This window comes from Pseudarthrobacter sp. NPDC058119 (assembly GCF_042884655.1).
Classification (GTDB): Bacteria; Actinomycetota; Actinomycetes; order Actinomycetales; family Micrococcaceae; genus Arthrobacter.
Genome location: NZ_JBHVTN010000007.1, coordinates 1 through 230,686, shown reverse-complemented (window position 1 = coordinate 230,686; position 230,686 = coordinate 1). Strand labels below are relative to the sequence as shown.

201 protein-coding genes, 1 tRNA gene and 5 pseudogenes (1 of these 207 cut by a window edge) are annotated in these 230,686 nt (G+C 65.2%); 101 read left to right on the top strand and 106 right to left on the bottom strand.

Translation table 11 applies throughout. From position 1 onward, the window contains the following. Nucleotides 1-1,027: the 5' portion of a thiolase family protein gene (locus ACFVTD_RS16005; protein ID WP_387564774.1), read on the bottom strand. 194 nt of this gene lie to the left of the window's left edge; 1,027 of the gene's 1,221 nt are visible here — the first part of the coding sequence; it begins with the start codon at nt 1,025-1,027; its stop codon lies off the left edge, out of view. Continuing rightward, nucleotides 990-2,396 (bottom strand): class I adenylate-forming enzyme family protein, encoded by a 1,407-nt coding sequence (locus ACFVTD_RS16000; RefSeq protein ID WP_387564772.1) that lies wholly within the window; start codon nt 2,394-2,396, stop codon nt 990-992. The genes ACFVTD_RS16005 and ACFVTD_RS16000 overlap by 38 nt, the downstream gene beginning before the upstream one ends. 57 nt (nt 2,397-2,453) lie before the next feature. Here ACFVTD_RS16000 and ACFVTD_RS15995 point away from each other — a divergent pair, with 57 nt between their 5' ends. Beyond that, on the top strand, nt 2,454-3,335 hold the full coding sequence (locus tag ACFVTD_RS15995) for a neutral zinc metallopeptidase (protein ID WP_387564770.1): 882 nt from the start codon (nt 2,454-2,456) through the stop codon (nt 3,333-3,335). A gap of 138 nt (nt 3,336-3,473) precedes the next feature. Here the strand turns inward: ACFVTD_RS15995 and ACFVTD_RS15990 are convergent, their stop codons facing one another. The 6 genes from ACFVTD_RS15990 to ACFVTD_RS15965 are packed head-to-tail and all read right to left on the bottom strand — an operon-like array spanning nt 3,474 to nt 8,551. Beyond that, nucleotides 3,474-3,806, bottom strand: a complete 333-nt coding sequence (locus ACFVTD_RS15990) for a metal-sulfur cluster assembly factor (protein ID WP_058267279.1) — start codon at nt 3,804-3,806, stop codon at nt 3,474-3,476. 15 nt (nt 3,807-3,821) lie between these two features. Then, on the bottom strand, nt 3,822-4,616 hold the full coding sequence (gene sufC, locus ACFVTD_RS15985) for a Fe-S cluster assembly ATPase SufC (RefSeq protein ID WP_387564767.1): 795 nt from the start codon (nt 4,614-4,616) through the stop codon (nt 3,822-3,824). Between the two features lie 42 nt (nt 4,617-4,658). Next, nucleotides 4,659-5,015, bottom strand: a complete 357-nt coding sequence (locus tag ACFVTD_RS15980) for a non-heme iron oxygenase ferredoxin subunit (RefSeq protein ID WP_142133896.1) — start codon at nt 5,013-5,015, stop codon at nt 4,659-4,661. Nucleotides 5,016-5,031: 16 nt separating this feature from the next. Then, on the bottom strand, nt 5,032-6,273 hold the full coding sequence (gene sufD / locus ACFVTD_RS15975) for a Fe-S cluster assembly protein SufD (protein ID WP_387564765.1): 1,242 nt from the start codon (nt 6,271-6,273) through the stop codon (nt 5,032-5,034). Continuing rightward, a complete protein-coding gene (gene sufB / locus ACFVTD_RS15970; RefSeq protein WP_286404038.1) occupies nt 6,273-7,736 on the bottom strand; it encodes a Fe-S cluster assembly protein SufB in 1,464 nt (487 codons plus the stop codon). The genes sufD and sufB overlap by 1 nt, the downstream gene beginning before the upstream one ends. Beyond that, complete coding sequence (locus ACFVTD_RS15965) at nt 7,736-8,551, bottom strand: helix-turn-helix transcriptional regulator (RefSeq protein WP_387564762.1); 816 nt, start codon at nt 8,549-8,551, stop codon at nt 7,736-7,738. Before ACFVTD_RS15965 ends, sufB begins: the two co-directional genes overlap by 1 nt. A 148-nt stretch (nt 8,552-8,699) precedes the next feature. On the opposite strand from ACFVTD_RS15965, the gene ACFVTD_RS15960 reads away from it, so the two are divergent. From ACFVTD_RS15960 to ACFVTD_RS15950, 3 genes are read left to right on the top strand one after another with little or no spacing between them, the layout of a single operon-like run. Continuing rightward, nucleotides 8,700-9,668, top strand: coding sequence for an ABC transporter ATP-binding protein (locus ACFVTD_RS15960; RefSeq protein WP_387564760.1), 969 nt, complete (start codon nt 8,700-8,702; stop codon nt 9,666-9,668). Next, entirely contained in the window at nt 9,665-10,432 is a 768-nt protein-coding gene (locus ACFVTD_RS15955) for an ABC transporter permease (RefSeq protein ID WP_387564758.1), read from the top strand. The genes ACFVTD_RS15960 and ACFVTD_RS15955 overlap by 4 nt, the downstream gene beginning before the upstream one ends. Nucleotides 10,433-10,439: 7 nt before the next feature. Continuing rightward, nucleotides 10,440-11,384: a heme A synthase gene (locus ACFVTD_RS15950; RefSeq protein WP_387564756.1), complete on the top strand. Its 945-nt coding sequence runs from the start codon at nt 10,440-10,442 to the stop codon at nt 11,382-11,384. Between the two features lie 72 nt (nt 11,385-11,456). Here the strand turns inward: ACFVTD_RS15950 and ACFVTD_RS15945 are convergent, their stop codons facing one another. Both ACFVTD_RS15945 and ACFVTD_RS15940 read right to left on the bottom strand, forming a co-directional pair. Beyond that, the gene (locus tag ACFVTD_RS15945; protein ID WP_387564754.1) at nt 11,457-13,727 is read right to left on the bottom strand and encodes a SulP family inorganic anion transporter; all 2,271 of its coding nucleotides are present in this window, start codon (nt 13,725-13,727) and stop codon (nt 11,457-11,459) included. A 171-nt stretch (nt 13,728-13,898) separates the two neighbouring features. After that, entirely contained in the window at nt 13,899-14,858 is a 960-nt protein-coding gene (locus tag ACFVTD_RS15940) for a heme o synthase (protein WP_387564752.1), read from the bottom strand. Between the two features lie 521 nt (nt 14,859-15,379). On the opposite strand from ACFVTD_RS15940, the gene tkt reads away from it, so the two are divergent. The 6 genes from tkt to pgl are packed head-to-tail and all read left to right on the top strand — an operon-like array spanning nt 15,380 to nt 23,597. Further along, nucleotides 15,380-17,497, top strand: a complete 2,118-nt coding sequence (gene tkt, locus ACFVTD_RS15935; protein ID WP_387564914.1) for a transketolase — start codon at nt 15,380-15,382, stop codon at nt 17,495-17,497. Between the two features lie 26 nt (nt 17,498-17,523). Then, nucleotides 17,524-18,639 carry a transaldolase gene (tal, locus tag ACFVTD_RS15930; RefSeq protein WP_387564750.1) on the top strand — a complete coding sequence of 372 codons (1,116 nt, stop codon included), beginning with the start codon at nt 17,524-17,526 and terminating at the stop codon, nt 18,637-18,639. 5 nt (nt 18,640-18,644) lie between these two features. Continuing rightward, on the top strand, nt 18,645-20,276 hold the full coding sequence (locus tag ACFVTD_RS15925; protein ID WP_387564748.1) for a glucose-6-phosphate isomerase: 1,632 nt from the start codon (nt 18,645-18,647) through the stop codon (nt 20,274-20,276). A 15-nt stretch (nt 20,277-20,291) separates the two neighbouring features. Further along, nucleotides 20,292-21,851 carry a glucose-6-phosphate dehydrogenase gene (gene zwf, locus ACFVTD_RS15920; protein WP_141160500.1) on the top strand — a complete coding sequence of 520 codons (1,560 nt, stop codon included), beginning with the start codon at nt 20,292-20,294 and terminating at the stop codon, nt 21,849-21,851. Beyond that, nucleotides 21,848-22,789, top strand: coding sequence for a glucose-6-phosphate dehydrogenase assembly protein OpcA (locus ACFVTD_RS15915; protein WP_387564746.1), 942 nt, complete (start codon nt 21,848-21,850; stop codon nt 22,787-22,789). The genes zwf and ACFVTD_RS15915 overlap by 4 nt, the downstream gene beginning before the upstream one ends. Further along, nucleotides 22,779-23,597, top strand: coding sequence for a 6-phosphogluconolactonase (pgl, locus tag ACFVTD_RS15910; RefSeq protein WP_387564744.1), 819 nt, complete (start codon nt 22,779-22,781; stop codon nt 23,595-23,597). Before ACFVTD_RS15915 ends, pgl begins: the two co-directional genes overlap by 11 nt. On the opposite strand, the gene ACFVTD_RS15905 is transcribed toward pgl, so the two are convergent. From ACFVTD_RS15905 to ACFVTD_RS15825, 17 genes are all read right to left on the bottom strand, one after another. Continuing rightward, a complete protein-coding gene (locus ACFVTD_RS15905; RefSeq protein WP_387564742.1) occupies nt 23,550-23,942 on the bottom strand; it encodes an RNA polymerase-binding protein RbpA in 393 nt (130 codons plus the stop codon). The genes pgl and ACFVTD_RS15905 overlap by 48 nt on opposite strands. Before the next feature lie 139 nt (nt 23,943-24,081). Continuing rightward, nucleotides 24,082-24,339 (bottom strand): preprotein translocase subunit SecG, encoded by a 258-nt coding sequence (secG, locus tag ACFVTD_RS15900; RefSeq protein ID WP_306904099.1) that lies wholly within the window; start codon nt 24,337-24,339, stop codon nt 24,082-24,084. A 48-nt stretch (nt 24,340-24,387) separates the two neighbouring features. Continuing rightward, nucleotides 24,388-25,203, bottom strand: a complete 816-nt coding sequence (gene tpiA, locus ACFVTD_RS15895; RefSeq protein WP_387564740.1) for a triose-phosphate isomerase — start codon at nt 25,201-25,203, stop codon at nt 24,388-24,390. Nucleotides 25,204-25,309: 106 nt separating this feature from the next. Further along, complete coding sequence (locus ACFVTD_RS15890) at nt 25,310-26,536, bottom strand: phosphoglycerate kinase (protein WP_387564738.1); 1,227 nt, start codon at nt 26,534-26,536, stop codon at nt 25,310-25,312. Between the two features lie 10 nt (nt 26,537-26,546). Next, complete coding sequence (gene gap / locus ACFVTD_RS15885; protein ID WP_387564736.1) at nt 26,547-27,557, bottom strand: type I glyceraldehyde-3-phosphate dehydrogenase; 1,011 nt, start codon at nt 27,555-27,557, stop codon at nt 26,547-26,549. 259 nt (nt 27,558-27,816) lie between these two features. Then, nucleotides 27,817-28,443: a superoxide dismutase gene (locus ACFVTD_RS15880; protein ID WP_387564734.1), complete on the bottom strand. Its 627-nt coding sequence runs from the start codon at nt 28,441-28,443 to the stop codon at nt 27,817-27,819. A 99-nt stretch (nt 28,444-28,542) separates the two neighbouring features. Beyond that, complete coding sequence (whiA, locus tag ACFVTD_RS15875; protein ID WP_058267256.1) at nt 28,543-29,523, bottom strand: DNA-binding protein WhiA; 981 nt, start codon at nt 29,521-29,523, stop codon at nt 28,543-28,545. A gap of 9 nt (nt 29,524-29,532) precedes the next feature. Further along, nucleotides 29,533-30,552: a uridine diphosphate-N-acetylglucosamine-binding protein YvcK gene (gene yvcK, locus ACFVTD_RS15870; protein ID WP_387564732.1), complete on the bottom strand. Its 1,020-nt coding sequence runs from the start codon at nt 30,550-30,552 to the stop codon at nt 29,533-29,535. Continuing rightward, nucleotides 30,552-31,475 (bottom strand): RNase adapter RapZ, encoded by a 924-nt coding sequence (gene rapZ, locus ACFVTD_RS15865; RefSeq protein WP_387564730.1) that lies wholly within the window; start codon nt 31,473-31,475, stop codon nt 30,552-30,554. Before rapZ ends, yvcK begins: the two co-directional genes overlap by 1 nt. Nucleotides 31,476-31,542: 67 nt before the next feature. Beyond that, on the bottom strand, nt 31,543-33,561 hold the full coding sequence (gene uvrC, locus ACFVTD_RS15860; protein WP_387564728.1) for an excinuclease ABC subunit UvrC: 2,019 nt from the start codon (nt 33,559-33,561) through the stop codon (nt 31,543-31,545). An 80-nt stretch (nt 33,562-33,641) separates the two neighbouring features. Continuing rightward, nucleotides 33,642-34,310, bottom strand: a complete 669-nt coding sequence (locus tag ACFVTD_RS15855; RefSeq protein ID WP_387564726.1) for a lysophospholipid acyltransferase family protein — start codon at nt 34,308-34,310, stop codon at nt 33,642-33,644. Further along, nucleotides 34,297-35,013 (bottom strand): HAD hydrolase-like protein, encoded by a 717-nt coding sequence (locus ACFVTD_RS15850; RefSeq protein WP_387564724.1) that lies wholly within the window; start codon nt 35,011-35,013, stop codon nt 34,297-34,299. The genes ACFVTD_RS15855 and ACFVTD_RS15850 overlap by 14 nt, the downstream gene beginning before the upstream one ends. A gap of 78 nt (nt 35,014-35,091) precedes the next feature. After that, nucleotides 35,092-38,013, bottom strand: coding sequence for an excinuclease ABC subunit UvrA (gene uvrA / locus ACFVTD_RS15845; RefSeq protein ID WP_387564722.1), 2,922 nt, complete (start codon nt 38,011-38,013; stop codon nt 35,092-35,094). Between the two features lie 47 nt (nt 38,014-38,060). After that, nucleotides 38,061-38,441, bottom strand: coding sequence for a GntR family transcriptional regulator (locus ACFVTD_RS15840; protein ID WP_387564720.1), 381 nt, complete (start codon nt 38,439-38,441; stop codon nt 38,061-38,063). Continuing rightward, on the bottom strand, nt 38,438-40,252 hold the full coding sequence (locus ACFVTD_RS15835; protein ID WP_387564718.1) for an ABC transporter ATP-binding protein: 1,815 nt from the start codon (nt 40,250-40,252) through the stop codon (nt 38,438-38,440). The genes ACFVTD_RS15840 and ACFVTD_RS15835 overlap by 4 nt, the downstream gene beginning before the upstream one ends. Further along, entirely contained in the window at nt 40,249-41,979 is a 1,731-nt protein-coding gene (locus tag ACFVTD_RS15830) for an ABC transporter ATP-binding protein (RefSeq protein WP_387564716.1), read from the bottom strand. Before ACFVTD_RS15830 ends, ACFVTD_RS15835 begins: the two co-directional genes overlap by 4 nt. 154 nt (nt 41,980-42,133) lie before the next feature. After that, nucleotides 42,134-42,913, bottom strand: a complete 780-nt coding sequence (locus tag ACFVTD_RS15825) for a trans-aconitate 2-methyltransferase (protein ID WP_387564714.1) — start codon at nt 42,911-42,913, stop codon at nt 42,134-42,136. A 97-nt stretch (nt 42,914-43,010) separates the two neighbouring features. On the opposite strand from ACFVTD_RS15825, the gene ACFVTD_RS15820 reads away from it, so the two are divergent. The 3 genes from ACFVTD_RS15820 to ACFVTD_RS15810 all read left to right on the top strand — a co-directional run bounded on the left by ACFVTD_RS15820 (nt 43,011) and on the right by ACFVTD_RS15810 (nt 47,450). Further along, nucleotides 43,011-45,551 carry a DEAD/DEAH box helicase gene (locus tag ACFVTD_RS15820; protein ID WP_387564712.1) on the top strand — a complete coding sequence of 847 codons (2,541 nt, stop codon included), beginning with the start codon at nt 43,011-43,013 and terminating at the stop codon, nt 45,549-45,551. 62 nt (nt 45,552-45,613) lie between these two features. Beyond that, nucleotides 45,614-46,120, top strand: a complete 507-nt coding sequence (locus ACFVTD_RS15815) for a GNAT family N-acetyltransferase (RefSeq protein ID WP_387564710.1) — start codon at nt 45,614-45,616, stop codon at nt 46,118-46,120. 1 nt (nt 46,121) lies between these two features. Further along, the gene (locus ACFVTD_RS15810) at nt 46,122-47,450 is read left to right on the top strand and encodes an alpha/beta fold hydrolase (protein ID WP_387564708.1); all 1,329 of its coding nucleotides are present in this window, start codon (nt 46,122-46,124) and stop codon (nt 47,448-47,450) included. Here ACFVTD_RS15810 and ACFVTD_RS15805 read toward each other — a convergent pair. The 4 genes from ACFVTD_RS15805 to coaE form a co-directional block, all read right to left on the bottom strand. After that, nucleotides 47,436-48,848 carry an MFS transporter gene (locus ACFVTD_RS15805; protein ID WP_387564706.1) on the bottom strand — a complete coding sequence of 471 codons (1,413 nt, stop codon included), beginning with the start codon at nt 48,846-48,848 and terminating at the stop codon, nt 47,436-47,438. The two genes, ACFVTD_RS15810 and ACFVTD_RS15805, sit on opposite strands and share 15 nt — an antisense overlap. Before the next feature lie 134 nt (nt 48,849-48,982). Then, nucleotides 48,983-50,011 carry a TerC family protein gene (locus ACFVTD_RS15800; RefSeq protein ID WP_387564704.1) on the bottom strand — a complete coding sequence of 343 codons (1,029 nt, stop codon included), beginning with the start codon at nt 50,009-50,011 and terminating at the stop codon, nt 48,983-48,985. A 187-nt stretch (nt 50,012-50,198) separates the two neighbouring features. Continuing rightward, entirely contained in the window at nt 50,199-52,313 is a 2,115-nt protein-coding gene (gene uvrB / locus ACFVTD_RS15795) for an excinuclease ABC subunit UvrB (RefSeq protein ID WP_387564702.1), read from the bottom strand. Between the two features lie 78 nt (nt 52,314-52,391). Further along, nucleotides 52,392-53,606 carry a dephospho-CoA kinase gene (gene coaE / locus ACFVTD_RS15790; protein WP_387564700.1) on the bottom strand — a complete coding sequence of 405 codons (1,215 nt, stop codon included), beginning with the start codon at nt 53,604-53,606 and terminating at the stop codon, nt 52,392-52,394. Nucleotides 53,607-53,663: 57 nt separating this feature from the next. Between coaE and ACFVTD_RS15785 the strand changes: the two genes are divergently transcribed. The 4 genes from ACFVTD_RS15785 to ACFVTD_RS15770 are packed head-to-tail and all read left to right on the top strand — an operon-like array spanning nt 53,664 to nt 57,069. Beyond that, nucleotides 53,664-54,602 (top strand): ABC transporter ATP-binding protein, encoded by a 939-nt coding sequence (locus tag ACFVTD_RS15785; protein WP_387564698.1) that lies wholly within the window; start codon nt 53,664-53,666, stop codon nt 54,600-54,602. Between the two features lie 2 nt (nt 54,603-54,604). Then, the gene (locus ACFVTD_RS15780; RefSeq protein ID WP_387564696.1) at nt 54,605-55,885 is read left to right on the top strand and encodes an ABC transporter permease; all 1,281 of its coding nucleotides are present in this window, start codon (nt 54,605-54,607) and stop codon (nt 55,883-55,885) included. Between the two features lie 10 nt (nt 55,886-55,895). Then, entirely contained in the window at nt 55,896-56,585 is a 690-nt protein-coding gene (locus ACFVTD_RS15775; protein WP_387564694.1) for an IMPACT family protein, read from the top strand. Then, entirely contained in the window at nt 56,569-57,069 is a 501-nt protein-coding gene (locus ACFVTD_RS15770) for a GNAT family N-acetyltransferase (RefSeq protein WP_387564692.1), read from the top strand. The genes ACFVTD_RS15775 and ACFVTD_RS15770 overlap by 17 nt, the downstream gene beginning before the upstream one ends. Nucleotides 57,070-57,189: 120 nt before the next feature. Here the strand turns inward: ACFVTD_RS15770 and rpsA are convergent, their stop codons facing one another. The 3 genes from rpsA to polA form a co-directional block, all read right to left on the bottom strand. Next, nucleotides 57,190-58,665 (bottom strand): 30S ribosomal protein S1, encoded by a 1,476-nt coding sequence (rpsA, locus tag ACFVTD_RS15765; RefSeq protein WP_255175508.1) that lies wholly within the window; start codon nt 58,663-58,665, stop codon nt 57,190-57,192. Nucleotides 58,666-58,901: 236 nt separating this feature from the next. Beyond that, nucleotides 58,902-60,200 carry a GNAT family N-acetyltransferase gene (locus tag ACFVTD_RS15760; protein ID WP_387564689.1) on the bottom strand — a complete coding sequence of 433 codons (1,299 nt, stop codon included), beginning with the start codon at nt 60,198-60,200 and terminating at the stop codon, nt 58,902-58,904. A gap of 72 nt (nt 60,201-60,272) precedes the next feature. Beyond that, nucleotides 60,273-63,113: a DNA polymerase I gene (gene polA / locus ACFVTD_RS15755; RefSeq protein WP_387564687.1), complete on the bottom strand. Its 2,841-nt coding sequence runs from the start codon at nt 63,111-63,113 to the stop codon at nt 60,273-60,275. Nucleotides 63,114-63,132: 19 nt separating this feature from the next. Between polA and ACFVTD_RS15750 the strand changes: the two genes are divergently transcribed. Beyond that, nucleotides 63,133-63,597 carry a hotdog fold thioesterase gene (locus tag ACFVTD_RS15750; protein WP_387564685.1) on the top strand — a complete coding sequence of 155 codons (465 nt, stop codon included), beginning with the start codon at nt 63,133-63,135 and terminating at the stop codon, nt 63,595-63,597. Nucleotides 63,598-63,608: 11 nt separating this feature from the next. Here the strand turns inward: ACFVTD_RS15750 and ACFVTD_RS15745 are convergent, their stop codons facing one another. The 6 genes from ACFVTD_RS15745 to ACFVTD_RS15720 form a co-directional block, all read right to left on the bottom strand. After that, a complete protein-coding gene (locus ACFVTD_RS15745; protein ID WP_387564683.1) occupies nt 63,609-64,169 on the bottom strand; it encodes a dihydrofolate reductase family protein in 561 nt (186 codons plus the stop codon). A 71-nt stretch (nt 64,170-64,240) separates the two neighbouring features. Beyond that, entirely contained in the window at nt 64,241-64,462 is a 222-nt protein-coding gene (locus ACFVTD_RS15740) for a hypothetical protein (RefSeq protein WP_387564681.1), read from the bottom strand. Further along, nucleotides 64,459-65,706, bottom strand: a complete 1,248-nt coding sequence (locus tag ACFVTD_RS15735; protein WP_387564679.1) for an anion permease — start codon at nt 65,704-65,706, stop codon at nt 64,459-64,461. The genes ACFVTD_RS15740 and ACFVTD_RS15735 overlap by 4 nt, the downstream gene beginning before the upstream one ends. Nucleotides 65,707-65,858: 152 nt before the next feature. Next, on the bottom strand, nt 65,859-66,365 hold the full coding sequence (locus ACFVTD_RS15730) for an HAD domain-containing protein (RefSeq protein ID WP_387564677.1): 507 nt from the start codon (nt 66,363-66,365) through the stop codon (nt 65,859-65,861). Nucleotides 66,366-66,376: 11 nt separating this feature from the next. Beyond that, nucleotides 66,377-67,063, bottom strand: a complete 687-nt coding sequence (locus ACFVTD_RS15725; protein ID WP_387564675.1) for a hypothetical protein — start codon at nt 67,061-67,063, stop codon at nt 66,377-66,379. Nucleotides 67,064-67,159: 96 nt separating this feature from the next. Next, on the bottom strand, nt 67,160-67,591 hold the full coding sequence (locus ACFVTD_RS15720; RefSeq protein ID WP_387564673.1) for a VOC family protein: 432 nt from the start codon (nt 67,589-67,591) through the stop codon (nt 67,160-67,162). 152 nt (nt 67,592-67,743) lie between these two features. On the opposite strand from ACFVTD_RS15720, the gene ACFVTD_RS15715 reads away from it, so the two are divergent. Beyond that, nucleotides 67,744-68,364, top strand: coding sequence for an L-threonylcarbamoyladenylate synthase (locus tag ACFVTD_RS15715; RefSeq protein ID WP_387564671.1), 621 nt, complete (start codon nt 67,744-67,746; stop codon nt 68,362-68,364). 30 nt (nt 68,365-68,394) lie between these two features. Here ACFVTD_RS15715 and ligD read toward each other — a convergent pair whose 3' ends face one another. Beyond that, a complete protein-coding gene (gene ligD / locus ACFVTD_RS15710; RefSeq protein ID WP_387564669.1) occupies nt 68,395-69,417 on the bottom strand; it encodes a non-homologous end-joining DNA ligase in 1,023 nt (340 codons plus the stop codon). Between the two features lie 69 nt (nt 69,418-69,486). On the opposite strand from ligD, the gene ACFVTD_RS15705 reads away from it, so the two are divergent. Further along, nucleotides 69,487-70,164, top strand: coding sequence for an alpha/beta family hydrolase (locus ACFVTD_RS15705; RefSeq protein WP_387564667.1), 678 nt, complete (start codon nt 69,487-69,489; stop codon nt 70,162-70,164). On the opposite strand, the gene ACFVTD_RS15700 is transcribed toward ACFVTD_RS15705, so the two are convergent. Continuing rightward, nucleotides 70,145-73,045, bottom strand: coding sequence for an AAA family ATPase (locus ACFVTD_RS15700; RefSeq protein WP_387564665.1), 2,901 nt, complete (start codon nt 73,043-73,045; stop codon nt 70,145-70,147). The genes ACFVTD_RS15705 and ACFVTD_RS15700 overlap by 20 nt on opposite strands. Nucleotides 73,046-73,207: 162 nt before the next feature. On the opposite strand from ACFVTD_RS15700, the gene ACFVTD_RS15695 reads away from it, so the two are divergent. After that, nucleotides 73,208-73,432, top strand: a complete 225-nt coding sequence (locus tag ACFVTD_RS15695) for a hypothetical protein (RefSeq protein ID WP_387564663.1) — start codon at nt 73,208-73,210, stop codon at nt 73,430-73,432. Between the two features lie 15 nt (nt 73,433-73,447). Here the strand turns inward: ACFVTD_RS15695 and hrpB are convergent, their stop codons facing one another. The 7 genes from hrpB to ACFVTD_RS15660 form a co-directional block, all read right to left on the bottom strand. Further along, entirely contained in the window at nt 73,448-76,054 is a 2,607-nt protein-coding gene (gene hrpB, locus ACFVTD_RS15690; protein WP_387564661.1) for an ATP-dependent helicase HrpB, read from the bottom strand. A gap of 42 nt (nt 76,055-76,096) precedes the next feature. After that, the gene (locus ACFVTD_RS15685; protein WP_387564659.1) at nt 76,097-76,672 is read right to left on the bottom strand and encodes a hypothetical protein; all 576 of its coding nucleotides are present in this window, start codon (nt 76,670-76,672) and stop codon (nt 76,097-76,099) included. Continuing rightward, nucleotides 76,662-76,961 (bottom strand): hypothetical protein, encoded by a 300-nt coding sequence (locus tag ACFVTD_RS15680; protein ID WP_387564657.1) that lies wholly within the window; start codon nt 76,959-76,961, stop codon nt 76,662-76,664. The genes ACFVTD_RS15685 and ACFVTD_RS15680 overlap by 11 nt, the downstream gene beginning before the upstream one ends. A 102-nt stretch (nt 76,962-77,063) precedes the next feature. Next, entirely contained in the window at nt 77,064-77,579 is a 516-nt protein-coding gene (locus tag ACFVTD_RS15675) for a flavin reductase family protein (protein ID WP_387564655.1), read from the bottom strand. Between the two features lie 144 nt (nt 77,580-77,723). Beyond that, a complete protein-coding gene (locus tag ACFVTD_RS15670) occupies nt 77,724-78,662 on the bottom strand; it encodes a 5'-3' exonuclease H3TH domain-containing protein (RefSeq protein WP_387564653.1) in 939 nt (312 codons plus the stop codon). A gap of 60 nt (nt 78,663-78,722) precedes the next feature. Next, entirely contained in the window at nt 78,723-80,579 is a 1,857-nt protein-coding gene (gene ribA, locus ACFVTD_RS15665; protein WP_387564651.1) for a GTP cyclohydrolase II RibA, read from the bottom strand. 109 nt (nt 80,580-80,688) lie between these two features. Beyond that, nucleotides 80,689-81,300, bottom strand: coding sequence for a dihydrofolate reductase family protein (locus ACFVTD_RS15660; protein ID WP_387564649.1), 612 nt, complete (start codon nt 81,298-81,300; stop codon nt 80,689-80,691). A gap of 149 nt (nt 81,301-81,449) precedes the next feature. Here ACFVTD_RS15660 and ACFVTD_RS15655 point away from each other — a divergent pair, with 149 nt between their 5' ends. Continuing rightward, entirely contained in the window at nt 81,450-83,591 is a 2,142-nt protein-coding gene (locus ACFVTD_RS15655) for a glycogen debranching N-terminal domain-containing protein (RefSeq protein ID WP_387564647.1), read from the top strand. Here the strand turns inward: ACFVTD_RS15655 and ACFVTD_RS15650 are convergent. Beyond that, nucleotides 83,588-85,591 (bottom strand): VWA domain-containing protein, encoded by a 2,004-nt coding sequence (locus ACFVTD_RS15650; protein WP_387564645.1) that lies wholly within the window; start codon nt 85,589-85,591, stop codon nt 83,588-83,590. The genes ACFVTD_RS15655 and ACFVTD_RS15650 overlap by 4 nt on opposite strands. A gap of 15 nt (nt 85,592-85,606) precedes the next feature. Next, a complete protein-coding gene (locus ACFVTD_RS15645; RefSeq protein ID WP_387564643.1) occupies nt 85,607-86,995 on the bottom strand; it encodes a sigma 54-interacting transcriptional regulator in 1,389 nt (462 codons plus the stop codon). Between the two features lie 79 nt (nt 86,996-87,074). On the opposite strand from ACFVTD_RS15645, the gene ACFVTD_RS15640 reads away from it, so the two are divergent. Both ACFVTD_RS15640 and ACFVTD_RS15635 read left to right on the top strand, forming a co-directional pair. After that, nucleotides 87,075-87,704 (top strand): MSMEG_4193 family putative phosphomutase, encoded by a 630-nt coding sequence (locus ACFVTD_RS15640; RefSeq protein WP_387564641.1) that lies wholly within the window; start codon nt 87,075-87,077, stop codon nt 87,702-87,704. A 10-nt stretch (nt 87,705-87,714) separates the two neighbouring features. Continuing rightward, entirely contained in the window at nt 87,715-88,434 is a 720-nt protein-coding gene (locus tag ACFVTD_RS15635; protein WP_387564639.1) for an SCO1664 family protein, read from the top strand. Between the two features lie 13 nt (nt 88,435-88,447). Here ACFVTD_RS15635 and ACFVTD_RS15630 read toward each other — a convergent pair whose 3' ends face one another. Together ACFVTD_RS15630 and ACFVTD_RS15625 are read right to left on the bottom strand one after the other, a co-directional pair. Further along, nucleotides 88,448-89,191: an SGNH/GDSL hydrolase family protein gene (locus ACFVTD_RS15630; RefSeq protein WP_387564637.1), complete on the bottom strand. Its 744-nt coding sequence runs from the start codon at nt 89,189-89,191 to the stop codon at nt 88,448-88,450. Between the two features lie 191 nt (nt 89,192-89,382). After that, entirely contained in the window at nt 89,383-90,207 is an 825-nt protein-coding gene (locus ACFVTD_RS15625) for a DUF1206 domain-containing protein (protein WP_387564635.1), read from the bottom strand. 177 nt (nt 90,208-90,384) lie between these two features. Between ACFVTD_RS15625 and ACFVTD_RS15620 the strand changes: the two genes are divergently transcribed. Both ACFVTD_RS15620 and ACFVTD_RS15615 read left to right on the top strand, forming a co-directional pair. Then, on the top strand, nt 90,385-92,946 hold the full coding sequence (locus ACFVTD_RS15620; RefSeq protein ID WP_387564912.1) for an ABC transporter: 2,562 nt from the start codon (nt 90,385-90,387) through the stop codon (nt 92,944-92,946). A 45-nt stretch (nt 92,947-92,991) separates the two neighbouring features. Further along, a complete protein-coding gene (locus ACFVTD_RS15615) occupies nt 92,992-93,879 on the top strand; it encodes an SDR family oxidoreductase (protein WP_387564633.1) in 888 nt (295 codons plus the stop codon). On the opposite strand, the gene ACFVTD_RS15610 is transcribed toward ACFVTD_RS15615, so the two are convergent. From ACFVTD_RS15610 to ACFVTD_RS15600, 3 genes are read right to left on the bottom strand one after another with little or no spacing between them, the layout of a single operon-like run. Next, the gene (locus ACFVTD_RS15610) at nt 93,824-94,597 is read right to left on the bottom strand and encodes an enoyl-CoA hydratase/isomerase family protein (protein WP_387564631.1); all 774 of its coding nucleotides are present in this window, start codon (nt 94,595-94,597) and stop codon (nt 93,824-93,826) included. The two genes, ACFVTD_RS15615 and ACFVTD_RS15610, sit on opposite strands and share 56 nt — an antisense overlap. 49 nt (nt 94,598-94,646) lie before the next feature. Further along, the gene (locus ACFVTD_RS15605) at nt 94,647-95,273 is read right to left on the bottom strand and encodes a flavin reductase family protein (protein WP_387564629.1); all 627 of its coding nucleotides are present in this window, start codon (nt 95,271-95,273) and stop codon (nt 94,647-94,649) included. Between the two features lie 6 nt (nt 95,274-95,279). Beyond that, nucleotides 95,280-96,602 carry an MFS transporter gene (locus ACFVTD_RS15600; protein ID WP_387564627.1) on the bottom strand — a complete coding sequence of 441 codons (1,323 nt, stop codon included), beginning with the start codon at nt 96,600-96,602 and terminating at the stop codon, nt 95,280-95,282. Between the two features lie 378 nt (nt 96,603-96,980). On the opposite strand from ACFVTD_RS15600, the gene ACFVTD_RS15595 reads away from it, so the two are divergent. Both ACFVTD_RS15595 and ACFVTD_RS15590 read left to right on the top strand, forming a co-directional pair. Beyond that, entirely contained in the window at nt 96,981-98,414 is a 1,434-nt protein-coding gene (locus ACFVTD_RS15595; protein WP_387564625.1) for an SPFH domain-containing protein, read from the top strand. A 6-nt stretch (nt 98,415-98,420) separates the two neighbouring features. After that, nucleotides 98,421-98,663, top strand: coding sequence for a hypothetical protein (locus ACFVTD_RS15590; RefSeq protein WP_387564623.1), 243 nt, complete (start codon nt 98,421-98,423; stop codon nt 98,661-98,663). A 33-nt stretch (nt 98,664-98,696) separates the two neighbouring features. Here the strand turns inward: ACFVTD_RS15590 and ACFVTD_RS15585 are convergent, their stop codons facing one another. Together ACFVTD_RS15585 and ACFVTD_RS15580 are read right to left on the bottom strand one after the other, a co-directional pair. Continuing rightward, nucleotides 98,697-99,728 carry an aldo/keto reductase gene (locus ACFVTD_RS15585; protein WP_387564621.1) on the bottom strand — a complete coding sequence of 344 codons (1,032 nt, stop codon included), beginning with the start codon at nt 99,726-99,728 and terminating at the stop codon, nt 98,697-98,699. Between the two features lie 54 nt (nt 99,729-99,782). Beyond that, a complete protein-coding gene (locus tag ACFVTD_RS15580; RefSeq protein WP_387564619.1) occupies nt 99,783-100,049 on the bottom strand; it encodes a YciI family protein in 267 nt (88 codons plus the stop codon). Between the two features lie 177 nt (nt 100,050-100,226). On the opposite strand from ACFVTD_RS15580, the gene ACFVTD_RS15575 reads away from it, so the two are divergent. Beyond that, nucleotides 100,227-101,393 carry a cytochrome P450 gene (locus ACFVTD_RS15575; RefSeq protein ID WP_387564617.1) on the top strand — a complete coding sequence of 389 codons (1,167 nt, stop codon included), beginning with the start codon at nt 100,227-100,229 and terminating at the stop codon, nt 101,391-101,393. A 42-nt stretch (nt 101,394-101,435) separates the two neighbouring features. Here the strand turns inward: ACFVTD_RS15575 and ACFVTD_RS15570 are convergent, their stop codons facing one another. Further along, a complete protein-coding gene (locus ACFVTD_RS15570) occupies nt 101,436-102,185 on the bottom strand; it encodes a lytic transglycosylase domain-containing protein (RefSeq protein WP_387564615.1) in 750 nt (249 codons plus the stop codon). A gap of 48 nt (nt 102,186-102,233) precedes the next feature. Here ACFVTD_RS15570 and ACFVTD_RS15565 point away from each other — a divergent pair, with 48 nt between their 5' ends. Next, the gene (locus ACFVTD_RS15565; RefSeq protein WP_387564613.1) at nt 102,234-102,752 is read left to right on the top strand and encodes an AAA family ATPase; all 519 of its coding nucleotides are present in this window, start codon (nt 102,234-102,236) and stop codon (nt 102,750-102,752) included. Between the two features lie 32 nt (nt 102,753-102,784). Here the strand turns inward: ACFVTD_RS15565 and selB are convergent, their stop codons facing one another. The 3 genes from selB to ACFVTD_RS15550 form a co-directional block, all read right to left on the bottom strand. After that, the gene (selB, locus tag ACFVTD_RS15560) at nt 102,785-104,581 is read right to left on the bottom strand and encodes a selenocysteine-specific translation elongation factor (protein WP_387564611.1); all 1,797 of its coding nucleotides are present in this window, start codon (nt 104,579-104,581) and stop codon (nt 102,785-102,787) included. A gap of 3 nt (nt 104,582-104,584) precedes the next feature. After that, nucleotides 104,585-105,916: an L-seryl-tRNA(Sec) selenium transferase gene (gene selA / locus ACFVTD_RS15555; protein WP_387564610.1), complete on the bottom strand. Its 1,332-nt coding sequence runs from the start codon at nt 105,914-105,916 to the stop codon at nt 104,585-104,587. Between the two features lie 36 nt (nt 105,917-105,952). Next, nucleotides 105,953-106,047, bottom strand: a tRNA-Sec gene (locus ACFVTD_RS15550). 64 nt (nt 106,048-106,111) lie between these two features. Between ACFVTD_RS15550 and selD the strand changes: the two genes are divergently transcribed. Then, nucleotides 106,112-107,116 carry a selenide, water dikinase SelD gene (gene selD, locus ACFVTD_RS15545; protein WP_387564910.1) on the top strand — a complete coding sequence of 335 codons (1,005 nt, stop codon included), beginning with the start codon at nt 106,112-106,114 and terminating at the stop codon, nt 107,114-107,116. Nucleotides 107,117-107,141: 25 nt separating this feature from the next. On the opposite strand, the gene nrfD is transcribed toward selD, so the two are convergent. The 4 genes from nrfD to ACFVTD_RS15525 form a co-directional block, all read right to left on the bottom strand. After that, nucleotides 107,142-108,233: an NrfD/PsrC family molybdoenzyme membrane anchor subunit gene (gene nrfD, locus ACFVTD_RS15540; protein ID WP_387564608.1), complete on the bottom strand. Its 1,092-nt coding sequence runs from the start codon at nt 108,231-108,233 to the stop codon at nt 107,142-107,144. Then, nucleotides 108,230-109,225, bottom strand: a complete 996-nt coding sequence (locus ACFVTD_RS15535) for a 4Fe-4S dicluster domain-containing protein (RefSeq protein ID WP_387564606.1) — start codon at nt 109,223-109,225, stop codon at nt 108,230-108,232. The genes nrfD and ACFVTD_RS15535 overlap by 4 nt, the downstream gene beginning before the upstream one ends. A 98-nt stretch (nt 109,226-109,323) precedes the next feature. Beyond that, on the bottom strand, nt 109,324-112,653 hold the full coding sequence (gene fdh, locus ACFVTD_RS15530) for a formate dehydrogenase (RefSeq protein ID WP_387564604.1): 3,330 nt from the start codon (nt 112,651-112,653) through the stop codon (nt 109,324-109,326). A gap of 168 nt (nt 112,654-112,821) precedes the next feature. After that, nucleotides 112,822-113,094, bottom strand: a complete 273-nt coding sequence (locus ACFVTD_RS15525) for a hypothetical protein (protein WP_387564602.1) — start codon at nt 113,092-113,094, stop codon at nt 112,822-112,824. Nucleotides 113,095-113,317: 223 nt separating this feature from the next. Here ACFVTD_RS15525 and ACFVTD_RS15520 point away from each other — a divergent pair, with 223 nt between their 5' ends. Both ACFVTD_RS15520 and ACFVTD_RS15515 read left to right on the top strand, forming a co-directional pair. Continuing rightward, a complete protein-coding gene (locus ACFVTD_RS15520) occupies nt 113,318-114,382 on the top strand; it encodes a glucose 1-dehydrogenase (protein ID WP_387564600.1) in 1,065 nt (354 codons plus the stop codon). Continuing rightward, nucleotides 114,379-115,341 (top strand): aldose 1-epimerase family protein, encoded by a 963-nt coding sequence (locus ACFVTD_RS15515; RefSeq protein WP_387564598.1) that lies wholly within the window; start codon nt 114,379-114,381, stop codon nt 115,339-115,341. Before ACFVTD_RS15520 ends, ACFVTD_RS15515 begins: the two co-directional genes overlap by 4 nt. Before the next feature lie 119 nt (nt 115,342-115,460). Here the strand turns inward: ACFVTD_RS15515 and ACFVTD_RS15510 are convergent, their stop codons facing one another. Beyond that, nucleotides 115,461-115,961 carry a MarR family transcriptional regulator gene (locus ACFVTD_RS15510; protein ID WP_387564596.1) on the bottom strand — a complete coding sequence of 167 codons (501 nt, stop codon included), beginning with the start codon at nt 115,959-115,961 and terminating at the stop codon, nt 115,461-115,463. 91 nt (nt 115,962-116,052) lie between these two features. On the opposite strand from ACFVTD_RS15510, the gene ACFVTD_RS15505 reads away from it, so the two are divergent. The 7 genes from ACFVTD_RS15505 to ACFVTD_RS15475 all read left to right on the top strand — a co-directional run bounded on the left by ACFVTD_RS15505 (nt 116,053) and on the right by ACFVTD_RS15475 (nt 125,236). Continuing rightward, nucleotides 116,053-116,520: a hypothetical protein gene (locus ACFVTD_RS15505; RefSeq protein ID WP_387564594.1), complete on the top strand. Its 468-nt coding sequence runs from the start codon at nt 116,053-116,055 to the stop codon at nt 116,518-116,520. Next, complete coding sequence (locus tag ACFVTD_RS15500; protein ID WP_387564592.1) at nt 116,517-117,158, top strand: gluconate 2-dehydrogenase subunit 3 family protein; 642 nt, start codon at nt 116,517-116,519, stop codon at nt 117,156-117,158. Before ACFVTD_RS15505 ends, ACFVTD_RS15500 begins: the two co-directional genes overlap by 4 nt. After that, on the top strand, nt 117,155-118,810 hold the full coding sequence (locus tag ACFVTD_RS15495) for a GMC family oxidoreductase (RefSeq protein ID WP_387564590.1): 1,656 nt from the start codon (nt 117,155-117,157) through the stop codon (nt 118,808-118,810). The genes ACFVTD_RS15500 and ACFVTD_RS15495 overlap by 4 nt, the downstream gene beginning before the upstream one ends. 2 nt (nt 118,811-118,812) lie before the next feature. Then, a complete protein-coding gene (locus tag ACFVTD_RS15490; RefSeq protein ID WP_387564588.1) occupies nt 118,813-120,603 on the top strand; it encodes a thiamine pyrophosphate-requiring protein in 1,791 nt (596 codons plus the stop codon). A 3-nt stretch (nt 120,604-120,606) separates the two neighbouring features. Then, nucleotides 120,607-121,728: an enolase C-terminal domain-like protein gene (locus ACFVTD_RS15485; RefSeq protein ID WP_387564586.1), complete on the top strand. Its 1,122-nt coding sequence runs from the start codon at nt 120,607-120,609 to the stop codon at nt 121,726-121,728. A 104-nt stretch (nt 121,729-121,832) separates the two neighbouring features. Continuing rightward, the gene (locus tag ACFVTD_RS15480; RefSeq protein WP_387564584.1) at nt 121,833-123,647 is read left to right on the top strand and encodes a glycoside hydrolase family 15 protein; all 1,815 of its coding nucleotides are present in this window, start codon (nt 121,833-121,835) and stop codon (nt 123,645-123,647) included. Nucleotides 123,648-123,898: 251 nt separating this feature from the next. Continuing rightward, nucleotides 123,899-125,236 (top strand): MFS transporter, encoded by a 1,338-nt coding sequence (locus tag ACFVTD_RS15475; RefSeq protein WP_387564582.1) that lies wholly within the window; start codon nt 123,899-123,901, stop codon nt 125,234-125,236. Nucleotides 125,237-125,276: 40 nt separating this feature from the next. On the opposite strand, the gene ACFVTD_RS15470 is transcribed toward ACFVTD_RS15475, so the two are convergent. Beyond that, on the bottom strand, nt 125,277-125,543 hold the full coding sequence (locus tag ACFVTD_RS15470; RefSeq protein WP_387564580.1) for a hypothetical protein: 267 nt from the start codon (nt 125,541-125,543) through the stop codon (nt 125,277-125,279). Nucleotides 125,544-125,759: 216 nt separating this feature from the next. On the opposite strand from ACFVTD_RS15470, the gene ACFVTD_RS15465 reads away from it, so the two are divergent. From ACFVTD_RS15465 to ACFVTD_RS15450, 4 genes are all read left to right on the top strand, one after another. Next, a complete protein-coding gene (locus ACFVTD_RS15465) occupies nt 125,760-126,218 on the top strand; it encodes a rhodanese-like domain-containing protein (protein WP_387564578.1) in 459 nt (152 codons plus the stop codon). A 50-nt stretch (nt 126,219-126,268) separates the two neighbouring features. After that, nucleotides 126,269-127,189, top strand: coding sequence for an amidohydrolase family protein (locus ACFVTD_RS15460; RefSeq protein WP_387564576.1), 921 nt, complete (start codon nt 126,269-126,271; stop codon nt 127,187-127,189). A 261-nt stretch (nt 127,190-127,450) separates the two neighbouring features. Beyond that, complete coding sequence (locus ACFVTD_RS15455; RefSeq protein ID WP_387564574.1) at nt 127,451-127,732, top strand: hypothetical protein; 282 nt, start codon at nt 127,451-127,453, stop codon at nt 127,730-127,732. After that, nucleotides 127,723-127,953 carry a hypothetical protein gene (locus ACFVTD_RS15450; RefSeq protein WP_387564572.1) on the top strand — a complete coding sequence of 77 codons (231 nt, stop codon included), beginning with the start codon at nt 127,723-127,725 and terminating at the stop codon, nt 127,951-127,953. The genes ACFVTD_RS15455 and ACFVTD_RS15450 overlap by 10 nt, the downstream gene beginning before the upstream one ends. 346 nt (nt 127,954-128,299) lie before the next feature. Here the strand turns inward: ACFVTD_RS15450 and ACFVTD_RS15445 are convergent, their stop codons facing one another. Further along, the gene (locus tag ACFVTD_RS15445; protein ID WP_387564570.1) at nt 128,300-129,862 is read right to left on the bottom strand and encodes a CehA/McbA family metallohydrolase; all 1,563 of its coding nucleotides are present in this window, start codon (nt 129,860-129,862) and stop codon (nt 128,300-128,302) included. Between the two features lie 164 nt (nt 129,863-130,026). On the opposite strand from ACFVTD_RS15445, the gene ACFVTD_RS15440 reads away from it, so the two are divergent. The 16 genes from ACFVTD_RS15440 to ACFVTD_RS15365 all read left to right on the top strand — a co-directional run bounded on the left by ACFVTD_RS15440 (nt 130,027) and on the right by ACFVTD_RS15365 (nt 149,302). Further along, nucleotides 130,027-130,584: a hypothetical protein gene (locus tag ACFVTD_RS15440; RefSeq protein WP_387564908.1), complete on the top strand. Its 558-nt coding sequence runs from the start codon at nt 130,027-130,029 to the stop codon at nt 130,582-130,584. Nucleotides 130,585-130,650: 66 nt separating this feature from the next. Continuing rightward, nucleotides 130,651-131,673, top strand: a complete 1,023-nt coding sequence (locus ACFVTD_RS15435; protein WP_387564568.1) for an LLM class flavin-dependent oxidoreductase — start codon at nt 130,651-130,653, stop codon at nt 131,671-131,673. Between the two features lie 414 nt (nt 131,674-132,087). After that, complete coding sequence (locus tag ACFVTD_RS15430) at nt 132,088-133,404, top strand: sialidase family protein (RefSeq protein WP_387564566.1); 1,317 nt, start codon at nt 132,088-132,090, stop codon at nt 133,402-133,404. 75 nt (nt 133,405-133,479) lie between these two features. Beyond that, nucleotides 133,480-134,565 carry a M4 family metallopeptidase gene (locus tag ACFVTD_RS15425; RefSeq protein ID WP_387564564.1) on the top strand — a complete coding sequence of 362 codons (1,086 nt, stop codon included), beginning with the start codon at nt 133,480-133,482 and terminating at the stop codon, nt 134,563-134,565. A 115-nt stretch (nt 134,566-134,680) separates the two neighbouring features. Beyond that, nucleotides 134,681-135,052: a hypothetical protein gene (locus ACFVTD_RS15420; RefSeq protein ID WP_387564562.1), complete on the top strand. Its 372-nt coding sequence runs from the start codon at nt 134,681-134,683 to the stop codon at nt 135,050-135,052. Between the two features lie 38 nt (nt 135,053-135,090). Continuing rightward, nucleotides 135,091-137,862 (top strand): hypothetical protein, encoded by a 2,772-nt coding sequence (locus tag ACFVTD_RS15415; protein ID WP_387564560.1) that lies wholly within the window; start codon nt 135,091-135,093, stop codon nt 137,860-137,862. A 443-nt stretch (nt 137,863-138,305) separates the two neighbouring features. Next, nucleotides 138,306-138,569 carry a GH32 C-terminal domain-containing protein gene (locus ACFVTD_RS15410; protein ID WP_387564906.1) on the top strand — a complete coding sequence of 88 codons (264 nt, stop codon included), beginning with the start codon at nt 138,306-138,308 and terminating at the stop codon, nt 138,567-138,569. Then, nucleotides 138,569-139,567 carry an aldo/keto reductase family protein gene (locus ACFVTD_RS15405; RefSeq protein ID WP_387564558.1) on the top strand — a complete coding sequence of 333 codons (999 nt, stop codon included), beginning with the start codon at nt 138,569-138,571 and terminating at the stop codon, nt 139,565-139,567. Before ACFVTD_RS15410 ends, ACFVTD_RS15405 begins: the two co-directional genes overlap by 1 nt. A 256-nt stretch (nt 139,568-139,823) precedes the next feature. Next, a complete protein-coding gene (locus tag ACFVTD_RS15400; RefSeq protein ID WP_387564556.1) occupies nt 139,824-140,894 on the top strand; it encodes a LacI family DNA-binding transcriptional regulator in 1,071 nt (356 codons plus the stop codon). 79 nt (nt 140,895-140,973) lie between these two features. Then, nucleotides 140,974-142,647, top strand: a complete 1,674-nt coding sequence (locus ACFVTD_RS15395) for an ABC transporter substrate-binding protein (RefSeq protein WP_387564554.1) — start codon at nt 140,974-140,976, stop codon at nt 142,645-142,647. A 96-nt stretch (nt 142,648-142,743) separates the two neighbouring features. Further along, entirely contained in the window at nt 142,744-143,721 is a 978-nt protein-coding gene (locus ACFVTD_RS15390) for an ABC transporter permease (RefSeq protein WP_387564552.1), read from the top strand. Between the two features lie 32 nt (nt 143,722-143,753). Continuing rightward, nucleotides 143,754-144,680: an ABC transporter permease gene (locus ACFVTD_RS15385; protein WP_387564550.1), complete on the top strand. Its 927-nt coding sequence runs from the start codon at nt 143,754-143,756 to the stop codon at nt 144,678-144,680. Continuing rightward, a complete protein-coding gene (locus ACFVTD_RS15380) occupies nt 144,677-145,630 on the top strand; it encodes an ABC transporter ATP-binding protein (RefSeq protein ID WP_387564548.1) in 954 nt (317 codons plus the stop codon). The genes ACFVTD_RS15385 and ACFVTD_RS15380 overlap by 4 nt, the downstream gene beginning before the upstream one ends. Continuing rightward, the gene (locus ACFVTD_RS15375; RefSeq protein ID WP_387564546.1) at nt 145,627-146,697 is read left to right on the top strand and encodes an ATP-binding cassette domain-containing protein; all 1,071 of its coding nucleotides are present in this window, start codon (nt 145,627-145,629) and stop codon (nt 146,695-146,697) included. Before ACFVTD_RS15380 ends, ACFVTD_RS15375 begins: the two co-directional genes overlap by 4 nt. Before the next feature lie 234 nt (nt 146,698-146,931). Then, nucleotides 146,932-148,356 (top strand): glycoside hydrolase family 32 protein, encoded by a 1,425-nt coding sequence (locus ACFVTD_RS15370; protein ID WP_387564904.1) that lies wholly within the window; start codon nt 146,932-146,934, stop codon nt 148,354-148,356. Between the two features lie 187 nt (nt 148,357-148,543). Then, nucleotides 148,544-149,302: a phosphatase PAP2 family protein gene (locus tag ACFVTD_RS15365; RefSeq protein ID WP_387564544.1), complete on the top strand. Its 759-nt coding sequence runs from the start codon at nt 148,544-148,546 to the stop codon at nt 149,300-149,302. A 55-nt stretch (nt 149,303-149,357) separates the two neighbouring features. Here the strand turns inward: ACFVTD_RS15365 and ACFVTD_RS15360 are convergent, their stop codons facing one another. Continuing rightward, nucleotides 149,358-149,948, bottom strand: a complete 591-nt coding sequence (locus tag ACFVTD_RS15360; protein WP_387564542.1) for a TetR/AcrR family transcriptional regulator — start codon at nt 149,946-149,948, stop codon at nt 149,358-149,360. A 111-nt stretch (nt 149,949-150,059) separates the two neighbouring features. On the opposite strand from ACFVTD_RS15360, the gene ACFVTD_RS15355 reads away from it, so the two are divergent. Further along, entirely contained in the window at nt 150,060-151,199 is a 1,140-nt protein-coding gene (locus ACFVTD_RS15355; RefSeq protein WP_387564540.1) for an ABC transporter permease, read from the top strand. A 351-nt stretch (nt 151,200-151,550) separates the two neighbouring features. Here the strand turns inward: ACFVTD_RS15355 and ACFVTD_RS15350 are convergent, their stop codons facing one another. Together ACFVTD_RS15350 and ACFVTD_RS15345 are read right to left on the bottom strand one after the other, a co-directional pair. After that, nucleotides 151,551-151,982, bottom strand: coding sequence for an acyl-CoA thioesterase (locus ACFVTD_RS15350; RefSeq protein WP_387564538.1), 432 nt, complete (start codon nt 151,980-151,982; stop codon nt 151,551-151,553). Nucleotides 151,983-152,089: 107 nt separating this feature from the next. Then, entirely contained in the window at nt 152,090-152,986 is an 897-nt protein-coding gene (locus tag ACFVTD_RS15345) for a LysR substrate-binding domain-containing protein (protein ID WP_387564536.1), read from the bottom strand. 104 nt (nt 152,987-153,090) lie between these two features. Here ACFVTD_RS15345 and ACFVTD_RS15340 point away from each other — a divergent pair, with 104 nt between their 5' ends. The 5 genes from ACFVTD_RS15340 to ACFVTD_RS15320 are packed head-to-tail and all read left to right on the top strand — an operon-like array spanning nt 153,091 to nt 158,516. After that, on the top strand, nt 153,091-154,350 hold the full coding sequence (locus ACFVTD_RS15340; protein ID WP_387564534.1) for a CaiB/BaiF CoA transferase family protein: 1,260 nt from the start codon (nt 153,091-153,093) through the stop codon (nt 154,348-154,350). Nucleotides 154,351-154,377: 27 nt separating this feature from the next. Continuing rightward, the gene (locus ACFVTD_RS15335; RefSeq protein WP_387564532.1) at nt 154,378-155,583 is read left to right on the top strand and encodes an acyl-CoA dehydrogenase family protein; all 1,206 of its coding nucleotides are present in this window, start codon (nt 154,378-154,380) and stop codon (nt 155,581-155,583) included. A 31-nt stretch (nt 155,584-155,614) separates the two neighbouring features. After that, on the top strand, nt 155,615-156,841 hold the full coding sequence (locus ACFVTD_RS15330; protein ID WP_387564530.1) for an acetyl-CoA C-acyltransferase: 1,227 nt from the start codon (nt 155,615-155,617) through the stop codon (nt 156,839-156,841). Next, on the top strand, nt 156,838-157,644 hold the full coding sequence (locus tag ACFVTD_RS15325) for an enoyl-CoA hydratase/isomerase family protein (RefSeq protein WP_387564528.1): 807 nt from the start codon (nt 156,838-156,840) through the stop codon (nt 157,642-157,644). Before ACFVTD_RS15330 ends, ACFVTD_RS15325 begins: the two co-directional genes overlap by 4 nt. A 2-nt stretch (nt 157,645-157,646) precedes the next feature. After that, nucleotides 157,647-158,516 (top strand): 3-hydroxyacyl-CoA dehydrogenase family protein, encoded by an 870-nt coding sequence (locus ACFVTD_RS15320; protein ID WP_387564526.1) that lies wholly within the window; start codon nt 157,647-157,649, stop codon nt 158,514-158,516. A gap of 63 nt (nt 158,517-158,579) precedes the next feature. On the opposite strand, the gene ACFVTD_RS15315 is transcribed toward ACFVTD_RS15320, so the two are convergent. Both ACFVTD_RS15315 and ACFVTD_RS15310 read right to left on the bottom strand, forming a co-directional pair. Then, complete coding sequence (locus tag ACFVTD_RS15315) at nt 158,580-159,413, bottom strand: NAD(P)-dependent oxidoreductase (RefSeq protein WP_387564524.1); 834 nt, start codon at nt 159,411-159,413, stop codon at nt 158,580-158,582. Between the two features lie 18 nt (nt 159,414-159,431). Beyond that, on the bottom strand, nt 159,432-159,845 hold the full coding sequence (locus ACFVTD_RS15310; RefSeq protein WP_387564522.1) for a carboxymuconolactone decarboxylase family protein: 414 nt from the start codon (nt 159,843-159,845) through the stop codon (nt 159,432-159,434). Between the two features lie 116 nt (nt 159,846-159,961). Here ACFVTD_RS15310 and ACFVTD_RS15305 point away from each other — a divergent pair, with 116 nt between their 5' ends. Then, nucleotides 159,962-160,591 (top strand): TetR/AcrR family transcriptional regulator, encoded by a 630-nt coding sequence (locus ACFVTD_RS15305; protein ID WP_387564520.1) that lies wholly within the window; start codon nt 159,962-159,964, stop codon nt 160,589-160,591. Between the two features lie 69 nt (nt 160,592-160,660). On the opposite strand, the gene ACFVTD_RS15300 is transcribed toward ACFVTD_RS15305, so the two are convergent. Genes ACFVTD_RS15300 through ACFVTD_RS15290 form a run of 3 tightly spaced genes read right to left on the bottom strand, consistent with a single transcriptional unit; the run spans nt 160,661 to nt 164,714 of the window. Continuing rightward, nucleotides 160,661-162,040 (bottom strand): NAD-dependent succinate-semialdehyde dehydrogenase, encoded by a 1,380-nt coding sequence (locus tag ACFVTD_RS15300; RefSeq protein WP_387564518.1) that lies wholly within the window; start codon nt 162,038-162,040, stop codon nt 160,661-160,663. 44 nt (nt 162,041-162,084) lie between these two features. Continuing rightward, on the bottom strand, nt 162,085-163,728 hold the full coding sequence (locus ACFVTD_RS15295; RefSeq protein WP_387564516.1) for a flavin-containing monooxygenase: 1,644 nt from the start codon (nt 163,726-163,728) through the stop codon (nt 162,085-162,087). A 53-nt stretch (nt 163,729-163,781) separates the two neighbouring features. Further along, nucleotides 163,782-164,714 carry an alpha/beta hydrolase gene (locus tag ACFVTD_RS15290; RefSeq protein ID WP_387564514.1) on the bottom strand — a complete coding sequence of 311 codons (933 nt, stop codon included), beginning with the start codon at nt 164,712-164,714 and terminating at the stop codon, nt 163,782-163,784. Nucleotides 164,715-164,958: 244 nt separating this feature from the next. On the opposite strand from ACFVTD_RS15290, the gene ACFVTD_RS15285 reads away from it, so the two are divergent. Both ACFVTD_RS15285 and ACFVTD_RS15280 read left to right on the top strand, forming a co-directional pair. Continuing rightward, nucleotides 164,959-166,017, top strand: coding sequence for an alcohol dehydrogenase (locus ACFVTD_RS15285; RefSeq protein ID WP_387564512.1), 1,059 nt, complete (start codon nt 164,959-164,961; stop codon nt 166,015-166,017). Nucleotides 166,018-166,122: 105 nt separating this feature from the next. Then, nucleotides 166,123-167,856, top strand: coding sequence for a helix-turn-helix domain-containing protein (locus ACFVTD_RS15280; RefSeq protein ID WP_387564510.1), 1,734 nt, complete (start codon nt 166,123-166,125; stop codon nt 167,854-167,856). A gap of 74 nt (nt 167,857-167,930) precedes the next feature. Here ACFVTD_RS15280 and ACFVTD_RS15275 read toward each other — a convergent pair whose 3' ends face one another. Continuing rightward, a complete protein-coding gene (locus tag ACFVTD_RS15275) occupies nt 167,931-169,310 on the bottom strand; it encodes an MFS transporter (RefSeq protein ID WP_387564508.1) in 1,380 nt (459 codons plus the stop codon). Between the two features lie 1,354 nt (nt 169,311-170,664). On the opposite strand from ACFVTD_RS15275, the gene ACFVTD_RS15270 reads away from it, so the two are divergent. From ACFVTD_RS15270 to ACFVTD_RS15255, 4 genes are all read left to right on the top strand, one after another. Further along, nucleotides 170,665-173,565 carry an alkaline phosphatase family protein gene (locus tag ACFVTD_RS15270; RefSeq protein WP_387564506.1) on the top strand — a complete coding sequence of 967 codons (2,901 nt, stop codon included), beginning with the start codon at nt 170,665-170,667 and terminating at the stop codon, nt 173,563-173,565. A 461-nt stretch (nt 173,566-174,026) separates the two neighbouring features. Further along, on the top strand, nt 174,027-174,173 hold the full coding sequence (locus ACFVTD_RS15265) for a hypothetical protein (RefSeq protein WP_387564504.1): 147 nt from the start codon (nt 174,027-174,029) through the stop codon (nt 174,171-174,173). Nucleotides 174,174-174,768: 595 nt separating this feature from the next. Continuing rightward, a complete protein-coding gene (locus ACFVTD_RS15260; protein ID WP_387564502.1) occupies nt 174,769-176,457 on the top strand; it encodes a phosphodiester glycosidase family protein in 1,689 nt (562 codons plus the stop codon). A 348-nt stretch (nt 176,458-176,805) separates the two neighbouring features. Next, nucleotides 176,806-177,981 carry a serine hydrolase domain-containing protein gene (locus ACFVTD_RS15255; RefSeq protein ID WP_387564500.1) on the top strand — a complete coding sequence of 392 codons (1,176 nt, stop codon included), beginning with the start codon at nt 176,806-176,808 and terminating at the stop codon, nt 177,979-177,981. An 886-nt stretch (nt 177,982-178,867) separates the two neighbouring features. Here ACFVTD_RS15255 and ACFVTD_RS15250 read toward each other — a convergent pair. Further along, a complete protein-coding gene (locus tag ACFVTD_RS15250; RefSeq protein WP_387564498.1) occupies nt 178,868-179,005 on the bottom strand; it encodes a hypothetical protein in 138 nt (45 codons plus the stop codon). Between the two features lie 306 nt (nt 179,006-179,311). Between ACFVTD_RS15250 and ACFVTD_RS15245 the strand changes: the two genes are divergently transcribed. Beyond that, entirely contained in the window at nt 179,312-180,205 is an 894-nt protein-coding gene (locus tag ACFVTD_RS15245; protein ID WP_387564497.1) for a phosphotransferase family protein, read from the top strand. 99 nt (nt 180,206-180,304) lie between these two features. Here the strand turns inward: ACFVTD_RS15245 and ACFVTD_RS15240 are convergent, their stop codons facing one another. Together ACFVTD_RS15240 and ACFVTD_RS15235 are read right to left on the bottom strand one after the other, a co-directional pair. Further along, a complete protein-coding gene (locus tag ACFVTD_RS15240) occupies nt 180,305-182,767 on the bottom strand; it encodes an EAL domain-containing protein (protein WP_387564495.1) in 2,463 nt (820 codons plus the stop codon). Nucleotides 182,768-183,357: 590 nt separating this feature from the next. Further along, nucleotides 183,358-184,299 carry a LysR family transcriptional regulator gene (locus ACFVTD_RS15235; protein ID WP_387564493.1) on the bottom strand — a complete coding sequence of 314 codons (942 nt, stop codon included), beginning with the start codon at nt 184,297-184,299 and terminating at the stop codon, nt 183,358-183,360. Between the two features lie 123 nt (nt 184,300-184,422). Here ACFVTD_RS15235 and ACFVTD_RS15230 point away from each other — a divergent pair, with 123 nt between their 5' ends. The 4 genes from ACFVTD_RS15230 (at nt 184,423) to ACFVTD_RS15215 (ending at nt 187,978) form a co-directional block, all read left to right on the top strand. Continuing rightward, nucleotides 184,423-185,415 carry a DUF1852 domain-containing protein gene (locus ACFVTD_RS15230; RefSeq protein ID WP_387564491.1) on the top strand — a complete coding sequence of 331 codons (993 nt, stop codon included), beginning with the start codon at nt 184,423-184,425 and terminating at the stop codon, nt 185,413-185,415. 20 nt (nt 185,416-185,435) lie between these two features. Continuing rightward, entirely contained in the window at nt 185,436-186,482 is a 1,047-nt protein-coding gene (locus ACFVTD_RS15225; protein ID WP_387564489.1) for a methionine synthase, read from the top strand. 2 nt (nt 186,483-186,484) lie between these two features. Continuing rightward, nucleotides 186,485-187,057 carry a flavin reductase family protein gene (locus tag ACFVTD_RS15220; protein ID WP_387564487.1) on the top strand — a complete coding sequence of 191 codons (573 nt, stop codon included), beginning with the start codon at nt 186,485-186,487 and terminating at the stop codon, nt 187,055-187,057. A 291-nt stretch (nt 187,058-187,348) separates the two neighbouring features. Continuing rightward, the gene (locus ACFVTD_RS15215) at nt 187,349-187,978 is read left to right on the top strand and encodes a YoaK family protein (protein ID WP_387564485.1); all 630 of its coding nucleotides are present in this window, start codon (nt 187,349-187,351) and stop codon (nt 187,976-187,978) included. A gap of 949 nt (nt 187,979-188,927) precedes the next feature. On the opposite strand, the gene ACFVTD_RS15210 is transcribed toward ACFVTD_RS15215, so the two are convergent. After that, nucleotides 188,928-189,506 carry a DoxX family protein gene (locus tag ACFVTD_RS15210; protein WP_387564483.1) on the bottom strand — a complete coding sequence of 193 codons (579 nt, stop codon included), beginning with the start codon at nt 189,504-189,506 and terminating at the stop codon, nt 188,928-188,930. A 242-nt stretch (nt 189,507-189,748) separates the two neighbouring features. Here ACFVTD_RS15210 and ACFVTD_RS15205 point away from each other — a divergent pair, with 242 nt between their 5' ends. After that, entirely contained in the window at nt 189,749-190,006 is a 258-nt protein-coding gene (locus ACFVTD_RS15205; protein WP_387564481.1) for an SDR family NAD(P)-dependent oxidoreductase, read from the top strand. On the opposite strand, the gene ACFVTD_RS15200 is transcribed toward ACFVTD_RS15205, so the two are convergent. Continuing rightward, complete coding sequence (locus ACFVTD_RS15200) at nt 189,962-190,942, bottom strand: DUF4238 domain-containing protein (RefSeq protein ID WP_387564479.1); 981 nt, start codon at nt 190,940-190,942, stop codon at nt 189,962-189,964. The genes ACFVTD_RS15205 and ACFVTD_RS15200 overlap by 45 nt on opposite strands. Nucleotides 190,943-191,399: 457 nt before the next feature. On the opposite strand from ACFVTD_RS15200, the gene ACFVTD_RS15195 reads away from it, so the two are divergent. Continuing rightward, nucleotides 191,400-192,095 carry a hypothetical protein gene (locus tag ACFVTD_RS15195; RefSeq protein WP_387564477.1) on the top strand — a complete coding sequence of 232 codons (696 nt, stop codon included), beginning with the start codon at nt 191,400-191,402 and terminating at the stop codon, nt 192,093-192,095. 261 nt (nt 192,096-192,356) lie between these two features. Here the strand turns inward: ACFVTD_RS15195 and ACFVTD_RS15190 are convergent, their stop codons facing one another. From ACFVTD_RS15190 to ACFVTD_RS15180, 3 genes are all read right to left on the bottom strand, one after another. Beyond that, entirely contained in the window at nt 192,357-192,782 is a 426-nt protein-coding gene (locus tag ACFVTD_RS15190; RefSeq protein WP_387564475.1) for a hypothetical protein, read from the bottom strand. A 340-nt stretch (nt 192,783-193,122) separates the two neighbouring features. After that, a complete protein-coding gene (locus tag ACFVTD_RS15185; RefSeq protein WP_387564473.1) occupies nt 193,123-193,494 on the bottom strand; it encodes a type II toxin-antitoxin system death-on-curing family toxin in 372 nt (123 codons plus the stop codon). 1,291 nt (nt 193,495-194,785) lie between these two features. Beyond that, nucleotides 194,786-194,968, bottom strand: a complete 183-nt coding sequence (locus tag ACFVTD_RS15180; protein WP_387564471.1) for a hypothetical protein — start codon at nt 194,966-194,968, stop codon at nt 194,786-194,788. 96 nt (nt 194,969-195,064) lie between these two features. Between ACFVTD_RS15180 and ACFVTD_RS15175 the strand changes: the two genes are divergently transcribed. Continuing rightward, complete coding sequence (locus ACFVTD_RS15175) at nt 195,065-195,271, top strand: hypothetical protein (RefSeq protein ID WP_387564469.1); 207 nt, start codon at nt 195,065-195,067, stop codon at nt 195,269-195,271. Between the two features lie 184 nt (nt 195,272-195,455). Here ACFVTD_RS15175 and ACFVTD_RS15170 read toward each other — a convergent pair whose 3' ends face one another. The 4 genes and pseudogenes from ACFVTD_RS15170 to ACFVTD_RS15155 all read right to left on the bottom strand — a co-directional run bounded on the left by ACFVTD_RS15170 (nt 195,456) and on the right by ACFVTD_RS15155 (nt 197,539). Beyond that, nucleotides 195,456-195,614 (bottom strand): hypothetical protein, encoded by a 159-nt coding sequence (locus ACFVTD_RS15170; protein WP_387564467.1) that lies wholly within the window; start codon nt 195,612-195,614, stop codon nt 195,456-195,458. After that, the gene (locus tag ACFVTD_RS15165) at nt 195,542-196,249 is read right to left on the bottom strand and encodes an ABC transporter permease (protein ID WP_387564465.1); all 708 of its coding nucleotides are present in this window, start codon (nt 196,247-196,249) and stop codon (nt 195,542-195,544) included. Before ACFVTD_RS15165 ends, ACFVTD_RS15170 begins: the two co-directional genes overlap by 73 nt. A 23-nt stretch (nt 196,250-196,272) precedes the next feature. Continuing rightward, nucleotides 196,273-196,620 (bottom strand): hypothetical protein, encoded by a 348-nt coding sequence (locus tag ACFVTD_RS15160; protein WP_387564463.1) that lies wholly within the window; start codon nt 196,618-196,620, stop codon nt 196,273-196,275. Beyond that, nucleotides 196,620-197,539, bottom strand: a pseudogene (locus ACFVTD_RS15155) (ABC transporter ATP-binding protein). Before ACFVTD_RS15155 ends, ACFVTD_RS15160 begins: the two are co-directional and overlap by 1 nt. Nucleotides 197,540-197,895: 356 nt before the next feature. Between ACFVTD_RS15155 and ACFVTD_RS15150 the strand changes: the two are divergent. Next, complete coding sequence (locus tag ACFVTD_RS15150; protein WP_387564461.1) at nt 197,896-198,102, top strand: hypothetical protein; 207 nt, start codon at nt 197,896-197,898, stop codon at nt 198,100-198,102. Nucleotides 198,103-198,262: 160 nt separating this feature from the next. Here the strand turns inward: ACFVTD_RS15150 and ACFVTD_RS15145 are convergent, their stop codons facing one another. Genes ACFVTD_RS15145 through ACFVTD_RS15135 form a run of 3 tightly spaced genes read right to left on the bottom strand, consistent with a single transcriptional unit; the run spans nt 198,263 to nt 199,900 of the window. Further along, a complete protein-coding gene (locus tag ACFVTD_RS15145) occupies nt 198,263-198,625 on the bottom strand; it encodes an Hpt domain-containing protein (RefSeq protein ID WP_387564459.1) in 363 nt (120 codons plus the stop codon). 10 nt (nt 198,626-198,635) lie between these two features. Continuing rightward, complete coding sequence (locus ACFVTD_RS15140; RefSeq protein WP_387564457.1) at nt 198,636-199,259, bottom strand: signal peptidase I; 624 nt, start codon at nt 199,257-199,259, stop codon at nt 198,636-198,638. Nucleotides 199,260-199,288: 29 nt separating this feature from the next. Further along, the gene (locus tag ACFVTD_RS15135; protein WP_387564455.1) at nt 199,289-199,900 is read right to left on the bottom strand and encodes a TasA family protein; all 612 of its coding nucleotides are present in this window, start codon (nt 199,898-199,900) and stop codon (nt 199,289-199,291) included. 307 nt (nt 199,901-200,207) lie between these two features. Between ACFVTD_RS15135 and ACFVTD_RS15130 the strand changes: the two genes are divergently transcribed. Continuing rightward, nucleotides 200,208-200,654, top strand: a complete 447-nt coding sequence (locus tag ACFVTD_RS15130; RefSeq protein ID WP_387564453.1) for a hypothetical protein — start codon at nt 200,208-200,210, stop codon at nt 200,652-200,654. A gap of 89 nt (nt 200,655-200,743) precedes the next feature. On the opposite strand, the gene ACFVTD_RS15125 is transcribed toward ACFVTD_RS15130, so the two are convergent. Continuing rightward, entirely contained in the window at nt 200,744-201,970 is a 1,227-nt protein-coding gene (locus ACFVTD_RS15125; RefSeq protein WP_387564452.1) for a glycoside hydrolase family 26 protein, read from the bottom strand. Between the two features lie 166 nt (nt 201,971-202,136). Here ACFVTD_RS15125 and ACFVTD_RS15120 point away from each other — a divergent pair. Next, nucleotides 202,137-202,440 (top strand): annotated as a pseudogene (locus ACFVTD_RS15120) (DUF4287 domain-containing protein). 217 nt (nt 202,441-202,657) lie between these two features. On the opposite strand, the gene ACFVTD_RS15115 reads toward ACFVTD_RS15120, so the two are convergent. Then, nucleotides 202,658-203,746, bottom strand: a complete 1,089-nt coding sequence (locus ACFVTD_RS15115; protein WP_387564450.1) for an IS110 family transposase — start codon at nt 203,744-203,746, stop codon at nt 202,658-202,660. A 529-nt stretch (nt 203,747-204,275) separates the two neighbouring features. Between ACFVTD_RS15115 and ACFVTD_RS15110 the strand changes: the two genes are divergently transcribed. From ACFVTD_RS15110 to ACFVTD_RS15100, 3 genes are all read left to right on the top strand, one after another. Then, nucleotides 204,276-204,647, top strand: coding sequence for a hypothetical protein (locus tag ACFVTD_RS15110; RefSeq protein ID WP_387564448.1), 372 nt, complete (start codon nt 204,276-204,278; stop codon nt 204,645-204,647). Nucleotides 204,648-204,911: 264 nt separating this feature from the next. Next, nucleotides 204,912-205,607, top strand: a complete 696-nt coding sequence (locus ACFVTD_RS15105; protein WP_387564446.1) for a hypothetical protein — start codon at nt 204,912-204,914, stop codon at nt 205,605-205,607. A gap of 1,265 nt (nt 205,608-206,872) precedes the next feature. Further along, entirely contained in the window at nt 206,873-208,087 is a 1,215-nt protein-coding gene (locus tag ACFVTD_RS15100) for an ATP-binding protein (protein WP_387564444.1), read from the top strand. Between the two features lie 244 nt (nt 208,088-208,331). Here ACFVTD_RS15100 and ACFVTD_RS15095 read toward each other — a convergent pair whose 3' ends face one another. Continuing rightward, entirely contained in the window at nt 208,332-208,748 is a 417-nt protein-coding gene (locus tag ACFVTD_RS15095; protein ID WP_387564442.1) for a hypothetical protein, read from the bottom strand. A 502-nt stretch (nt 208,749-209,250) separates the two neighbouring features. Between ACFVTD_RS15095 and ACFVTD_RS15090 the strand changes: the two genes are divergently transcribed. Continuing rightward, nucleotides 209,251-209,556, top strand: a complete 306-nt coding sequence (locus ACFVTD_RS15090) for a hypothetical protein (RefSeq protein ID WP_387564440.1) — start codon at nt 209,251-209,253, stop codon at nt 209,554-209,556. A 127-nt stretch (nt 209,557-209,683) separates the two neighbouring features. Here ACFVTD_RS15090 and ACFVTD_RS15085 read toward each other — a convergent pair whose 3' ends face one another. Next, the gene (locus tag ACFVTD_RS15085; protein ID WP_387564438.1) at nt 209,684-209,920 is read right to left on the bottom strand and encodes a hypothetical protein; all 237 of its coding nucleotides are present in this window, start codon (nt 209,918-209,920) and stop codon (nt 209,684-209,686) included. A 902-nt stretch (nt 209,921-210,822) separates the two neighbouring features. Here ACFVTD_RS15085 and ACFVTD_RS15080 point away from each other — a divergent pair. The 5 genes from ACFVTD_RS15080 to ACFVTD_RS15060 all read left to right on the top strand — a co-directional run bounded on the left by ACFVTD_RS15080 (nt 210,823) and on the right by ACFVTD_RS15060 (nt 214,346). Beyond that, nucleotides 210,823-210,972, top strand: coding sequence for a hypothetical protein (locus tag ACFVTD_RS15080; protein ID WP_387564436.1), 150 nt, complete (start codon nt 210,823-210,825; stop codon nt 210,970-210,972). 325 nt (nt 210,973-211,297) lie between these two features. Beyond that, entirely contained in the window at nt 211,298-211,747 is a 450-nt protein-coding gene (locus ACFVTD_RS15075; protein ID WP_387564434.1) for an alkaline phosphatase family protein, read from the top strand. Further along, a complete protein-coding gene (locus ACFVTD_RS15070) occupies nt 211,744-212,238 on the top strand; it encodes an alkaline phosphatase family protein (RefSeq protein ID WP_387564432.1) in 495 nt (164 codons plus the stop codon). Before ACFVTD_RS15075 ends, ACFVTD_RS15070 begins: the two co-directional genes overlap by 4 nt. A 354-nt stretch (nt 212,239-212,592) precedes the next feature. Continuing rightward, a complete protein-coding gene (locus ACFVTD_RS15065) occupies nt 212,593-213,459 on the top strand; it encodes an alkaline phosphatase family protein (protein WP_387564430.1) in 867 nt (288 codons plus the stop codon). A gap of 332 nt (nt 213,460-213,791) precedes the next feature. Next, nucleotides 213,792-214,346, top strand: a complete 555-nt coding sequence (locus ACFVTD_RS15060) for a phosphatase PAP2 family protein (protein ID WP_387564428.1) — start codon at nt 213,792-213,794, stop codon at nt 214,344-214,346. 170 nt (nt 214,347-214,516) lie between these two features. On the opposite strand, the gene ACFVTD_RS15055 is transcribed toward ACFVTD_RS15060, so the two are convergent. Further along, nucleotides 214,517-215,797, bottom strand: a complete 1,281-nt coding sequence (locus ACFVTD_RS15055; protein ID WP_387564426.1) for a hypothetical protein — start codon at nt 215,795-215,797, stop codon at nt 214,517-214,519. 1,833 nt (nt 215,798-217,630) lie between these two features. Here ACFVTD_RS15055 and ACFVTD_RS15050 point away from each other — a divergent pair. Together ACFVTD_RS15050 and ACFVTD_RS15045 are read left to right on the top strand one after the other, a co-directional pair. Beyond that, nucleotides 217,631-217,927 (top strand): hypothetical protein, encoded by a 297-nt coding sequence (locus ACFVTD_RS15050; RefSeq protein ID WP_387564424.1) that lies wholly within the window; start codon nt 217,631-217,633, stop codon nt 217,925-217,927. A gap of 1,065 nt (nt 217,928-218,992) precedes the next feature. Beyond that, a pseudogene (locus tag ACFVTD_RS15045) lies at nt 218,993-219,229 on the top strand (transposase); the annotation flags it as partial. Nucleotides 219,230-219,249: 20 nt separating this feature from the next. Here ACFVTD_RS15045 and ACFVTD_RS15040 read toward each other — a convergent pair. Beyond that, on the bottom strand, nt 219,250-220,299 hold the full coding sequence (locus ACFVTD_RS15040) for an IS110 family transposase (protein WP_366280300.1): 1,050 nt from the start codon (nt 220,297-220,299) through the stop codon (nt 219,250-219,252). A gap of 254 nt (nt 220,300-220,553) precedes the next feature. On the opposite strand from ACFVTD_RS15040, the pseudogene ACFVTD_RS15035 reads away from it, so the two are divergent. The 5 genes and pseudogenes from ACFVTD_RS15035 to ACFVTD_RS15015 form a co-directional block, all read left to right on the top strand. After that, nucleotides 220,554-221,409, top strand: a pseudogene (locus ACFVTD_RS15035) (IS3 family transposase); the annotation flags it as partial. 19 nt (nt 221,410-221,428) lie between these two features. After that, nucleotides 221,429-221,971, top strand: a complete 543-nt coding sequence (locus tag ACFVTD_RS15030; protein ID WP_387564422.1) for a PASTA domain-containing protein — start codon at nt 221,429-221,431, stop codon at nt 221,969-221,971. A gap of 220 nt (nt 221,972-222,191) precedes the next feature. After that, the gene (locus ACFVTD_RS15025) at nt 222,192-222,365 is read left to right on the top strand and encodes a CsbD family protein (RefSeq protein WP_387564420.1); all 174 of its coding nucleotides are present in this window, start codon (nt 222,192-222,194) and stop codon (nt 222,363-222,365) included. Between the two features lie 146 nt (nt 222,366-222,511). After that, entirely contained in the window at nt 222,512-222,637 is a 126-nt protein-coding gene (locus ACFVTD_RS15020; RefSeq protein ID WP_387564418.1) for a hypothetical protein, read from the top strand. Nucleotides 222,638-222,641: 4 nt separating this feature from the next. Next, nucleotides 222,642-223,016 carry a hypothetical protein gene (locus ACFVTD_RS15015; RefSeq protein ID WP_387564416.1) on the top strand — a complete coding sequence of 125 codons (375 nt, stop codon included), beginning with the start codon at nt 222,642-222,644 and terminating at the stop codon, nt 223,014-223,016. Between the two features lie 595 nt (nt 223,017-223,611). On the opposite strand, the gene ACFVTD_RS15010 is transcribed toward ACFVTD_RS15015, so the two are convergent. From ACFVTD_RS15010 to ACFVTD_RS14985, 6 genes are all read right to left on the bottom strand, one after another. Beyond that, entirely contained in the window at nt 223,612-223,911 is a 300-nt protein-coding gene (locus ACFVTD_RS15010; RefSeq protein ID WP_387564414.1) for an antibiotic biosynthesis monooxygenase family protein, read from the bottom strand. Then, nucleotides 223,908-224,366, bottom strand: coding sequence for a cupin domain-containing protein (locus ACFVTD_RS15005; protein ID WP_387564412.1), 459 nt, complete (start codon nt 224,364-224,366; stop codon nt 223,908-223,910). Before ACFVTD_RS15005 ends, ACFVTD_RS15010 begins: the two co-directional genes overlap by 4 nt. 14 nt (nt 224,367-224,380) lie before the next feature. Continuing rightward, nucleotides 224,381-225,772: an NAD-dependent succinate-semialdehyde dehydrogenase gene (locus tag ACFVTD_RS15000; protein ID WP_387564410.1), complete on the bottom strand. Its 1,392-nt coding sequence runs from the start codon at nt 225,770-225,772 to the stop codon at nt 224,381-224,383. 28 nt (nt 225,773-225,800) lie between these two features. Beyond that, nucleotides 225,801-226,886: an isocitrate/isopropylmalate dehydrogenase family protein gene (locus ACFVTD_RS14995; protein ID WP_387564408.1), complete on the bottom strand. Its 1,086-nt coding sequence runs from the start codon at nt 226,884-226,886 to the stop codon at nt 225,801-225,803. Nucleotides 226,887-226,935: 49 nt separating this feature from the next. Further along, a complete protein-coding gene (locus tag ACFVTD_RS14990; protein ID WP_387564406.1) occupies nt 226,936-228,207 on the bottom strand; it encodes a 2-hydroxycarboxylate transporter family protein in 1,272 nt (423 codons plus the stop codon). A 113-nt stretch (nt 228,208-228,320) separates the two neighbouring features. Further along, on the bottom strand, nt 228,321-229,211 hold the full coding sequence (locus ACFVTD_RS14985; RefSeq protein WP_387564404.1) for an amidohydrolase family protein: 891 nt from the start codon (nt 229,209-229,211) through the stop codon (nt 228,321-228,323). Nucleotides 229,212-229,377: 166 nt separating this feature from the next. Between ACFVTD_RS14985 and ACFVTD_RS14980 the strand changes: the two genes are divergently transcribed. Continuing rightward, nucleotides 229,378-230,265, top strand: coding sequence for a GntR family transcriptional regulator (locus ACFVTD_RS14980; RefSeq protein WP_387564402.1), 888 nt, complete (start codon nt 229,378-229,380; stop codon nt 230,263-230,265). Nucleotides 230,266-230,282: 17 nt separating this feature from the next. Here ACFVTD_RS14980 and ACFVTD_RS14975 read toward each other — a convergent pair. Next, a pseudogene (locus tag ACFVTD_RS14975) lies at nt 230,283-230,686 on the bottom strand (hypothetical protein); the annotation flags it as partial.

Sequence of the window (230,686 nt, the reverse complement as noted above, 5' to 3'; positions counted from 1 at the left end):
CGATCCTCAGTTCATCCAGGCACGCGAGCGTCTGCGAAGCGAAGGCCTCGTTGAATTCCACGAGGTCCAGCTCACCGGCTTTCACGCCTGCAGCGGCCAGTACGCTATTGGCAGCTGGAACGGCGCCCATCCCAAGCACCTGCGGAGCCACCCCGGCGGTACCGGTACCGCGCACCAACAGGCCGGCACGCACCCCCAGTTGGCGGGCCTTCGCAAGGGACGTTACGACGACGGCTGAGGCGGCGTCCGCGTCAAAGCAGGAGTTTCCGGCGGTGACGGTTCCTCCCGGCACAAAGGCGGCGGGGAACCGCGCCATGACGGCAGGAGTCAGGCCGGCCCGCGGGCCGCCGTCCGACGAGACGGTCCCGGCAGGGGTATCCAGCGGCACGAGTTCGTCCGTGAAGCGTCCGTCCCGGATGGCAGCGAGGGCTTTCCGGTGGCTGGCCAGCGCAAAGCCGTCCTGGCGTTCGCGGGAAACGCCGTACTCGCCGGCCACCGTTTCCGCGGCCACGCCCATGTCCGGGTCCTCGAAGCTGTCCGGCACAAACTGGGCGCGGCGGTAGAACTGCGGGCCGCCGTCGTCCGTCCTGTGCGCCCGCAGGGGCGCGGTACTGGTGCTTTCCACTCCCCCTGCCAGGTAGAGCGGTGCGCCGCCGGCCGCCACCAGCCGGGCAGCCAGGACGATTGCATCCAGGCCTGAACCGCACTGCCGGTCAACGGTGATTCCCGGCACGCCGGCCGGCAGTCCCGCCTCCAGCAGGGCCAGCCGCGCGACGTTCCCGCCCCCGCCGACGGCGTTGCCTATGACAACGTCTGTGACGGACGCTGGGTCCAGCGCCACTTCGGCGACCAGTTCGCGAAGGACCGGAGCCAGGAGTTCGTGGGCGCGAAGTCTCCGCAGGGCGCCGTTGACCGGGCACACCGGGGTCCGACGCGCCGCGACGATGACCGGCTGGCGGTCGGGTGGCAGGTGGTCGGACGGCAGGACGTCAGGCGCCAAGGGCACGCACCCTGGGGTCGCGGGCATTGATCCACTCCAGCAGGAGGTTCCGGCTGACCTTGCCGCGGTCTGTGGTGGGAAGCTCCTGGAGCAGGTAGTACTGGAGCGGCCGCTTGTGCCGGGACAGGATGTCCTCCAGGCCGGCCCGCAGCTGGGTGGCGGTGATCCCGCCGTGGGAGGGCACCACGCCGGCCACCACGCGCTGTCCACGCAAATCATCGGCCATCCCCGCAGCAACAGCTGCCGAAACCCCGGGGACAGCCGCCAACGCCAGTTCCACCTCATGCGGGTAGACGTTCCTCCCCGCCGTGAGGATCATGTCGGCGCGGCGGCCGAGGATGTGCAGCTCTCCGTCCGCCAGGTAGCCCTGGTCCCCCACCGTGAACCAGTCGCCGAAGCACCGCAGCGCTTCACCGTCGTCACCCCACAGGTAGCCGTTGCCCACCATGCCGCTGCGGACGCAGATGTTGCCGTAGCCGCCGTCGGCGACCGCTGCGCCGTAGTCATCCAGGATCCGGACGTCGACCCCGGGAAACGGGCGGCCGATTCCGGTGCCACCGGCGGACGCGGCCTGGCCGGGCGCCAGGCCCAGTCCGGAGACGAAACTCAGTTCGGAGGCGCCGTAGTACTCATAGATGGTGGCGTTCGGCGCCCAGCGGCGGGCAGCTTCGAGGGTGCGGGCATCAAGCTTCGAACCGGCGCAGATGATGGTGCGGATACAGGAAGCATCGACGCAGCCGGTCATGCCGCGTTCGCTGAGCATCCGCAGCATGGTGGGCACCAGGACCAGCCGGGTAACGCGGTCGTGGGCGATGGCCGCATGGACGTCGCCGACGTCGAACGTCTCCAGGGTCTGGAACTCCGACCCGGCGTACAGGCACTCGGCCAGCGCATACAGATTGAGGCTGGCGGCCAGCGGCCCCGGGGCGAGGGTGACGTCATCCTGCCGGAGCCCAAAGAACTCGATCGAGGCGTCGAAGGATTGCTGCCAGGACCCGCGGGAGCGGGTGAACGCCTTGGGAACGGACGTGGTGCCGGAAGTAAGGCCAATCAGGAAGCTGGAGTCCGCTGGCCCATCGGCCAACCCATCATCGGCAGACACCGGTGCCGGATCGGCGCAGGCCTCCACACGCCGCACAATGTCCTCCAGCAGCGCGGGGGACCACTCCGGATCCAGGACAGCGCATTGCCGGCCGCCAGCCACGGCGGCTGCGAACTTCACGGCGAAGTCCACGGAATTGGCCTCGCAGAGTGCCGTGACCGACTTGGTGCCGGCTACCTCTTCCGCCGCGGCGTCGCGTAGCTGCTCCCAGTCGAGGCGCCGTCCGGCGATCACGACAGCGGTGCCGTGCGGCCACTGCCCGGCCCAGCGCTGGAGCTTGTCGAGGAAAGGCACGGACCAACTTTACCGGCAGGGCAGATTGAGCGCCCGGCCCGCGGGTAATGTGACGTTATGAGTTTCAATGACAACGTGCAGCTTGATCCCTCCCAGGTCCAGGACCGACGGGGCATGGGCACCGGGGTGAAAGTCGGCGGCGGCATCGGCGGCGGCCTGGTCCTGCTCGTTGCCCTCCTCCTGGGTATCAACCCCAACATGCTCGGCGGCCTGGTGGACGGCGGCTCTACGGGACAGGCCCAGGGCACAGCACCCGCCTGCAGCACCGGAGCGGACGCGGATGCCCGGCTGGACTGCCGGATCACCGGCACGGTCAACAGCCTCAATGCATTCTGGCCCGGCTACCTGAAGCAGTACAAGGTGCAGTACCCGCAGCCCGAGGCAGTGATCTTCAGCGGCAGCACCAACACCGGCTGCGGTGCCGCGACCTCCGAGGTGGGGCCGTTCTACTGCCCCACGGATACCACGGCCTACTTCGATCCCGGGTTCTTCCAGGAACTCGTTGACCGGTTCGGGTCCTCCGGCGGCCCGCTGGCCCAGGAATACGTGGTGGCACACGAGTTCGGCCACCACGTACAGAACCTGCTCGGGGACCTGAAGCGTGCCCAGCAGGATCCACAAGGACCCGAGTCGGGTTCCGTCCGCACCGAACTCCAGGCAGACTGCTACGCCGGCCTGTGGGCCAAGTACGCCTCCACCACCCCGGATCCCGCCACCGGCCAGCCCTACCTGGAACCTCTCACCCAGCAGGACGTGAACGACGCCTTGTCCGCCGCCGCGTCGGTTGGTGACGACAGAATCCAGAAGGCCGCCACCGGCCGCGTCTCCCCCGAAGGGTGGACCCACGGCTCGAGCGAGGAACGCCAGCGCTGGTTCTCCCGCGGGTACCAGACCGGTGACCTCAAACAGTGCGACACGTTCTCCGCAGCCACCCTTTAATCCCTTCGAGTAATCCTATCGATTGCTGAGTAACTGCCGTTTTGAGAGGTCATAACGGCAGTTAGGCAGCAATGGATGAGGCAACGACGACGGCCGGCCACCTTCGCAGGGAAGGTGACCGGCCGTCGTCGTACTTATTCAGATGTTGAAGCCGAGGGCCCGCATCTGGTCCTTGCCGTCATCGGTGATCCGTTCAGGACCCCAGGGCGGCATCCATACCCAGTTCAGGCGCCAGTCGTCCACGACGCCGTCCAGGGCCTGGCCCACCTGCTCCTCGAGCACATCGGTGAGCGGGCAGGCGGCCGTGGTGAGCGTCATGTCGATCAGGAGCGCACCGTCGTCGTCGGAGTACTTCAGGCCGTACAGCAGGCCCAGGTCCACGACGTTGACGCCAAGCTCGGGGTCGATGACGTCCTTGAGCGCCTCTTCGACGTCCTCCAGGGCCGTGCGGCCCGGCGTGATTTCGGTCATGACTATGAGTCCTTACTAGGCCTGTGCTGCGGCAGGAGCCGCCACGGTGGCTGCGCCGGCGCCCTTGGCGTAACGGTCGTAGCCTTCTTCTTCGAGGCGGTCGGCCAGCTCGGGGCCGCCTTCCTCGACAACCTGGCCGTCCACGAACACGTGGACGAAGTCAGGCTTGATGTACCGCAGGATGCGGGTGTAGTGGGTGATGAGCAGCGTGCCCATGTTGCCCTCGGAGTGGGCGCGGTTGACGCCCTCGGAGACGATCTTCAGCGCGTCAACATCGAGGCCGGAGTCGGTCTCGTCGAGCACGGCGAACTTGGGCTTGAAGAGTTCAAGCTGCAGGATCTCCACGCGCTTCTTCTCGCCGCCGGAGAAGCCTTCGTTGACGTTGCGCTGGGCGAAGTCTGCGTCGATCCGCAGCTTCTCCATGGCATCCTTGACGTCCTTCGTCCAGGTGCGCAGCTTGGGTGCTTCGCCGTCGATGGCGGTCTTGGCGGTGCGCAGGAAGTTGGTCATGGTCACGCCGGGAACCTCCACCGGGTACTGCATGGCCAGGAAGACACCGGCGCGGGCGCGCTCGTCAACGCTCATGGCCAGCACGTCCTCGCCGTCCAGCGTGATAGTGCCGCTGGTGACGGTGTAGCGCGGGTGGCCGGCGATGGTGGAGGCCAGGGTGGACTTGCCGGAGCCGTTGGGGCCCATGATGGCGTGCGTCTCGCCCGTCCTGATGGTCAGGCTGACGCCCTTCAGGATCTCCTTGGTGCCCTGCTCCGTCTCAATGCTGACGTGCAGGTCCTTGATCTCAAGAGTTGACATGCTCTTCTTTCTTTTCGCTCGTAAGTCTGGTGCTGCGGGCGCTCAGTAGTTGTTTACTGCCGCGCCGTTCAAAACGTTGGTGACGTCAACGTAGACGTCGTCTCCGTCGAGTTCGACGGCGAACACCGGCACAGGATCGTAGGCGGGAAGCTGCAGTGGCTGGCCGCTGCGCAGGTCGAACTGGGAGCCGTGGCCCCAGCACTCGATGGCGCAGCCCTCCACGTCGCCCTCGGACAGGGAAATGTCCGCGTGCGAGCAGGTGTCTCCAATGGCATGGATCTCCCCCATGGAATCCCGCACCACGGCTACCGGGTAGCCGTCGATCAGGATCCGCAGCGCCTGCTTGACCTGGATGTCATTGGCGCTGCAAACCAGCTCGCCCTTGGGTGTACCGCTCATACGTTCCTGCCTGCCTTCAGTTCTCGGATGCCGCGAGTTCGCGTTCCACAGCCTCGGTCAGGCGCTCCTCGAGGGACGGGACCTTGATCTGCTGGATGATTTCATTCAGGAAGCCGCGGACCACCAGGCGGCGGGCAACGTCCTCGGGGATGCCACGGGCCATCAGGTAGAACAGGTGCTCGTCATCGAACCGGCCGGTGGCACTCGCGTGGCCGGCGCCCTCGATCAGGCCAGTCTCGATTTCGAGGTTGGGCACGGAGTCCGCGCGGCAACCATCGGTGAGGACCAGGTTCTGGTTCTTTTCGTAGGAGTCGGTGCCTTCGGCCTGCTTCTGGATCAGGACGTCGCCAACCCAGACCGTGTGCGCGCCCTTGCCCTGCAGCGCGCCCTTGTACAGGACGTTGGACTTGCAGTTGCCCACGTTGTGGTCCACGAAGGAACGGTGTTCCAGGTGCTGGCCGGCGTCCGCGTAGTACAGGCCCAGGAGCTCGGCCTCGGCGCCTTCCCCGGCGAACCGGACGTTGGAGTTCAGCCGGACGATCCTGCCGCCGAGCGTTACGGCGATGTGCTTGTAGACGGCGTCCTTGGCGACCTCGGCGTCGTGCTGTGCCAGGTGCTTGGCATCGTCCTCCCACAGCTGCACGGAGACGACCGTGAGGTGGGCACCTTCGCGGACCAGGACCTCAACGTTGCCGTTGTGGTCGGCGGTGCCGTCATGTTCGATGATGACCACGCCGCGGCTGTTGGCGCCGGCTTCGATGACCAGGTGCGAGTTGCTGCGGCGGTCCGCCCCGTTGCCGGTGAGGACCAGCCGCACGGGTGCGTCCAGCTCAGCGTTGGCCGGGATGGAGATCAGCTGCGCTTCCTGCGTGTTGGCGGAAGCCACGACGGCGGCACGGTCGGCGGGGACCAAGGTGGCGCCGCGGGGAGCCTCGCCGGAGCGAAGGGTGCGCTGCACCACAGCGGCGGGCGCCTCGATGGAGACGCCCAGGGCGCCCTCCTCCGACGGGGCGTCGGAGAGGAGGTTCGCCAGTTCGCGCACCGGGGTGAAGCGCCATTCCTCTTCCCGGCCGTTGGGCAGGGCGAAGTCGGCCACGTCATGGCTGGTCAGGCGCTCGGCGCGGGAGGCCATGACCTGGGTGCCGTGGCTGTGGTGGCGGTCAACCCTGGAGGCGACCAGGTGCTCGCCTTCCTCGGTGAAACCGGCGATCGACGGTGCGCCGATGCGCGCCTTTTCGGTAGTTGCTTCGGCAGTCATTAACCGACGGATCCTTCCATCTGGAGTTCGATGAGGCGGTTCAGCTCAAGGGCGTATTCCATGGGCAGTTCGCGGGCGATCGGCTCAATGAAGCCGCGCACGATCATGGCCATGGCCTCGTCCTCGGGCATGCCGCGGGACATGAGGTAGAACAGCTGTTCCTCGCTGACGCGGGAAACGGTGGCCTCGTGTCCCAGCTGCACATCGTCCTCGCGGATGTCGATGTACGGGTAGGTGTCCGAGCGGGAAATGGTGTCCACCAGCAGGGCGTCGCAGCGCACCGTGTTGGCCGAGTGCTTGGCGCCTTCGCGGACCTGCACCAGGCCTCGGTAGGCGGCACGGCCACCGCCGCGGGCCACGGACTTGGAGATGATGGAGCTCTTGGTGTTCGGCGCGATGTGGACCATCTTGGAACCCGTGTCCTGGTGCTGGCCCTCGCCGGCGAACGCGATGGACAGGGTCTCGCCCTTGGCGTGCTCGCCCACCAGGTAGACGGCCGGGTACTTCATGGTGACCTTGGAACCGATGTTGCCGTCAACCCATTCCATGGTGGCGCCGGCTTCGCAGACCGCGCGCTTGGTCACCAGGTTGTACACGTTGTTGGACCAGTTCTGGATGGTGGTGTAGCGGACGCGGGCGCCCTTCTTGACGATGATCTCCACCACGGCGGAGTGCAGGGAGTCCGAAGTGTAGATCGGCGCCGTGCAGCCCTCGATGTAGTGGACGTAGGAGTCCTCGTCGGCGATGATCAGGGTCCGCTCGAACTGGCCCATGTTCTCGGTGTTGATGCGGAAGTACGCCTGCAGCGGGATGTCCACGTGGACGCCCTTGGGCACGTACACGAAGGAACCGCCGGACCACACTGCGGTGTTCAGCGAGGCGAACTTGTTGTCGCCCACCGGGATGACCGTGCCGAAGTACTCCTGGAAGATCTCCGGGTGTTCCTTCAGCGCGGTGTCGGTGTCCAGGAAAATGACGCCCTGGGCCTCGAGGTCCTCACGGATCTGGTGGTAGACAACCTCGGACTCATACTGGGCGGCAACACCGGAAACCAGGCGGCTGCGCTCGGCTTCCGGGATCCCCAGCTTCTCGTACGTGTTGCGGATGTCCTCCGGGAGGTCTTCCCAGCTGGCAGCCTGCTTCTCGGTGGAGCGGACAAAGTACTTGATGTTGTCGAAGTCAATGCCGGAGAGGTCTGCACCCCAGGTGGGCATGGGCTTGCGGTCGAAGTACTTCAGGCCCTTGAGGCGGAGGTCCAGCATCCATTCCGGTTCGCTCTTCTTGGCCGAAATGTCCCGGACTACCTCTTCATCGAGACCACGCCGTGCATTGGCGCCGACGTCGTTCTTGTCGGCCCAGCCGTACTCGTAGTTGCCGATGCCGTGGAGCTCGGGATTCTTCTCCAGAATCTCCGAGATCACAGTGTTTTCGGCTACTGCTTTCTCTGATAGTTGGTCCGTCATCACGGCCTTTCTTGCTGATGGTTGGTTACTTCGTCCAGGCGGGCGGGGGCTGCCGCCGGCACGGTGGCCGGCCTGGCAGACAGCCTGCCTGTGGGAATGTGGGTGGTGCAGACGTGGCCACCACGGGCCAGGGTGGAGAGCCGGCGAACGTCCACTCCCACCAGCCTTGAGAAGACTTCGGTTTCAACGTCGCAGAATACCGGGAAACGGGCTGCGAGCTGCTGGATGGGGCAGTGTCCCTGGCAGAGCTGGACGCTGGAGAGCGCCGCGGGCAGGGGCGCCTTGGCCTCGATGGAGGCGGCGGATGCCACGAAGTTGTCGCGGCTCAGCGCGGCCGACAGGGCGGTGGCCCGGTCCCGGATGTCCGGTCCGGCCTTCTCTATTTCCGGGGCATAGCGCCGTTCCATGTCCGCGAACCGTTCTTCGGCGAAAGCCCGTACGGCGTCGGGGCCGGCCACCTTTTGCAGCTGCTGGAGCGCAAGGGCCGCAATGTCAAGGTAGTCGTTGCCCAGGCTGGACTGGCCCTGTGAGCTGAGGACGTAGCGGCGTGCGGGGCGGCCGGCGCCTGAACCCGGCTTGGCGAGGCGCTTGACCTCGATGACGCCGGCGCGGGAAAGGTGGTCCAGGTGGCGCCGCACAGCGGCCGGGGTGAACCCCAGCATGTCTCCCAGTTCGGCGGCACTGACGGGGCCGTGTTCCAGGACGGCAGCGAGGACCCGGTCCCGGGTGCGCTCGTCAGCGTCTGCCACGGGACCGGGTGCAGCGGGTCCCGGCCCGGCTACGGGCACAGCGGTAGCGTTGGTCACGGAATACACAACACAATCATGTCGTAATTTAGTCCCGCACTCCAGTAAGGGCAGGCTGACCTTGGCTCCGCACGCAATGTGACTCCAATCCAGCTTCCCGGCGCTCCACCCAACCCAACAGGACGGCACTGAATACTACATCCCGTAGAATACTGTGGTGCGATCCCCCCAGTCCCCCGTCCTGTCCATCAATGGGCTCATCAAGGACGTAGGCCCCCTTTCCAGCCTTGACGGAAAGATGCTCAGGGTTGTCAGCGGCGTCTCCCTCATCGCGGAGCGCGGTCAGGTCACCGCTCTGCTGGGCGCAAACGGAGCAGGCAAGACCACTACCCTGGAATGCGCGCAGGGCTTGCAGAAACGTACCGGCGGCAGTATTTCCCTGCTGGGCCAGGATCCCGCCACGGCCGGCGCCGACCTGCGCTCCCGTGTCGGTGTGATGCTGCAGGACGGCGGGCTCCCGCCGTCGGCACGGCCCATCCCGTTGTTGCGGCATATCGCCGGCCTGTACGCCCGTCCCTGGCCGCTGGAAGACCTGGTAGACAGGCTGGGCATCGATACCTTCAGCCGGACCAGCGTCCGCCGGCTTTCCGGTGGCCAGAAGCAGCGCCTGGCCCTCGCCGCAGCGTTGATCGGCAGGCCGGAAGTCCTCTTCCTCGATGAACCCAGCGCCGGCCTGGATCCACAGTCCCGGCAGCTGGTGTTCGACCTGATCGCCGAGCTGCGCGACGACGGCATGGGCATCATCCTGACCACCCACCTCATGGACGACGCCCAGCGCCTTGCGGACTATGTGTACATCATCGACGGCGGCCGGAATGTGGCCGAAGGCACCGTCCATGAGCTGCTGCAGCTCAGCCCCGTGGCGGACCACGCCGGCGGGCACGTCCGGACCCTGGTGTTCGAAGCACCCGCCGGGCTGGACCTTTCTGCCGTGCTGCCGGACGGCGTCGACGTCTCCGAAACCCGCGCCGGCAGCTACGCCGTCACCGGCGCCCTCACGCCCCGCCACCTCTCCGCCCTGGCCCAGTGGTGGGAAGCAAAAGACATCATGCCGGCGTCGATGGGCCTCCAGGCGCGTAGCCTTGAAGACGTCTTTCTGGACATCTCAGGAAAGGACATCCGATGAGTACCGCAGCGATCCGGGAGGCACAGCAGCCCGCGTCCCTGCCCCGCCGCGTCCTCCTGCAGGGCAAATACGAGGCACTGACCATGCTGCGGAACGGCGAGCAGCTGATCCTGGCCGTGGTGCTGCCGCTGCTGGCCCTTGTGGGGCTGACGGTGACCCCCTTCCTTGACGGCATGGGCTCCAGCCGCATCAACGTGGCTGTTCCGGGCATCCTCGCCCTTTGCGCCATGTCCACGGCTTTCACCGGCCAGGGCATCGCCACCGGCTTCGACCGCCGCTACGGGGTGCTCCGGTTCCTGTCCACGACGCCCCTGGGGCGCGGCGGCCTGATCGCCGGCAAGGTCCTCTCGGTCCTGGCGGTCCTGTGCCTCCAGGCAGTGGTGGTTGGCCTGGTTGCCCTGGCCCTGGGCTGGCAGCCGACGGCGGCGGGCTGGCTCCCCGGGCTGGCGCTGCTTGCGCTGGGTGCAGCGGCATTCACCGCACTGGGGCTGCTGGTGGCCGGAACCGTCCGGCCGGAAGCGACGCTGGCGATCACCAACCTGCTGTGGATCCTCCTCGGGGCCATGGGAGGCATCGTCATCCCGGCCGAGCGGCTGCCCGCCGCGGCGCAGGCCGTAGTCCATTTCTTGCCTTCCGGCGCCCTCGGCGAATCGATGCGCGCCGCTTTCCTGGGCGGGGCCGTGAACGGTGGCGCCGCCCTGATCCTGCTGCTCTGGACCGTCATCGCCGGAGCAGCAGCCATCCGTTGGTTCAAGTGGAATTGAGATAATCGTGACCACGGCTTCACGCCTTCCCCAGCTTGCCGGCCGCCTGGCGTCGCGGCTCCCCCGCACGGTGGACGTCCGCATCCGCCGCCTCGCCGTTGCCTCCCTGATCGGGCAGACGCTTTTGGTGGTCACGGGCGGTGCTGTCCGTCTGACGGCGTCAGGCCTTGGCTGCCCCACGTGGCCGCGCTGCACCTCGGACTCGATCGTGAACACCCCCGAGATGGGCATCCACGGCTTCATCGAGTTCGGCAACCGGCTCCTGACCTTCGCGCTGGCCGCGGTGGCCGCGCTCATGCTGGTCTACTTGTGGAACCTGCGCAAGGAACGCAAGGACCTCTTCCTGCTGGCCCTCGGGCTGCTCGCCAGCATCCCGGCCCAGGCCGTCATCGGCGGCGTCACGGTGCTCACTAACCTCAACCCGTGGGTGGTGGGCCTGCACTTCCTGGTGTCGATGGCCCTGGTGGTGTTCTCCACCCTGCTGGTCAACCGCGCCTTCGGCCGGACCGGCCGCGTCCCCGCCGGCCGCCCCGCCCAACTGCCTGCCGTGCTGCGCCCGGTGACTTCCGCCGTCGCACTCTTCTCCGCAGTGGCCGTGATGCTCGGCGTGGTGGTCACGGGTGCCGGTCCGCACGCGGGTGACGCCGACGCTCCCCGCAACGACCTCGACTGGGACCTGTTCTCCCACATCCACGCGGTGCCTGCCTACCTGGTCACCGCCGGGACTGTGGTAGCGCTCGTCCTGGTCATTCGGCGGAGTATCACCGGCACCTTCCGGACGGCGGTCCTGATGCTCCTGGGCGTCACCGTCCTCCAGGCCATCATCGGTTTCACGCAGTATTACAACGGCATCCCCGCCTTGTTGGTGGCAGCCCACATGCTCGGCGCGGCGCTGCTCATGGCAGCGTCGACCAACGCCTGGGACATCGCCCGGTCCAGCGCGGTGAAATAGCCCCGGCTCAAAACGGTAAAGGCGCCCCGTCCAGTCCAGGACCGGGGCGCCTTCGCCATTTGTTGCCGCAGGTCAGCGCCCGGCCGCGAGGACTTTCCCCTGGCCGGCGTCGTTGAAGGCAGGATCCAGGTTTTCGATGCCGTCCGCGGAGACCCGCAGGACCCGCGCCGTGGCAATGTCATAGAAGAGTCCCGTTGCCTGGACTGTTCCGCCGGCCAGCGCGGGGCCAGCCACCGGATGGTCCTGGAGCTTTGCCAACTGCACGGCCACATTGACCATGGAGAGCTGGTCAAGGGTGCCGTAGCCGGCGGCGGCAGCCTGCCTGCCCACCGGGTGCCCTGCCAGCAGCGCCGCATAGCTGGGCCGGGCATGGTCCAGCCACAGCGTGAAGGCGGGCCCCAGGGAAGTGTTGTCCCCGCCGTCGGCTTCCGCCAGCAGCGCCTTCATGGCACCGCAGTTGGAGTGCCCGCAAATGACCAGGGACTGCACCCGCAGGCCGTTGATGGCAAAGGACAGGGCCGAGTCGATGGAGTCGTCCCGCCCGTGGCTGCACACCACGTTGCCGATGTTCCGCAGCGTGAGCAGGTCACCGGGGCCGCTGCTGGTGATCAGGTTCGGGTTGACCCGGGAATCGACGCAGGCCACGAACAGGCTGTCCGGATTCTGGCCGTCGGTCAGGTCATGCACCAGCGGACGGACCTGGTGGGCAAACCGGCGGTGGTATTTGTTGACCCCCACCAGCAGGGGTTCCTTCCGAGGAGGAAGCGGCAACTCGGTGGCATTTTCCCGCCTGGGGGCCCTGTGTCCGGCATCCCGGAAGACGGTGTTGCCGTGTTCCTCGATGCCTACGGCTCCGCCGGTGGACTGGTGCTGCTGCTGCCAGGCGAGCAGGGCTTCACGGAACGGGTGGTCGACGTAGTCGGCGTTCAGTTCCACCACCACGTCCTTGCCGGCCGGTACAACCGCGAGGGCAGGGGTGAGCCGTGGCAGCGCGAAGAAGCTGCAGGAACCGGAGATGGTCACCCGCCAGGGCGACGACGGGGCGGCCGGCGGGTGGGCATGGATCTGGGCGCGGAGGACACGCCAGAGCACGTTGACGGCGGCGAGGGCGAGGCCGATCATGACGCCCTCAAGCAGGTTCAGGAACACCACACAGGCCAGGGTTGCCGCATAGATCGGCAAGTCCCCGGTCCGCAGGCTGGTGCGGATGTCCGCCAGCTTGATAAGGCGGGCCCCTATCACCACCAGCAGGCCGGCCAGCACGGCCAGCGGGATCAGCTGGATCAGGCCGGCGAAGAGGGCCGAGAAGGCGAGGACCCACACGCCGTGGAGCACCGCGGACGTACGGGTGGCTGCGCCCGCTTCCACATTGGTGGCGCTGCGCACGATGACGCCCGTGACGGGAAGGCCGCCCAGCGAGCCCGAGAGGATGTTTGCCGTGCCCTGGCCAATGAGCTCCCGGTTCAGGTTGGTCCGCGGGCCGGTCTGCATCTTGTCCACGGCCACCGCGGAAAGAAGGGATTCAATGCTTGCGATCAGCGCCATGGTCAAAATGGCGAACGCGAAGGCGCGCCAGTTGCCGTTGGGGAGCTGCGGCAGGGCGATGGCGTCGACGATCGATCCGTCCAGGGCGATCCGTTCAACCCCGGGCGCAAAAGCCACGGCCAGCGCCGTTCCTGCCGCGACGGCGGCCAGCGGCCCGGGAACCCGCCGGACAGCGGTCGGCAGGAACTTCCAGCACAGCAGGATCGCCACGACGGCCAGCCCCAGCAGGGCCGCGTGCAGTTCGAGGTTGGTAATGGCCGCCGGGAGTCCTGCGAGGTTTTCCAGCGCGGATCCTGCGGGCCGGGAACCGAGAATCACGTGCAGCTGCTGCAGGATGATCGTGACGCCGATGCCGGCGAGCATGGCCTTGACCACTACCGGCGACACGGCCAGGGCCGCCCTGCCCACCCGGCTGACGCCCAACAAAAGCTGGACGACGCCGGCAGCCGCGGTGATGGCACAGGTCACCTGCCAGCCGAACTCCTGGACAAGGCCGGCCACGACGACGGTCAGTCCGGCCGCCGGTCCACTCACCTGGAGGGGTGAGCCCCCGAGGCTTCCGGCCACAATTCCCCCAATGGCGGCGGCGATCAGGCCGGCCATGATGGGCGCGCCGGATGCCGCTGCGATCCCCAGCGACAGCGGGAGGGCAACGAGGAACACCACCAGCGACGCCGGTACATCGGCACCAAGGTGGGAGAGGAACGCAGCGCGGAACCGGAAGCGGCGGAGGCCTCCGCCACCTCCTCCCGGCGGGCTGTGGCAGGGGGTACGGACGGCAGAGGGACGGGCTTCCATGGAGTTTCCTTTGGTCGCGGGAAGGGTCCGCTCCACCGTAAGCAGTTCGTCATTGCCATTGACAGTTAAAGTGACGGATATGACAATCCTGTCATATCCGTGGATTGAGTTTTAAACGGGACGGCGGCCCCCGCTGTTGAGCGGGGGCCGCCGTGCACCGGGAGGCGCCGGTCAGCCGGGCATGACCGCACTTCCAACGAACGGATCCACCGCGAGGGCGATGAAGAGCAGCGTCAGGTAGCTGATGGAACCGTGGAACACCTTCATGGCGCGCTTGTCCGGGATATCCTCCCGGTGGGCACGGGAGTACAGAGCATGGGATTCATAGAGGAACCAGGCACCCGCGACGACGGCGGTTGCAGTGTACACCCAGCCCGCCCCGCCGGCCGGGATCATCAGCAGGGAGGATGCCACCATGGCCCAGGCGTACAGCACCACCTGGACGGAGACCACCTTGGCCCCGGCAATGGCCCCGAGCATGGGGACGTTGGCATTCCGGTAATCCTCGCCGTAGCGCATGGACAGGGGCCAGTAGTGCGGGGGCGTCCAGAGGAAGATCACCATGAACAGGATCACGGCGGGCCACTCCACGGAGTTGGTGACGGCGGCCCAGGCAATCAGCACCGGGAAGCAGCCCGCCGCACCGCCCCACACGATGTTCTGCGCCGTGCGGCGCTTGAGGATCATGGTGTAGATGACGACGTAGAAGAAGATGGCGCCCAGGCCCAACCAGGCGGAGAGCGGATTGGCGCCGAACCACAGGATCACGATGGCAGCCGCGCCCAACAGCCAGGAGAAGACCAATGCTTCCCGCGGGGTCACCTCGCCGGTGACGAGCGGCCGGTTTTCCGTCCGGTGCATCAGCTTGTCGATGTCCCGGTCGATGTAGCAGTTGAATGCTCCCGCGCTGCCGGCGGCGAATGCACCGCCCACCAGGGTGGCAAGGATCAGCCCGATGGAAGGGAAGCCCCGCTCCGCGTAAATCATGGTGGGGAGCGTGCTGACCAGGAGCAGTTCAATCACGCGCGGTTTGGTGAGGGCGAGATACGCCTTGGCCTTACGGGCAAACCCGATGCCGGAGGCCCGGGATGCGTTCAGCGGCGTATCTGTTGTGCTCACGGTGGCAGTCACCCGTTCTGTGTGGCAGTTGAGGCTGCAGGGCAGCTCCGGTCGTGCGGCCCGGACCCGGGCGCGGCACTCAGGGATGGATAAAGCGCCAGGTGCGTGCGACAGTCGGGACATTCCGGGCGGCGATAGGGGTGCGCACCCGGCGTTGGCCTCCGAATATCATACCGCGCCGCAAGCACTTCCCCTGCCCCGCGATATGCGCAAATGATTGCTCGCGGCCCCATTCGAGCAGATTAAGTCACCCCGCCAAAATAGTGATTCACAAAAGGGGAAATTGCGTCCAAAACGTGAGATTTGCGGCGCCCAAAGGATGGATAAGAGCTAAGCTGTCACCAGATCAGCACGCAGCAAGAAAGCGGTGGAAAACGCATTCCCGTTGCTGTTCGTGACTGAATGCAAGGATCAACGTTTCGATGGTGAACGGCTGGTACACACCGCAGCGGGCGCCAAGCAGAGCACCCTTGACCGGATCCGGTGTACCACCCAGCACCAGCACAGAGAGGGGCCCGGTTTTCGTGCCACATTTGGAAGAGCAAGAACTGTCATGGACCAGCTTGGACCAGCGCGCCGTGGACACCATCCGTGTCCTGGCCGCGGACGCCGTCGAGAAGGTGGGCAACGGCCACCCCGGAACTGCCATGAGCCTGGCACCGGCCGCCTACCTTCTCTTCCAGAAGCTGATGCGCCATGACCCGCGGGATCCGCAGTGGCTGGGCCGCGACCGGTTTATCCTGTCCCCCGGCCACACCTCCCTGACGCTGTACATCCAGCTGTTCCTCTCGGGCTACGGGTTGGAACTGAAGGACCTTGAGGCGCTGCGCACCTGGGGCTCACTCACCCCCGGCCACCCTGAGTACAAGCACACCGCCGGCGTGGAGATCACCACCGGCCCGCTCGGCCAGGGCCTCGCGTCCTCGGTCGGCTTCGCCTACTCCCAGCGCCGCCAGCGTGGCCTGTTCGACGCCGACGCCCCGGCCGGTGAGTCGCCGTTCGACCACACCATCTGGGTCATCGCGTCCGACGGCGACCTACAGGAAGGCGTCACGGCCGAGGCTTCCTCGCTGGCGGGCCACCAGGAGCTGGGCAACCTCGTGGTGATCTACGACGAGAACCACATCTCCATCGAGGACGACACCGACATCGCGTTCACCGAGGATGTCCTGAAGCGCTACGAAGCCTACGGCTGGCACACCCAGCGCGTGGACTGGACCCGGACCGGCGAATACAAGGAAGACGTCCAGGAGCTTTACAGCGCCCTGCTCGCGGCCAAGGCCGAGACCTCCAAGCCGTCCATCATTTCGCTGCGCACCATCATCGGCTACCCGGCTCCCAAGAAGCAGAACACCGGCAAGATCCACGGTTCCGCCCTCGGCGCCGACGAGGTTGCCGCGCTGAAGGAGGTGCTGGGCTTCGACCCCGCAAAGTCCTTCGAGGTGGACCAGGAAGTCCTGGACCACGCCCGCGCAGTAGTGGAACGTGGCGCCGCCGAGCACAAGGAATGGGAAGAATCCTTCAACGCCTGGCAGGCAGCCAACCCCGAAGGCGCCGCCCTCCTCCAGCGCATGGAGGCGCAGGAACTTCCTGCCGACGTCGACGCCGCGCTTCCGGTCTTCCCGGCCGGCAAGGATGTCTCCACCCGAGCAGCCTCCGGCAAGGTCCTGAACGCCCTCGGCCCGGTCCTGCCCGAATTGTGGGGCGGCTCCGCCGACCTGGCAGAGTCCAACAACACCACCATCGAAGGTTCCCCGTCCTTCGTGCCGGCGTCCAAGCAGACCGGCGCCTGGTCGGGCAACCCGTACGGCCGGGTACTGCACTTTGGTATCCGTGAGCACGCCGCGGCATCAATCGTGAACGGCATCAGCCTGGCCGGCAACACCCGCGCGTTCTCCGGCACCTTCCTGATCTTCAGCGACTACCAGCGCCCTGCCATCCGCCTCGGCGCCCTGATGGGCGTCCCGTCCCTGTACGTCTGGACGCACGACTCCATCGGCCTGGGCGAGGACGGTCCCACCCACCAGCCCGTGGAACAGCTCGCCTCGCTGCGCGCCATCGTGGGCCTCGACGTCGTCCGCCCCGGCGACGCAAACGAAGTGGCAGCCGCTTGGAAGACCATGCTGGAAAACCACGCCAACCCCGCAGGCATCGTCCTGACCCGCCAGAACATCCCCACGTGGGAACGCGGCGAGGGCGACGCCGACGGCGATACTTTCGCATCGACGGCAGGCGTGGCGAAGGGCGGCTACGTCCTGGCCGAGGCATCGAAGGACGGCGCCACCGTCCCGGCCGACGTAATCCTGATTGCCACCGGTTCCGAGGTCCAGCTGGCCGTCCAGGCCCGCGAGGCGCTCCAGGCCGACGGCATCGCCGCCCGCGTCGTGTCCATGCCCTGCGTTGAATGGTTCAAGAAGCAGGATGCCGCCTACCGCGAATCGGTCCTGCCCGCGGCAGTCAAGGCACGCGTGTCCGTTGAAGCCGGGCTGGCCCTTAGCTGGCGCGAATTCGTCGGCGACGCAGGCCGTTCCATCAGCCTCGAGCACTACGGCGCTTCCGCAGACTACAAGCGCCTCTTCCAGGAGTTCGGCATCACTGCGGAAGCAGTGACCGCCGCCGCCAAGGACTCCCTCGCCGGCCTTCAGGCCTGAAACCTAAACTTTTAGGAGATAGAACAATGACAACTCCCACCCAGCAGCTCTCCGACGCCGGCGTTTCCATCTGGCTCGACGACCTCTCCCGCGGACGCCTGGAAACCGGCACCCTCCGCAAGCTCATTGAAGAAAAGAACGTCGTTGGCGTAACCACCAACCCGTCCATCTTCCACGCGGCCATCACATCCGGCACCGACTACGACCACATCATCGCCGCCAAGGCCGCAGAGGGCGCCAGCGTGGAGGACACGATCTTCGAGATCACCACCACCGACGTCGCCGACGCCTGCGACCTGTTCGCCCCCGTAGCCGCCGCTACCCGGGGAATCGATGGCCGGGTCTCCATCGAGGTCGACCCCAGGCTTGCGTGGAACACCGCGGGGACCATCACCGAGGCCAAGCACCTCTACCAGCGCGTCAACAAGGCCAACGTCCACATCAAGATCCCCGCAACCGTCGAGGGCCTCGAAGCCATCACGGCCACCCTGGCAGAGGGCATCAGCGTCAACGTCACGCTGATCTTCTCCCTGGAGCGGTACCGCGCAGTCATCAACGCCTTCCAGTCCGGACTGGAGCAGGCCAAGGAAAACGGGCACGATCTTTCAAAGATCCACTCGGTCGCATCATTCTTTGTTTCCCGCGTTGACACCGAGATCGACAAGCGCCTCGACAAGATCGGGACCGAAGAAGCCAAGGCCCTCAAGGGCAAGGCAGGCGTCGCCAACGCCCGCCTGGCCTACCAGGTCTACAAGGAGCTCTTTGCCACCGAGCGCTGGGCCCTCCTGGCTGACGCCGGTGCACTCCCCCAGCGTCCCCTGTGGGCCTCCACCGGCGTGAAGGACCCGGCCTACCCGGACACCCTTTACGTCACTGAACTCGTGGCCCCCGGCGTCGTGAACACCATGCCGGAAAAGACCCTCGATGCCACCTTCGACCACGGCGTGGTCACCGGCGACACCGTCTCCGGTACCTATGAGGAGGCAAACGCAACCCTCGACGCACTCGAAAAGCTCGGTGTCTCCTACAATGACGTCGTCGCACTCCTTGAAACCGAAGGCCTGGACAAGTTCGTGGCCAGCTGGAAGGAACTCCTGGCCGACGTCGAAGGCGCCCTCGCCTCTGCACGAAAGGCTTCCTAACACCTATGAGCACTCTCAGCTTCGACGCCACCGGCGCTGCACAGCAGGCGCTTGAACAGCACCTTCCCGGCCTGGTCCAGGACCGGGTCGCCACCCGGATTTTCGCGAAGGACCACACTCTGTGGGGTCCGGATGCCGAGTCCGAATCAGCGATCCGCCTGGGCTGGGTTGAGGCCGCCACGGTTTCACAGCCTTTGGTCAAGGACATCCTGGAACTCCGGGACGCGCTGCGGTCCGAGGGCGTGACCCGGATCGTGCTTTGCGGCATGGGCGGGTCCTCGCTGGCCCCCGAGGTCATCGCGGGCACGGCAGGCGTCGAGCTGACAGTGCTGGACAGCACGGACCCGGACCAGGTCCGTGCCGCCCTCGCCGACCGGCTGGCCCATACGGCAATTGTGGTCTCGTCCAAGTCCGGCTCCACCCTGGAAACGGACTCCCAGCGGCGGATCTTCGAGCAGGCCTTCACCGAGGCCGGGGTAGACGCCAAGAGCCGGATCATCATCGTGACCGACCCCGGTTCGCCGCTGGACAAAGCCTCCCGGGAGGCCGGCTACCGGGCGGTCTTCAACGCCGACCCCAATGTCGGTGGCCGCTACTCGGCACTGACCGCGTTTGGCCTGGTTCCCTCCGGCTTGGCCGGGGTGGATATCCAGGCTTTCCTGGACGAGGCGGAGGAAGCTGCGGAGATCCTCAACGATGATGCCGCGGACAACATCGGGCTGGCCCTGGGTGCCACCCTGGGCGGGACCAGCCCGCTGCGGAACAAGATCGTCATCGCTGAGGACGGCTCGGGCATCGTTGGCTTCGCCGACTGGGCTGAGCAGCTCATCGCGGAGTCCACCGGCAAGCTGGGAACGGGCATCCTGCCGGTGGTCGCTGGTCCGCAGGCCCCGGAGGTAACGTCCGGCGCTCCGGACGTGCTGGTGGTCCGGCTCGTGGCAGCCGATGCCGACATCGAACTGGGCGAGAACCAAGCAGCCATTGCCGGCGGCCTCGCCACCCAGATGATGGTGTGGGAATTCGCCACCGCCGTGGCGGGCCGCCTGCTGGGGATCAACCCCTTCGACCAGCCCGACGTCGAAGCCGCGAAGGTAGCGGCACGCGGGTTGCTGGACGCCCAGCCGGAACCCACTCCGGCAGCGTTCGTCGACGGCGCCATCGAGGTCCGCGGCGGAGACTGGCTGGGTGACGCCGCTACCGCTGAGGATGCAGTCAAGGCACTCCTGGGCACGTTGGCGTCCGACAGCTACCTGAGCGTGCAGGCGTATTTTGACCGGTTGGCGTTCGCCGGACTCGAAGGTGTCCGCGACGACCTGGCAGCGGGCACCGGCCGCCCGGTGACCTTCGGCTGGGGCCCGCGGTTCCTTCACTCCACCGGGCAGTTCCACAAGGGCGGGCCGGCCATCGGCGTGTTCCTCCAGGTCACTGCCGCTCCTGCTGAGGACCTGGGCATCCCGGACCGTCCCTTCACCTTCGGGGAGCTCATCGCCGCCCAGGCTGCCGGCGACGCCCAGGTCCTGGGTGAGCACGGCCGTCCCGTGCTGCGACTCCACCTCACCGACCGTGCCGCCGGCGTGGCGCAGCTGCAGGACGTCGTCGCTGCACTGTCCACCCGCGCATCCGCAACCGAAAGCTAAGGCACAAAAGCAACCATGCCAGAAACTGAATACGGCCGGAAAGGCACGGGCCGCGGGCGCAATCCGCTGCGCGATCCGCGTGACCGCCGTTTGAACCGGATCGCCGGTCCGTCCTCGTTGGTCCTTTTCGGGGTCACGGGCGACCTTGCCCGCAAGAAGCTCATGCCGGCGGTCTATGACCTGGCCAACCGTGGCCTGTTGCCGCCGAGTTTCGCGTTGGTGGGTTTCGCCCGCCGCGAGTGGGACAAGGAGGATTTCGCCGCCGAGGTGAAGGCCTCGGTGCAGGCCCACGCCCGGACCCCGTTTGATGAGGCGGTCTGGAACCAGCTGTCCGAGGGCATCCGGTTTGTCCAGGGCGAGTTCGACGACGACGCGGCCTTTGAGCGGCTGGGCGAAACGATCAAGGAACTCGACGACGTCCGGGGCACCCGGGGGAACCACGCGTTCTACCTCTCGATCCCGCCGAAGGCGTTCGAGCAGGTCTGCCGGCAGCTGTCCAAGCACGGCCTGGCGCAGGCCGACGGCGACAAGTGGCGCCGCGTGGTCATCGAGAAGCCGTTCGGCCACGACCTGGAATCGGCCCGGCAGCTGAACGACATTGTCGAATCGGTGTTCCCTCCGGATGCGGTGTTCCGGATTGACCATTACCTGGGCAAGGAAACGGTGCAGAACATCCTGGCGCTGCGCTTTGCGAACCAGTTGTTCGAGCCGCTGTGGAACGCGAACTACGTGGACCACGTCCAGATCACCATGGCCGAGGACATCGGGACCGGTGGCCGGGCAGGCTACTACGACGGTGTCGGCGCGGCGCGGGACGTGATCCAGAACCACCTGCTGCAGCTGCTCGCGCTGACGGCGATGGAGGAGCCCATCTCGTTCAACGCCGATGACCTGCGGGCGGAGAAGGAAAAGGTCCTGGCAGCGGTCAAGCTGCCGGAGGACCTGTCCACTCACTCGGCGCGGGGGCAGTTCACCGGCGGCTGGCAGGGCGGCGAGCAGGTCCTGGGGTACCTGGAAGAGGAAGGCATTCCCGCCGATTCCACCACGGAAACCTATGCCGCGGTCCGGGTGGACATCCACACCCGCCGCTGGTCCGGGGTGCCGTTCTACCTGCGCGCCGGAAAACGCCTGGGCCGCCGGGTCACGGAAATCGCGGTGGTGTTCAAGCGCGCCCCCAATCTGCTGTTCACCGACCACGGCGAGGACGATTTCGGGCAGAACGCGGTGGTCATCCGCGTCCAGCCCGACGAGGGCGTGACCATCAGGTTCGGGTCCAAGGTCCCCGGCACGCAGATGGAAGTCCGGGACGTCACCATGGACTTCGGCTACGGGCACTCGTTCACCGAGTCCTCCCCGGAAGCCTACGAACGGTTGATCCTGGACGTGCTGCTCGGTGAGCCGCCGCTTTTCCCCCGGCACGAGGAAGTGGAGCTGTCCTGGAAGATCCTTGACCCGTTCGAGGAATACTGGGCATCCCTGTCAGAACAGCCCGAACCCTACGCCCCCGGCTCCTGGGGCCCGGCCAGCGCCGATGAGTTGCTGGCCCGTGACGGACGAACCTGGAGAAGGCCATGATCGTAAACCTGCCCGATACCACCACCTCGAAGGTCTCCAAGAAGCTCATGGCCCTGCGCGAGCAAGGCGGGGTCATCGCCCTGGGCCGTGTCCTGACCCTCGTCGTCGTGACCAAGTCCGGGCTCGAGGAAGAAGCGATCGAGGCCGCCAACGACGCGTCGCGGGAACACCCCTGCCGGATCATCGTGCTCGCCGACGCCGGGAAGGAGTCCCAGGACCGGCTCGACGCGCAGATCCGGGTGGGCGGGGATGCCGGCGCCTCCGAGGTCATTGTGCTGCGCGGCTACGGGCAGCTCGCGCACGAATCCGAGTCCCTGGTCGCGGCGCTGCTGCTCCCGGACGCACCGATCGTGGCGTGGTGGCCGCACGGCGCCCCCGAGAACGCCTGCGAAACCTCCATCGGCGCCATCGCGCACCGCCGGATCACCGACTCCGCAAACGAACCCGACCCCCAGGCCGCCCTGGAACGGATCCACCGAACCTACAAGGCCGGGGACACCGACCTCGCCTGGACGCGCCTGACCAACTGGCGCATCCAACTCGCAGCCGCCCTGGACGAAGTGGATTCTTCGCCGGTGACGGCAGTGGCGGTTGAGGGTGCCTCGGACTCGCCCTCCACTATCCTGCTGGCAGCGTGGCTGACCCTGACCCTGGACGCCCCGGTGACCATCGTCGCGGACCCGGCCGGGACCGGCATCCGCCGCGTCCGCCTCAGCCGCCCCGGCGGCGACGTCCAGCTGTTCCGCCCGGGTCTTTCCATCGCCGAACTCACCCAGCCGGGCCAGCCCGCCCAACGGATCTCCCTCCCGCGCCGCAGCCTCCGCGACTGCCTCGCCGAAGAACTCCGCCGCCTGGACCCCGACGAAGTATTTGGCGAAGTGATTACTATTGGACTGCCACGTACCAATCTAAGGAGCGTCCGACCCAGTGAGCGTTGACCCACGAGTAAGTATCCATCCTGATTCGTCCGTCCTCATGGCCGCCATAGCGGCACGCCTGATCACCAAGCTCGTTGATGTCCAGGACAAGTACGGCGAAGCCACGGTGGTGCTCACCGGGGGAACCGTGGGAATCGGGACGCTGAAAGCTGTTGCGGACTCCCCGGCAGCGCCCGCCGTCGACTGGTCCAAGGTCAACTTCTGGTGGGGTGACGAACGCTTCGTTGGTTCCAAGGATCCGGAACGGAATACGAAACAGGCTTTCGACGCCTTGCTGTCGCACATTCCAGTGGACCCGGAACGGGTGCACTCGCCGGGTTCGTCCGATGAGTTCGACACGCCCGAGGAAGCGGCTGAGGACTATGCACGCCAGTTGCGTGAAGCCGCAGCGGCCGAGCACGCGGCTGACATGTCCGACGACAGGCCCGAGGAACCATCCGCACTCCCCCGCCTGGACGTCGTTCTGCTGGGTGTGGGTCCTGACGCCCACATTGCTTCGCTGTTCCCTGAGCAGGCCGGAGTCCGTGAGAAGGAGCGCACGGTGGTGGGTGTGCGGAATTCCCCCAAGCCGCCCCCGCTGCGCATCTCCCTGACCCTGCCTGCCATCAACACGGCAGCCGAGGTCTGGATGGTTGTGGCGGGCGAGGACAAGGCCGGAGCCGTGGGCCTCGCCCTGGCCGGGGCGAACCCGGTGCAGGTGCCTGCATCGGGACCCCGCGGAACGTCACGCACCTTGTGGCTTATAGACGAGAACGCTGCCTCACGCGTCCCCGAGCAACTGGTCCGGAAGGACGCCGCGGGCGCGTAGCTTCTCCAGCGCTCCGGCCAGGACGTCTTCGGCGTCCTGGCCGGAGCGCCGTTCTTTAACGTATTCAAGGTGGCTTTTATAGCCGTCCTCGAAGGGGTCGTCGGCTGCCGCCTGGCCGTCCCTGGAAGCGGGCGCGCCGCACCGCCGGCAGTCCCAGGTACGGGGAATCTGGTCCTCGGGCATCTTCAGGAACACCGGCTGGGTCTCATGGCCCTTGGCACACCAGTAGGAAACGCGGATCCGCGGGGGGGAACCCGCGGATAAGTCGTTGGGTTGCAGGCTCGAACCGGAGCCCGCAACCACCCCGGCGCGGGTGCCCCGAAAGCCTGATGACGGATGGACCATGAAAACTCCTCCCTCGACGCAGTAACCGGAGCCCTGCAGCTTAAACCAAAAACTGTGGCTGCCGGGTGAACCTACAGCCACAGTTTAGGGGCGGGAGCCGCGTGGCGGGAGTGCCACTGGACCCTATCCAGCGAAGTATTTAAGAGTCAGCGGTGCCGCTGAACCGCATGATGAGCCCGAGCGCGATGATCACGACGCCCCAGGTGACACCCAGGATGATGGTGAAGCGGTTCAGGTTGCGTTCTGCCACTCCTGAAGAGCTGAGCCCTGAACTCATGCCGCCACCGAACATATCTGACAGCCCGCCGCCCCGTCCCTTGTGCAGGAGGATCAGCAGCGTCAGCAGGAGGCTGGTGATCCCCAGGAGGATCTGCAGAATGACATGAAGAACGTCCACGACGGCCTTTCGAAAGTTGGATTTGCGGGAGTATGTACCGGTGGCAGACTAGTCCGTCACCAAGTGGCTCTCGAACCTGACAATATTAGCAAACTCGGCGGGGTCAAGGCTGGCACCGCCTACCAGGACACCGTCCACGTCGCGTTCCTGCAGGATGGCCGCGGCATTGTTGGCCTTGACCGAGCCGCCGTAGAGCAGGCGCGTCTTGGCCGCTACGTCAGCGCCGAACAGCTTTTCCAGTTCGGCCCGGATGGCGGCGCACATCTCCTGTGCGTCCTCCGGACCGGCCACCTCGCCGGTGCCAATGGCCCAGACGGGCTCGTAGGCAACAACGAGGTCAGAAGCCTGCTCGTTGGTGAGGCCCGCGACGCCGGCGCGGAGCTGCTGCAGCGTGTGCTCAACGTGGGTCCCGGCCTGGCGGATCTCCAGACCCTCGCCGACGCAGAGGACCGGGGTAACGCCGTGCTTGAAGGCCGCCTTGACCTTGGCGTTGAGGACGTCGTCTGACTCGTTGTGGATGGTGCGGCGTTCGCTGTGGCCCACCAGCACGTACTTGCAGCCGAGCTTGTTCAGGAACTGCCCGGAAATGTCACCGGTGTACGCCCCCGAATCGAACTGCGAAAGGTCCTGCCCACCGTAGGCGACCTCCAGGTCGTCGCCCTGGACCAGGGTCTGGACGCCGCGGAGGTCGGTGAACGGCGGGAAGACCGCAACCTCGACGCGGCTGTAGTCATGCTTCGCGTCGGACAGCGTCCAGGCGAGTTTCTGCAGCAGGGTGATGCCCTGCACGTGGTCCATGTTCATTTTCCAGTTGCCCGCGATGAAGGGCTTGCGGTCGAAGGCGCCGTTCGTTGACGTAGTCACGTGATCTCCAAAAGTTCTTGATATGTGTTCGGCCGGCAGGCTGCCGCGGGCAACCTGCCGGCCGGAGGACTTCAAAGTCCGTTGCTGCCGGACAGCAGCGGTGGTTCTACCGGTCCAGGACGCTCAGGCCGGGGAGTTCCTTGCCTTCGAGGTATTCCAGGCTGGCGCCGCCGCCGGTGGAAATGTGGCCAAACTGGTCATCACTGAATCCCAGGGTGCGGACTGCGGCAGCGGAATCGCCGCCGCCCACCACCGTGAACCCGTCGGTTTCCGTCAGGGCCTGCGCGATGGCACGGGTACCTGCAGAGAACGCCTCGAATTCGAAGACGCCCATCGGGCCGTTCCAGAAGACCGTGCGGGCCCCCTTGATCCGTTCGGCGAAGGACGCGGCTGTGTCCGGTCCGATGTCGAGGCCGATGCCCTGGGCACCAAAGCTGCTGCCCTCGATGGCGTCTGCCGGCACTGTCTCGTGCGCGGCGTCGGCAGCGAACTTCTCTGCCACCACCACGTCGGTGGGAACCACGAATTCAGTACCGGCGTCCGCAGCGCGCTTCAGGTAGTCCTGGACCACGCTGATCTGGTCCTTCTCAAGGAGGCTCGAAGCGACCTCGTGTCCGGCTGCCGCGAGGAACGTGAACAGCATGCCGCCGCCCACCAGGATGGTGTCTGCCTTGCCGATCAGGTTGTCGATCACCGCGAGCTTGTCCGAGACCTTGGAACCGCCCAGGACCACCACGTAGGGGCGCTGCGTGTCGGCGGTCAGCTTCCGGAGGACTTCCACCTCGGTGTGCACCAGGTCGCCCTGGTACGACGGGAGCCGGGTGGCGACGTCGTAGACGCTGGCGTGCTTGCGGTGGACGGCACCAAAAGCATCGTCCACATACGCGCCGTTGCTGCCCGTCAGGGCCACCAGTTCGTCGGCGAAGGCGCCGCGCTCGGCGTCGTCCTTGCTGGTTTCGCGGGCGTCGAAGCGGACGTTCTCCAGGACCAGCACTTCGCCGTCCTGCAGGGACGCCGCGGCTGCCTTGGCGGCGTCACCGACGGTGTCGGCGGCGAGGGTGACCTTGAAGCCCGCAAGTTCGGCGAGGCGGTCCACTGCTGGGCGCAGGGAGTATTTGTCCTCCGGGGCGCCCTTGGGGCGTCCGAGGTGGGCTGTTACCAGCACGCGGGCACCGGCGTCCGAGAGCTTCGCCAGCACTGGGAGCGAGGCCTTGATGCGGCCGTCGTCAGTGACTGTAGAGCCGTCGAGCGGCACATTCAGGTCACTTCGAACCAGAATGTACCGCCCGCGGACACCTTCAGCGATCAGTTCGTTGAGGGTGTGTGATGTCATGTGTCTAACCCTAGCCCAGCTTGGCTGCCACAAGCTCCGTGAGGTCGACGAGGCGGTTGGAGTAGCCCCATTCGTTGTCATACCAGGAAACAACCTTGACCTGGTTGCCGATGACCTTGGTCAGGCCGGCGTCGAAGATCGAGGAAGCGGGGTCGCCGACGATGTCGGAGGACACGATGGGCTCCTCCGTGTAGGTCAGGAAGCCCTGCAGCGCGTCGGACTCGGAAGCACGCTTGAGCGCTGCGTTGACTTCCTCCACCGTGGTTTCGCGGGAGACGGTGACGGTGAGGTCGGTGGCAGAACCCGTGGGGACGGGAACGCGAATGGCGTAGCCGTCCAGCTTGCCCTTCAGTTCGGGGAGCACCAGGCCGATGGCCTTGGCGGCACCGGTGGAGGTGGGAACCATGTTGATGGCGGCGGCACGGGCACGGCGCAGGTCCTTGTGCGGGCCGTCCTGGAGGTTCTGGTCTGCGGTGTAGGCGTGCACGGTGGTCATGAGGCCGCGCTCGATGCCGAACTCGTCGTTGACCACCTTGGCCAGCGGGCCCAGGCAGTTGGTGGTGCAGGACGCGTTGGAAATGATGTTGTGCTTGGCGTTGTCGTAGAGGTCGTGGTTGACGCCCATCACGATGGTGATGTCCTCGTCCGAGGCGGGGGCGGAGATCAGGACCTTCTTGGCGCCGGCATCGATGTGCTTCTTGGCGTCGGCTGCCTTGGTGAAGAAACCGGTGGATTCGATGACGATGTCAACGCCCAGTTCGCCCCAAGGGAGGTTGGCGGGATCGCGTTCCGCCAGGACCTTGACCACATTGCCGTTGACGACGATGTTGCCGTCCTTGACCTCGATGGTTTCCTTCAGGCGGCCACCGACGGAGTCGTACTTGAACAGGTGGGCCAGGGCTTCGGGGCTGGTGAGGTCGTTGACGGCAACGATCTCCAGGTCCGCGCCCTGGGCCAGTGCTGCGCGGAAGTAGTTGCGGCCAATGCGGCCGAAGCCGTTGATACCAATACGGGTCGTCACTTTTACAGTCTCCTTGGTGCTTTGAGAAGCACTACTAGTTGAGCGGGCGTTGAAGCCAACTAACAGATCCCGCACGCCATTGGGCAGAGATGATTAACACGGAGGGCGACCAGCCTCATTGCTGAAGGCTAACCGCCTTCCGTGACCTATCTTACGTTTAACTGGGTCCGCCCCCGCAAGTGCGGGGGCGGACGGTCCACATCCCGGCCGGTTTAAGTCAGAATGTGAAGTTTGTTACAGCGGTGTATAACGCCGGTCACTACGGGAGGGTGATCAGGCCCGTGGCGTTGGCGCGCGCCGCCTCGAAGCGCTGGGCGACGTCGGCCCAGTTCACGATGTTCCAGAACGCCTTGACGTAGTCAGCCTTGACGTTGACGTAGTCCAGGTAGAAGGCGTGCTCCCACATGTCCAGCATCAGCAGCGGGGTGGTGCCCAGCGCTACGTTGCCCTGCTGGTCGTAGAGCTGTTCGATGACCAGGTTTCCGCCGATGGGTTCGTAGGCCAGGAAGCCCCAGCCGGAACCCTGCAGTCCCAGGGCGGCAGCGGAGAACTGGGCGCGGAACGCGTCGAAGGAACCGAAGGCGTCGTCGATGGCGGCAGCCAGTTCACCTTCAGGCTTGTCGCCGCCGTCCGGGGACAGGTTGTTCCAGAAGACGGAGTGGTTAATGTGGCCGCCGGTGTGGAACGCGAGGTCCTTGGAGAGCCGGTTGATGTTGGCGAAATCGCCCTTTTCACGTGCCTCGGCAAGCTGGGCCAGTGCGTTGTTGGCGCCTGCCACGTAGGTGGCGTGGTGCTTGCTGTGGTGCAGCTCCATGATCCGCGCGGAAATGTGCGGCTCCAGTGCGGCGTAGTCGTACTTGAGTTCGGGCAATACGTACTCAGTCACAAAATCCTCCAATATCGTGGACCGTCGGTCCGGTTGGTGACTCTCGGATTGTGCATCCGGGCGTCGGGCGCCCGGAATTATTTTGATTCTATGGGGCTGCTACTCGTCCAGCATTTCGGGCGTCACATTGGCGTCGGTGCCGGGGATGCCCAGGTCAACGGCGCGTTTGTCCGCCATGGCCAGCAGCCGGCGGATCCGGCCTGCGATGGCGTCCTTGGTCATGACCGGGTCAGCCAGCCGGCCGAGTTCGTCGAGGCTTGCCTGCTTGTGTGCCACCCGCAGCTCCCCGGCGTACTTGAGGTGGTCCGGGACGTCGTCGCCCAGGATCTCGAGCGCGCGCTCAACGCGTGCACCGGCGGCCACGGCGGCCTGCGCGGAGCGGCGCAGGTTGGCGTCGTCGAAGTTGGCGAGGCGGTTGGCAGTCGCGCGGACTTCCTTGCGCATGCGCCGTTCCTCCCACACCATGAGGGCGTCGTGGGCACCCATGCGCGTCAGGAGGGCGGCAATGGTATCGCCGTCACGGATCACCACCCGGTCCACTCCCCTGACTTCCCGCGCCTTGGCCTGGATGTCGAGCCTGCGGGCTGCGCCCACCAGGGCGAGGGCTGATTCGGGGCCGGGGCAGGTGACCTCCAGCGACGACGAGCGGCCGGGTTCGGTGAGTGAACCGTGCGCGAGGAATGCCCCGCGCCACACAGCTTCAGCGTCTGCGGCAGACCCGTTGACGACGGCGGATGGCAGCCCGCGCACGGGGCGGCCCCTTCCGTCCAGGAGGCCGGTCTGCCGGGCCAGCGCCTCGCCGTCGCGCACCACGCGGACCACGTAGCGGCTGGCGCGGCGGAGTCCCCCGGCCGAGACCACGATGATCTCGCTCTGGTGTCCGTAGACTTCTGCGATGGCGGCACGGAGCCGGCGTGCGGTGGACGCGAGGTCCACTTCCGCTTCGATGACGATTCTGCCGGAGATGATGTGCAGGCCTCCGGCGAACCGGAGCATTGCAGAGACCTCAGCCTTGCGCACTGATGACTTCTTGATGTCCAAACGGGACAGTTCTTCTTTGACCGATGCTGTCAGTGCCATGGCACCTTCCTAACTGTTCCCAAAAATGTCCTGGTACGCCGTGGCCAGCCTGAGCGGCTCGTGGACGGGGCGGCGTCCCGACGCCCCTACTTTACCCAAGACAACCTCCGCGCCGATCATGCCGGCGGCCTTCTCGAACTCCTGCCGGTCCGGGACGGACGCGGGATCGGCCAGGACCACGTCCACGCTGAACTCCGGGGCGTAGCGCCGGAGGACGTGGAGGTGGTCGGCCGCGGTCATGCCGCTGGTTTCCTTGGTGTCCGTGGCGAGGTTCATGGTCAGGCAGCGTTTGGCGGGGGTGCTGCACAATGCCTGCCGCATCTCCGGCAGGAGCAGGTGCGGCAGGACCGAGGTGTACCAGGAGCCCGGGCCCAGGACCACCCAGTCCGCCAGTTCGATGGCCGTCAGGGCTTCGGGGCAGGCCGGCGCGGCGGGGGGCAGGAGCCGGACTTCCTCCAGCGATCCGGCCACCGCGCAGCGGGCTTGGCCGCGAAGGGTCTGCAGGGCTGTCCCGCCGTCCGGGGCGGTGACCCTGACGTCGCCTTCGATGGTGAGCGGCACGGTGGACATGGGCAGCACCTGGCCACGGGCGCCAAGCAGGGCGCCCGCCCACTTAAGCCCCGCGACGGCGTCACCGAGCAACTCCCACAGCGTGACGATCAGCAGGTTGCCCATGGCGTGCTCGTCCAGGGACCCGCCGGGGCCTTTCCCGGCGCGGAACCGGTGCTGCATGACGTCGCGCCAGGTGCGTCCCCAGTCTGTGTCGTCGCAAAGCGCGGACAAGGCCATGCGGAGGTCTCCGGGCGGGAGGACGCCGTACTCTTCGCGCAGGCGCCCGGACGAGCCGCCGTCGTCCGCTACCGTGACGATTGCCGTGAGCTCGGAGGTGAGCAGGCGCAGTGCCGACAGGGATGCCGCCAGGCCGTGCCCGCCGCCCAGGGCCACGACGTTGGGGCCCTTGTCCTGCTGGCCCGAGCCCTTACCAGCGGCCGGCGGCACCAGGGGCAGGGCTCCGGTGAACAGTGCCATTACTCGCGGCCCAGATCCCGGTGCGCGGTGGTCACCGTGACCCGCGGATACTGTGCGAGCTTCTTGGAAAGTTCCACCGCGACGGCAACGGAGCGGTGCTTGCCGCCCGTGCAGCCGACGGCGATGGTGGCGTAGTGCTTGTTCTCCCGGCGGTACCCCTCCAGGACGGGCTCCAGGGCGAGGACGTAGCGGTCCACGAAGTTCTTGACGCCTTCGGCCTCCAGGACGTAGTCGCTGACGTCCTTGTCCAGGCCGGTCTGCGGACGGAGCTGCGGCACCCAGTGCGGGTTGGGGATGAACCTGACGTCGGCAACATAGTTGGCATCCACCGGAAGCCCGTACTTGAAGCCGAAGCTCATGACGTTGAGCCGCAGCGCCACCGGACCGGTTTCACTGAACAGTTCCGTGATGGCGGTGGCCAGCCCGTGGACGTTGTAGTTGGAGGTATCCAGGACGACGTCGGAGCTGTCGCGCAGTTCCTGCAGCAGTTCGCGTTCGGCAGAAATTCCGTCCAGGATCCGCCCGCCGCCCTGGAGCGGGTGCGGCCGCCGGCCCTGTTCGAACCGCCGGACCAGGACGTTGTCGCTGGCGTCGAGGAACAGGACGCGGAAAGTAACGCCGCTGGCCGCGAGGGCGCCCAGCGCCGCCCGGATGTCCGCGAAAAGGCCTTTGCTGCGGACGTCGATGACCACAGCCAGCCGGGGAATCGACTGCGGGGCGTGGGAGACGAGCTCGGCGAGCGTGCCCAGCATCTGCGGCGGCAGGTTCTCCACGACGTACCAGCCGTGGTCCTCCAGCGCGTCCGCGGCGGTGCTTCGCCCGGCGCCGGACATTCCGGTGACCACCAGCAGTTCCGCTTCGAGCGGCTTGACGGGCTCCAGCCCGTCGTGGCCCGCTCCGGATTCCGCCGTCGTGTCTGCCATGAAGCCTGCCCCGTTTCCTCGTTGTCCTGCCGGTCCCCGCGATGGCAGGGCCCGCCCTTTACCCTAGCTAAGTTTCAATGATTTCGCCGGTCGCCATGTTGATCGCGGGTACCGCCACGGCCTCGGGACCGTTGACGGCAAAGTGGCTGACGATGGCGCCGGCCAGGGCAGGGCCAATTCCCTTCGCCTCGGCGAGCTCCTCCGCGGTCGCCGCCTTCACGCCCTTGACCGATCCGAAGTGTGCCAGCAGCGCTTTGCGCTTGGAAGCGCCAAGACCCGGAACGGCGTCCAGCGCGGACACCGTCATGGCCTTGCCGCGCTTTTGCCGATGGAACGTAATAGCGAAGCGGTGTGCCTCGTCGCGGATGCGCTGCAGCAGGTAGAGGCCCTGGGATGTGCGGGGCAGGATCACCGGGAAGTCGCTGTCCGGAAGCCACACTTCCTCAAGCCGCTTGGCCAGTCCCACCACGTACACATCATCGATGCCCAGGTCCTTCAGCGCGCGGGCCGCGGCATTGACCTGCGGCTGGCCGCCGTCCACCACCACCAGGTTGGGCGGGTAGGCGAACTTGGCCTTAGGCGCCGGGGTGGTCGTGTCCAGGGCAGCCTCAGCGGCCTCGGCGGCAGCGTCCGCGGCCGCCTCCGCGGTGCCTGCTTCGAGGACGTCCTCGTCCACCTGCGCCGATTTGTCCTGCAGGTAGTGGCGAAACCTGCGGGTGAGGACGTCGTGCATGGCCGCCGTGTCATCGGCCGCCGCGGGGCCCGTGATGGAGAACTTCCGGTAATCGGACTTCTTCGGCAGCCCGTCCTCCACCACCACCATGGAGGCCACCACATTGGTGCCCTGGACGTGGGAGACGTCGAAGCACTCAATCCGGAGCAGGGGCACGGGAAGGTCCAGCGCCTCCTGCAGCTCCTGCAGGGCCTGCGACCTGACGGTGATGTCCCCCGCGCGGCGTGTTTTGTGGAGCTTCAGCGCGTGTTCGGCGTTTTCGCGGACCGTGGACATGAGCGCCGCCTTGTCCCCGCGCAGGGGCACCCGGATGTCCACCTTGGCGCCGCGGATACCGCCCAGCCATTTGGCCAGGTCTTCGGGGTTGCTCGGCGCCACCGGAACCAGGACTTCGCGGGGCAGCCGGCCGTGGGTATCGCCGTCCTCCCCGTAGACCTGCTGCAGCAGGTGCTCCACCAGGTCGGGCGTGGTGAAGTCCTCCACCTTTTCCACCACCCAGCCGCGTTGGCCGCGGATCCTGCCGCCGCGGACGTGGAACACCTGGACGGCCGCTTCCAGTTCATCCTCGTGAAGCGCGAAAACGTCGGCGTCGGTCTCCTCCGACAGCACCACGGCATTGCGTTCGAATACCTTCCGCAGCGCGGTGATGTCGTCACGCAGCCGGGCGGCGTGCTCGTAGTCGAGCTTCGCCACGGCGTCGGCCATCTGCTTTTCGAGCTTGTTGATGAATCTCTTGGCTTCGCCGCCCATGAACGCACAGAAATCGTCGGCGAGGGCCCGGTGGTCCTCGGGGCTGATGCGGCCCACGCAGGGTGCTGAGCATTTGTCGATGTAACCCAGCAGGCACGGCCGGCCGCTGGCCTGGGCGCGTTTGAAGACACCGGCGCTGCAGCTGCGGACGGGGAAGACCCGGAGCAGGGTGTCCATGGTTTCCCGGATGGCACCGGCGGTGTAGGGGCCGAAGTAGCGGGTTCCCTTCCGTTTGTCCCCCCGCATGACCTGTACCCGGGGGTACTTCTCGCTCATGGTCACGGCAAGGTAGGGATAGGTCTTGTCGTCGCGGAACACCACGTTGAAGCGCGGCTTGAATTCCTTGATCCAGGTGTATTCGAGCTGCAGCGATTCGAGCTCGCTGCCCACCACGGTCCACTCAACGCTGCTGGCCGCGTGGACCATCGCGTAGGTCTTGGGCAGCAGCCCGGCCGGATTGGCGAAGTAGGAATTCAGCCGGGACCGCAGGCTTTTGGCCTTGCCCACGTAGACGACCCGGCCGTGCGGATCACGGAACCGGTAGACGCCCGGGTTGGTGGGGATTTCACCGGTTTTGGGCCGGTAACTCGCTGGATTTGCCACCTATCAAGTCTACTGAGTTCCGCTGGCTGTCTTTGCCGGCCGGCACATCCGCACCGGCGGGGCAGCCCCGGAGCCGGAAATTACTCTGCCGACTTGCTCTGGTTGTAGCTGGTGGAACGCTCCTGGCCGCTCAGGGCGGCGATCGCGTCCATGATCCGGTCCGTGACCTCACGGCGGGCCGGCAGGGAGTGGTCCGGTCCCGTCTTGTCGAAGTACAGCGGCTCCCCCACCTTCATGGTGAAGTGCTGGGGCCGGACGCCCTTTTCGCCCGCGCGCTGGAGCTTCTCGGTCCCAATCAGGCCAACGGGAATCACCGGCGCGCCGGTGGTGAGCGCAAGCCAGCCCACGCCGGTGCGGCCACGGTACAGAATTCCGTCCCGGGAGCGGGTGCCTTCGGGGTAGATGCCGATGCCCCGGCCGGCCTCGAGGATATCGAGCAGGGTCTTCAGCGCCTGGACGCTGGCCGCCTGTTCGCCGCGCTCCACGGGAATGGAGCCCACGGACTCGAAGAAGGCCTTCATGACCCTGCCCTTGACTCCGCCCGTGGTGAAGTACTCGGCCTTGGCGAAGAAGGCCACCGGACGGGGCATCAGCGCCTGGACGATCACGCTGTCGAAGAAGGACAGGTGGTTGGGCGCCACAATGAAGGGGCCGTCGGACGGAACGTTTTCAAGTCCGACGACGGTGGGCCGGCATGTGCCGCCGATCAGGTTGCGGGTGGTCCAGCGGACGGCATCAAACATTTCCATCGTTGCTCACCCCGCTCATGGCCGAGTTGTGGACAGCCTGCAGCCGGTCGATGACTGCCACCAGCTCATCCCCGGTGCTGACGACAGCGACGGATCCGGCTTCTTCCAACTCCCCGTCCGGCGCGAATCCCCAGACAACGCCGATGCAGTCAAGCCCATTGGCGATTGCTCCGGACACGTCCTGGGCGCGGTCGCCCACCATGATGGCGTGCTGGGTATCAAGGTCGCGCAGGGCGGCGGCGATGATCTGGGTCTTGCCCAGCGGAACGCCTTCCACTGCCGTTTCATCATCGGCCGAGCCGTGGATGCCGTGGAAAAAGCCGTCGATGCCGTGGTGCGCCAGCACCTTGCGGGCCAGCCGCTGGGGCTTCTGCGTTGCGACCGCTACGGGGCGGCCTGCCTCCGCAAAGGAATCGAGGATCCCGCGGATTCCCGGATACAACCTGCTCTGGGCAATACCCTTGGCGACGTAGTGCTCACGGTAGAGCCGGACCACCTCGCCAAGGTGTTCCGCCGGGACGTTGGCCACGTTGAGCAGTGAGTCGCTCAGCTTGGGGCCGATCATCGAATCGAGCAGGTCCTGGCCGGGAACCGGGAGCCCCAGCCCACGGAGGGCTGAGGCAATCCCCTCGGTAATTCCACCGGCCGGATCGACAAGAGTGCCGTCCAGGTCAAAGATCACGGGCACTGTTGTTGAAGTCACCGGGATAGTTTCTCACGACAGCAGGAGTGCCTGAAACTCGCATTCCCGTTGCGGAATATTTCCGGTGGTTTGGTCCGGTCAGCCCAGTATCTCGGCCAGGAATTTGCCGGTGTGGCTGGTGGCGGACTTGGCCACCTGCTCCGGCGTTCCTGCAGCCACGATCTGGCCACCACCGGAACCACCGTCCGGTCCAAGGTCAACCAGCCAGTCGGCGCTCTTGATGACATCCAGGTTGTGTTCGATGGTGATCACCGTGTTGCCCTTGTCCACCAGGCCCTGCAGGACCTTGAGCAGCTTCCGGATGTCCTCGAAGTGCAGGCCCGTAGTGGGCTCGTCCAGGACGTAGATGCTGCGGCCGTTGGACCGCTTCTGCAGTTCTGCTGCGAGCTTGACGCGCTGCGCTTCGCCGCCGGACAGGGTGGTGGCCGGCTGGCCCAGGCGGACGTAGCCCAGGCCCACATCCACGAGGGTGTTCAGGTGGCGTGCGATGGGCGAGAAGGCGGCGAAGAATTCCGCCCCCTCCTCGATGGGCATGTTGAGGACATCGGCGATGGTCTTGCCCTTGTAGTGCACCTCCAGGGTTTCCCGGTTGTAGCGGGCCCCGTGGCACACTTCGCACGGCACGTACACGTCCGGCAGGAAGTTCATCTCGATTTTCAGGGTGCCGTCGCCCGAGCATGCCTCGCAGCGGCCGCCCTTGACGTTGAACGAGAACCGGCCCGGAAGGTAGCCGCGTACTTTCGCCTCGGTGGTCTCGGCGAAAAGCTTGCGGATGTTGTCGAAAACGCCCGTGTATGTGGCCGGGTTGGAGCGGGGGGTCCGGCCGATGGGGCTTTGGTCCACGTGGACCACCTTGTCCAGGTGCTCCAGGCCCTGGACTGTCTTGTGCCGCCCGGCCACCTGCTTGGCGCCGTTCAGTTTGTTCGCCAGCACCTTGTAGAGAATCTCGTTGACCAGTGTCGACTTGCCCGAACCGCTCACGCCGGTCACCGCCGTGAAGAGCCCCAGCGGGAAGGCGGCGTCGACGTTGACGAGGTTGTTCTCCCGCGCGCCCACGACCTTGATCTCGCGTTTCTTGTCGTACTTCCGGCGTTTCTTCGGTACCTCGATGGCCTTGCGGCCCGAGAGGTAGTCGCCGGTCAGCGATTCCCGGTTGTCCAGCAGTTCCTTGTATGTGCCCGAATGGACTACCTGGCCGCCGTGTTCTCCCGCGCCGGGCCCGATGTCCACGATCCAGTCGGCCACGTGGATGGTGTCCTCGTCGTGCTCCACGACGATGAGGGTGTTTCCCATGTCGCGGAGACGGGTGAGGGTTTCGATGAGCCGGCGGTTGTCCCGCTGGTGCAGGCCGATGGAGGGCTCATCGAGGACGTAGAGCACGCCCACCAGGCCTGAACCGATCTGGGTGGCGAGCCTGATGCGCTGGGCCTCGCCGCCGGAGAGGGTGGCAGACGGACGCTCGAGGTTGAGGTATTCCAGGCCTACGTCCAGGAGGAAGGTCAGGCGTGCCTGGATCTCCTTGAGGACCTGGTGGGCGATCTGGGCTTCGCGTCCGGTCAGCACCAGGTTGTTCAGGAACTCCGCGCAGTCCCGCATGGGGAGGGCGGCGACCTCGGCGATGGATTTACCGTTGATCAAGACCGACAGGGATGCCGGGTTAAGGCGGGCGCCGTTGCACGCGGGGCAGGGAACCTGCCGCATGTACTCCTCATAGCGGTCGCGGGCCCAGTCCGAATCGGTCTCGCCGTGCTTGCGGTGAACGTACTGGATGGCGCCTTCGAATCCGGTGCTGTACTTGCGTTCGCGGCCAAACCGGTTGCGGTACTGCACCACCACCTTGTGGTCCTTGCCGTGCAGGACGGTCTGGCGCACGTCCTTGCCGAGCTTCTCCCACGGGGTGGTCATGGAGAAGCCGACTTCCTTGGCCAGGCCCTCCAGGAGCCGGTTCCAGTATTCGGTGGTTGCGGTGCCCATGGACCAAGGGGCAATGGCTCCCTCTGAGAGGGACAGTTCCGGGTTGGGAACGATGAGCTCCTCGTCCACTTCCAGCCGGGTGCCGATTCCGCTGCAGGCCGCGCAGGCACCGAACGGGTTGTTGAACGAGAAGGAGCGGGGCTCGATCTCGTCGATGGCGAGGGGGTGCTCATTGGGGCATGCAAGGTTTTCCGAGAATGCCCGGATACGTTCCGGCGCGTCGGCGTCGACGTCCACGAATTCGGCCAGGACGCGGCCTTCGGCCAGGCCCAAGGCGGTCTCGATGGAATCGGTGAGCCGCTGGCTGATGCCTTCCTTGACCACGAGCCGGTCCACCACCACCTCGATGCTGTGCTTGTACTGCTTGCCCAGCTTGGGCGGATCGCTCAACTGGACCAGGTTGCCGTCCACCCGCGCCCGGGAGTAGCCCTTGGCGCTGAGTTCCTTGAAGAGGTCCACGAATTCGCCTTTGCGTCCGCGTACCACCGGTGCCAGGACCTGGAAGCGGGTGCCCTCGTCAAGTTCCAGGAGCTGGTCCACGATCTGCTGCGGGGTCTGCTTGGATACCGGCTCACCGCAGACGGGGCAATGCGGCCTGCCCACGCGGGCCCACAGCAGGCGCATGTAGTCGTAGATTTCGGTGATGGTGCCCACCGTTGACCGCGGGTTCTTGCTGGTGGATTTCTGGTCGATCGACACTGCCGGGGAAAGGCCTTCGATGAAATCGACGTCGGGCTTGTCCACCTGGCCAAGGAACTGGCGTGCGTAGGCGGACAACGATTCCACGTAGCGCCGCTGGCCTTCGGCGAAGATGGTGTCAAATGCCAGCGAGGACTTGCCGGAACCGGAGAGGCCAGTGAAGACGATCATGGCGTCCCGCGGCAGGTCGAGGTCCACGTTGCGCAGGTTGTGCTCCCGCGCGCCCTTCACAACGAGGCGGGAGAGGTCCGGCCGCTGCGTGGGAGCAGAAGGGACGGCAAGGGAAGTGGAGGGGGCAGTGGTTTCTTCAGCTAAGGCTTTAGGCACCCCATAATGCTAATCGAAAACTTCTTCGAACACTGACGGTTCCGCCCTCAGGGAACATCGTACGCAGCGGCCAGCAGCTTCACGGCCTCGGCGAAGCTGGCACCTTGGGATTTGGCGACGGCGGCATACGCTGCGGCCGCTTCCGAGAGGTCTCCCAATCGCTCGTCCCGGGCCGAGACCACTGTCCCGTTCCGGCCCCGGGTGGCAACGACGCCGGCAGCTTCCAGTTCTTTGTACGCCCTGGCGACGGTGTGCGGGGCGACGTCGAGTTTCTCTGCAAGGGCGCGGACGGCGGGGAGCCTGGTGCCGGGGGCCAGTGCACCGTTGTCCGCCAGGTGGATCACCTGGAGCCGCAGTTGTTCGAACAGCGGCACGCTGCTGGTGGGGTTGGGGCGCCATGAGCCCGGAAACGCGTCCGGGGCGGTCACAAGCCGCCCTCCAGGACCTCATTGCAGCCGTCCCGTTCGGCGAACTGGGCGTCGTATAGCTTCGCGTAGTAGCTGTCGGCGTCGAGCAGGCTTTGGTGCGTCCCTTGTTCGACGATGCGTCCGTGGTCCATGACGAGAATTAGATCAGCGTTCCGGATGGTGGACAAACGGTGGGCGATCATGAAGCTGGTCCGTCCGTGGCGCAGCCGCTGCATGGCCTGGCGGATGAGCAGTTCTGTCCTGGAGTCAACCGAACTGGTTGCTTCGTCCAGCACCAGGACGGCGCGCCCTGCCAGCTGCGCCCTGGCGATCGTAAGGAGTTGCCGCTGGCCCTGGCTTAGTGGCTCCCCGCCGTTTTCCAGCACTGTGGCATAGCCGTGCGGGAGGGACCTGATGAAGCGGTCAGCGTGGGTGGCTTCCGCGGCAGCGACAACCGCTGCGTCCGGCGCACCGGGCAGTCCGTAGGCGATGTTGTCGCGGATGCTGCCGTCGAAGAGCCAGGAATCCTGGAGCACCACACCGAACTGCGCCCGCAGCTGGTTGCGCGGTATTTGCGCGATGTTATGGCCCCCGATGGTGATGGTGCCCGACGCGGGTTCCAGGAACCGCATCAGGAGGTTCACCACCGTGCTCTTGCCAGCACCCGTGTGTCCCACGATTGCCACGGCCTGGCCCGGTTCCACGGCGAAGCTGAGGTTCCGCACGGCGGGGACGGCTCCGGGGTAGCCGAACGTGACGTCGTCGAAGACTATGCGGCCACCGGCCAACCCGCCGGTGCCCTGCGTGGCCGGCTCCGGCGGGTCCTCGCCCGCGTCCAGGAGCACGAAAACCCTTGCAGCCGACGCGGCGCAGGACTGCATCACGGTCAGCAGGCCGCCGATCTGTCCCACCGGCTGGCTGAACAAGCGGCTGAACTGGATGAACGCCTGGACTCCGCCGATGGTCATGGCTCCGGCGAGGATCTGGAGGGCTCCCACCACCGCGACCAGGATGTAGTTCAGGTTGGACATGAGCACCATTAGGGGCTGGACCACCCCGGCGGCGTACTGTGCCTTGGTGGCCGCCAGCGACAGGCGGCCGTTGCTGCGGCCGAAGACGTCCGCCGCGTGTTCCTGGCGGCCGAAGGCTTTGATGACTTCATGGCCGCTGATGAATTCCTCGACGTGGCTGTTCAGTTCGCCGGTCTCTGTCCACTGCCGGGCGAACTGCTCCTGCGACCGCCTGGCCACCAGGACGGTGATCAGCGTGGAGACGGGGACCGTGGCAATGGCGATGGCCGCGAGCAGCGGCGAGATCCACAGCATCATGGCCAGCGAACCGCACAGCATCAGGACGGACACGATGAGCTGCGTCAGGACCTGGTTCAGTGCTTGGGCGATGTTGTCGATGTCGTTGGTGGCACGGCTCAGCACGTCACCGCGGGACCTTCCCCGAAAGTAAGTGGATGGAAGGCGGTGCAGCTTATCCTCCACGGACGCGCGGAGGCCATACATGAGTCCCTGTACCGCCCGGGCCGTCAACGCCCCCTGCACCCAGTTGAACAGGGAGGCGAACACGTACATCAGGGCCACCGCTGCCAGCAGGGATCCGAGCCGCTGGTCCAGGCTGCCCTCCATGACGCCGGCCACCACTTCGTCGGTGGCGTCCCCCAGGTACTTTGGGGCTGCCACGTTCAGGACAGCGAAGGCGCAAGTGGCTCCGACGGCCCCGAGCATCTGCAGCCGGAAGGGCCCCAGGAGGCCAAGTAGCCTGCGCGCAGTTGGCCAGAACCTGTACTCCTTTTCCTTGGCTTCTCCTTCCCCTGCCGTCACAGGGTGCCGTCCAGTGCGAGCTGTGATTCGGCAATTTCCCGGTAGGTGGCCGAGGTTTCCAACAGCTCGCGGTGAGTCCCCTGGGCAACGAGGCGGCCGCCGTCAAGCACCAGGATGAGGTCCGCCCCTGCCACGGCAGAGATGCGTTCGGACACCATGATGACCGTTGCATCGGCAAGCCCCTGGTCCAGGGCACGCCGCAATCGGGTGTCGGTGTCGTAGTCCAGGGCCGAGAAGCTGTCGTCGAAAAGGTAGACGGGCGCCTTCCGGACCAAGGCCCTGGCGATGCACAGCCGTTGCCGCTGGCCGCCCGAAAGGCTGGCTCCGCCCTGGCCGACGGGGGTGGCGAGCCCCAGCGGGAGGTCTTCCATGAACCGCATGGTCTGCGCCGTCTCCAAAGCAGCCCAGAGCTCCTGGTCGGTGGCTGCCGGTGCTGCCATCCTCAGGTTTTCGGCGATCGTACCGGTGAACAGGTGGGAATGCTGGGGCACCATGGACATGGCCGCGCGGAGTTGGTCCAGGGACAGGTCCCTGACGTCCTGGCCGGACAGGGTGACCCTGCCCTCGGTCGGGTCGAGGAAACGCGGTATCAGGTTCAGCAGCGTTGTCTTGCCGCTTCCGGTGGACCCGACAATTGCGGTGGTGGTGCCGGCAGCGGCGGTAAAGCTGATGTCCGCAAGGACGGGCGCTTCAGCCCCTGGATAGGCGAAACCCACACCCCGGAAGGACACGGCTGCCGGCCGTGACGAGTCCACGAGGTGCTGCGCCCCGTCCGCGGCTGAACTGGTGACAGACGGCTCCGTATCCAGCACTGCCTGGATGCGCTCGGCGCAAACGGAGGCCCGCGGCGCCGTCATCAACACATACATCGACATCATGATGGCCAGCAGGATCTGCATGATGTAGGCGATGAACGCCGTGAGCGCGCCAAGGTTCATCAACCCGGCCTGGATGCGGTGGCCCCCGAACCAGACCACGGCCACCGAGCTGGTGTTGACCACCAGCATGATCATGGGCAGCATCCCGGCCACCAGGAGCGCCGAACGGAGATTGTTGGCGGTCAGCCGGGCGTTGGTAGCCGCGAACCGCCGCACTTCATGGCCCTGGCGCACGAAGGAGCGGATCACATCCGTCCCGATGATTTGTTCGCGCAGGATGCCGCCGGACCGGTCCAGCAGGTCCTGTCCTTCCCGGTAGAGCGGGATCAGGCGCCGGACGATCGAGTACATGATCAGCAGGAGCAGCGGAACTATGACGATCACCACCGCAGACAGGGCCACATCCTGCTGGACGGCCAGGACGATCCCGCCGATGCCCATGGCCGGCCCGGCGAAGAGCATGGTGAACACGAGCAGGGCGAACGCCTGGATCTGCTGGACGTCATTCGTGGCACGGGTGGTCAGGCTGTGGGTCCCGAACAGGGCCACATCCTGTGAGGAGAAGGCCTGGACCCGGTCGAAGACGTCTGCCCGCAGGCGGTGCCCGATCTTCATGGCTACGAGCGCGCCGAGGTAGCAGGCGGCAATGGCGGAGGCAGCCTGTACCACCGCGATGGCGGCCATGAGCACACCGAGCCGGGAGATTACCTCGGGTTGGCCGGCCACGATTCCGTCATCAATGATGGCTGCGTTCACAGTGGGCAGCAGCAGGTTTGCCCCTGCCTGGACCAGTTGGAGGACGACAATCGCCCACACGTGCCCGCGTTGGCCGGCAAGCTGCCGCCGCATGAGTCCGACCAGCAAAATACCCCCTGTACATGCCTACGGCCGACGAGGGGCCAGCGGCTTGACCCCTGAACTACAGAGGCCATTGTAAGCCAGATCACTTTCAGTTGCTGTCACACGCTGTGACTGGCCTGAAAACACGTCCGGATTGCCGTATCTATCCCTTCTTCCGGCCCACGGCGAAGATCCGCCTGAAAGGGAACACCGTGCCGTGGGGCCCGCGCGGATAGGCCTCGCGCAGGGCCGCTGCGTACTCGGACTCAAAGCGCCCGGCATCCTCGCCTCCCAGGACTCCCATGACCGGCCGCAGCGCGGTGCCGCGTACCCACTCCAGCACCGGGTCCGGCCCCTGCAGGACCTGCTGGTAACTGGTTTCCCAGGCGTCTGCGGCGTACCCGGCGTCGAGCAGGATGCCCAGGTAATCTTCCGGCTCCCCCACGGTTTCCCCGCCCCGAAGCACACCGCCGAGCTTGCCTGACCAGCGGTCCGACGCCGCGAGCTCCCGCATCAGGGCGTGGGAGGGGGCGTTGAAGTTTCCCGGAACCTGCAGGGCGAACCAGGCGCCCGGCCGTAGGATGTCCAGCCACCGGCGCATCAGATCCTGGTGGCCGGGCACCCACTGCAGCGCGGCGTTGCTCACCACGACGTCCGTCTCCGCTGAGGGCATCCATGTTGCGATGTCAGCCTCTTCGAACGACAGGCCCGGAACGTCCACTGCCAGCGGGGCGGCGCGCGCCAGCATCTCCGCTGACGAGTCCAGGCCAACCACCCGGGCGCCAGGCCACCGTGTGGCCAGCGAGGCCGTCAAGTTTCCCGTACCGCAGCCCAGGTCGACGACGCGTGCCGGGTCGTCCGCATGGATCCGGCCGGTGAGATCGAAGAACGGCCTGTTCCGGTGGTCATCGAACTGGACGTACTTTGCGGGGTCCCATTTCATGAATTTCTCCAGGTTCCAACATTCTTAGGGGCAAGGCGAAGCCTAACCCGGACGGGGCGCCCCGTCCGGCCTCCGCGTGGCACTAAGGTTTAAGTCAATGAAACTCGTTGACCAGCTGAGCGATCTGTCCGTCCCCAACGCCGCCGCCGTCGACCCCGACGCCCTTTACAGCCGGTTTGTGGACTGGACCGAATCCCGGGGGCTGTCGCTGTACCCGGCACAGGACGAGGCCATCATGGAGCTGGCAACGGGGGCCAACGTCATCCTGGCCACTCCGACCGGATCCGGTAAGTCACTGGTTGCTATTGCCGCGCACTTCCAGGCCATGGCCCATGACCGGCGAAGCTACTACACCGCCCCCATCAAGGCGCTGGTCTCCGAAAAGTTCTTTGCGCTCTGCGACATCTTCGGCGCGGAGAACGTCGGCATGATCACCGGTGATTCCGGGGTCAACCAGGACGCACCCATCATCTGCTGCACGGCGGAAATCCTTGCCAACATCGCCCTGCGGGAGGGCCCGGCGGCGGAGCTGGGCGCGGTGATCATGGACGAATTCCATTTCTATTCCGACCCCCAGCGCGGCTGGGCCTGGCAGGTACCGCTCCTGGAGCTTCCGCAGGCACAGTTCCTCCTCATGTCCGCCACCCTGGGCGATGTCAGCCGCTTCGAGGAAGGGCTGACGGCGCTCACCGGTCGGGCCACCACTACGGTGAGTTCCGCCGAGCGGCCCATTCCGCTGCATTACTACTACCACCAGACCCCGGTCCACGAGACGCTCGAGGAACTGCTCTCCACCAAGCAGGTGCCGGTCTACGTGGTGCACTTCAGCCAGCTTGAAGCGATCGACCGTGCCCAGAACCTGATGAGCATCAACGTGTGCACCCGGGAGGAAAAGGACAGGATCGCAGAGCTCATTGCCAATTTCCGGTTCGCCGCCGGGTTTGGCAAGACGCTGAACCGGCTGGTGCGCCACGGGATCGGGGTACACCACGCCGGCATGCTGCCCAAGTACCGCCGGTTGGTGGAACAGCTGGCGCAGGCAGGGCTGCTGAAGGTCATCTGCGGCACCGACACGCTGGGGGTGGGCATCAACGTGCCCATCCGGACCGTGCTGCTCACGGCTTTGAGCAAGTACGACGGCGTGCGCACCCGGCTGCTTAACTCCCGTGAGTTCCACCAGATTGCGGGCCGGGCCGGGCGGGCCGGCTATGACACCGCGGGCACCGTCGTGGTGCAGGCCCCCGAGCACGTCATCGAGAACGTCAAGGCCATGGCCAAAGCCACGGCCAAATTCGGTGACGACCAGAAGAAGCTCCGCCAGGTGGTCAAGAGGAAGCCGCCCGAAGGATTTGTCTCCTGGGGCGAACCCACTTTCAACCGGCTGGTGGAATCTGTCCCCGACCCGCTGACGTCAAGCTTCACGGTGACGCACGCCATGCTGATGAACCTGATGGAACGGCCCGGCGACCCCTTCGCCGCGGCCAGGCGGCTGCTCACGGAAAATCACGAGCCGCGTTCCTCCCAGCTGCGGCTCATGAAGAAGGCGCTGGGCATCTACCGGGAACTCCTCGCCGCCGAAGTCATTGAACGGATCCCACCGGAGCAGCAGGGGCCGGACGGCCGCACGGTCCGCCTGACGGTGCACCTGCAGCCCAATTTTGCCCTGAACCAGCCGCTCTCCCCCTTCGCACTTGCCGCACTTGACCTCCTTGACCCGGAGTCGCCGTCGTACGCCCTGGACGTGGTGTCCGTCATCGAGGCGACCCTGGAGAAACCCCGCCAGATCCTCTCCGCCCAGCAAAAGAAGGCCCGCGGCGAGGCGGTGGCGGCCATGAAGGCCGACGGCATCGACTACGACCAGCGGATGGCCATGCTCGAGGACGTCACCTACCCCCAGCCGCTCGCCGAAATCCTCGGCGAGGCATTCGAGGTGTACCGCAAGGCCGCGCCATGGGTGGGCGACTTTGAGCTCGCCCCCAAGGCAGTGGTCCGTGACATGTATGAGCGCGCCATGAACTTTGGCGAATTCGTCCAGTTCTACGGGCTGGCCCGGTCCGAGGGCATCGTGCTGCGGTACCTCGCGGACGCCTTCAAGGCACTCCGCCAGACGGTGCCGCAGGACATGCTGCGGGAGGACCTCGCGGACCTGACCGAATGGCTCGGTGAATTGGTCCGGCAGGTGGACTCCAGCCTCCTCGATGAATGGGAAGAGCTGGCATCCGGTGCCGCCCCAACGCCGCACGACGCGCCGCCGCCCCCGCCGCCGTCGCTCACCTCCAACATCCGCGCGTTCCGGGTGATGGTCCGCAACGAAATGTTCCGCCGTGTGGAACTGTTCGCCGACGAGGACGCCACGGCTTTGGGAGAGCTCGACGGCGCCTCCGGCTGGGGTGCCGAGCGCTGGGAAGATGCGCTGGATGACTACTTCGACGAACACGACGACATCGGGACGGGACCGGACGCGCGAGGCCCCGGATTGCTGATCATCACCGAAGAACGCGGGACCTGGAAGGTGCGCCAAATCTTCGACGACCCTGCCGGCAACCACGACTGGGGCATCTCGGCAGAGGTGGACCTGGCGGACTCCGACACGACCGGAACGGCCGTGGTGAGGGTGACCGACGTGAACCGGCTCTAGCCGGGACGGGCCCGGCGCAAGCCCTGCGGCGGGCTCGCCGGCGCCGGCGGTAAGCTCGGACAATGAGTGTAATCCGCCCCGCAACCCGGCAAGACGTACCCGCCATCCTCCGGATGATCCACGAGCTGGCGCATTACGAGAAGGAACCCGACGCCGTCCGGAACACCCCGGAATTGCTGGAGCAGGCCCTGTTCGGCGGTAACCCCCGCGTCTTTGCCACCATGGCGGAGGACAGCGCAGGCGAGGTGCAGGGTTTTGCCTTGTGGTTCCTGAACTATTCCACGTGGGAGGGCGTGCACGGGATCTACCTGGAAGACCTGTACGTCAGCCCCGACGCCCGCGGCGAAGGGCACGGCAAGGCCCTGCTGCAGCATCTCGCCGCGACCGCCGTTGAGAACGGCTACGCGCGCGTCGAATGGAGCGTGCTGGACTGGAACGAGCCTTCCATCAACTTCTACCGCAGCCTCGGCGCCCGTCCCATGGACGGCTGGTCCACTTTCCGCCTGACAGGCGACGCACTGGACCAGTTCGGCCAGTCAGCCTCCCTTCCCGCGGCTGCCCGTGGCTGACATGCGCAGGACAGCGGCCCCCGCTGCGAAACATGAGGTCAGGGCCAGGCACGAATTCCGCGGGATGCGCACGGTGGAGCATTGTTTCACCGTCCCCCTGGACCATGCCCAGCCCTCTGGCGAGACCATCGCGGTTTTCGCACGCGAGTACGTTTCTGCGGCCCACACCCCGGAGGCCGCAGCACAACTTCCCTGGCTCCTCTATTTGCAGGGCGGCCCGGGCGGGCGCGGCAACCGGTGGGGCTCCCTGGGCGGGTGGAGCAAGGCCGCAGCGCAGGAATTCCGCATCCTGATGCTGGACCAGCGCGGCACCGGGCTCTCCACTCCCCTTGACCGCAACACCCTGCCCGCCCGTGGGACCGCCGCCGAACAAGCAGCGTTCCTGGAGCACTTCCGCGCCGACTCGATCGTGGCGGATGCGGAGTTGATCCGCCACGCCCTTGGGTCGCCCGCCTGGACCGTGTACGGCCAGAGCTATGGCGGCTTCTGCGCCCTGACCTATCTGTCGTTTGCGCCGGAGGGACTGCAGGAGGTGCTGATTACCGGCGGCCTGGCGCCGCTGGCAGGCAGTGCCGATGACGTGTACCGGGCCACGTACCAGCGCGTCGCGGCCCGCAACGATGAGTACTTCGGCTGGTATCCGGAGGACCGGGCCACGGTGGAGAAGATCGCCCACCACCTGCGTTCCACGGCCGAGTTCATGCCCGACGGCAGCCCGCTCACAGTGGGGCGGTTCCAAATGGCGGGCGCTTTCCTGGGCGGGAACACCAGGGTGGACAGCCTGCACTACCTGCTGGAGGACGCCTTCGTGGACACCGCCGGCGGCCCCCGGCTGTCGGACACTTTCCTGGAGCAGCTGCAGGGGGTCGTCTCACGGCGGTCGAACCCGCTGTATGCGCTGATGCACGAGTCCATCTACGGGCAGGACCAGGCCACCAACTGGTCAGCCTGGCGGATGCTCGGTGAGAACCCCTGGTTCAGGCCTGACGCCGAACCGCTGCTCCTGACCGGCGAAATGGTGTACCCGTGGTACTTCGAACAGGACCCCGCCCTCCAGCCATTGCGGGAGGTGGCTGACCTGCTGGCGGCCAAACAGGATTGGAAGCCGCTCTACGACCCCGCGGTGCTGGCGGCCAACACCGTTCCGGCCGCGGCGGCAGTGTACACGGATGACATCTACGTGGACCGGGAGCTCTCCCTGCGGACGGCAGCCGCCGTTAACGGGCTGCAGGTCTGGGAGACAGCTGACTTCCATCATGACGGGATCGCCGACGACGGTGAGCGGATTTTTGCCCGCCTGCTGGGCATGGCGCGCTCAGGCGGGCGCTGACCGCCGGTGTGATGTCCGGGTGACGACGGCGGCTGCCAGGACGGCCGCTCCGATGCTGCCGCCGAGCAGGTTGAGGCCGAGGTAGCCGGCAAAGCCCAGGACCAGTCCGGATACTGCCCCTCCCAGGGCACCTGCGGCGCCCATCAGCATGTCGGAGACGCCCTGCACAGGCACCCGGGCGTCCTGGCCCACGCTTTCGGCGAGCAGGGTGGATCCCCCGATAGTGGCCGCAGACCAGCCCATGCCCAGCAGGACCAGTCCTGCTGCCACTGCGCCGGTCGAGGCCTGGCCGAACCCGGCAACGGCGACGGCGGCGATCAGCAGCATGAAGCCAGCCATGATGGTCTCCAGTCTCCCTGCCCGGTCGGTCAGCCACCCCATGACCGGGGAGAGCGCGAACATTCCTGCGATGTGCAGCGAGATGGTGAAGCCGATGACGACGAGCACGTCCCCCTCGGCGGTGTGGCCGGCATGCGGGCCCGGTCCTTCCACCAGGTGCTGCAGGTGCAGTGGCGTCATGGACATGACGCCCACCATGACGGCGTGCGCCGCGACGACGCCGGTGACAGCAAGGAGCGCCATCCGGGAACTGCGGATGGCCCGCAGTCCACGGTCCAGTGAGCCCCGCGGGACCGCTGCGGTGGGCGTGGTCCCGGCGGGAGTCGCGCCTTGCCGTGGGGCACCCTCCGGGGAGGTGGCGGCGGGAGCAGCCGTGGTCAGCGTGCCACCTCCCTGTTGCGCCGTGGCGGCGTCATGGGTCGCGGCAATCCGGCGTGCCAGCAGCAGCGGGTCAGGACGAAGACCGGCGAACAGCAGTCCGACGGCGATGAGGAGCCCGGCCCCTGAGATCACGAACGGTCCCGCGATGGGCGGCAGCCCCAGCGCAGTTCCCACCGCCGTACCCGGCTGGATGAGGTTGGGGCCGGCCACGGCACCGACTGTTACCGCCCAGACCACGGTGGACAAGGCCCGCCCGCGGTGCTCGGGGGCAGCGAGGTCCACCGCGGCAAACCGAGCTTGAAGTGTCGCCGCCGTACCGATGCCGATGCCTGCAGAGCCCAGGACCAGCAGGACGAAAAGCCCGGTGACGACGGCAAGGACCATGAGGACCGCCCCTGCCAGGGCCGCCGAAAGGCCGGCAACCTGGCCTGCCCGGCGCCCACGCCGTTCCGCCAGCGCTGCCAACGGCAGGGCTGCGGCCGCCGCCCCAAGGGTCATCACCGTGGCCACGGAGCCCGCCCAGGCAGTGGACCCGGAAAGCTCCACGGCCAGGATGGAACCAATGGACACGGTCGATCCCGTCCCGAGTCCACCGAACACCTGGGCCACGCTCAAGAGCAAAACGGTACGCCGCTGCACCCGGCGCGCGCCCTGATCCATCACAAGAGTGCGGGCCATGTTCTGAGCATAGTCCCGCGCCGTCGCGACACACAGGGGTGTGGAACCCATCCGTGCTGCGGAGGCTTAAAAAGGTAATCCCGGCCGCTGATGCGGCCCGGATTACCGGAGGGAAATGCGCTTGGGCGGCCCGCCTACTCGGCGTCGCTGTGGCTCTTCCGGGCGTCCTCTTCGAGGCGCGGATCGATCTTGGCAGCCTGGGCCTTGGAGCTGAGCAGGCTGGCGATGACGGCGACGATGATGGTGCCCACAATCACGGCAAGTGAGACGAAGGTGGGGATTTCGGGTGCCCACTCGATGTGGTGTCCGCCATTGATGAAGGGAAGCTCATTGACGTGCATGGCGTGCAGGACAAGTTTGACGCCGATGAACGCCAGGATGAAGGACAGGGCGTGCTTGAGGTAAATGAGCCGGTTCATCAGGCCACCCAGCAGGAAGTACAACTGCCGCAGGCCCATCAGGGCGAACAGGTTGGCAGTGAAGACGATGAAGGGACTCTGGGTCAGGCCGAAGATCGCGGGAATGGAGTCGACTGCGAACAGCAGGTCCGTGAGGCCGATGGTGATGAAGACGATCACCATCGGGGTGAAGACCTTCTTGCCGTTGACCACGGTACGCAGCTTGCCGCCGTCGAACTTCTCCGACATCGGGATGACCTTGCGGATCTTGGCAATCAGCGGGTTCTCGCGGTCCTCTTCCTCTTCGCCCTCGTCCTGGGCCTGCTTCCAGGCCGTCCACAGCAGGAACGCGCCGAAGATGTAGAACACCCAGCTGAACTGTTCGATGACGATGGCGCCCAGCATGATGAAGATGCCGCGCAGGATGAGCGCAATGATGATGCCCACCATCAAGACTTCCTGCTGGTACTTCCGCGGCACGGAGAACCTGGCCATGATGATGATGAAGACGAACAGGTTGTCGATGCTGAGGCTGTACTCGGTTACCCAGCCTGCGACGAACTGGCTGCCGAATTCGGGCCCGGTGAATGCGAACATGGCACCGGCGAATGCCAGGGCAAGGGTGACATAGAAGGTTACCCACAGGCCAGCTTCCTTCATGGATGGTTCGTGCGGCCGCCGCACCACCAGGAGAAGGTCAACCAGGAGAATCAGGCCAAGGACGGCAAATGAGCCAACCTCGAACCACAAGGGCAAATCGAGCACGGGAAAGCCTTTCGCAGGGTACACAAAATGGTGTAAGTCTCTCCGGCCGGCCTGTGCACTTCGTGCTGAGATGGCGGCCCGCTACGCCCGGCAGGGCAGCTGTGCCCTGCGTGTTGACGATCGTAGCGCTTGGGATACTCCCCTACGTGCTTTAACTGTACCCCAGCCGGATACCCGGCCGGGGACGTCAGGCGTGCCCCGCCGCCTGCATCTGGCGCAGCTCCTTCTTCAGTTCGCTGACCTCGTCACGGATCCGTGCCGCCACCTCGAACTGCAGCTCCGCCGCGGCTCCATGCATTTGTTCGGTGAGCTGCCCGATCAGGCCCACCAGGTCCTCGGCCGGCGCGGCCGCCAGCCCGTCGGAACGGACCTGCGCCGCGCCCTTCTTGGCCCCGGCCTTGTTGGCCCCCGTGATCCCGCGCTTGCCCTTGCCGTAGTCGAAGCTGCCCAGCAGCGCGTCGGTATCGGCGTCCTCCTTGGCCAACTGGTCCGTGATGTCCGCGATCTTCTTCCGCAGCGGCTGGGGATCGACCCCATGTTCGGTGTTGTAGGCCACCTGGATGGCGCGGCGCCGGTTGGTTTCGTCGATGGCGTTGGCCATGGAGTCGGTGATCCGGTCCGCATACATGTGCACCTGGCCGGAGACGTTTCGGGCGGCGCGTCCGATGGTCTGGATCAGCGAGGTGGAGGAACGCAGGAAGCCTTCTTTGTCCGCATCCAGGATGCTAACCAGGGACACCTCGGGCAGATCAAGGCCCTCACGGAGGAGGTTAATGCCTACCAGGACGTCGAAGGACCCCAGCCGCAGTTCACGCAGGAGCTCCACGCGCCGCAGTGTGTCGACGTCGGAGTGCAGGTATTCGACTTTCACGCCGTGGCCCAGCAGGTAGTCGGTGAGGTCCTCCGCCATGCGTTTGGTCAGCGTGGTCACCAGGACGCGCTCGTCCTTCTCCACCCGGGTCTTGATCTCGCCCAGCAGGTCATCGATCTGGCCCTTGGTGGGCTTGACCACCACCTCGGGATCCACCAGGCCGGTGGGCCGGATGATCTGCTGGACGAAGCCGTCCGCTTTGCCCAGCTCATACTTGCCGGGGGTTGCCGAGAGGTAGACGGTCTGGCCCACGCGTTCCAGGAACTCGTCCCACTTCAGCGGCCGGTTGTCCATGGCGGACGGCAGCCGGAAGCCGAAGTCCACCAGGTTCCGCTTGCGGGACATGTCTCCTTCGTACATGGCGCCGATCTGGGGAATGGTCACGTGGGACTCGTCCACCACCAGCAGGAAGTCATCCGGGAAGTAGTCGAGCAGGCAGTGCGGCGCGGTGCCGGGACCGCGGCCGTCAATGTGCGCCGAGTAGTTCTCGATGCCGTTGCAGAAACCCATCTGCTGCATCATTTCGAGGTCGTACGTGGTGCGCATCCGCAGCCGCTGCGCCTCGACGAGCTTGTTTTGGCTTTCCAGCACCTTGAGCCGGTCGGCCAGTTCGTCCTCGATCCGCTTGATGGCACGCGCCATCCGCTCCGGGCCGGCCACATAGTGGGAGGCCGGGAAGACGTACATCTCTTCCTCGTCGCGGATGACCTCGCCTGTGAGCGGGTGGAGGGTGTGGATGCTCTCGATTTCGTCGCCGAAGAACTCGATCCTGATGGCCAGTTCCTCGTACATGGGAATGATTTCCACGGTGTCACCGCGCACGCGGAAGGTGCCGCGGTGGAAGTCCATGTCGTTGCGGGCGTACTGCATGGAGACGAACTTGCGGAGGAGGTCGTCCCGGTTCATCTCGGCGCCGCGGCGTAGGGTAACCATCCCGGAAATGTATTCCTCAGGGGTTCCCAGGCCGTAGATGCAGGACACCGTGGCCACCACGATCACGTCACGGCGCGTCAGCAGCGCGTTGGTGGCGGAGTGGCGGAGCCGTTCCACTTCCTCGTTGATGGAGGAATCCTTCTCGATAAAGGTGTCCGTCTGCGCCACGTACGCTTCGGGCTGGTAGTAGTCGTAGTAGGAAACGAAGTACTCCACGGCGTTGTTGGGCAGCAGTTCACGAAACTCGTTGGCGAGCTGCGCCGCAAGGGTCTTGTTCTGCACCATGACCAGGGTGGGCCGCTGCACCTGCTCAATAAGCCAGGCGGTGGTGGCGCTTTTGCCGGTGCCGGTGGCACCCAGCAGCACAACGTCCTTCTCGCCGTTGTTGATGCGCTCGGTCAGCTCCGCGATGGCGGCCGGCTGGTCGCCCGCGGGCTTGAACTCGCTGATCACTTCGAAGGGCGCTACAACACGGTTGATCTCCTGCGCAAGGCTCATGAATCTAATTTACCGCCGGGCACCGACATGGAACGGTCCCGTCCGTTACCGGCGAACATCACCCGGGCCTGGAGCGGGTCAGGGGCCGTACGACGGCGGTTCCCACCCGGTTGCCTCGGCCCATGCGGCCATCAGTGGCCACGCGACGTCCGTGAACCACGGTTCCTTCGCCTCCGCGTACGACCTGGTGGTGCCCGAACCGGCGTGCGCCGCCGCAAGCTCCGCCTTGTGGGCTTCATAGAGGTTCCGCGCTGAGGCATCGACCCGCAGCCAATCGCGGAACATGAGCGCGTACCGCCATCCGGCCGAACCGGCCGCCCGGACATGGACGTTGACGGCGCGGCAGGGGTCCGCGTTGGCGTGGAACCGCTTTAGCCACCCAGTAGGGTCGGGGGCGTTGGGTTTGGGTGTGTCCGCCTCGACGTCCCGTACCGCCGGAAAGCCCGCGGCGGACAGCAGCGGTGCGATCTCAGCCGCGGCGGCAAGGTCCGGCACGGCCACCTGCAGGTCAATAACGTCCTTGGCGGACAGGCCGGGAACGGCGGTGGATCCGACGTGGTCCACCGCCAAAATCTGCTCCGGGGCGGCGGCCGCCAGCCGGGCCGCAATCCGGGCCGCCTGCTGTGCCCAGTCAGCCCGGTGCGGTTCCAGGACCGGGCCGCCGTTCCGGGGGGCACGCTGGCCAGCGGCCAGGTTGTGGGCGAAGGGAACCAACCGCCCGTCCCAGAGCCGGTCCACCTGGTCCAGCAGATGCTGCAGTGTACTGGAATTGTCCAAGACGACGTCGGCAGCGGCCAGCCGGTCAGCGCGCGTGGCCTGGGCGTCCATCCGGGCGCGCGCGGCTTCGGCGGTCATTCCCCGGTGCTCAAGCATGCGCTGCAATCGCACGTCGTCCGGTGCATCGACGACAACCACCAGATGGAAGCTGCTGCCCTGCCCGGTCTCCACCAGGAGGGGAATGTCCTGGACCACCACGGCGTCACCGGGCGCCGCGGCCGTGATGGCGGCGGCGCGGGCGCGCACCAGCGGATGGACGATGGCGTTCAACGCGGCGAGGCGCCCTGGATTGCCGAAGACCGCCGCGCCGAGACGGGCGCGGTCAAGCCGGCCGTCGTCGTCGAGCATTCCTGCACCGAACTCCTCCGCGATGCGCTGCAGCCCGTCGGTCCCGGGCTCCACAACCTCCTTGGCCAGCGCATCCGCGTCAACCAGCACGGCGCCGCGCTCCAACAGGTGCGCGGCCACTACCGACTTCCCCGAGGCGATCCCGCCCGTCAACCCGATTTTCAGCACACCCCTACCCTACTTATCCGCGGCTGCATCCGGCGCCAATGCGGATAGGCTGAAGGCATGACTGCAGGGGGTGCGGCCGTAGAGCCGCTGGTTCATATCGAGGCTTTCCGGATGGATTTCGGTGACACTACCGTGATCCGGGACCTGTCCTTCGACGTCCAGGCAGGTGAGACCTTCGGTTTCCTCGGCAGCAACGGGTCGGGCAAGACCACCACCCTCCGCGCCCTCCTGGGCATCTACCAGCCGACGTCCGGCGTCCTGCACATCGAAGGAAGGCCCTTCGAGCCCGGCGACGGGGCCCGGCTGGGGTACCTTCCGGAAGAGCGGGGGCTCTACAAGAAGGAATCCGTCCTGGATGTCATGGTGTACTTCGGCCGGCTCAAGGGACTCAGCAAGTCACAGGCCCGCACGTGGTCGCTGGCCTACCTGGAGCGGGTCGAGCTGGCGGACAAGGCAACCATCAATCTGGACAAACTCTCCTCCGGCCAGCAGCAGAAGGTCCAGCTCGGCGTCACCATCATGAACGACCCCGAACTCCTGATCCTGGACGAGCCGACCAAGGGTTTCGACCCGGTGAACCGCCGCCTGCTGATGGACATCATCGAGGAACACAAGCGCGGCGGGGCAACAGTGATCATGGTCACCCACCAGATGGAGGAAGTGGAGCGCCTATGCGACCGGGTGGTCCTGCTCAAGGACGGCACCTCCCGCGCTTACGGGACGGTAGCCGACGTCCAGGATCAATTTGGTGGCACGGTCTACCGTCTGACCTATGCGGGAGACCAGGTCCTGCCCGCCTCACCGCTGTACGACGTCGTCCGGCAAGGAGGCGGCCAGGCTGAACTCGCCCCGCGTCCCGGCGGCGATGAAGCGGCAATCCTGCGCGGGCTGGTTGCCGCAGGTCTGCCTGTCACCGGTTTCACCACCTCCAGGGTCTCCCTCGAGGAGATCTTCATCCAGGTGTACGGCGAACAGCACGCGGCGGCAGGGGTTTGACCATGACGACGGCACCGGCCAGGAAATCTTCCCGCAGCCGCCACAACCTTGGCACCGTGGTGGGCTTCGAGTTTGTCCGCACCACCAAAAAGCCCCGGTTCTGGATCGCCACCTTGGCCATTCCAGTGGTTATGGCCATCATCTTCGGGCTGATCTTCATCAGCAACAGCTCCACGAGCGCCTCCGCCGATGCGCAGAAGAACGCAGCCCTGGAATTCAGCTACACGGACAGGTCGGGAATCATCCCGGACCAGGTTGCCGCCGCGATGGGCGGCACCAGGGTGGACAGCTCCCCCGATGGGGCCCGTGAGGTGAAAGAGGGGCACATCGACGCCTTTTTCGCTTTCCCGGCCAACCCCGCCACGGAGGCAGTGAAGGTTTATGGCTCTGACAAGGGCGTGTTCGACAACGGCAAGTACGAGGCCGTCGCCAGGCAACTCCTGGCGACGTCAGCCCAGGCAAGGATCGGTTCGGCAGACCTCACGGCCGCCGCCGGAGGCAACATCAAGGTGGACACCGAAACCTACCGCGACGGTCAGGTGGCAGGCGGGTTTGGCGCCGCGATACCATCCCTGATGTTCCTGGTGCTCTTCTACATCACGATCATCCTGCTCTCCAACCAGATGCTGAACAGCACCCTGGAGGAGAAGGAGAACCGGGTCACGGAGATGATCCTCACGACGCTCAATCCCACCACCCTGATCGTGGGCAAGATCTTATCACTGCTGTTGGTTGGCCTGGTGCAGATTTCCGTGTTCCTGGCCCCAATCGTGATTGGGTATGCCTTCTTCCGCGACAAGCTCTCCCTTCCGGACATCGACCTCAGGGACGTCGTCTTCGAACCGGGACCGCTGCTGGTGGGCGCCCTGCTCCTGATGGGCGGGTTCACGCTGTTTACTGCCGTGCTGGGCGCGATCGGTGCGGTGATGCCGAACGCCAAGGAGGCCGGGGTCATCTTCGGTCCGCTGATGGCCCTCATTTTTGTGCCCTTCTATGCCATCAGCCTCATCCTCAGCGACCCGCACTCCCCCATCGTCCAGGTGTTCACGTATTTTCCCTTGTCGGCCCCGGTAACGGCGATGCTGCGTAACGGCTTCGGCACGCTCAGCCCGATTGAATCAGTAATCATCATTGCGGAGCTCTTCATCGTCGGCATCGTGGTCCTCCGCCTGGCCATCCATTTGTTCCGCTATGGCTCCATCCAGTACACGGGGAAGCTGTCCATCATGAGTACCTTCCAGCGCCGTTCCGGCCAGGCGCAAGACCGGCCGGCGCCCCACTAGACTGGGCCGGATGCAGGAGCAGGAAAGCCGGGCCACCGCCTACACCACACTTTCAGCAGGCGGGGACTTCCGGCATGAGCTGGAGGTCAAACGCTCCAGGTTCATAACGGTTCTCCGGAGGGCCGCCAGCGAAGACGCTGCCCGTGACCTGGTGGCAGGCCTCCGCCGCGAGTTCCACGATGCCCGGCACCACTGCTCCGCGTTCATCATCGGTCCGGACCGTACCGTCCAACGCTCCAGTGACGACGGCGAACCTGCCGGGACGGCCGGCATCCCCATGCTCGAAGCGCTGTTGAAAAGGGAAACCGCGCCCGGGGTGACTGACCTCAGCGACGTCGGTGCCGTCGTCGTGCGCTACTTTGGCGGAGTGCTCCTCGGCGCGGGCGGCCTGGTCCGGGCGTATTCCGAGTCAGTCTCGGCAGCCCTGGACGTGGCGCCCCTGGTCCGCCGCAGCAGGCGGCGGATTTGTTCCACGGCCGTGCAGCATGCCGTGGCCGGGCGGCTCGAGAACGACCTGCGCGCCGCAGGCATGGTGATGGCGGACACCAGCTACCAGGACCGGTGCACGGTGCTGCGGATTGCCGTGCCAGACGACGCCGCCGCCATTGCTGCCGCTTCCGAACGCCTGCTGCAGCTGACGGGCGGATCCGCCACGCTCAGTCCCGAAGGAACGGAATGGATCGATGAGCCCTACGACTGATGTGGCACTGGCGGACGTCGACGAAGCGATGGCGGACCGGCTGCTCCAATTGGCAAAGGGCGACGCCTCCCCCGACGAAGTGGCGCCCCCGCTGGGCGGTCCCGGCTGGAACCTTGAACGGACCGCCTGGTTCTACGGATACCACCGGGCCGCGGCCGGTGGGCTGGACGGACCAGCGGCAGAGAAGTCCTGGGCCGTGTTCACAGGACCCCACATTGCCGGCTCCGTGCGGCTCAAGCGCGAACCCGGCGCCGGGCTCCCTTCAGCGGAGACCGGTATCTGGCTTGGCCGCAGTTTCCGGTCCCAGGGAATCGGTGGCGCAGCCCTGGAGCTGGTCCTGGCAGAGGCCCGCCGGGCTGGGCTGCAGCGCGTCACGGCACGAACCCTGGCCGGGAACCACGGCGCCCAGCGGCTGCTCACCGCAGCCGGCGCCGCACTGACGCACGACGGCGACGGCACGGTGCACGCCGTCATCGATCTTTAGCCCCCGGGACATCGGAACGCGCCCACAGGGGACGGCGTGGCGGTCACCGCTTAAAGCACAGCGGGCCCCCGCTTTCGCGGGGGCCCGCTGCTTGGCCCGGGAAGTCCGGACCGGCGGCAATTAGTTGCCGGTCAGCTTCTCACGCAGGGCAGCAAGTGCCTCATCCGAAGCCAGGGTGCCGGCACCGGAATCGGTGGCAGCAGGCTCGGAGGAGTAGCTGGTGGCGCCGGAATCGCTGTCACCGGACGTTGCAGCTGCAGCGTCGTCGGCAGCGTGCTGGGCAACCTGCTTCTTGTGTGCTTCCCAACGGGTCTGGGCGTCAGCGTACTGCTGCTCCCAGGCTGCACGCTGGTTCTCGTAGCCCTCGAGCCATTCGTTGGACTCGGGGTCGAAGCCCTCGGGGTACTTGTAGTTGCCCTCTTCGTCGTACTCTGCGGCCATGCCGTACAGGGCGGGATCGAATTCGGTGCTGTCGGCGTCGACGCCCTCGTTGGCCTGCTTGAGGGACAGCGAGATGCGGCGGCGCTCGAGGTCGATGTCGATGACCTTGACGAACAGTTCGTCGCCAACGGAAACAACCTGCTCGGCAAGCTCAACGTGGCGGACAGCGAGCTCGGAGATGTGGACCAGGCCTTCGATGCCGTCTTCGACGCGGACGAACGCACCGAACGGAACCAGCTTGGTGACCTTACCCGGAACAACCTGGCCGAGGGCGTGGGTGCGGGCGAAGGTCTGCCACGGGTCTTCCTGCGTAGCCTTGAGCGACAGGGAGACGCGCTCGCGGTCCAGGTCGACCTCGAGGACCTCGACGGTGACTTCCTGGCCAACTTCGACAACCTCGGACGGGTGGTCGATGTGCTTCCAGGACAGCTCGGAAACGTGGACGAGGCCGTCTACGCCGCCCAGGTCCACGAAGGCACCGAAGTTGACGATGGAGGAAACGACGCCGGGACGGACCTGGCCCTTTTCCAGCTTGTTGAGGAACGTGGAGCGGACCTCGGACTGGGTCTGCTCGAGCCATGCACGGCGGGACAGGACCACGTTGTTGCGGTTCTTGTCCAGCTCGATGATCTTGGCTTCGATCTGCTGGCCGATGTACGGAGCAAGGTCGCGCACACGGCGCATCTCGACGAGGGATGCGGGCAGGAAGCCGCGCAGGCCGATGTCGAGGATAAGACCACCCTTGACAACCTCGATGACGGTACCGGTGACGACACCGTCTTCTTCCTTGACCTTCTCGATGTCGCCCCAGGCACGCTCGTACTGAGCACGCTTCTTGGAGAGGATCAGACGGCCTTCTTTGTCTTCCTTGGTGAGCACCAGGGCTTCGACCTGATCGCCGACGGAGACAACGTCCCCGGGATCAACGTCGTGCTTGATGGACAACTCGCGGGAGGGGATGACACCTTCGGTCTTGTAACCGATGTCGAGCAGGACTTCATCGCGGTCGACCTTGACGACGGTACCTTCGACGAGGTCTCCGTCGTTGAAGTACTTGATGGTGGCGTCGACAGCTGCGAGGAAGTCCTCAGCGGTACCGATGTCGTTGATCGCGACGACGGGGGTACCGGGCTTCTCGGTGGAGGTGATGGTCATGTAGTAGGGGCTCCGTTGTGGATAGTTAGTCGGTCAGGCAAACCGGCGCGCCCGCGTTATGGAACGCAGGCGCGATTCTCGGTGAATCCGATGGATTCCCCGGGTCATCCTGATTTGTGGATTGCTTTCAATGCGGTCCTTGGCGGACTGCAAGCGCGTGCACGTGGTACACGCCCGTTTATTCTAGTCGCTGCGGGCAACGGGGGTCAAAGCGGGTGGCAGCTGCGCCGCCCCGCCTAGAAGTGGGTGAGGCAGTGCGTGGCCCGTTCCACCGCGAACATCTGCCGCGCCCGGAACGCAGCCCCCGGCGACGCCTCGACAATGGTGCCGGCCGCTTTGAGGGTCACGGGGCAAACCCCGCCGAGATAGATGGAGGACAGGGCCGAGACATCCAGGGCAAGGTCCGCGGGCGCACCGTCCGGCAGGAGTTCGACGGCGGCACGGCCGGCTTTGGCCTCCAGGGCGAACGTTCCGCGCGTGAAGCCCAGCGGGTCGGCGACCTCGAACACCAGCCGGCCATCGGCCGGGTAGTGGCGTGCCTCCAGGGCTTTCCGGACATCGAGGATCCGGAGCCAGAGCATGTCCCGGGGCTCGGAGGCTTCAACGCAGCGGGAGTCCTCGAGCGCCCATGGCAGTGGATCATCGACCATCGCCTCTTCCCACGTCACGCTTTCGACCAGGTCGATGGCGCCAAGGTACTGCCAGAGCTCCAGGTAAGCATGGTCGGTGGCCGCCACCAGGTCCACCACCTCCATGGTGAACGGCCGGGAGTCCCAGCCGGCGAACTTATACGAGACGTAGCCATCGACTGCACCATCGGGCCCGTAGTGCAGCGCAACTTTGACCTTGGGATCCTCGTCCTCAGCCCGGCTGATGGATCCGGACGCGAGCTGGCGGTAGAACTCGTGCCGCCCGATCGAACCGGGCGTGAGGCGGTGCAGCTGCTCGAAGACCTTCGGCGCCAGGTCGAGGAGGACCTTGGGATCGGCCACCTCCACCCGGCCCGTGGCATTGTGGTTGAGGACAAAGCGGCGGCTGGTGTCTACCTTGATGGACTGCTCCCGGGTGGCTACCCCGAACCCGAACCGGCTGTAAATCGAGGCCTCCGACGCGGTTAATGCCGCCATCGCCAGCCCCTCCCGGCGGGCCAGGTCCAGCTCCTCTGCCATCATCCGGCGCAGCAGTCCCCTCCGGCGGTGTGACGTCCGGACCGTCACGGCGGTGACGAGGCGGGTCTCGAGCATCCGGCCGAAGCCGATGTTCATCGTCTTGTCAAAGGTACCGAAGGTGGCCACCGGGACGTTGGCTGCCAGGGCGTGGTCGGCCACTGGCCCAACCTGGTACGCCCCGGTCATCACCCGCCCGTCCGCGCGCTGCATTCCGATGCCCCGGTCCACCCGTTCGTCGCTGCGGCGCGCGTCATGGAACCCGAAGGCGACGGCCCGCATCCAGTCGACGGTCTGCGGGTAGGCAGGATCTTCCTTGGCAGCCGGCTCAAAGCGCCGGATTTCATAGTTTCCACTCAGATCACCCATTTGTCCGAGCCTAGTTGTGAATCCGGCGCCTGACCAGCACAAACATTCCTGCTGGTGGCGTGCCGCGGACGCCTAGTGTCCGGCGTCGTACCAGCTGGGCCCGACGCCGATCTGGACTTCCAGCTGCACGCTGAGGTCCGCTGCCGCGGCCATCTGCTCGGTGACGAGCTTCTCGACGGCGGCGCGTTCACCGGCGGCCACCTCGAGGACCAGTTCATCGTGGACCTGTAGCAGCATGCGTGATTTCAGCCCCTGCGACTGAAGTTCGGCGTGGACGCCCAGCATGGCGCGTTTGATGATGTCGGCGGCGGAGCCCTGGATGGGGCTGTTGAGCGCGATCCGCTCCGCGTTCTCGCGCATCTGGCGGTCGGTGCTGGTGAGGTCCGGCAGGTAGCGGCGGCGGCCTTCAATGGTGGCGGTGTAGCCGTCCACCCTGGCCTGGTCCACCACGCCCCGAAGGTAGTCGCGGACTGCGCCGAAGCGGTCGAAGTAGTCCTTCATGAGGGTGCGTGCCTCATCGACGGAGATCTCGAGCTGCTTGGACAGGCCGAAGGACGTCAGTCCGTAGGCAAGGCCGTAGGACATGGCCTTGACTTTGGAGCGCATGGCACTGGTGACCTGGTCCGTGGGGACGTGGAAGATGTTGGAGCCGACGAACCGGTGCAGGTCCTCCCCGTCCTTGTAGGCCTGGATCAGGCCTGCGTCGCCGGAGAGGTGCGCCATGATGCGCATCTCGATCTGCGAGTAGTCGGCTGACAGCAGGCACTCGTATCCGTCGCTGACCACGAAGATGCCGCGCACGCGGCGGCCCTCCTCACTCCGGATGGGGATGTTCTGCAGGTTGGGGTTGTTGGAGGAGATGCGGCCGGTGGCTGCCACGTTCTGGGCGTAGGTGGTGTGGATCCGTCCGTCCTCGGCCACGGACTTCTTCAGCGACTCGATCATCTGCCGCAGCTTGGCGGCCTCCCGGTGCGCCATGAGCTGGACCAGGAACTCATGCCCGGTCTTCTCCAGCAGGTTCTTCAAGGACGCGGCATCGGTGGTGTAGCCGGACTTGATCTTCTTGGTCTTGGGCAGCTGGAGTTCGTCGAACAGGACGGTCTGGAGCTGCTTGGGCGAGCCCAGGTTGACCTCGTGGCCAATCGCGGCGAACGCCTGTTCCTGCGCCTGGTCGATCACCCTGGCGAGGTCGGCGAGTTGGTCGTCCATCTTCTCCATGTCGATGGCGATGCCGGCGAGTTCCATGTCCGCCAGGACGCGGCTGACCGGCAGCTCCAGGGTGGACAGGAGCTCCTCGGCGCGGCGGTCCTTGAGTTCGTCCTCGAAGTAGCGGCTCAGGGCGAGCACCACGGCGCCGGCCTGGACCAGGGCGTCGGCTGCCGCCGTGTCATCGCCGTCGAAGGCCAGCTCCAGCTGCCCCGCCTTGGCTGTGGCGGCCGGTATACCCACGTTGAGGTGGTGCTGGGCCAGTTCAGCGAGTTCGTAGGTGCGCCGGTCTGGCTGGATCAGGTAGCCGGAGATGGAGGTGTCGTCCACCACGCCCTCCAGCTCCAGTCCGCGGGCCGTCAGTGCCTTGAGCGCGGCCTTGAAACCGTGGATCACCTTGGGCGACCCGGGATCGCGCAGCCATGTGGCCAGCACGTTTTCGGTTTCGGCGTCCTGGGCCGCAAGGTCGACATAGACTGCTGCGTCCCCGCGGACAATGGCCACCCCGGCAGCGTCCTCGCCGATCCGGCCAGGCACGAGGTCGACGGCCAGCGCCGACCGCTGACCGGTGCCGTCGGCCAGGAAGGCGGCAAGCTCAGCGGCACCGGCAGGGGTGCTGTAATTCGGGGTTTCGATGCTTTCGCGCTCCGCGGCGGGGGTGTCGGCGTCGCCGTACAGGGCGAACAAACGGCCGCGGATGGCCTTGAATTCGAGCTGGTCGAAGAGGTCCTCGATGGCGGCCTGGTCCGGGCGTGGCTGGTAGAGGTCGTCCAGGGTGACGGGGAGGTCGAGGTCGGTGTGGAGCTGGTTCAGCCGGCGGTTGCGCTTGACGGCGTCAACGTTCTCCCGCAGGGCGTCCCCTACTTTGCCGCCGATGGAATCGAGGTGCTCCAGGACGCCTTCGAGGCCGCCGTAGAGGTTGATCCACTTGGCTGCCGTCTTGGGCCCGACGCCGGGCACGCCGGGAAGGTTGTCCGCCGTCTCCCCCACCAGGGCGGCGAGGTCGGAGTAGCGGCCCGGGCTGACAAAGTACTTCGCCTCGATGGCGGCAGCATCCATCCGCGGGATGTCGCTGACGCCCTTCTTGGGGTACAGGACGAACACGTTGTCCGTGATGAGCTGGAACGCGTCCCGGTCACCCGATACCAGGAGGACCTCGAAGCCGGCCTTCTCCCCCATCGCGGCAAGCGTTGCCAGGATGTCGTCGGCCTCGTACCCGGGCATCTTGATGGTCTTGATGCCCCAGGCCTCCATGACCTGGCCAATAAGGTCGATTTGGCCGCTCATTTCGCGGGGGGTTTCGTTCCGGCCGCCCTTGTACTCGCTGTACTCGGTCTTGCGGTGGGTGGATTCGTCGGAGACGTCGAACGCAACCGCGATGTGGGTGGGCTGCTGTTCCTTGATGAGGTTGATCAGCATGGACGTGAAGCCGTGGATGGCGTTGGTGTGCTGGCCGTTGGAGGTGGAGAACTTGTCCGCCGGCAACGCGAAGAAGGCGCGGAAGGCCATCGAGTGCCCATCAAGGACCAGCAGCCGCGGCTGGGTGGTGATGGGAACCACCGGCGCTTCGGTGGCTGAAACGGACCCGCCGGCGGCGGGGGCGGCGCTCTTCACTACAGGCTTCGGGGCGTCCGCGGGGAGCTGCCCGGCAGCCCCCTCATCGATGGCCTGGGACGGGAAGGGAGCCGGTTTGGTTGTTTCACTCACAGGTGCCAGCCTAGTTGCCATGACAGACAATTTCACGCCGGGCCCTTTCGCCGAAGAGCTGGCCGCCGCCGGAATTCCCGGCCACATGCACGACTGGCTGGGCGCCTTCGGTGTCGGTGCACTGGTGGTCAAGATGGGGATCCACTTCCTGGAGATGAGCCCGGAGCGGACCGTCGCCACCATGCCGGTCGAGGGCAACACGCAAGTGGCCGGAATCCTGCACGGCGGCGCCCACGTGGTACTCGCCGAAACCCTGGGCTCTTTCGCCTCGGGCATGCACGCCGGGCCTGGCCGCCACGCCGTCGGAATCGAAGTCAACGCCACCCACCACCGGTCGATCGCCGCGGGCCTGGTGACGGGTACCTGCACCGCGGTCCATCTTGGCCGGACCCTGGCCACCCACGAGATCGTCATGACGGATGCCCAGGGGCGGCGCCTGTCAACGGCGCGGATCACCAATATGCTGCGGGACAACGCCGGCTGACGCTGGCTGCCTCAGGACTCCGTGCCGGCCGCCGCGTGCAGAAGGTAGCGCAACTCCACGATCCCCCGGCCCAGGGTGCGTGAGGCAGCCAACTCAAGTGGCGGCGTCGGGCCGTTCATGGGCAGCAGCCGCTTTCCCTCCCCCAGCACCACGGGAATGACGGAGAGGATGATCTCGTCCAGCAGGCCGGCGTCGGCGAACTGGGCCGCAAGCTTGCCGCCGCCCACTACCCAGATGTTCCGGCCGCGGGCGGCCTGGCGGAAGTCGTCCGTGAATTCCTGCACGTCCCCGCGCACGAAGGTGATGTCCGCCCCGTCCGGCGCCCGGTGTTCGTGGTGGGTGAAGACGTAGCAAGGCGTGCCGTCATACGGCCATGCTCCGGGCTCATGTTCCATCAGCCACGCGTAGGTTTCCCCACCCATGACGATGCACCCCACGCCGGCCATGAAGTCGTTGTAACTGTCGGCCCCGCCGTCGAAACCGTCGAACTGCAGCAGCCAGGCGAGATCGTCGGTGGGTGTGGCGATGAAGCCGTCGAGGGAGGCGGCCACAAAGTATTGGATGCGCGGCATGGCCCCAGCCTAGCCAGCAGGCTCTGCCAGGCCAACCGGCCAGGCCCCGTGCGTCCGCCGGCCCGGGGCCGCTACTTGGTGAAGTACGGGATGATCAGGTACAGCCCGAAAAGCACAGCCACCCCGCACAGGCCGAAGCACAGGTAGGCGATGGAGCGCTTGACCCCGGGGGACGATTGCTGGGCATCCCCGGCGATGGCGGTGAACCGGACCCCAAGGGAGTAGAGGGTCACCACTATTGCCGCTGAGACGAGCGTGGTGCCAGCAACGGTCAGGAGTTCCAACCACTTCATCGCTGATTCTCCTTGGAGTTCTTGGCCTTGGCGTCAGCCTGGGCCTTGGCTTTTGCTTCCGCCCGGGCGCGGGCCAGGGCCTTCTTCTTGGCGAACCGGACTGCCTGGCCGGCTTCCTCCACCTCGACGGCGTTCTGGTGGCCCACGGAGGACTTGCGTGAGTAGAAGAACATGAACAGTACCGCCGCGGTGCCGGCGATCGCGGCGATGAGGACACCGATGACGCCGGTGCCCACCAGCAATGCGGTCAGGGCGCCGACGACGCCCGCGGCCGGCAGGGTGAAGAGCCATCCCAGCGCGATCTTGCCCACCATGTTCCAGCGGACGGTGGTGCCGCGGCGCCCCATCCCGGACCCAATCACGGAACCCGAGGCCACCTGCGTGGTGGAGAGGGCAAAGCCGAGGTGCGAGGAGGCGAGGATGGCCGAGGCGGTGCTGGTCTCCGCCGCAAAGCCCTGGGCGGGTTTGACCTCGGTCAGGCCCGATCCCATGGTGCGGATGATGCGCCAGCCGCCGGCATACGTTCCGACGGCGATGGCAAGGGCGCAGGCGGTGATCACCCAGAGCTGGGGCCCGGAGCCAGGCGCCTGGCTGTGCGCAGCGATCAGCACCAACGTGATAATGCCCATGGTCTTTTGTGCGTCATTGGTGCCGTGGGCCAACGCCACCAGGCTGGAGGTGAAGACCTGGCCGGTCCGGAAGCCACCGCGTTTCTGGGTGAGCTTGGACCCCGTCTCGGGATCCTGGCGTGCGGTGAGGGCGTAGGCCAGACGGGTGCACACGTAGGCGGCAAGGCCGGCAATAACGGGGGCGAAAACAGCCGGCAGGATGACCTTCTGCAGCAGGCTCTCGAAGTTGACCGAGTTGAAGCCAGAGCCGATAACAGCGGCGCCGATCAGTCCGCCAAAAAGGGCGTGGGAGGAACTCGAGGGCAGGCCCTTCAACCAGGTGATCATGTTCCACAGAACGGCGCCCATCAACCCGGCAAAGATGATTTCCGGCGTGATCTGAACCCCGCCGGACCCCTCGCGGATGATGCCGCCGGAGACTGTCTTTGCCACCTCGGTGGACAGGAAGGCGCCCACCAGGTTCAAAACGGCGGCCAGGGCCACTGCTGTCCGGGGCTTGATGGCACCCGTCGCGATGGGCGTTGCCATGGCGTTCGCGGTGTCGTGGAAGCCGTTCGTGAAGTCGAAAAATAGTGCCAGTCCAATGACCAGCGCCACCATGAAGGTGATATCCACCTGTTGCCCAATCTGCAGAGTCGACGTTCAGCAGTTTCTCGTACCAGGCTGCCGTGGACAGCATAGTTCACCGGCTGTTTGCGTGGAATGACTTATGGTGTTGGCACAACCGGTGGGAAACCTTATCGATCGTACGCGTCCGCGGCATGAGGTCAAAACACGGGGCGGGCCACAAATGCGTGGATTCGGTCGAGTTCCGTGGGCGTGATTCCGCGCCGTGGATGGGGTGAGACGGTGAGGATGCGCCGGCCCAGGAAACGCGCCCATCGTTGCGCGTCGGCCTCGAACGCGAGCTGGTCGTCCACCCAGGCGACGGCCCCGGGCCCGGTTTCTTCGACGTCGTCCTGGATGGCACGGAGTTTCCACCAGCCGGTTCCGCCGGCTGCCCCGCCTGCGGCCAGGTACGGCCAGCCGTTGCCCTTGAGTCCGACGGCGGGGCACAGGTATTGGGGCGCCAGTTCCTCCCAGCTGGTAAGCCAGACGCACCGCAGCCCCGGCGTCCGGGCCAGGGAGTTCAGCCCTGCCACGACTTCTGCCGCGAAGGCCACGGGCAGTAATCCGGCGTTGGCGTGCTGCCAGGGGGACCCCCAGCCGGTGGTCCCTTCGGGGCTGAACGGACAGATGACTCCGTCGACGTCCAGGTAGATTGTGCACCCCACCCCGGGCAGCCTTAGCCCCCGTGGAATTGTGCCGGCCGGGGGCCGGCGTCCAGTTCCGGGGAGATTTTCCGCTCAAGTGCTGCAAGGCTGGCATCGGGCAGCACAACAAGGCCATCCAGCTCACGCCGCGCCCGTTTGTAGGCTGCCTGCCGTTCGGCGGGGGTGGCTGCCCCGTTCTCAGCGATCATCAGCAGTTTGCTGGCCGTGGAAAGGCGTTGGCGTTCGGGTCCGCTGAATTTGCTGTCCCGGATGCGGCGCGCTTCACGCTCAGCGACGTCAAGGGCCACGGCAAAGTTGTTGACCGCCTGCCGGTAAGCCTCCAGCCCGGCGACGGACCGGAGGTCCCCGGGATTCGCGGGACGCTGTCCGTCAGCTTCCCTTTTAGCGCGCAGGAAGGCCACGGTCAGGGGTTCGCGGACGTCCGTCATGAGGGGGAAGTCGATGAGCTTGCCCACGTCGAGCTCATACTCCAGCCACCGGCGGCTGGTGGCATCGTGCGCTGCCACCAGCGCCCGCACCTCTGCCGTCGACGCCTTTTCGGCTTCCACTTGTTGGTTCTTGAGCGCGTAGAGTTCCAGCCGGCGCCGGTGGCGGCGTTCCGCCGAACGCCGCCACCCGCCCGCCCACCGGCCGGCGAACGCCATCAGTGGAAACACCATCCACCATTTATCGGACAGGAACTCCATCAAGGGCGTCACCCTTCAATCCTCGCAGTCCGGTGGCGTGGCCTCAAGAACCAAGGCAGACCTGCGGACGCCGGCGCGCAGCCCCTCCTGCTGCCACCCGCCGGGTGGTCACGGCGCCGCGGTTGCCTGCCCAGCGTTGACGTTCACCAGCCAGGAGACGCCGAAACGGTCCGTGCACATGCCAAAGACGTCACCCCACGGCGCCCGTTCCATGGGGACAGTCACTGCTCCCCCATCGCCGCTGAGCTTTTCGTAGTAACCGCGGAGTTCCGCTTCGTTGTCGCCGCTCAGGGATACCGAAATGGCGGACCCCGCGTGGTACTCCATGCTGTTCGGGGTGTCGGCGCCCATCAGCACGAGGCCCTGGGTGGTGGTCAGCATGCCGTGCATGATCTTCTCCGCTTCCGCGGGATCCTCGCTGGCCTGGAAGTCGCCGAAGGTGCTGAGCGTCAATTCGCCGCCAAACACGGACTGGTAGAAGTTCATGGCATCACGGGCATTGTCGCGGAAGCTCAGGTAGGGATTGAGGATCGTGGGCATGTCAGGATCTCCTTCACGGTGCCGGAAGTTGCTGGGCCCGAAACCCGGGCAGACAACATCCTGCCCGATCCGGGTGAAGACCGGTAGGGGAAACAGCCTTGTCCTGGCCGCTTTATGGTGCGTTGGAGGCCTGGGGAACGTAGGCTCTGGGCATGGCCAGATTCTTCGATGTTCATCCCCACGACCCCCAGCCGCGCGCAATTGCCCAGGCGGTCAAGATCATCCGGGACGGCGGCCTGATCGCCTACCCCACGGACTCCTGCTACGCCTTGGGGGCACAGATGGGAAACCGGGAAGCCCTGAATCGGATCCGGACCATCCGGCACCTGGACGACAAGCACCACTTCACGCTGGTTTGCCGGGATTTCGCGCAGTTGGGCCAGTTCGTGAACATCGGCAACGACGTCTTCCGCAGCATCAAGGCGGTGACACCCGGCAGCTACACCTTCATCCTGCCCGCAACGAAGGAGGTACCCAAGCGGCTGCTGCATCCCAAGAAGAAGACCGTGGGCGTGCGCATCCCGGACAACCGCGTGGTCCAGGCGCTGCTGGCCGAGCTGGGAGAGCCGCTGCTCTCCAGCACGCTGCTGTTGCCGGACGAGGAGGAGCCGCTGACGGTCGGCTGGGAAATCAAGGAACGCCTGGACCACCAGGTCGATGCCGTGATTGATGCCGGTGACTGCGGCGCCGAGCCCACCACGGTGGTGGACTTCTCCAGCGGCGTGGCAGAGGTGGTGCGGCACGGCATGGGCGATCCGTCACGCTTCGAGTAACTTCCCGATCCCTTCTTTGCCGGCGCCCGGTCAGTCCTGCCTGCGTGCCCTGCTGGGCTGCACCCGTGGGGGCTCTCCGGGCATCTTGGGGTAATCGGGTGGAAAGGGCAGCTCTCCGAGGCCGGCTTTGACATCGCGTTCCCACCACTCCAGCAGCGTATCGATGCTGCCTGGTCCTGCACCGAAGTCAGCCCACGGGTCACCCACTGTCTTCAGCCGCTGCGGCACGGTCAGGATTGTGAAGTTCCTGGGATCTGCCATTTCCAGTTCTTCCCAGGTGATGGGGCACGACACCGGGGCGTGCGGAAGGGCGCGCGGACTGTAGGCGCCGGCGATGGTGCGGTCGCGGTTCGCTTGGTTGAAGTCCAGGAACACCCGCCGGCCACGCTCTTCCTTCCACCAGGCCGTGGTGACCTTGTCCGGGATGCGCCGTTCCACTTCGCGGGCTGCAGCGATGACTGCGTGGCGCACGTCGAGGAACTCGCGGGTGGGTTCGATGGGGGCGTAAACATGGAGCCCCCGGTTTCCGGAGGTCTTGATGAAGCAGGCGAGTCCGGCTTCGGCGAGGACCTCCTTCAGCACCAGGGCTGCGGGAATGGCGTCGTCGAAATCCGTGCCCGGCTGCGGGTCGAGGTCGATCCGCAGCTGGTCCGGATTGTCGGTGTTTTCAGCGCGCGACGGCCAGGGATGGAACACCACAGTGTTCATCTGGACGGCCCAGACGGCCGCGGCTGGCTCATCGAACACCAGCTGGGGGTGCGACCGGGCGCTGGGGTAGACCACCTTGACCGAACGGATGAAGTCCGGCGTGCCCTTGGGTGGATTCTTGGAGAAGAACATGTCGCCGTCGATGTTGCCGGAGTACCGCTGGAGCGACACTGGCCGGTCGCCGTTGGCGGCGATGAACGCCTCCCCCACGTCGCAGATGTAGTTCGCCAGGTCCAGCTTGGTAAGGCCCAGGTCCGGCCACAGAACGCGGCTGGGGCTGGAAATGCGCATCTCGCGTGGTCCGTTGGGTCCTTGCACGGTGATGGTGGTCTGTTCACTCGCCATGGGGACAACGTACACCCGCCCGCCAGCTGGGATGGGCACATCCGTCCGGGCCTCCGGCATGATGGACCCATGCCAGCAACCGATACGCAGCTCACTGTGGCCGTGGGCGACGCCACCTTCTCCGCCGTCTATGCCCGCCCCGCGAATCCCACGGCCACTGTGGTGGTGGCCCATGGCGCCGGTGCCGGCATGGAGCACCCGTTCCTGCGCGGCTTCACCGATGCGCTGAACAGCCTGGGCCTGGCCACCCTCCGCTTCAACTTCCCCTACCGGGAAGCGGGACGGAAGTTCCCTGACCGGCCGCCGGCGGCGATCGCGGCCTGGCGGGCTTCCATGGCCGCCGCGCGGGCCCAGGCTGATGCCCACGGTGACGGCGGACCACTGTGGGGGGCAGGCAAGTCGTTCGGCGGACGGATGGCGTCCATGGCCGTCGCCGAGGGCATGGACGCTGCCGGGCTTGCGTACCTGGGGTATCCCCTGCATGCTCCCGGCAAACCGGAAAAGCTCCGGGACGGACACTTGTACGGCGTTACGCTGCCCATGTTGTTCCTGCAGGGAACGCGGGACACGTTTGCCAGCCCGGACATCCTTGAGGATGTCGTCGCCCGGATCGGCCGGAACGCCGTCCTGCAGTGGGTAGAGGGCGGAGACCACTCATTTGCGGTGGCGGGCCGGAAACGCGCTCCCGAGGAAGTGGGCGCGTCCCTGGCGGCGCCGGTGGCTGAATTCATCGCGGAGCAGAGTTGACCGCGCCCCGTCCTGCCAGCCTGGCCAGGTCTACGCGGTTGCCTGCACCGGTCTTCCGGAGCATGTTCGAAATGTGCGAGCTGACGGTTTTTTCGCTGATAACGAGGGCCGTGGCAATTTCGCTGTAGGTCTTGCCCGCAACCACGCAGTCGAGGATGTCCTGTTCGCGCGGCGTGAGCCCGGGCAGGCGTGCCCGGTTGCTGCCACCGGTTGGCGGCGCGTCGGTGGCAATGTGGGCGTGCACCGCCAGGTGCTCCAAGGTTTCCTGCTCGGGACCGGCCCGAAGTTCACGGGCCAGTGCGAGGCCGCGCCGCAGGAGCGCCGCCGCGCGCTGCCGCACCGCCTGCCCGTGGAGCAGCATCGCCTCGACGGCGCGCCGGCAGCAGTATGTTTCCTCCCAGGGCAGGTTCCCGGCATTGAAGGCATCGGCGGCCTGCGCCCACAGCAAGCCGTTGTCAGGTGCCCGCCGGATCCTGCCCAGTTCGGCGTCGTACAGGAGGGAGAACGCCGTGGTCTGGCGCCGGTACAGCTCGGTGTGCGTGCCGGGTTCGAAGATCCCGCAGGGGAAACGTTCCTCAAGTCGTGCGGCCTCGGCAACGAATCCGTCCGGCGGTTCTCCGGCGTCCCGGGCCTGCTGGGCCAGATCGGCCAGCGCGCGGGCGGCCAACGGGATCAACCACTCGCACATGGTCGGCGCCGGTCCGGGACGGGTGGCGCCGGCGAGTGCCGCCTCATATGACTTCCGGAACTGGCCGACGGCGGACTCCACCTCTGCGCGGACTGCAGCAAAGTTGAGGTTCACGAACGCGAAGCTGTCCGTATTGACTTCTTCAGCCCGCGCCAGGTGGGCTGCCGCCTCACCACCGCGGCCCTGGAGCAGGGCGAGCCGCGCAGCGGTGAGCCGCCCGCTGACGTCGCCCATGGGGCCGGGATCGAGGCTTATGGCAATGCCCAGCGCCGTTTGGGTGGCCCTCCAGTTGCCTGCCGCAAGATAGCTGGCTGCTTCGTCGGCCGCGAGCTTGGCCACGTAAGGGTGCGGGCCGCCATGTTCAGCCAGCTCGAGCCGGCCGGCGTGCATGAGGTCCGCGTAGAGGGTGCTGGTCCAGGCTTCCCGGGCATTGCCCAGCCACAGGATGGCGTGTACGTATCCCCAATAGTCGCGGGCCCTGAGGGCTTCCGCGGCGGCCTCGCCGGCAAGCTGGGCCGCGCGCTCCGGCCGGTCGGCGAAGACCTCAACCATGGCCGCCGCAGTCAGCGCGTAGGACAGCGCGCGGTGGTGTCCCGTCCGGCGTGCGGCCTCCAGTGCCCTGGCCGCTGCGGCTGCCCCGCCCGGGAGGCTGTTCCAGATGGATGAATGCGCCAGTTCGGCCAGCGCGAAAGCGTGCTGCCAGCTTTCCGGTGCGGCGAGGGACAACCGGGCCGCTTCGGTGATGTTTCCCAGCGCAAAAAACTCCTGCCCGGTGGAATAGCGGAGGTGGGCGCGGCGGACCAGCAGTTCTGCGGCCGCCAGGGGTTCGGCTGCCCTGTCCAGCCCGGCCAGTAACGCATCCACCGCCTCCAGTTCGGCCGCAAAGGCACCCGAGGCGAAGGCAGCCGCCCGAATCCGTTCCCACAGCTCCCGCTGCGTCGTTTCCGCGCCGGCTACCTGGCCGTGAAGCGAGGCAGCCCGCTGCAGCATCCGGAGCCGCTCGGCGGCAGAGCCGGAGCCGGTAAGGGGGTCCCCGGCGGCGAGGGCCCAACGGTAGGCGGCACTGCTGTTGCCGGCCAGGTAGTAGTGGTCAGCGATCGCGGCCGTCAGCTGGATGTCCGTCCCGGCCCTGGCCTCGTACATGGCGGCGAAAGCAGCATGCCGGGCCTTCCGTTCGTCCGCGGAAGCGTCCTGCTCCAGGACCTCGGCGATGAGGGGATGATGGAACCAGTAGGTGCCTTCCGGACCCAGGTCGAGAATGCCGGCATCGGAGGCGGCCTTCAGGAACGACGCCACACTGGTACTGTCAGGCCACTGTTCAACGGCCACTGCGGATAGTTCATGTTCCGTCACGGCCCGGCCGGCCACCGCCAGCAGGCGGGTCAGGTCGCGGGCACCCTGGGGCAGGCCGCGCCAGGACCGGAGGACGGCCTGTTTGAGGTCGCCGTGCAGGCCTGGGGGAAGCAGCGCCGCGCCTGCTGGCAGCCCGTCCACCAGCAGGCGGGTGAAGTAGGGGTTCCCGGCGGTCCGCGCGTATACGTCCGTCACGAGCGACTGCGGCGGGGGCGCCCCCAGCAGTCCGGCTATCTGGGATTCGGTGGCAGGCCTGTCCAGCGGGCCGAGGTTGATCATGCGGACCGACGGCAGCCGCCGGATGTCGGCAAGCCACGTAAGCAGTGGGTGGTTTTCAGCGAGTCCGCCGGAGCGCAGGGTGGAGATGATGCCCAACCTCCGCCCTGACGGTCCGGCCATGAGGTACATCATGACGTCCAGCGTGTTCCGGTCGACCCATTGCAGGTCGTCGATAACCAAGAGGACCGGAGAGGTGGCACTGACCGAGGTCAACCAGTCGTCCACCAGCAGCGGCACGTTCCCGGCATCCCCGCCATCCAATGCATGGGACAGAGGGAGCGCGGACGCGTCGGCAGGCGCCGAACGCAGGGCGGAGCGCAGCCCGACGTACGGTACCGCCACCCCGGCCAGTGGCAGGGCCGCGCCCCTGAGCACCAACACTCCGGGCTCCGCGGCAGCCCCCACCGCCTGGACCAGGGCCGTCTTGCCCACTCCGGCATCACCGGCAACGATGGCGGTCCGCGCACTCCCGCTCCGGACGGCGCCCACCATCTCCGTGAGCGCCGCAAGCTCCACGTCGCGCCCCACCAGCGCGGGGCCACCGGTGCGTTCGCTGGCCACCTTCACAGCTTCCCATCACCTTTGCCACCCGGTACAGGGAAGGTTGCCACAAAAATAAGGACTAGGGTTCCCCCTTTTGAGGGTACCTACCGGATGTGGGGGGCCGGAGCGCAGCGGAGAGTGTGGGTGTCAGTCCATCACATCAGCCAAGGAGGCCGGACCATGACTGCCACACTCCGTTCACCACGACGCCCTGCGGGCATTGCGGTCCTTCTTTGCCTGGCCGCGCTGGCCACTGCGGCGCCGGCGGCCGGATTCCCGGACGAGGCCCCCGGCCCGAGCTTTGTGCCGTGCCCGTTGGAACGGATCGGTTCGCAGTTGGTGCGCTGCGACAACCTGACCGGCGCCGGTGTTGAGGCGCCTTCCTGGATCCCCGAGCAGCAGTAGCGCGGCCGGGCACGGTCACTTGCGCTGCTTGGTGCGCGCAGTGGCAAGGGCCGTCCACGGGTCTTCCGGCCATGGGTGCTTGGGGTAGCGGCCCCGCATTTCGGCACGGACCTGGCCGTAGGGACCGGACCAGAAAGAGGTCAGGTCATCCGTTACCGCGAGCGGCCGGCGGGCCGGGGAAAGCAAATGGAACAGGACCGGGACACGTCCGTCCACCAGCCGCGGTGATTCGGCCAGCCCGAAACACTCCTGCAGCTTCACCGCGACGACAGGCGCGGCGCCGGTGTCGCCCGGTTCCGGATAGTCGATCCGGATCCGGGAGCCGCTGGGGACCTCAAGGTTTTCGGGGGCGAGAACATCCAGCTTGGCAGCTTCCGGCCAGGGCACCAGGCGGCGCAAGGGGTGCGCCAGGTCAATTGCGCCCACCGGCTTTCCCGCGGCAAGGTCCTCCAGTTCCGGCCCCAGCCACTCGTCCAGCCTGTCCAGCAGGGCCCTGTCAGACACGTCCGGCCAGGGCCCTCCCGCCTGCCTGTGCAGGAAGGCAAGCCTGCGCCGCAGCGAGGCCGCCGCCGCCGACCAGTCCAGGGCCGCGAGCCCATCGGACTCAAGCGCGGCCGCCACGGCCTTCCTTCCTTGTCCGGCGGTGGGGCGCACCGGTGTCGTGGAAAGGACAATGGAGCCCAGCCGCCTGATCCTGCGCGCGCTTAGCCGGCCCGCCACGAACTCGGCTTCCACCGTGTCGGCCAGCAGGTGCGAGGCCGCCGTCTCAGCCATGGCGGCCGTCAGGGGTCCGGCAGCACGGATCACAGCGCCCGTGCCTGCCGCGTCCCGGCCCGCGGCCCGGGCCACTTCGGCCACTGCGAGCCATTCGTGGCCTGCAAGAGTGCTGCCCGCGGGCAGGCCGGCCCGGGTGCCGGACGTCAACAGGTACTGCCCCGCGTCCCCACCGCCCGGCACGCGGCGGGCCACGCGGTCCGGGAAGGCAAGGGCAACAACAACGCCCACAGCTTCGGGGCCGTCGGCAGTGGCCGGAAGGGCCCGGGAACCCGTCTCCTGCCGCCGCGCGATGGCAGCGAGCCGCCGGGATTCCTCCGCCCACCGTCGCCCGGACGGGCCTTTGTCCGCACGGAGCTGGGTCAGCAGCCGGGGCAGGTCGGCGGCCGGCGCCCGGTAATCCCCGGTGAGCGCAGCCACCACTTCACCGGCGAGCCGGTGTCCGGTGGAGGTGCCGCCGTCGAGCAATGCCCTGGCCAGCCGTGGATCGGCGGGGATGGTGGCCAAGACCCGGCCGGCGGCCGTTACCTGTCCGTCTCCGGTCACCGCGCCGAGCTCCCGGAGAACTTCGACGGCGTCGTCCATGGCCAAGCGGGGCGGAACGTCGGGCAGTGCCAGGCCCTTCCCCCGCAGTGCACCCCAGCAGGCCAGGGTGAGTGCGGCGCCGGCCAGGTCTGCCACATTGATTTCCGGTGTGACGTGGGCGGGGGCTGCCCCATAGGCCTGCTGCGAGTAGCAGCGGACCACCCGGCCCGGGCCCTGCCGTGCGGCCCGCCCCGCTCTCTGGTCTGCGGACGCCCGGGAGCACGAGACCGTGACCAGCCCGCTCATGCCGCGGCCTGAGTCCCGCCGAGGTTCACGTGCCAGCCCGGAGTCCACCACAAGCCGGACGCCGGGGACCGTCAAGGACGATTCGGCGAGATCGGTGGAGACGATAATTCGTGGGGGATCCCCGGTACCCCGGCCCGAAACGGCCCGGTCCTGTTCCGCGGCCGCCACCTGGCCGTGCAGTTCCAGCACGTCCACGCCACTGCCCAGCCGGCCGCGGAGGGACGTGGCCACGCGGGAGACCTCCCTGGCGCCCGGCAGGAACACGAGTGCGTCCACGCCGCTGTCGGCTGCGAGGGCAAGGGCGTGGGCGTCCGCCGCGGCCGCGGCCACATGGTCAAGGAAGGCGGGCGTCACTCCCCTGGCGTCCAGCCGGGCGCCCGGGGCCGGGAGCCACTGGACGTCCAGTGGATAATTGACCGCCGGGCAGCCGACGACGGGCGCCGGCCCGCCGCCGTCGGCATCCCCAAGAAGCGCTGCGAACCGGGTTGCATCCAGTGTCGCGGACATGGCAACCAGCGTGAGGTCGCCGCGCAGCGCGCGGACCTCCGCCAGCATGCCGGCCAGCAGGTCGGTTTCAAGGCCGCGCTCGTGTACCTCGTCCAGGACGACGGCGGCCGTCCCGTCAAGGCCCGGGTCCGCCAGCAGGCGGCGCAGCAGGATGCCGGGGGTGACGAATTCAACCAGGGTGCCAGGGCCGGCCTGGCGTTCCCCGCGGACCGTGTAGCCAACGCGGCCGCCCAGGCCTGTTCCGTCAAGGGCGGCGAGGCGGCGGGCGGCGGACCTGGCGGCCAGGCGCCGCGGCTGCGTGACGATGACGCGGCCGCTGCGGGCGTGCAGGTTTGCGAGCAGCGGCGGGACCAGCGTGGTCTTGCCGGTACCTGGAGGGGCCTGGACAACGACAACGCCCCCCGCCACGGCCTGCTGGACTGCCGGCAGGGAGGCTTCGAAAGCCAGCCCGGCACCGATGGCGGCGAGTTCGAAGGCACCGGCGGCGGAGTTGCCGTCAGGAGGACTCATCCGTCCATTCTGCCTTGCCGGGGAACGGGTCTTCCGCCCGGGTCAGGGTTTGCCCTGCCCCTTGGCCTTGCCCCTGGCTTCCTTAGCGGTGTCCGATCGCTGTGCGCCCGGCGCGTCCTTGGCAGGTGCGGGTGCCGGAGCGGCGGCCGGAACCACCGGCTCCACGGCGGCCGCAACCTGGGCGCCGTCTGCCGGCGCCGGATCCACGGAGGTGTCCTCCGCCAACGCGGCCGGCGCCGTGGCCGCCGCCGCGACCTGCGTGGCAATGTCAGCCCGGACGGCCGATAGGGCATCCTCGATGCCACGGTAGCGGTCAGCCGATATCCGGCCTGCAGAGGCGGCTTCGCCGAGGTCCTTCTCAAGTGCCTGCAAGGCGGCGAGCGCGCCGTCCATCCTGTTTTCCGCTGCTGCCTGGCTGATGCTCAGCACGCGGATCTGGAATCCGCGCAGCACGCTGCTGTCCGTAGCGCCGGACTGGACTCCTGCCGCTCCTGCGACGAGGGCGAACGCGACCCCGACACAGCAGAGGACCAGCAGGGCGCGGACCCGGCGGCGGCGGGGTGCGGGAGTGGACGCTCCAGCCGTCGCGGGCCCCGCCGGCTTCAGTTCAGGCGGCATGCCTGCCCCGCAGCGGTACGGCAGGTGCGGCCCGTACGGGCAGGACCGTGACGGGAGGCGCGTCAACGGGCTGTACCGGCGCCGTGGTCACGCGTGCAGCCGTGGGCCGTGCCAGCAGGACACGGGCGGCCAACCGGATGGCGGTGGCGATCAGCAGGCCTATCCCGACTCCGAGCAGTACATGGCCGGTGAGGTAGTGCCGGGCCGCTCCCGGGCCGTCCAGTGCGGCCACCGCCGCCCCGCCCACTGTCAGCATCAGTGACAGGGCCGTACCGAAAATTGCGCCCATGGCTCCTGCTCCCATCCCCTTTTGTCAGCAAGCTTACTAGTATTGCTCAGTAAGCTTACTACCCAGCGGGCCGGGCGCAAGGGCGTGGTTGCGGAACCGGCGTCAGCCTGCGGCTTCGAGCAGGCGGCCGGACGGCTCGAGCCCGGCATACGCGCCCTTGAAAAACAGCAGCGGTTGGGCGTCCTGGCGGGCATGGAGGTGCCGCACGGCCGCCACCACGATGGTGTGGTCCCCGCCGTCATACTCTGCGTGCAGGTCGCAGTCGATCCAGGCAAGTGCATTGTCCAGCACCGGATTGCCCAGCGGAGAGGGCGAGTGTCCCACTCCGGCAAATTTGTCCGCCCCGGAGCGGGCGAACTGTCCCGCGAGGTGCTGGTGTTCCGCGGGGAGGATGTTGATGGTGAAGGAAGCGGCCCTCCGCAGCCCGGGCCAGGTGGTTGACGTGCGGGACGGGCTGAATGTGACGAGCGCAGGGTCCAGCGACAGTGCGGCAAAAGACTGGCAGGTGAAGCCGGCCGGCCCGTCAGGAGTGGAACCGGTGACCACGGTGAGGCCGCTGGCGAAAGTCCCGAAGATATCCCGAAGCCGGCGGGGAGCAAGATCTGATGTGACTGTCATGGAAGGCCCTCTCGTCTGGATCGTTACCCCACCAAACCATCACCAACCCGGGCCGCCCAAGCCTTCCGAAACACGCCGACCAGTACCGCAACGAGAGGTCACGCCCGGACATCCGGCGTCATCGGCGTCCCGCCGGAAAACGGGCTACGCCCGCTGGTCCAGTGCAGTGAGGAGCCGCCGGACAGAACCGCCCAGGTTCCAGTCGATGGCCAGTTGCTCGAGTTCGGAGCGCCGGTCACCGGTCACCGGCTGCAGCAGCGCACCTGCCTCTTCAAGGGTGGGCAGCTTGAGGTCCCGCACCAGGCGGACGACGGCGGGGGCTGCTTCGAGGTAGGCCCCTGCGGCGGAAAGTTTGGCCCGGACGGGACCGGACACCCCGCCGTCGTCCGCTTCCGCCGCCTCCAGCAGCCGTTCCAGGGTGCCGTACTTGAGCAGCAGTGACGCGGCCGTCTTCTCACCGATCCCGGCCACGCCGGGCAAGCCGTCGGAGGCATCGCCGCGCAGCGTGGCATAGTCCGCGTACTGCTGCGGGAGGACTTTGTACTTGGCCACCACGGTCTCTTCCATGATGACCTCGAGGTTCTTCATGCCGCGGGCCGTGTAGATCACCCTTACCTCACGGGCGTCGTCGCACACCTGGAAGAGATCCCGGTCGCCCGTGACGACGTCCACCGGCAGGCTGGCCTGGCTGGCGTAGGTGCCCACGACGTCGTCGGCCTCGTGTTCGGCCGCGCCCACAATGGCGATGCCGGCCAGCTCCAGTACCCGGCGGATCATGGGCAGCTGCGCTTCCAGGCCTTCAGGCACCACTTCGATGTCCGTGCCGCCGGGCACGGCCCGGGCCACCCGGTGCGCTTTGTAGGTGGGGACCAGGTCCACCCGCCATTTCGGCCGCCAGTCGTCGTCCCAACAGGCCACGAGATGCGAGGCCTGGTAGTCCGTGCTGAGCCGCGCGATCATGTCCAGCAACCCGCGGACGGCGTTGACCGGCGTCCCGTCAGGGCGGCGGATGGTGTCCGGCAGCCCGTAGAAGGCGCGGAAGTACAGGGAGGCAGTGTCGAGCAGCATGAGGCGCTGGGGCATACCTCGATCCTCACACGGAATCGGTCCGCAGCGCAGGAGCCGCGACTCCCGCCGTGGCGGCTAGAAGGACTGCGTGCTGAATCCCAGCCCCAGCAGGCCCCGTCCCGACTGTTCCAGGACGGTGTCAAAGCCCAGCGTGGGGTGGTTCAAGAGCACCCCAATGTCCCGCTGGATGCGCTGCAGCGGGTGTGAAAGCCGGTGCGCGCTGCCCCCTGAGCCGCCCACCACCAGCCGGACCGCTTCCTGTGAGGCCTCGGCGCTGAGGGCGAGCGAGAGCCGGAACGACGCGTGCTGCTCCGCAGTTAATGCGGGACCCTCCTGTCCCTCCGGGGGCAGCGTAGCCAGGGCTGCCCGCCACTGCAGCTGCGCCGCAGCCAAAGCCCCGCTCGCCCTGGCATAGCGCGCCTGGGCAAGGGACGAATCCGCCTGCCGTGTTTCGACGCCGTTCTTTTGCCTTGGCACCAGCAGCTGCTCCCGGAAAAGTTCAACGGCGTACTCGGCGGAGCCCAGCGCTGCGGCGGGGGCCACGAGATTCAGCAGCGTGGCCATGGGTGCGTGGATGAGCGGGTCCTGGTGGATCAGGCTGCCGGGGTTCTCCGGGCTGCTGAGCAGTGCCCAGTCCGCCACGCGGTAGTCCGGAACGAAGAGTTCGTCGGCACGGAGGTCATTGCTGCCCGTTCCCCGCAGCCCGTCGGTATGCCAGGCGTCCAGCAGGTCAAGGTCGGCCACCGGAACCAGCGCCTGCAGCCGGGCACCGTCGAGCTGCACGGCCAGCAGGGCCCACTGCGAGTGCATCACACCCGAGGCAAAAGTCCAGTGGCCCGAAATGGAGTAGCCGCCCGATACCTTCCGAGCCAGGCCCACGGGCGCGCTCGTCGCGGCGGCGAGGGGGACCTGGCCGTCCCCAAAGACTTCTTCCTGCACCGCACGGGGCCACCGGGCCAGCATCCAGGCGTGTTCGGCGAGGTGGCCGGCAGTCCAGGCCGTGGAGGCGCACCCCCTGGCAAGGACCCTGACAACTTCCGCATAGGTTTGTGCGCCCAGCCCATACCCGCCCACGGCGGCGGGTGCGAGGATGCGGAAGACGCCAGCCTCCTGCAGCTCCTGCACTGTCGACTCCGGCAGCCGGCGGAGCCGCTCGGTGCCTTCCGCCCGGGCACGCAGTCCCGGAACCAGGGCGGCGGCCCTGGCGGGCATGTCAAGGCGGCCCGCCACGGGCCCGGCGGCGGGCTGCAGGGGACGCTCGACGGCGGCCCTGCCAAGTTCCAGCGTATGGCCGGTGCGGTCGCGCTTGGCGGCAAGGTAGCGGGAGTTGGCGTCCGACAGGTGGACGCCAGTGGGAACCTGTTCCTGGATGCCAATTCCCAGTTCCACCAGCTGGTTGGCCTTGTCCGGGTTGTTGCTGAGCAGGCGCACCGAGGTGGCACCCAGGGTGTTGAGCATCTGGGCCGCCGCCGTGTAGTCGCGCTCATCCTCGCCATGGCCCAAAGCGAGGTTCGCATCGTAGGTGTCCAGGCCCTGGTCCTGCAGCGCGTAGGCATCCAGCTTGGAGTACAGGCCGATGCCCCGGCCTTCCTGCCGGAGGTAGAGGAGGAAGCCGCCGGTGGAGGCAATGCTTTCGACTGCCTCCCGGAGCTGCGGTCCGCAGTCGCAGCGCTCGCTGCCAAAGACATCACCTGTCATGCATTCGCTGTGCAGCCGGACCAGCGGCGCATTCCCGCCATCGAGCAGCGCCTGTTCCCACCCGCCCAGGGCCAGCAGGAGGTGTTCCCCGCCATCAGCCAGTCCGTGGAACGTCATGACGTCGGCGGAGGCGCCGTAGCCGTCGGGGAAGCGCAGGGGAACGCTGACTTTCGTGCGGATGGTGGCCGCCGGCAGGCCCGCCGACAAGGGTACGGAATGGGCGACTGTGCTCATGGGGGCCTCGACATTCTACAGAAAATAGTTGAAGATTAAAGTAATCGTAACTGCCTTTAGTTCAACCTTCAAGCTTTTGCCGTTTCCTTTCGTAACCCTTCCAAGGAGTTCATGCGATGGGGTGTGGAATGTATTCGAGCAACTGAAGCCGTCCGTCCAATGTCCTGCTGTCCACCATCTCAAGTGCAACGTCCGGATAGCCATCGAAAATCCTCTCGCTCCCGGTGCGCCCGGTGATCAGCGGGAAGACCACCAGCCGGAACCGATCCACAAGGTCCGCAGCCACCAGGGAGCGGCAGAGGCTGAGGCTGCCCAGGGTGCTCAACAGCCCGGCATGTCCCTGTTTCAGCTGCCTGACGGCCTCGACGGCGTCCCCGGCCACGAGTTGGGAGTTCGGCCATGTCAGCGGTGCCGTCAACGTCGCAGAGAAGACCACCTTGGGCACGGAGGCGAGACCGGTCAGCGATGCACGTTCATCCGCCCCGTATTCCGTACCCGCGGCCGCGGCATCATTCGACATCCCCGACATGAGGCGGTAGGTCTTGGCCCCCATCAAATAAGTACGCTCTTGACCCGCCTCTTGTTGCAGCCACGCCAGGTACTCCGGCCCCTCCAGACCCCACCAGCCGGGCCAGCCCTCACCAGAGGCACAACCATCCAGGGTGATGATCAGGTCCACCATCAGGGTCGCTGCTGACGGTTCTGCTGGTGTGGCGCCCATGGCCGGCTCCTCGGACTGATCGGCGTGGATGTGCCGGCCATGCTATGCCTGCCCGGTCGGACGTACAAGGGCTCCGCCCCTTTCACCAGACCTTCCCAAGGCGTAGCGTCTATCCCGCCGGAAGCATCGCAGCCGTCAAAGGAGTGGACATGGCTGGGTGGAATGCAGACACAGCGGCGGGGCCGGTGGGGGCGGGAACCGTAACCTTGGTGGAGGGCTCATGTTTTTGCATCTCCGCGGCCAACGGGGATATCCATACGGAACTGCCCCACGGCGTCTTCCATGAGGACACCCGCATCCTTTCGGAATGGAGCATGAGGGTGAACGGCTCCCCGCTCGAACCGCTGACGGCAGAGACGAAGGAACCCTACCGGGCACTGTTCATCGGCCGCGTTCCCCGGGCCGACGGGTACGCGGACAGCCCATTGATCGTGGAGCGCCTGCGTGAAGTGGCGGCCGGAGTGGTTGAGGAAATCACCATCCGCAACTACTCGGGCGTGCCCGTCGCCTGCAGCATCTCGGTCGGTGTCGACTCGGACTTTGCCGACCTGTTCGAGGTGAAGGAGGCGAGGGTCCAGCGGCGCTGGGACGTCACCCGCGGAGCCGACGGCGATTCGCTGATCATCAGTGCGTCCTGGCAGGACTTGCGGAAGGCCGTCCTGGTCAGGGGACGCGGCGCCGTCGCCTCCGCGGGCGAGTTGGCCTACCATGCCGTAATTCCCGGATACGGCCAGTGGTCCACGAAGCTGAGCGTGGCACCAGCAGGGAAGGACAATATATTGCGCCCGGCGGGGCATGGGCTGTCCCCAAGTGACCGGCGGCATCAGGAATGGGTCGCCAAAATCCCCAGGCTCCAGATGACGAACCGCTCCATTGAACGGACGCTGCGGCGCAGCTATGACGACCTTGGGGCACTGCGGATCGAAGATCCTGAGCATCCGGAACGGATCGTCGTGGCCGCGGGCGCCCCTTGGTTCATGACCCTGTTCGGCCGCGACTCGCTGTGGGCTTCGGAAATGGCCCTCCCCGTAGACCCGTCCCTGGCCCTTGGCACCCTGCAGACGCTTGCGGACCGGCAGGGAACGGTTGTGGACCCGATGAGCGAGGAGGAACCCGGCAAGATCCTGCATGAAGTCCGGCTGGGGGTGTCGTCGGGGCTGGCGCTTGGCGGCAAATCCGTCTATTACGGCAGCGTGGATGCTACCCCGCAGTTCGTCATGACCCTCGCCTCGGTGAGCCGCTGGGGTTTCGGCAGGGACACCATCGCCGCCCTCCTGCCCAACGCCGACCGCGCCCTGGACTGGGTCAGGACCTACGGCGACAAGGACGGCGACGGGTTCGTTGAGTACCAGCGCCTCAATGACCAGGGCCTTCTCAACCAGGGGTGGAAGGACTCCTGGGACGGGATCAATTTTGCGGATGGAACCATCGCCGAACCGCCCATCGCGCTGTGCGAGGTGCAGGCGCTCGTCTACTCGGCGCTTCTATCCCGGGCATGGATGGCATACGACGCCGGGGACGCGCCCCTGGCAACCCGGCTCACCGCCGAGGCGGCACAGTTGAAGGAAAGGTTCAACGAAAGATTCTGGCTGCCGGACCGCGGCTACTTTGCCGTTGCCCTGGACGGCGACAAGCGGCCGGTTGACGCCTGCGCCTCGAATATGGGGCAGTGCCTGTGGCATGGCATCGTCGACGACGACAAGGTGCCGCTGGTGGCTGAACGGCTGATGTCTCCGGACATGTTCAGCGGCTGGGGTGTCCGGACCCTCGCCTCCAATATGGGCGCCTACAACCCGGCCAGCTATCACAACGGTTCCGTGTGGCCGCACGACAACGCCATTATCGCGGCGGGACTCATGCGGTACGGATTCGTCGATGAAGCCCAGCGCATTGCCACCGCCTTGCTTGAGGCGGCGGACTTTTCCGGGGGCCGGCTTCCGGAACTGTTCTGCGGCTTCAGCCGGGAGCAGGTGGCCGAGCCGGTGCCGTACCCCACGGCATGTTCCCCGCAGGCCTGGTCGGCCACCACGCCGATCATGCTGATCACCTCCCTGATGCGGTACGACGCCCACGTCTCCCGTGGTGGTTTCTGGATGGACCCGGCCCTGCCCCAGTCCTATGGGGACCTGCACATCACCAACGCACCACTGGCCGGCGGCCGCATCACCATCGACATCACCGGCAGCGAGGCCGCGGTGCAGGGCCTGCCAGCGGGCCTGACGTTCCACCGCGAACACCGACCCTGGCTGACCGAACTCATCTCGCAGGCCGGGCTGGACGGAACAGGCTAAAGCTCCCAGCCGGCGCCGCCATAGAAGCTGCGGACGTGGGCGCGCAGGTACTCCCCCACCACCGCCGCACCAAGGTCACCCACCTCCGGGGCTACAACCCTGCCCTCCACACGCCGCGCCATCCGCTGGATAAACCGCTCCAGGCCGGGGTCGCTGCCAAGCCGGAAGAAGGTGGCCTGCACGCCGGCGCGGCCAAGGCGGTCCAGCTCGGCAACCGTTGCCCGGATGGTCTCTGCGTCCGGCGGCCAGTTGAACCAGGAGTCCCCGTCAGGCAGGAGGTGCGCCGTCGGCTCGCCGTCCGTGACCACCAGCAGTACCGGCTGCATGGACGGGTGCCGGCGGAAGAAGCGCCCGGCCAGCAGCAGCCCGTGGTGGAGGTTGGTTCCCTGTTCGCGGAAGGCCGGCAGGGCCGTCAGCTCGCCGATGTCCATGGACTGCGCGTAGCGGCCGAAGGTGATGAGCTCCAGGCGGTCGCCGCGGAAGCGGGTGGAGACCAGGTGGTGCAGTGCCAGCGCCGTCCGCTTCATGGGAACCCACCGCCCTTCTGCAGCCATGGAAAAGGAGACGTCCACCAGGAGGGCAACTGCGGCCTGGGTCCTGGCCTCCGTCTCCGCTACCTCGATGTCATCAACGGCGAGGCGCAGTCGGCGGCCCGGGTCGCCGCCGTCGGCCATGGTCCTCCGGATGGCGTTGGTCATGGTGCGCGTGACGTCCCATGGTTCGGCGTCGCCGAACTCCCACTGCCTGCTGGACCCGGTCAGTTCGCCAGCCGCCCCCGCCATCCTGGTATCGCGGCTGCCCTGCCGTCCGGACAGCTGCCTGGCAGCGTCGCGCAGCAGCGACTTGCCCAGCCGGCGCATGGCCTGCGGGGACAGCCGAAGGTCACCGTCCGCTCCGCGCCGAAGGTAGCCGCCGTCCTGCATGGCCCGTTCGATCTCCGCCAGGGTACGCGCGCTCACAGCGGCTTTCTCCCCCAGCTGCCGGGCCAGGGCGTCCAGGTCCAGGTCATCGAGCCGGGAACCGTTGTAGGACTGGGATAGCTGCTCGGACAGTTCGTCGAGTTCGGCGATGTCCTGCAGCACCCCGGTGCCATCGCCCAGCCCCAGGCCTTCCTGCCCTTCGAACCGTTCCGATCCGGTCCAGTCCTCCCCGGGCCGCAATGCCTGCAGGGCGGCATCTAGTTCACCGAGCTGGGCCATCAGTTCGGGTGAGCCGAAAGCCTGGGCGGACAGCCGCATCAGCTCATCACGTTGCTCCGGGGACATGGACTGCAGGAGGCGCTGGGCCGCGGCCGCCCGCTGGGCCAGGGCATCCACCAGCTCCTCCACCGACTGGGGGTTCTCCGGAAGGTACTGGCCGTGCCTGGCCATGAACTCCTGGAAGTCCGCCGCCGTGTCCTCGCCGCGCCGGTGCTTGCCCAGCAGCTCGTTCAGGTCCCGGAGCATGGCGCCCACGGCCTCACGGTCTTCATCGGTGGCGCTCTCGAGCGCCTGCTTCATCCCGGCGAACCGCTGCTCAAGGACTTCCCTGCCCAGCAGGTCCTTGATCTGTTCGTATGCCTCGCGTGCCGCACTCGACTGCCAGTCGTAGGACGCAAGCTCGTTCACGGCCGCGGCCGTGGAGGGCGGCAGACTCTGCAGTTGCATTTCCCGGAAGGCACGGTCGGTGTTGTCCATCATGGCATCACGGGCCAGCTGCTTGCGTTCCTCCAGCACGGCGGTGTCCAGGAGTTTCTTCACTTCGTCCAGGGTGCCGTCCAGCCGGTGCTGGCCCAGCAGGTCGCGCCGCCGCTGCTGGACTCGCCGTGCGAGGTCATCCAAACCGTCGCGGTTCCGGCCGCCCCGGCGCAGGAATTCCTGCAGGGCGTGCCGCGGCGAGTAGCCTGCCATCACGTCCTCGGCGACGGCGTCCAGCGCCTCGGCGAGGTCCACCGGCGGGGCGAGCGGATCCGGACCGCCGGCATACCGGCCGTACCTGGCGGACCGTTTGTGGATGGCCATGGTGCCTCCTGGGGCTTAGCCGTAAATGGTTTCCTCGTCGTCGGACTCCTTGGAGATCCGCCGGCCGAGGTAAAGGCCTTCCAGGGCGAGTTCGACGGCGGCGGCACGCTGGCCGTCGTTGGCCGCACCCAAGCGACGGCCAATTTCGTCATACAGGCCTGAGCCGTTCAGCGACGGAAGGTTTCCGAGGAACTCCCTTGCGGTGACCTGTTCGCCCGTGGTGACGGTGCGGTGTCCATCCAGGGCTGCGACGAGCGGGCCCATGTCCAGGCCCTGGAAATGGGCCCGGACAGCTTCAGCGGTGGCGGTACGGAGGAGGTGGTCCAGGATCCCCTGCTCCCGCCCCTCCTCCCCGGATTCGAACTCGAGCTTGCCCGTCAGCACCTCCACGGCAGGCTCAAGGTCGATGATCCGGGCGACCGCCTGGTCCTCCCCCCGCAGGCTGGCCCGGCGCAGGGCCGCTGCGGCCACCGTTTCTGCCCCGGCAATGGCGAACCGTGCGGACACTCCGGAGGCCTGGTTGACGGCAGGGGATTGCCGCAGCGCCCGGGTGTAGCGGGCCAGGATTTCAAGGATGAACGGCGGAACATCGGCCACCAGCCGTCCTTCCTGCCGGATGACTGCCACTTCGTCCTCCAGCTCGATCGGGTAGTGGGTGCGGATCTCCGCGCCGAAGCGGTCCTTCAGCGGCGTGATGATCCGGCCACGGTTGGTGTAGTCCTCGGGGTTGGCCGACGCCACAACGAGCACGTCCAGTGGAAGCCGCAGGACATAGCCGCGGATCTGGATGTCCCGTTCCTCCATGACGTTCAGCATGGCCACCTGGATGCGCTCAGCCAGGTCGGGGAGCTCGTTGATGGCAATGATGCCGCGGTTGGAGCGCGGGATCAGCCCGTAATGGATGGTTTCGGGGTCGCCCAGGCGGCGGCCCTCGGCCACCCGCATCGGGTCCACGTCGCCGATCAGGTCAGCCACCGACGTATCCGGTGTCGCGAGCTTCTCCACGTAACGCTCCGAACGGTGCCGCCACGCCACCCGGAGCCGGTCGCCCTCGGTCAACGCCCGGGCGCGTGACTGTTCGGTGATGGGTTCCAAGGGATGCTCGTTCAGCTCCGAATCCTCGATCACCGGCGACCACTCGTCCAGCAGCCCCGCAAGGGTGCGGAGGATGCGGGTCTTTCCCTGCCCGCGCTCCCCCAGGAGGACGATGTCGTGGCCGGCGAGCAGTGCCCGCTCCAGCTGCGGAACCACAGTCCGGCCGAAGCCGTACAGGCCTGGCCACGGGTCACGCCCCGCCGCCAGGGCGGCGAGGAGGTTGTCCCGGATTTCGTGCCTCAGGTCCTTGTGGACGTAGCCAGCCGCACGCAGTTCACCAACGGTGTAGATTTCGGGGCGATCAGTCACCCCTCTACGGTAATCCCCGCCCTCCGGCTAATCGAGGGATTCCGCCAGATTCCTGTGGTGCTGGCCTTAGGCTTGAGCCGTGACAAAAAGCACGCTGATCCTTTTGGTCCGCCATGGCGAGACGCCCACCACCGGAACCGTCCTGCCGGGCCGGGCACCGGGCCTGCATCTTTCCGAACGCGGCCGGGCGCAGGCGGACGCCGCCGCAGAACGGCTCGCCGGCCTGCCCGTCGATGCTGTCTACTCATCGCCCCTGGAACGGGCGCGGGAAACCGCGGAGCCCACCGCCACCCGCACCGGACGGCCGGTCACGGAAGAAGCCGGGCTCCTTGAATGCGATTTCGGTGATTGGACGGGCGCCGCCCTCGCCGGGCTGGCAGGCCTGCCGGAATGGCAAACTGTCCAGCACAATCCGTCGGCGTTCCACTTCCCCAACGGCGAGGGTTTCTCCGGGATGCAGGCACGGATGGTCGCGACGCTGGACGATCTCCGGGCAGCCCACCCCGGCGGCGTCGTGGTCTGTTTCTCCCACGCCGACCCCATCAAGGCGGCCGTGGCCCATGCCCTGGGCACCCACCTGGACCTCTTCCAGCGGATCATGATCAGCCCGGCGTCGGTCTCGGTGATCTCCTACACCGACGGGCAGGCGCCGGCCGTGCTCACGGTGAACTCGACGTCGGAACCCCTGAGCGGCCTGAGGTCGCCGTGAGCAGGCCGGGATGCGTATGGGGCATGCGGTGTCCGCGCGGGAGCTGACCCTCCTCACCGAGGGCCGGGTGGAACTGCTGGGCCGCATCATGAGCGGCAGCAATGCCACGTTCCTCGCGGAGCTTTCCTGCGACGGCGATTCGACGTGGGCCGTCTACAAGCCGGAGGCGGGAGAACGGCCGCTGGCGGATTTCGACGCCGGCCTGTACCGCCGGGAGTGCGCCGCGTTCCTGCTGAGCGAGGCATTGGGCTGGGGTATGGTGCCGCCTACGGTAGTGCGCACGGACGCCCCGCTCGGCGTGGGGTCCCTCCAGTGGTTCATCGAAGGGGACCAGCAGGAACACTATTTCACCCTGTACGCCGACGCTCCGGAGACGCACGGCGAGCTGGCACGGATGGCCTTGTTCGACTATGTGGCGAACAATACGGACCGAAAAAGCGGCCATGTGCTGCGCGGTACCGACGGCCGGATTTGGGGCATCGACCACGGCCTGTGCTTCTCCGCCGCCTTCAAGCTGCGCACCGTGATCTGGGACTTCGCCGGCGACCCCATCCCGGACAACCTGCTGGAGGACATCCGTCCCCTGGCCGAAGTCGTTCCCGCGGGGCTGGCCAAGCTGCTCCACCCCGCTGAAGTGGCCGCCCTCCAGCGCAGGGTGCAGCGCGTGCTGCAGGACATGGTACTTCCGGTTGACCACACGGGGATGCGCTACCCCTGGCCGCTGGTCTAGCCTCCCGGGGATCCTAGGCGGCCGGTTTGTGCAGGTCCTGGCGGCCTTCCAGTGCAGCCTCGGCCGCCGGCGCCGCCTGCTCAAGGTACGCGCCGATATGCTCCAGCAGGTAATGCTGGCCCAGCACGGTGGGGTGGTCGCCGTCGGGGCCGATCAGGTCGTCAAAGTCGTCGCTGATCCAGCCTTCCGAGATTGGGTCGACGAATTCTGCGCCGGCCTTCGCAGTGGCGGTCCTGAGCTGGTCGCTGATATCGACCAGTCCGGGGTCGGGATTTGACGTGTACGACGGCGGCCCCACCACGATGATCCTCGCTTCCGGGGCGAGGGCCTCGGCCCTGTCCATCGCCGCCAGCGCAGCGTCGCCGACGTCGGAGGACGCATAGCCAAGGTCGTTCTCCGAGCCGAAGAAGACCACGATTCCGGTGTCCGGCGTGACGAAATCGTCAACCTGGGTCCCGAAGGTTCCGTTGTAGTCGCCCAGGCTGACGTAGCCGCTGCCGTCCTCGGCCGCGTTGACTACTTCGAGCCCCGCCACTCCCGGGTCCGTGCGCATCAGCGCCGGCCACGCCTCCTGCGGGGACGTCCCATGGCCGGTGCTCAGCGAGTCCCCCACCACCACAACGCGGACCAGGGGTTCCGCGGTGGAAGGCGGCCGGGTCTGGGCGGCGCTTCCCGATGTCACGGCCAGGAGGATTGCGGCCACCCCGGCCGTCACCAGCCGGGCGGGGTGCCCGTGCAGCAGCACGCTGTCCTGCATGGCGCCTCCTCCTGCCTGGATTTACCGGGGGGCCGGACACGTGCCCGGCAGCCGTTCGTCGTGTTGTCCGTGTCCCATCGTAGGCAATTGTGGGATTACTGTAGGGCCAAACGTGACCGGATCAACAGGATGCACAGCGACTGCACAGGAACGTTTAGGGCATTAGGTACCCCTGGCCGGGGCTCCTGGACCTAGAACTTTCCGTACCGTGCGCGTGCCATGGAATACACGCCGTAGCAGATGAGCCCGGCCGCGATGGCAGCAAGCAGGAACACGCCGTACGGCTGCGAACCGAGGGTCTTCAGCCCACCGTCGAGGCCAGAGGATTTGGAGGGGTCCGCCGTTGCGGCGGCCACAATGATCAAAACTCCGACGACGGCGAGCACCACGCCCTTGGCTGCGTAGCCGATGGTGCCGATCCACTCGACGGCCGTCCGCGCGCTGCCAGGGTCCTGCAGGTCCTTCATGAACTTCCGGGTAACACCGCGGTACGCATAGAAGACGCCGGCGCCGATGATGGCCAGCCCGACGACCACCAGGAGGACCACCCCGGCCGGCACTCCCATCAGCTTTGCGGTGAAATCGCTGGCCGACTGGCTGGAATTCTTGCTGCCGCCGGAGGCGAAAACGGCGAAGGTGAAGGCAAGGAAACCGAAGACCACCGCCTTTCCCGCAGCGCTGGCTGCGTTCTTCAGTTTCTTCTTGGAGTCGGTCTCCGTGCGTGCCCCGAAAACTGCCTCGCTGACCATCCACAGGGCCAGCGCGGCACACGCCACGGCACCGGCCCACAGCAGGATCCCGCCGCCCGGTTTGGAGGCCAGGGCACCGATTGCCCCGGACTGGTCCGCTTCTCCGCCCTGGCCCTGTGTCAGCTGAAGTGCGATGGCCCCGATCAGGATGTGGACCAGGCCGATAAAGACGAATCCGGCGCGTGCCAGAATGCGCACTGCCGGGCTGCGGCTCGCCGACGCAGCCTCGGATACTGCCCTGTTAGCTCCCTGCGACGCGTTGCCCATGGCCGGCCCTTCCACCTATGTAGTTGATCTTCTGTTTTCGCCGCTTCCCCTGCCTGCGCCGCGGAATGCTTCAGTGTAAATCCGTCTGCGCCGTCCCGACAGGTCCCGGAAAGTCCGGGCCACGCCCGGACGGCTACTAGAGTCGAAGCGGTGCATGCCAAACAGAACACCAGGCCCTTGACCGCGCCGAACACCTCTGCCCCCGCGGGGGACAACGCCGAAGACGGATTCGTCCGCGTGCGCGGTGCCCGTGAAAACAACCTGCGGAACGTCAGCGTGGACGTGCCGCGGGATGCGATCGTGGCGTTCACCGGGGTCTCCGGTTCCGGCAAGTCATCCTTGGCCTTCGGCACCATCTACGCTGAGGCGCAGCGCCGGTTCTTCGAATCGGTGGCGCCCTACGCCCGCCGGCTCATCCAGCAGGGCCACAACCCCAAGGTGGACCACATCACCGGGCTGCCGCCCGCCGTCGCCCTCCAGCAGCGCCGCGGAACCGCGACGTCCCGGTCCACGGTCGGCACAGTCACCACGCTGTCCAACTCGCTCCGGATGCTGTTTTCCCGCGCAGGCAGCTACCCGGAGGGCGCGGCGCCGCTGGACTCGGACGCCTTCTCCCCCAACACCGCGGCCGGCGCCTGCCCGGAATGCCACGGGCTGGGCACGGCCCACACCGTCACGGAGGCGTCCCTGGTGCCCGATCCCTCGCTGAGCATCCGCGACGGGGCCATCGCCGCATGGCCCGGCGCGTGGCAGGGCAAGAACCTGCGCGACATCCTCACCCACCTCGGCTACGACGTGGACGTCCCGTGGCGGCAGTTGCCGCGGAAACAGCGGGACTGGATCCTGTTCACCGAAGAGCAGCCAGTGGTGGAGGTGACTCCCCAGCGGGACCGCGTGGCCAAGCCCTACAAGGGCAGGTTCTGGAGTGCCAAAAGCTACGTCATGCACACGCTGCTCGATTCCAAGAGCCCCGCCATGCGGGAAAGAGTCCTGCGCTTCATGGTGACCGGGCCGTGCCCGCGGTGCGGCGGCGCGGGGCTCAGGCCCGAAGCCCTCGCGGTGACCTTCGCCGGCCACACTATCGCCGCGCTGAACGCGGTACCCCTCACCGAACTCGCCGCTGTCATCCGCCCCACCACCACCCTGGCCGCGGCGGGGACAGCATCCCGCAAGCAGTCATCGGAGTCCAACGAAGTGGCCCTGGCCATCACCCGCGACTTGCTTCAGCGCATCACCGTGCTGCTGGATCTGGGACTGGGGTACCTGGCGCTGGGACGGGCCACGCCCACGCTTTCACCCGGGGAGATGCAGCGGCTGCGGATCGCCACCCAGCTCCGGTCGGGGCTGTTCGGTGTCATCTATGTGCTGGACGAACCGTCTGCGGGCCTGCACCCCGCCGACGCCGAACCCCTCCTGGCCGTCCTGGAGCAGCTTAAGTCATCTGGAAATTCCGTCTTCGTGGTGGAACACAACATGGACATGGTCCGCCGGGCGGACTGGCTGGTTGACGTGGGACCCCTGGCCGGCGAGGACGGCGGCAATGTGCTCTACAGCGGCCCCGTGCAGGGCCTCCACGGAGTGCCGGAGTCCGTAACGCGGCCGTTCCTGTTCCCCGGCGGCCCCCGGGCGGACAGGGGCGACGACGACGGCGCCCGCCACGGTGCCCGGCGCGAAGCAACCGGGTGGCTGGAACTGCGGGACGTCAGCCGCCACAACCTGCGGAACCTGGACGCAACTTTTCCGCTCGGCGTCCTGACAGCAGTCACCGGGGTCTCCGGTTCCGGAAAATCCACCTTGGTAAGCCGGGTTCTGGCCGATGTCGCCGGCGCCGTGGTCCACGCCGGGACCGCACGATCCGCCGAGGAGCCGGACGACGACGCCGGGGAACAGAGCGGGCCGGTCACCGTGGGGCACGTATCCGGGTTGGAGCGGATTGACCGCCTGGTGAAAGTGGATCAAAAACCGATCGGGCGGACTCCGCGCTCCAATCTGGCCACGTACACGGGCCTGTTCGATGCGGTCCGCAAGGAATTCGCCGCCACCGGTGCTGCCCGAAGCCGGGGGTTCGGGGCCGGCCGCTTTTCCTTCAACGTGGCAGGGGGCCGGTGTGAAACCTGCCAGGGCGAAGGTTTCGTGGCCGTGGAGCTCCTGTTTCTTCCCGGCAGTTACGGCCCGTGTCCGGAATGCGACGGAACCCGGTACACCCCGGAAACCCTGGAGGTCACCTATCAGGGCAGGAACATCGCCGAAGTTCTGGGCATGACGGTCAACGCCGCCGCCGGATTCCTGGCCGGGGTGCCCGCCGCTGCCCGGTCGCTCCAGACGCTCCAGGAGGTGGGACTGGGCTACCTCCGGCTGGGCCAGCCCGCCACCGAAGTGTCCGGCGGGGAGGCGCAGCGGATCAAGTTGGCCACGGAACTGCAGCGGGCACGCCGCGGGCACACCCTGTACCTGCTGGATGAGCCCACCACCGGCCTGCACCCGGCCGACGTCCAGCTCCTCATGGCACAACTGAACCGCCTGGTGGACGCCGGGAATACGGTGATCGTCGTGGAACACGCCATGGACGTGGTGGCGGCCGCCGACTGGGTGATGGATTTGGGGCCCGCCGGTGGCGACGCCGGCGGCAGGATCGTCGCCGCCGGCCACCCGGCCGCCGTCGCGCGTTCCCGCGGCAGCCGTACTGCCCCCTACCTCGCGGCAGCTCTCCGCGCAGCATCCACCGGCAAGGAGCAATAGGCGCGACCACTTGCCGTCACGGCTGCAGCGGCGTAGGACAGGGGGATGCGGATCCAACGGGCGGTGCCCGCCCAGGACATCCTGCGCGGCCGGGTAGCGGTGGTGACCGGTTCGTCACGCGGGCTGGGGTTTGCCATGGCCCGCGTGCTGGGTCTCCACGGCGCAGCGGTGGTGCTGGCAGCGAGGTCCGGCGACGACGTTGCTGCCGCCGTCCGCAGCCTGCAGGATGAAGGGATCGCGGCATCCGGACGCCCCTGCGACACCGCCGAGCCGGCGGACGTTGAGGCGCTTCGCGACCAGGCCCTTACCCGGGGAACCTTGGATATCTGGGTCAACAACGCGGGCACGCCTGGGGTTTACGGCCCCACGGCGTCGACGCCGGTGGACGACTTCACGCGCGTGGTACGCACCAACATCCTGGGTACCTTCCACGGCTCCAGGGTTGCCTTGCCGGTGTTCGTGGGCCAGGGGCATGGCGACCTGGTCAACCTCTACGGCCAGGGTGACCGGGGTCCGGTAGTGCTGCAGAACGCCTACGCCACAAGCAAGCGGTGGGTCCGCCAGTTCACCGAGACACTCCGCCTGGAAACCAAGGGCACAGGCGTCCGGGTGCACGGCATGAACCCCGGTCTCGTGGAAACTGCACTCCTGGCGCGGGTGCGGTCCCAGCCTGGCTACCAACAGCGCCTCAGCGGCCTGCAGGTGGTGGTGGGGCTGTGGGGACAGAACGCGGGCGAGGCGGCGTTGCCCATCGTGGACCTTGTCACCTCGGACCATCCGGAATTCAGGTTCCTGACCAAGCGGCGGATGGTAGCTCACGGACTCCGCAGCGTGCTCGCGGGACGCCTGCGCCGCGTCAACCGGATGCCCTTGGACATCACGGTGGTGGAGCCGGCGGACCCGCCCCGGTCCGCCGGTGGAGAAAGCCCGTGACCCGGTCCCGGAATTCCACGGGATCCACCGCAGGGCCCTTCGGCGCGCGGCGGACGGACTCTGTCAGGAGGCCCAGGCCATCGTCCACCGCTGCTTTCGTTGCCTTCAAGGAAACCGCAGAAACCCCTTTCCAGGGGTCGAGGACCGCAGCCAGGGCCGCGTCCGCGTCGTCGTCGGGGGTGAGGGTGGTGACCAGCCCCATGTCCCACGCCTCGCGGGCAGTGAGCATGCGGCCCGTGTAAAGAAGGTCCTTGGCCCGGGACGGACCTACCCGCAGTGCGAGGCGGGCGGCGAAGGTGGCCGGGACCAGCAAGCCCAAGCGTGCCACGGGCATCCCGATCCGGGCCGTGGGGGTCAGCAGTTGAAGGTCGCAGGCGAGGGCAAGCTGGCAGCCTCCGCCGGCCGCAACCCCCTCGACCACGGCCAGGGTCGGGACGGGTAAGTCCTCGAGCGCCTGCAGGGCGGCTTCCAGCACATCGAAGGTCATGCCGACGTCGGCGCCCGATGTCCCGTCCCACTCGCGGATGTCAGAGCCGGCGCAAAACACTCCACCGCGGCCGCGCACCACGACGGCGCGCAGGGTGGGCTCGGAAGCCAGTCCGTGCACTGCGCACCGCATATCCTCCCAGTCCCGCTGGCCCAGGGCATTGAGCCGCTCACCGCTGCCGAAGGAAACCGTGGCAATGGACTCCACCTCGTCAACACTGACCGTCGCCATCAGAACCCTGCCTCCCCCGGGGCTTTTCTGCTTTCCATGCCGGGCTCCGTCATGCGTCCTCCCGTGGTGTGAAAGAACCGGGCCACTGCGAGACGCGGATCCGCGGCAGGTGGCGGATGGGCCCGAGCATGCCCCACTCGTCCCCGCCCAGCCGTGACAGGGGATCAAGCCCGGTCACGTCCGGGTGGTCACCTTCGAGCACCCGGGACAGGACAGCTGCGTGCACCACCAGGCCGAACACGAGGACGCAGTCCCCCATGCGCAGCGTCTGGTGAAGCGAACATTCCAGGACTGCCGGAGAGTCCTTGACCCGGGGCGGCCGGACCTTGGCGCTGGACTCACGGGCCAGGCCGGCGGCGTCGAATTCGCTCACATCGGCACTGAAATTGGTGCCGGTGGCATTGACCTCCTGGATCAGCGCTGCCGGTGCGAGGTTCACCACGAACTCCCCCGTCGCTTCGATGTTCCGCAGCGAATCCTTCTCGCCGACGGAGGTGAACTGGATGATGGGCGGGTCCACCGAGGCGACAGTGAAAAACGAGTGCGGCGCGAGATTGTCCACCCCTGCCAGGGACGTGCTGGACACCCACGCGATGGGCCGCGGAACCACCACCGACGTCAGGAATTTGTAGAAGGCCCGCGGCCCCAGTTCTCCGGGTTGAAAGTCCGTCCGCATCCGGTCCTACAGGTTTCTTGGCATGGCGGCGGCAGCGGAGTCCTTGGCCAGCGCCCCCTTGGCCCGGGGCAGGAGGATCAGGGCCGCCATGGCAATCACGCAGCAGAGGATGATGTACAGCGCGATTGAGGTCGAGTTGCCGTAGGTGGCCAACAAAGCGGCAGCGATAAGGGGTGCCGGGCCGCCGGCAATGACGCTGGCCAATTGGTAGCCCAGGCCTGCGCCCGTGTAGCGGATGTCGGTGTCGAAGCTCTCGGCGATCAGGGCGGCCTGCGGGCCGTATTGGATGTCGTGAAGGATCAGGCTGACCACCACGGCAACGCCCACCCAGAGGGAATCGCGGGTGTTCAGGAGGCCAAAGTAGGGAAATGCGAACAGCGCGGTGAGGACGATGCCGGTTCCATATACGCGCCGCCGCCCGAAACGGTCGGACAGGCGCCCAAACAGGGGAACACTGATCAGCCCCAGCGCCGCCGCGATCAGCGTGTCATCCAGGATCGAGTTGCTGTCCAGCTTCAACTGCTTGGTGGCGTAGGTGATCACGAACGTGATGAAGAGGTAGAACGGCGCCTGCTCGGAAGTACGCACCAGGGCTGAAAGGAGGATTTCCTTGGGCTGCCGGCGGATGACCTCGATGATGGGGGCGCGCACCACCTTGTTCGATTTGCGGACTTCGTCGAACTCCGGGCTTTCGATGACACGCAGCCGGACGAACAGGCCCACGCCGATCAGGATGAGGCTCAGGATGAACGGTATCCGCCAGCCGTAGGCAGCAAACCCTTCAGTACCCGTTGCGGCAGTAGTGATCCTGACGACGCCGGTGGACAGGACCAGCCCCAGCGGCACGCCGATCTGCGGCCAGGAAGCGGACAGTCCGCGGCGGTTTTGGTCGCCCCATTCCATGCTCAGCAGGACCGACCCGCCCCATTCGCCTCCCACGCCGATTCCCTGGATGATCCGGAGCAGGACCAGCAGGACCGGCGCGGCCACGCCGATGCTTTGGTACGTGGGCAGGCAGCCGATCAGGACCGTGCCAAAGGCCATCAGGAACAGCGTGGCCATGAGGGTCGTCTTGCGCCCGATCCTGTCACCGAAATGGCCGAAGATGGCCGCGCCGATTGGCCTGGCAACAAATCCGACAAACTGGGTACCGAAAGCGGCCAGCACGCCGGCGAAGGCAACCTGGCCCGGGAAGAACAATTGGGGGAACACCAGGGCGGCGGCAGTCCCGTACAGGAAGAAGTCGTACCACTCGATGGTGGTACCCACCACGCTCGCTACCGTGGCGCGCCGTACGGCCTGCTCCCGGGTCACTCCTTGAATACTCATCATCACTCCGTTGGTCAGATGCAGTAGAACGCCCGGCCTTATGGCAAAAACAACGAAAGAATGTGTCAATGCCTGGCGCTGGACCCGCCTTGCGGACCCATGTCCATCGTGCGAGCACTAGTTGCCCATGTCAACGGTTTCCCGGGCTGCAAGGCGTCGGCCCCGGACTTCCCGTGCCGCCGTCGCGCGTCTTTTATGGTTGCTGCAGGCAAATATTGGCGCGGCTATGGACTCTTGGTCGGGGCCGAACCAGACTGTCTACAACAGCGGGCCAGCAACACCGGAAATGATGGCTGTTTCACCTAGCCGGGTAAATGGTGGCTGTTTTTATTGGGGTTTTACCGTGATGCCGCGAAGCGGCATTGAAAGGATCTGGTTATGCCGGACTTTGCAGCGTTCTTTCCGCTGATCGCCATTATTCTGGGAGTGCTCTTTGCCATTGGGTTTGTGTGGGTGGCCACCAAGCTGATGTGGAAAGTGGCTGAACCAAACGAAGCCCTGATCATTTCCGGGCTGACCCGCGGAACCCTGGAAACCAGGGAGGGAATGGATTTCAAGATTGTCACGGGCAAAGGTGCCCTGGTCCTTCCCGGACTGCAGACCGTGCGGCCGCTCTCGCTGACATTGAATGAAACCGAGCTTAAAGTCTCCTGCGTCACCTCACAGGGCATCCAGGTCATTGTCGAAGGCGTGGTTATTTACAAAATCGGGGACGCGCCGCCCTTTATCGCCAATGCCGCCCGCCGTTTCCTGGGGCAGCAGCCCAAAATGGAAAGCCAGGTCTACAACGTCTTCGAGGGCCACCTGCGCTCCATCATTGGCAGCATGACGGTGGAGGAGATCATCCGCGAGCGGGACAAACTCGCCTCGCAGGTCCGCAGCGCCAGCGGCGTGGAGATGGAGAAACTCGGACTGGTGGTGGACTCGTTGCAGATCAAGGACCTGCAGGACCCCACCGGCTACATCCAGAACATCGCGAAACCGCATATTGCCCAGGTAAAGATGGAGGCCCGGATCGCCGAGGCTACGCGGAACCGGGAAGCCGCGGAAAAGGAAGCGGAGGCCGCAGCCCTGATCGCGGATGCGCAGAGTGTCTCGGCGATCCGGCAGTCGGTGGCGCAGGCCAATGCCGAACGCGCCCGGGCCAATGCCGCCCAGGCCGGGCCGCTGGCCGAGGCCACGGCCCGTCAACAGGTGGTGGTGCAGGAAACTGAGGTGGCCAAGCTGGAGGCGGACCGGGAAGAGCAAAAGCTGCAGACAACCATCAGGAAACCTGCCGATGCGAAGGCCTATGCCAAGCGCACGGATGCAGAGGGCCAGAAAGCCGCGGACATCAGCGCCGCCGAGGCACTGGCACGCCGCACCGAGCTTGAGGCCCAGGCCAACGCGCGCCGGACCGAAGTGACAGCCCAGGCCAACGCCACGGCAGCGGCGGCCGCCGCCGGAGCCACCAAGGTTACGGGCGAGGCCGAGGCGGCCGCTACCAAAGCCAAGGGCGATGCTGCCGCGTCAGCGATCAAAGCCAAGGCACTGGCCGAGGCGGACGGCATCAAAGCGCGGGCCGAGGCTCTCGCCACCAACCAGGACGCGGTCATCTCCCAGCAGCTCGCGGAAAGCATGCCGGCCATCATTGCCGCCGCCGCTGAGCCGTTCTCGCACGTGGGGCAAATGACCGTCCTGAACGGCGGTGAGGGCGTCAACAAGATGCTCGGCGGAATCCTGGCCCAGGCAGGTGACTACCTGCCGGCCCTCAGGTCCGCGCTGAAGAACGGCAAGGACGCCAAGCGGCCGCCCACTGCTTCCGGGGCGTAGGAATCCATGCACAGGGAGGTCGACAGGAGCCTGACCGGGAAAATCGGGCGGGTGACCGGCCGCATCGGCCCGGGCACCATCGGCGAAGTCATGCTGCCCTACCTTGGCGGCACCATGGCGTTCCACGCCCATCCGTTCGACAAGACCAGCGACTTCCCGGTGGGCGCTGAAGTCCTGGTGATCTACTTCGACCCGCCGCAGACGGTTTATGTGGAAGAGCTACCGGACGTGCTCAAGCACACCCGGTAAGGGCCGCCCCTGCTCCCGCGCCGCGGCGTTCCGCTACCGTCCGCCCTCCATTTTGCGGCTCCGCTGCTCCTGGGCCATGGGCCCGTAGGGATAGACCCCCACGCCGGGCTGGCTGGCCTGGGTGAGACGGGTGACCTCGTCGGCGCTGAGCTGCAGGTGGGCGGCCGCCAGGTTGTCGGCGAGCTGCTCCGTGGACCGGGCACCCAGGATCACGGAGGTCACGGCAGGCCGGTGCACCAGCCAGGCGAGGGCCACCTGGGCCGGGCTCACATTGTGCTGGGCTGCGATATCTTCGACGGCGTCGATGACTGTCCACGTGCGCGGGTTGTCATTGCGTGCCTTCCAGGCTTCCATGCCGCGATCGGGATTCTCCCCCAGCCGGGTTGCCCCGGCGGGCTGCTGGTCGCGCCGGTACTTGCCGGACAGCCATCCGCCACCCAGGGGCGACCATGGCAACAGGCCGATTCCTGCGTCAAGCGCGGCCGGTACGATCTCGTGTTCGATGTCCCTGACCAGGAGGCTGTACTGGGGCTGCAGGCTGACGGGCGGGTTCCAGCCGTGGCCGCGTGCAACATGGACGGCCTTGGTGAGCTGCCAGCCCAGGAAATTCGAGAACCCGTAGTATGCGATCTTCCCGCGGCCCACGGCATCATCCAGGAACCGAAGGGTCTCCTCCACGGGGGTGATGGGGTCCCACGCGTGCATCTGGTAGAGGTCGATCTGTTCCACGCCCAGGCGGCGGAGGGAATCATCCAGTGCGCGGGTCAAGTGCCGGCGGGATGTCCCGACGTCGTTCGGTGCCGTTCCCATGGGAAAACGCCCCTTGGTGGCGATCACCGCCTGGTCCCTCAGGCCCGGCCGCCCGGCCAGCCAGCGTCCGATGATCTCTTCGGACACCCCCGAGCTGTAGACGTCGGCGGTATCGATGAAGTTGCCGCCCGCTTCGAAGTAGCTGTCCAGGATGTCATGGGAGGTTTCCTCGGTCGCTTCCGCGCCGAAGGTCATGGTGCCCAGCGCGAAGCTGGTGACGATAGCGCCGCTGTGGCCCAGGGTCCGGTGCTGCATGGTGTCCTCGCGTTCAGTTGCGGTTGATGGGGAGGTTGCGTGCTGCCGCGTCCTTCAAGCGAGGTGCACAACGTTCCATTCGAGCAGCCTGGGGTCCGCGAGGCCCTCCGTCACGAACGGGTCTCCGGCAATGAACCGTTCAGCTTCACTACGCGAGGTGAAGATCCCCATGGAGCTCAGGCCGGGCTCGGGTGACTGGAAAGGGCCCAGGGCGGTCAGCCCTCCCCCGGCGGCCGTAAACGCCTCGTAGTACGCCTTGTGGCGGGGATAGACGGCCATGACCGTTGATCTGTCCACGCCCTCGCGCAAGCTGTAGATCACCACACATTCCATGGGCCTGAACTTACCCTAACCCTGGCCTTGGGTCTGCGGGACGCGCAGGCTGCCGTACCTGATGACGCCGGTGCACGCCGAGGCTAGGATCAAGAATCTCCGGTCAGTCAAACAAGGGCCCGGCGCTTTTCGTGCCCGGAGGCGCCGGCTGGCAGAGAGGCCATCATGGATTCCACCCAGTCCGCCGAATATCCGCTTGATCCCTTTCCGCAGTATGAGCGCATGCGGGCCACGGCTCCGGTCTTTCAGGATGGGCAGTCGGGGAGCTGGCATGTGTTCCGGTACGACGACGTCCAGCGGGTGTTGTCGGAACACGCCACGTTTTCATCGCGGATGGGAGGGGACAATCCATCCGGCACCGGGCAACTGTTCGCGGCGAGCCTGATCACCACCGATCCCCCGAGGCACCGACAGTTGCGTTCCCTGGTCACGCAGGCATTCACCCCCAAAGCCGTTGACGCGCTGGCTCCACGTATTGCCCGACTCACAAACGAGCTCCTTGACCGGATCGCTGCCGGCGGAAGTGCGGACTTGATCAGGGACTTGGCCTACCCGTTGCCGGTCATCGTGATCTCGGAGCTGTTGGGCATCCCCGCGGAGGACCGGGAACGCTTCAAGCACTGGTCTGATGTCATTGTCAGCCAAACGCGGACCGCTCCCGCGGCCGAAACCCAGGACGCTACCACGTCAGAGATGGTGGAATACTTCCTCGCCCTGATCGACCGGCGCCGGACCCGGCCCGGCACAGACCTCATCAGCAGCCTGCTGTCCGCAGAGATCGACGGCCAACGGCTTACGGTGCCTGAACTGCTGGGTTTCTGCAGCCTGCTGCTGGTTGCCGGCAATGAGACCACTACCAACCTGATCGGCAACGCCGTCTTGTGCCTGGCCGAATCACCCGGCACGCTTGGCCGCCTCCTCAAGGAACCGGGCCTGCTCCCCCAGGCGCTCGAAGAAGTCCTCCGCTTTCGGTCCCCCGTCCAGTCCATGTACCGGGTGGCCGTCGCGGAAACTGTCCTCGGCGGCCAACGGGTTCCCGCCGGAGCTCCGCTCGTGGCGTGGATCGGCTCGGCCAACCGCGACGGTCAGCAGTTCCCGGCGGCGGCTGAGTTCGACATCGACCGCAGCCCCAACCGGCATCTGGCGTTCGGCCACGGTATCCACTTTTGCCTGGGCGCCCCGCTGGCACGCCTTGAGGCCAGGATCGCCATGGAGGCGCTGCTGACCCGTTTGCCGGGCCTGGCCCTGGCTCCCGGAGCGGAATTGGAACGCATGGAAAGCAGCATCGTTTACGGGCTGAAGGAGCTCCCCGTTACCTGGCAGCCCGCCTGACCGTCCCGGGCGCAAGAAACCGCTGATTCGTCAGCATGCCCGTCATTGGACCGTGTCAGCTGCCGCTGCGTAGGCGGTTGCCTGGGAGCGCACCTGGCGGAGGTAGGCGTCTGACTGGTTGTAGGCGTGCACCGCATCCGTCCAGCCCTGGGCAGTGGTGAGGTCACCGCCGCGGGTGCACAGGTAGGTGGCCGCGCTCAAGGCGGCATCGTCAATATTAAACGGGTCCGCTGCCCCGTCCCCGTTACCGTCCATACCGGCAATCCGCCACGTGGAGGGGATGAACTGCATCGGGCCCACCGCGTGGTCCCAATGGGCGTCACCGTCCAAGGCCCCGCCGTCGGTGTCAGGGATGGCAGCGAACCCCCCGCCGTTGAGGCTAGGGCCCACGATCGGCCCGCTCGCCTGGCCGGCCGAACTCAAGCTGCCGCCGCCATACGTTCCATGGGCTGATTCGACGAAGCCGACGGCGGCCAAAGTGTTCCAGCCGATTCCACATGCGGGAGCGGCCTGGTTGGCGCTGACGGCGGCATTGACGTAGGCGCGCAGCGCCCGGCCGGGGATCCCGGTTGCCGCGGCGGCGTTTCCAAGCCACCCGGTCTCCGGGACCGGCGTGACGTTGACGGCAGTAGCCAGCCCGTCCGCCGCCTGGAGCCGGGCCGCAGCGCGGGGCGGTGCCGGCGGGGCGGCGTTGGCCCCGGCACCTGGCTGGCCCACCATCCAGAACGAGAACGCTGCGCTGGCACAGAGCACGAACAGGCTGAAGACCACAAAGCGTTTTACACGGAGCACTGACCAATCAAACCATCACACCCCTCCCATGCGCCGGTACCATCAGGCATGGGCAGGAAGAATTACCTTGTGGAGGGCGGCTCCGGCACAGGTAAGACCGCTGTCTGCCATGAACTGCGGCGGCGCGGCTACCAGGCCATCAACGGAGACCGTGAACTCGCCTACCAAGGGGACCCTGAAACCGGCGAAGCGGTTTCTGGGATCACCGGAACCGCTGTCCACAGCCATCACCTCTGGCGGGTTGCCGACGTCCGGGAGCTGGCCGCAGACCAGGGGGAACCAGTGACATTTTTCTGCGGCGGGTCCAGGAACCTGCCCTCCTTCATAGACGTGTTCGATGCCGTCTTCGTCCTGGAGGCGGATGCCGAAACACTGCGCCGGCGACTCGACCAGCGGCCGCCGGACGAATGGGGCGGCCGGCGGGCGGAACGGCAGCTGATCGAACGCCTGCACCAAACCAGGGAGGAAATCCCGCCGGGCGGCATTTCGATCGATGCCTCCGCGCCGCTCCCCCGCGTGGTGGACGACATCCTGCGCCATGTCACGGAGGACCGCGGACCCGGGTAGCCGGGTTTTCCGGGTTCCGGACCGACGGCGGGTCAGCGCACCACGGTGCGGTGACCGGCGTCGAGCCTCCTGGTCCAGCCGCGCTCGTCGAGGTGTTCCAACAACGGAACGGCGATCCGGCGTGTCGTGCCGAGAGCCTGGCGCGCCTGGCTCGTGGTGAAAGGCTGCTCCAGGCCGGCGAGGGTGCGCATGGCCAGTGCCGGCGCCGTCGGCAGCAGCACCACCCCGTCGCGCAGCCGCAGTATGCGTCCGGTGCGCTCGGCCGCTGCGAGCTCGCGGGCACCCAGGCCGAGGGCCGCCAACTCATCGGCTTCGGGGGCACGGAAGGCGTTCACGCCAAGCCTGCCCTCCAGCCTGGCGATGGCCGGTTCGATGCGGCCAAGGTTGCCCTCGCTGCCGGGCAGCCGGACGTGCCCGCCGTCCTGTTCCAGGCCGGCCCCGCGGATGACGTGGATAAGCAGCTTCTCGTCGGGCAATTTAAGCAGGTCCCGCGCGGCACCCATGGAAAGGCCAGGTGCCAGCGCGTCCCGCTCATGCAGCGTCTGGACCGCGCCGCGCAGCTGCTGCTGCCAGGCTTCAAGAACGGGAGCGTGCACCCACCAGTCATCAAAGACCTGCACGCCGGCCGGTGCCTCGGCGTCATGCCCGGACAACACTCCGAGCCGGCGCAGGTGTTCTGACTGCACGGCCCTGCGGGCCGCCACCTCCCCCAGCACATCACCGGCCGGGTCCATGCCCGCCAGGCGCTCCGCCCAGTGCGCGCCGTCACCGCGCCGCCGCAGGGCCGGGGGGTCGGCATCGAGGATGCGTGCGCCGCCAAGCACGGAGCGGCTTCCGGGGTCGCGCAGCACCAGCCGGTCCCCCAGGACCAGGGGCAGGTGGCGGTCAAGGACCAGCCGGGCGTGGTCGGCCCCAAAGGGACGCAGCCGGGCCGGCACGGATGCGGTACCGACATGGACCATGATTTGTTCCGGTACGTCGGTGTAGGCCACCCCCGTGGTGCGGTGGATGCCCACCACGGCCGTGGTGGGCCACGCGCCCGGGGAGACCAGGGCATCTCCGCGCCGGATGTCCGTTGCTGCGACGTCGCGCAGGTTCAATGCCACGCGGCTGGCCGGCTCCACGGAAGGATAGGAGGTGTCGCGGCTTTGCAGGCCACGGACCACCACGGGCCGGGTATCGGTGTGGCCGAGCAGTTCCAACCGGTCGCCCTGGGTCAGCGTTCCTGACGCCAGGGTTCCGGTCACCACGGTTCCGGAACCGGTGATGGTGAACGAGCGGTCCACCCACAACCTGACCCGCCCGGTGGTGGCCGGTGCAGGCACCCGGGCCAGGACGTCGTCGAGCGTTGACCGCAACTCCGAAAGACCGGTTCCGTCGATGGCGGACACCACCACCGCGGGGGCGTCCCGCAGGCCTGTCCCGGCCAGCTCTGCGCGGGTCCGCGAGAGCACGTCGGCAACTTGTTGTCCCGTGGCCCGGTCTGCCCGGCTCAACACCACGACCCCGTGGTCGATGCCCAACGCCGCAACGGCGTCGCGGTGGTCGCTGGACTGGGCCTGCCAGCCCTCGTCCGCGGCCACCACGAAGCACACCACCGGCGCCGGTCCAATACCGGCCAGCATGTTGCCGAGGAACCGTTCGTGGCCGGGTACGTCGACGAACGCGACATCCTGGCCAGACGGCAACGTGGTCCAGGCGTAGCCAAGGTCGATGGTCAGCCCGCGGCGACGCTCCTCCTCCCAACGGTCCGGTTCCATTCCGGTGAGGGCGCGGACAAGGGTGCTTTTACCGGAATCGACGTGTCCGGCCGTGGCAACGACGTGCACCGCTCAGCCCGCCCCGCCGGCATCCGCGGCTCCGAGGCTTGCCAGGGCCTTCCGCACCGCCGCTGCGATCCGTACGTCGTCCTGTTCGGGGACGCACCTTAGGTCGACCAGGCAGTAGCCGTCGTGGACACGCGGCAGCACGGCCGGATCCCCGGTCCGCAGGAGCCGGGCGGCGCCTTCCGGGAGCCGGAGCGCCCACCCGGCCAGGGGAACCCCTGGAGCACCTCCGCCGCCTACCCTGCCGTCGTGCGGGACCACGGCTGCGCCGAGTTCCTGGGCAAGCCGGTCGGTACGGCGGCGCAACTGCCCGGCGTCGGCGTGCAGGGCCTGGACTACCGGCGGCGCGCTGCCGGCAACGGTCGCCTCCAGGGCGGCGAGGGCAAGTTTGTCGGCCCTGACCGCGCGGGCCAACGGGTGGCGGGCCAGCCGCGCAATGACTTCCCTGCGGCCCAGCAACAGGCCGGCCTGGGGGCCGCCCAGCAGTTTGTCGCCGCTGGCAATGACGACGTCGGCCCCGCTCACCAAAGCGGTGGCGGCATCCGGCTCGTCAGGCAGGAAAGGGTCCGGTGCCAGCAGTCCGCTGCCGAGGTCGGCCACCAAGGGCACCCCGTGGTCCGTAGCCAGGCGGCTCAACTCATCCACGGGGACGGCCGAAGTGAAGCCGTCAACGCGGAAGTTGCTGGGATGGACCTTGAGGATGCACCCGGTATCCGGTCCGAGTGCCCCGGCGTAGTCATGGAGGTGGGTCCGGTTGGTGGTGCCTACTTCACGAAGCCTCGAGCCCGTGGATTCCATCAGGTCGGTGAGCCTGAACCCGGCACCGATTTCCACCAGTTCACCACGGCTCAGAACCACCTCGCGGCCGGCAGCAAGGGCTGTCGTGGCGAGCACCAGCGCTGCCGCACCGTTGTTCACCACCAGCGCGTCCCCGGCCGCCGGACACGCAGCGAGAAGGGCGGCACGGGCACCGGCGCCGCGGCGGGAACGGCTGCCGTCCGAAAGGTCCAGCTCCACGTCTACGTAACCGCTGGCCGCCACGAGGGCAGCAACCGCGCCTTCGGAAAGCGGGGCACGCCCCAGGTTCGTGTGGACGATAACTCCGGTGGCATTCAGGACCGGGCGAAGGGTTGTCGCTGTCCGGGCGGCGACGGCTGCCAGCAGGGCAGGTTCCACCTGGCCGGGCGGGAGCCCGCCGCTCCGGGCCTGCTCCTGGATTTCCCGGACGAGTTCGCGGATGATCCGCCCGTTGAGCCGGGTGCGGGCCTCGCGGACCGCTGGCAAGGCCAGCAGGTCGTTCGTGCGGGGAATCAGGCGCCGGGGATCGACCTGGTCCACAGCCCTCCTCGTATCGCGGCATCCGTTGCCGAAAGTTGGCGGTGGCGGACGGGAATCGAACCCGCCAGGCCGAGATGCTCAGCCGCACCGGTTTTGAAGACCGGGGGGCCCACCAGGACCCGGACGCCACCGCGCCTCAATATAGCAGGGTTGCCTTGAAGGTACGCTGGGCAGGTGAATGAGGCCCAGACGTCAATCCAGCAACTCGATGACGGTGCTGCCGGCGCAGTCCGGCTGACCGACTATGCCCACGGGGGTGGCTGCGCCTGCAAGATTCCCCCGGGCGAGCTCGAAGATGCGGTCCGTGGCCTGATCGGCCAGCCCGGGGCCGAGGTGCTGGTGGGCCTTGACAGCGGCGACGACGCGGCGGCGGTCCTGGTACGCGAGGACCTTGCCGTCCTGACCACCGCGGACTTTTTCACCCCGGTGGTCAACGACGCCTTCGACTGGGGCCGGATTGCCGCGGCCAATGCGCTTTCGGACATTTACGCCATGGGCGGGCGGCCGGTCACGGCCATCAACCTCGTCGGCTGGCCCCGCGGCGTCCTGCCCATGGAGTTGATGACCGAAGTCCTGCGTGGCGGCCTGAGTGTGGCTTCGCAGGCGGGTTGCCCGGTGTTGGGGGGCCACTCGATTGACGATCCGGAGCCAAAGTACGGCATGGCAGTGACCGGCGTGGCCCATCCGGACCGTTTGCTCCGCAATGATGCCGCCCTACCCGGATTGCCCATCACGCTCACCAAGCCGATCGGCGTCGGGCTTCTCAACAACCGGCACAAGCAGACCGGTGAGGTGTTCGCTGAGGCTGTGGAAACCATGGCTTCCCTGAACCGGGACGCGGCGGACGCTGCGGTGGCTGCCGGTGCCAGGGCGGCTACGGACGTGACCGGTTTCGGCCTTCTTGGACACCTTTACAAGATGGTCCGGGCCTCGGGCGTGGGAGCAGTGATTGACCTGGCCTCGGTACCGGTGATCCAGGGAGCCCGTGAGGCGCTCCGGGACGGCTTCGTCTCCGGCGGTACCCGGCGCAACCTGGACTGGGTCAGGCCGCATCTCAGCGCCACCCCCGGCGTCAGCGACGACGACCTGCTGCTGCTGGCTGATGCCCAGACCTCGGGTGGCCTGCTGGTGGTGGGCGAGATCCCCGGGCACCCCGTTATTGGGCACACCACCGCAGGAAAGGGTATCGAGGTCCGCTAAGCCGCAAAGCCCCGCGGGCAGCCGGTCAGCTGCCGGTAGTGATCGAGTCCCCAGTGACCCCCGCCGCGCGGCGGGCCGCGAGCCGGTTCTTCTGCGGTTCAATGGTGTACCGCGGATCCCTGGCCGATTCGAGGCCCGCCTCGAACACACCGAACCGGGTCAGCGCCGAAGCGGTAAGCAGCGCCAGTCCCGAGGCGGCGGCCACCACACGGTTCCGTCCGCCCAGCAGCGCGCCGAGGCCGCCGGCGACGGCCAGCCGCTCGCTCCATGTGAGCATTGCCCCGGCCTTGCCCTGGTGCAGCGGTTCGGCGGCAACCGGGTCCATCCGGCGCTCCATCACCTTCATGGCGGCAACGTCGCCCAGGACGCCCAGGACGGCGAGATTCCGCGCCGGACCTGTTTCCCGCACCGGCGTCGTGACCATGGCCAGTCCGGCGGAGGCGAGGCAGGCGGAACTCACGAAAACGAACGGCAGTTCCTCATGGGCGGCGTTCCATGTCGGTGTGGCAGTGTCGCCCAGGAGGACGGCGGTATAGGCAGCCAGGGGGCCGGCGAAAACTGCTGCTTCAATGCCGGCTGGTCCTTCGACCGCCTGCAGGACCTTGCGCAAGGGACCCAAGGGCAGCCGGTTACCGCTCATCCGGTCGATTTCCGCCACGGCTGACACTCCTGCGCCGGCGCTGAAGGCGCTCAGGATCCACGAGCCGACGCTCATCGGGGAGGTGACCTTGAAAGTCCGCAGCATGTGCAGGAAGCGTTCCGGCCTGCCCAGGTCCTTCACCAGGAAGACTGCTCCGGCGCCCACTGCCGCCAGGGCGCCCAGCCGGGCATTCCTGCGCAGCACCGGGCGTCCGGTCAACTGCCCGCCGAGCCCAAGGAAGCCCGAGCCGGCAGCCACGCCACCCAGGAAAAGGTAGATCGCGACGTCGTCGCCCCAGGGGGCTGGCTTAACCACCGGACGGCCGTAGTAGGAAGTGAATTCCGGCTCCGGAACCATCGGCATTTCCCGGGAACCGTCACCGTTGTCCCGACGGCGGCCGGTGCCACGTTTGCCGCCCTCACGTCGCCGGCGGGCAGGTTCGGACGGCCGGAAGCCGTCGAACTCGGAAAGTGTCACGCGCGTCCTCCCAGGAAAGCCAAGGCAGCAGCGGCGGCCATTCCGGCCACTGCCAGGCCGGCCCGCCGGTACATCGTCGGCAGGTCAGCTGTGGGTACCCGCGGGTCCGGCGGAAGCCCGTAGACCTCCGGTTCGTCGAGGAGGAGGAACACCGATCCGGTGCCGCCGACGCCGTCGTTCTCATTCGCGCCGTACAGCCTGGCCTCGGTCATTCCCTGCGCGTGCAGGGTGTCAACGCGTTCCCGGGCCGTCTCCACCATGGCGTCGTGGTCGCCGAACTTGATGGACGTCGTAGGGCACGCCTTTGCACACGCAGGCGTCTCATCGGCCACCAGGCGGTCGTAGCACAGCGTGCATTTCTGGGCGATGCCCTCGTTGGGGACTGCGGGATGCTTGGCGTGCTGTTCCTCCCGGCTGGTGGCGACCTTGACGGTGCCGTTGCTGCGGCGCTCAATCACGCCGAACGGGCACCCTGCCACGCAGGTTCCGCAGCCGTTGCAGACGTCGTCCTGGACCACCACGGTGCCGAACTCGGTGCGGAACAGCGCGCCGGTGGGGCATACGTCCAGGCACCCGGCATGGGTGCAGTGTTTACAGACGTCGGAGGACATCAGCCAGCGGAAGTCGGCGGTGTCCGGCGGGGTGGTGTCAGCCTGGTCCATCGCAGCCGGCGTGGGGGGACCGATCCGGGGCATGCCCAGGCTGACCAGGGCCCGGCCGGATTCGCGGGCTTCGACGATGCGTTCCTGGCCCTGTTCGATGAAGGCGACATGACGCCACGTGCTGGCACCCAGCGAACCGGTGTTGTCGTAGGAGGAACCCAGCAGTTCGAGGCTGCCGTCCTGCGGGTTGTGGTTCCACTCCTTGCACGCCACTTCGCAGGCCTTGCAGCCGATGCAGATCGAGGTGTCGGTAAAGAATCCCTTACGCGGATGGTTGTGTTCCCAGTGGGCATCGGCGGTGGGATCGGTCGGTCCGGACAGCTGGCCCATCTAGTTCTCCAACGTCGGGTCGGTGCCCTGAACGCTGCACTGCGGCTGCGTTCCGGGCCGGGCAAGGTTTGCGTCGGCGGGACGGAGGATGACCCTCATCATCGCGGCCCACCATCGGCGTCGCCGTTTTCGCGTGCGGGCTCGATGCCTTCCGTCTCAGGGTCGGTGACCGTCTGGTTGCCGGTCTCGATGGTCAGCCCGGCCCTAGTCTGGTACTCGGCAACGAGGGCAAGGAGGTCCTCCCCGCGCGGCCGGCGGCCTGGACGGATATCGCAGGACGCCACCTTGGATTCCTGGATCTGGACGTTGGGATCAAGGGTCACACCCAGCAGGTCGTTGGCGGCGTCACCGCTGACCACAGCATCGCTGCCGACGCCCCAGTGGTAGGGCAGGCCGATCTGGTGCACGGTGTGGCCGCCAACGGCCAGCGGCCTCATCCGGTCGGTCACGAGCACCTTCGCCTCAATGGCAGAGCGGGGCGAGATGATGGTGGCCCACCCGTAGGGTTCCAGTCCGCGCTCGGCGGCCAGCTCGGGCGACACTTCGCAGAACATCTCCGGCTGCAGCTCCGAGAGGTACGGCAGCCAGCGGCTCATCCCGCCCGCCGTGTGGTGCTCCGTGAGCCGGTATGTGGTGAAGACGAATGGATAGACATCCGCCCCGGGGGTACCGGCGCTCGGTGCGCTGAGGTTGTCCTTGCGGGCGTACTTCAATCGCGCCGGACTCTGCTGCTGCGGATACAACCCGTTGGCCACGGGTGATTCCTGGGCCTCGTAGTGGGTCGGCAGCGGGCCGTCCACGAGCCCCTTGGGGGCGAACAGCCAGCCCTTGCCGTCGGACTGCATGATGAACGGATCGTCCCCGCTGAGCGCGGCCGGGCCGCCCACCGAAGGGTCGGGTTTGCTGCCGGGGGCCAGGGTCGGCGGGAAGTCGGGGACGTCGTCGCCGACCCACTTGCCTTGCTCCTCGTCCCACCAAACGTATTTCTTGCGTTCGCTCCACGGCTTGCCGGCCGGATCGGCGGAGGCCCGGTTGTACAGGATCCGTCGGTTGGCTGGCCAGGCCCAGCCCCAATCCGTGGCTGCTGGGCCCTGCTCCTGGCCCGGCTTCCGGTCGGCGGCGTGGTTGACGCCCTCGGCGTACACGCCGGTGTAGATCCAGCAACCCCCGGACGTGGAGCCGTCGGCGCGCATCTCGGTGTAGGCGGAGAGGGGCTTACCGGCATCCGGGCCAGTGAGGTGACGGCCATTGATCTCCGCCAGCACCGACTCGGGATCCGGATCGCCGTGCTCGTCCGTGGGGTAATCCCAGGTCAGGTCCAGCAGCGGCCGGTCCCGTTCGTCCTGGGAGTCGGCGAGCTTCTCCCGGATCCGGTGCCCGAGTTCATAGAAGAACTGAAGTTCGCTCTGGCACTCGCCCGGCGGGGCCACCGCCTGGTGGCGCCACTGAAGCAGCCGCTGAGTCTGGGTGAAAGACCCTGCCTTCTCCACGTGGGTCGCCGCGGGCAGGAAGAAGACCTCGGTCTCGATGTCCTCGGTGCGCAGTTCCCCGGATTCAATCTCCGGGCCGTCCTTCCACCACGTTGCCGACTCGATCATGTTCAGATCGCGGACCACCAGCCACTTCAGGTGGGACATGCCCAGGCGCTGCATCCGGCCGTGGGCCGAGCCGACAGCCGGGTTCTGGCCGAGCAGGAAGTAGCCTTCCACTTCGTCCCGCAGCATGCTCATCACGGTCTCGTAGGTCCCGTGCGCACCGGTCAACCGGGGCAGGTAGTCGTAGGCCCAGTCGTTGTCCGCCGTCGCCGCGTCGCCCCACCAGGCCTTCAGCAGGCTGATGGTGTACGCGTCGGCGTCGGCCCAGAACCCCTTCTGGTTCTTCGAGGCGTTGGCCTTCAGGTACTCCTCCAGGGAGTCGTGCCGGCCGGCGCTGGGCATGGGCAGGTAGCCGGGCAGGAGGTTGAACAACGTGGGAATGTCGGTGGAGCCCTGGATGCTGGCATGGCCGCGCAGGGCCATGATGCCTCCGCCGGGGCGTCCTACATTCCCAAGCAGCAACTGGAGGATCGCCGCGGCGCGGATGAACTGTGCCCCCAGCGAGTGCTGGGTCCAGCCGACCGCGTAGGCGAAGCAGGTGGTCCGGTCGCGGCCGGAGTTCTCCGTAATGGTCTTGGCCAGGTAGGCAAAGTCCGCTTCGCTGATGCCGCACATGTCGCGCACCATCTCCGGGGTGTAGCGGGAATAATGCCGCTTCACGATCTGGAAGACAGTCCGGGGGTTCTGGAGCGTGTCGTCGCGCATGACCTCGGCGTGTTCGAGGGGCGGCCCGCCGCTGCCGAAGGTATCACCGGACGCCCGGGCGCCGGCCTCGGCGCCGTGCTCCGGACCGGCCGGTTCGCCGATGGCGCCATCACTGGCTTCGTCGTAGGCCCATGATGAGTTGTCGTAACCGCCCTTTTCCGGGTCGAAACCGGAGAACAGGCCACCGAGGTCCTCGGCGTCGCGGTAGTCCTCATGGACCAGCGTGGCCGCATTGGTGTACGCGGTCACGTATTCCTTGAACCACAGGTCGTTGGCGATGACGTAATTGATGAGGGCGCCAAGGAGCACAACGTCAGAGCCGGCCCGGATTGGGATGTGTTTGTCCGAGACGGCCGACGTCCGCGTGAACCGGGGGTCGATGTGGATGACCTTCGCCCCGCGGGCTTTAGCCTCGGCAACCCACTGGAATCCCACGGGATGGCACTCGGCCATGTTGGAACCCTGGATGATGATGCAATCGGCGTTGGCCATGTCCTGCAGTGACTGCGTAGCGCCACCGCGTCCAAACGAGGCTCCCAAACTGGGAACCGTTGCGGAGTGTCAAATACGCGCCTGGTTCTCGGTCTGCACCGCCCCGGCGGCAGTGAAGAGCTTCTTGATCAGGTAGTTCTCTTCGTTGTCCAGGGTTGCCCCGCCCAGTGAGGCGATACCCATGGTCCTGCGCAGCAGCCGGCCGTGTTCATCTTCCTGCTGCCACGTCCTGCGGCGGGTCTCGATGAAACGGTCCGCGACCATCTCGACGGCGGTGGCCAGGTCCAGGCGCTGCCATTCCGTCGATCGTGGCGCCCGGTAAAGGACTTTGGTCTGCCGGCCCGGCGAATTCACCAGTTGCTCGCTGGCGGAACCCTTGGGGCAGAGCCGGCCGCGGGAAATGGGTGAATCCGGGTCGCCTTCGATCTGGACGACCTTCTCATCCTTGACGTAGACGCGCTGGCCGCACCCCACAGCACAGTAGGGGCACACGCTTTGGACGACGCGGTCGGCGGTGGCGGTCCGGGGGGCGATTGCCTCCGTCCTGGCCGAGGTAACCGACGGACCACGGCCCAAAAGGTCGCCCGTGGTCAACTGACGGACGACCGGCCATTGAAGAAAACTTCGCGGTGCCATTTCTGGAGCATATCCCAGAGGGCGGCACGAGCAACAGGACGGGCGGGGCGTGTCTCCCGGTCCTGCCGTCGTCGTGCGCAACACCCAAAAAAGGCCGCTGCAGGCCGGGACGTTCCGGTGCTGCAACGGCCAATGGAACAGCCCAGCGCCGCGGGCTGCACGGTCCGTTTACCGCTCGATACTGACGCTGAGGTCGAGGTGGATGTTCTCGCTCGCCAGCCGCTCCTGGAGGTACTGGGCGAGGCTGGCATCGGTGGCGGTATGCGCGCCCTTTGGGACTGCTCCGCGGAACACAGCCTGGGTGTTCGTTGACCTGAGCACATCCAGGGGCGTGGACCGGAGATGTCCGTCGGTCAGGCGTTCGATGTCGGTGCGGAAAGTGCATTGGTGGGCATGCCGCGCGGAGGCGTGCATGGTGAATGGAATGAAAGCTACGGGCAAGGGAGTCCTTTCGAACGAGGCAGCCTGCGGTCCGGCACCTCGTTATCAACAAGGCGAAAGCAGGCCCGGATATTCCCTCCGGGTGCCAACGGAGGCGGACATCACGGGCATGCGTTCCTACCGGACCCCGGGCGGCAGATAATATTCACAGCCCACTGATCATTGCGCCAACGCAACTAAAGAACGAGACTGGCTGTACGGACTGTCCATTTGAGGAGGGACGATGCGTGCACTGACAGTGACACCGGGCTCCACAGGCTCACTGCGCCTGCGCGATATCCCGGAACCGCCGGAAAACGAGGGCCCGGTGCTGGTGGAGGCATTGGCGGTGGGGCTCTGCGGGACCGACACCGAGATCATCAAAGCAGAGTACGGGGAAGCGCCACCGGGCCAGGACTACCTTGTGCTTGGGCACGAGAATCTTGGCCGGGTAGTGGACGCTCCCCCGGCTTCCAGCCTGGAGAAGGGTGACCTGGTGGTGGGAATTGTCCGCCGCCCGGACCCGGAACCCTGCAAGGCCTGCGCCGCGGGTGAATGGGACATGTGCCTGAACGGGAACTACACCGAGCACGGCATCAAAGGCCTCGACGGTTTCGCGCGGCAGCATTGGCGGGCGGACGCCGATGCAATGGTCAAACTCGACTCCGGCCTGGAGGACGTGGGCGTGCTGCTCGAACCCACCACAATCGTTGCCAAGGCCTGGGAACAGATCAACAGGATCGGGCAGCGTGCCTTTTTCGATCCCCACACGGCGGTGGTTACCGGGGCTGGGCCCGTTGGCCTGCTCGCGGCACTGGCTGGGATCCAGCAGGGCCTGGACGTCCACGTATTCGACGTCGTAACGGACGGACCGAAGCCACAGCTTGTCCGCGACCTGGGGGCGACCTACCACAGCGAACCCCTTCCGGAATCAGGCCTGAAGCCGGACGTCCTGGTCGAATGCACGGGAGTCACTCCGGTGGTCCTCGATGCCCTCAAGTGCCGGGACCAGGACGCCATCACCTGCCTCACCGGTGTTTCGGGAACCGGAAAACAGACAAAAGTGGATGTCGGCGCCCTCAACCGCGAGGAGGTGCTCATGAATGGTGTGGTGTTTGGCAGTGTCAACGCCAACCGGCGCCACTACGACGCCGCCGCCCAGGTACTTGCCACGGCGGACCGCGGCTGGCTGGGGCGCCTCATCAGCCGGCGCATTCCCTTGGAGGACTTCGCAGTCGCTTTCCAGCACCGGCCCGACGACGTCAAGGTAGTCCTCGACATGCCCCGCGGAAGGAGCCCGCAGCCATGACGGGGGAACCCGCCCACTTCGCCGCCGGAACGGACCGCCGGCTCCCCTCGGGGCAGCAATACGCCATCGCCTCAGGCCGGCAGGAAGTTCTTGTGACTGAGGTCGGAGGCGCCCTCCGAAGCTATAGGCACCACGGAAGGAACCTCCTGGATGATTACGGGCCGGAGGACATGTGCACGGGAGCGCGCGGACAGTCCCTCATCCCCTGGCCCAACAGGATCAGCGGCGGAAGCTACAACTGGGAAGGCAGGCGTCTCCAGCTTGACCTGAGCGAGCCGGACAAGGGCGGAGCCATCCACGGGCTGACACGGTGGAGAAACTGGACCGTGCGGCATCATACGGAGGACGCCATCTCCTTCACTTACACCCTGCACTCCTGCCAAGGCTGGCCCTGGGTGCTCGACTGCCGCCTGGATTACCAGCTTGGCGACGGAGGATTGAGCGTACGCACCACGTCAGTGAACTGCAGCCCGGAACCGTGCCCGTACGGCACCGGGGCGCACCCCTATCTCAGTACCGGCGTCGGCCAGCCGGGTTCCATCGACTCCGCGTTGGTCCAAGTGCCCGGCCGGACCTTCCTGCCGGTGGATGGGCGCGGCATCCCCACCGGGCATGAACAGGTGGACGGCACCGAATATGACCTTGGGGAGCTCCAGCAGCTCGGTGAACGGCACATCGATGTCGCCTACACCGGCCTGGTCCGTGACGGAGACGGCCGAGCCCGGGTAAAGCTCCTGCGACCGGACCACTCCGGAGGAGTTGAACTGTGGGTGGACGAGGCATACCCGTACCTGGAAATCTTCACCGGGGACACCCTGCCCCAGCCGGAACGGCACCGCTCCGGGCTGGGAGTCGAACCCATGACATGCGCCCCTGACGCCCTCAACTCAGGCGAAGGCCTGACCACCCTCGAGCCGGGGCAATCCCACACGGGCGAATGGGGCATCAGCCCGCTCTAGAACGCTGGACGCCCGGACCGGCCCTCCGGAACCAAGCGACGGCAAATCACCAACTATTGCGTCTGCGCAAGTAGGGGAGTTCAATGGAATATGGCGTGCGGCAGCAGAAACCGGCTATTTCAGGTGCCGGCTCCCAACGTAAAGCGGCCGTCAGAAGTGCCTTGGCCGCCGGCAGCGGCCGCGAAGGCCTCCAAGGCAGCAGCCAGCGCGGGGCGGCGGCCCGACGGCATCCGCGAAATGACCTCCGCAATCGCCTTCCGGCGGTGGTCCAGCACCGAGTCAACCAAGGACTTTCCCTTTACGCTGAGCTCCAGCCGAACGTATCGCCGGTCCGCCGGATCCTCCCTCCGCTCCAACAGGCCGGCAGCGACCAGGCGGTCGCAAATGCGGGTGGCATTGGAGGCATGCACGCCCAGCTCGGCTGCCACCCCGCCAAGGTTCTGCGGTCCCCGGGTGTGGATAAGGACCAGCACCCGCAGCTGCGGAGTGTTCACCACATCCTCGACTTCGGCAACCGAACGTGCCACAACCCCCAGAAGGGTGTCTGCGGCCAGCATCACCGCCTCAACCTCCCGGCTGGAAGGTTCCGGCATGGGTTCAGGTCCACCAGCAGCATCCATGGGGACCAGTTTCCTCCGATAGTTGCTCTCCCGCAAAGTTTGATGGTTCCAAATGACCAGCGCGGGGCTTTCGGTCAAGGTAAGGAGAATCGTGGGAACACACCAGGCAGAAAAGGCCGTCGCCGGAACAGTCCACGGCATCGACAGGCTCATTACGGACGTGCAGACGGGCCGGTTTGAGCGGTCGCTCTCAGCGCTGACCGCCGCGGGCGCCCTGGTGACCGCTGCGGAGATCTTCCTTGAGCACGACAAAGCGAGTTTCGGCAACAAGTGGATGTGGGCGCCTGTGGCTCTTGGCCCGGTTGGCGCGGCCGCAGGCATTGCCGCGGTCTGCAGTCGCCGCATGGCCAAGACGGCACTCCCGCTGGCCAGCGCAGCCATCGTGGCGAACGGCCTGCAGGGCACTTGGCTGCACCTGCAGGGAATCAGGCAGAAACCGGGGGGCCTGTCAAACCTGCGCTACAACCTGGAGATGGGTCCGCCGCTGTTCGCACCGCTGCTGGTGACGATGGTTGGAGGCATGGGTGTCCTCGCCTCGGTCCTGAGGAGGGAGCCATGAGCGCGCTCCCTTTGGGCGGGGACGACGGCGGCGGCCGGTACCCGGGCTTCAGCAGCCTCGCCCAGGCGCGGCACTGGGACCCCGTGACAGCCGCCGTCGTGCAGTCCAGGATGGCGCCGCCTCCGGATCTGCGCTTCTTCACCCCGGCGGAGGAGGCAGCGGCCCGCTGCCTGTTCGACCAACTGCTGGGGCAGCATGCGGAACCCCGGGTGCCGGTGGTGAGCATGGTGGACGCGCGCCTTGCCGCGGAGCAAACGGACGGCTGGCACTACGGAAACATGCCCCGCGACGGCGAAGCCTGGCGGGCGTCGCTGGCCGGGCTCGACCACGAGGCCCGATCCCGGGAGGACTGCACCTTCGCCCAACTCAGCCGCGAAGTGCAGGCCGGACTGCTGCAGGACATCTATGACCTGGACCAGGACCCGTGGCACGGCCTCCCCGCGGACCGGGTCTGGAGCCTCTGGACCCGGTACGCCTGCACCGCGTTCTACTCCCATCCCCTGGCCTGGGACGAAATCGGCTTTGCCGGCCCGGCGTACCCTCGCGGCTACAAAAACCTGGGCGTGGACCGGCTGGAGCCGTTCGAAGTGCGTGACGTCCGCCCTGGCGCAGACCCCACCCGAGAGATCGGCCTGTGAGCAGCCTGCGCGGGCGGAACGAATCAGCGTGGCTGCTGCCAGCCGGACCCGGCAGCAACGGGCGCCTGCGCGCGGACATGCGCCGATTCCGCGACGACGACGAGGTGGACATTGTCATCGTGGGCTGCGGCGCCGGGGGCGCCACGCTGCTCCAGCGCCTCGCGCGCGCCGGGTGGCGGGCCGTTGGCCTTGACGCGGGGCCGTTCTGGGAACCCGGGCAGGACTGGGTCAGCGACGAAGCCGGCTCCCACCGCCTGTACTGGACCGAGCCGCGGGTCATCACCGGCAATGATCCGGTTCCCCTGGGCTCCAACAACTCGGGCCGGGGCGTGGGTGGCTCCATGGTCCACTTTGCGGGCTACACTCCCCGGTTCCATCCGAGCGACTTCCATACCTGGAGCGCGGATGGGGTGGGCGCCGACTGGCCGCTTGGGTACGCCGAACTCCGGGAGTTCTACGAGGACATCGAAGCGGAACTGCCCGTCGCGGGAGAGCACTGGCCGTGGGGCGACCCGCACGGCTACCCCCACCGGCCACACCCGGTATCCGGCAACGGGGAGCTGTTCCTGCGAGGTGCGAACGCCTGCGGCATCACCGCAAAGGTTGGGCCGGTGGCCATCGCCAACGGCCGCTTCGGCAACCGCCCGCACTGCATCTACCGGGGCTTCTGCCTCCAGGGCTGCAAGGTCAACGCCAAGGCCTCTCCCCTGATCACCCATGTCCCGGATGCCCTGGCACACGGCGCCGAAATCCGGGCCGACTCGATGGCCACCCGCGTAGGGTTTGACGAGCGCACAGGCCTGGCGACCGGCGTCGAATACATCCAGGGCGGCGTCCCCCGGTTCCAGCGCGCCCAAATGGTGGCCGTGGCCGGCTACTCGATCGAAACGCCCCGGCTCCTGCTGAACTCCGCGTCGTCGCGCTTCCCGGACGGAATGTGCAACGACTTCGACCAGGTGGGCCGGTACCTCATGGTCCAGGGGGCGCCGCAGACCGCAGGCAGGTTCCAGGCGGAGGTCCGGATGTGGAAGGCCCCGCCGCCGGAAGTCAGCACCGAGGACTTCTACGAAACAGACCCAGGCAAGCCGTACAAGCGCGGCTTCTCCATCCAGACTGTTTCACCCCTTCCCATAACGTGGGCGGAACACGTTGCAGCGCAGGGCCACTGGGGGGCGGCGCTGCGCCGGTACATGAGCGACTACCCGCACTGGGCCTGCCTGGGTGCACTCTGCGAATTCCTGCCCCTTCCAGGAAACAGGGTGACGCTTGCTGAGGAAACGGACCGCCACGGGATCCCCGTTGCCCGATTCAGCTACAGCCAGTGCAGCAACGACCGGCAGCTCATGTCCGCAGCGCAAAAGGTCATGGAGGAAATCCTGACGGCGGCAGGGGCGGAGGAGGTCATCACCATCAACCGCTACGCACACCTGGTGGGCGGGGCCCGCATGGCCGCCACCGAAGACGCCGGCGTGGTGGACCGCAACCTGCGCAGTTATGCCGTACCCAACCTGCTGGTTACCGATGGCAGCGTGCTGCCCACCCAGGGCAGCGCAAATCCGGCCCTGACCATCATGGCGCTGGCGGCCCGCGCCGCCCGTGTCCTGGTCCAAAGCGCCCGCAGGGGCGTCCCGATGAGCATGAAAGAAGACTGATCATGTCAATTACTGTGGCTGACTACCTGCTCTCCCGCTTGGGCGAGTGGGGCGTGGACAAGGTCTTCGGCTTCCCCGGAGACGGCATCAACGGCATCCTCGCCGCGTTCGGCAAAGCGGACAACCACCCGAAATTCATCCAGGCCCGGCACGAGGAGATGGCCGCTTTCGAGGCTGTGGGCTACGCCAAGTTCGGTGGACGCCCCGCCATCTGTATGGCTACCTCCGGCCCAGGCGCGATCCACCTGCTCAACGGACTGTACGACGCCAAGCTGGACCATGTTCCGGTGGTGGCCATCGTCGGCCAGACGGCGCGGAGCGCGATGGGCGGGTCCTACCAGCAGGAAGTCGACCTGCTGACCCTGTTCAAGGATGTTGCCTCGGATTACGTCCAGATGGTCACCGTTCCGCAGCAGCTGCCCAACGTCATTGACCGCGCCATCCGCATCGCCGAAGCGCAGCGCGCCCCTACCGCGGTGATCATTCCCGCCGACGTCCAGGAACTCGAGTACGCCGCACCCACCCACGAATTCAAGATGGTCCCCTCCAGCGTCGGCGTCCAGTGGCCGGACATCCAACCCGACAGTGCTTCAATCCGTGGCGCCGCCCAACTCCTGAACGAGGGCTCAAAGGTGGCCATTCTCCTGGGACAGGGCGCCCGCGGCGCCGCCCCGAAGGTCCGGGAAGTGGCGGAGTTGCTGGGTGCCGGCGTGGCCAAGGCCCTGCTGGGCAAGGACTCACTGCCTGACGACCTGCCGTACGTCACGGGTTCCATCGGCCTGCTGGGAACAAGGCCCAGCTACGAGATGATGCGCGACTGCGACACCCTGCTCACGGTGGGCTCCAGCTTCCCCTACACCCAGTTCCTGCCGGAGCCCGGACAGGCCCGCGGCGTGCAGATCGACGTCGACCCGAAAATGATCGGCCTGCGGTACACGAACGAGTTCAACATTGTGGCCGACGCCGGCACCGCGCTGCGAGCGCTCATTCCACACCTGGACCGGAAGAAGAACCGGTCCTGGCAGGAGGGCCTGGAAAAGTCCGTCAGCCGCTGGTGGGAAACCATGCACGACGAGGCCATGGTCAGCGCCGACCCCGTCAACCCCATGCGGCTGTTCGCCGAACTCTCCAGCCGGCTCCCGGAAAACGCCATGCTCAGTGCTGATTCGGGCTCATCAGCCAACTGGTACGCCCGGCAGCTGAAGTTCAGGGAAGGGGTGAGGGGCTCGCTGTCAGGGAACCTCGCCACCATGGGCCCGGGTGTCCCGTACGCCATCGGTGCCAAGTTTGCGCACCCGGACCGGCCTGCCATCGCGTTCGCCGGCGACGGCGCCATGCAGATGAATGGCCTCGCGGAACTGATTACCATCAAGCACTATTGGCAGGAATGGAGCGACCCCCGGCTGGTGGTGGCCGTCCTGCATAACAACGACCTCAACCAGGTCACCTGGGAAATGCGTGCCATGGGTGGCGTGCCGGCCTTCCGCGAGTCCCAGGCCCTGCCCGACGTCGACTACGCGGGTTTCGCGGAAAGCCTGGGGCTGCAGGGCATCCACGTTGAGGACCCCGACGACGTGGGGCCGGCCTGGGAGAAGGCCCTCGCCACGGACAGGCCCACGGTTTTGGATGTCCGCACCGACCCGGATATACCGCCCATCCCGCCGCACGCCACCCTGGAGCAGGCGCGCAAGACAGCCGAAGCCATGGTCAAGGGCGATGACAGTGCCTGGGGCGTGGTGAAGGAGGGGGTCAGGACCAAGCTCCAGGAATTCCTGCCCCACAAGGAGGGCTGAGCCTTGGCCAGTACTGGGCCGGACCGTGCGGAGGCTCCCGTCAGTGCCGTCCGGGCCGCAGCATACACTGTTCCCACGGAAGGGCCGGAAGCGGACGGCACGTTCAGCTGGGACTCCACCACCATGGTGCTGGTCCAGGCAGCCGCGAACGGGAAGGCCGGTGTGGGCTGGACCTACGCGCCCGCGGCTGCAGCAGCCCTGGTGGAGGACCTTCTCGGTCCTGCCGTGTGCGGCGTGGACGCACTTGACGTTCCCGCTGCCGCGACGGCCATGGCACGTGCCGTACGCAACCCGGGAAGGACGGGCCTGGCATCCTACGCCGTGTCCGCCGTCGACTGTGCCCTGTGGGACCTGAAGGCCCGGCTCCTGGACCTTCCGCTGCACAAGTTGCTCGGCGCCGTCAGGGACAAGGTGGCGGTCTATGGCAGCGGCGGCTTCACGACCTACACGGCAACCCAGCTGCGCGACCAGCTCGAAGGCTGGGCCCACGGCCAGCACATCCCCAGGGTGAAGATCAAGATTGGCCAGGACAACGGGGCGGATGTCCGGCGGGACCTGGAGCGCATCCGGCAGGCGCGTGCCGCCGTCGGCCCTGGCGTGGAGCTTTTCGTCGACGCCAACGGTGCGTACACCGCCAAGCAGGCGATCCGCGTGATGCGCGCGGTCTCCGGCGAGGATGTTTCCTGGTTCGAGGAGCCGGTCTCGAGCGACAACCTGCCGGGGCTCCGGGAGGTCAGGGAGGCGGTGGACGCCGACGTGGCCGCCGGCGAATACGGGACCGGCCTCCCCTACTTCCAGCGGATGTGTGCGGCCGGTGCGGTCGACTGCCTGCAGGCGGACGTGAGCAGGTGCGGGGGCATCAGCGAATGGCTCCGCGTCGCCGCGGTCGCCGCTGCCCACGGACTGGAGGTCTCCGGCCACTGCGCTCCCAACCTGAGCGCCGCCGTCGCTGCCGCCACCCCCAATTTCCGCCACCTGGAGTGGTTCGCAGACCACGTCCGCATCGAGAACCTCTTCTTCGATGGAACGCTGGACCCCGACGGCGGGTGGCTCAGCCCCGGAGCCGGCAACGGCAACGGCTTGTCGCTGCGCACGGCGGTGGCTGACGGATACCGGGTGGGCTGACCCGCCGCTCCGTCCCGCCCACAGCCCAGAACGCGAGGAAGGACCCGTTCAATGGAGACACCGCACCGTGGACCGGCAGGTCGTCCGGCACCAAGTGGTGCCTGATGGCAGAAATCAGCGACTATGCAATGGTGGGCGACCTGCACACGGCGGCCCTGGTTGGCCGAAGCGGTTCCATTGACTGGATGTGCCTGCCGGACTTCGACTCACCGGCCTGCTTTGCGGCACTCCTCGACTTTCCGGAGGCGGGACGCTGGCTCCTGGCCCCCGCCGGTGCCGGCAACTGCACCCGGCGGCGCTACCGGCCCGGAACCCTGATCCTGGAGACCGAGTGGGACACTGCCGGCGGCAGCGTGCGGGTGACGGATTTCATGCCTGCCCGCGACGACTCCGTCGACATGGTCCGCATCGTGGAGGGTCTCAACGGGAGCGTACCCATGATCGGCGAACTGCTGCTCCGCTTCGACTACGGGCGCATCGTTCCCTGGGTCCGGCGCACAGATACCGGCATCAGCGCCATCGCCGGTCCGGACGCCGCCTATCTCAGCACCCCGGCCCCCGTGAAAGGCCAGGACATGCGGACCATCAGCGAATTCACCGTAAAGGCCGGCGAGCGGGTCCCGTTCGTCCTGCACTGGGCCCCCAGCTGGAAGCCAGTTCCGGACCGTACGGACCCCCACCGGGCCTTGGCTTCCACGCAGGCTTTTTGGGACCACTGGACCGGCCGCAACACCACTTCCGGTCCGTACCAGGAAGCCGTCCAGCGGTCCCTCATCACCCTCAAGGCCTTGACCTATGCCCCCACCGGCGGCATCGTGGCGGCCCCCACCACATCCCTGCCCGAAGACCCCGGCGGCAGCCGCAACTGGGACTACCGGTTCTGCTGGCTCCGGGACGCCACCCTGACACTGCAGTCCCTGCTGGCCTGCGGTTATACCGAGGAAGCAAGTGCCTGGCGGGAATGGCTCCTGCGGGCCGTCGCGGGAGACCCTGCCGATCTGCAGATCATGTACGGGATCGATGGCACGCGCAGGCTCCCCGAAGCGGAACTTCCGTGGCTCCGGGGCTTCAAGGACTCGAAGCCGGTCCGGACGGGAAACGCAGCCGCACCGCAACTTCAGCTCGACGTTTGGGGCGAGGTACTCGATGGCCTTGCACTCACCCGGGCTGCCGCCACTGACGGTGCGGCGGATGATTCCTGGGACATCCAGGTGGCCCTCATGGAATACCTTGAAGGAGCCTGGGACCAGCCGGACAACGGGCTTTGGGAGATGCGCGGCCCACGCCGCAACTTCACCCATTCCAAGGTCATGGCCTGGGTCGCCGCCGACCGGATGGTCAAAGGGATACAGCAGTACCGGCTGCCCGGTCCCCAGGTGCGATGGGCGGCGCTGCGGCAGCAGATCCACGACGACGTCATGGCGCACGGCTTCGACGAAGAGCACAACACTTTCGTCCAGTCCTACGGCAGCACCGAACTCGACGCGAGCCTGCTGCTGATCCCGCGCGTCGGATTCCTGCCCCGCAACCATCCACGCGTCACCGGCACTGTCGAAGCTATCCAAAAGCACCTCACCCGGGACGGCTTCGTGCTGCGCTACCACCCGGAAGCGGCCAATGACGGGCTGCCCGGCACCGAAGGCGTGTTCCTTGCCTGCTCCTTCTGGCTCGTCGACGCGCTCCTGGGAATAGGGCGCCGGGAGCAGGCCACCGCCCTGTTCGAACGCTTGTTGACGCTCCGCAACGACGTGGGCCTGCTCAGTGAAGAATGGGACCCGAAGAACCACCGCCAACTCGGAAACACTCCGCAGGCCTTCAGCCACTTCCCCCTTATCCACTGTGCCCTGCAGCTTGAACACCCACGTCCCGGCTCGAGCGACACGGCACTGCCCGGCTCCGGACCCGGATCCGGCCGGTAAGGCCAGGGAAAACCTTTCGCGCCCCGCCAGTTTCCTTGCGTTAACGCAACAGTTGCTATTGAATAAGAGAATGGTTTGCGCATGAGGGTCGCTGGCGAGCCGACGGTTTCTAATGTCCACCGGCGTGGCGGCCCCCGCACAAGTCCCGCTCCTTCCGTCCCGCACGGAAAGCTGGCCCGTCCGGGTCCGCGGGAGAGCGTCAGCATGCTGGGTGCTATCCAATAAGCCCATATTGCGAAGGAGCAATACCGATGGCACGCAACGCCATTTCAGCAACGGCAGTGGGAAACGCCCGGTGGAAGCGGCTGATTCCCGTCGCCATCATTGTCTACATCATCTCGTTCATGGACCGGACCAACATCGGGTTCGCCCTCAACGGCCTCCACCAGGACCTGGGCATCGACGCTGCCCAACAGGGGCTGGCTGCCGGAATCTTCTTTATTGGCTATTTGGTCCTGCAGATACCGGGCGGCCACCTCGCCGAGCACTGGAGTGCCAAGAAGTTCGTCGGCATCATGGTGCTCGTCTGGGGCGTTCTTGCTGTCCTGTCCGGATTCATCCAGGATTTCACCCAGCTGCTTGTGGTGCGCTTCTTCCTCGGCGTGGCCGAGGCCGGGATCTGGCCGGCGATCCTTGTCCTGATCAGCCACTGGTTCCCGGCTGCCGAACGGGCACGGGCCTATGCGTTCTGGATGATGAACATCGCCATCGCGTCAATCATCACGGCCCCTCTATCCGGATGGATACTGTCCTTCTCGGACTGGCGGTGGTTGTTCATCATCGAGGGTATCTTCCCGTTCATTATCGCCGCACCGCTGTGGTGGGCCCTCATTGCCGACCACCCGCGCGACGCCAAATGGTGCTCCGACCAGGAACGGGAGTACATCGAACAGGGTTTGGCGGCCGACGCCGCAGCACATCCGCAACAGGAAAACCTCGGCCTCCGGCACGTCCTGTCAAACACTGTCGTGTGGCGGCTGACCCTGGTCTATTTCCTCATCCAGATCGGGTTCTACGGCATCAATATCTGGCTTCCCCACGTCATCAAGACCATTACGTCCGGGTCCTCGGTGGAGGTGGGGCTGATCACCGCAATTCCTTACGTGCTGGCCATGGTGGGCCTCTGGTACAACGCCAAGGCCGCCGACCGTTCCGGCCGCTACTCCACCCACGTGCTCCTGTCGATGGCCATTGGCGCAGTTGCCCTGGTTATCTCGGTGGCCACCGGGGACAACCTTCCATTCCTTGCGGTGACCCTCATCAGCATCGCCGTCGCCGGAGCCCTGGCCTATGACGGGCCCTTCTGGGCCTCGGCATCCCGCGCCATGCCGGTGGCAGTGGCCGGCACCGCCATGGGACTGATTAATGCGGTGGGGAATCTCGGCGGATTCGTGGGACCCTACGTGGGCGGGTATCTCCAGGACGTAACGCACGGCAGTTTCCTGGCCACATCCATCTTCCTGGCCTGCTGCCTGCTCGCCGCCGGCCTTGTGATGCTCAGCCTGCGCCGCGGCGGCGACAGGCCAGTGCCGGGCGGACACGTGGACGGGCACGAATCCCGGCAGAGGCATGCCGGGAAGGTTGGCTAGTCCACGGATGCGGCCGTGGCCCAAGGTTCCCCGGCAGACGTCACTCAGCGGTCACGTCGTGGGGCGGCACCACGAGCGGCACGCGATGCCCGTGGAGCCTCCACCCGTGGGCATCCGTGAAGCCGGCCAACGCCGGGCCCTCCCCGTACAGGCGGCTGTCAGCGGACGCGTGCCGCAGGACTGCACTGATGCAGGGCAGGCCTCTCAGGGTCTTCTGGGCGTAGGCCAGGGCTTCATGCAGCGTGCCGCCCGCGACGGCAGCCCGGTCCACGACATGGGTAGTTACGTACTCCAGGAAGTACGGCACAGGACGCAGCTTCGCACATCTCGGACCACCCGCGTAGAGGCCTTTGTCACGCCAAGCCGGCACCGCTGCCTTCCCGGTCGCCACATGGCCCCATGGCCACATGGCGTGGCGGGGCTGCTGTGCCGCTCCTCCGTCCATAATCTGTAGAGAGTGATCGGCCTGCTTCGCATCATTGTGGGTCGGACGTCCAGGGAACGGGAAAGAGCGGGGTCATCGGTGGAACAGGGTCATACGTTCGGCAACGACGCTTCGATCACGCAGCCCATCCCGGATCAGGCCAGTCCCGCCGGGAGGCTAACGATCGACCAGTTGCTCCTGCAGTGCCGGATCGGACTGGAGCGTGTCCAGCCTTCCGATCTTGAACGGGAAATGGCAGCGGGCGCCCTTGTTGTGGATACACGGCCTGCCGATCAGCGGGACCGTGATGGGGAACTCCCCGGAGCAACCGTCATTGATCGGAACGTGCTCGAGTGGCGGCTGGACCCTTCCAGCCCCCACCGGATTTCCGGCGCCGACGACGTCAACCGGAGGATCGTGGTGGTCTGCAATGAGGGGTACAGTTCCAGTCTCGCTGCCCATACCCTGCAACGGCTGGGACTGGCCCGGGCCACCGACCTTGTTGGCGGTTTCCAGGCATGGGCCGCGCTCCGGAGGCAGCCCGGCCAGCTGCCCTAAGCCGCGGGTCCGTTGAAGTTCCAGCCTGTTAGCCGGAAGTCGAAAGGAGCATGACGATCGCAGGACCACGTGCAGACGGTGAAATTCCCGCCTACCTGCGCGCACTGGGCTTACCGGGGTTGGCCGATATCCACGTCCATTTCCTCCCGGATCCCGTGATGCGCAAAGTCTGGTCGTACTTTGACCATGCAGAGGAGAACTACGGGCGGCCGTGGCCCGTCCGCTACCGCACCGATGAGCAAACCCGGCTTGCGTCCCTGCGGGACTTCGGACTCAAAGCCATCCCGGCGTTGTCGTACGCACATAAACCGGGCATGGCCCAGTGGCTCAACGACTGGAGCCTGGAGTTCGCCCGCCGCGTTCCGGATGCCCTCCACTGCGCGACACTGTATCCCGAACCAGGTGTTGGCCAGTACGTCCGGGCCGCCATCGACGCCGGTGCGAAGCTGTTTAAGGTCCACGTCAAGGTAGGCGGCTTCGCGCCCGAGGATCCGCTCCTCGACGACGCATGGGAAGCGCTCGAGGGCGCGGCCATCCCGGTAGTCATCCACGCGGGATCGGCCCCATTGGCCGGGACCTACACGGGCCCCGGCCACATCCAGCGACTGCTTTCCAGGTTTCCTGCGCTCGTCCTGGTAATCGCCCACATGGGCATGCCGGAGTATCACGCCTTCGCGGACCTTGCCACGGATTATCCCGGGGTCTACCTCGACACCACGATGGTCGGCACCGACTTCACCAACACCTTCGCCCCCATGCCCAACAGCTACCTGAACCGCCTTACCGGCTTGCAGGACCGCATCATCCTCGGGTCCGATTTTCCGAACATTCCGTACGCCTACGCCCATCAACTCGAAGCACTGGACCGGCTGGATCTCGGCGAAGACTGGCTGCGGGCCGTGTTATGGGAGAACGGCGCCCGCCTCCTCGGCCTGCCGCGGTCCGAACGCGCCCTGCCCGGCACGGCTTGACCACCTGGCCGGCAGGTCTTTGTCCTTGAGGAAGGGTGGCGTGAACAACAGGGGCAGCAGTGGCCTATCCTGCAGCCGATGCTCCGTTCAGGCATGCTCCACGCATGCACTGACGCCGCCCGCCCTCCGGCCGCGCGTCGCAACGCTGTTGGCGATGCACGCGGTGCGATCCGCACACTGCCGCCGGCCCGGCGTCGTCCGTTTTCCCCAAAGCGCACAACCTCCATTCCGCCGTCCTGGCCCGGAGCGTACATTGTGCACATGAGACAGACCCACCATGTCCGTCGCGACGTCCTCGCCGGGCGGCTCCTGGACGTCGCCGAATTCACCCATGCGCACTGGTTTTTCGGCAACCTCTATGAGCTTCTCGTCAAGGTTCCCCACCGCGTGGCTGGCGCCGAGGCCAGTAGCGAACTCCCCCGCTCCCCTTTCGGGGCAGGCAGCCCGGGCCGGTACTACGCCCCGGTTGCACCACTCAATGCGCCTGCAGCCATCGGGCAGTCGTCATGGGGTGGGACCGCCCGTCCGCCAGGGTGTCACTGATCGTTGGCGCCGCCAGTTCCGCCGCCGGCGCGGCCGCAACCGCCTACGTTCTTCGGTATCTCAATCCGCGGCTGTTTTTCAGCCCGCACCCCCTGCCGGAGGACCAACGCAGCCCCCTGCTGGCGCGGTGGTACCGGCTCCACAGCCTGCGGCTGGCGGCCAGCGCCGTGGCACTGGCCGCCTTCCATCACGCCCGGACCGAGGCGCTCAGCTCCCGGTGATCGACGCCCCCTAAATTGGAGGCACGAATGCCACAGGCCCCGGGAAGTGGCAGCAACCGCGGGCCGGAAGAATTCGTGCCCCGGCGGTGCGGAGTTTCACCCACCTCTCCCCGGCGTGCGGTCCTATGCTGTGGCTATGCACCCCTTAGTGGCGATCGGCCTGGTGTTCCTCACCTGGCTCGCTTGGACGGGCACCATCCTGACCTTGTTGGTGTCCCTTGCAAAAGCCCGACGGCGGCGCCCAGCCCGCGCCGGACACAGTGGAACAGCTGCCCAGCCCAGGCCAACTGACATGGCGCCAGCCAGGACCTAACAGCCCCGCGCGCGTGCCCCTGCCCCGGGAAGGTTAGTTGGCCCCGAGAAAGATCGGGTTGGTCAACGCAGCCATCGGGCCCAGCAAGAGGGCTGCGCCCATGTTGGTTCCGTTGCTGGCTGTTCCATCGGGCATTGGATGGCGGACTTCGGCCCTGACATAAGCGGAAAGCTGGGCGGTGGTGACCCAGGTGTGCGAGCCTTGTCCGGAGGCCGGGAGGGTGACTTGCTGCGTCTGCCCTTCGTCGGTGATGATCCGGACGACGCCATTGGGAATCCCGCTGACCTTCACACTGACGGTGACGGGTGCATCGGCTTTGACGTCGAGCCTCTCCCCTACGCCTGCCTGACGGCCGCCTGCTGAAACACCGAAGTCCAGGGAGATGTTGGCGGACTCGGCGATCCAGCTGCGCCCATTGCGGATGCCGTCAAGGACGGCGTCATGGGACAGGGCCGCGGCGTTGACCACGTTGTGCGGCAGGCCGATGACCTGCGGCTCGCTGTGGGCATCGCTGTTGCCCATGGCCGGGACCCAGCGTCCGCCGGTGCGCACCGAATGGGCGAGCATCGAGTCCCACGTGTTGATGGCATATTCGTCGTCCACGGTCCATGGGCCGGTCCAGACCTCGACGGCGTCGGCATCGTCGTAGCCGAACTTCCAGCGGCAGGCCACATAGGGGCAGTACGGGTGGGCGGGGACCACCAATCCGCCGGAGGCGTGGATATGCTGGGCCTCCTGCTCGAAGCCCTTGTCCCGGGCGCGGTAGCGCCAGTCGATCCAGTCCCCTGGTTCGATGCCCAGCGCGAGGTAGTGGCCGTTGCGGGTGGTGACTTCCTCGCCCGTGAGGATCAGCAGGTCCTCGCCGGCGAAGGGTCCCCAGACTCCGTGGGAGGCAGGGGTGTTGTGGTCGGTGCTGATCATGAAGTCGAGTTTCGCTGCCCGCGCCCCGGCAGCGACTTCAGCCGGCGTGCGCTTGCCGTCGGAGTAGATGGTGTGCAGATGGGCGTCTCCGCGGTACCAGCCCGGCCCGCGTCCGTTCACCTGTTTGGGCGGGTACTGGGGACGGAATGGGGTGCCGTCAGGGCCGTAGTCGAGGGTGACGTTGACGGTGTAGTCCATGCCTTGTTCGGCCACCTGGTAGGGGCCCAGCGCGATATTCCAGGTGCCTTTGCCCACCGGCCCAGGCAGGTACCCTGGGGTGGCTTCGGCGGCGCTGATGAAGAATTCAGTACGGAAGCCGCCGGACCAGCCGCGGAATCCCTTTCCGGCAAGGTCGGTGCCCTTCTCGTCGAAAACTCCAATGTCGCAGGCGTTGGACAGGAGTCCCGGAGCCACCGAGGGTTTGCTGTAGCTGTAGGAAACGCTGATCCTGTTGACGCCGGCGGGCACCTCGACCGGCAGGTACACGAAGTCAGCCGCACCGGGATCGAGGTGCCCGGTGATCGTCTTGGTTCTGCTGGTTCCTGTATCGGCAGCAGCAAAGGACATGGGGGCCAGCGTCACGGCGGCACCGGCCAGCGCAGCGGCAAGGAAGCCGCGGCGGGAAGGGGACAGGAAAACACTTTCGGCCTCGTGGGCCTTGCATGGTGAAGTCACCGCCCGAGTCTCACCATGCGGACTGAACTGCAAGCGACGTGCTGGCGAACACCCGGAGAACCGCTGTACTTAATTCGTAGTCAAGTAGCAGTTATCGGACAGGCCGGTTCCAGTCCGGCCTGGTTGCCTGACACGGCGGCCATGACCACTATTGTTTTGTGGCCATGAACGCCGTCCGGCACCGACTGGTTCCGTCCCTGTGTTTGCTGGTCCCACTGGCAGCCGCGGCGGGATGTGCCTATGACTACCCGGACCCGGCCAACAGGACATCGGCCGAAGCCGGCGTTACCCCCGTACCCGGACCCTCCGGGGAAACGGAGACCGCCACGCCAACGCCGGACCCGGTGGTCCTTGAGCGGGAGGGCAGGAACTACCAGGAGCTGGACGGACTCCTTAAGTCCGTGCCGGGGCCGGTACTTCTCTTTCAGGAAGGGCCACTTGACGGCCCTGCCCGGGGTTTTGGCACAATCGAGCAGGTGCCCGCGGCCGGCCGATACACAGTGACGGCAGCCTGCGTTGGCGGGTCCAACGCCAAAATCTTCGTCCGGCAGGAGAATCCCAAGGTCACCCTCTGGCCCGTCGAGTTCACTGTGGACTGCCCGGGGGTAACGTCGCAGGTGATCACGTTCCAGGAAGGCTACGTGTCCGCGCATCTGTCCTTGCCGGGGCCAGCAGATACACCGTGGACGGGCGCGGTCGGTGGAGTACGCATAACCGGCTGAACCAAGCTCTGCGTGGTTGCCTGGGCCGGCGGAATAGGAACGTGAACCACGATGTTGGCTTTGGGTGTGAAGAGTATCGGATTCTTGTCTTTTGGCCATTGGACCGACCACCCGGAGTCCGGCACACGCAGCGCATCGGACGCTTTATTGCAGGCTATCGACCTGGCCGTCGCGGCAGAGGAATTGGGAGCCGACGGCGCCTACTTCCGCGTCCACCACTTCGCGCAACAGTATGCCTCCCCGTTTCCGCTGCTGGCCGCGATCGGGGCGCGCACAAACCGCATTGAGATCGGCACCGGTGTGATTGACATGCGTTACGAGAATCCGCTCTATATGGCGGAGGACGCAGGCTCGGCTGACCTGATCTCGGGCAGGCGGCTGCAGCTCGGAATCAGCCGGGGTTCACCCGAACAGGTTGTCGATGGGTGGCGCTACTTCGGTTACGCCCCGGACGAGGGGGAATCTGATGCGGACATGGGCCGGAGGCATACTGAGCGCCTGCTTGAGGTGCTCACGGGGCAGGGCTTCGCGGCGCCAAGTCCCCGTCCGATGTTCCCCAATCCTCCGGGGCTGCTGCGCATTGAGCCGCATTCGGAGGGACTTCGGGACCGTATTTGGTGGGGTTCCGGCTCGAACGCCACGGCGGTCTGGGCAGCGAAGCTCGGTATGAACCTGCAGAGTTCCACGCTCAAGGACGACGAGAGCGGCAAGCCCTTCCACGTTCAGCAGGCCGAGCAAATTGAACTCTACCGGCAGGCCTGGAAGGAGGCCGGGCACAAGCGGGAACCGCGCGTCTCGGTCAGCCGCAGCATCTTCGCCCTGACGAACGACCTCGACTGGCGCTACTTTGGCCGTGACCGCCGGAGCTCCGACCAGATCGGGAATATTGACGAGAAAACCAGGGCGATCTTTGGCCGCTCCTACGCTGGCGCCCCTGACGAGCTCGCTGCCATGTTGGCCAAAGACGAGGCAATCGCTGCGGCCGACACCCTGCTGCTGACCGTCCCCAACCAGCTTGGTGTGGACTACAACGCCCACGTCATCGAGTCGATCCTAAAGGAGGTGGCCCCACAGCTCGGCTGGCGCTAACCCAGTTTCGGCCGGCTATACGTCTGCTTCCCCGACGGCTGGCTTTCCGGGCAAAGGTCCCTGGTTTCAGTATCGGGCAATGGGTCGATTCGGTTCTGAACAGGGCCAAAGGTCACTGGCCAGAAAAGCTCTCGCGGATTAATGTTCCCGCAGTAGGAATAATGCCCCCGATGGTCCTTTTGAGGGACCCACCGCAGCTGCAGTCTTATAACGAGCCCCGGAACGGGGAAGACGATGGATGCAAAAGAGAACAGGTTCGCCAAACGCTTACGCCGGGCCGCGCTGTTCGCTATGCTTCCGGCCGCCCTCATGCTCAACATGTCCGGCGCCTCTGCTACGACAATCAGCCCACTGTCCGTGGCGAGTGGGGCCAGTCCATTCTCAGCCTGCGGGTTAGGCTTGGCCCCCGGCGCCGTGAACTACCGGAACGCCGAGGTGGAGCCTTGGGTATCTGTCGATCCTGCCCACCCCAATAAGGTTATCGGCGTGTGGCAGCAGGACCGGTGGTCTGACGGCGGCGCCCGCGGGCTGGTGGCCGGCTACTCGACGAACGGGGGAACCACCTGGAAAGAGACCGCCCAACCGTTCTCCGCGTGTGCCCCGGGCGGCCCTTCCCGCTACGACCGGGCGTCGGATCCTTGGGTCTCGATAGGGCCAGATGGTACGGCGTACTCGGTATCCATCTCTTTTCAGGGGGTCGGTTACGACAACGCGGTTCTCGCTTCGACGTCCATTAATGGCGGAGCAACGTGGAATGCCCCGAAGACCTTGATTGAGGACCTCGGTTCGCCCCAGTTCTTCAATGACAAAGAGTCCGTCACTGCTGACCCCTTGGTTGCGGGTACCGCCTACGCGGTGTGGGACCGGCTCGTTTCACCGAACGAAAACCCGCGAAGTTCGGCCCATGCGTCCGCATTCACAGGACCCACCTTGTTCTCCAAAACGACGGACTCAGGCGTCACATGGAGTACCCCGAAGGTCATCGTCCCCACGACCAACAAGCAGCAGACCATCGGCAACCAGATAGTTGTTGGGCCGGGCGGAACGCTTTACAACTTCTTTGACCTCATCCTGGGCACGGGCCCTAACGGTGTGGACCAGCTGCACGGGCTCAACGTGGCATTCACCAAGTCCGTAGATGCTGGCGCGAACTGGACGGCACCGAAAGTCATCGCAAAGCTCAACACTGCTGGTGTTTCCGACCCCAACACCGGCGCGGCCGTTCGGACCGGGGACATCATCCCAGAGCCCGCTGTCGACCCGGCCACCGGCCAACTCTATGTCGTGTGGCAGGACTCCCGTTTCAACGGCGGCCACTACGACGAAGTCGCAATCTCAACGTCGACCGACGGCGGCGGCACCTGGAGCGATCCCACACAAGCCAACTCTCCACAGGGCGTCCCCGCCTTCACCCCAAGCGTCCGCGTCGCCGGCGGCAAAGTCGGAATTGCATATTATGACTTCCGCAACCTCACCGCGGGAAACACAACCAGCCTTCCGACGGACTACTGGTTCAGGTCCTCCGCAGTGGGCACTCTTGCGCTTGGCGGCGAGACGCACGTGCACGGCCCGTCCGACATGATGACGGCACCCTCCGCGCGCGGGTTCTTCATTGGCGACTACGCCGGGCTGGCACCCGCGGGCTCATCATTTGCGTCGCTGTCCATACGGGCCAATGACGCGAATACATCAAACCGGACCGACGCCGTGTTCTCATCCATCACGCCGTAGGCCAGCTGATCCTCCCCTCCAGGGGCCGGATCCGGGGGCCGCCGGCGCCAAGAAACCGACCGTAAGGAGATCATCATGTCCGCACGCACGCCGCATGGATTGGAACGTGCCGCGAGCCGCCACTCCCTTGCCTGCATCCTTCCACCGGACCTATTGATCGAACTGGCCCGCGGCGCGGACGATGCCCACAGGGACTCCCTATTGTCGACGCTGGCCATCGATCAAGGACTTCGGGTCTTCAGGGCCGAGATCGCCGCCCGCACCCTCCAGCACCCCACAGTTCTTGGGCGCACGACGGCAGGTGGTTCCCCCAACCGCCGAATTTACGACCAGGCGCATTCCAGTGAGCAGGTTCCGGGGAGGGTTGTGCGCTCCGAAGGAGACCCACCGGGCGCCGACCAATCCGTGAACCAGGCCTATGACAACTTCGGTTACACTTACGCCCTTTACTGGGACATCTTCCACCGGGACTCGATCGATGACCAGGGCATGCCGCTGGAGGGACTGGTTCACTTCGGTACAGACTACGACAACGCCTTTTACGACGGAGCCGGCCACATGTATTTCGGCGACGGCGACGGCAAGACGCTTACCGACACCACCAAAGGCACCGACGTCGTCGGGCACGAACTCACCCACGGCGTGACCCAGCACGAAGCAAACCTGACCTACTCCGGCCAGTCGGGCGCTTTGAACGAATCGTGCTCGGATGTTTTCGGCGTCCTGGTCAAGCAGTACCACCTCGGCCAATCCGCACAGCAAGCGGATTGGCTGATCGGCGCCGACATCGTCGGACCGCTACTGTCCCCTGCGCTCCGCTCCATGAAGGCGCCCGGTACCGCCAACCAGTACGACCACCAGCCTGCCACGATGGACGGCTACGTCCGGACGTCCACCGACAATGGCGGCGTCCACACCAACTCCGGAATCCCGAACCATGCGTTTTATCTCGTGGCCACCGGGATCGGAGGCAACGCATGGGAAGCACCCGGACAGATCTGGTATGACACGCTCGCTGATCCCAGACTAAAACCCAATGCAACCTTCAGTTCGTTCGCTGGCCTCACCCTCCGGTCCGCGCGAACGCGCTACGGGACAGCAAGTACCGAAGCAGGCGCCGTTGCATCCGCATGGGACGCGGTCAAAGTCCGCGCCCGCTGACATGAAGGAAGACCCAGCAACCCGTCAGCAGCTTTCCGAACTCATTGAGCAGCGCCGGGCGAATATCAGGACCTTCCTGCGAAGCGCGCGGCCCCGCAGGAACAGGCTGATCAACATGAGTGTCATAGGGAGCGCCCTGGCCGCAGCGCTGACAGTCGGGCCCGCCGCAGGTGGTACTAAGTTCACAGAGGGCGTCCAGGCTCTGCTGTCCCTGGACGACGACTCGACAGTATGGCGCATCCTCTGCCTGGTCGCCGTCCTTTGTTCCCTGACCGCGGCCGTGTCGACGGGTCTGTCCAACTCCCATGAACTCGCCTCCCGTGTCAGTGCCGCCGAGGCCTGCAGTGCGGAATTGGAGGGTCTCGCGGGTGCGTTGGCTTTCGGCCATCTGCATCCCGAAGACGCCGTCCGGCTCTATCAGCAATACATAGCCAAAGTCGCCTTCATAGACGACGCCCTCACCCGTTCATCGACCAGCGTCGGCTGAGCTGCCGCACGAGCCGGGGAAGCAGCCAAGGAGAGTCCATGGCCTCAGCATTGGAAATTCTCGAGCTTCGCGTCCACGGAGTCCGGAACACCCCGCCATACGAGATGTTGGGAGTCGACCCGGCAGACGTTGAACCGGCAGACCATGACGGCATCAGGCTCGTTGACAAGTTGGCCGGCTTTTACAAGGTAAGGCAGTCCCGCGCAGATGCATCCTCGTCGCCGGATTCGGGAACACAGATGGAGGCATACAGTTGGGGCAAGCTGGACCGCTTCGCGCCGAACGGTTTTGTGGGCAAGAGCGTCCGGGCACTCTATAACGTTGGATGGTTCTTGATTGCCCCCTTCGGTTTCGCCAATGCCGCCTACTGGGCACGTGTTCTCAAAGCCGACGATAGACGCGGTGACGGAGTCGACCCCGGCACAGGAGCGGCACTGGTTCGTCTGTTCAGCCTGCTGCTGACGCTCTTGCTGGCGACTGCCGTCGCCACGACCGCCATGGACTTCATCGCCGTTCAGTGCTTTCGCGTCACCTCGGACGGGCACCTGCAGATGTGCGATGCATTGCCGCACTGGTTCGATGGCCTTAGAAGCTTGACGCGGGGCCAACGGCTCGCAGCAGTGTCAACCTATCCGATCATCGCAGTGGCACTCCTGGCCGCTATCAGCCTGTCCAGTGATGTCCGTTTTCGTACCCGGTTCACGGATCAAAAACGCGTCCAGGGACATTCCCCCGTCCCAAAGAAGCGGGAACGCCGCACAATGGAAAACAGGCTGCGGCGCACTCCGGTCCTCGCCGCACCACGGTTGTGGATCCGGCGGGTCAACTCGCCGACAGGAGTGGCACACATCGCCGCCAGCGTGTTGCTCGTGGCTTTCCTTCTCGCCGCCGATTTCAGGGAAGCTACGAAGGACGACGCCATTGTTGCCACGGCTTTAGTAGCGGTGTCGTGCCTGCTCCTTGCCGTGGTAGCCGGCTCCGTCATGTATTGGGGATCGGAGAGCGTCCGTGCACCCTTCGGAGCCGGGTTTTCCCGCATGGCCTGGGCCGTTATCCTCCTCCTTCTAAGCTTGGCCGTCTACCTGTACACGGTGGTAGTGGTTTGCCGCGCCACTACTGCCGGGCAAGCAGCTCCGTTCACGGTGGCCCAACTGGTGCCCACAGTGCTGGTTGCCCTCCTGGCGATACTCGCGACGTCCGGATCCCTCATGCGCCTGGGCCCAAGTGCCGCCGTCGTCTGGGGAACACTGTTGTGGTGTGTTGCCCTCATTGGCATCCTCATCATTATTGGCCGGTGGAATTCTGCACCAATGTCCGTGAGCACCGCCTTCGTACTATGCGCGGCCTGCCTGCTGGCTGTAGCGGCATCCCTGATGAACCAGCGGGACAGGGCACCCGTGCGGCCACTCGGTCGGCAGGCAGAAGCATGGCATGGCCTGGCCCCCGCCGTGATGATGTACCTCAGCCTTCTGCTCGCGGCGTGCTACTCGAGCGCCATCGTCGTCGGCGCCGGCAACTGGCTGCAGGCCGGCGGCCTCCTTTGGCAACAGGACAGCACCCATCCGCTCTTCCGCACCCTGCTCAGGGACGACGCGTCCGCCGTCTCGATCCCCTTCCTTTATTGGGCAGCGGGTGGAGTCATGGTCCTCCTGGTCCTTGCCGCCGTCGTCATCCTGGGCGCGCTCATGCTGGGCAGCCTCTGGATCGGTGAAGGAATCACCAATCCTTCGATCGACGACAGCGAACTGCCCTACACGTCAGAAATCATGGCCGTCCGCCGCAGAAGCGCCCTGCTGCAACGCGGCGAGCGCATTGTCGGGCTGGCAGCTGGAGCCACCCTGGCAGGCGTCCTCCTGGTCCTTGCGTTGACCATCCTCCACGAGAACGGCACCGGCCACGAGTGGCTCCGGCACCTTTGGTTCTGGAACGCAGTCTCCCCGGCCGGCACCGGGGTGGCCACCAGCGCCCTGACAGCCGCAGGCGTGTTGATAGTAGGGGTCGCGATTTCGAGCGCCGTCGTGGGAACAGGCAGGCCGCTGGGGCTGCTTTGGGACCTGGTGGCCTGGCTGCCACGGGCCGGCCACCCTTTTGGCCCCGCGTGCTACTCCGAGCGCGTGGTTCCCGAACTTGCCAACCGGATGCTCCAGTGGCTCACCGACCAGAAGAAGGTGGACGATCCCGCGGTGCTCGATCAAGTGCAGCCCTCGCGCCGCATCCTTTTGGCTACACACAGCCTGGGGGCCGTCCTGGGCATCGCCGCGATCTACCACCTGGCCGCCATGGCCCAACACAGGGATCTTGAGGCCGGGCCTAGGGGAACGGATGCTGACGGGGCCACGGCCAAGAACAGTGCCAGCGATCTTTTGTCGAGGATCAGACTGCTTACCTTCGGTGTTCAACTGCGCCCATACTTCGGCAGGTTCTTCCCCGACCTGTGGGGACCGGCCGTCCTTGGAACCCCGGGTATACAGGGACCACGATTTTTCGGGAGCGATCCATGGCGAGGGCGCTCCCTCCCCACGCCGCCCGTCCCGTCCGAGGGCCACCTTGCGGGCCTCCTGGGCGGTGGGGCAGCCGGTCCGGAAGTATGGCTGAACATCTGGCGAAGGACGGACTATCTCGGCTTCCCCGTCTACTCGTATCCGCACGACACCCAGGACGCGAACGCTCTGGACGGCCTCGCCCTCGAGATAGAGCCCGACTCTTACCAGGCGCTTGTGGCCACCCACGGAAACTACTTCAAGACCGGCCGCTACGCCCTTGCCCGGGAAAGCTTACTGAGCGAGTGGGATCTCCCGGAGGAGCAGTGAAAAGTCTTTGACACTGGGTGGCTAACGCGGGTAACTTAGATCACACAGTGCAAGTAACGCGAGTTACTCGAAATGCTTAGCGCCTTGCTTCAGCTCCCCCAGGCACCTCCCGACGCGTCGGGACTTCCGGCGGCCCTCGTCCATTCAGGGGCTGAAGGAGCAGGCGGCCCACCCGTAACAGCAGGACAGCCGACCACTGCCACTGGCAATTGACCGGCTGTCCGCTACTGAACACCCTTCGGTCTGACCGCGAAATCAACGTCGAAGAGCGAAACCCGACCCACCCTTCACCTTGCTGATGAAGACAGGAACAGGCAATCCATCATGACACAACCCAGATTCCCTCTTCAGGTCGAGCCAAGCGTCCGCGCACGCCCCCCTCCGCAGGCCTCCGAACCTCACGCATGGCCATGAAAAGAGAACAATGAACAGCGTTACCACCACTGCTGAGACCTACAGGCCCAGGCTTCCACGAAACCTTCCCCTCCACCAGCCACGCCCCGATTGCGGCCGGCGAGGATGGCAACTACACCCTGCAGATCTTCATCGACCAGTGCTCGGTGGAAGTGTTCGCGAACGATGGGCTCGTCGCCGTGACCGAATTGATCTTCCCCGAGCCCGGTCAAACCTCTTTTGCCCGCTACTCCACCGGCGGCACAGCCGACGCCGTGCTCCAACTCACCAACTTCGGAAAGGACGACGCCTAATGGAATACCGCAAACTGGGATCCTCCGGCATGTACATCAGCGAAATCGCCTACGGAAACTGGGTCACCCACGGTGAGCAGATCGACCAGGCCGCGGCGACGCAATGCGTCAAGCAGGCACTGGAACTAGGCATCACCACCTTCGACACTGCCGACGCCTATGCCAGTACCCGCGCCGAGGAAGCCCTGGGTGAGGCGCTCAAAGGAACACGCCGTGAGAGCGTGGAGATCTTTACCAAGGCGTACTTCCCCACCGGGGATGGCCGGAACGACCGTGGCCTGTCCCGCAAGCACGTCATGGAGTCCATCGACGCATCGCTGCGCCGGCTGCAGACTGACTACGTCGACCTGTACCAGGCGCACAGGTACGACTACGAGACCCCGCTGGAAGAGACCATGCAGGCCTTTGCCGATATTGTCCGGGCGGGGAAGGCACACTATATAGGGGTGTCAGAGTGGACGACGGACGAGATACGAGCCGGCGCAGCCTTGGCCAAGGACCTGGGCGTCCAGCTCATCTCCAACCAGCCGCAGTATTCCATGCTGTGGCGCGTCATCGAACAGGAGATCGTTCCCCTGAGCGAAGAACTGGGCATTAGCCAGATCTGCTGGTCCCCGCTCGCCCAGGGAGTCCTCACCGGCAAGTACACCTCCGGCGAGGCTGCCCCACAAGGCTCCCGCTTCCAAGGCGACAACGGCGAGCTGAAGAATGACCACAGATTTCTCAACGAGGACATCCTCACCCGCGTCCAGGAACTGAAGCCCCTGGCCGATGAGAGCGGACTGTCAATGGCAGCCTTCGCGGTCGCATGGGTGCTGCAAAACCCCAACGTCTCGGCAGCCATCGTGGGCGCATCCCGGCCCGGGCAACTTGTCGACAACGTCCGGGCCGCAGGAGTCAAGCTCGATCCGGAACTGCTCCTGAGGATCGATGACATCCTCGGCCCAGTCGTCGAAAAAGACCCGGCGAAGGTCGAGTCCTTCAAAACCCGCCCCTAACCGCCGGACGTCCCGGCGGTAAGACGGGGGATGTCCGAATCCGCCAGCGGCACCTCGTCCGGGTGCGGCCGGCGCGTCCGGACGAAGGGCCGAAACCCCGCATCCGCTACATCAGAAATGTGTTGACACCCTTGAGTAACGCGGGTAACTTAGATCACAGCCAGGAAGTAACGCGAGTTACCCAAGTCAGAACCACCACTCGACATCCGCATCAGTACTGGCAACCCCAGCTCAATGAAGACCCCTGGAGCATTCAATGGCGAAGACCACCTCCTCCCACAAAGCCGGCACCTTCCGGCAGCGTGGCGTCACCATGAATGACGTAGCCAAGCATGCCGGAGTATCCCGGACGGCTGTTTCATTCGTGCTGAACAACCGCGAAGACGCCAGCATCTCGGAGGAGACCCGGACCCGCATCGCTGAAGCGGTTCAGAAATTGGGCTACCGTCCAAATGCCGGGGCGAGGGCACTGGCATCCCAGCGCAGCGATTGGTACGGCATTGTCACTGAGATCGTCACAGCACCCTTTGCCGTGGACATCATCAAAGGTGCCCAGGACCAGGCCTGGATTGACCGTCGGTTCCTCCTGATCGCACCGTCAGACCAGGCTGACAAGGCCGGCACCAACCAGGGAATGGAGGACGCTGCTGTTGAGAAGCTGCTGGAGCAGCGGGTGGAAGGCCTGCTGTACGCCGCAACGCACCACCGCGGCGTACATGTGCCCCGCAGCGCACACGAAGTGCCTACGGTTCTCGTCAACTGCTTCGACCTGGACGGGAAGCTGCCCTCAATCGTCCCTGACGAACGCGCGGGCGGTCGGGTCGCCGTCGAACGCCTCCTCCAGGCCGGCCACACCAGGATCGGTGTCATCAACCTGGACCCGCGGATCCCGGCAGCTGTCGGGCGCCTGCAGGGGGTCCGGGACGCGCTGGCCGCCGCCGGCCTGGAACTTGATCCGGAGCTGGTGGCGGCAGGGTATGCGACGGCAGACGGCGGGTACGATGCTGCCCGCCAAATCCTTGACCGGTACCCGGCCGGGGACAGGCCAACGGCCCTGTTTTGCCTCAATGACCGCATGGCCATGGGCGCTTACGACGCCATCAAGGAACGTGGCCTGGCCATCCCCGGCGACATCGCCGTGATCGGCTTCGACAACCAGGAACTCATCGCGGCCTACCTGAGGCCCAAGCTGACTACTGTTGCGTTGCCGTTCGAAAAGATGGGCGCTCTGGGAGTCCAGACGCTCGCCGCCCTTACAGCCGGACAGCCGATCACTGCCAACCAGCAGTTGGTCGACTGTCCGCTGTTAGAACGCTCTTCGGTCTGACCGCGAAATCAACGTCGAAGAGCAAATCCCCACCCACCCTTCACCTTGCTGATGAAGACAGGAAGAGATAAACCCCATCATGACACAAACCAGGTTCCTTAAGTCCGCCCGCATTGCAGCGGCCGGACTGGCTGTAGGCGCGATGCTGCTGACCGGCTGCGCCGCCACCGGCAACAAGTCCGGCGGCACCGACGCCGCAGCCAACGCCAGCGCGTTCCTCACCATTCCCCGTGAAGACATGGGCACGTTCGTGCAGAACTTCAACCCGTTCGCGCCGACCGTCAACCCCATGGTCCAGCAGTCCATTTACGAGTCCCTCCTGGTCTTCAACCCAGCCCAGGGGAATACGGTGCCGTGGCTGGCCACGGACTGGAAAGCCTCGGACGACGGCAAGTCCATCACTTTCACCTTGCGTGATGGTGTGAAGTGGTCCGACGGCCAGCCGTTCGTTGCCGACGACGTCGCCTACACCTTCGAGCTTCAGAAGAAGCTGAAGGGAGGCTACGAGTATCTCGACGGCGTGACGGCACAAGGCAACAAGGTCACCTTCAACTTCAACAAGCCCTGGTCCCCCGCCCTGTATGACGTCGGCCAGCTCAGCATCTTGCCCAAGCACATCTGGTCCGCCCTGGCTGATCCGGAAAAGGACGCCAACGCCAAACCGGTCGGCACCGGACCCTACACCGAGGTGGACAACTTCCAAGCCCAATCCTTTGTGCTGAAGAAGAACCCCAACTACTGGCAGCCGGACAAGCAGAAGATTGCCGGCATCAAGATGCTCGCGTTCGCCGGGAACGACGGCGCCAACCTTGCCGCCGCCAACGGCGATGTGGACTGGGCGCCCCAGTACATCCCGAACATCGAAAAGACCTTCGTCTCAAAGGATAAGGACCACCGGCACTACTGGTTCCCTCCGACCGGTGCCATGATCAACTGGCAGCTCAACACCACCAAGGCGCCCTTCAACGATGCTGATGTCCGCAAGGCGCTGAGCATGGCCGTGGACCGGGACCAGGTCACCAAGATCGGCATGAGCGGCTATGCCCAGCCGGCCGACTGCACCGGCCTCTCAGGCAACTACGAGACCTGGAAGAACACCCAAGTCAGGGACAACTGCACGTGGACCAAGCACGACGTCCAGCAGGCAAACGACCTGCTGGACAAGGCAGGCTACCCCAAGGGCCCCGACGGCAAGCGCACGCTCAAGGACGGCAAACCGTTCGAGTTCAAGATCTCCGTGGGTGCTACCTCGTCCGACTGGCTCTCCGTGGCCAACGTGATCTCCCAGAACCTGGCAGAGGTCGGCGTGACCGCGAAGGTGGACTCCCCGGACTGGGCTGCCGTCGTGGCAGGGTACGAAACCGGTGGCTTTGATTCCGGCATCGTCTGGAGCGCCAACGACCCCAGCCCGTACAAGTACTTCAACACCTCCATGGGCTCCTCAACGGTGAAGCCGGTGGGCACCAAGACGTTCGACAACTACCACCGTTTCGGCGACCCCAAAGCCGATGCCCTCCTGACGGAGTTCGCTACCGCCACGGACCAGTCCAAGCAAAAGGACATTGCCAACAGGCTGCAGGAAGAATACAACGACGCCGCGCCCTTGGTGCCGCTGTTCTCCGGCCCGGAATGGGGTGCGTACAACGACACCCGTTTTACCGGCTGGCCCACCCAGGACAACCCTTACGCCACCCTCTCCGTCCGGGCACCCACCACGGTTCTGGTGCTGACAAGCCTCGAACCGCGCAAGTAGTCCCCACCGCCACTCAACGCCCGACGGCCTGGCCATGCCATCAGCCGGCCGTCGGGCGTACCCAAATCTTCACCACTCCCGAATTGGAGGGAAACCGTGCGCTTCATCCTGCGCCGACTGGGTTTCTACCTGCTTGCCTTCTGGGCATCCATCACCCTGAATTTCCTGCTCCCGCGCTTCATGCCCGGGGACCCCGTATCACGCATGTTCGCCCGTACCCAGGACAGAATGCAGCCCGAACAGCTTGAGGCCCTGCGCAAGCTGCTTGGCGTGGACAACCGGCCCATCTGGGAACAGTACGGCGGCTACCTCCAGAACATCCTCACCGGACAGATGGGGGTATCGATTACCCGCTTCCCCACCCCCGTCACGGAAGTCATTTCGTCCCAAATCGGCTGGACCCTCCTGCTCGGCGGAACCGCCCTGGTGATTGCCGCCGTCGTGGGCAACCTGCTGGGCATCCTGGCAGCGTGGCGCCGCGGCGGCGCCATCGACTCGGCCCTGCCACCCGTGCTCGTCTTCATCGGATCGTTCCCCTACTTCTGGCTCGCGATGGGCGCCCTGTACCTGTTCGGCGTCGTGCTGGGCTGGTTCCCCATCCGGCACGCATTCACCGATGGCCTGGAGCCCGGCTTCACCTGGGAGTTCCTCAATGATGCCGCCGCCCACCTTGTACTCCCGGCGCTGACCATCGTGCTGGTCTCGATTGGCGGTTGGATGCTGGGCATGCGGAACACCATGATCGCCACCAACTCCGAGGACTACATCACCATGGCCGAAGCCAAAGGCCTGCGCCCCGGACGGATCATGCTCCGGTACGCCGCCCGGAACGCGATGCTGCCCTCGGTGACCAGCTTCGGCATGGGCCTGGGCTTCGTCGTCGGCGGGGCCCTTCTCACCGAGGTCGTCTTCGCCTACCCGGGCGTCGGCTACCAGCTCCTCAACGCCGTGCAAGGCCTCGACTACCCGCTCATGCAGGGCCTGTTCCTGACCATCACCGCCGCCGTGCTGCTGGCGAACTTCCTGGTGGATGTCCTCTACGTCCGCCTCGACCCCCGCGTGCGCAGCAACTGAGCAGTGCGTACCCCGTAACCAAGGGACCGACCATGACCAGCGTTATCCTCCAGCAGCCAACTGAAGCAAAAGCTGCCCGCAAAACCAACCGCGGTTTCATCCACGGACTTCTCACCAGCAGGAAGGCCATGACCGGCATGGCCATCATGCTCGTCTTCATCGTCCTGGCCCTGGCCGCACCGGTACTGTTCCCGGACGACCCCTCCCGGATCACCGGGATGGCATCACTGGAACCAGACAGCGAACACTGGCTCGGAACCACCGCCAAGGGCCAGGACGTGCTCGCCCTGACCATCCACGGCGCCCGAAGTTCCCTGCTCGTAGGGCTTACCGTCGGGTTCGCATCCACCTTCATCGGAATCCTCGTTGGCCTGGCATCGGCCTATTTCGGCAAATTCATCGACGAAGCACTGTCGCTGCTGACCAACGTCTTCCTCCTCCTCCCCGGCCTGCCGCTGCTCGTCATCCTGGCCGCCTTCCTGCCACCAGGACTGGGCACGGTCATTCTCGTCCTCACCGTCACAGGATGGGCAGGATCAGCGCGCGTTCTCCGGGCACAGGCCCTGTCCATCCGTTCCAAGGACTTCGTCGCCGCCGCCGTCGTCTCCGGTGAACGCGCCGGCCGCATCATGTTCCGGGAAATCCTGCCGAACATGGCATCGATTGTGATGGGAACACTCCTAGCCTGCGTCATCTACGGCATCGGGGCCCAAGCCGGCCTCGAGTTCCTTGGACTGGGTGACGTCAGTACCGTCTCCTGGGGCAACAACCTTTTCTGGGCCGGAAATGAAGGCGCCCTGCTCACCGGAAGCTGGTGGGTCTTCGTCCCCTCCGGCCTGTGCATCGCACTGGTGGCTTTCGCCCTGGCCCTCATCAACTACGCCGTCGACGAAGTAACCAACCCCCGGCTGCGGAAGATCCGCAAGCCCGCCACCACCGAAAGGAGCGCGGTACAGTGACCGTCTCCCAAACCTCCTTCGGCTCCCACGAACCCGTCCTCGACGTCAAGAACCTCACCGTCCAGTACATCGGCGACACCCGCTCGACTACGGCCGTGGACAACGTATCGTTCAGCATCGGCGCCGGCGAGGTGTTCGGGCTGGCCGGGGAATCCGGTTGCGGAAAGTCCACCATCGCCAACTCCATCATGCGGCTGCTCAAGGACCCGGCGAAGATCGCCGCCGGCAGCATCTCCTTCGGCGGCAAGGACGTGCTGGCCATGAACCAGGACGAGCTGCGCCGTTTCCGCTGGCAGGACGTCGCCATGGTGTTCCAGTCCGCCATGAACTCGCTGAACCCGGTGCTCACCATCGGGGAACAGATGGCAGACATCTTCACCACCCATGCCGGCTACTCGCGCAAAGAATCCCTGCGACGCGCGGCGCAGCTGCTGGAAGTTGTCAGGATCGATCCAGCACGCCTTAAGTCCTACCCGCATCAACTTTCCGGCGGGATGCGGCAACGGGCCGTTATCGCCATGGCTGTAGCACTGAAGCCGTCACTGCTGATTTTGGACGAGCCCACCACTGCGCTGGACGTGGTGGTGCAGCAGGAGATCATGGCCCAAATCAAGGACCTGCAGCGCGAGCTGGGCTTTTCGGTCCTGTTCATCACCCATGACATGTCCTTGATGGTGGAACTCTCCCACCGCATGGCCGTCATGTACGGCGGCCGGATCGTGGAGACCGCCAAAGCCCACGACATCTACACCAAGCCCGGGCACCCCTACACCCAAGCCCTCATGGGCGCATTCCCGCCGCTCACCGGGCCGCGGATTCCGCTTACGGGCCTGCCCGACGGCGTGAAGTTCCGGAACATTCCGGACCCCGCCGAAGTTGCGCCCGGCCACTTCGTGGCCCCGTTTGATTCCGACGCCGAAGCCGCCGTCTTAGAAGGAGCAGCACAATGAGCCACGCCGTCCACTCCCCGACACGGCCCGATGTTTCGAGCCAGACCCCGGCCCTTGAAGTGCGCGGATTAGGCAAGTCGTTCCACATCGGCGGCCTTTTCTCCGGCCAGACGGTCAGGGCGCTCCACGGTGTCGACCTGACCATTGGACGCGGAGAGATTGTGGCACTGGTCGGGGAGTCAGGTTCAGGCAAAAGCACCCTGGCCCGCTGTGCCGCCCGCCTGGAAAAGCCGAGCGAAGGCGCCATCCTGCTCGACGGCGTCGACGTCCTCAAACGCGACCGGTTCCAGGCCTCACGGGCGTTCCGGTCCCAACTGCAGATGGTGTTCCAGGACCCCTTTGGCTCGCTGAATCCTGCCCACCGGATCGAGCATTTCCTCCGCCGGTCCCTCACCATCCACGGCAAAGGCGGCTCCGGCAAACGCGGTTCCGAAGAGCAGACCAGGCTCCGCCTCGAAGAACTCATGACCACCGTCGGTCTGCAGCCCGACATGCTCGACTCCTACCCCCACGAGCTCTCCGGCGGGCAACGCCAACGAGTCGCCATCGCGCGGGCCCTTGCCGTGGAGCCAAACGTCATCCTCGCCGACGAACCGACATCCATGCTGGACGTATCGGTCCGCATCGGCGTGCTGAACCTGATGCGGAAACTGCGGGACGAGCAGGGCATTTCCATGCTCTACATCACCCACGACCTCGCCTCCGCCCGGTACCTCGCGGACCGGACGGCCGTCATGTTCGCCGGCGAAATCGTCGAAGAGGGTGAATCACTGGACCTGCTGGCCAACCCTGGCCACCCCTACACCCAATTGCTCGTCTCAGCCGTCCCCGACCCGGCCCGGGCCGGGTCCTACGACCCCGTTCACCGCGCCCAGCTCCGGCAGGCCGTCATGGCCTCCACCGCCTGCGCCTTTGAAAACGATCCCGGTCAACGCTGCTCAGCCGAAGAACCCGTCCGGCACCAGGTGGGCGACCCCCTCAACAGCCACTGGGTCCGCTGCCACCTCTACCGCCCACGGGCCGGCGGCGGCCATGCACTGGCGACAGAACCCCAGCCTGCAGACTGACGTTCCCACAGCCCCACCATTAACGCCCTGGCAGCACCGACGCTGCCCACCGAAAGGTATCCGATGCAAGATTCACCCGCCGTATCCCGGCGCGCCCTCCTGACCGGAAGCGGGGCCGTTGCCCTCAGCGGATCGCTCGCCCTCTCAACGCCATTCGCCCAGCCAGCGGCAGCGGCACCCCCAAACGCCCCCGCCACCGCACCGGCCAAGCCGCCCTACAAAGGAACAACCCGCATGCGCCCGACCTATCACTTCAGCGTCCCCGACAACTGGAAGAACGACCCCCAGCGGCCCATCTACATCGACGGCGAATACCACTACTACTACCTCTACAACGCTGATTACCTGCAGGGCGGTGGAGGCACATCCTGGCGCCGTGCCACCACCACCGACCACGTCTCCTTCCGCGACCGCGGCGTGGCCATCCCGAAATTCAGCAACGACAACGGCGACTGCTGGTCGGGCTGCCTGGTTGTCGACGATCGGAACACCGCCGGCTACGGAGAGGGGGCGGTCATAGCCCTCGTGACGCAGGCACCCCAGGGCCGCCAGGCCCAGTACCTTTGGTACTCGACAGACCGCGGGGGTTCGTTCCAACCAGGTGGCACTGCCCCAGTCCTGCCAAACCCCGGCGTGCAGGACTTCCGCGACCCGAAGGTCATCTGGGATACCGACCGGAGCCAATGGTTCATGGTCAACGCCGAAGGGACAAAGCTCGGCTTCTACACCTCGCCCAACCTGCGTTCCTGGCAGCGGGTCGGTGAATTCGTCCGCACTGACCTGGGCCTGCTGGAGTGCCCGGATCTTTTCCGCATGACCGCCGACGACGGCACTTCGCACTGGATCCTGGGTACCAGTGCCAACGGCAAAGGCCGCGGCCTTCCGGCAACATACGCGTACTGGACCGGAGCCTTCAACGGCACCGCGTTTGCTCCCGACCATGCCGAGCCGGAATGGCTGGACTACGGTTATGACTTCTACGGCGCAGTGACCTACCCCCATCACGACCCGTCCGGCGCCGAGGATGCCACCCTGCGCAGGGCGCTTGGATGGGCGAACTTCTGGGACTACCCCCACAACACTCCGACCCTGGCGACCGACACCTACAACGGCGATGACATGATCGTGCGGGACATCCGCCTGAAGAAGGGAAACGGGGGCTACCACCTCGTCTCCACCCCCACCGCCGGCCTGGCCAACTACATCCAGCGCAGCCACCACCTGGGTGACGTTACGGTCACGGGAACCCGCGACCTTGAGGTCAGGTCACTGGCCTATGACCTGACCTGTGAGCTCGTGTGGGACCCGGCGGCCCCTCCGTCCAACATCGGCCTTGAGATCTGCCGTGCAGCCGGTGGGGGCCGCCACGTCGCCGCCGGTGCGTTCCTCCGCGGCCCCTTCGCCTACGTCAACCGGCGGCCCACCATCAACCCGACCGGCGGGGAAAGCCAGACGCCCATCGATCCCTCGACAGGGCGCCTCGCACTGCGCCTCCTGGTGGACCGGACCAGCGTCGAAATGTTCGTAGGCGACGGACGGGTGGTGCACTCACACCGCGTGTTCCCCCTGGATGGTGACAACAACATCCGGCTTTACGCCAACGAAGGAACGGCCATTTTCGGCAACCTCACCATCAACGAAATCAGTGCAGCGATTTAGCGCAGCGTTCCGGCAGGTCCTTCCGCGGCTGCGGCTACCATGCGGCGAAATGACCTGCCGCTCCCCTACCAACGCCGCCCGGGAGACTCATATGGTCCGAAGGAGTACTACCGTAAGCGGTCGGCCTCAAATTCGAGTACACCGTACTCGTGCCACCGGTCCCATGCCATAGGTAGCCTCAGTTTCCATGTCTGAGGAAGCAGCCCGCAGCAAAGCTGAGAGTGCCCGTATGCGCCTGGCCGTCCTGCCGCAGGTACGGCACTGGGTGTTCTGGCCTGTCGTAATTGGCACTGCTGTCCTCGCACTCGGCTTCACCATGAAGAACCTTCGCGGACCAACATCCGTGGAGGCCGCCGTCGACCAGTTCTTCAGCGCCCACCACACACCCCCGCTCAACGCCGTGGCCCTGGCCTTGGACATGGGCTTGGGGGATCTCAGCGGCGCGATACTGCTCGCCGTGGCAAGCCTGTACTTGCTGCTCGTCCGCCGCGCTCCCGTAAACGCCATCGCCTTCGGTGCCGTTACCGCAGTCGGTTGGCTCTCCTGCCACCTGGTCAAAGCTGCTGTGGCCCGTCCCCGGCCCGACCAAAGCCTTCTAACTCATCCGCTCATTCCCGCACCGGACACCCACAGCTTTCCCAGCGGCCAGGTCTGTCTGGCAACCGCTGTGGCCTTCGCCCTCTGCTACCTCGCACGAGGGACACGGTGGCAAAGACGGGCTCTGGGACTCGGAATCTTGTTCGTCCTCATGGTGGCCTGGTCGCGGCTCTACCTTGGCGTCCACTACCCGACCGATGTCCTGGCGTCCATCGCCACGACCACCTCAGCAATCCTTTACTTCTCGGGCCTCTGGAACCGGTACGCGCGGGGATTCATCAGCAGGATAGGACTGTTGGCGTGGTTCGGCCCTCTTCCGGCACGCGCAGACGCAGCTACAAAACAATAACCGTTGTCGGCCTTGCGGGAGGGTGATGCCGGCAGGGGCGTCCTCCCCCTCTCGATCACAGGCCCGCGAGGAGGGCTCGGGCTGATTCAAGATAAGCCGGCCCCGATCCTTCTTCCCCGAGTGCGGTCTGGACGGCGTAGCCCTGAATGAGGCCCATAACGGCGGGAGCGAGGCGGCGGGCCTGCGGGGCGGCATCGTCGGCGGGGCGGGATGCGCGCAGCCACGCTTCCAAGTAGCTTTCGATGTTGCCGCGGATCTGGGTGAGGATGTCCCTCGCAACCGCCCCCAACTTGTCGTTCCGGACGGCCTCGCCCCACACCTGCACCGCGACACCCGGGAAGAAGTCCATCTGCATCAAGCCGGACATGAGGGACACGACCGCCTCGGCCGGCGGCGGAACCGAATCATGGCCGCTCAGTCCTTCGAGCGCCTCCATGCGCTCTTCGAACACACGCCGGCCCGCGTCGACAATCAGTTCCTCCTTGCTGCGGTAATAGACATAGACAGCACCGGCCGAGAGGCCGGCTTCCGCGATGATGTCCCCCATCGAAACATTTGAGAGGCCCTTTTCCGCCACGCACGCCAAAGCGGCCTGCTGGATGCGCCCACGCATGGCGGCCCTGTGTTCCTCGCTCACTTTCGGCATGGGTCCACCGTACGCGAAAGAAAACGAATGATCATTCTTGACTGCGCCTTGTCAGGGAATAATAATAATAAAGAACGAACATTCTTTTTCTAGCCTTCCGGGAGGACGCCCATGTCCAGCACCACCGAACGCGCGGAAGCCCCAGCACGTACAGCCGGGCCGGCAACCGGACCGCACACCCCCTGGCCCCACGCACTGCGCACCGCCCTGCTCGCAGCCATCGCCGTCTGCACGGTCCTGCTGGCTTTCGCATGGCCAAGCGTCACGGCCAAGGTCCAGAACCTTCCCATTGCCGCGGTGGGCAGCCCGGAACAAATTTCCCAGGTCACCTCCAACGCTCCGGCGGGCGCACTGGACGTGCTCATCGCGTCGAGCCGCGAGGAGGCAGTTGACCTGATCAAGCAGCGCCATGTATACGGCGCGATCGTTCTTGGCGCCTCGCCGGAAATCCTCGTCGCCAGCGCCGGAAGTCCTGTCGCATCGCAGGCCCTGACCCAAATGGGCGCCACGATGCAATCACAAATCCAGGCCCAAGCCATCACCAAGCTCCAGGCTGCGCTCTCCCAAGCGGTGCAGGCCGTGCAGGCGGCCACGAATGGGCAAGCACTGCAGAACCGTCCAGTGGTGCCGTCCCAGCAAGGCACCCAACCCGCCGCGGTCCCCCAAGTGGCATTGACCGACGTCGTACCTCTCTCCCCTGACGACGCACGTGGCACTGGTCTTGCCGTCGCCGGCCTGCCGCTCGCAATGGGCGGCATGATCGGCGGCGTACTTATCTCACTGCTCGTCTCAGGCACATGGCGCCGGCTCGGAGCGATCCTCACCTACGGCGCCATCGCAGGGCTCGCACTCGCCGGCATCCTGCAGGGCTGGTTTCACACGCTCCAAGGCAGCTTCTGGGCCAACGCCGGTGCGATCGGGCTTGGCATTGTTGCAACCGCAGCCATCATTATCGGCCTGAACGCGCTCATTGGAAAAGCAGGCATTGCAGTGGGCGCCGTCATCACCCTCTTCATTGGCAACCCGCTCTCGTCACTGACCCAACCTAAGGAATTCCTCCCGGCACCCTGGGGCGATGTGGGCCAATGGCTGGTCCCGGGCGCCTCCGGGACACTTCTGCGCGACCTCTCCTACTTCCCCGACACATCCACAATCTTCGCCTGGCTTGTGCTTGCGGGCTGGGCTGTAGCCGGCGCAATTCTCATCGTTTTCGGCCACTTCCGTAACGCCCCCGCCGTCGCGGACATGTGAAGCCGGGAGAATATGATCAAGCCCGGGACTTGCTCCCGGGGAGCCTGAATATCTGGGCGCCGTCGCGGTGCAGGAACAGCGTCCTGCCTCGGCCATCGTTTTGAATCAGCCAGAGGATGTCGGCGGCATCACCAGCCGCGACATAGACTTGGCCCGCACCATCAGCCGCCACGCCACGGACCTCGGGGTCGCCCCCGCGGACTGAGTCCCCGCAGTCGAGTACAGGCAGGACCGTCGAGGCGCTAGGCGCTTTTACGGAATCACCGTTGTCGGATTTTGCCCGGACATCAGTGGATGGCATTCTCTTACCTCGCGGCAGTGCGGGTGTCTTTGGCGAACGACCGCTGTATGTCAGGCGGGTGGACTTTCCATGAAGTGATGTCTGGGGATCCTGTCCCTGTCGTAGGTGATCTCCGTGTAGCCGTGCGGCTCTGGCTTTCCCTCGATGTTCAGGTTCACGAACACGATTTCTTCAATGGTGAGGATACTGCGCCGGGTGATCATGTTCCTGACTTCCGCACGCATGGTCAACGAAGTACGGCCAAACTTAGTAGCTGTAAGGCCCATTTCGATCAGGTCCCCCTGTACGGCGGAGCTGACGAAGTTGATTTCGGAAATATACTTTGTCACCGCCCTGCCGTTGCCCAGCTGGATGATGGCATATATGGTTGCCTCCTCATCGATCCATTTGAGAAGGCTTCCGCCAAAGAGGGTGCCGTTGGCGTTGAGGTCTTCAGGCCGCACCCACTTACGAGTGCGGAAAGTTATATCTGAGGATTCCATGGTGCGACCTTACTTGGCCGTAACCACAGTTACGTGTTCATGTCGTGGAACAAGTTCCGCAAGGACCAGCTGCCTCGAGTCTCGGCTATCGCTACCCGCCGGCGTTGCTAATCGCAGCCGGGCCAGACCTCTTCGGCAAGCGTGAGGACCGGCGGGAGCGCCGGGTTGTCCGAGTCGCCGCGCCATGCCATCCGGAGGTAGATGGGCAGGGTTTCGTCCAGCACCTTCAGGAAGCGGACATGCGGGTCGGTCACGTTTTCAGCTACCGAGGACACCGTCAGGGAGCAGCCCACCTCGGCCCCCACCAGCGCCATGGCGGTCCAGGAATCCGGGGCGCGCTGCACAATGTCCGGATCGAAGCCCGCCCCCAGGCTCAGCCGCCGCAGCCTGTCACTGAGCACGGACCCCTCGTGCGGGGGCAGGGCCACGAAGGGCTCCCCCGCCAGGTCTCCCATCCGGACCTCGCCATGGTCCGCCAGCGGGTGTGAGGCAGGAACGGCCAGCACCAGGTGTTCCTCCACGATGATGCGGGACTCCACTCCGGCGGGGACGAAATCCCAGCGGCCCAGGCTGACATCCACGTCACCGCGGAGCACGCGCGCCAGGGCAGGCAACGCGAAGTCCTGGCTGTTCAGCCGCATCTCGATGCCCGGATGTGCCTTGCGAACTTCCCGCGCCAGCACGCCCACCAGCACGTGAGTAGACGCTCCCGCGTAGGCAAGTTTCACAATCCCCACCTCGCCGCGACCGGCCGCCAGCGCGGCTGCTTTTGCCCGCTCCGCAGCTGCAAGGATTTCGCGGGCCGACCCCACCAGCGCCATCCCTGCCGCAGTCAGCTGCACGCTGCGGGTGCTCCGGACAAACAGGTCCGTTCCCACGTCGCTTTCCAGCTGCCGCACCGTTCGGCTGACCGGCGGCTGGGCCATGTGCAGCCTTTGGGCTGCACGGCCGAAGTGCAGTTCCTCCGCCACCGCCAGGAATACCTTCAGCTGTTGAATCTCCATCCCCCGATTATTGCAGAAGGGGCAATAATCGAGGAGGGAATAAGTATTGGACGCGCTGTAATGCCCGGTGCGATAGTCAAAGGAATCCCATTGGAAGAGGACCCATGACACTCCAGAGCAACGCCGCTCCCCCGCCGCCGGGAGCGGCGCCGCACCACCCAGAGCACGACGCCGAACCGGCAGGCGCACGCCGGGATGCGTTCGGCCGCGAAGCCAGCGGACCCCTGGCCGGCATCGTGGTGGCGGACTTCAGCCGCGTCCTGGCCGGGCCCTACTGCACCATGCTCCTGGCAGACATGGGCGCCACCGTCATCAAGGTGGAGAGCCCGGCCGGCGACGAAACCCGCGCCTGGAAGCCCCCGGTCTATGACGGCCAGTCCACCTACTACCTCTCCATCAACCGCAACAAGCGCTCCATCGCCCTGGATTTCGGAGATCACGACGACGTCACTACAGCCCGCGGGATTGCTGCAGGCGCCGACGTGGTGCTGGAGAATTTCAAGCCCGGCGGCCTGGACCGCTTCGGCTTGGACTACGCCACCATCGCCGAAGACAATCCCTCGGTGGTGTACGCGTCCATCACGGGCTTCGGCAGCGCGGGCGGAGCCAACCTGCCAGGCTACGACCTGCTGGTCCAGGCTATGTCCGGGCTCATGAGCCTCACCGGTGACCCGCAGACCCCGGCCTACCGGTCCGGTGTGGCAGTCTTCGACGTCATCACCGGGCTGCATGCCGCCGTCGGCGTTCTCTCGGCTCTGCACGAACGCAGCCAAAGCGGCAGGGGGCAGCGCATCGAAGTGAACCTCATGTCCTCAGCCCTGTCCGGCATGGTCAACCAAACCGGCGGCTTCCTGCTCAGCGGCAACGTGCCCACCCGGATGGGCAACGAACACCCCAGTATCTACCCCTACGAGCCGCTGCCCACAGCGGACGGGGACATCGTCCTGGCCATCGGCAACGACCGCCAGTTCACCACCCTCTGCACCGTCCTCGGCCAACCGGCCCTGGCCACGGACCCGCGCTTCGCCACACCGCCGGACCGCAGCCACAACCGCGCCGAACTGCGGCCCATCCTCGTGGACCTGCTGGCCGGCAAAACCGCCGCAGAATGGTTCGACGTCTTCACAGGAGCCAAGCTCCCCTGCGCGCCGATCAACGACGTCCGCGGCGGCATCGACTTCGCCCAGCGCCTGGGCCTGGAACCCGTGGTGGAGGTGGGTGCCGGCGAAGAGTCCATACCAGGAGTCCGCAACCCCATCACTTTCTCCGCAACACCCGCCAGCTACGACCTCGTGCCCCCGGGCATCGACGCCGACCGGGACGACATCGTCCAGTGGCTCCGCTGCACCGGACCACACTCCTGACCTCCCCAGCTACAAAAAGGACCAGCCATGACCGCCACCACCGAAACCCGGGCCGCCGCCATCTCCGACTATTTCCTGCTCGACGACGGCCTGACCGCGGAAGAGATCGCCATTCGGGACAAGGTCCGCGACTTCGCCGAAAACCGCGTCCTGCCCATCATCAACGGGTACTGGGAAAGGGCGGAGTTCCCGGCGGAACTGATCCCCGGCCTCGCCGAACTGGGGATCATCGGCACCTTCATCCAGGGCTACGGCTGCCCCGGCATGAGCCGCAAGGCCGCCGGCATGGTGGCCCGCGAAATGGCCCGGGCGGACGGCAGCATCAACACCTTCCTGGGTGTGCACTCCAACCTCTGCATGGGCGCCCTGAACATGCTCGGCAGCGACGAACAGAAGCAGCGCTGGCTCCCGGACATGGCCCAGCTGAAGAAGACCGGCGCCTTCGCCCTCACGGAGCCGAATCACGGCTCAGACTCCGTGGCCCTGGAAACCAGCGCAACGCGCGACGGCGACACCTGGGTCATCAACGGACACAAGCGTTGGATCGGTAACGGCCACGCCGCGGACGTCATCGTGCTGTTCGCCCGCAACACCGGGGACGGCAAGGTCAACGCGTTCGTGGTCGAGAAAGACGCGGACGGCAACCACCCGTCCGGCTACAACCCCACCGTCATCACCGGCAAGATCGGCAAGCGCGCCATCCTCCAGGCGGACATCGTCATCCAGGGCATGCGGATCCCGGAGGCCAACCGGCTGGAGAACTGCCATTCCTTCGCCGACGTCTCCCGGGTGCTGCAGGCAACCCGCGGCGGTGCCGCCTGGGAGGCCGTGGGCCACGCGATGGCCTGCTTCGAGATCGCCGCCGACTACGCCGCCACGCGTGAACAGTTCGGCAATCCGATCGCCGGCTACCAGTTGGTGCAGCACAAACTGGCCAACATGCTCAGCGAACTCACCACGATGCAGCTGATGTGCAACCGCATGGCCGAACTCGCCGACCAGGGCAGGCTCACCAACGCCATGGCATCGATGGTCAAGATGGCCACCTCCCAGAAAGGCAAGTGGATCTGCAACGAGGCCCGGGAGATGCTCGCCGGCAACGGCCTGCTGCTCGAAAACCACGTCGCGCGCCACCTGACCGACATGGAAGTGGTGTCCACCTACGAGGGCACCGAATCCATCCAGGCCCTGCTGGTGGGCCGCGACATCACCGGCATCTCGGCCTTCCGCTAAACACGGACACCAAAACCAAGGAACCAACATCATGACTGAAGCTTTCCTGATCGGCGGGGCCCGCACGCCCGTCGGCCGCTACGGCGGCGCCCTGTCCTCCGTCCGCCCGGACGACCTCGCCGCACTCACGGTGCGTGCCGCCGTCGAACGCGCCGGCATTGACCCTGCCGCCGTGGACGAGGTGATCCTGGGCAACGCCAACGGAGCCGGCGAAGAAAACCGCAACGTCGCCCGGATGGCCTGGCTGCTGGCCGGCTTCCCGGACACCGTCCCGGGCATCACCGTCAACCGCCTCTGCGCCTCGGGCCTGAGCGCCATCATCATGGCCAGCCACATGGTCAAGGCCGGCGCCGCGGACATCGTGGTGGCCGGAGGCGTGGAGTCCATGTCCCGCGCCCCGTGGGTCATGGAGAAACCGGACAAGGCCTTCGCGAAGCCCGGCGCCGTGGCGGACACCTCCATCGGGTGGCGCTTCCCCAACCCGGCCTTCGAATCCGGGGAGCTAAGCCGCGACGGCAAGGCCACCTTCTCGATGCCCGAAACGGCAGAGGAAGTGGCCCGGGTGTACGGCATCTCGCGGGAAGACTGCGACGACTTCGCCGTCCGCTCGCACGAACGCGCCCTCGCCGCGATTGCCGCCGGACACTTCGATGACGAAATCGTCCCGGTCCCGGTCAGGGGCCGCAAAGGAACCGAAACCATCATGGACACCGACGAAGGCCCCCGCCAGGGCACCACCGCCGAGGTCCTCGCCGGGCTGCGGCCCGTGGTGAAGGGCGGCAGCGTGGTCACTGCCGGTAACGCCTCGAGCCTCAACGACGGCGCCTCGGCCATCATCGTCGCATCCGCGGCAGCGGTAAAGAAGTACGGCCTCACCCCGCGCGCCCGCATCCTCGACGGCGCCTCCGCCGGCGTCGCCCAGGAAATTATGGGCATCGGCCCAGTCCCCGCCACCCGCAAAGTCCTCGGCCGGACCGGCCTCGCCATCGGCGACCTGACCGCCGTCGAACTTAATGAAGCCTTCGCCTCCCAGGCCCTGGCCTGCATGCGCGAACTAAAACTCGAACCGGATGTTGTGAACAACTCCGGCGGCGCCATCGCCCTGGGCCACCCGCTCGGCTCCTCCGGCTCGCGGCTGGTCATCACGCTGCTGGGGCGCCTCGAGCGCGAAGACGGCGACGGCCGCAAACTCGGGCTGGCCACCATGTGCGTGGGCGTCGGCCAGGGTACGGCGCTGCTGCTGGAGGGGCTCTCGTGACGGACGTGTTGTACGACGCCGGCACGCACCTTGACGCTTCAGCGTTCGCCACGCTCCTGGTGGAGGAACGCGACGACCGGTTCAGGGTCCAGCTGCACCGCCCGGAGGTCCGGAACGCCATCGACCAGCAGATGGTTGATGAGCTCCACCAGGTGTGCGCCTACCTGGAGCGGACGCCCAAGATCCTGATCCTGTCCGGTACTTTTGCGGATCCTGTGACCGGCGCGAAGGCCGTCTTCGCGTCGGGTGCCGACATCGCGCAGCTGCGCGAGCGGCGCCGTGATGATGCGCTGGCCGGGATCAACTCAGGCATCTTCGACCGCATCGCCAAGCTGCCCATGCCCGTAATCGCCGCCCTGGACGGCTTTGTCCTCGGCGGCGGAGCGGAGCTGGCGTATGCCGCCGATTTCCGTATCGGCACCGATGCCGTGCGGATGGGCAACCCGGAGACGAACCTGGGCATCCTCGCCGCAGCCGGCGCCACCTGGCGTTTGAAGGAACTGGTAGGCGAGCCGCTCGCCAAGCACATCCTCCTTGCCGGCAAGGTGCTGACCGGGCAGGAGTGCCTGGCCACCGGACTCATCACCCAACTTGCCTCCCCGGACGGGCTGCTGGACGCCGCCCACGCGCTGGCGGACACCATCGCGGCCCAGGACCCCCTGGCGGTCCGCATCACCAAATCCGTTTTCCATGCTCCCCGGGAAGCCCATCCCGTCATCAACACCCTTGCCCAGGGAATGCTCTTTGAATCCCAGGCCAAGTTCGACCGCATGCAGGCATTCCTCGACCGGAAGAAGAAATGAATATGAACCACACCGCAATTGCCGATGGCCTGCCCGGACGGGTTGGCGTCCTGGGTGGCGGCCGGATGGGGGCCGGCATCGCGCATGCGTTCCTGGTAAAGGGCGCTGACGTGCTGGTGGTGGAGCGTGACGAACAGGCTGCCGGGGCCGCAAGGGAGCGGGTGGAGTCCGCCGCGGCGAAGAGCATCGAGCGTGGCGTGGTGGACGCGAACCTGGATGAGCTGGCTTCGCGGCTGACCGTGGGCGTCGATTATGACGCCTTCAAGGACCGGCAACTGGTGGTCGAGGCCGTGCCTGAAGACTGGGACCTGAAGGTCTCTTCGCTGCGCGGGATCGAGGAACGCCTTGCACCCGAGGCGATCCTCGCCTCGAACACATCGTCATTGTCCGTAAACGGGCTGGCCAAGGAACTGCAGCGGCCAGGGAATTTCCTGGGCCTGCACTTCTTCAACCCCGTACCGGCGTCCACGCTCATCGAAGTGGTGCTCGGCGACCAAACCGCACCCGGACTCGCCGACGCCGCCAAAAAGTGGGTCGAGGCACTCGGGAAGACCGCCGTCGTCGTCAATGATGCGCCGGGCTTCGCGTCATCCCGGCTGGGCGTGGCCATCGCCCTGGAGGCAATGCGGATGGTTGAGGAGGGCGTGGCGTCGGCCGGGGACATCGATAACGCCATGGTCCTGGGCTACAAGCACCCGACGGGTCCCCTGAAGACCACGGACATCGTTGGGCTGGACGTGCGCCTGGGCATCGCCGAATACCTCCAAGCCACCCTGGGCGACCGGTTCGCCCCGCCGCAGATCCTGCGCGACAAGGTTGCCCGCGGCGAACTGGGTCGCAAGACCGGCAAGGGCTTCTTCGACTGGAGCTGACCTGTAACGGGAACTGAAAAGCCGGCCGGGGAGGATCCCGGTCGGCTGTTCGGCGTGTGCCTGCTATTTTGCCTTCGGCTTCTTGCCCATGGAGTCGAACAGCTGGGTGGAGGACAGGGCGTTGAAGGGCATGGCCACGTTGTGTTCGAGGCCCTTGAGGTGGGCGGCTTTGAGGTCCTTCAGCAGCACTGCGAGCGCGGTATCCGCGTTCCATTCAGACACGGAGTCCCAGTTCCGGGCCACCCAGCTGTCGCCGGTGCTGGCCCGGAACAGGTTCAGCAGCTCGTCCTGCGGCAGGTTGTACTGCGCGCCGAACTTGAGCCCCTCGGCCACGGCGTTCATGGTGATGCCCAGGATGAGGTTGTTGACCAGCTTTGCGGCCTGGCTGTTGCCGGGCTCGGCGCCGTAGTAGAAGACCTGGGAGCCGACGGCGTCGAAGTACGGCCGCGCGGCCGTCACCTGCGCTTCGGGGCCGGACGTCATGATGGACAGGGTGCCTGCCTCGGCACCGGTGGCTCCCCCACTGACTGCGGCGGCGATCAGCTTCGCGTAGCCGTTCTCCTCTACCTGCCGGCCCAGGTCGTTCATGGTGTCCGGGTCCAGCGTGCTCATCACGATGATGGTGACGTTCTTGGGTCCCGCGGACAGCAGCCCGCCCTCCCCGAGGATGACGTCCACGTTCTGGGCGTAGTCGCGGACCATGGAGACGATCGCGTCGTCGGCCTTTTCGGCGACTTCCCTCAGGGATTCTGCGATGGTGATTCCCGCCGCACGCGCCTTCTGGCGTGAGCCTTCGAAGGCGTCATACCCGATCACCTCGAATCCGGCCTTCTTCAGGTTGACCGCCATGGGCAGTCCCATGGTTCCGAGTCCGACGAATCCGATTCTCTTGCTCATGATGAATCCCTTTCGCTGCTAGTTGTTGGTGGCTTCGGTGGCCATGCCGCGCTCCGCCATGACTTCCTTCACCAGGGTCAGGCCGTTGAGGACGCGCGGGAAGCCGATGTACGGGATGCACTGGATCAGGGCACCCACGATCTTCTCCTTGGTCAGGCCCACGTTGAAGCCGACGTTGATGTGCAGCTTCAGCTGGACCTCGGTCCCAAGTGCCGCCAACGTGGAGATGGTCACCATGGTCTGTTCCTGCCGGGTCAGGCTGCCCCGGGAGTAGATGTCCCCGAATGCGAAGGACACGATGTAGTCCGAGAGATCGGCGTCGAGGGCTGCGTAGGATTCCACGAGCTTGGCGTGGTCGAACGTGTTGGTGTGTTCGCTGGAGACGAGTTCCATCATCCGGTCGAGTCCGCGCTGGTAACGGTCAGTGCTCATGGTGCTGCCCTTCTAGGCTTCTGTGTAGAGGAGTTGTTGAGTAGCATTTATAGAACGCTACGTTGCGTTTCAATATTAGCACTCAGCCTGTGCGGACGGAAGGGTCTATTGTGGCGATGAACGGTTCAGACACGGCCGACGGCGGCCCGGCCGGGGCAACAGCCTCAGGTCACCAGAAACGCCGCGCGCGTACGGAACGGCTGGTCCTGGACACCACGCGCGAACTGCTGGCGGACTCCGGGTTCGGCAGCCTGACCATCGAGCGCGTGGCGGAGCGGTCCGGCGTCGCGAAATCCACCATCTACCGCCGCTACCGCTCCCGGAACGACCTGGCCCTCGCCGTCCTGCTGGACATGCTGGGCGATGTCAGTACCATGCCGTACGCCAAGGACACCCGGGCCGAGCTGGCCCGCCTGGTGGACCGGACCGTCGACCTGATGTCCCACTCCCTGCTGGGGCGCATTATGCAGGGCCTGGTCTCGGAAGTAGCTGCCGACGTCGAACTCGCCAAGACCTACCGGGAGACTGTGGTGGCCAAGCGCGTCCGCGAGGTCACCGCCCTGGTGGAACGCGGCGTCGAACGCGGTGAACTGAGGGACGGGCTGGATCCGGTCCTGGTCACCGACCTCCTGCTGGGGCCCATCTACTACCGGCTGTTCCTCAGCGGCGAGCCACTGGACGGGGAGTTCGGAAGGCAACTCGTCGCCGCCCTTTACCCGGCCTTCGCCAAGAAGGCGCAGGCTTAAACCGGCAGTGCCGGACTGCGGGCAATTCACCCGCAACCCGGCACTGATTCCGCCCGGCAGACCCAAGGACTACTTCGTCCCGGGGCTGCGCACCAGCTTCTTGTTGGCGAACTCATTGAAGCCGAACCGGGCCAGTTCCCGGCCGAATCCCGAACCCTTGACGCCACCAAATGGCAGGTCTGCCGAGCTCTTGCTGGTGCTGTTGATCCACACCATGCCCGCTTCGAGCTCCCCCGCCAGCCGCTCAGCCTTGGCAGTATCGGCTGTGAAGATGCTGGAGGACAGGCCGAACGGCGAGTTGTTGGCCAGTTCCACCGCTTCCTCAACGGAGCCGACACGGTAGACGACGGCAGCCGGCCCAAACAGTTCCTCCGCGAAGGCCCGCATGTCCGTCGTGACGCCGGCCAGGACCGTTGCCGGGTAGTAGGCGCCGGGACCGTCGGGACGCTGACCACCCAACAGCAGGGAAGCCCCCTTGGCCACGGCATCCTGGACCAGTTCATCGAGTTCTTCCACCCCTGCCAGGGACGAGAGTGGCCCGAGCTTGGTCTCTGGACTGGTGGGGTCCCCCAACTGCCACCCCGCCATCGCGTCGACGAACTTCGGCAGGAACTCGTCGTAGACGCTGTCCGCCACAATGAACCGCTTCGACGCCGTGCAGGCCTGGCCGCCATTGCCGAGACGGCCCACTGCAGCGGCACTGGCTGCAGCATCGATGTCGGCGTCGTCCAGCACGATGAAGGGGTCCGAACCGCCCAGTTCCAGGACGCACTTCTTCAGGTTCCGGCCGGCTACCTCGCCCACAGCCGCCCCTGCCTTTTCGGAGCCGGTGAGCGACACTCCCTGCACGCGCCGGTCAGCGATGGCGGATGCCACCTGGGCTGACGAAATGAAGGCGTTGGCGTACACCCCGTCCGGCAGCCCGGCCTCGCCCAGGACACGTTCAATGGCCAGGGCCGACTGCGGGCAGTTGCGGGCGTGCTTGAGGATGATCGTGTTCCCGAGCGCAATGTTCGGGGCCGCGAACCGTGCCACCTGGTAGTACGGGTAGTTCCACGGCATGACCCCCACCAGCGGACCGATGGGTTCGGTGCGGACCACTGCCGTTCCGGGCCCCTTGATGGTCAGTTCCTCGTCCGCGAGGTACTCCTCGAGGTGGTCGGCGTAGTGCTGGTAGATGGAGGCTACCAGTTCCACCTCTCCCCTGGCCTGCGCGATCGGCTTGCCCATCTCAAGGGTGAGCAGCTTGGCCAATTCATCGGCCTGTTCCCGGTGGATCTCCGCGGCCCGGGTGAGGACGGCCCGGCGCTGTTCCAGGGGTGCGGTGCGCCAGGACCGGTAGGCCGCGGCGCTGCGTCCGATCAGGTTGTCCAGATCGGCGTCGGAGATCTCCGGGTATTCTGCGGTGGCATCCCCGGTGGCCGGATCTGTGGTGGTGTACACACCCATGGTCTGTTCTCCTTTGTGGTGGAAGCTGGTGGATCGGTGCCGTGTCAGGCGGCGACGGCGGCGGCCGGCTTGAGCTCGAAGCCGCGGTATCCGTTGGCGGTGACGTCCTCGAGGACACCGCGGTAGTTCCCCAGGCCGCCCAGGTAGAACAGCACACTGGGCTTCTTGCCTGGGACGTTGGCGCCGAAGATCCAGGACTCAACCTTGGTGAAGACCGTCATGTTCGCGATCGTGGTGCACAGTTCGGTCCATTCGGCCTCTGCCTCCGCCGTAGGTTCGATGGCCTGGATGCCGGCGCGTTCGGCGTATTCGATGGTCTCGCTGATCCATTCGACCTGGGTTTCAATGCTCGGCGGCAGGTTGGTGAACGGGCCGTTGGGTCCCAGAACCATGAACCAGTTGGGGAAATTGGCGGTGGAAATACCCAGGTAGCTGGTGGGCTGGCCATCCCAGTGGTCATTGATGTTCAGCCCGTGGCGGCCGACTATCTCCATGCGGCGGTAGTTGCCGTCCACGGCGTCGAAGCCGGTGGCGAAGACGAGGACGTCCAGTTCATGCAGCACCCCGTCTTCGGTGACCACACCCTTGGCCGTGACCTCGCGGATGGGGTTTTCCTTGATGGCTACCGCCTCGACGTTGGGCCGGTTGAAGACCTGGAAGTAGCCGTCGTCGCAGAGCGGGCGGCGGGCGAACAGCCCGGTGGGCGTCAGTTTGCGTGCAGTCTCCGGATCTTCGATGATCTGGCTGATCTTGTTGCGGATGAAGGCTGCCGCAGTCTCGTTGGCTTCCTCGTCCGTCGCGATGTCGCTAAAGGTTTCGAACATGAAGCGGAAGCCACCGCCGTATTCCCAGGCCTTTTCGTAGACCCTGCGGCGCTCTTCGTCGGTGACACTCATCGCGGGAACGGTGCTTTCCTCGAATCCGAACGCCACGCCTGAGCGCTTAACCTGTGCCCAGATGTTGTCGTAGTCGGCCTTGATCCCGGCGATCTGCTCTTCTGTGGCCGGGCGCTTGCCCACTGGCACTGAGTACTGCGGGGTCCTGACGAACACCGTCAGGTGCTCCACCTCCGGAGCCAGGGCAGTAATGACCTGCTGGCCGGTGGAACCGGTACCGATCACACCCACCCGGCGTCCGGCCAGCGACTTGCCCTCGGGCCAGGCCGCCGTGTGGATGGTCTCGCCCTCGAACGTGTCGATGCCGGGGAGGTTGGGGAAGTTGATGGCCGAGAGCAGCCCGACGGCGTTGACCACATAAGTTGCGCGGTAGACGGCGCCGCCGCTGGTGGTGACCTCCCACAGCTGCTCGTCCTCGAGGTAGACAGCGGACTTTACCTCGGTGCCGAAGCGGAAGTGGCGGCGGAGGTCGAACCGGTCCACCACCCCTTCCAGGTACTCAAGGATCTCCGGCTGCGTGACGTAGGTGTGCTTCCATGTACCGTCCTGCAGGAGGTCCTTGTCGAAGGAGAAACGGTAGACGTGGCTTTCGGTGTCCGAAAGCGCGCCCGGGTAGCGGTTCCAGTACCAGGTGCCGCCGGGACCGTCCGCTTTGTCGAAGCCGACAACGGTCATGCCTTGCTCGTTGGCAAACTTGTGTACGGCGTAGATGCCGCCGAAGCCGGCGCCGATAACCACGGCGTCAACGGTCTGGATGGTGCCGGCAGTTTGGTTAATGCTCTGTGCAGTCATGGCGAACTCCTTTGATCGTTCCGATGCAGGGGGATGAGTGGTGTGGGTGCGCGTTATTCCGCGTACCAGGCGGCGAGCTTTCCGAACTCCTGGGCAACGAGCGCCGAGCGCCCTGCCAGGAACGGGTAGACGTGCTGCTGGCCTTCGCCGATGGACAGGGTGACGTCCACGCCGGCGGCCTTGGCCCGCTCTTCGAGCCGGGTGGCGTTGTCCAGCAGGGACTCCACGCTGCCCGCGGTGATGTAAAGCCGCGGGAAGCCGCTGAAGTCGCCGTACAGCGGGTTGGCCAGCGGGGTTTTCGGGTCGATCGATCCGCCCAGGACACCGGCAATCATGCCTTCCAGCAGCTCCGGGGTGATGAGGGCGTCGGTGTCATTGTTGGTGACCAGGGTTTCGCCCTTGTTTTCCATGTCCAGCCACGGCGAGAAGGCGATGACCCGGCCTGGGGCTTCCTTGCCCTGTTCCTTGAGCGCCAGCGCGATGGCGATGGCGAGGTTGCCGCCGGCCGAGTCCCCGATAGTGGTGATGTTCTCCGGTGCGATCCCGGAGGCGACCAGCGCGTCGAAGGCCGCAACGCCGTCGTCCACCTGGGCCGGGTGCTGGAACTCGGGTGCACGGCGGTAATCCAGGACGAAACTTACGGAGCCCAGCGCCTTGGCGACGTGCGCGGCCAACTTGCGGTGGCTGGAGGCAGAGCCGACGGCGAATCCGCCGCCGTGGGTGTAGAGGAGGACCTTGGTGGTGTCCGCGCCCTGCGGAAGGCACCAAATACCGGGAACTCCGCCGACGGTGTCCTCGCGGTACGTCACGCCCTCGGGCTCGACGGTGGGCTGGTGCCACTCATCGAAGATGGACCGGAACAGGCGCATGGTCAGGTCCGGCGTGGCCTCCATGATCCGCGCCCAGTCGGCGTACAGGTCGCGCAGTACGTCCTGGGTTTCGGCACCGGCGGGGGCGGTGGTCTGCTCAACAACATTGGCGGTCATGATGGTCTCCTTTGACTCTGGTCTGGACTGCCGGCGGCCCGCTGCTCCAGCGGCCGCCCCGGCGTTGATTCAAAGGTAGGGGTGTGTTCCATGCCACAGGTGTTCCAATGTGAAACAATCGCCCGCCCCATAAATTGATACCCGAAGCGGCGGTAATGAGTGGCTGAATTGGTATTGGAAGCTACACCAATAGTTGGCCATGATTGGTTGATACCCATTTGCCCCAATGAAGAGGTGTACCCGCATGCACGCATTTGCCGTCCAGCCAGACGATGCAACCATCCACGACCTGGAGCTGCCGACGCCGCAGCCTTCCGGCCGGGAGGTCCTCCTGAAGGTGCTGCGCGCGGGGGTCTGCCACACTGACACGCATTTGCGTGAAGGCGGCTACGACCTTGGCAGCCGCGGACAGATGAGCCTCAAGGACCGCGGCATCGAGTACCCGATGGTCCTGGGCCACGAAGTGGTGGGAATCGTGGAACGGGCAGGTGCCGATGCCACCACCGTCCGCCCTGGCGATACCCGCCTTGTCTACCCGTGGATTGGCTGCGGTGAATGCCGCCAGTGCCGGAACGGCCACGACAACCGATGCGCTGCCGGCCGGAACCTGGGCGTCGCCCGTCACGGCGGCTACGCGGAATACATCATGGTGCCCGACGAAAAGTACCTCATCGACATCGAAGGCCTTGATCCGAGCTGGGCGGCCACCCTGGCCTGCTCCGGCCTCACGGCCCACAGCGCGGTGGACAAGGTCCTTCCCCTTGAACCGGATGAACCCGTCGTCGTCTTCGGCGCCGGCGGGCTGGGCCTGACGGCCATCGCCGTCCTGCGCGCACGCGGCCACAAGAACATTTGCGCCGTGGACGTCGCTGAGCGCAACCTTGAACTCGCCCGGGACATGGGCGCCACCAGCACCGCACTGTCGGGTCCCGGCAAGGACGCCCGGGACATTAGCCGGGCGGCCGGCGGCGCCCCCAGCGCAGTCATCGATTTCGTCAACAACGGCGCCACTGCCACTGCCGCCTTCGACATCCTCGCCAAAGCCGGGACCATGATCCAGGTGGGCCTCTTTGGCGGCGAGGTCACCATTCCGACGGCTATGCTGGCGTTGCGGATGATCCGGATCGAAGGCAGTTTCGTGGGAACCCTGGCGCAGCTGCGGGACCTGGTTAAAATCGCCAAGGCGGGCAAACTGCCCAGCATCCCGGTGTCCGAAAGGTCCCTGACAGCCGCCGAAGTGTCACGCGCCCTGGACGACCTGACCAGCGGCGGGGTTGCTGGACGCATTGTCCTGACTGCTTGAGAATGGGAAAGTGATCGACAAGTCACACCGCGAGGACGCGGTCCGGTCGGCCCGGGAGCGGCTCATACGGAAGGCCTCCTCCGGGCTTCCGTTCCGGCGTCCCTTGTGCCCGAGGAAATCGAACAGAGCTGGCGGCGTTCCGTTTCGCACCACGTAAACCCCACAGGTGGGCCGCACATCCTCGGCGAAATCGATCCGGACAGTGCCATCCTGCGGGCCGCGGGCAGAATCCTGGACCAGTGGCAGGACAACCTGACGGACACCCGCATGGCGCTCTTCCTGGCAGACGAGGAGGGGCGGATTGTTTCGCGGCGCATCATCGACGCCCAGGACACCCGGACCCTGGACAACGCCTACGCCGCGGAAGGTTTTGTCTTTTCCGAAAAGGCCCTGGGAACGAATGGGCTGGGGACCCCCATCGAAGGGCGCGGCGTGGTGTTCGTCCGCGGGACCGAGCATTTCAACGACGCCCTGGCGCAACTTGCCTGCGCCGGCGCCCCCATCAAACACCCCATCACCGGCCGGATCGTCGGTTCGCTCTCCATCGCCTCCCACGTTGATGCCGCCAGTCCGTTGATGGTCTCCATGGCGCGCCAGGCGGGCCACCAGATCGCGGAAGCACTGGAACTCATGGCCGATTCACGGAACCTGGAACTGGCCCGCACCTACCGCCGCTTCCAATCCTCCAAGAATCCGGTGCTGGTCATGAATTCGGAAACCGTCATGACAGACCTCCCCGCACTGGCCCACTTCGACGCAGAGTCGCACGCGTACCTGTGGGAGATGCTGCGCCGGCACCAGTGGGACCAGGACAAGGTACAGCTCGAGCTCCCGTTGCTCGGAACCGAAGCCGTGATCAGGCGGCTGGGCCGGCCGGGCCAGGACGCCATCTTCGCGCTCGAATTCACCAGGCCGGCAGGTGCGGAGGGCGCCGGACCGGAGACAGCCCGCACCCCGCAGAAAGCTGATGCGCCGGGACTCCGGGAGGTCCTGAACGGCCTGTCCTCGCGGCAGGCGCGCACCACGACGTCCTACAGCGCCCTTCAGCAGCAAATCTCGAAGGCCGCCGCCCTCGACGGGCTCATCCGGGTCATGGGCGGCCCCGGCGTCGGAAAGCGCCATCAGTCCTCAAAATGGCTGCGGCAGCGCGCCGGGCGCCAACCGGACACGTTTACTTCGGACGAGCTCACAAGCGACGCCTCGGCTTGGACCCGCATGCAGGCCGCCTTGGCGGAAGGGCGCGGCGTGATTGTCGAGGGAAAGACCGTCCCGGACGGGCTGCTGGAGCGCCTGATCACATTTGCCAGGGCGGGCGCCCCGGGCGCCCACCCCGGCGCACGCGTCATCCTCACGCAGCGGCCAACAGGCTGGGAGGGCCAGGGTGAAGAGGTTCCAGGCCTGCCCGTGCCCGTGTACGTTCCTTCCCTGGGTGACGTGCGGGAAGAACTCCCCGAAATTATCCGGGAGGTATCCGCCGAGCTCTTCCCCGGTGTCCAGGCCCCACGGTTCTCCCCGGCCGCACTGCAGTGCCTGTTTGCCTGGCGCTGGCCGGGCAACGTCGGGGAACTGGCCCGGCTCCTTGCCGCGCTGCGGCATTCGGCCGGGAACGGCCTGGTGGAGACCAAGGACCTGCCCACCGCGATGCGGCAAACGTCCCTGCCATCGCTGAGCCGCTACGAGCAGTCCGAACGCGATGCCATTGTGTCCGCCCTGGCGGAAGCCGAAGGCAACAAGTCCCGGGCAGCGGAGATTTTGGGCATCGGGCGCACCACGATGTACCGCAAAATGCGTTCCCTGAAGATCAACGCGGACGAACGGATGATCCTCCCCGGCGCGTAAGCAGACTCCGCTCACTGCCACACATAAAGACGGGCTCCCGACACTGCGTCGGGAGCCCGTTTTCACGTCGGGGGTCAGTCCATCATGGCGCCAACGTTGCGCACCGGCGGCGCGGTGTGGTCCTGCACCACCTGGAAGTTCCCCGAATCCTGCAATGGCATGCCCAGCAGTTCGGTGGGGGTTCTGGACGTCTCACGCATTCCCATCACGGCGACAGCGGCAATGCCGGCTGCGACCGTGCCGAAGATCGCTACCGGCAGCCATCCGGACGGCACCGGTACCAGGAGCATCGCAGCGACCATCGGGGCGAAGCCTGCCAGCAGATTGCCCAGCTGGTTGCTGACGGCCATGCCGGAGAAGCGGACCGGTGCCGGGAACTGCTCAGCGAAGAACGAGGTCCATACGCCGTTGTAGCAGCTGAAGAACAGCGTCATGTTGAGGAAGGCAAAGATGGCAATCAGGAGGACGTCCGTCGTCGAAATGGCCCACAGGTACCCGAAAAGAGTTAGGGCGCAGCCAACGGACGAAATCAGCATGGTCCGCTTCCTGCCGATGATGTCGGAAAGATAGCCGGCGGCCGGCAGGGTAATGATGGAGAGTGCGATGGCACCGGAAATGATTCCGAGCATGGCGCTGCGGTCCACCCCCGCAGAGGTGGCGTAGGACAGGCTGAACACGGCGAACAGCGTCTGCATCGCGGCCATGAGTGATGCCCCGGCAACACAGACCACGCTGCGCCAGTGGTGCTTGAACACATCACCCACCGGCAGCTTCCGCACCGCGCTGTCGTCCTTGGTTTCGGCAAAGACCGGCGTCTCCTCCAGGTGGCTGCGGACGTAGTACGCGATGATGACGACGACGGCGCTGAGCCAGAAGGGCACGCGCCAGCCCCAGCCGTAAAGGTGCTCGGCGGGAAGAAGCGCGACGGGAAGGAAGACGATGGTTGCCAGCGAGCAGCCGACGGCGTACCCCACCATCACGAAGCTGGTGAAGAAGCCGCGCCGCCCGGCCGGCGAATGCTCCACGGTCAGGGTGGAGGCTCCCGCAGATTCGGCCCCGGCCGAGAAGCCTTGGGCCACGCGGAGGACCACCAGCAACGCCGGAGCCAGCAGCCCCACCTGGTTGTACGTGGGAAGGCATCCGATGGCGAAGGAGGAGACGCCCATCAGGACCACGGTGGCGAGCATGACCCGTTTGCGCCCCAGACGGTCGCCAAAGTGGCCCATCACCACGGCCCCCACAGGCCGGGCAACATAGCCGACGGCGAACGTGGCGAACGACCCGATCAGGGCCACAGCCGGGTCCCCAGCTGGAAAGAACAGGACATTGAAGACGAGGGCGGCTGCCGCGCCGTAGACGAAAAAGTCGTAGTACTCCAGGGCGCTGCCAAGGAGCGCGGCAATCGCCGCGCGGCGGGGCGTCATCGCGGGCGGCGACGTCTTGGTGCTTGTCATATGTTTCTCCTTTGAAACAGCTCTTTCAGTGACTTACGTAGGGATGCCGACCGCTCGGCCGGGATTCCAAGGACAGCGAGCCGAAGTTTCCATGCGTGTGATGACGATCACGGCTTCCATATCAACGCTAGAGGCGGCTCACAGCCCGCGGTGTTCCAATGTGAAACAGCTGCGGTTTGCCGGCAGAATGGGGCTAACCGGCCGGACAGCAGGCATACCAGGTTGCGACGACCCAATTCTCGGAGTTCCAAGCTGTGTAGCATGGCCGCCAGCGTTTCGTTGCCGTTAGACGCGACTTCAGGCAATACGAGCGCCGAGCAACCCTGACAGGCCGGGCCTGGAGCGGGTGGATGAGGGGGCCCGAAACCCCACTGCGGCGGCACAGGGCCTCCCTTACTTACAGACCGAGAGCAACCTGGGGGGTTTGCGTTTGATCGAGCACGGCCTTGCGGGCGGATGTCACCAAGGTCGGTGCGTATTCGGACATCTCTAGAAGTTGCGGGGCGGAAGCTTGGAGCCCTCGACATGTGTTGCGCACTCTGATGTGTTTATGAAAGGGCGCCACAATCGGACCACGTGTGGACACTGTCCACGCCCTCTTTAGCAGGACAAAGAGCCGTTCCTAGCTCTCGCAGGCGAGCCGAAGATCCAACTCCCGGAACTCCCCATGGCGAGATCGCCGACATCATGTCGTTCCTCCCCCGGCACGTGAATAGGTGAAGGCCAATGCCGGCCCACCTAACAGAACCGGAACGAGGAAACACAAAACGCCCAATCCAGCAGGCGGAGTGCCCACCGGCCAGGGCACAGCCCCGCCACCCCACACACCTGCACAGGCTCCGCGGCAGCCAGGCTGGCGCTGCAGAACCAACTCTGCCCTCTTCAACAGAAGCGCAGACTCGTGTGGTCACAATAGACACCCCCTCACCAGGAGCGACCAACGCGAGGGCCGCCAGGGTTTCCTGGCACTGATGAACAGTCTCGACTGGCCAAGCCTCCGGAATACCGTCGAGCTGCTCGCCGGCGAGTCCACCCCGAGCCACGGGAGCGGAAGTCGGCCAAGGTCCAGCCGTTGTCGATTACACTTCCAGCACCCTTGCGTCACGCCGGCGTTGACGCAGCAGCCGCCGACACCAACCTAGGTGCAACGTCACAGTTGGCCGGGGATACACAGAAGCCTCGCCCCGACAACAAGACGCGGCCCACGTGGCGTCCCCGGCTACAGAGTTTCCCAGGTCATCTTGGACACGCTGGTGGTCTGATCAATCCGGGTATTAACTAAGGTGCCTGATGGTTGCCTGGAATAACAGTTATCGTCATTTGGAATTAATACACGGCACGTAGGTTCGCTTGCGTGAAAAGACCCACAGAGTCCGCCCGTACACCCACCACTGAACAAGAGTCCCACGTCTCCAGCCTGCAAAAGCTGTCAGCCTTCGCACGAGGCCGCAAACCGCTTGCCATCGTGGCGGCCAGCTGCACCCTCGCCGTTCTGGGCGGCGCCGGTATCGCAGCCGCCTCCACTATCCCCTTCGGCCAGCAGCAGGTCGGCTCCGAGGATGATAAGGGCGAGCAGATCTCCTCGAACCAGGAGATCAAGCCCATCGGCGAGCGCCTGATGACACCCTTCGGAAAGATCATGGGCTCGACCGTCAGCCCGGACGGCCGCTACCTCGTCGGGACGAGCACTGACCGTTCCGTGGACCTACAGGTCTTCGACCTCACCACCTACAAGCCCGTAGCCGCCGCCGGCACCCAAGCTGCCACCGCATTTGCCACCGCCGCGTCCAACGCCGGGTACGCGGACATGGCCTACCAGCACATCACGGACGGATCCGTGGGCCAGGATGGGCCGGTCTTTTCGCCCAACGGCAAATTCCTCTACGAACCTGTCGCGACCGGGATTGTCCGCTACCCGTTCAACCCGGACGGCTCGCTGGGCGCCGGTACGAAGATCAACATCCCCAACGCCGGTGACAAGCAGGCCCTAACCGCCGGCATGGCATTCTCTCCCGACGGCTCGACGCTCTACGCCGCCGTGAACGGCCAAAACACCGTCGTCGCGATCGACCCCGTCGCCGGCACGATCAAGCAGACCTTCGGCACGGGTATCGCCCCGCGCCAGCTGAAATTCGTTGGCACCCGGCTCTACGTCTCCAACGAAGGAGGCCGCCCGGCCCTCCCGGGGGAGCCGACCATGAACTCCTACGGCACAGACGTCCCGTCAGACACCAACCTGGGGACCTCCACAACGGGAACGGTCAGCGTCGTCGACACGGCCAACGCCTCGGCGCCGGTTGCTTCGATCGACGTCCAGCTGCATCCGACCGCGATGTTCCTCGACGGCGCCACGCTGTACGTTGCGAACACCAACAGCGACACCGTCTCCGTGGTGGACACGGCCAGCAACAAAGTCCTCCAGACCATCGCCACACAGCCCTGGGCCTCTTCCCAGGTGGGCTACGAGCCCACCGCGATCACCATGCAGGGCGACCACCTCCTGGTCTCGCTCGGCCGGGCCAACGCGGTCGCGGTCTACAGGGTCAACAAGCAGGACCCGAAGGACCCAGCACGTTACATCGGCCTGCTGCCCACGGACTACTACCCGGGCAACGTCACCGCGGTCAGCGGCAAGATCGTGGTCACCAACGTCCGCGGCGTCGACGCGCGCGGACCCGAGGTGACCATCAACGAGGGCCCGAACACCACGGCTGCGACCGGGCACGGCACGCACTCCACCACGGCCTCGCTTACCAAATTCACCCTGCCCAGCGATGAAGAGATCCAGAAGAACACCGAAACCGTCTTCGAACAGAACGGTTGGGACGGCAGCTCGGTCAAGGAAGCGACGGCTGCTGAGGCCGCCAAGATCCCGGCAGTCGCCGTGCCGAAGCGGATCGGGGATTCGTCGACTATCAAGCATGTGTTCCTGATCGTCAAGGAAAACCGCACCTACGACCAGGTGTACGGCGACATGAAGCAGGGCAACGGCGATGCCTCCCTGGCACAGTTCGGCGCGAAGGTCACCCCGAACCAGCACGCTCTTGCCACCCAGTTCGGTCTCTACGACAACACCTACGACATCGGCACCAACTCCGCCGAGGGCCACAACTGGATGATGCAGGGCGACGACCCGGCCTACACCGAGACCAGCGCAGGTGAGTACAAACGCTCCTACGACACCGAGGACGACGTCCTGGGCCACCAGCGCTCCGGCTTCCTCTGGACCGCGATCAAGGACGCAGGCAAAACCGCCAGGAACTACGGCGAGTTCGACTCCGAGGAAGGCAAGCCCGCCGGCGCGACCTGGCAGCAGTACTACTGCGCCGCATCCAGCACCATGGCCGGCGGTGACCCGGCCCAGCTCTTCACCCCCGCGCTGCAGATGCACGCCAGCTCGGCCATCCCATCCCTGAACGAGATCACGGACCCTAACGCGGCACCCTTCGACACTTCGGTGCCGGACATCTACCGCTATGCAACCTGGAAGCAGGACTTCGAGAAGAACGGCCCCAAGAACTTCCAGATGACCTGGCTCTCCAGCGACCACACCGGCGGGACAGCCGACCCCGAAGCCCAGGTCGCCGACAACGACCTGGCCGTGGGCAAGATCGTGGACGAGATCTCGCACTCGCAGTACTGGAAGGACTCGGCGATCTTCATCGCCGAGGACGACAGTCAGAACGGCACCGACCACGTCGACGGCCACCGTGCCCCGGTCCAGGTCATCAGCCCCTACGCTGTGCACGGCAAAACGGTCAGTACTTTCTACTCCCAGATCAACATGGTCCGGACTATCCAGCAGATCCTGGGTACCCAGCCGCTGAACCAGAAGGTCGCCGCGGCCACCCCCATGTTCGATGCCTTCACCAACAAGCCCGACCTGACACCGTACTCTGCGGTCCCGAACCAGGTCCCGCTCACCGAGGGTGTCAAAACCGCACCCGCCTGCGGTCCCGACACCCTGGGCCAGACCGGAGCCGATGCCGCCGCGGTAAACGACGCCGCGGCCAAAGCCACCGCCGTCCCGGCCCCGATGAAGGACACCGCCGAAAAGTGGGACGACTGGTCCGAGAATCAGCACCTGACAGGTAACGGTGCGAAGGAAGACTACGCGGACCCCAACCTGTTCAACCGCTGGACCTGGTACCAGGCCCACAACTGGGCAACCCCCTACCCTGGAGATGAGAAGATCTACGGACCCGACGACGTCCCGGGTATCCCCGCCGGATCGACCAACCACGAGGACGGCTGACCATGCTCCTGACCGCCGGTCGGCCCACGGCCCTCCCGTGCGAAGCCTGAACAGCGACTAGGACGTGCTGAGAGGGTCCCGGCTCCACGTTGAGCTGGGACCTTTTCTATGTCCCACGGACTGCTACCCGAATACTTCAATGCCCTCAGAGGCCCAGAATCACTACCATATGGGGCGGCGACGGAACGCCGCACCGCAACTTGTCACAGCATGATTGGAGCGATCCGAGGATGGTGGGGATACCGACCCGCTCCGTCGGCAGGAGGCGTGGGTTTCGGCATGAGACTCCCTCAGCTTTCCAGCGATGTCTTGGCCGATCAGCTCGTGGATGTCGCGGAATTCACGCATGCGCACTGGTTCTTCGGCAATCTACTTGAAGTCCTCGTCAAGGTTCCCCCACAGACTGGCCGCAGCTGAGACGAGCGGTTCCCCGGTCCTTTTCGGGGCTCAGCCAACCTGGCATGAGCCGAAGCGAATCACTGGTGATGCTCACGGCCTTCCTGGGAGTTACCGTCCTGGGCGTCCTCCCGGGCATCGTTGTCGCCGTCGATCTCGCAATCCGGGCTTCCTGCGGCGGCCTTGGGACCCGTACCGTACCGAACTCGTAGACGTCCACGGAATCCCCGGCTACCACGATGCGAGCCACCATCCGGAGGGCGACCGCATCCCCGGGCTGCTGATCCTGCGCCTCGACACACCGCTGTTCCGGCAACGGCGCCCTCCTGGGAACGTTCGTGCGGGACACGTTGGACGCAGCACCGCCAGGCACCGAACGCGTGGTGCTGGCAGCCGAAACCGTAACCGGAATCGACACCATGGCGTTCGACGGAATTGGTGCAGCTGGACGAATACCCCACAGGGAGCCAGGCGGTGCGCTCCTTCCAACGGAAACGCTGAGCCGAAGCGGACGACAGCCTTCCCGACCGCCAACACCGTGCCCTGGGCACAGTTCACACCTGCCGGCCAGGCCATGGCTTCGGGAAGAAACTGCACCAGCAGCATCGCCAAGGACCTCCGCCGAGGCAATTGCCGTGCCCACGCGAGGTCACCTTCTGCGGTTCGAACTCCGCTCAGCCGTCGGCCGCCCATCCCGAACATGGTGTGCATGAGGAGCCTCTGTTCACTATGCCGCCACATCCGGTTAATTACCGCTTAGTAACTTGAGAGCTCCTGTTGAGACCCCAACCTTAAGAGGCCCCCACAATGAGCTCCACAGCAACCCGCTCCCTCACAATGACGGCGGGGCGTCACCGCCGTGCGGTTATCACCGCACTGGCCGTGTCCCTCCCCTTCGCTTTCCTCACCCCGGCAGGCCCGTCCTCCGCAGCGCCCACAGCGCCCGCACCCGATCAGCAGGCCGCAGCGTCAACGACCGGTCATCTCGATCTCGGAGCGGCAGATCAGCCCGAGACGCGGAACGTGACAACACTGGCCCCGGGCCTGACCCGGACCACCATCACCCGTGGCACTCCCAACCAGGACTTCTTCTGGACTGCCGAAGTCGCGGTCCCGTCAACCTCCCCGGACCCGGACGCCCCGGCCTCAGCGCTGTCCACCCAGGCGCAGGCCCAGAAGGTCGCCGACAAGCTCAACGCCGCGGGCCTCATCGCCCGGGTCGAGCACGTCCAGTCACCCCAGCTCGCCGACGCCGGCGGGGACCTCGGCTACCGGGTCCGTGTCGGCCAGTTCGGGACCAAGGCCGACGGCACCGGCACCGTCGATCAGATCAAGGCTGCCGGTTACAAGGCCTCGGTGATTTACACCGGCTGGGACGGCGACGCCGGCACCAGCGAGGACGACCGCGGACCCTGGAACCTGCAGGTGCTGACGATTGACCCGAAAGAATTCAAGGGCGACCTCACCGCCTCGTTCGGCCCCAACCTCGAAAACCGCGAAACCACAAGCCAACTGTCCGCCGCCACCGGCGCCCTGGCCGCGGTGAACGGCGGGTTCTTCACCATGGACCCGGCAGCAGGCGCTCCCGGCGACCCCGCCGGCGCCGCCGTCCACGACGGCAAGGTCATCAGCGAACCCGTCGGCGACCGGCCCTCACTGGTCCTGGACAAGAACGGCACCTCCATCCAGCGGCTGCACTGGCACGGCGCCGTCTCCGCGCCGGGCGCCCCCGAACTCCCGCTGGACGGCGTCGACCGGGTCCCCGGGCTGATCCGCAACTGTGGCGGCACCAATGACACCCCAACCAACCTGCCCCTGCACGACTTCACCTGCACAGACGCGAACGAGATCGTCTCCTTCACCCCCGAATACGGCCCCGCCACCCCGGCCGGCCCCGGACTCGAAGTCGTCCTTGACGCCCAGGGAACCGTCACCGCCGTCAACCACACCCGAGGCACCGCGGTGCCCGCCGGCGGGCAAACAGTGCAGGCAATCGGCACCGACGTCGACAAGCTCGCCGCCCTCGCCGTACGGGGCAAGAAGCTGAAGGTCGACACGGATCTACTCACCGAGAACGGCAAGACCCTGACGACCACCCCGACGACAGACGTCGTCAACGGCGGCCCGACCCTGGTCCAGAATGGCCAGCTGGACGTCACGGCCAAGCGCGACGGCATGGTCCGGACCAATGACAGCAACAGCTTCTTCTACGGCTGGGTCCACAAGCGCAACCCCCGCACCTTCGCCGGCGTGGACGCCCAGGGCCGCACCCTGGTCGTCACCGCCGACGGCCGCCAAACCACATCCCTGGGCCTAAGCCTGAACGAAGAAGCCCACGTGGCAAAGTCCCTCGGCATGGTCAATGCCATGAACCTGGACGGCGGCGGATCAACCACCATGGTCCAGGGTGGCCAGGTGGTGAACTCCCCCTCGGACGTCACGGGCGAACGCCCCGTCGGGGACGCCCTCCTGCTCCTGCCCGGCCGCAAGACGTAGGCAGGAACCGGGGGCGGCGGAAAGGCGTGCTCAGGGAACGGAGCGCGCCTTTCCGTGTCTTTGGGCAGCCACTTGTCAACGAGCTTCTTGCCGCACTTCGTCGTTGAAGCTGGGCTAAGGGGACACTCGCGACCATTTTCGGCTGGCGGCAGGGACGGCCGCGGCGGGCGCGAACAGCCGACCGAGCGCTGCTGGGTAAGTAGGGGCTGGCACTGTCCAAGCCTTCCCGGCCACGAGGGCCAGTCATAAAATTGCGGGGCTGGGCGACGGTGCCATCACAGGTCTGGCCGGGCCCGGTGCCGAAGGCGGCCCCTGACCTCTAACCTCGTCCCGAATCGGATGCGGAAAATGCGCACGAAGAATCACGTTTGGACGCCGCCGGCCCTCGGCCTGGCCCTCGTTCTATCCGGCTGCACCTATTCCCCTGATGAGCCAAAGCCCTCGTCAAGCTCACCCAGTCCCTTCGCTCCCCTGGAAAATCAGATCCAGCTGTTCATGGACGAGGGCGCGGTGGCCACCGTCGTACAGGTCCGCTGGCCCGAGGGCGAGTGGTCCAGGGCCTACGGCGTGCGTGACCTCGAATCCAAGGCCCCGGCACAGCCCACAGATCGGGCCGAGGTCGCCAGCGTCACCAAAACGATGACAGCCGTAACCGTGCTGAAACTCGTGGACGACCACCTCATCGGCCTCGACGATCCCGTCAACGACATCATTCCCGGGTTCACATCCGCGCTCAAACCCCCGGGCCCCATCACCGCGAGGCAACTGCTCAGCCACACATCGGGGATCCCCGAGGTCAACGATGCCCTGCCCAAGGATGTCGACTTCCGCCCCGTGCTCTCACAGACACTCACCATGGAACGGGGCCTGGAACTGGCAGGCACCCTCCCCTGGGCCCCGGCCAGTGTCGGAACCTTCAAGTATTCGAACACCAACTACCTCGCCCTTGGTCTCCTCGTCCAGACACTGCGGCACAAGCCCTTCGTCCAGGTCATGCAGGAGGAGGTCTTTGACCCCCTCGGTCTGAAGCACACCAGCCTTGACCATCTCGACCCTCACGAGAACGGGCTACTGCACGGTTACGTAACCCTCCGCGGAGAACGCATCGACACCACAGACAACACCTTCACTGTCGGCAACCCGGCTGGTGGCGCGGTATCGACCATGGAAGACCTGAACCTCCTCCTGGCCGGCATCTTCCAGGGGCGGGCCGTCTCTCCGACCTCGCTAAAGGAGATGAAAACCAGCCCCGGCTTTGGCCCGTACGGGCTGGGCGTCTGGGAGCACGCGGACGGATGCTCGAAAGAGTCAAGACACGAGGGCCTGGGCTCGTTCGATGACTACCAGACGGTAGCAGTGAGCAGCGCAGACGGCCTCTACCAGGCAGCAATGACAGTCACAACTCCACCAATGCCCACCGAATTCGAGGATCCTTCCACTGCGAACAAGCGTGATCTCCTCAACGGCCAAATCGAGTCAACGCTCAACGAGACCCTCGACCGGCTCTGCACACCCGCCAACTAAAGACCGTCCAAGCCCCGCTGACGCAGCCTGCGCCATCCTCCATAGCATTGGAAGAGCCCCGGGACGCCAAGATGCAGACCTTGTCTATCGGATCCGACGAGGTCCAGCTACCGATATTGAGGAAACTTTTTTGGATTGTCGACGGACAGCAGGTCGTGGTGGAAAGCGATGTCTGGGATGCTGGAGCCAGGTCACGATCCTTCAGGAATCTCTGCTGATGCATCATGGCTGCCAACGATCTATTCAAGCGTTTCAGGAACATAATTGAAGTGGGCTGGGATACACATTCTCGAAGAGGAGCGGTCATGATCCAGGCCCTGCTGTGCAGGCTCAATATTGGGCACCATTGGCTGGCAGAAACCGACTCCGATGGAGGGTTCCGTCGGCGCTGTACTAAGTGCGGAAGGTATGACCAGAACGCCAAATGGTCGGGGCACCTGTCGGCGCACGACCGCCCAGGCAATAAATGGGGGCCGGTTCCCGATTAGATGAGCAGGCTGCGGCACTGGCCGGCCCACTAATCCAAGGATCCCTGGCAGCGCCGGGGCGTGTTCTGCCGGTAAGACAGGCTGACGCCACGCCATCGACTGGTCGATTTGGATGGTTGCGTGCACCTCTCCGCGCGGAACGGGCTTCCACACATCCAGCTTCCTCGATGACTGTGTTCTGGTGGCGGTGGACGAAGAAGCCCTTCGGCCATGATTGTCCTCTCCTGAAAATGCGCAAGCGAGCACTACAAGCGCCGGCACTGCCCTTGCCAGATGTCCCACAGGTAGCCGAACGTCCATCTCACCGTCATGTGCGCCTGGTAGCCTCCGGTCCTGGATGAGCTGATCACAGACCGGACCCTGGCCGCTCCTGCCAGGGACTTGGCTGGCCGGGTAGGTTACGACCCCTTTTCCTCGGCGTCCCTGTTCCGATTCCTACGCTGGGTGTGAAGACCGTCGTCCCGGACAAAGGCGAGCGCGTCCAGGTCAAGTGGCGGGAGGACTTCGATGCCGTTGATGAATGCTTCAAATTCCATCTCCGGCATCCCCGCCGTTGCGCCAGTAATACAGCCAGAGCTCCGTGAGCGAAAGGTCGTCTTGCTCTAGAAGTACCCTTGCCAAACGTCTGGGTCCATATTTAGATGCTGGAATCGACGGTGAACGACCTCAAGAGGCCTTGGCCCCTATATGCCCACCCACGAAGGTCGGCGAAAGGTCAAGTGTCGGCTCCCTGAAGCAGCCCGGGGAGTGTCCGGCTCCAAGCCAGTTCGATGCATCGATGAACCGCCGGCTCCTAGGATTAAAGGGTGGACCTTTCGCATTTGGGCGCTCCGATCGGACCGATGACTCGCATCCACGGCGGGTTCGCCAACCGGATGTACAGGCTCGACACGGATCAGGGATCGTTTGCGGTGAAGGAGTTGAACCTTGACGACCGCCGCATGACCTATCCGGTCCAGGACGTGTTCACTTTTGAGCGGGCGGCCTTCGTTGCCGGCATTCCAATGCCAGAGCCGATCTCGGCCAGCCACGGGACGCTCGTTCACCGATGGGTCGAGGGCGAGAAGGTGCCCGAAGCGCCAGTGTCAGCGGCGTACGCCTTTGAGATAGGTGAGATCCTAGCGCGCATCCATACACTCCACAGCGGCTGGAACCCTCCGCCGATCCAGGACCACATGCCAAGGAACTGGTCCGTGCTGGCCCGGCAGGCGAAGGCAACCGGACAGCCCTGGGCCGACGAGCTCGCCTCCCACGTCGAGACCTTCCTCACGATCACCAACTTCGTTAACACCAGCGGACGGCCGGGCCCCGTCGTGCTGACCCACAGGGACATTCAACCCTGGAACCTGCTCGTTCAAGAGGGCCGGCCGGTGGTGCTCGACTGGGAGCTCTCGGGGATGCTCGACCTATCCAGTGAGCTTGGCTCGACCGCACTGTGCCTCGCCAAAGGACCTGGCCTTGACGACATCAAGCCCGCAATTTTCCGGTCGGTTCTCGACGGCTACGTCGCGGGCAGCGGAGCGCTGCCGCCGCCAGGTCCACACTGGTTTGCATACATGATCAGCGCGTGGCTGGCGCACACGAGATGGAACATCCTCAGATGTCTCGCCGGTGTGGAGACGACCACTGGCCCTGGCCTCGCGCTATCGCACGAAGCCGTACGCAACGGGATACGCGGCCTTCCCGACCTGTTCGAGCGGCTTCCCGAGCTCGAGGCGTTACTCCTGCAAGATTGACCTGCATTATTGCCTGTGCCGGCTACAGGAAGTCTGCCGATCTCACGTCGGCAGACTTCCCGGGCATCACAAGGGTGGGAAATGCTTGCACTCTCCCCGTCACCGCGGCTGCTCTTGGAGGGGTTCCCGAGACCGGGCGTCCAGCCAGGCGGGAACCCGTTCGGAGAGGATGGGTTTGCTCCACAGGAAACCCTGCGCCCGGGTCACGCCCAGACGCCTCAGTTCATCGAGTTGGGTGGGCGTTTCAACGCCTTCGGCGATGACGTCAAGTCTGAGGCTTTTCGCCATGCCAAGGACCAGTTCGATGACCGTTCCGGCCCGGGGGTCTTCTCCGAGTTCCTCGATGAACGTGCGGTCAATCTTCAACGTTTTCGCTGTCAACCACTTCAAGTAGCTAAGGGACGAGTAGCCTGTGCCGAAGTCATCGATGGAGAGACAAACTCCCAGGCGTGAGAGGCGTCGCAGGGTTTCCCTGGGCAGGTCCGGTTCATCCATGAGGACCGTTTCGGTGATTTCCAGGTGAACTGCTCCAGAGTCGATGCCCGTCTCCCCGATCGCAGCTTCGACGACGTCAGGGAAATTCTTCGCCACCAACTGGCGCCCGGAGATATTCACGGCCATCGTGAGGTTCGCTGCGCCGCTTGTCTGATTTCGCCAGAGCTGCCCTTGGCGCAGTGCTTCGTGCAGGACCCAGGTGCCGATCGGAATGATAAGGCCGGTCTCCTCGGCGATAGGGATGAAGGCTTCCGGGGATATGAGACCGTGGTCCGGGTGCTCCCACCGCAGAAGTGCCTCGAAACCCAGAGTCGCGCCCGAATCAAGGTCGATGATCGGTTGATAGTCCAGGCGCAGTTCCCCCCGCTCCAAGGCCAATCGCAGGTCCGATTCCAGGTCCAAGCGTCCGCTGGCCCGTCGGGTCATACGGGAGTGATAGATCGCGGAGGCGTCTCCACCGGCAGATTTCGCCCGGTACATGGCAGTGTCCGCGCCGCCCAACATGGTCTGGGCGGTGTCATCGGGCCCGGCAAGAGCGATGCCGACGCTGACATTCAGGAAGATCTGCCGCTCGTCGACCTCGAAAGGGGCCCGGATGCATTCACGGATCCGGCCTGCTAGCACCTGAGCGGCGCGCATGCCCATGTTCTCGCAAACGATGATGAATTCATCGCCCCCGAAGCGGGCCACTGTGTCACCGGCCCGCACCGCTTTCTTCAGGCGCTCACCGACGAGCATCAGGATTCTATCTCCACCGCTGTGGCCAATACCGTCGTTGACCAGCTTGAACCGGTCAATGTCGACAAACATGACGGCCGGGTGGCAACCTCGGTCAAGGAAACCCTGAAGCACCTCGGTGATCCAGTACCTGTTGGGTAATCCTGTCAGGGCGTCATGCCGGGCTTGCCATTCCAGGATCTGCTCCGCGTTTTTCCGCTCGGTAATGTCCAACACCGTGTCGAGGAACTGAAGTGGTGTCCCGTCGGGGCCATCGACGCTGCGAATCCTCGAATGCAGCCACCGCTGCCTGCCATCAGGCCGCACGAGCCGGTATTCAACATCCGCGAAACCTGCCCCTACCCGCAAACCTTGCCATACCCGGTGCATCAGGTCACGGTCCTCCGGGTGGGTCTGCTCCATCATCCGTTCCCACGACAATGGCTCGCCCGGTGCCAGGCCCACGATCCGGCCAAGCTCCTGGGAGTACCATACGGTCCCCAGATCGGCCGAGTACTCGAGGGTTCCCACGTGTGCCATCTCTTGTGCCGCCAACAATCTACGCCGCTCGGCATCAGCGTCGGTGCGCAGCCGCTTGATCTCGGTAATGTCCCTGGCGATTCCTGACGCCCCGGCCAGTGTCCCATCCTGCCCGTAGACCGGTGACACTGTCAGTTCAACGTCAATGACCGACCCGTCCTTGCGTCGCCAGCGCGCTTCCAAGCCGGTGACGAAGGAGCCGCTTCGGATTTGATCGGCAATCCGCCCGGCCACGTCCTCCGGTGCCCGGGTTGTGAAGAGCGCCGGGTTTTGGCCAACGGCTTCCCCTGCACCCCAGCCAAGCATCCTGACGGCGCCAGCGTTCCAACTGCTGATTTTCCCGTCCATGTCAGCGCTGATGATCGCATCACCGGATGACTCCACCATCGCCGAGAGCCGGCGCAGGATCGCTTCCTGGTGTTTCCGGTCGGTGATGTCTTTTGAAATGGCCACAATATCTACCGGTACCGTGTGTTGGCCCCTGATTGGGCTGATCGTCCCATGGACGGGGAACTCCCTGCCAGCCCGGTCCCGCACCCAAAACTCTCCCGACCAGTCCTTGCCCCTGGCGATCCGCTCGGCGATCTCTTCTCCCGTTGGCCCGGGCGCGAGGGTCCTGAAGTTACCGACGATCCCGAGCTCGAGGGGAGTGAGTCCCAGGACCTCGGAGGCTGTAAAGCCGTACAAGCGCTCGGAGGCACGGTTCCAGTACGTGACTCGCCAGCTGCCGTCCAACCCGATCACAGACTGCCCGATTTCATCAAGCAGCAGCGACTGCGTCAGCAGGTGATCCTGGTACTCCTCAGTCATCTTCGCCCCGGCCTGTCATCGGTCATGCCTGCATGCGCGCTGCCTCAGCTGCTGAAGTATATGTTGCCCCGGGTCCACTGGCCTTGCAATACGGCCAGTATTCCTGTCCGGGCACTCCGGCGCCCCGCACCGATCTCGCTGCCGTCCGAAGACTCGTGGCGCGCCGGTGCGCAGCACCTATGGCTCAACCGTCGAAACCGAGGTCGGTTGGATCACTCAGGGCGACCAATCCAGCGGATGCACCGATGGCCTCCCCATCGGAGTCTTTTTGAAGCTCAGGTGGATGGAGTGATAACTAAAATTCCTGTCGAGTGAACGGCCCGCTGTAGAGTCGGCACCTCGCCACTATCAGTTTGCCGCTCCATGGCCTCCACAGCTGGCGCCCAGGACGGCACCGCGGCCTCACAGGCCCGGCCTACTGTCCCCGGACTGGATCGTCACCGCCGGGAACAGGCGGGTGGCCTCGCTGGTGTTCGCCCGGGCCATGCCACGACGGCGACGGCGACGGGCATATTCGACGCCAGCAACCCGCTCGGCTGCAACAACACGTCCAATCACCGGGAGGGTAAGACCCGCCCGCTCGACTGCAGTCAGCCGAGTAGCGCTAGGCCGAACTCAGCGACGACGGCCCGCAGTTCCCTCAGGTAGCGCTGAGCTTGGTCGGTAAGCGGAATCGAGGCGTGGCCGATCCAGCCAATTTCTATGCGTTCATCAACATCCAGTGGAATGGCGACGATCTCCGGGTCGAGCTGCCCGCTGATGATGCCCGTCGAGATCGTGTAGCCGTGGAGCCCGATCATGAGGTTGAAGATCGTGGCACGGTCAGAGACCCGAATCTCCTGCTTGCTGGACAAGGTGGAGAGTATCTCCTCGGCGAAATAGAAGGAGTTGTTGGCCCCTTGGTCGAAGGTCAACCGCGGCAGGCCGGCGAGATCGGCGAGGGTCGCACGCTCTTTTGAAGCGAGCGGGTTCTTGCGTGAGATGAAGATGTGCGGATCGGCGAGGAAAAGCGGAGTGAACGCGAGCCCGGACTCCCGGAGCAGCTTGTCGATGACCTTCCGGTTGAAATCGTTCCGGTAAAGGATGCCGATCTCGCTGCGGAGTGTCCGGACATCCTCGATGATGTCCCAGGTGCGGGATTCCCGGAGCGAAAACTCGTACTCGGCCACCTCACTGGCCTTGACCATCCGGACGAAGGCGTCCACCGCGAAAGAGTAGTGCTGCGTTGACACCCCGAGCAGACGTCGTGTCGGCGGCCTGCCAAGGTAGCGCTGCTCAAGGAGGGCGAACTGCTCGACCACCTGCCTCGCGTAGCCGAGGAACTCAGCCCCATCGGCGGTGAGGGTAACCCCCCGCGCGGAGCGAAGCAGGAGCGCACGGCCCACCCGCGCCTCAAGGTCCTTCATCGCTGCGGACATGGTCGGCTGCGCTACGTAGAGAAGATCGGCAGCCGCGGAGATCGACCCCTCGGCCGCAACTTCTATGAAGTAGCGGAGCTGCTGCAGGGTCAGTCCGCTCGAAATCTGAGCCATAGGAAAAGTCTATATGAATGCATAGCAGCGTCTAGTTACCCGATACCCCTAGGAAGGCGGCACGATGGAGGCATCACCTTCTGGAAGGCCGTCTCCGGCCCACGATCAATGGATTGGCAGCGCATGGCAGACGACTTCACGTTCAGCATCACCACCACCCGCTTCGACGAGGACTACACCCCATCGGAAGGTTCCCGGATCACGACGAACTTCGCCAACCTGGCACGGGGCGAGCACCGTCAGGAGAACCTCCGCAACGCCTTGACCATGATCCGGCGCCGGTTCAACGATCTCGCAGACTGGGACAACCCGGACCGGGACCGCTACACGCTTGAGCTCAATATCGTCTCCGCGCGGATTGAGTTCACTGCGGAAGGCACGGATCAGCAGTTCCCGCTGTTCGAGGTTCTCGACATCCAGATCGTCGACCTGCTGAACGGGGTCCGCCACCAAGGGATCGTGGGGAACAATTTCTCCTCCTACGTCCGTGACTTCGACTTCAGCGTCGTACTGCCGGCTGCAGCTGGTGACTCCGGCAAGCCCACCGTTCCCGAAGACTTCGGCGACCTTCACGGCAAGCTATTCCAGCACTTCCTCGATTCCCCGGTAGGCCAGGAACACTTTCCGCAACCGCCAGTGGTCTGCATCAGCGTCTCCACAAGCAAGACATACCGGCAAACCGGGAACCGTCACCCGGTTCTGGGCGTCGAGTACCAGCAGGACGATTACTCCCTGACAGACGCGTACTTCGCGAAAATGGGGCTGCGGGTCCGCTACTTCATGCCGCGCGGCAGTGTGGCTCCGCTCGCCTTCTATTTCCGCGGCGACCTGCTCAACGACTACACCAACCTGCAGCTCATCGGCACGATCAGCACCATGGAGACATTCCAGAAGATCTACCGCCCGGAGGTCTACAACGCGAACTCGGCCGCCGCCCCCGTCTACCAGCCAAGCCTGGGAGAGCAGGATTACTCGCGGACCCAGATCGCGTACGACCGCGTCGAGCGCAGCCAGCTCGCGCTCACGCAGGCAAAGTTCACGGAGGAGCACTTCATCACGCCCCACAAGGACCTGTTGGACCAGTGGACCGCCAACTACCCCGCTCTCGTCAACTGACCAACGGAGAATCGTCAATCATGAACACACTCTTGCCCACCACCCTTGTCGGAAGCCTGCCGAAACCATCGTGGCTCGCGCAGCCGGAGACTCTGTGGTCCCCGTGGAAGCTGGAGGGAGATGCGCTGCTCGAGGGCAAGCAGGACGCGCTGCGCATCGCCATCCACGAGCAGAGCCGGCGCGGCATCGATATCGTCAGCGACGGCGAGCAAACCCGCCAGCACTTCGTGACGACCTTCATCGAGCATCTCAGCGGCGTCGACTTTGAACAGCGCAAGACCGTGCGCATCCGCGATCGCTACGACGCAAGCGTACCGACCGTCGTCGGACCGGTGCGCCGCGAGCGGCCGGTATTTGTCGACGACGCAAAATTCCTCCGCGCAACCACCGACAAGCCGATCAAATGGACTCTCCCCGGTCCAATGACGATGGTGGACACGCTCTACGATGACCACTATAAGAGCCGCGAGAAGCTGGCCTGGGAGTTCGCCACGATCCTGAACCAGGAGGCAAAAGAACTCGAGGCCGCCGGCGTGGACATCATCCAGTTCGACGAGCCCGCGTTCAATGTCTTCCTCGATGAGGTCAAGGACTGGGGCGTGGCTGCTCTTGAGAGAGCGGCAGAGGGACTACGGGCGGAGACCGCCGTGCATATCTGTTACGGCTACGGGATCAAAGCGAATAATGACTGGAAGGCGACACTCGGCTCACAGTGGCGGCAGTACGAGGAAACGTTCCCGCTGCTGCAGAGCTCCAGCATCGACATCATCTCGCTGGAATCCCAGAACTCCCACGTGCCCATGGACCTCATCGAGCTCCTCCGCGGAAAGAAAGTCATGCTGGGCGCGATCGACGTCGCCAGCGAGACCATCGAGACGCCGGAGGAGGTCGCCGACACCCTCCGCAAGGCACTGCAGTTCGTCGATGCGGACAAGCTCATCCCCAGCTCCAACTGCGGCATGGCCCCGTTCCCCCGGGATGTCGCCCTCGCCAAGCTGAGTGCCCTCCGTGCAGGGACGGACATCATCCGCGAGGAACTCGCCCGCTCCGCCCCCACGGCGTCATAGCGATGTTTCACGCCTACCCTACGGACACGTGGCTTGGCGGCCCGGAGCAAAGCTTCCCGTCCTCCCTCTCGGCCGACGAATTCAAAGCACTGTTCCGTGGCCACCCGGGAGGTGTCGCCGTCGTCACGGCGGATGCAGGCGACGGACCGGTGGCGCTGACGGTGTCGTCGGTCGTGTCAGTGAGCGCAGAACCTCCGCTGCTCATTTTCTCGGTCTCGGCACTGTCCTCTGCGTCCGCGGTGCTGTCGCGCGCCGAAACCGTCGTCGTGCACCTGCTGGACGCGCACGACGTCGACTTGGCGAAGTTCGGTGCGACCCCCGGCGCCGACCGCTTTGACCAGACGCACCGCTGGTCGGCTCTGGCGACCGGCGAAGCGGTCTATGAGGATGTGCGCGCCTGGGTGCGCTGCGCCGTCATCGACCGCATGGAGGTGGGAACCTCAACCATCGTCGCCGTTCACGCCCTGGAGTCTCAGGTGATGCGTGACGTCCAAGCGGGCGAACCCGGCGACGCCCTGGTTTACCACAACCGTTCATGGCACCGCCTGAGCGAACATTCCAAGCTTGGAGGCTGAGCGCCGCGCCAACAATGCGAGGCAGGAAGCAGGAAGGCTCACGACGGCGGAAGTATAACTGCCGCCATTCGCGCTTCGTGGTTTGGCGGCATGGACGCACAGACGGCCAACGACCACGTCCTTGACGAGGGCCTGATTGACGATGACCAACAAGCATGTCCGAGGGATGGTCATAGAGACCACCCCTCACGATGAAGGATTCCATAAACCATGACATCAGCCGTAGCCAGCTCAGGTACCAAAACCACCTCTACTCCGCAAGAAAATCCGTCTCCGGAAAAGTTCCGACTGATGCTCATGATGGCCCTCACGCTCGTTACGGGTGTGGTTGACGCCGTCGGTTACCTTGGACTTGATCGCGTCTTCACCGGAAACATGACCGGCAACGTGGTAATTCTTGCGATGGCGTTGGCCGGGGCCGCGAACCTGCCAACTTTGGGCCCACTGGTAGCACTCGGCGCCTTTCTCCTCGGCGCTGCAGCCGCCGGATTTACGCTCCAGTCAAGCCCGAAAGGCTGGAACCGCAGGGTCACGCTCCTTCTCACAGCGGGTTGTATCGCGTTGACGGGAACCGCTGCCATCTCTCTCATCGTGGAAGACGTCGGCCACCAGTCCATTCGTGTCATTGTTGCCGCCCTTATCGCCATGCACATGGGCTCCCAGGCCCTGATTGCGCGGCATTTGGGCGTACGAGACATGACCACAGTGGTCATTACTTCCACCATGACCTCCCTCGCCGGAGAGTCACTTGTGGGCAAGCAACGGCCCCGGTTACTCAACCGACGGCTGGGCGCTGTCCTCGCTATGTTCGCCGGGGCCGCCATCGGAGTACTCCTGCTGCAGATCCATCTCAGCGTTCCGATCGGCCTCGGCATCGCCATCACCGCCGCTGTGACGGTCCTGGGGAGACGCTGGCATTGATGCGGTACATTCCACCGGCCGTGCCTGCGCAGCGGACAAGCCTCCGGGAGGCCAACCTTGGCTCAACCAGAAGCAAATCCGAGTGCACTACACCCCAACCTGACGTCAGTCTGACGGTCCGACGGCGTCAGGTTAGAGTCGGATTACGGCCCTTGGACACCGACTCCCAGCAGCGATATATCTCAAGCTGACCCTCCCACCTGCCTCGGGAGAAAAGCGGCACACCGCCGAGTCCAACAGTCTTTCATCTGACGGCCCTGTGCTAAGTCACGGCAAGCGGGAATGCGAGACCTCGAACTCCCGGCCGGCGCCGGGCAGAGCATCAAATCAGAGTATGTGTAGACAGTCTCCACACCTACTCTGGCTGGACCTAGCGATTAACGCAAGGTGCTTTCTGGGTCCTCGAAACCTCGCATCGGAGGCCGCGAATCAAACGCGCTGCGGTCATGTCGTCGTCTCTCCCCCGGCCCATGAATAGGTGTAGGCCACCCCGGGGCCTACCCGACAAGACCGGAAGCGAGGAGCCGTATAACCCCAGCAAACAGCACGCGGAGGGCCCACCAGCCAGGATCCTGGACCCGCCACCCACACACCTGCATAACCCCTGCGGCGGCCAGGCTACAGCCCGCGACCCAACCCGTCAGGCGACGCGACCGCAAGCTTTGTCAACACGTTAAAGCAAAATCGCCCCTGACGAGGCGACCTGTTGTGCCCGAGGTGGGACTCGAACTACATTCCCGCCATTGCAAACACTGGGAACCCGCGAAAATATGCAGAGTCCGGGAAAGTTCGAAAGCTCTACGAAGCAGTCCAAGACGAAGAGTGTGGACATTGTCCACACTTCCTCTTGGTTCAGCTCCATTTTCCGCGAACGGAAGTGGCCATTTTGCAGGCAACGGCCACGTCATAGTGGTTGTCGTGACGCGGTCCGGGGCAGCCCGAGGTCGATTCAGGCCTGTAAAGGCGATTCGTCATCGGCCGCGGTGGCGGTCGATGCAGGCGTTGTGTCTGCAGCAAGGGCCCGGCGGCGACGGTAGATCTGGATACCGATAACCACCGGTATGGCAGTAACGGCGACTGCGCGCATCCACGGCCTGTCCAAAACATGACCGGTGAGGGCATCCAGGGAAACCCGCCCTGGTCCCCCGATCGCGAAGGACGTCGCCGCGAGCCCGAGCACTGCAGGATATTCCAGGCCTCCGTCCATGGCGAAGAAGCCGTTCGGCGCGTGCACGCTGGCAGCGACCCCCATGGTCGTGGCGGCGGCCGCTCCGGCCGCTGGCGTGGCGAAGCCCAAAGCAAGCGCCAGTCCAGCACCCGCCTCACCGAGACCGGCCAACATGGCACTCGTCTTCGCAGGGCGGAAGCCCATGGCATCCATCCCCTTGCTGGTCTCCTCAATACCGCCGCCGCCGAACCATCCGAAGAGTTTCTGCGATCCGTGGGCGACGAGCACACCGCCGAGTGCGGCACGGAACAGGGTGCGGGCCGCGGTGGTGGCTGCCGGCGCTACATTTTCATGACTCACGGTGATGAACCTCCCGGTCAATAATGCGGATCAAGCCTTCGGGCCATTCTAGGACAGCCCTTTCGGATCCCGTCGGCGACGTAGTCCTCGTAATCCCTTACTGCTCCTACGGAGTCTGTAGGAGCATCGCTGCCGCTCACAATGTGGTTCACCTTGGGGACACGGGGCGCCAAGGGGCATCACCGTCGGGAGGTACGATGTAGCCCGCACCCCGAGCGCGACAGTACATCCAGGGAGGCAGAATGAACACGGCATTGTTGGAGGGCAGGGTCGCCATCGTTACTGGCGGCGGACGCGGACTCGGGCAGGCAATGACGCTCGGCCTGGCCCGTGCCGGCGCCAGCGTCGTCATTTCGGCCGCGCGCGAGGTGCACGAGATCGGAAGGGTCGCCGATGAGATCAACGTGATGCTCGGTTCCCGCCGCGTGCTGGGTCGTACAGGAGGATCGCAGCTATTAGGACGCGGTTTCCGAAGGACGTCCAAAAAAGGGCTCACCTGAAAATTGCTCTGGTGCCCCACTGGTTTGTATTTCCATCGCTCTTGGCTCCGGCAACTTCTCGGGCACAATCGCTGTATCATCCGGATGATGGTAAATCCACTGTCGGGCATTCCCGATTGTGGCGTCGTTGAACATTCGGGCTACGGCCGTTGAGGGTTCCCCCCGGTGGTCGAAACGGCCAGTTGATACTTCAGCTCCACTGACTTTCCCGAAGAGGGCCTCAGGATCTCCCAGTAGCAGGCCTGTTCTCCTAGAAAGCGGCACAGTTATAGCCCAGGCATTCATGAGACCTGTTCCTTCGTCCCCATGCGCGTGCTGGTTCGGGATGAGACTGACAGGGGCATCACAAGTCAACAGGCTACGGCGGGAGAACTGGTAAATCTGCCAGGGCCTTGCCGCGAAGTACCTAATTAGTTCTGGTGTCAGTTCCAGCATCTGCCGGATGTGACCTACGGGTGCAAGTTTGATGGGCGGCCCCCCGGGCTGAGTCGCTTCATTCCAAATTTGCTCGGCTTGATCTGGGGATACCGACAGGCCGTGTTCTCTCTTCGCCCAGGCTTTCACTCCTGCCTTCCCGCCTGCTCCGACCTCTAGCCGAGTCAGCAAGGCAATAGTTTGCTCCATGTGGCGGCGCTGATCCGGCCCCCGCAGAAACTGAACGGTCAGGAATGTGGCCAAGACTTCCCTGTCAGCTTGGGATAAGGGCCAAACGCCGTCGTCTGTTATCTTCCTGAAGATCTTGGTTGCGTCGCCTTCGAGCTCCGACAGGCCTTTTTCGAATACGTCAGGGCCGTCGGCATGACCGGGTATGGCGTAGAAATCCTTTTGGATGGTCGCGTCACTAGTGGCCTGGATGAATCGACGCGTTCCGGGCAACTGCACGACGCCTATCTGGTTAGCTTCAGTGGCAAAGCCTTTGAGGTAAAAGTTCGGCACGGTGTGGTGCCGTCGGGCTACTGACATTGAAACTTACTCCGATCGCAGATTGGTGGTTGCTTTACCCTAGCGGCCGGCCATCGCCAGAAACGCACAGTATCCAGTACGAGGTATCCCACTTCCTTGAAACCGGGACAGCCATAGTGAGACGCTCCCCCGCTGACCGCGAAAAGCAGCCCACCGCGCAACCTTGCCGTCTCATATGTTGTTCCACAACCCCCGCCGCAATGACCCGTCACAGGTGCAACTTTCGGCACGGTGCACGGGTTGTGCCTGTTAACCCGGGACAGCGGTTAAATCGCAGCCTGAAGTCGCGGTTTTGCCGTTCCGTTTTCGGAACCGTCACCGGGACAGTTCCGGCCCCGCTTGGACTGAAAGCGACGGGTTCGCCGATTTCTTTGCCAACGACATGCCAGCACGCCGGGAAAATGTCCCTGCCCTGGGCGAGAATTGGCCCATGACAACGCTCATCCCCGCCGTATTGGCGGAAGCCCTCGACGGCGAAGCCCGGCCGCAGAGTCCATTCCTTTGGACGAAGCAGCCGTGGCTCGACCAAATGCACGACCTACCGGACGTTCTGTCGCTCCTCGAACGTCTTCCCGAGAGGGTGAGCCGGCAGTCAACCCTTGATGCTGTCTCAGCAGAGTTGAAAGCCGGCAGGGTCCTCCCCGCATTCATCGCGGCGATGGTGTGGGGTTGGGGCACCACCGCTGGCATGGGTGCTCTGCGGACACGTTGGATACTCACGCAGACCAAGGCCAAGAGCACAGACGCGATCTCGGAACCGGTCGATCCCTCTGTCGCAGACCAGCTGGAAGCAGGAGCCAGGTCCGTGCGCGCAGACGGGGCTCTTGAGGCTTTCCGGTTAATGAACAACGAGGGCCGCATCCTCCACCTCAGGTCCTCCTATTTCACCAAGTGGCTGTACTTCACTTCAGCCGTCGACGGCCCTGATGATCCCAAAGCCGCCCCGATCTTCGACGACCGGATCGTCGGGTGGCTTGAGGACCCAGCCGGAGTGCCCCTTGAGAAGAACAGCACCGTTTCCTACGGCGAATACTTGGACCTGCTCGGAAACTGGGGAGAGTCGTACGGTCGAACGAGAGCGCAAGTCGAAACCGAAATCTTCAGACTGGCCACAGGACGCGGATGAGTCCTCGGAGTACGACAGCCGACCTCTAAAGCAACCTCGACTGTCCGCAAGCCGATCCCTCAGCGGAAACTCGGGCAAGGTACCCACGCAATTCAAACCGGCAATCAGCGCCTATGCTCTGTCTGTGGTGGCTTTGCGAGGCGCACGAGCCGCTGCCTCGACAGTCACGGTTGGCCGCTCTTCAGCTCTAGCTAGTCAAGGAGGCGCGTCATCGCGCGGATCGATTCCAGGGCGTCTTGCTGTTCGACTCTTGTGCCGCCCTCATGGACGGCGACATGGCGCTTCGCATATGGCGTGGCCGGCTGCCGAAACATCCTGGTGTGCCCCAGCGAGACGACGCTTCACGTCTGAACCACCCCCGCCGCTGGCCATCTCGACCGCGAGACGTGCGGAGAGCACGGCCTCGCAGTATCGGCCACTCCCGAAATGCGTCACGGCCGTACGTGAGTGCGCGGCGGCCGCCGACTCCTCTTCCAGAAAGCGGAACGCATCCCGGTACGCGGTATCCGGTGTCGGGCCGAGCAGGTATGTGAGCTGGGCGCCGTCTTTAAAGAGGATCACGTCATATGAGTCCACGGCGGTACCGCCAGAGACCAGCACGTAGTCGCGGTATCCGTCCTTCTCATAGAGGTTCGGCATGAGCTTGTACGCGTCTGTGAAGCGAGTGCTGGCAAGGAACTCGGTCAAGTGGTCCTTAGTATTGCCGTACATCTCGACCTTGCGACCGGTGACCTTCTGCCGGAGTCGGAGGCCTAGATGCCCATTCTCGCCTATAGATCCGTCGCATCGACGACTGAGAGATCGCGCGACACGGAAAAGTCAAGGTTTGTCAACAGAGAAAAGACAGAAAGCTTCTGACCTGCGGAAACACTGTGCCCGAGGTGGGACTCGAACTACATTCCAGCCATTGCAAACACTGGGATCCCGCGAAAACATGTGGAATCCGGGGCAGTTCGAATGCTTTACAAGGCAGTCCGAGACGAAAAGTGTGGACATTGTCCACACCCCTTTCGGGGGCACTGGAGGACTACCTGGGCACCAGATGCCTGGAGACCTCGGCGGCAGAGTCCAGCAAACCGATAGTGCCCGCGGCGACTCCGAAGACAAGATCGAAGCCTTCAACCGTGGTGAAGCCATGCCGGTACCCGTTAATCCACAGCAGCAGCACCATGAGCGTCCACGCAGTCCGTTTGTTGCCATCAATGAGTGGACGGAACTGGGCGACCGACTCCAACAAGGCTGCCGCCTTCACCGCCGCAAGCTCCGGATAGGCTTCCGCGCCCATGACAGTTGTAGCCGGCCTGGCCAATGCTGAGGCCAGCAATCCAACGTCGCGGATATGGAAGCCGTACCGATCAACTACCTGAAGTGCATCCTCAATGTCCAGGTACGCTGTCACGCGTCCTCAAGGCGCTTCAGCAGATCAGCGTCATGACTCATAACAAAGTCGAGGCCCTCACTGATTTCGCGTCGGCGCGCGTGGCGCTTCAGAACCAACTCTGCCCCCAGCAACAGAAGCGCGGACCTTCGACGTATGTTCCTCGGCAGCCAACTTCTCCAGCCGCCGATCGAGATCTTCAGGAACACGAAGATTCATAGCCAGACGGCCATGGTACCAAACCGGTACCCGAACTGGACTAGCGGACCGGACGTGGATACCCCCACCGCGGTGGGGCCGGCGTGTTCAGGACATCCATCAGTGTCCGGGCCAGCTTGTCGACCCGCACATAACTACTATGTCGACTTCCTCGGCGTACTCGAGAAGTCCTTTTATCGGCCACCGCCTTGCTACCGAAGTCACAACCGCGAAGACATCGCGCTACTGCAGACCCGTCGCGACCAGTTCATTCAGCTGCAGCTGGAAGTACTGACGCGGGTGTAACCCAGTAGCCTCACAAAGCAACTCTGACGCTAAAAGCCCCGATGTAGCTGCCGCGAGACGATTTACTGCGAGACGCCTTTACGAGACGCCGAGTACCGGGCTATTCTGCCCACTCGCCCGGCCGTTGCTGGCCCCACCGAGCGCCGGGTCAGTGTCTTGAAAAGCTGTTGGTTTACAAGACACGGAGGCAGGAGGTCAACGGGCGGTATCAAGACGCCCGCCGTCCAGGGCCCGTGGACTACTAACAGCCCAGCTTGCTCGCCCCTAGGGTGCCTTAGCGAGGGCTGGTTGCTCCTTTCGTTGGCTCCGTGATGCGCGCGGTGATGAGGGAAACGAGCTCCTCGGGCGCAGCGCATGAGGCAATGATCGTGGTGTTGCCGCTTCGAAGGCGGATAGACGGGCCGCCAACCAGGTATCCGGTGCCTTCACCCGGGAGTAAGCGCAAACCCATTCCCTGGACAATTCCTGTGGTTGGTCCCACGGAGACGGCAAATATGTCCCTATAGGGGATGGTGGTTCGGAATACGGCGGCGACCCGGATCGATAGACACGTTTGCTCCAGCCGAATCCGAACAGTCATCATCATGGCAGCAGCAAGGGCCGTGGCGATCACCACGGCCAGCCCGGGCCACGGAGTCATGGTCATCAGAACCGATACGGCCGCGAGTCCAACTGCGGCCAGCAAGGCACGGTATCGGGCGGGCATCAGAGTCCGGACCATTAAAGGTTTCGAGGTTGCCTCCGGCATAATTCCTGCAATCCTTCCCTGCACTTTGGTAGGAGGACAGCCCACATCCTGAAATAGAGGTTAGTAGCTGACCTCGACGTCGAATTCCGATGCGGGCTTGCCCGTTATTTTGGCCGCGGCTTCCCTCACTGCTTCCGGAATGTCCTCAACCCTGTGGGCGGTGGCCTGCAACTCCGGCAGCTCAAGCGTCCGAAGATCAAACCACCCATCTGTGGCGTCTTTGATGTGGGCGGTGAGTTTCATGTGCCTCCAATTTCCGCAGTCATGGCTGCCGTTGCACCAGCATCCTCATGGAGGAAACTGGCTCGGTTTGGGCGATGCCCGGAAGTAATCTTGAGCATGGAGTGGACCAAATATGCGCAGGCGATCGCCAGGGAGTTCGTGGCAAGGCGCCCCGAAAACTTTGTGGACCTCTGGCGCAAATACCAAGACTACGGAGGCCGGGCCGGGCCGTCGGAGTTTCACGCCCTGATCCACGGGGAGGGTGAAGCATCTGAAAAAGACCTCTTCCTGTTGAAAGCGGCGTTTGTAGACATTTCAAAGTAGTCCCCACACGACCCATACCGCCGATAGAGGGAACGCGATCCCCATGGCTGCCGGTAAGGGCTTGGGGCCGTGTACCCACGCCTCTGGGCAAGCCAACCCCTTTTCGGCCGTCTCATGTAGTGGCCAGGTCTTTGCGGCGGAACGTGCCGGCGATGGAGAGCTTGCGGCCGTACTCGATGGACCCCTACTGGAACAGGTGGACTGCCAGGCGCAGGATGAGGATCCCGACGACGAACAGTTCGACGATGACAATGCCGGCTTCCAGCGGGCTCAGGGTGCCGAAGCCGTTGCGGAGCAGGGCGGTGACCGGGGCGGTGAGCGGGAAGTAGGTGAAGACCTGCACGATGAGAGCTTCGGGGTTGAGATGACCATGCTGAATGTGTAAATGGGGATGAACATCATGGCCATCAGCGGCCCGAAGATGGTGCCGGCTTCCTTGGCGGTCGGCATGATCGCTCCAATGGCCACGAGTACCCCGGTGAAGACGGTGAAACCGCCAATGAGCAGCAGGGCGCCGATGAGCATGGGGCCGGGTTCGAAGACCAGGGGGGACAGGTTCAGATCCGGCAGGGCCAGGGAGTCACGGAAGAACAGGTAGGCCAGCCCGACCGGGGCGAGGAACACCAGGATCTGGACGAGCCCGACGGCAAACAGGGAGATGATCTTGCCAGTGATTAGGGTCGTCGGGTTCAGGGTGGTCAGGATCATCTCGGTGACCCTGTTCTCCTTCTCCTCCAGCATGGAGTTCAACATCAGGTTCGAGGGCAGAATCATCGACAGGTAGAACACGACCTGGAACAGCATCGGCGGGACCACTCCCCCAACACCGGCAGCAATCTGCCCATTTTTGTAGGTCTCCGAATCGAACTTCACCGTCCCGGTCAGGGCAGCGGCCAGGCCCGGGTTCTTGACCTGGTATTGCGCCGAGGCCTCCAGCAGCTGCTTCGCCACCGCCTCGTACTTGCCGTTCCCGAACATGCCCTTGTCCGCCCCGTAAACCTTTACGGGTTCTTGGCGGGGTCGGCCGGGTAGGCGAAGTAGGCCTCACTCTTTCCGTTCTTCACCGCCTCAATCGCCGCCGCCGAATCAGAGGCCAGAGTCCCTCCCACAGCCTCGGCGCCGGCTGCGGGAATGATCCCGGAGGCGTCGGTGTAGGTGAAGGCGAACTGGGCGCTCTTCTGCGCCTCTGCGGTGGCGTGAGTGCTGGTGTTGGAAGCGTAGATGAGGGCGAACACCAGGATCAGCAGGACCGGGATCGCCAGGGTCGCGATCGCGAAGCCGCGCTTCTTGATGGTCCTGACGAATTCGAACCCTATGACGGTTCCGAGGTTGTGCCGTGCCAGTGCCATTACTTTGCCTCCGCCAGTTCGTGCTGCTCGCCGTAAATCTCGTCCAGGGAGATCCGTGCCGGGGTGAAGGACCGCAAGGCCACCCCGGCTTCGACGAGCTCGCGCAGGACCTTCTCCTCGGAAGCCGCCTGGCCTGGTGCCAGTTCGGCCCGGCCTTCGCCGGCAGTGATGACTTCGTACAGGTCGGAGGCGGGCAGGACGCCGTCGTAGGTCACCCGGTAGACGGTTCCGCCGAACTCTTCCTGGACTTCTTCGACGGTGCCGTAGGCGCGGTAGACCCCGTCCTTGGGCAGGATCACCTGGTCGCAGAGCCGTTCGACCTCTTCCATCTGGTGGGTGACCATGATGACGGTCGCGCCGGCCCGTTTGTGCTCTTCGATGATGTCCATCAGCAGCCGCCGGTTCACCGGGTCGAACCCCTTGGGGGCTCGACCAGGATCAGCAGCTCCGGGTTGTTCATGCTCGTCCCCCCGAGCTGGATCTTCTGCTGCTGGCCGCCGGAGAGCCTGTCCAGGCGGGTCTTGGCCTTTTCCGGAATGCCGACCCGCTCGAGGTAGGTCTCGGACCATGTGCGGGCGGCGGCCTTGGACAGGCCCTTGAGTCGGCCGAAGTAGACCATCACGTCCAGGACCGGTTCCTTCTTGTACAGGCCGCGCTCCTCCGGCAGGTAACCGAGCCGCGCACCATCACTCGGCTCGAAAATTTTCCCGCCGATGTGCAGGGTCCCGGCCGTGGGCTTGTAGATGCCCAGCAGCGCCCGCAGAGTCGTCGTCTTCCCCGACCCGTTACTACCCAGAAAACCGAAGGTCTCCCCCGCCTGGACATCGAACGACAGGTCCTTGATGACCGTGGTGTCCCCGAAGTCCATGCGGAAGTTTTGAATGTGCACAAGCGGCTCCGCCGCGTCCCCCAACGTCATGGAATCAGCCTATCTCTGGCAATGCGTCCGTCGCTGAACAGGCATGCGTAGAGGAGACTCCTACTGGAGTCTTGAGCGAACCTTGCGGCCAATGTGGGTGGCCAATGCGGGACAGGTCCTAGCGTGGAGAACAAGTTCCCGCCGTCGGGGCAGGACCTTACAAATGGGACGATGGCCGGCAGCACGAGGCATTCATGAGGCGGCGAGAGCACTCAAACCGCTTCCGGCCCTTACCCCCTTGGGCCCAAACTTTGTCGGGGGGCATCGCCGGGGTGTTGCCGAGGCATGTGCCCGTGCTTGGATGTGGCCTGTGCCGCGCCGGCACTTTCAGGACCTACCGAGCATCAGGAGAAGCTGTGGCTGGAATCAATGCGAAGTTCGACAAGGAATACCTGAACAAAGGAATCGACGAGCTGGCCAAGGCGCCCGTCGAGGCGTTGAAGGGTCTCTCCGAGGGCGATGCCCAGAAGCTGAAAGAAGCGCTGAACATCAAAACGGTGAAAGACCTTGGCACCAACAAGTTCTTCATTTGGGCCCAATCGGTGGCAAAGCTCGCCGAATAACGGCAGCCGGCCCCGGGTAGAACCGACACTGCAGGTCCAACCCAGGCCCTTCAGATCCACAGGGTCGCCACGTCCACATCGACACGCTGCTCCGGAGACGCCGAGCAACAATGGCTTGGGATCGCCCCGGAGTGAAGCGAACTGTTAGTTACCACCGGTCTCAGCAGGTCGTGGGACTTAGGATTCGCTGCGCATGGGCGGCCAAAGCTTCGATGGTGCTGCCCAGGGCAGCGGCTTCCAATGCCGCGGTTGTGAGATTTCCCCGGATGACCAACGACTGCAGAATGCGGCAGCGGTCCTCGGTGTCGTGGGCACCGACCATGGCTGAGGTTATTTTCAGACTGAGGATGGCATCCATCGCCGCCTCCGGGTCCTGGTCGCCGAGGGCGTCGATGATGCGGCTTTTCCGCCTTGGCAGCAGATCCAGGTAATCACTCAGGAAGCGGTACGCCAAGGCCTTGTTGCCCAGGTTCCCTGCAAGGGTGTGGATGACCTCGGCATCGAACAGGGCTTCGTCAGGCATTGCTCGTCGGTCAGGCATCGTTACTTGATGTTGTTGTCTCCGGTGACTTGCGCCAGATACTGGCGAGCATGCTGATGACCAGGACGGCGGGGGCGCCGTACATGAGCGTGTTCAGTACCACCGGCTGCCGGATGGCCCTGATGGCTTCTCCGACGTAAGGGACGGTCAGGACGTGCCGGTCCACCGTGGGACTGCTGATCGTGGCCTTCCAAGGGTCCAGGCCGTTATTCGCATCACCCTTGGTCTGAACAACGCACGTGCCGTCAGGTTGCGCCGCTATCTCGGTCACCCGGTGCGTCTCGACCCGCTGATCCTCGACCGGGATGTGGTAGGTGATGATGTCCCCAACCTTGATCTCGGCAACGGGGACGGGCCGGGTGACAACAATGTCGCCAGGGTTGATCAGGGGGGACATTGAGCCCGTCAGCATGGTGGAGGTCTGGTAACCAAGTGCCCGGGGCCCGACCGCCAAGGCCAGGAACGCTGCGACGGCAAGGAGCAGCAGGCCTGTCGCGAGCCAGGACAAGACCCGTCGCAGTCGCTTCAGGGCAGTTGCCGCGCCGGAACGAGGACCTGCGTCGTCGGCCTTCGCCGTCCCGAGGGGAAGGCGTGGGTTGCTGATGGCGGCGCTCATGGGTGGGTCCTCGTTCCGGGGTCAGGGGGTTACTTGGAAACGGCGGTGCGCTGGGTGGCGGTGAACGTGAACCCCACGGTGCTGGTCAGGCCCTGGAAGGTGTTGTCAGCCGTAGCCGGCAGGGCCGTAGTCACCTTAAGGTTGTCGGTCTTCGCGGAGGTCAGTGCCGTCAGATTGGCCAGGGTCTTCGCGGGGCCGGTGATGATGGGGCCGCTGGCGAGGACGGTGGACTGGGTGCCGGTGCAAGTGTAGGCGCCGGCCGTTCCGGACCACGGGACGCTGCAATTTTCGATGGCCAGCTGCAGTCCGTTGGTGCCGTCAGTAGTCAGCAGGGAGCCAGTGGTACCGGCATCGGTAGCGAGGGTGACATTGTTCAGATCGGAGTTGCCGGTATTCGAGAGCTTGACGAGCTTTTCGACCTTATCTCCGGGCAGCATTCCGGTAACCGGGACATTCAGGGTGTTGTCCACCCCAGCTGCCGGCAGGGCAATGGTAACCGTGCCGGCGGTGACAGCCTGGCTGGCTGACGTAGTGGAAGTGAAGGCGCCAAAGGTGCCCAGGCCTGCAACGCCGGCGGCAGTGCCGACCAGCGCGACGGACGCGATGATCTTGCCGGTGGTGGTTTTCAGAGTGATACCCATGATGATCTCCTGAGTGGAAGGCCTTCCCCCAGTAGGGCCGGCCGCGGTTGCTACAGGCCCGGTTGGCCTGTCCTGGGTCCACTGTGCTGCCGGACCATCAAGGAAGGACTTCATCTTCCATCAAGAGAAGGTCAAAGTTTCTGCAGGTCAGACCCACTTTCCCGCAGCAGGCCGGTGTGGAGGACCGACTTTCGGACAACATGATGGACCCTTGACCCTTCCTTGAGGTCCGGACGGGATGGTTGATACGGGAAACTGAACAGGGACCCCTGTCGGTGCGGAATCGGGTACGTGAAAGGGGACAGGTGTGGCATTCATCAGGCGTCGTGGACGACGCGGGCAGCTCTTGCTCGCCGGTGTCCTGGCCGCATGCCTGATGGCCGGCGCCCCCGCTGCCAACGCCGTGTTCACCCGGACCCTTAGCGCGGGGACGACCTCGGTGGGCACCTACAAGCTGGCCAGCCCCGCGGGAAACGTCGTCACCGTCACCTGCACCCCGAACGGCAACAGCGGGAAGTTCCGGCTCACGCTCACGGTCACCAGCCACGGAACAGTCGCCAAAGCCAACAACTACGTCCTGGTCGTCAAGGATTCCACCGGACTCGCAGCCACCCCCGTGACACTCAACCCCGGAGGAAGCTACACCTCACCGAGCGCGGGCAACAAGTGGACCTACAGCATTGACGCCCAATACAAAGTGCCCGGAACCAGCTACGCCTGGTCCAGCGACCCAAATCCCGTCACAGTCTGCTGACGAAACCCTGCGCAAAGCGGTTACGTAGCATCGGGGCCCCGTCCAGAGCCGGAAAAAGCACAAGGCGCTTGGGGAAGGACGAGGTAGCGTTACGTGCCGGCCGGGCGGCAGCTGGCGCCTGTCCCGTAGTGCAGCCAGTCCGGCAGCGCAGCAGTGAAGGCGTCACGGATGGCAGGACTGTTGGTGACGGTCCAGTCGATCCTGCCGTTGACCTCAACCTCGTTCTTGTCCCACTCAAACCAATTGATCATCTTCAAGTTGGGGAACTGGGCATGGGTCCGGGGGCCGAACACCTGCTCCCACCAAACGCGTTTAATGTCCACCTCTGCAGCGCCACCCGCGGCGGGGTTGTAGAGGGCAGCCGTTTCCGGGATGGCCACCGGCTTGTTGTGGTCCTTGCCGTAGGTGCCGTAGAAGTCCGGCAGCAGGCTGTCATCGCCGTTGGCCCCGTTGTAGCTTCCGGTGAGCTGCTGGGCGAACTTGTCCGCCTCGGGGATCTCGTTCTCGCCCCAGGGGTACTTGGCGCCCCAGTGGTACAGGGACATGCCCACCCAGTCCACCGCTTGGTCCCCGGGATAGTACGGGGCGTAGGGGTCGTCCGCCATGGTGAGGGCGCCGTCGTGGTCCGTGTCCAAGGCAGCGAAATCAGCAGTGCCCGGCTTGGCCTCGAACTGGCCGCCGGCAAACGGGTACCCGCCGGCATAGTTGGGCGCCCACATCATCGCCGACCCCGGGGCGTCCCTGTGCACGGCGTCCGCCACCCGCGTGAACACCTTCTTGTACTCCAGCGGTTGTTGCGACCAGGGGTACCAGGAACCGTTCATCTCATGGGCAAGGCGGACAATCACCGGCACGCCCTGGCTGTTGATCGACGAGAGGTCCTTCACCAGACCGTTAACCACCTCGGGAGTGACGCCGGCCAGCCCCTGCTTGGGCTCAAGCGTTAGCAGCATCATGTGCCCGTCGGCGCGGATCTGCGCAGCGGCCTGCTGCAGGTGGGTCCGTTCCTGATCCGTGTAGGGGAAATCGGCGAAGGAAACGCTGACTGCGGGTTTATGGCCGAGATCAGCGGCGTACTGGGACAGCGGCTTGGCGTCCAGGTTCAGGTTCACCCCAAACAACGCGCCCGACGCCGGCACCAGGGTGTTCCGGTCCGCAACCTTGCAATTGGGGGTGGCGGCAGCGCTCTGGCTCGCCGCTGATTCCTGGGCCTTGCGGTCACGGTCCGCCAAGGCACCCGCAATGCTGGCAGCGCCCAGACCGGCAGCCACCACCGCCACACCAATCGGAAGTGCCCAGGACTTAAGCCTGTCCATCACGACCCCACGACGCCCGGTCGTTGCCCGTCCTTGCTCATCCCCCGCCACAGAAAAAACCCCCATTGACCTGCTGTTTTTCCCATCCTAAACGGCCCGCACAGGACCTTCCGCTGTTACAGTCCTGTCGGAGGCAAACCGTTCAGGACTCACGTGAGGGGGACACATGTCCTTTCAGGCTTATCTGGATGCGATCGAACAAAAGACCGGCCTGACGCCGGCAGAACTGGTCGAGAAGGCACATGAGCGCGGCACTGGACGCCCCCGGTACCAAGGCAGGTGACATCCTGGCCTGGCTCAAGGATGACTACGGCGTAGGCCGGGGCCACGGGATGGCGCTGGTACACGTGATTACCAAAGGACCCAAAATCAGCTCGAAGCACCTAAGATCCGACGGCGTACACCGAGATGCCTCCGACACGCTGAGGCTTGACGGCATCGCCGCACGGGAAACCACCACAGGGGCGTAATCGCCCGTCCATCGGGGCCCACGGTTCCCAAGCACCAAACCGCCCCGCACAAGGCTGATCGTGGTGATCTGGTCCGTGCTACCGTGAACCCGATTGGAGAGGCACAGTGTCAATACTCGGGTGGGACCTGTTGGAGCGGTTCGTCCACATCGACGTGTTAATCCGCACCACCCTCAGCGCGGGTGCACCCCCTTATGACAGCTCTCGTTATGACGTCCTACCCCGGCGACACTGATGGGGCCGGTCCTGCGGTGGCGTACAGGGTGTTGAGCTGTCGGTAGAGGGTCCGGGCGATGTAGCGCTTGAGCGATCTTCGGATTTCGCGATAGCTACGACCCTCTTGAGTGCGTTTAGCAACATAGTCCCGTGTTCCGGGGTCGTGGGTCATCCTGGTCATGGCGATGGTGTGCGGAGCCCGGTTGAGTCGCCTATCGCCGCCCCGGTTATGCCTGTGCCGGACTGTGTTACCGCTTGAGGCCGGCACGGGATTCACCCCTGCCAGTGACGCGAAGGCAGCTTCGCTGCGTACCCTTCCTGGGTGCGACCACACCGTCAGGACAGTGGCTACCGTGACCGCTCCGGCACCCACAATCTCCAACAGCGGAGCCGCGGGGCTTTCCTTGATGAGCTCTGTCATGCGATTCTGGTTCGCAGCCAGTTGGGTGGTCACTTCGAGAACGCGGCGGCCCAGCCGAATTGCTTCCTCGCGCGCAATCGACAATTCGATCGGTTCTTGCCGTTCCCGCCATCTGGTGATCGTCGCGATCTGGGCGGGAACCAGTGCTCTACGGGCGTCAATTCCAAGATCATGTGCCCGGAGCAACGCGACGAGTGCATTGACATTCATTGTCCGGTCCCGGGTCAACTGGTCCCGAGCTGCGCTTAGGATCCTGAGTGCGGCACGGGTACCTTCGTCACGACGCGGAGCTCGGAGCTGCGACTCCTCCGGGCCCAAAACAGCGGTTCCGATGGCGGCGGCGTCCAACGGGTCGGATTTACCGAGACCGCGGCGGCTTCGGGCGTTCATCCGTGGAGCTTCGGCGACATCGTAGCCGGCGTCGGTTACTGCCCTGGCCAGACGTGCCCCGTAAGTGCCGACACCCTCAATGGCCCATAAGCTCGCCGTATCCCCGTCTGTCCTACGGCCTGCCCAGGCAAGTGCGCGGGAAATCCCTGTCAGGGTGGTCGGGAACTGCCCGCTCGCGACTTGTCGTCTGCTGCTGGCCTCGATGATGGCGTAAGTGTGGGTGCGGGCGTGGCAGTCCACGCCGATGACGAACGGTCGGGTCTGAGCAACGATTGTCAACGCTGTGACCCTCCTTCCTTTCGAACGGGCAAGAACGGCCGCATAGCGGCCGGTATTGGACCTGGGAAGAGTCACCTCGAGGCAATACTGTGATGAGCCACAACCACCAAAGGCTGGGCAAGCTTCTAATCAAGCCACCAACGTGGAACAGGCCGACGCCGACCGCTCCACCCATTGCGGACAAGTCGGGGGAAACGCACCCTCAAAGGGGCAAGTTGTTTTTCGAGTCACGCACCGGGCAGAACGACCGGCATCAACACTGCCAGTTAGTCCCAGACCAACCTCTGCAAGACTCACAGTTCACCGTTTGGGAGCGTGGCAAGTTCAAGAACGGCGGCAGCCCTTAAAGATTGTGCAGTTCGGCCTATGGCGCAAAGAAGAAGACCATCTTCATCGGGGCGGCCGCGCCGGACTGTCCCGCATTGATCTTTCCTAGCCCAACATCGGTGAGCTGCGGGGACCCGCAGAGGTCTGCGCGCAGCTCGGCATTCCAACGCTGGACGAGAAGTGAATTAGCGTTGCTAGGTAGGTGGCCCACAAGCCGTTACAGCGGGGGCATGAAAATTTAGTGACGACGAACTGGCAGCAGCCCATCGAGGAGCGCATGGGCGCATGGAAAGCCCGCCGCAGGCGCTACCACCTTATATCGACCCTTTGGTCAGTCCTTTTCATCTTTCCGGTGGTTTGTCTGGGAACCTTCGCGCTCATCCTGGTGGATGCGGCCGGGCCCTTGCTGTCGGGTGAGGTCGGATACGGGCAACCTGAATCCTTCGGCAGGCAAAGCTACCTAAACACTCACAGCGTCCTGCTCGGGGCCTGCATCGTGGCCTTGGGGCTGTTCTGCATCTTCTACATTCCGTGGTGCCTGCGGGCTGCCCGGGACCGGAAGCCCCGTCAGTGAACTAGCTACTGGGTTTTCCTGACTGGGATGCCGGGACCCCTATCCCACTAATCCGGTCCTTCTTCTGCAGGACAGCTGATATCGGCGACAGCCGGGCGGCACCAAGCGACAGATAGCACCGTGAAAAGGCCGTCATTTACCGCCGAAAGTCACACATATGCGTCGTCGCGGCTGTTGGTCTCCTTCGTTTGGTGTCCGTGATGAAGACTGCCAACGGTAGGAGCATGCGGGAACTAAGCCGGTTCGGTGCCTAAACTCCTGAGTATGACGATGGAGAGGGAATGGCAGGCACGTGCGGAGCACCGCTGGCCGGCAGTCATTGGCCTGCTGATTGCGTTGGGCCTGTATGCGACTTTGCCGACGACGTTCCTGCCGGGTGTTCGTTTCGCGGTCGTCATCATCGGTGTGGGTTTACTGATCCCACTCGTGGCCCTGAATCCCCGTCGCCTTGTCCGCGAAACGCACTGGTCCAGGTACCTTTCGGTTGGCCAGGCTCTGCTGTTGGTGATAGCCAATGAGACGGCCTTGGTTCAGTTGGTTGTCGCGCTCACGAGCTCATCCAACAGCAACGGCCCAACCCTTCTGCTGGCCGCACTTCAGGTGTGGGTGACCAACGTCATTGGCTTCGCCTTGGTTTATTGGGAGCTGGACCGGGGTGGTCCTGTCGCCCGACGGCATTCTCCGCGCCACGAGCTTCCCCGGGCGGACTTCCGTTTTCCACAGGACGAGGACCACGATGCTGTGAAGGAGGTGGCCGCGAGGTCGTCGGTCAAGACCGGCTGGACTGCTTCGTTCATCGACTACGTTTACTTTTCACTGTCCAATTCCATGGCCTTCAGCCCCACCGACACTATGCCGCTCTCCGCGAGGGCAAAATCCTTGATGGGGCTGGAGGCCTTTGGCGGCTTCGTGTTGCTGGCACTTGTCATCGCGCATGCAGTGTCCCTGCTTGCCCAGTAGCACCCCGCTGGTCGGCACAGGGAAAGAGCGGTGCCGCGCGGGCGGGAACTTCCCTCACGGCCGTTCGGTTGGGAAGCCAAGCTCCTGTCTGGCCTCGACCCGGCCGGCCCCGGTTGTTCCGGTTGGGGCAAGGGCCGAAGTTGCGTGTTGCTGCTGGGCGCCTTGCCCGGCGTCGGGATTGTTTCAGTCAGCCGGCCATGCTCCTTGTTTGATCGCAGCATCAGCGTTGGCGATGATACGCCCTTGGAGCTCAGGCGCCCCCGAGGGTGGCGAGGAGGTTGGTCAAGGCTTTCTTTTCTGTTGCTGGTTTGGGCTGTGTGAGCGGACAGCGTTCAGGACCGTGTCGATTTGCTTGTCGAGGTAGTTCCATGCGGCTCAGGACTCAGTGTTAAGCGTGTGTTTGGTTTTCGTCCCAAGAGGTTTCGAGGCCAGTTGCCCTTGTTAGTGCCGCGGTCTGATCGTCCTTTTGGATGAGTGCGAGGGTGTCCGCGGTGATAAGTCGGAACTCTGCGGTGTTCGAGACAGGGAATGTGCCTGCACCGCCGATTGTGCCGCTGACTGGGTCAATGCAGTAGAGCCGGGAGCGCAACTGGGTGGCGGTCCCTTCTCCGCGGCGGCGCTGGTGCGGGGAAGGCTGTTCGCATAGACAAGAAGCCCGATGGTGGCCGCCGTTACCGCAGCCAGGATCCCCAAGGTAGCTCGCCGGTGTCCAGGGGCGGCTGCCGGAGATGTACGCCCCCCGCTTACCCTGGATGACGTCGGCTTTACTGGTCGGAAGGTAGACGACGGTCGCAAGGATTGCAGCGAGGAAAATGATGCTCGTGGTGAAGGTGGCCAGGCCCAGCCCGCCCTCGTCCGGCGCGAGCCCTTGCCGGGGGCCGAGCCGTTAGGCACACCACGGCCGTCCCCGACGCGTGGAAGGCGGGCTTCTCGCGGTCGCTGCTCCGCATGGGTAGCCACAGTACCTGACGACATCTGTGTGGCGTTTCCTGTAGCCCTGAACACGGACCTGGGAGCACCTCGGGTTCGGGCGCCGGCAGTCGCGGCATTGAGGCGCCAGGCAGGAGTTTTTCAGGCCTGCCCCCCGGAGGTTGCGGGAGTCTCCGGTGGTAGGGCGGTTCGGGTCGGCGACGGTCACGGTGTGCCATTTCGACGCATCGATCTAGGGGGTCTGCAATGATGGTTTTTATGGGTGGAAATTACGGGTGGACTGGGGATGCAGCGGGGGCCGGTTCGGTTAGATCGTCCGGTCTGGGACAACAAGTATGAGCGTCGACGAGCTGGTCCGGGACGCTGTCCTGGCCGCGACGGGACTCCCCGTTCCAGGCTCCGGGTTGGAGATAACTGTCCCGATGCCCTCTCAGAGGCTGCAGAACCTGGTGGAATTAGCCCGGACCGTGTGCGGTCAACCCGTGACGGCCATCAATATCATTACCGAAGAACTTCAGTACCAGGTTGCAACCGCGGGCATGGAACCTTACCTATGCACCCGTGAGGATTCGATGTGCGCTGTCGGTTTTTTGAACGGCACATCCACAGTCGTGGAGGATGCATCCGCCGACCCGCGCTACAGCAGCAACCCGTATGTTGACGGGCGCCGCGGTGCCATCCGGTTCTACGCGTCCATCCCGCTCGTCACCGATGAAGGCTTTGTCCTGGGCACGCTGTGCGCAGGGGCAAGGGAAACCGGCAAGTTGTCGGAGAGGCAACGCCAGGGCCTGGAAATCCTGGCGGCGGAAATCGTGGAAGCCTTGGAGCTCGAACACCGGGCCCGCCAACTGGCCGGGGCGCTGGCCGAAGCCCAGCGCAGCAATACCCTGCTGGCCGATTTCGCCGGCCGGATCAGTCACGATCTGCGCAACCCCTTGACCTCGATTCTCGGATATGTGGAACTGAGCCAGATGGAAGCTGCTGACGGACCCAATTCCCAGATCGCGACATATTTGAACGTGGTGGCAAGCTCGGGCCAGCGGATGCTGGACATGGTCGAAAACGTCCTGGCCTACGCGACCATCGGCGGTGATATTCGCCCAGCAGAGCTTTCCCTCACCGCCATCGTTGCCGATGTGGTCCAGGACTTGGCGGCAAGCATCGAAACGAGCGGCGCTTCGGTGGACTGCGGGGATCTGGCTTTCAGCGCGGATCCCGTGCAGATCCGTGTGCTGCTGCAGAACCTGATCCACAATTCGATCGCCTACGGTCGACCCGGCGTTCCGCCGGTCATCCAAATTACGGGTCAGCGAACCGCGGAGGGGGCAACCTTGCGGGTTACCGACAATGGCAAGGGAATCAGCGAGACCGACCGCGAACGGGTCCTCCATCCTCTCGTCCGTCTGCACCGCGAAGACGACCCACCGGGAACGGGCCTGGGCCTGGCAACCTGTGCCCGGATAGCCGCCGCAGCAGGCGGACGGCTGGACATCAGTTCGAACTCCGGTGCTGGCACGATGGTCACGGTCCACCTCAGCGGAAACACCTAAGCGCGCCGGCAAGTCCTTCCCGCTAACAAGGGATATTTACACGCGGCTGATCCTCCGCGCCTGGCCGCGGCCGTCGTCATCACAATTGCCTTTTGAAGCCTCTAATCCGCGATGTCTCAACTCTGAACTCAACCCTGGCGCCAGGTCGTGGTTCAAGGCTGAATCCACGCAACTTCTCAATATGACTAGGACGTACCTGTGTCCGGCTCAAAAGCTGTATTTCGCGATGACAATGGCCACGTCGTCACTTTCCTTGCTCATCCGGGTGCCACAGGTTTTTCTCAATATCTGTTCCTAGAAGCCGATGGGCTGCACGGTAATGGATCCCTTTCCGGCGCGGTCGAAATGGCCAATGAGTTTCATGGGTGTACGGAACAGCAACGACTTGCACCTCGTCCTCGTAGACGATCCGACCGGGGTTACGGGTGCGAAGGGCCGTCCAAGGGATGTCGTTTCGGTCTAGTAGGTCTAAGCAATCCGCTGCCGCGGTTGTCGGGTCCACATAATTCGCAGAGGCGTTGGCGTTGCCTATCCGCAGCCATTGCCTATCGGCTTCATTCAGAAGCCCCTCAGTTCCAAGACCGTTGGCCATCGCGAACACGCCTGGGCATCGCCCGCGACGGTTAGGGACGGCACTTTGATAGCGAATGAACTCACCCATGCAATGAGGGTACGCAGGCGGCCACCGTTAGCTCATCAGTCTCAGGGAAGGATCCGCTTACGGCCGGTGCACCTCGTAGTAGCGAGGCAGAATGTAAGTCATGGGGAATGATGACGGGGCGCCAAGATCAGTTCAGCTCGGATATTGGGACGTAGAGCTCTCGCTATTGGAAGGGCCGGGTGCCGTTTGGGACGGAATCGTCTCCGCTTGGTTGCCGGCGGAGAACAGGCGTCCACCGAGAGCTCCGGATGACTTTCCGTCGAATGGTTGGAGAGTTGTCCACACCTTCCACCCGAAGTGGGCCCACGAGGCCATGATCCTCGGCGCCCCATCTCAGGCGGAATCCGACAGGTGGGTTCTCGTTCAGCTGTCCCGAGACGACAACGGTTGGCAGTTTGCGTTACCATTCACCAGCTGCGGGCCAATTCCCGCTAAAGAGGTACGCCGGGCCGGCCTGCGTTTGGACTGGGCAAAAACAACCTACTCAATGTCGATCGGATCTATGACTGAGATCAACGTTGTCCTCGTCAACGATTCATTGCGGGAGTGGACACCCACTGAAGAAGACACTTCCCATGTCCAGGGCCTAGTGCTGACTCAAAACGGCGAGCAAATCGGAAACGGCTGGTACGCCACCGGGAGCACCCCGCAGTTACCAACGCTTCAACCTGGGCAGAAAACAACGCTTCCAGCCTTTCGCAACAACCCCGAGCTAAAGAACCTGCCCGCCGGCGATTACCAAATGGTGGCCTTTCTAGCCGCTTTGAACCTTCGAACGGTCACCCCTGCAAAACTCACCATCAAGTAATTTATGCCCCGCATCCCTCATCATGAGAGCGCCCGCTAGCGGATCGACTATTGGTGCGCTTGGGGTCCGTGCCCTTCATATCGCCCTGGTAAGCAGTCCCGAGACCGATTAACCGGACACGGATTAACTACTCGTCCTCAGCAACCTCATCGTTTGCCGTTTCCTCGATCCAGTCAATTGCATCATCCGAGAGGAAAAAACCCTCCGCAACATTGTCCCCAACCCACGAGGCATCTGCTGTGGGTACGCCTGCCACAGCAGTGATCTGATCCAGAATGTTCGGTGGCACGACGTCACCGTTGTTGTTGATCAACCATTGTTGTGTTGACGAATCCAGCCTCGGCCACCAATCCTCAATGCGCATGGCCATAGTCTGACACGGCGCCAATCTCCCCCGATAGGAGAACCCTCACCGACGCCAAAGGTTGTATTGAACGCTGAGGGATCCTTCACGAGGCCGGGTCACGGTTGCAGTCCAGCCATCGTGCATTGGCCACGTTCCGGACGAATCGATGTCGTGATTTGTGAACAGGTGTGCAGGCAAGCGTGCCCTTGTGCACAGGAGTAGCGGGCAATGACTGATCACAACCCGACTGCACAAACCCCGGAATTCAGCGGTTCGTTGTGCAGTCAGCTTCTGAAAACGACACCAGCGGGTCATACGAGACTCCAGGCCTCTAGCCGGCACCACAGGTTAATCCGAAAACCCACCGGGGGCGGGAACCGGCCCCGGGACGGCCCATCCGGGTATCCAAGCCGTGGGTCACAGTCCCCAACCCGCTCGGCCCATGCCGCGGGCCGTATCAGGTATGGCCGCCCTGCGCTTGGGCTCCGCTGTGATCCCGTGATGTTGGTCCCCCACCGGCAGGCTTTCCTTGCCACCAGCTACTGGTTGCCCTTCCAGGCGGGCGCGGTGGGGGCGTCCAGAGTCCTTCCTGTGCACTAAACCCGGCCCGCGCCGCGGGGTCAGCGACTACTCTTCTGTTACCAAGGCCGTCGGCCCGTGATCAGGACGGTGGGGATGGACAGCGCTCAACAGTTATGGCGGACTGACCCCGCGACCCCTGCGTGACTACATCGTTGATGCCGCAGCTGCACGGGCGAGAATCCCTGTGTGCCCGGATCCTGAGAAACTGTGGCTGTTGACGCTGCTCGGTCAGGAGGAACAGGCACTGGAGGAAGGATTCGCCTTGCTGGAGAGCTCGGCAGAGCCGTCGGAGCTGCTTCTCGTTCTGGCCGGCATCCTGCAGCGACGCTACCGGTGGCGTGACGCCGCCCGGCTGCACGAACAAGCCCTCCGGCTGGCCGGATCCCCGGTCCGGGAAGCGAGGGTCAGGCATCAGCGCCCTCCTGCTCGGCGTGGGCCTCTCCCAGGACAAGACCATTAACCGGCGCACCACCGTCCGTGCCGGCTAGGCATGAAACCGCCACTGCGGCGGCAACAACGGCGCAGGTCCCCGAACGGCGCGGGATTCGTGGTGAACTCCCAGACGTTACCCGGGTCGTTACCGGGATGGCTGTGCGATAGTACCGGAATCGGCAAGTCCTGTACCCCAGCCATCAGGAGCGCCACATGGACACGACACGACTGTTGCGGGCACCACAAGGCTCGTGGAGGCTGCCCCGGTGGCAGCTGCCGGCAGTATTCATTGTGCTGGCCCTGCTGACGGCCGTCGCTGCCGGGTGCGCCCCGTCTGCACCGGCCCCGATAGCACAGGCCGGCACGCCAGGACACGTCTTCGTGATCAACCTGGAGAACAAGGGGTACGACGAGGTGTGGGGCAGCAAGTCCCGTGCACCCTACCTGTCCACAACACTCAGGCAGCAGGGCGTCCTGCTGAGCAACTACTACGGCATCGCGCACAACTCGCTGCCGAACTATCTGGCCCAAATCTCAGGCCAGCCACCCAACAGCAGCACTGAAGAAGACTGCCCGACCTACACCCGGTTCAGGTCATCCAAAACAGACTCACAGGGGAAGTTGCTGGGCACCGGCTGCGTCTACCCGGGCAACGTTCAAACCATCGCCAGCCAACTCACGGACGCAGGCAAAACCTGGAAAGCGTACATGGAAGACATGTCACCCCATGCCAGCACCCGGCCCTGGACGGCGCGGACGAAAACACAAAAGCCACCGCCAGGGACCAATACGCGACCCGCCATGACCCGTTCGTCTACTTCCAATCAGTGACCTCAACGCCTGCCTGCCAGAGCAACGTCGTCAACCTCTCTGCCCTCCAGCAAGACCTGAAGTCCGCCGGAAACACCCCCAACCTTTCCTACATCTCCCCTAATCTTTGCCACGACGGACACGACAACCCCTGCGCCGACGGCACCCCCGGCGGCTTGCCAGCAGCCGACACCTGGCTGCGCGAAAACATCCCCGGAATCCTGGCCTCCCCTGCATTCCAACGGGACGGAATGCTCGTCATCACCTTCGACGAAACGGACGGGGGCACCGTCGGGCCCTCAACAGGCGTCACAGGCGGAACCTCAGGAGGCCAAGTCGGAGCGCTGGTCATTTCACCGTTCACCCTGGCTGGGGGCACCTCGGATCACCCCTACAACCACTACAGTCTGCTCGCCAGCATTGAAGGCTTCTTCTCCCTCCCCCGCCTGGCCGGCGCGGGTGAGCCGGGAGTTGATGCCTTCGGCAAGGACGTCTACCAATCCACAGCCTAGGAAGAGCGGCCGCGGCCGGTTGCGTCGATGGTCTCAAGACGCAGCCCTGACCTTTCTCGGGCATCGGAACACTCTTTGTTCCGATGCCCTCCTCCGAGGTGAAAGGAACACATTAGCGTGAGGATTTCCTTACAAGGCAGGCCCGGGGCCGGCATACGAAGCTCCCACGGACGGGCCCCTACCGTTTGGCTGCTGCTGGCTCTGGTTACGGTTTCGGCCTGTCAACCCCAAGCGACACCGGTGCAGCCCACAGCCCCGGCCCCTACTGCACAGACACAGAACGGTCAAGGGACAGGTACCCCTACGCCCACGCCAACAACCAGACCCATCCTGACACCGCAGACCGCCAACGGAATGTGCGGGGCACCCGGACCGGCGCCGACACAGTACCAGCATGTAATCTGGATCACCTTTGAGAACCTGACCCTGCAGCACGCCCAGCAAAAGATGCCGTATTTCAACGGCACCGTGGTGAAGAATTGCGGACTCGCCACGAACTTCACGACCGAACTGCACCCGTCCCTGCCCAATTACATCGCGATGACCTCCGGCTCGACCCAAGGCATCACCGGGGACTCATCGGGCATGCTGGGTGCAGACAACATCTACAACCAGGTCAAGCAGTCCGGGCGGCAATGGCGGAACTACGCCTTTGGAATGCCCTCCAACTGCGACCACAACGACAGCGCCAACAAAATCTACACAGCGCACCATGAAGCGGCGAATTACTACTCCAATATCGCCGAGGACTGTCCCAACTGGGACGTTCCGGTCGGAAGCCCGAACTTGGTCACAGACACCACGGACGTGACCAATTCACCCCTTGCAACAGCCCTGGAAACCGATACCCTGCCCGCCTTTGCGACCCTCGGTCCAACCGATGACGGCGGATGCTCCTCCTGCGGCGGCGAGGTCGACCCCGGTCCCGGCGACCTGTTCCTGCAGCGCTGGATTCCAAAGATCACCAACAGCACGGCCTACAAGGCAGGGACTGTACTGGTCTACGTGACCTGGGATGAGCCGGAGGACTTCGCCACCATCCCGTCCACCCAAGCCGTGGCTACGGCGGTGATCGCCCCGACGATCCCGGCTGGGACTCAGTCCAATACGGCCTTCAACCATTACTCGATGCTCCGTGACACGGAGGACGTCCTGGGCATCACCAATCACCTGGGCAACGCGGCCACCGCACCATCCATGCGGAGCGCCTTCGGCTACTAAATAAACCCCCTGCGGCCCGGCCCCTCAGGCACCGAACTACCTACATGAGGAATAGCGCTGGACCTCCATGGAATTCCTGCTTGAACTGATCCTCAGGGCGGTGGTGTCATGGATGCACCATTCGGGCTCGCCCGATCAAGTGGCCTCGTGCCCTACTACTTAACCAGGCTGACCTCTCCCCCGGCGCTGCTGACCTACATTTCACCGTTGCCCCACCTGCTCAGCATCGGCTGCGAGGGGAGACACCGCGTTCGGGGACCGCAACGGCGCGATTCTGCCTGTTTCTGCTGGTCATTCGCCGCTCGCCCGTAAACGCCATCGCGTTCGGCGCTGTGACTGCTGTTGGCTGGCTGTCCTGCCATCTGGTCAAGGCATTGGTGGCCCGGCCACGTCCCGACCAAAGCCCTTTGGCGGATCCGCTCATCACGGCGCCAGCTACCCACAGCTTTCCCAGCGGTCAAGTCTGTTTGGCTACCGCACTGGCCTTCGCCCTGTACTACCTCGCGCGGAGAACACCCTGGCCACGGCCCGTCCTGGGATTCGGAATAGTCATCGTCTTCGTTGTGGCCTTATCGCGGCTCTACCTTGGCGTTCACTACCCCGCCGATGTGCTTGCATCCATTGCCACGACCTCCTGCGCCATCCTCTATTTCACGGGCCCCTGGAACCGCTACGCGACAGCCATCATCGGCAGAATACGGCTGCTGGCGTGGTTTGGCCCCATACCAAGCCAGACGGGGGTAGCCGCAGCCGATAGCCAGGTCCTGACGCGCGCCTCCATCATTGAAACCATCCGGGAGTTGCCTGGGGCCGACTCAACGCGTCGAGGTCCTGGACCGCTGCCGCGAGCTCCCCGGCGTCCTGGATGCCCCGGTTACCGATTCTAGCGATGAATGCCCTCCAACACCCGGCGGTTGCCCCGAAAAGGGCGACCCCGCCGGCCGGAAAAGAACGGCAGCAACGAGTGCATGCGGGCCCACTGCCCACACTTAAAACAGAAGTACGAGACACCCATCAAGCGCCCAGGACGCCGACGTCAGGATATAGAAAACATGCCCTAAGCGCCCCCGAGTGTTCTGAGTAGATTGTTCAATGTTTTCTGCTCTGTGGCCGGGTTCGGGGCGTGTGAGCGGACCGCGGACAGGACCGGGTCGATTTGCTTGTCGATGTAGTTCCACGCGGCGCAGTCGGCGGCGTTCAGCGCGTCCTGCTTCTGGTCCCAGGCTGTCTCAAGGTCCGTTACCCGGCTCGAGGCTGCGGACTTGTCGCCCTTTTGAACCAGGGCCAGAGTATCGGAGGCGATGGTGCGGAACTCTTCGATGTCCGTGGCCGGGAAGTGCGCCTGCGCCGCTGTTTGTGCCTCTGCCTGGGTTAGTGCGGCGGAACCGGGACCACAACTTGGTGCCGACCCCTTTTCGGCTGCCACACTGGCGTGCGGCAGGCTGTTCGTAAATACGAGGAGCGCAATCGTGGCCGCAGCAACGACGGCGAGGATCCCCAGTGCGGCACGCCGCCGTGCCGGGGCCGCGGCCGGGGGCGTCGGTCCCGACGCGCCTTGAGTGCTTTGGGCGATGTCGGCTTTACTGATCGATAGATACACCACGGTGACGAGGATAGCGACGAGGAAGACGATGCTCGTCGTCAGGGTGCCAAGGCCCAGTCCGCCCTCGTCCGGGGCCAGCCCGAGCCAGTCTCCGGTGTTCGCTCCGAGGGGACGGGTGAGGATGTACGCGATCCAGAACGCGAGGACGGGGTCGGCACCAAAGCGCCAAAGGGCGGTCACGATACCGATGAGTGCCAGGGGCAGCAGGATCGAGCTGCCAGGGCCCCAGCCGGTGAGTTCGAGAGTCCAATCCCCGAGGGCCGTGCCCAAAGCGAAAGTCACAAGAACAGCGAGCCAGTAGAAGGCCTCCCGTGGCAGGGAGACGATGCTGTGGATGGAAAGGGTCCGTTCCTTGGCATACCAGATGCCGAAGACAACGGCGAGCACGGCAGAAAACACCACGGCGCTCAGCCACAGCGGCACGCCGGCCTGATCCGTGAGCAGGTCAGTGTAAAGGGTTCCAGAGATACTCATCACGACGACGGTGAGCCAGTACACGGCGGGGACGTAACGCCGCAGACGTATCTGCGCAGCAAGCACGACCGCCAAAACCACAGTGAAGATGATCGCGGTCGGGACCAGCCCGACGCCGAGGGCCACGTTGATGAAATCAGCGAAGCTCTCCCCCACGGTGGTACAAAGAATCTTGATAACCCAGAACCAGACCGTGATCTCGGGGACTTTACTCAACATCCGTCCCGTGAAGGGCGGGGCTGTCACCTCTCCTGTACTCACAGCTGCACTCCCTCACTCGATTCCCGTCAACACCGCCCACACGGCAGTGTGAGCTGAGTCTCACACGACAGACTGGGAAAAAACCCAAAGCAAGAGAAAGAAATGGTCAGAAAGTGCGGCAGCACCTTCACAGCGCTCGGGAAATTGTTGCGGGTCCTCCTTCCCACTGGATCCCGACTCACCCGGCCAGGGCAGATTCCGAGCAGAGCCGGCGCTTCACCGCCATTAGCGTCAGGCTGCGAGCAGCGATGACAAGCAGGGCCTTCGGACGCCGCCGACGAATCGGACCACTCATACGACACGCGCCGCGACACGCACCGGCGGCCGGAAGGGCCGTCTCAGCAACGCCGCTGAGTGCCGTGTCTCTTCCCAGGCAGCGCGGGTGGACGAAGCCGGACGGTGGAAAGCGCGCGGACGTTCAAGGCGGTAGCGTGGACCTGATCACGGGGGCCTTACGGGGAACCTGCTGGGACGGCCGTGCGCCGAAAGGAATTTGTGACAACCTCCTCCCGGGCCGGCGATGTGAGGACCACACGTCGGCGGGGTCTTGGGCGGTGGAGACTTGGTGTTCTGCGTAGCTGCCCCGTCAAGGTGGGTTTTGTTATTGTCTCCTGTTCCCCGGGCCTGCCTCCGACCAGGCCCGCTCGTGGGAGAGCCGACTCGGCGCATGCGGGTGTGGGGCCAACTCGTTACCAGATCATTGCTGGACGCTTTTGACCTCGGCGGTCCCGGCCCAGGATCTGCCCGGTTATGTTGGGGATCCTTCTCGTACTGGTGGCAAATGTTCCTTGGAGCGCCGGATGGGCAGCGTGCAATTCGTTGCGGCGGCATTGGGAAAGGTACTAAGTAAGGAGAAACTAGCGTCCACCGTTCGCCACTTCATTCCAATACGTGTGCGACCCGGTCAGACGGCCAGGATGGCAACCAGACGACCGTACGCTCCTCGACAACGCCCAAATACAGCCGCCACCTCCAGGCGGAATCCGATTACAGCACACCCCACCCTGACGTAGGGGTTGCCTGACTAGGGAGGACTCAGGCCCGTCGATCGGGGTCGGTCATATTTTGGGGACGCCGCAGAGTCACTAGAACTCTCATCCCAGCCCCTGCGCCAGGCGCACCCTCATCAAATCCAATTTTACGGAACCATTTCGGCGACTCTCGAACTGTCGCATCCCGAATCCACGTCCCTTTTGCTGTCGGGATGAGATCTGAGAAGGTCGCGAGCCACTGTCAGTAAAACGGAGTATTCCGCGTCATTCTGACGTCGATTCGTATCTCGGATTTAGGTGCACCAGACGAGGACGGAGACCAGCGGCACGGATTGCCTCTCTGCCCCGCCCGCGTCCAACGCAACTCGCCGGCGACGTGCCTTCGGAGACACAATCGCCCCCTGACGGAGTCTCGATTATCGGCACGTGAAAGGAGCCGGTGAAGAGAGTCTGAAAGGGTTGTCCTTCGGCTCGCGGCGCCAGTTTCCTCAGTCTATTCGTGTGGTCGAACGACGACGGTCAGTGCCTTGTCCGCGGCCAAAACGTGCAGGCGAAGGCATCGTCAAGGGCTCAGCTGAGACGATGATCTCGACCACCCATTGCGAGTAGTTCATTGCCGGTAGTGATTTAAAGGAAGCCAAAAGATCCAGGGCAGGTCTGAGGGCTACGACCTACGCACACCCGCCCTTCCATTCCGTGAACGGATTGGAGAACCTGTGATGCAGGGCCCCGCATGACATGCCGAAAGACCGTTGACGGTGCCGCGCGCCGAGCGTAAACCGGGACTGTCAGTTCGATCGCGGGCGCGGTTTGCGTGCCCGCAAATGCAAAGGAGCACGAAATGGCTGTCGCAATCATCATGGAATTCCCCGGTGCCACCCTGGCGCAATACGAAGAAGTCAACCAGAAAATGGGCCTCACCCCGGGCGGCCCCGGACCGGCAGGATCCATCTCCCACTGGGCCGCCGAGACGGACGGCAAGCTGCTCATCACCGACGTATGGGAATCCCGCGAACAGTACGACAAGTTCGCCCAGGAGAAAATCGGGCCGCTAAGCATGGAGGCCGGCTTCCCTGCACCCCCGACGACCACCTATTACGAGGTCGCCAACTACTTCACCCCCAACTCGGCCGTCTGACGCAACGCTTTCAGGCCGCCGCGAAAGGAATCGAGAGCGCCCTGGCAGAGTGATCCGCAAAAGCCCCGGCAAACCAGAAGGAACCCGGTCCTTCGGGGACGGCAAAGGAAAACTGGACCTCGTTGACCTGCAGAACGGAGCCGGGATGGCAATGGTCCATTACGTCATGTCCGGACGCGTGGAAGTCGTACCTGGCAACCATCAAATTCGAATTTTGATCACGCGGCGTTAAGATCATCGGGCTGTCAGTAGATTCGAGGGCTGGGAAGGGACTCCATGTGGCCGGCGATTTGTCTCGGTCTGCGGGCATTAGTCCGTATGCAAGGAGGAAGCCCGGCAGTATATTTAGATCAGGTCTCTGGCTACCGGGTTTTTCATAGTTTGCCGTGTGGGGGGCGCCTGCGAACCGCAAGAATCGTAGGTAACTATGCCGCTGCAAAGTTCTCGGTATGGTTTTACTCAGCACTGCATGACGCTTGTTCCGGCGGTTCTTCTGAGCGTCGGATTGCTGCACGCGCCCGGTGAACCGATACGTGCCCATCTTGAAACCACTAGGGACAAGGTCCTTCCCCAAAGCAGCACTCAGGCCCACACGGATGATCCCTGGAGCAGCTTCCCGTTCAATTCCCGGGAACTCTGGAAGTTCCGGCTCATTACCAGGCGTTGAGACACTCCACGGATTCCTACTCCTTCGAAGGACACGGTGCGTTTTGCCGTGGTTTCAACGTTCGCCCGGGTGGAGAACGGACCTTCCATCCAGGCACGGTGATCAGGAAGACAGGCTCTGTGGCCTCGAGATCACCGAGGGAAACCGCGGGGACGTAAAGCTGTCCGTATCGACAAGGGTGATTTTGGTAGGGGCCATTGGTCCGGATCGGTATAGGGACAGTGGGCGACGTAGTGCACTGTTGATTGCCCGAATCACCATTGTCGGCGTTGAACAGGACTAGTGGGAGGTACCTAAGATGGCCCGTCCCACCCTGCGTTTTGGCGGGCATCGTCCGTGGCTGGTACCGCGGGCGCAGGCAGGTACGTGAAGCAGGGCAGTCGGCCTGCTTCACGGCTGTGGCCCGCAAGGGCGAGGCGCCGCCGCTGGCGCAAATTGCTAAGGATTTCGGGCTTTCGGTCACGACGCTGAAGCGGTGGATTGCTATCGCCGAACGCAAGGAAACCGGCGCTGGCCCGGCAGCGGGTGAGTCGGCGGAGGTGCGGGAGCTGAAGAAGCGCAACCGCCTGTTGGAGCAGGAGAATGAGATTTTGCGCCGGGCTGCTGCCTATTTGGCGAGGGACATCAACCCAAAATGACTCTTCTATGGCGTCTGTCAAGCCATGGTGGTTTGGAGTTGGCGGAAGATGGAGCGGCAGACGTAGCGTTTGAGGTTCCGGCGGATCTCGCGGTTTGATTTGCCTGTTGCCCGGCTGCGGGCGACGTAGTCCTTGGTTGCGGGGTCGAAGCTCATTCGGGTGCGGACGATGACGTCGAAGGCGCGGTTGAGTTGACGGTCGCCAGAGCGGTTGAGCCGGTGTCTGGTGGTGTTACCGGAGGATGCAGGGCGTGGCGCCACACCTCCGAGGGCGGCAAAGGCCGCCTCTGAACGGATCCGGCCGTGGTGGGAGTAGGCGCAGATGATGATCGCCCCGGTTACGGGACCGACTCCGGGTGTGGTTTGGAGTCCTGGAGCCAGTTCTTCGGTAAGTTGGGCCAAGGCCTTGTGATTTTCGGCGAGCTGAGTCGTGAGGTCTTTGACGGCCGATGCCAGGCGTTTGGCTTCGGCCCGTGCAATTCGAAGCATGGGGTCCACGGTGTTGGAGCTGCGCCAGGCTGCGATGGTGCTGATCTGAGCATCCCGCAGGGATGACCGGGCGTCGATTCCGAGGTCGGTGCCGCGGAGTAAGGCTGTGAGGGCGTTGCGGTTGGCTGTCCGTTGGTGATCCAGCAGGGACCGGGAGGCCAACAGGATCCTGATCGCTGCCCGGGTTCCGGCCGCGCGTGGTTCCATGACTTGCTCGCGGGGACGTCCAAGGACCGAGCGGGCGGCGGCTTCGGCGTCGATGGGATCGGACTTGCCGGTCAGGGCCCGTGACGAGCGTGCCGGTGGCCTGACTTCGCCCACGTCGATGCCGACCGCCAGCAGTGCTTGGGTGAGTTGGGCGCCGTAGGAGGATGTGCCTTCGACCGCTGCGAAGACCTTCTCCTCGCCGGTGCGGCGCCGGATCCAGGTGATAGCTCGGTCCATTCCTGCGGAGGTGGCTGGGAACACCGCGGTGTCGACCACGGCACCGGTCGCGCAGTGAACGGCTGTGAATGTGTGGGTGCGGGAGTGGGTGTCGACTCCGACGACGAACTCGAATTCCTCTGCGATGATCGCCATTGTGTGCTCTCCTCTTCTTATTAACCCGGTTAGGTGACAGGAACCTGCCTGGGTCGCTTGGAGACGCATCTGTAACGGGTCACACCCAACTGGTGGACAGTCTTCTGATCAGGTCATCCGCGCGGGCAGGCCGTGCCCGGAGAATGGTGCGGACAAGTCATTTTCAAGACACCGCCTGAGCGGGTCGGATATACCCTGAGTCACACGCCGTCCTCCGGGACCAGCCTGCCAGCCGACCTCGGGCCGGCACCTGACCATTACAGATCTACCCGCTGGTCACGGATCTTGCCGCCGACGGTGTTCCAGTGGCGGTGACCTGCAGGGTGTTGGGATTCAGCAAGCAAGGCTATTACCGGTGGAGAGCCAGCCCGCTGACGTACCGGGACTGGGCGGACGCGCACCTGGTCAAGGCCGCCTTGGACATCCATGCCGACGATCCGGCGTTCGGGTACCGGTTTATCGCCGACGAGCTCCCTGAGAAGGGCATCATGGCGGGTGAGAACAGGGTTCAGCGCTTGTGCCGGGACCACGGCATCTGGTCCGTGTTCTCCAAGAAGCGTGGCCTGAACCGGAAGCCAGGACCGCCTGTCCACGATGACCTGGTGGAACGGGACTTCACCGCCGGGGCGCCGAACGAGCTGTGGCTGACCGACATCACCGAGCACCCCACTGCCGAGGGGAAGCTCTACCTCTGCGCGATCAAGGACGTCTATTCCGGGAGGATCGTCGGCTACTCGATGGACTCGCGGATGAAATCTTCGCTGGCGGTGGCCGCGCTGGAGAACGCGGTCCGGGCACGCCGGCCGGCAGGCACCGTGGTGCACTCGGACCGCGGGTCCCAGTTCCGGTCCCGCCGCTTCGTCGAATCCCTCCGGCACCACGGGCTCACAGGATCGATGGGCCGAGTCGGTGCGCGCGGACAACGCCGCCATGGAATCGTTCTTCTCGCTGCTCCAGAAAAACGTCCTGGACCGTCAGCGGTGGCTCACACGCCAGGAACTCCGGCTGGCAATCACGACCTGGATTGAGCGGACCTACCACCGCCGGCGACGGCAAAGACGGCTGGGAAAACTCACGCCGATCGAATTAATTCGAAGGTGCCGCAGGTGACCCAAGTTAGGCTTCGACCATGCGTAAGACGTGCGCGATGCTGGGCGCCGCCGTTATGGGCCTGACCGGCTGCCACGCCGAGCCGGTGTCGGGCCCGTCGGCTCCGCCGCCTGTGTCGCCGCCAGCAGCGGCCTCACCGCTGAAGGTGATCCTGGAGAACTTTGTGGGAGACAGGCTCGACGACGTGGAGAACGCTCTGGACCAGCTGAAGCTGAAGCACGAGGCGGTGTCCGGGGATGGCAAGAAGGTCCTCGTGGCGTCGAACTGGACGGTGACGGACCAGGACCCGGCTGCCGGCACCGAAGTGAAAACAGGCAGTACCGTGCGGCTGACCGTCGCCGAGGCGGCCTCCCCACACTCGGCGCCAATGAGTAATCCCTCTTCCCGTGGCGACGTCCGCCGGGGCCGTGGGGTAGGTTCCACCGGCACTGCAGAGCCAGCCAGCCGCGGCCGTGTCTTCGGCCAAGGACATGCGCTGCATCTGCTCTCCATGGGCAACCTGGTGGAGGTGCTCCTTGTCCTGGCCCCGGCTTTGGCCTGGATCAGTCTGCCCTCATCGTGATAGATCTTCCGGCTACGCGCCGTCGGAACAGCAAGGCCGTGCCAACGGAAGGCAGTCCGTGTTAAGTTGCGGAACACGAAACAACCTCCACCCATCAGGCGCCCGTTCCGGAGAAGAGAACACACTCAAACCGGGGCTGAGACTTGGCATTCCAATTCCTAAGCATGCTTAGTATGGGGTAGCTGAATGCGAACGGCTACCAACCAGGGGAGGAAAAACCATGGGATTGGGCGACAAGATTGAGAACGCTGCCGAGAAGGCAGGCGGCAAGGGCAAGGAAGCGGCCGGTAGCGCCACGGGCGATGAGAGCCTGAAGGCCGAAGGCCACGCTGACCAGGCCAAGGGCGATGTGAAGCAGGCCGGCGAAAAGGTCAAGGACGCCTTCAAGCACTGACAGACATCATGGGAAGGGCGCGCTCAGCGAACGGGGCGCGCCTTTTTCGTGACCTGAGACACCCTCACCATCACCGTCCCCTAGGCTTAGGCCAACGACTATCTGGGGGTAGTAATGAGTTTGAGTCCGGCTTTCGGCGTCCGGGTGTGCTGTACGCCGTCTTCACGGTGGTGCTGGCGATGATGGCGGTGTACGCCCTGGTACTGGTCATCATCTTCCTGCGGTTGCGGATCGCCGAGCTCAAGCGGGCCGCGCGGAACCCGGTTGAATAGCGGCATGAGCATGATGGCCAGCCGTACGCCCAAAGAAGACGTCCTTGTCGGTGGCCTGGATGACTGGGCCTACCCTGGCTGGGTAAATGCGAGTACACACGTCGCCGGAATCACTGACCCCTCTCTTCGACGGACGCTCACCATCGGTCTGATCGCCGAACTCCTCGTCGAGGGACTGATGATCGCCGGGGACGTTGACGAGGACGGGCACCATCCTTGGCCCCACTCGCCGGGTGATGCCGTCGAGCAGATGACCCGCACGTGGCGGACGGACTGGCGGGACACCGTCCCGACCCCGGGAGCCATCATGTGGCTCGCCAATACGGAGGCCGGCAACCGGGTGGGCCAAGCCGTACTTGCGCGCGAAGCCTCGAATTAACATGACCGACGGCAGGCGCAGCGCACCGAACTCGGAGTCGGTCCTGATGTACCGCAAGGGCATCCCCGCGTCCAAAATTGCGGCGGGAGCCGGGGGCGCGGCGTCTGTGGTGCGCAACCACCTGTCCATCGCCGGCAAGCAGGACCCGGGCCTGCGCCAAGAGCACAAGGCGGCCCTACCCGCGCCGCCGCCACGGGTGACCGATGCGGGCCGCCGGAACGTGGCAGTCGCTCGGCTGAATCATTTGTTCGGGAGGTTGTGCTCGCTCTGTTCGTTTGGGACGGGTATGGACCCTGGAATGGGCTGGACGCTGATGCTCCGGCTCCTGGAAAGCCGGAGCATCAGAATCAGGCCCGGTAGAGAGTGATCGGGTCTGTGGACAGGTGAAGTGTTCGGTAGCCGGTTCCGCGGCGGGTTAGCCAAATCATTGAACCGTCCGGGCTCAGGGTATCCACGCATGCCGTTGTCAGGATTCCGGTCTCGTCCAGCACTTCGACCAGATCGTCGGGAAATAGTTGTGTCCATTTCCGGACAGGCCGCCCTTTAGGCAGGACGGAAGCGCTCGGCTGGGCGCTATGGAGTTTCCTTGGCATGATCAGAACCCGGTGTAGGCGTGCTGAAGATGCTTCACCCGGGGCGGTTCCGCGAAGTGGGGGCTGACAAGCTGGCGCCACTTGGCGAAGCCGGGTGAGTTGCGGAAGCCTTCGGTGTGGTCCCCGACGGTGGCCCAACCAACGGTGAGGGTGTACTCGTTGGGAATCTCCACCGTGCGGTCCAGCCGGAAGCTCAGTGCACCCTGGGCCTGTTGGAAATAGGGCACTGCCTGGGCAGCTGCTTCTTCGAAGTCCTTTTCCGAGCCGGGCTTGATGGTGAGGGAGGCGATTTCGTGGATCACGCCGTCGCTCCTTCTGTCAGTGCGGCCTGGTTGGCCTGCTCTTCGTCGATGCGGTTGCGTTCCGTGCTGCCGGCCATGGTGCGGGTGGCATCGATGGCTGCGTAGGTCCAGAAGATCTTCATTTCTTCTGTGTCCGAGGCGTTGCGGAACCGGTGGATGATGTTGGCTGGCACGAACGTAGTGTCGTAGGTGTTCAGGAAGTACTCCGTGCCGTCGATATCCACCCAGGCAGTGCCTTCGATGACCATTACGGATTCGACCACGTTGTGGCTGTGGTGGCCGATCGCAGCGCCGGGGTTGAAGGTGGTGATCCCGTTCAGGAAAGCCGTAGCTCCAAGATGGGAGCCGACCAGCGGCACCGTAGATGCGCCATTGCCGCGGTCCTTGCGGGGCAGCTCGTCAGGGCGCAGGATCACGGCGTCCACAGAGCTGATGCTTGTGCTAATGCGTGTCATTAGGTGTCGTCCTTTTAGTCGACGGCGGCGGGAGTGGGTGCCGGGCCGGTCCAGAAAGTCTTCATGTTGGTGAATTCGCGGATGCCGTAGGAGCCCAGCTCCCGACCGTAGCCGGACTTCTTAATACCGCCGAAAGGCAGGCGCGGATCGGAGGCGACCATACCGTTGATGAAGACGGCACCCGCATCGATCTTTGGCAGAAGATCACGGGCTGCGGTTTCGGTGTCACCGGTCCAGAGGGCGGCGCCGAGGCCGTACTCCGTTTGGTTGGCCAAGGCGATGGCTTCCTGGGTGGAGGAAACACGCACGATTGCGGCGACGGGGCCGAAAGTTTCCTCGTCGAAGGCGGCTTGGCCGGGAACGACGTGGTCGATGATGGTCGGTTCGTAGAAGTAGCCGGGGCCATCAACAACGTTTCCGCCGAGCAGGACCTTGCCGCCGGCTTCAATCGTGCGGGTGACCTGATCGTGGAGTTCGGCACGGAGGTTTTCGCGGGCCATCGGACCGATGGTGGTGGCCCGGTCGTGGGGGTCCCCGACGACGAGCGCCTTGGTGTTGGCGAGGAACTCGGCGACGAACTCGTCGGCGATCTTTTCATCGACGATGAAGCGCTTGGCGTTCACACAGGACTGCCCATTGTTGGTGAAGCGTGCTTTCACGGCGACCTTAGCCGCTGCTTTGATGTCGGCATCGGCCAGCACGATGAAGGGGTCGGAGCCACCCAGCTCGAGGACCTGCTTCTTGAGCGCGGCGCCGGCCTGGGAGGCGACGATCTGGCCTACCTGGGTGGAGCCGGTCAGGGTGACTGCAGCGATCCGGTCGTCGGCGATGAGCGCGGCGACCCGGTTCGACTCGATGAGCACCGTGGAGAACAGACCTTCCGGAAGACCGGCTTTGTCCATGATCTCTTCAACGGCGAGGGCTGCCTGGGGGACGTTGTTGGCATGCTTCAGGATGGCCCCGTTGCCCGCCGCGATGGCGGGAAGGATGAAGCGGAAGAACTGCCAGAACGGGTAGTTCCACGGCATGATTGCCAGGACGACGCCGAGGGGGTCGAAGACGACGCCGCTGTCTTCGGCGCTGGAGGCGATGTTCTCAGGGGCCAGGTGCGCGGGAGCGGTTTCGGCGTAGTAGTCGGCCGTCAGGGCGCACTTTTCGATTTCGGCTTCGGCTTCGGTGATGGGCTTGCCCATCTCCAGGGTAATCAGGCGGGCGTACTCTTCCTTGCCCTCACGCAGGACTTTGGCGGTGTTGCGCAGAACCTGGACACGTTCCTCGACAGGGATCAGGCGCCATGCGTTCTGCGCCTCGGCGGCGGCCGTCAGTGCGGCGTCTACCTGGGCCTCAGTGTGCGCTTCGAAGACGATCAGTTGTTCGCCAGTGGCGGGGTTGACCGTTGAAATCATGGGGTTTTCCTAACTTGCTGGTGAAGAACTAGGCCGTGGCCTGGCTGACGGGCTCCCGGGTCAGGGACGCGATGACCTCGTCGGCGAACTCGCTGGTCCCCAGGGATCCGCCAATATCGCCGGTGCGGGTCAGAGGGTTGGACAGGACGGTTTCGACGGCCGTTTCGATCTCCGCGGCGGCGTTGATCAGTGCCTGGTTGTTGTCGCGGCGGCCGCGCCAGTCCAGGAGCATCGCTGCGGAGAGGATGAGTGAGGTGGGGTTGGCGATGCCCTTGCCGGCGATGTCGGGGGCGGAGCCGTGCTGTGCCTGGGCAACTCCGATGTCATGGCCGGCGTTCAGGGAGCCGCCCAGGCCCAGGCTGCCGGACAGTTCGGAGGCTTCGTCGGAGAGGATGTCGCCGAACATGTTGGTGGTGACGATGACGTCGAACTCGTGCGGCTTGCGGATCAGCAAGGCTGCGGCGGCGTCAACGATCAGTTCTTCGAGCTGGACGTCGGGGAATTCGGCGGCGACCTTGCGGACTTCGCGGAGGAAGAGGCCGTCGGACAGCTTGACGACGTTGGCCTTGTGGACGGCGGTGACCTTCTTGTTGCGTCCGCGGGCGATTTCGAAGGCGGCTCGGGCCACCCGCTCGGATGCCTTGGCCGTGATCTTGCGGACGCTCAGTGCAATGTTCTCGTCCGGCATGAACTCCCCGGTACCCGCGAACATGTTGCGGTCCGAGTAGAAGCCTTCGGTATTCTCGCGGACGATGACCAGGTCCATGGGGGTGCGCAGGATGCTGAGTCCCTGACGGGACCGGCAGGGCCGGACGTTCGCGAACAGTTCGAACTGGACCCGCAGTTCCGCGGAGGGGTTGAAGCCGCCCTCCTGCTTGGAGGGGTATTCGTAGTGCGATACCGGGCCCAGGATGACGCCGTCCACCTGCGGGATGCGTTCCATGACCGCAGCGGGGAGGGTCGTGCCCTGTTCGGCCAGGCTCTTCAGCCCGATGTCCTTTTGCTCGAATTCCAGGCCCAGGCCGTGGGCCTGGTCGACGACCTTCAGGACGTCGAGAGTGGTTTCGGTGATTTCGGGGCCGATGCCGTCGCCCGGGAGTACGAGGATCTTCATGGTGGTGCCTTTCAAAGCTGTTCTGGGTGGAGTCGTTGAGGGGTGACTGTTACTTGATGATGCTGATGAGGATGAGGGCTCCGGCCACCGTCAGCCCACCGCCGATGCGGGTGGCGATCTGGGCGAAGGGCATCAAACGCATCCTGTCCCCGGCGGTCAGGATGGCGATGTCGCCTGCACCGCCCATGCCGCTGTGGGTGCTGGTGATCATGGCCGTTTCGATCGGGTGGAGCTTGACCCAGCGGGCGGTGAAGAAGCCACCGGCCACCATGGCAACAACCGTGGTAACGATCGTGATCAGGTTTGCCGGAGCGAAGCCTGCAACGAGGCTCTGCCACGGTGTCTGGATGAGGCTGAACGTGAAGAGCAGGGGGAAAGCCACCGCGGTGAGGGCGAACCGGTAAACCATCTTGAGACCACCCTGGAGGCGGGGCGAGACGCCGTGGGCCAGTGCGAGCAGGACTGCAGCGAACAGCATGACCACGGGGGCGGGCCAGTCAAGGAGTTTGTTTGCCAGGACCCCGAGCAGGTACAGCGTGACTGCGACGATGCCGCCGGCGGCGACAGCCTTGAGGTCGAACCGTTCCGGCTTCCTGCCCTCTTCCAGGTTCAGGATGTCGTCACTGCCGCCACCGGCCTGCAGTTGCCCGTTGCCGGTCAAGTGAGGGAACTTCTTGCCAACGAGAGCCAGGGCCCCGGCGAGGATCACGGCGGTAAGGTTGCCCACCATGATGGGGGGCAGCACGCGGGCCAGTGCAGCACCCTGCTCCATGCCGAGAATCTGTGAGTAGCCGATGGTCAGGGGCACTGCGCCCTCGCCGACACCGCCAGCCATGATCGGCACCACGGTGAAGAAGAACGTATCGTGCAGACCCAGGCCCAGCGCGGTGCCAACGGCGGTTCCGCACACAACGGCCAGGACGCTTCCGGCCAGCAGCGGAACGAAGATCTTCACGAAGCCCTTGATCAGAACCTGCCGGTTCATGCTCAGGATGCTGCCGACGATGACGGCCGCGATGAAGAGGTTCAGGATCTTGCTGGTGGTGAAGAAATCACCCACGGCCTTCTTCATCGGCTCCGGAACCCAGCCCAGATAGCCCAAAAGTGAAGGAATGAAGGTGACCAGGACTGCGCCGCCGCCGATCTTGCGCAGCAGCGGCAGCCGGTTGCCAATCTCACCGAGCGTGAAGGCGAATACAGCGGAAATGGCGATCACCATCGCCAGTTCGCCGGTGACGCCCTTGGTGGCGGTGAAGGCGATCAGCAGGATGATCAGGAGCAGGTAGAACGGCAGCGGGATGATTCCCACATCCGTGTCCATGAGTTTCCACCAAAAGGCCCGGCCTTTAGGCGCTGGGGCTTCGGCGGCCTCTTTTGGCGGTGTAGCGGGTTCGGTCTGAGAAGACATCGTCGTCCTTGGGGAGTTGTTGGGGATTAAGAAGAGGGGAAACGGAACAGCCGGGCCGGGTTATCGACCAGAATCTGCCGCGCTGTTTCCCCAGGGCCGATCCACGTGAGGAAGGTAGAGACTTCGGCGGCGTCATCGATCTCCCGGAAGGGTTCGACGGCGGCAGGCCCACGGCGTTTCCGGGCCGCGCCGCCGCCGGTGTGCGGCCAGTCCGAGGCCCACACCAGGCGGTCGGCCCGGGCCTCGACGAGTGCACGGACTATCGAAGGGATTTGCGGCGCCGCGGCGCCTGCTTTGGCAATCCGGTAGGCGGCCGAGAGCTTGACCCAGACATGCGGCAGGGCAAGGAATCGTATGACCTGGTCCAAGCCGACCACCGTTCCGTCGTCTGCCACTGTAGCGCCGCCGAAATGGTCCAGAATGATGGGAACCGGGGAACTGGCAATGATGTCCTCGACTGCCGCAAGCGAAGTGCTGCTGCAGAAGAGCTCCACGGCAAGTCCCAACGGTTCTGCCCTGGCCATAAGCGTTTGTAAGGCTTCGCGCACGTCTGCCGCGCCGCCGTCGGGATTTGAACTTGCGTTCAGGCGCAGTCCGCGCACTCCCGCCGCATGGAGGGACGCAATGTCCTGATCCGTGGTTTCGGGTCCAATTACGGCCACCCCTCTGGAACGCTCCGGCCCGGTCACCTCCAGTGCGGCAAGCAGCGCGGAGTTGTCGGTCCCGTAAACGCTGGGCTGGACGAAGACGAACCGCTCGAGTCCAAGCGTGCCCGCAAACGCCTGCAGGTCCTGTAGGTCTGCAGAGGCGGGGGTGTAGTCCCGGCCGGAGGCGTAGGCGAACCGGTTGGGATCGAAGACGTGCACGTGGGTGTCGATTGAACCCGCTGGCACTACGCGATGAATCACGTTGGACATGTACTGCTTCCTGACTGCTCTGTGAGGTGACGTCGGTGACGTACACAACAACTATGCACCTACGCTTGGTTTTTTGCAAACAAAAAAACCACACTGGCTGAAATCGCAATGGCGGCCATTCTTCCCCGGTATGGTGGACTAGTCCGCTGCAGCAAAAGGAGTACACGTGCCAGCTGGCGCCACCGGAAGTACAGAGCTGACTTCCATGATTGAAACCAGGATCCGCACCTACCTGCGGGATGAAACTCCCGCCGTCGGGCAGCGGCTGACTGAAAGATTCCTGGCCGAGCGGCTCCGGGTCTCCCGCTCCCCCATCCGCAAGGCCCTCCAGGAACTGCAGCGCGAAGGGACGATTTCCCGTGCCGAGGGCGGGGGCTATGTCGTGGCGCGGACTGGGCCGGACGTTGTGTTGCCAGAAGAGGCATTGGACGAGGGTGACGACGCTGCCGCGTACATGAGAATTGCGGCCGACCGCCTCGATGGAATCCTGCCGGAGCGAGTGACGGAAAACGGCCTCATGCGCCGCTACGACCTCACGCGTGGGCAGGTAAACGAACTCCTGCGCCGGATCTCAGCCGAAGGCTGGATCGCGCCGCTTCCTGGATACGGCTGGGAATTCCTCCCAGTGCTCACGTCCGTTAAGTCCTACCGGGACAGCTACCACTTCCGCCTCGTCGTGGAACCGGCGGCCATCCTCGAGGATACTTTTGTTCTCGACCGTGAGGCTGTACGCGAACGGATGCTGGAACAGCAGGAACTCGTGGACGGCAAAATCTGGACCATTTCAGGTTCCGAACTCTTTGACCTGAATACCCGGTTTCACGAAACAGTCGCCAAGTGCAGCGATAACGACTTCTTCATCGAAAGCCTGGCGCGCATTAACCGTCTCCGCCGGCTGATTGAATACCGCCAGGCACTGGTGCCGGAGCGGGCCGTCCTCAGGTGCGCCGAACACGTGGAACTCGCGCAGCTGTTGCTCACGGGCGATCTTCAAGAAGCCTCCGACCACCTGCGCCGCCATCTGTCCAGCGTCGGCAGCGAGAAATCTCAGTAAGGCGGCGCAGCGCAAAATTATCGGCGTTTAAAGCACGGGAGTAGAAGTAGCTGCGCCAAGACCCGGCTCGGGCGTATTCCGACACCGTCAAATGCCTTGGTAATCGCCGCAACCTTGCTCGGGGGCAACCCCGTTGCCCTCTTCCGTTCGGTTTCCCCGCGCATGACTCCGAACATCATGTCGGTTATCCCGGTCGGGTCGCCACCTGTCCATACAAAGTACTCTCGGCGGTGTCTGCCCTCGCGCAAAGTCGTCCGTACGAAGATGACTGCGCCCAAGGCGGCGCCAATGACGGCACCTCCGAGATGGAGGGCGTCCACCTTAGGGGGCTCTTCGCGGTTCGTGGGGAAACGGGTCCCTGAGATAAGCGTCATGCCGCCGTCCGGACGGCACTTCTCAAGAGGATAACCGATTTGTAGTT

Excerpts from the sequence above, each read along its gene's own strand:
- yvcK (WP_387564732.1), bottom strand. The coding sequence starts at position 30,552 with ATGGCACTGTTCACCGGAGCCCTGCCCCTGGTGCCGCCGGCCGCTGGT.
- ACFVTD_RS15290 (WP_387564514.1), bottom strand. The coding sequence starts at position 164,714 with ATGACCGCCAATGTTGTTGAGCAGACCACCGCCCCCGCCGGTGCCGAA.
- ACFVTD_RS15925 (WP_387564748.1), top strand. The coding sequence starts at position 18,645 with ATGAGCACTCTCAGCTTCGACGCCACCGGCGCTGCACAGCAGGCGCTT.
- tal (WP_387564750.1), top strand. The coding sequence starts at position 17,524 with ATGACAACTCCCACCCAGCAGCTCTCCGACGCCGGCGTTTCCATCTGG.
- ACFVTD_RS15050 (WP_387564424.1), top strand. The coding sequence starts at position 217,631 with ATGGCTGTCGCAATCATCATGGAATTCCCCGGTGCCACCCTGGCGCAA.
- ACFVTD_RS15915 (WP_387564746.1), top strand. The coding sequence starts at position 21,848 with ATGATCGTAAACCTGCCCGATACCACCACCTCGAAGGTCTCCAAGAAG.
- ACFVTD_RS15775 (WP_387564694.1), top strand. The coding sequence starts at position 55,896 with ATGCAGGAGCAGGAAAGCCGGGCCACCGCCTACACCACACTTTCAGCA.
- ACFVTD_RS15490 (WP_387564588.1), top strand. The coding sequence starts at position 118,813 with ATGTCAATTACTGTGGCTGACTACCTGCTCTCCCGCTTGGGCGAGTGG.
- ACFVTD_RS15345 (WP_387564536.1), bottom strand. The coding sequence starts at position 152,986 with ATGGAGATTCAACAGCTGAAGGTATTCCTGGCGGTGGCGGAGGAACTG.
- ACFVTD_RS15355 (WP_387564540.1), top strand. The coding sequence starts at position 150,060 with ATGTCCAGCACCACCGAACGCGCGGAAGCCCCAGCACGTACAGCCGGG.
- ACFVTD_RS15065 (WP_387564430.1), top strand. The coding sequence starts at position 212,593 with ATGTGCGGGGCACCCGGACCGGCGCCGACACAGTACCAGCATGTAATC.
- ACFVTD_RS15695 (WP_387564663.1), top strand. The coding sequence starts at position 73,208 with ATGACTGCCACACTCCGTTCACCACGACGCCCTGCGGGCATTGCGGTC.
- ACFVTD_RS15615 (WP_387564633.1), top strand. The coding sequence starts at position 92,992 with ATGCGGATCCAACGGGCGGTGCCCGCCCAGGACATCCTGCGCGGCCGG.
- ACFVTD_RS15265 (WP_387564504.1), top strand. The coding sequence starts at position 174,027 with ATGAGCCGAAGCGAATCACTGGTGATGCTCACGGCCTTCCTGGGAGTT.
- ACFVTD_RS15375 (WP_387564546.1), top strand. The coding sequence starts at position 145,627 with ATGAGCCACGCCGTCCACTCCCCGACACGGCCCGATGTTTCGAGCCAG.
- ACFVTD_RS15015 (WP_387564416.1), top strand. The coding sequence starts at position 222,642 with ATGAGCATGATGGCCAGCCGTACGCCCAAAGAAGACGTCCTTGTCGGT.
- ribA (WP_387564651.1), bottom strand. The coding sequence starts at position 80,579 with ATGAGCACAGTCGCCCATTCCGTACCCTTGTCGGCGGGCCTGCCGGCG.
- ACFVTD_RS15285 (WP_387564512.1), top strand. The coding sequence starts at position 164,959 with ATGCACGCATTTGCCGTCCAGCCAGACGATGCAACCATCCACGACCTG.
- ACFVTD_RS15000 (WP_387564410.1), bottom strand. The coding sequence starts at position 225,772 with ATGATTTCAACGGTCAACCCCGCCACTGGCGAACAACTGATCGTCTTC.
- sufC (WP_387564767.1), bottom strand. The coding sequence starts at position 4,616 with ATGTCAACTCTTGAGATCAAGGACCTGCACGTCAGCATTGAGACGGAG.
- ACFVTD_RS15660 (WP_387564649.1), bottom strand. The coding sequence starts at position 81,300 with ATGGGCGCCACACCAGCAGAACCGTCAGCAGCGACCCTGATGGTGGAC.
- ACFVTD_RS15240 (WP_387564495.1), bottom strand. The coding sequence starts at position 182,767 with ATGACTGAGGAGTACCAGGATCACCTGCTGACGCAGTCGCTGCTGCTT.
- ACFVTD_RS15605 (WP_387564629.1), bottom strand. The coding sequence starts at position 95,273 with ATGCGGACGGACTTTCAACCCGGAGAACTGGGGCCGCGGGCCTTCTAC.
- ACFVTD_RS15750 (WP_387564685.1), top strand. The coding sequence starts at position 63,133 with ATGACAGACAATTTCACGCCGGGCCCTTTCGCCGAAGAGCTGGCCGCC.
- ACFVTD_RS15705 (WP_387564667.1), top strand. The coding sequence starts at position 69,487 with ATGCCAGCAACCGATACGCAGCTCACTGTGGCCGTGGGCGACGCCACC.
- ACFVTD_RS15535 (WP_387564606.1), bottom strand. The coding sequence starts at position 109,225 with ATGGGCCAGCTGTCCGGACCGACCGATCCCACCGCCGATGCCCACTGG.
- ACFVTD_RS15720 (WP_387564673.1), bottom strand. The coding sequence starts at position 67,591 with ATGCCCACGATCCTCAATCCCTACCTGAGCTTCCGCGACAATGCCCGT.
- ACFVTD_RS15670 (WP_387564653.1), bottom strand. The coding sequence starts at position 78,662 with ATGCCCCAGCGCCTCATGCTGCTCGACACTGCCTCCCTGTACTTCCGC.
- ACFVTD_RS14985 (WP_387564404.1), bottom strand. The coding sequence starts at position 229,211 with ATGTCCAACGTGATTCATCGCGTAGTGCCAGCGGGTTCAATCGACACC.
- ACFVTD_RS15745 (WP_387564683.1), bottom strand. The coding sequence starts at position 64,169 with ATGCCGCGCATCCAATACTTTGTGGCCGCCTCCCTCGACGGCTTCATC.
- ACFVTD_RS15350 (WP_387564538.1), bottom strand. The coding sequence starts at position 151,982 with ATGGAATCCTCAGATATAACTTTCCGCACTCGTAAGTGGGTGCGGCCT.
- ACFVTD_RS15675 (WP_387564655.1), bottom strand. The coding sequence starts at position 77,579 with ATGACAGTCACATCAGATCTTGCTCCCCGCCGGCTTCGGGATATCTTC.
- ACFVTD_RS15300 (WP_387564518.1), bottom strand. The coding sequence starts at position 162,040 with ATGGGTGTGTACACCACCACAGATCCGGCCACCGGGGATGCCACCGCA.
- ACFVTD_RS15600 (WP_387564627.1), bottom strand. The coding sequence starts at position 96,602 with ATGAGTATTCAAGGAGTGACCCGGGAGCAGGCCGTACGGCGCGCCACG.
- ACFVTD_RS15425 (WP_387564564.1), top strand. The coding sequence starts at position 133,480 with ATGTCCGCACGCACGCCGCATGGATTGGAACGTGCCGCGAGCCGCCAC.
- ACFVTD_RS15585 (WP_387564621.1), bottom strand. The coding sequence starts at position 99,728 with ATGCAGCACCGGACCCTGGGCCACAGCGGCGCTATCGTCACCAGCTTC.
- ACFVTD_RS15480 (WP_387564584.1), top strand. The coding sequence starts at position 121,833 with ATGGCAGAAATCAGCGACTATGCAATGGTGGGCGACCTGCACACGGCG.
- ACFVTD_RS15460 (WP_387564576.1), top strand. The coding sequence starts at position 126,269 with ATGACGATCGCAGGACCACGTGCAGACGGTGAAATTCCCGCCTACCTG.
- ACFVTD_RS15855 (WP_387564726.1), bottom strand. The coding sequence starts at position 34,310 with ATGGAAATGTTTGATGCCGTCCGCTGGACCACCCGCAACCTGATCGGC.
- ACFVTD_RS15760 (WP_387564689.1), bottom strand. The coding sequence starts at position 60,200 with ATGGGTGATCTGAGTGGAAACTATGAAATCCGGCGCTTTGAGCCGGCT.
- ACFVTD_RS15715 (WP_387564671.1), top strand. The coding sequence starts at position 67,744 with ATGGCCAGATTCTTCGATGTTCATCCCCACGACCCCCAGCCGCGCGCA.
- ACFVTD_RS15205 (WP_387564481.1), top strand. The coding sequence starts at position 189,749 with ATGAACACGGCATTGTTGGAGGGCAGGGTCGCCATCGTTACTGGCGGC.
- ACFVTD_RS15025 (WP_387564420.1), top strand. The coding sequence starts at position 222,192 with ATGGGATTGGGCGACAAGATTGAGAACGCTGCCGAGAAGGCAGGCGGC.
- uvrB (WP_387564702.1), bottom strand. The coding sequence starts at position 52,313 with ATGAGCCTTGCGCAGGAGATCAACCGTGTTGTAGCGCCCTTCGAAGTG.
- ACFVTD_RS15810 (WP_387564708.1), top strand. The coding sequence starts at position 46,122 with ATGCGCAGGACAGCGGCCCCCGCTGCGAAACATGAGGTCAGGGCCAGG.
- ACFVTD_RS15385 (WP_387564550.1), top strand. The coding sequence starts at position 143,754 with ATGACCAGCGTTATCCTCCAGCAGCCAACTGAAGCAAAAGCTGCCCGC.
- ACFVTD_RS14995 (WP_387564408.1), bottom strand. The coding sequence starts at position 226,886 with ATGAAGATCCTCGTACTCCCGGGCGACGGCATCGGCCCCGAAATCACC.
- ACFVTD_RS15180 (WP_387564471.1), bottom strand. The coding sequence starts at position 194,968 with ATGAAACTCACCGCCCACATCAAAGACGCCACAGATGGGTGGTTTGAT.
- ACFVTD_RS15990 (WP_058267279.1), bottom strand. The coding sequence starts at position 3,806 with ATGACCGAAATCACGCCGGGCCGCACGGCCCTGGAGGACGTCGAAGAG.
- ACFVTD_RS15820 (WP_387564712.1), top strand. The coding sequence starts at position 43,011 with ATGAAACTCGTTGACCAGCTGAGCGATCTGTCCGTCCCCAACGCCGCC.
- ACFVTD_RS15515 (WP_387564598.1), top strand. The coding sequence starts at position 114,379 with ATGACGGGGGAACCCGCCCACTTCGCCGCCGGAACGGACCGCCGGCTC.
- ACFVTD_RS15195 (WP_387564477.1), top strand. The coding sequence starts at position 191,400 with ATGACAACGCTCATCCCCGCCGTATTGGCGGAAGCCCTCGACGGCGAA.
- ACFVTD_RS15310 (WP_387564522.1), bottom strand. The coding sequence starts at position 159,845 with ATGAGCACTGACCGTTACCAGCGCGGACTCGACCGGATGATGGAACTC.
- ACFVTD_RS15135 (WP_387564455.1), bottom strand. The coding sequence starts at position 199,900 with ATGGGTATCACTCTGAAAACCACCACCGGCAAGATCATCGCGTCCGTC.
- ACFVTD_RS15475 (WP_387564582.1), top strand. The coding sequence starts at position 123,899 with ATGGCACGCAACGCCATTTCAGCAACGGCAGTGGGAAACGCCCGGTGG.
- ACFVTD_RS15245 (WP_387564497.1), top strand. The coding sequence starts at position 179,312 with ATGACTCGCATCCACGGCGGGTTCGCCAACCGGATGTACAGGCTCGAC.
- ACFVTD_RS15140 (WP_387564457.1), bottom strand. The coding sequence starts at position 199,259 with ATGAGCGCCGCCATCAGCAACCCACGCCTTCCCCTCGGGACGGCGAAG.
- ACFVTD_RS15890 (WP_387564738.1), bottom strand. The coding sequence starts at position 26,536 with ATGACATCACACACCCTCAACGAACTGATCGCTGAAGGTGTCCGCGGG.
- ACFVTD_RS15230 (WP_387564491.1), top strand. The coding sequence starts at position 184,423 with ATGGCAGACGACTTCACGTTCAGCATCACCACCACCCGCTTCGACGAG.
- hrpB (WP_387564661.1), bottom strand. The coding sequence starts at position 76,054 with ATGAGTCCTCCTGACGGCAACTCCGCCGCCGGTGCCTTCGAACTCGCC.
- ACFVTD_RS15340 (WP_387564534.1), top strand. The coding sequence starts at position 153,091 with ATGACACTCCAGAGCAACGCCGCTCCCCCGCCGCCGGGAGCGGCGCCG.
- ACFVTD_RS15225 (WP_387564489.1), top strand. The coding sequence starts at position 185,436 with ATGAACACACTCTTGCCCACCACCCTTGTCGGAAGCCTGCCGAAACCA.
- ACFVTD_RS15295 (WP_387564516.1), bottom strand. The coding sequence starts at position 163,728 with ATGACTGCACAGAGCATTAACCAAACTGCCGGCACCATCCAGACCGTT.
- ACFVTD_RS15095 (WP_387564442.1), bottom strand. The coding sequence starts at position 208,748 with ATGGGTGAGTTCATTCGCTATCAAAGTGCCGTCCCTAACCGTCGCGGG.
- ACFVTD_RS15625 (WP_387564635.1), bottom strand. The coding sequence starts at position 90,207 with ATGGGCAACGCGTCGCAGGGAGCTAACAGGGCAGTATCCGAGGCTGCG.
- ACFVTD_RS15215 (WP_387564485.1), top strand. The coding sequence starts at position 187,349 with ATGCTCATGATGGCCCTCACGCTCGTTACGGGTGTGGTTGACGCCGTC.
- ACFVTD_RS15590 (WP_387564623.1), top strand. The coding sequence starts at position 98,421 with ATGCACAGGGAGGTCGACAGGAGCCTGACCGGGAAAATCGGGCGGGTG.
- ACFVTD_RS15255 (WP_387564500.1), top strand. The coding sequence starts at position 176,806 with ATGCGCACGAAGAATCACGTTTGGACGCCGCCGGCCCTCGGCCTGGCC.
- ACFVTD_RS15995 (WP_387564770.1), top strand. The coding sequence starts at position 2,454 with ATGAGTTTCAATGACAACGTGCAGCTTGATCCCTCCCAGGTCCAGGAC.
- ACFVTD_RS15145 (WP_387564459.1), bottom strand. The coding sequence starts at position 198,625 with ATGCCTGACGAAGCCCTGTTCGATGCCGAGGTCATCCACACCCTTGCA.
- ACFVTD_RS15610 (WP_387564631.1), bottom strand. The coding sequence starts at position 94,597 with ATGGCGACGGTCAGTGTTGACGAGGTGGAGTCCATTGCCACGGTTTCC.
- ACFVTD_RS15455 (WP_387564574.1), top strand. The coding sequence starts at position 127,451 with ATGAGACAGACCCACCATGTCCGTCGCGACGTCCTCGCCGGGCGGCTC.
- ACFVTD_RS15630 (WP_387564637.1), bottom strand. The coding sequence starts at position 89,191 with ATGCAGGACAGCGTGCTGCTGCACGGGCACCCCGCCCGGCTGGTGACG.
- ACFVTD_RS15220 (WP_387564487.1), top strand. The coding sequence starts at position 186,485 with ATGTTTCACGCCTACCCTACGGACACGTGGCTTGGCGGCCCGGAGCAA.
- ACFVTD_RS15365 (WP_387564544.1), top strand. The coding sequence starts at position 148,544 with ATGTCTGAGGAAGCAGCCCGCAGCAAAGCTGAGAGTGCCCGTATGCGC.
- rpsA (WP_255175508.1), bottom strand. The coding sequence starts at position 58,665 with ATGACCATCACCTCCACCGAGAAGCCCGGTACCCCCGTCGTCGCGATC.
- ACFVTD_RS15815 (WP_387564710.1), top strand. The coding sequence starts at position 45,614 with ATGAGTGTAATCCGCCCCGCAACCCGGCAAGACGTACCCGCCATCCTC.
- ACFVTD_RS15680 (WP_387564657.1), bottom strand. The coding sequence starts at position 76,961 with ATGGGCGCAATTTTCGGTACGGCCCTGTCACTGATGCTGACAGTGGGC.
- ACFVTD_RS15165 (WP_387564465.1), bottom strand. The coding sequence starts at position 196,249 with ATGTTCGGGAACGGCAAGTACGAGGCGGTGGCGAAGCAGCTGCTGGAG.
- ACFVTD_RS14990 (WP_387564406.1), bottom strand. The coding sequence starts at position 228,207 with ATGGACACGGATGTGGGAATCATCCCGCTGCCGTTCTACCTGCTCCTG.
- sufB (WP_286404038.1), bottom strand. The coding sequence starts at position 7,736 with ATGACGGACCAACTATCAGAGAAAGCAGTAGCCGAAAACACTGTGATC.
- ACFVTD_RS15085 (WP_387564438.1), bottom strand. The coding sequence starts at position 209,920 with ATGCGCATTGAGGATTGGTGGCCGAGGCTGGATTCGTCAACACAACAA.
- ACFVTD_RS15575 (WP_387564617.1), top strand. The coding sequence starts at position 100,227 with ATGGATTCCACCCAGTCCGCCGAATATCCGCTTGATCCCTTTCCGCAG.
- ACFVTD_RS15520 (WP_387564600.1), top strand. The coding sequence starts at position 113,318 with ATGCGTGCACTGACAGTGACACCGGGCTCCACAGGCTCACTGCGCCTG.
- ACFVTD_RS15360 (WP_387564542.1), bottom strand. The coding sequence starts at position 149,948 with ATGCCGAAAGTGAGCGAGGAACACAGGGCCGCCATGCGTGGGCGCATC.
- ACFVTD_RS15740 (WP_387564681.1), bottom strand. The coding sequence starts at position 64,462 with ATGAAGTGGTTGGAACTCCTGACCGTTGCTGGCACCACGCTCGTCTCA.
- ACFVTD_RS15105 (WP_387564446.1), top strand. The coding sequence starts at position 204,912 with ATGACGATGGAGAGGGAATGGCAGGCACGTGCGGAGCACCGCTGGCCG.
- ACFVTD_RS15655 (WP_387564647.1), top strand. The coding sequence starts at position 81,450 with ATGGCTGGGTGGAATGCAGACACAGCGGCGGGGCCGGTGGGGGCGGGA.
- ACFVTD_RS15100 (WP_387564444.1), top strand. The coding sequence starts at position 206,873 with ATGAGCGTCGACGAGCTGGTCCGGGACGCTGTCCTGGCCGCGACGGGA.
- ACFVTD_RS15440 (WP_387564908.1), top strand. The coding sequence starts at position 130,027 with ATGAACGCCGTCCGGCACCGACTGGTTCCGTCCCTGTGTTTGCTGGTC.
- ACFVTD_RS15650 (WP_387564645.1), bottom strand. The coding sequence starts at position 85,591 with ATGGCCATCCACAAACGGTCCGCCAGGTACGGCCGGTATGCCGGCGGT.
- ACFVTD_RS15320 (WP_387564526.1), top strand. The coding sequence starts at position 157,647 with ATGAACCACACCGCAATTGCCGATGGCCTGCCCGGACGGGTTGGCGTC.
- ACFVTD_RS15770 (WP_387564692.1), top strand. The coding sequence starts at position 56,569 with ATGAGCCCTACGACTGATGTGGCACTGGCGGACGTCGACGAAGCGATG.
- ACFVTD_RS15250 (WP_387564498.1), bottom strand. The coding sequence starts at position 179,005 with ATGGAATTTGAAGCATTCATCAACGGCATCGAAGTCCTCCCGCCACTT.
- ACFVTD_RS15125 (WP_387564452.1), bottom strand. The coding sequence starts at position 201,970 with ATGGACAGGCTTAAGTCCTGGGCACTTCCGATTGGTGTGGCGGTGGTG.
- sufD (WP_387564765.1), bottom strand. The coding sequence starts at position 6,273 with ATGACTGCCGAAGCAACTACCGAAAAGGCGCGCATCGGCGCACCGTCG.
- ACFVTD_RS15595 (WP_387564625.1), top strand. The coding sequence starts at position 96,981 with ATGCCGGACTTTGCAGCGTTCTTTCCGCTGATCGCCATTATTCTGGGA.
- ACFVTD_RS15090 (WP_387564440.1), top strand. The coding sequence starts at position 209,251 with ATGACTGAGATCAACGTTGTCCTCGTCAACGATTCATTGCGGGAGTGG.
- ACFVTD_RS15175 (WP_387564469.1), top strand. The coding sequence starts at position 195,065 with ATGGAGTGGACCAAATATGCGCAGGCGATCGCCAGGGAGTTCGTGGCA.
- ACFVTD_RS15330 (WP_387564530.1), top strand. The coding sequence starts at position 155,615 with ATGACTGAAGCTTTCCTGATCGGCGGGGCCCGCACGCCCGTCGGCCGC.
- ACFVTD_RS15830 (WP_387564716.1), bottom strand. The coding sequence starts at position 41,979 with ATGCGGCGGCAGCTTGCCGGCCAACGCGGGCACGTGTGGGCGATTGTC.
- ACFVTD_RS15315 (WP_387564524.1), bottom strand. The coding sequence starts at position 159,413 with ATGAGCAAGAGAATCGGATTCGTCGGACTCGGAACCATGGGACTGCCC.
- ACFVTD_RS15275 (WP_387564508.1), bottom strand. The coding sequence starts at position 169,310 with ATGACAAGCACCAAGACGTCGCCGCCCGCGATGACGCCCCGCCGCGCG.
- ACFVTD_RS15335 (WP_387564532.1), top strand. The coding sequence starts at position 154,378 with ATGACCGCCACCACCGAAACCCGGGCCGCCGCCATCTCCGACTATTTC.
- ACFVTD_RS15160 (WP_387564463.1), bottom strand. The coding sequence starts at position 196,620 with ATGGCACTGGCACGGCACAACCTCGGAACCGTCATAGGGTTCGAATTC.
- ACFVTD_RS15635 (WP_387564639.1), top strand. The coding sequence starts at position 87,715 with ATGCGTATGGGGCATGCGGTGTCCGCGCGGGAGCTGACCCTCCTCACC.
- ACFVTD_RS15235 (WP_387564493.1), bottom strand. The coding sequence starts at position 184,299 with ATGGCTCAGATTTCGAGCGGACTGACCCTGCAGCAGCTCCGCTACTTC.
- ACFVTD_RS15805 (WP_387564706.1), bottom strand. The coding sequence starts at position 48,848 with ATGGCCCGCACTCTTGTGATGGATCAGGGCGCGCGCCGGGTGCAGCGG.
- whiA (WP_058267256.1), bottom strand. The coding sequence starts at position 29,523 with ATGGCACTGACAGCATCGGTCAAAGAAGAACTGTCCCGTTTGGACATC.
- ACFVTD_RS15370 (WP_387564904.1), top strand. The coding sequence starts at position 146,932 with ATGCGCCCGACCTATCACTTCAGCGTCCCCGACAACTGGAAGAACGAC.
- rapZ (WP_387564730.1), bottom strand. The coding sequence starts at position 31,475 with ATGGCAGACACGACGGCGGAATCCGGAGCGGGCCACGACGGGCTGGAG.
- ACFVTD_RS15955 (WP_387564758.1), top strand. The coding sequence starts at position 9,665 with ATGAGTACCGCAGCGATCCGGGAGGCACAGCAGCCCGCGTCCCTGCCC.
- ACFVTD_RS15420 (WP_387564562.1), top strand. The coding sequence starts at position 134,681 with ATGAGTGTCATAGGGAGCGCCCTGGCCGCAGCGCTGACAGTCGGGCCC.
- ACFVTD_RS15005 (WP_387564412.1), bottom strand. The coding sequence starts at position 224,366 with ATGACACGCATTAGCACAAGCATCAGCTCTGTGGACGCCGTGATCCTG.
- ACFVTD_RS15785 (WP_387564698.1), top strand. The coding sequence starts at position 53,664 with ATGACTGCAGGGGGTGCGGCCGTAGAGCCGCTGGTTCATATCGAGGCT.
- ACFVTD_RS15395 (WP_387564554.1), top strand. The coding sequence starts at position 140,974 with ATGACACAAACCAGGTTCCTTAAGTCCGCCCGCATTGCAGCGGCCGGA.
- ACFVTD_RS15905 (WP_387564742.1), bottom strand. The coding sequence starts at position 23,942 with ATGGTCCATCCGTCATCAGGCTTTCGGGGCACCCGCGCCGGGGTGGTT.
- ACFVTD_RS15260 (WP_387564502.1), top strand. The coding sequence starts at position 174,769 with ATGAGCTCCACAGCAACCCGCTCCCTCACAATGACGGCGGGGCGTCAC.
- ACFVTD_RS15305 (WP_387564520.1), top strand. The coding sequence starts at position 159,962 with ATGAACGGTTCAGACACGGCCGACGGCGGCCCGGCCGGGGCAACAGCC.
- ACFVTD_RS15945 (WP_387564754.1), bottom strand. The coding sequence starts at position 13,727 with ATGGAAGCCCGTCCCTCTGCCGTCCGTACCCCCTGCCACAGCCCGCCG.
- ACFVTD_RS15980 (WP_142133896.1), bottom strand. The coding sequence starts at position 5,015 with ATGAGCGGTACACCCAAGGGCGAGCTGGTTTGCAGCGCCAATGACATC.
- ACFVTD_RS15405 (WP_387564558.1), top strand. The coding sequence starts at position 138,569 with ATGGAATACCGCAAACTGGGATCCTCCGGCATGTACATCAGCGAAATC.
- ACFVTD_RS15565 (WP_387564613.1), top strand. The coding sequence starts at position 102,234 with ATGGGCAGGAAGAATTACCTTGTGGAGGGCGGCTCCGGCACAGGTAAG.
- ACFVTD_RS15510 (WP_387564596.1), bottom strand. The coding sequence starts at position 115,961 with ATGGATGCTGCTGGTGGACCTGAACCCATGCCGGAACCTTCCAGCCGG.
- ACFVTD_RS15685 (WP_387564659.1), bottom strand. The coding sequence starts at position 76,672 with ATGCCGCCTGAACTGAAGCCGGCGGGGCCCGCGACGGCTGGAGCGTCC.
- ACFVTD_RS15040 (WP_366280300.1), bottom strand. The coding sequence starts at position 220,299 with ATGGCGATCATCGCAGAGGAATTCGAGTTCGTCGTCGGAGTCGACACC.
- ACFVTD_RS15500 (WP_387564592.1), top strand. The coding sequence starts at position 116,517 with ATGAGCGCGCTCCCTTTGGGCGGGGACGACGGCGGCGGCCGGTACCCG.
- ACFVTD_RS15780 (WP_387564696.1), top strand. The coding sequence starts at position 54,605 with ATGACGACGGCACCGGCCAGGAAATCTTCCCGCAGCCGCCACAACCTT.
- zwf (WP_141160500.1), top strand. The coding sequence starts at position 20,292 with ATGCCAGAAACTGAATACGGCCGGAAAGGCACGGGCCGCGGGCGCAAT.
- ligD (WP_387564669.1), bottom strand. The coding sequence starts at position 69,417 with ATGGCGAGTGAACAGACCACCATCACCGTGCAAGGACCCAACGGACCA.
- ACFVTD_RS15415 (WP_387564560.1), top strand. The coding sequence starts at position 135,091 with ATGGCCTCAGCATTGGAAATTCTCGAGCTTCGCGTCCACGGAGTCCGG.
- ACFVTD_RS15030 (WP_387564422.1), top strand. The coding sequence starts at position 221,429 with ATGCGTAAGACGTGCGCGATGCTGGGCGCCGCCGTTATGGGCCTGACC.
- ACFVTD_RS15825 (WP_387564714.1), bottom strand. The coding sequence starts at position 42,913 with ATGAAATGGGACCCCGCAAAGTACGTCCAGTTCGATGACCACCGGAAC.
- ACFVTD_RS15400 (WP_387564556.1), top strand. The coding sequence starts at position 139,824 with ATGGCGAAGACCACCTCCTCCCACAAAGCCGGCACCTTCCGGCAGCGT.